This window comes from Ciceribacter sp. T2.26MG-112.2, assembly GCF_900492205.1.
Taxonomy (GTDB): Bacteria; Pseudomonadota; Alphaproteobacteria; order Rhizobiales; family Rhizobiaceae; genus Allorhizobium; species Allorhizobium naphthalenivorans_A.
The window spans coordinates 278241-449668 of record NZ_UEYQ01000003.1 but is presented as its reverse complement, the minus strand read 5'-3'; the positions used below and the strand labels follow the sequence as shown (position 1 = coordinate 449668).

At 62.4% G+C, this 171428-nt stretch carries 174 protein-coding genes, 7 tRNA genes and 3 pseudogenes (1 of these 184 only partly in view); 64 read left to right on the top strand and 120 right to left on the bottom strand.

From position 1 onward, the window contains the following. The first annotated feature begins 190 nt into the window (after positions 1 to 190). The 4 genes from DYZ14_RS07965 to DYZ14_RS07950 all read left to right on the top strand — a co-directional run bounded on the left by DYZ14_RS07965 (position 191) and on the right by DYZ14_RS07950 (position 2316). A complete protein-coding gene (locus tag DYZ14_RS07965; protein WP_195949863.1) occupies positions 191 to 691 on the top strand; it encodes a DUF5343 domain-containing protein in 501 nt (166 codons plus the stop codon). After that, positions 681 to 1139 (top strand): hypothetical protein, encoded by a 459-nt coding sequence (locus DYZ14_RS07960; RefSeq protein WP_210209278.1) that lies wholly within the window; start codon positions 681 to 683, stop codon positions 1137 to 1139. Before DYZ14_RS07965 ends, DYZ14_RS07960 begins: the two co-directional genes overlap by 11 nt. A gap of 576 nt (positions 1140 to 1715) precedes the next feature. Then, complete coding sequence (locus DYZ14_RS07955) at positions 1716 to 1994, top strand: BrnT family toxin (protein ID WP_154720156.1); 279 nt, start codon at positions 1716 to 1718, stop codon at positions 1992 to 1994. Then, entirely contained in the window at positions 1975 to 2316 is a 342-nt protein-coding gene (locus DYZ14_RS07950; RefSeq protein WP_232365460.1) for a helix-turn-helix domain-containing protein, read from the top strand. The genes DYZ14_RS07955 and DYZ14_RS07950 overlap by 20 nt, the downstream gene beginning before the upstream one ends. A gap of 73 nt (positions 2317 to 2389) precedes the next feature. On the opposite strand, the gene DYZ14_RS07945 is transcribed toward DYZ14_RS07950, so the two are convergent. Continuing rightward, complete coding sequence (locus DYZ14_RS07945) at positions 2390 to 3022, bottom strand: outer membrane protein (RefSeq protein WP_154720155.1); 633 nt, start codon at positions 3020 to 3022, stop codon at positions 2390 to 2392. 1090 nt (positions 3023 to 4112) lie between these two features. Here DYZ14_RS07945 and DYZ14_RS07940 point away from each other — a divergent pair. Next, positions 4113 to 4541 (top strand): GNAT family N-acetyltransferase, encoded by a 429-nt coding sequence (locus tag DYZ14_RS07940; RefSeq protein ID WP_154720154.1) that lies wholly within the window; start codon positions 4113 to 4115, stop codon positions 4539 to 4541. 149 nt (positions 4542 to 4690) lie between these two features. Here DYZ14_RS07940 and DYZ14_RS07935 read toward each other — a convergent pair whose 3' ends face one another. Next, positions 4691 to 4915 carry a hypothetical protein gene (locus tag DYZ14_RS07935; protein WP_154720153.1) on the bottom strand — a complete coding sequence of 75 codons (225 nt, stop codon included), beginning with the start codon at positions 4913 to 4915 and terminating at the stop codon, positions 4691 to 4693. 168 nt (positions 4916 to 5083) lie between these two features. Here DYZ14_RS07935 and DYZ14_RS07930 point away from each other — a divergent pair, with 168 nt between their 5' ends. Continuing rightward, a complete protein-coding gene (locus DYZ14_RS07930; RefSeq protein WP_115672091.1) occupies positions 5084 to 5395 on the top strand; it encodes a DUF1883 domain-containing protein in 312 nt (103 codons plus the stop codon). Between the two features lie 6 nt (positions 5396 to 5401). Here the strand turns inward: DYZ14_RS07930 and DYZ14_RS07925 are convergent, their stop codons facing one another. Both DYZ14_RS07925 and DYZ14_RS07920 read right to left on the bottom strand, forming a co-directional pair. Beyond that, positions 5402 to 6712, bottom strand: coding sequence for a replication-associated recombination protein A (locus DYZ14_RS07925; protein WP_154720152.1), 1311 nt, complete (start codon positions 6710 to 6712; stop codon positions 5402 to 5404). After that, the gene (locus DYZ14_RS07920) at positions 6709 to 8112 is read right to left on the bottom strand and encodes a DegQ family serine endoprotease (protein WP_154720151.1); all 1404 of its coding nucleotides are present in this window, start codon (positions 8110 to 8112) and stop codon (positions 6709 to 6711) included. The genes DYZ14_RS07925 and DYZ14_RS07920 overlap by 4 nt, the downstream gene beginning before the upstream one ends. Positions 8113 to 8326: 214 nt before the next feature. On the opposite strand from DYZ14_RS07920, the gene DYZ14_RS07915 reads away from it, so the two are divergent. Beyond that, positions 8327 to 8647 (top strand): lysozyme inhibitor LprI family protein, encoded by a 321-nt coding sequence (locus DYZ14_RS07915; RefSeq protein WP_154720181.1) that lies wholly within the window; start codon positions 8327 to 8329, stop codon positions 8645 to 8647. Between the two features lie 106 nt (positions 8648 to 8753). Here DYZ14_RS07915 and DYZ14_RS07910 read toward each other — a convergent pair whose 3' ends face one another. From DYZ14_RS07910 to ilvD, 3 genes are all read right to left on the bottom strand, one after another. Beyond that, a complete protein-coding gene (locus DYZ14_RS07910; RefSeq protein ID WP_154720150.1) occupies positions 8754 to 9089 on the bottom strand; it encodes a type II toxin-antitoxin system PemK/MazF family toxin in 336 nt (111 codons plus the stop codon). Then, positions 9076 to 9297, bottom strand: coding sequence for a type II toxin-antitoxin system PrlF family antitoxin (locus tag DYZ14_RS07905; RefSeq protein WP_154720149.1), 222 nt, complete (start codon positions 9295 to 9297; stop codon positions 9076 to 9078). The genes DYZ14_RS07910 and DYZ14_RS07905 overlap by 14 nt, the downstream gene beginning before the upstream one ends. Positions 9298 to 9481: 184 nt before the next feature. Beyond that, positions 9482 to 11317 carry a dihydroxy-acid dehydratase gene (gene ilvD / locus DYZ14_RS07900; protein ID WP_154720148.1) on the bottom strand — a complete coding sequence of 612 codons (1836 nt, stop codon included), beginning with the start codon at positions 11315 to 11317 and terminating at the stop codon, positions 9482 to 9484. 329 nt (positions 11318 to 11646) lie between these two features. Between ilvD and msrP the strand changes: the two genes are divergently transcribed. The 3 genes from msrP to DYZ14_RS07885 all read left to right on the top strand — a co-directional run bounded on the left by msrP (position 11647) and on the right by DYZ14_RS07885 (position 14179). Then, positions 11647 to 12594 (top strand): protein-methionine-sulfoxide reductase catalytic subunit MsrP, encoded by a 948-nt coding sequence (msrP, locus tag DYZ14_RS07895; RefSeq protein ID WP_154720147.1) that lies wholly within the window; start codon positions 11647 to 11649, stop codon positions 12592 to 12594. Between the two features lie 140 nt (positions 12595 to 12734). Beyond that, positions 12735 to 13397, top strand: coding sequence for a protein-methionine-sulfoxide reductase heme-binding subunit MsrQ (gene msrQ, locus DYZ14_RS07890; RefSeq protein ID WP_154720146.1), 663 nt, complete (start codon positions 12735 to 12737; stop codon positions 13395 to 13397). A gap of 140 nt (positions 13398 to 13537) precedes the next feature. Continuing rightward, positions 13538 to 14179 (top strand): hypothetical protein, encoded by a 642-nt coding sequence (locus DYZ14_RS07885; RefSeq protein ID WP_154720145.1) that lies wholly within the window; start codon positions 13538 to 13540, stop codon positions 14177 to 14179. A gap of 328 nt (positions 14180 to 14507) precedes the next feature. Here the strand turns inward: DYZ14_RS07885 and lhpI are convergent, their stop codons facing one another. Then, on the bottom strand, positions 14508 to 16247 hold the full coding sequence (gene lhpI, locus DYZ14_RS07880; protein ID WP_154720144.1) for a cis-3-hydroxy-L-proline dehydratase: 1740 nt from the start codon (positions 16245 to 16247) through the stop codon (positions 14508 to 14510). Between the two features lie 214 nt (positions 16248 to 16461). Here lhpI and DYZ14_RS07875 point away from each other — a divergent pair, with 214 nt between their 5' ends. The 3 genes from DYZ14_RS07875 to DYZ14_RS07865 all read left to right on the top strand — a co-directional run bounded on the left by DYZ14_RS07875 (position 16462) and on the right by DYZ14_RS07865 (position 18707). Next, positions 16462 to 16899, top strand: coding sequence for a YciI family protein (locus tag DYZ14_RS07875; protein ID WP_154720143.1), 438 nt, complete (start codon positions 16462 to 16464; stop codon positions 16897 to 16899). A 29-nt stretch (positions 16900 to 16928) separates the two neighbouring features. Continuing rightward, positions 16929 to 17351, top strand: a complete 423-nt coding sequence (locus tag DYZ14_RS07870; protein WP_154720142.1) for a VOC family protein — start codon at positions 16929 to 16931, stop codon at positions 17349 to 17351. 90 nt (positions 17352 to 17441) lie between these two features. Further along, positions 17442 to 18707: an RNA polymerase sigma factor gene (locus DYZ14_RS07865; RefSeq protein WP_154720141.1), complete on the top strand. Its 1266-nt coding sequence runs from the start codon at positions 17442 to 17444 to the stop codon at positions 18705 to 18707. A gap of 31 nt (positions 18708 to 18738) precedes the next feature. On the opposite strand, the gene DYZ14_RS07860 is transcribed toward DYZ14_RS07865, so the two are convergent. Continuing rightward, a complete protein-coding gene (locus DYZ14_RS07860; RefSeq protein ID WP_154720140.1) occupies positions 18739 to 19617 on the bottom strand; it encodes a DUF817 domain-containing protein in 879 nt (292 codons plus the stop codon). Between the two features lie 56 nt (positions 19618 to 19673). Here DYZ14_RS07860 and DYZ14_RS07855 point away from each other — a divergent pair, with 56 nt between their 5' ends. Beyond that, entirely contained in the window at positions 19674 to 20087 is a 414-nt protein-coding gene (locus DYZ14_RS07855; protein ID WP_154720139.1) for a ribosomal maturation YjgA family protein, read from the top strand. Between the two features lie 61 nt (positions 20088 to 20148). Here the strand turns inward: DYZ14_RS07855 and rplQ are convergent, their stop codons facing one another. From rplQ to rpsL, 31 genes are all read right to left on the bottom strand, one after another. Then, positions 20149 to 20571: a 50S ribosomal protein L17 gene (gene rplQ, locus DYZ14_RS07850; protein WP_028735882.1), complete on the bottom strand. Its 423-nt coding sequence runs from the start codon at positions 20569 to 20571 to the stop codon at positions 20149 to 20151. 121 nt (positions 20572 to 20692) lie between these two features. Further along, complete coding sequence (locus DYZ14_RS07845; RefSeq protein WP_154720138.1) at positions 20693 to 21703, bottom strand: DNA-directed RNA polymerase subunit alpha; 1011 nt, start codon at positions 21701 to 21703, stop codon at positions 20693 to 20695. Positions 21704 to 21798: 95 nt separating this feature from the next. Then, complete coding sequence (gene rpsK / locus DYZ14_RS07840; RefSeq protein WP_028735884.1) at positions 21799 to 22188, bottom strand: 30S ribosomal protein S11; 390 nt, start codon at positions 22186 to 22188, stop codon at positions 21799 to 21801. Between the two features lie 133 nt (positions 22189 to 22321). Beyond that, the gene (rpsM, locus tag DYZ14_RS07835; protein WP_115672076.1) at positions 22322 to 22690 is read right to left on the bottom strand and encodes a 30S ribosomal protein S13; all 369 of its coding nucleotides are present in this window, start codon (positions 22688 to 22690) and stop codon (positions 22322 to 22324) included. 229 nt (positions 22691 to 22919) lie between these two features. Continuing rightward, positions 22920 to 23570, bottom strand: coding sequence for an adenylate kinase (locus DYZ14_RS07830; RefSeq protein ID WP_154720137.1), 651 nt, complete (start codon positions 23568 to 23570; stop codon positions 22920 to 22922). Further along, positions 23567 to 24907, bottom strand: a complete 1341-nt coding sequence (secY, locus tag DYZ14_RS07825) for a preprotein translocase subunit SecY (protein ID WP_154720136.1) — start codon at positions 24905 to 24907, stop codon at positions 23567 to 23569. The genes DYZ14_RS07830 and secY overlap by 4 nt, the downstream gene beginning before the upstream one ends. A gap of 232 nt (positions 24908 to 25139) precedes the next feature. Beyond that, a complete protein-coding gene (gene rplO / locus DYZ14_RS07820) occupies positions 25140 to 25619 on the bottom strand; it encodes a 50S ribosomal protein L15 (protein ID WP_154720135.1) in 480 nt (159 codons plus the stop codon). Positions 25620 to 25635: 16 nt separating this feature from the next. Continuing rightward, positions 25636 to 25845: a 50S ribosomal protein L30 gene (gene rpmD / locus DYZ14_RS07815; RefSeq protein ID WP_054158113.1), complete on the bottom strand. Its 210-nt coding sequence runs from the start codon at positions 25843 to 25845 to the stop codon at positions 25636 to 25638. 14 nt (positions 25846 to 25859) lie between these two features. Continuing rightward, positions 25860 to 26429, bottom strand: a complete 570-nt coding sequence (gene rpsE / locus DYZ14_RS07810) for a 30S ribosomal protein S5 (protein WP_154720134.1) — start codon at positions 26427 to 26429, stop codon at positions 25860 to 25862. 140 nt (positions 26430 to 26569) lie between these two features. After that, positions 26570 to 26932: a 50S ribosomal protein L18 gene (gene rplR / locus DYZ14_RS07805; RefSeq protein WP_154720133.1), complete on the bottom strand. Its 363-nt coding sequence runs from the start codon at positions 26930 to 26932 to the stop codon at positions 26570 to 26572. A gap of 12 nt (positions 26933 to 26944) precedes the next feature. Beyond that, on the bottom strand, positions 26945 to 27478 hold the full coding sequence (gene rplF, locus DYZ14_RS07800) for a 50S ribosomal protein L6 (RefSeq protein ID WP_154720132.1): 534 nt from the start codon (positions 27476 to 27478) through the stop codon (positions 26945 to 26947). Positions 27479 to 27520: 42 nt separating this feature from the next. Beyond that, the gene (gene rpsH / locus DYZ14_RS07795) at positions 27521 to 27919 is read right to left on the bottom strand and encodes a 30S ribosomal protein S8 (protein ID WP_115672069.1); all 399 of its coding nucleotides are present in this window, start codon (positions 27917 to 27919) and stop codon (positions 27521 to 27523) included. A 12-nt stretch (positions 27920 to 27931) separates the two neighbouring features. Next, the gene (gene rpsN / locus DYZ14_RS07790; RefSeq protein ID WP_115672068.1) at positions 27932 to 28237 is read right to left on the bottom strand and encodes a 30S ribosomal protein S14; all 306 of its coding nucleotides are present in this window, start codon (positions 28235 to 28237) and stop codon (positions 27932 to 27934) included. Positions 28238 to 28270: 33 nt separating this feature from the next. Next, entirely contained in the window at positions 28271 to 28828 is a 558-nt protein-coding gene (rplE, locus tag DYZ14_RS07785; protein ID WP_115672067.1) for a 50S ribosomal protein L5, read from the bottom strand. Further along, the gene (rplX, locus tag DYZ14_RS07780; RefSeq protein ID WP_115672100.1) at positions 28821 to 29129 is read right to left on the bottom strand and encodes a 50S ribosomal protein L24; all 309 of its coding nucleotides are present in this window, start codon (positions 29127 to 29129) and stop codon (positions 28821 to 28823) included. Before rplX ends, rplE begins: the two co-directional genes overlap by 8 nt. Positions 29130 to 29141: 12 nt before the next feature. Next, entirely contained in the window at positions 29142 to 29510 is a 369-nt protein-coding gene (rplN, locus tag DYZ14_RS07775; RefSeq protein WP_003495199.1) for a 50S ribosomal protein L14, read from the bottom strand. 234 nt (positions 29511 to 29744) lie between these two features. Next, entirely contained in the window at positions 29745 to 29981 is a 237-nt protein-coding gene (gene rpsQ, locus DYZ14_RS07770) for a 30S ribosomal protein S17 (RefSeq protein ID WP_045017083.1), read from the bottom strand. A 14-nt stretch (positions 29982 to 29995) separates the two neighbouring features. After that, positions 29996 to 30196 (bottom strand): 50S ribosomal protein L29, encoded by a 201-nt coding sequence (gene rpmC, locus DYZ14_RS07765; protein ID WP_028735898.1) that lies wholly within the window; start codon positions 30194 to 30196, stop codon positions 29996 to 29998. A gap of 11 nt (positions 30197 to 30207) precedes the next feature. Further along, a complete protein-coding gene (gene rplP, locus DYZ14_RS07760; RefSeq protein WP_009109534.1) occupies positions 30208 to 30621 on the bottom strand; it encodes a 50S ribosomal protein L16 in 414 nt (137 codons plus the stop codon). 37 nt (positions 30622 to 30658) lie between these two features. Continuing rightward, positions 30659 to 31393: a 30S ribosomal protein S3 gene (gene rpsC / locus DYZ14_RS07755; protein ID WP_115672066.1), complete on the bottom strand. Its 735-nt coding sequence runs from the start codon at positions 31391 to 31393 to the stop codon at positions 30659 to 30661. After that, positions 31393 to 31782 carry a 50S ribosomal protein L22 gene (rplV, locus tag DYZ14_RS07750; protein ID WP_037172647.1) on the bottom strand — a complete coding sequence of 130 codons (390 nt, stop codon included), beginning with the start codon at positions 31780 to 31782 and terminating at the stop codon, positions 31393 to 31395. The genes rpsC and rplV overlap by 1 nt, the downstream gene beginning before the upstream one ends. A gap of 2 nt (positions 31783 to 31784) precedes the next feature. Continuing rightward, positions 31785 to 32063 carry a 30S ribosomal protein S19 gene (gene rpsS, locus DYZ14_RS07745; RefSeq protein ID WP_028735901.1) on the bottom strand — a complete coding sequence of 93 codons (279 nt, stop codon included), beginning with the start codon at positions 32061 to 32063 and terminating at the stop codon, positions 31785 to 31787. Positions 32064 to 32079: 16 nt separating this feature from the next. Next, positions 32080 to 32916: a 50S ribosomal protein L2 gene (rplB, locus tag DYZ14_RS07740; protein ID WP_154720131.1), complete on the bottom strand. Its 837-nt coding sequence runs from the start codon at positions 32914 to 32916 to the stop codon at positions 32080 to 32082. A 17-nt stretch (positions 32917 to 32933) separates the two neighbouring features. After that, positions 32934 to 33227 carry a 50S ribosomal protein L23 gene (locus DYZ14_RS07735; RefSeq protein WP_115672064.1) on the bottom strand — a complete coding sequence of 98 codons (294 nt, stop codon included), beginning with the start codon at positions 33225 to 33227 and terminating at the stop codon, positions 32934 to 32936. Next, positions 33224 to 33844, bottom strand: a complete 621-nt coding sequence (gene rplD, locus DYZ14_RS07730) for a 50S ribosomal protein L4 (protein WP_115672063.1) — start codon at positions 33842 to 33844, stop codon at positions 33224 to 33226. Before rplD ends, DYZ14_RS07735 begins: the two co-directional genes overlap by 4 nt. Positions 33845 to 33856: 12 nt before the next feature. Beyond that, on the bottom strand, positions 33857 to 34498 hold the full coding sequence (gene rplC, locus DYZ14_RS07725) for a 50S ribosomal protein L3 (protein WP_154720130.1): 642 nt from the start codon (positions 34496 to 34498) through the stop codon (positions 33857 to 33859). 174 nt (positions 34499 to 34672) lie between these two features. Then, complete coding sequence (gene rpsJ / locus DYZ14_RS07720; protein WP_006728688.1) at positions 34673 to 34981, bottom strand: 30S ribosomal protein S10; 309 nt, start codon at positions 34979 to 34981, stop codon at positions 34673 to 34675. Between the two features lie 258 nt (positions 34982 to 35239). Next, positions 35240 to 36415, bottom strand: a complete 1176-nt coding sequence (gene tuf / locus DYZ14_RS07715) for an elongation factor Tu (protein WP_154720129.1) — start codon at positions 36413 to 36415, stop codon at positions 35240 to 35242. 72 nt (positions 36416 to 36487) lie between these two features. Beyond that, positions 36488 to 38587: an elongation factor G gene (gene fusA / locus DYZ14_RS07710; protein ID WP_154720128.1), complete on the bottom strand. Its 2100-nt coding sequence runs from the start codon at positions 38585 to 38587 to the stop codon at positions 36488 to 36490. 34 nt (positions 38588 to 38621) lie between these two features. Further along, a complete protein-coding gene (gene rpsG / locus DYZ14_RS07705; protein ID WP_115672060.1) occupies positions 38622 to 39092 on the bottom strand; it encodes a 30S ribosomal protein S7 in 471 nt (156 codons plus the stop codon). A gap of 75 nt (positions 39093 to 39167) precedes the next feature. After that, the gene (gene rpsL, locus DYZ14_RS07700) at positions 39168 to 39539 is read right to left on the bottom strand and encodes a 30S ribosomal protein S12 (RefSeq protein WP_003507760.1); all 372 of its coding nucleotides are present in this window, start codon (positions 39537 to 39539) and stop codon (positions 39168 to 39170) included. 505 nt (positions 39540 to 40044) lie between these two features. On the opposite strand from rpsL, the gene DYZ14_RS07695 reads away from it, so the two are divergent. Continuing rightward, on the top strand, positions 40045 to 40338 hold the full coding sequence (locus DYZ14_RS07695) for a transcriptional regulator (RefSeq protein ID WP_154720127.1): 294 nt from the start codon (positions 40045 to 40047) through the stop codon (positions 40336 to 40338). Positions 40339 to 40418: 80 nt separating this feature from the next. Here DYZ14_RS07695 and DYZ14_RS07690 read toward each other — a convergent pair whose 3' ends face one another. From DYZ14_RS07690 to DYZ14_RS07625, 14 genes are all read right to left on the bottom strand, one after another. Next, positions 40419 to 41474, bottom strand: a complete 1056-nt coding sequence (locus DYZ14_RS07690; RefSeq protein ID WP_154720126.1) for a cytochrome-c peroxidase — start codon at positions 41472 to 41474, stop codon at positions 40419 to 40421. Between the two features lie 184 nt (positions 41475 to 41658). Then, positions 41659 to 45873 (bottom strand): DNA-directed RNA polymerase subunit beta', encoded by a 4215-nt coding sequence (gene rpoC, locus DYZ14_RS07685; protein ID WP_115672057.1) that lies wholly within the window; start codon positions 45871 to 45873, stop codon positions 41659 to 41661. Between the two features lie 186 nt (positions 45874 to 46059). Then, on the bottom strand, positions 46060 to 50196 hold the full coding sequence (rpoB, locus tag DYZ14_RS07680; RefSeq protein WP_154720125.1) for a DNA-directed RNA polymerase subunit beta: 4137 nt from the start codon (positions 50194 to 50196) through the stop codon (positions 46060 to 46062). A 256-nt stretch (positions 50197 to 50452) separates the two neighbouring features. Beyond that, positions 50453 to 50830: a 50S ribosomal protein L7/L12 gene (gene rplL, locus DYZ14_RS07675; RefSeq protein ID WP_115672055.1), complete on the bottom strand. Its 378-nt coding sequence runs from the start codon at positions 50828 to 50830 to the stop codon at positions 50453 to 50455. Between the two features lie 66 nt (positions 50831 to 50896). Beyond that, complete coding sequence (gene rplJ, locus DYZ14_RS07670; protein ID WP_115672054.1) at positions 50897 to 51415, bottom strand: 50S ribosomal protein L10; 519 nt, start codon at positions 51413 to 51415, stop codon at positions 50897 to 50899. A gap of 341 nt (positions 51416 to 51756) precedes the next feature. After that, a complete protein-coding gene (rplA, locus tag DYZ14_RS07665) occupies positions 51757 to 52452 on the bottom strand; it encodes a 50S ribosomal protein L1 (protein WP_115672053.1) in 696 nt (231 codons plus the stop codon). Between the two features lie 2 nt (positions 52453 to 52454). After that, positions 52455 to 52886: a 50S ribosomal protein L11 gene (gene rplK, locus DYZ14_RS07660; RefSeq protein ID WP_115672052.1), complete on the bottom strand. Its 432-nt coding sequence runs from the start codon at positions 52884 to 52886 to the stop codon at positions 52455 to 52457. Positions 52887 to 53032: 146 nt separating this feature from the next. Next, entirely contained in the window at positions 53033 to 53563 is a 531-nt protein-coding gene (nusG, locus tag DYZ14_RS07655; RefSeq protein WP_115672051.1) for a transcription termination/antitermination protein NusG, read from the bottom strand. A 15-nt stretch (positions 53564 to 53578) separates the two neighbouring features. Next, on the bottom strand, positions 53579 to 53779 hold the full coding sequence (gene secE, locus DYZ14_RS07650; protein ID WP_154720124.1) for a preprotein translocase subunit SecE: 201 nt from the start codon (positions 53777 to 53779) through the stop codon (positions 53579 to 53581). Positions 53780 to 53972: 193 nt separating this feature from the next. Beyond that, positions 53973 to 54048 (bottom strand) — tRNA-Trp (locus DYZ14_RS07645). 458 nt (positions 54049 to 54506) lie between these two features. Further along, complete coding sequence (gene tuf / locus DYZ14_RS07640) at positions 54507 to 55682, bottom strand: elongation factor Tu (RefSeq protein ID WP_154720123.1); 1176 nt, start codon at positions 55680 to 55682, stop codon at positions 54507 to 54509. 208 nt (positions 55683 to 55890) lie between these two features. After that, the gene (locus tag DYZ14_RS07635; protein ID WP_154720122.1) at positions 55891 to 56967 is read right to left on the bottom strand and encodes an NAD(P)-dependent alcohol dehydrogenase; all 1077 of its coding nucleotides are present in this window, start codon (positions 56965 to 56967) and stop codon (positions 55891 to 55893) included. A 139-nt stretch (positions 56968 to 57106) separates the two neighbouring features. Beyond that, positions 57107 to 57180, bottom strand: a tRNA-Gly gene (locus DYZ14_RS07630). Between the two features lie 22 nt (positions 57181 to 57202). Beyond that, a tRNA-Tyr gene (locus tag DYZ14_RS07625) sits at positions 57203 to 57287 on the bottom strand. Positions 57288 to 57494: 207 nt separating this feature from the next. On the opposite strand from DYZ14_RS07625, the gene rlmB reads away from it, so the two are divergent. Both rlmB and DYZ14_RS07615 read left to right on the top strand, forming a co-directional pair. Next, on the top strand, positions 57495 to 58379 hold the full coding sequence (gene rlmB / locus DYZ14_RS07620) for a 23S rRNA (guanosine(2251)-2'-O)-methyltransferase RlmB (RefSeq protein WP_154720121.1): 885 nt from the start codon (positions 57495 to 57497) through the stop codon (positions 58377 to 58379). A 292-nt stretch (positions 58380 to 58671) separates the two neighbouring features. Then, the gene (locus tag DYZ14_RS07615; protein WP_154720120.1) at positions 58672 to 58965 is read left to right on the top strand and encodes a hypothetical protein; all 294 of its coding nucleotides are present in this window, start codon (positions 58672 to 58674) and stop codon (positions 58963 to 58965) included. Positions 58966 to 59269: 304 nt separating this feature from the next. On the opposite strand, the gene DYZ14_RS07610 is transcribed toward DYZ14_RS07615, so the two are convergent. Beyond that, positions 59270 to 59345, bottom strand: a tRNA-Thr gene (locus DYZ14_RS07610). Between the two features lie 171 nt (positions 59346 to 59516). On the opposite strand from DYZ14_RS07610, the gene DYZ14_RS07605 reads away from it, so the two are divergent. Beyond that, complete coding sequence (locus DYZ14_RS07605; protein ID WP_115672045.1) at positions 59517 to 60290, top strand: NAD kinase; 774 nt, start codon at positions 59517 to 59519, stop codon at positions 60288 to 60290. Positions 60291 to 60303: 13 nt separating this feature from the next. Continuing rightward, a complete protein-coding gene (locus DYZ14_RS07600) occupies positions 60304 to 60849 on the top strand; it encodes a hypothetical protein (RefSeq protein ID WP_232365459.1) in 546 nt (181 codons plus the stop codon). 88 nt (positions 60850 to 60937) lie between these two features. On the opposite strand, the gene prfB is transcribed toward DYZ14_RS07600, so the two are convergent. From prfB to DYZ14_RS07585, 3 genes are all read right to left on the bottom strand, one after another. Then, positions 60938 to 62066, bottom strand: a protein-coding gene (prfB, locus tag DYZ14_RS07595; protein ID WP_154720119.1) for a peptide chain release factor 2 whose coding sequence is annotated in 2 segments (ribosomal slippage) — positions 60938 to 61996 and positions 61998 to 62066 — 1128 coding nt in all. Because the reading frame shifts where the segments join, the coding sequence is not laid out codon by codon here. A 101-nt stretch (positions 62067 to 62167) separates the two neighbouring features. Continuing rightward, the gene (locus DYZ14_RS07590) at positions 62168 to 64621 is read right to left on the bottom strand and encodes a penicillin-binding protein 1A (protein ID WP_154720118.1); all 2454 of its coding nucleotides are present in this window, start codon (positions 64619 to 64621) and stop codon (positions 62168 to 62170) included. Between the two features lie 189 nt (positions 64622 to 64810). Continuing rightward, positions 64811 to 66022 carry an N-acetylmuramoyl-L-alanine amidase gene (locus DYZ14_RS07585; protein ID WP_154720117.1) on the bottom strand — a complete coding sequence of 404 codons (1212 nt, stop codon included), beginning with the start codon at positions 66020 to 66022 and terminating at the stop codon, positions 64811 to 64813. 750 nt (positions 66023 to 66772) lie between these two features. On the opposite strand from DYZ14_RS07585, the gene DYZ14_RS07580 reads away from it, so the two are divergent. Continuing rightward, positions 66773 to 69640, top strand: a complete 2868-nt coding sequence (locus DYZ14_RS07580; RefSeq protein WP_154720116.1) for an Rne/Rng family ribonuclease — start codon at positions 66773 to 66775, stop codon at positions 69638 to 69640. A 128-nt stretch (positions 69641 to 69768) separates the two neighbouring features. Here the strand turns inward: DYZ14_RS07580 and DYZ14_RS07575 are convergent, their stop codons facing one another. Further along, positions 69769 to 70893, bottom strand: a complete 1125-nt coding sequence (locus tag DYZ14_RS07575) for a pyridoxal phosphate-dependent aminotransferase (RefSeq protein ID WP_445292332.1) — start codon at positions 70891 to 70893, stop codon at positions 69769 to 69771. A 249-nt stretch (positions 70894 to 71142) separates the two neighbouring features. Here DYZ14_RS07575 and DYZ14_RS07570 point away from each other — a divergent pair, with 249 nt between their 5' ends. From DYZ14_RS07570 to aat, 5 genes are all read left to right on the top strand, one after another. Further along, complete coding sequence (locus DYZ14_RS07570) at positions 71143 to 71904, top strand: DsbA family protein (protein ID WP_154720114.1); 762 nt, start codon at positions 71143 to 71145, stop codon at positions 71902 to 71904. Positions 71905 to 72033: 129 nt separating this feature from the next. Further along, complete coding sequence (gene aroQ / locus DYZ14_RS07565) at positions 72034 to 72471, top strand: type II 3-dehydroquinate dehydratase (protein WP_154720113.1); 438 nt, start codon at positions 72034 to 72036, stop codon at positions 72469 to 72471. Between the two features lie 22 nt (positions 72472 to 72493). After that, complete coding sequence (accB, locus tag DYZ14_RS07560) at positions 72494 to 72964, top strand: acetyl-CoA carboxylase biotin carboxyl carrier protein (protein ID WP_115672038.1); 471 nt, start codon at positions 72494 to 72496, stop codon at positions 72962 to 72964. Positions 72965 to 72968: 4 nt separating this feature from the next. After that, entirely contained in the window at positions 72969 to 74315 is a 1347-nt protein-coding gene (gene accC / locus DYZ14_RS07555; RefSeq protein WP_154720112.1) for an acetyl-CoA carboxylase biotin carboxylase subunit, read from the top strand. 12 nt (positions 74316 to 74327) lie between these two features. Then, on the top strand, positions 74328 to 74942 hold the full coding sequence (gene aat, locus DYZ14_RS07550; protein ID WP_154720111.1) for a leucyl/phenylalanyl-tRNA--protein transferase: 615 nt from the start codon (positions 74328 to 74330) through the stop codon (positions 74940 to 74942). 46 nt (positions 74943 to 74988) lie between these two features. Here the strand turns inward: aat and DYZ14_RS07545 are convergent, their stop codons facing one another. The 4 genes and pseudogenes from DYZ14_RS07545 to DYZ14_RS07530 all read right to left on the bottom strand — a co-directional run bounded on the left by DYZ14_RS07545 (position 74989) and on the right by DYZ14_RS07530 (position 77224). Continuing rightward, positions 74989 to 75228 carry a hypothetical protein gene (locus tag DYZ14_RS07545; protein ID WP_115672035.1) on the bottom strand — a complete coding sequence of 80 codons (240 nt, stop codon included), beginning with the start codon at positions 75226 to 75228 and terminating at the stop codon, positions 74989 to 74991. A gap of 509 nt (positions 75229 to 75737) precedes the next feature. Continuing rightward, positions 75738 to 76124 (bottom strand): annotated as a pseudogene (locus tag DYZ14_RS24335) (DUF2155 domain-containing protein); the annotation flags it as partial. Positions 76125 to 76253: 129 nt separating this feature from the next. Continuing rightward, positions 76254 to 76652, bottom strand: coding sequence for an NADH:ubiquinone oxidoreductase subunit NDUFA12 (locus tag DYZ14_RS07535; protein WP_115672034.1), 399 nt, complete (start codon positions 76650 to 76652; stop codon positions 76254 to 76256). Between the two features lie 104 nt (positions 76653 to 76756). Beyond that, positions 76757 to 77224 (bottom strand): GNAT family N-acetyltransferase, encoded by a 468-nt coding sequence (locus tag DYZ14_RS07530; RefSeq protein WP_154720109.1) that lies wholly within the window; start codon positions 77222 to 77224, stop codon positions 76757 to 76759. 57 nt (positions 77225 to 77281) lie between these two features. Between DYZ14_RS07530 and DYZ14_RS07525 the strand changes: the two genes are divergently transcribed. Beyond that, positions 77282 to 77719 carry a hypothetical protein gene (locus tag DYZ14_RS07525; protein WP_154720108.1) on the top strand — a complete coding sequence of 146 codons (438 nt, stop codon included), beginning with the start codon at positions 77282 to 77284 and terminating at the stop codon, positions 77717 to 77719. A gap of 27 nt (positions 77720 to 77746) precedes the next feature. Here the strand turns inward: DYZ14_RS07525 and DYZ14_RS07520 are convergent, their stop codons facing one another. Continuing rightward, positions 77747 to 78244, bottom strand: coding sequence for a GNAT family N-acetyltransferase (locus tag DYZ14_RS07520; protein ID WP_154720107.1), 498 nt, complete (start codon positions 78242 to 78244; stop codon positions 77747 to 77749). Positions 78245 to 78248: 4 nt separating this feature from the next. Continuing rightward, entirely contained in the window at positions 78249 to 79754 is a 1506-nt protein-coding gene (gatB, locus tag DYZ14_RS07515) for an Asp-tRNA(Asn)/Glu-tRNA(Gln) amidotransferase subunit GatB (protein ID WP_154720106.1), read from the bottom strand. 138 nt (positions 79755 to 79892) lie between these two features. On the opposite strand from gatB, the gene DYZ14_RS07510 reads away from it, so the two are divergent. Beyond that, positions 79893 to 80225 carry a DUF1294 domain-containing protein gene (locus DYZ14_RS07510; protein ID WP_154720105.1) on the top strand — a complete coding sequence of 111 codons (333 nt, stop codon included), beginning with the start codon at positions 79893 to 79895 and terminating at the stop codon, positions 80223 to 80225. On the opposite strand, the gene DYZ14_RS07505 is transcribed toward DYZ14_RS07510, so the two are convergent. Further along, positions 80222 to 80731 (bottom strand): GNAT family N-acetyltransferase, encoded by a 510-nt coding sequence (locus tag DYZ14_RS07505; RefSeq protein ID WP_154720104.1) that lies wholly within the window; start codon positions 80729 to 80731, stop codon positions 80222 to 80224. The genes DYZ14_RS07510 and DYZ14_RS07505 overlap by 4 nt on opposite strands. 428 nt (positions 80732 to 81159) lie before the next feature. On the opposite strand from DYZ14_RS07505, the gene DYZ14_RS07500 reads away from it, so the two are divergent. The 3 genes and pseudogenes from DYZ14_RS07500 to DYZ14_RS07490 all read left to right on the top strand — a co-directional run bounded on the left by DYZ14_RS07500 (position 81160) and on the right by DYZ14_RS07490 (position 81996). Beyond that, a complete protein-coding gene (locus DYZ14_RS07500) occupies positions 81160 to 81417 on the top strand; it encodes a YjhX family toxin (protein WP_154720103.1) in 258 nt (85 codons plus the stop codon). Between the two features lie 67 nt (positions 81418 to 81484). After that, positions 81485 to 81791, top strand: a pseudogene (locus tag DYZ14_RS24650) (BrnT family toxin). Continuing rightward, positions 81745 to 81996, top strand: a complete 252-nt coding sequence (locus DYZ14_RS07490) for a BrnA antitoxin family protein (RefSeq protein ID WP_154720102.1) — start codon at positions 81745 to 81747, stop codon at positions 81994 to 81996. Before DYZ14_RS24650 ends, DYZ14_RS07490 begins: the two are co-directional and overlap by 47 nt. 81 nt (positions 81997 to 82077) lie before the next feature. Here the strand turns inward: DYZ14_RS07490 and gatA are convergent, their stop codons facing one another. The 4 genes from gatA to DYZ14_RS07470 form a co-directional block, all read right to left on the bottom strand. Beyond that, a complete protein-coding gene (gene gatA, locus DYZ14_RS07485) occupies positions 82078 to 83556 on the bottom strand; it encodes an Asp-tRNA(Asn)/Glu-tRNA(Gln) amidotransferase subunit GatA (protein ID WP_154720101.1) in 1479 nt (492 codons plus the stop codon). A 90-nt stretch (positions 83557 to 83646) separates the two neighbouring features. After that, positions 83647 to 83934, bottom strand: coding sequence for an Asp-tRNA(Asn)/Glu-tRNA(Gln) amidotransferase subunit GatC (gene gatC / locus DYZ14_RS07480; protein WP_154720100.1), 288 nt, complete (start codon positions 83932 to 83934; stop codon positions 83647 to 83649). 2 nt (positions 83935 to 83936) lie between these two features. Beyond that, positions 83937 to 84524, bottom strand: a complete 588-nt coding sequence (locus DYZ14_RS07475) for a hypothetical protein (protein ID WP_154720099.1) — start codon at positions 84522 to 84524, stop codon at positions 83937 to 83939. Beyond that, positions 84521 to 85225 carry a metal-dependent hydrolase gene (locus DYZ14_RS07470; RefSeq protein WP_154720098.1) on the bottom strand — a complete coding sequence of 235 codons (705 nt, stop codon included), beginning with the start codon at positions 85223 to 85225 and terminating at the stop codon, positions 84521 to 84523. Before DYZ14_RS07470 ends, DYZ14_RS07475 begins: the two co-directional genes overlap by 4 nt. Before the next feature lie 202 nt (positions 85226 to 85427). Between DYZ14_RS07470 and DYZ14_RS07465 the strand changes: the two genes are divergently transcribed. Both DYZ14_RS07465 and ruvX read left to right on the top strand, forming a co-directional pair. Then, positions 85428 to 85730: an alkylphosphonate utilization protein gene (locus DYZ14_RS07465; RefSeq protein WP_154720097.1), complete on the top strand. Its 303-nt coding sequence runs from the start codon at positions 85428 to 85430 to the stop codon at positions 85728 to 85730. Positions 85731 to 85847: 117 nt separating this feature from the next. Next, complete coding sequence (gene ruvX, locus DYZ14_RS07460; RefSeq protein ID WP_154720096.1) at positions 85848 to 86345, top strand: Holliday junction resolvase RuvX; 498 nt, start codon at positions 85848 to 85850, stop codon at positions 86343 to 86345. On the opposite strand, the gene DYZ14_RS07455 is transcribed toward ruvX, so the two are convergent. After that, on the bottom strand, positions 86279 to 86614 hold the full coding sequence (locus DYZ14_RS07455) for a DUF6105 family protein (protein ID WP_154720095.1): 336 nt from the start codon (positions 86612 to 86614) through the stop codon (positions 86279 to 86281). The two genes, ruvX and DYZ14_RS07455, sit on opposite strands and share 67 nt — an antisense overlap. Then, a complete protein-coding gene (locus DYZ14_RS07450) occupies positions 86611 to 86793 on the bottom strand; it encodes a hypothetical protein (protein WP_115670897.1) in 183 nt (60 codons plus the stop codon). The genes DYZ14_RS07455 and DYZ14_RS07450 overlap by 4 nt, the downstream gene beginning before the upstream one ends. A 249-nt stretch (positions 86794 to 87042) precedes the next feature. Between DYZ14_RS07450 and DYZ14_RS07445 the strand changes: the two genes are divergently transcribed. Further along, positions 87043 to 87978 carry an AEC family transporter gene (locus tag DYZ14_RS07445; protein ID WP_154720094.1) on the top strand — a complete coding sequence of 312 codons (936 nt, stop codon included), beginning with the start codon at positions 87043 to 87045 and terminating at the stop codon, positions 87976 to 87978. Here the strand turns inward: DYZ14_RS07445 and DYZ14_RS07440 are convergent. Beyond that, the gene (locus DYZ14_RS07440) at positions 87960 to 89612 is read right to left on the bottom strand and encodes an acyl-CoA dehydrogenase family protein (RefSeq protein ID WP_154720093.1); all 1653 of its coding nucleotides are present in this window, start codon (positions 89610 to 89612) and stop codon (positions 87960 to 87962) included. The two genes, DYZ14_RS07445 and DYZ14_RS07440, sit on opposite strands and share 19 nt — an antisense overlap. A gap of 122 nt (positions 89613 to 89734) precedes the next feature. Between DYZ14_RS07440 and DYZ14_RS07435 the strand changes: the two genes are divergently transcribed. The 4 genes from DYZ14_RS07435 to dprA are packed head-to-tail and all read left to right on the top strand — an operon-like array spanning position 89735 to position 93770. After that, positions 89735 to 90691 carry an aspartate carbamoyltransferase catalytic subunit gene (locus DYZ14_RS07435; RefSeq protein ID WP_154720092.1) on the top strand — a complete coding sequence of 319 codons (957 nt, stop codon included), beginning with the start codon at positions 89735 to 89737 and terminating at the stop codon, positions 90689 to 90691. Next, positions 90688 to 91977, top strand: a complete 1290-nt coding sequence (locus DYZ14_RS07430) for a dihydroorotase (protein ID WP_154720091.1) — start codon at positions 90688 to 90690, stop codon at positions 91975 to 91977. The genes DYZ14_RS07435 and DYZ14_RS07430 overlap by 4 nt, the downstream gene beginning before the upstream one ends. Positions 91978 to 91996: 19 nt before the next feature. Beyond that, positions 91997 to 92614, top strand: coding sequence for a glycerol-3-phosphate 1-O-acyltransferase PlsY (gene plsY / locus DYZ14_RS07425; protein WP_269749442.1), 618 nt, complete (start codon positions 91997 to 91999; stop codon positions 92612 to 92614). Between the two features lie 4 nt (positions 92615 to 92618). Continuing rightward, positions 92619 to 93770 (top strand): DNA-processing protein DprA, encoded by a 1152-nt coding sequence (gene dprA / locus DYZ14_RS07420; protein WP_154720089.1) that lies wholly within the window; start codon positions 92619 to 92621, stop codon positions 93768 to 93770. On the opposite strand, the gene DYZ14_RS07415 is transcribed toward dprA, so the two are convergent. Beyond that, on the bottom strand, positions 93723 to 93950 hold the full coding sequence (locus DYZ14_RS07415; protein WP_232365456.1) for a hypothetical protein: 228 nt from the start codon (positions 93948 to 93950) through the stop codon (positions 93723 to 93725). The genes dprA and DYZ14_RS07415 overlap by 48 nt on opposite strands. Positions 93951 to 94192: 242 nt before the next feature. Between DYZ14_RS07415 and topA the strand changes: the two genes are divergently transcribed. From topA to rpmG, 6 genes are all read left to right on the top strand, one after another. After that, a complete protein-coding gene (gene topA / locus DYZ14_RS07410; RefSeq protein ID WP_154720088.1) occupies positions 94193 to 96883 on the top strand; it encodes a type I DNA topoisomerase in 2691 nt (896 codons plus the stop codon). A gap of 98 nt (positions 96884 to 96981) precedes the next feature. Beyond that, positions 96982 to 99243, top strand: a complete 2262-nt coding sequence (gene rnr, locus DYZ14_RS07405; protein WP_232365466.1) for a ribonuclease R — start codon at positions 96982 to 96984, stop codon at positions 99241 to 99243. 23 nt (positions 99244 to 99266) lie between these two features. Beyond that, a complete protein-coding gene (locus DYZ14_RS07400; protein ID WP_115670893.1) occupies positions 99267 to 99719 on the top strand; it encodes a DUF983 domain-containing protein in 453 nt (150 codons plus the stop codon). Beyond that, on the top strand, positions 99716 to 100420 hold the full coding sequence (locus DYZ14_RS07395) for an NUDIX hydrolase (RefSeq protein WP_154720086.1): 705 nt from the start codon (positions 99716 to 99718) through the stop codon (positions 100418 to 100420). The genes DYZ14_RS07400 and DYZ14_RS07395 overlap by 4 nt, the downstream gene beginning before the upstream one ends. Positions 100421 to 100430: 10 nt before the next feature. After that, complete coding sequence (locus DYZ14_RS07390; protein ID WP_154720085.1) at positions 100431 to 101615, top strand: MFS transporter; 1185 nt, start codon at positions 100431 to 100433, stop codon at positions 101613 to 101615. A gap of 90 nt (positions 101616 to 101705) precedes the next feature. Then, the gene (gene rpmG, locus DYZ14_RS07385; RefSeq protein WP_015915679.1) at positions 101706 to 101873 is read left to right on the top strand and encodes a 50S ribosomal protein L33; all 168 of its coding nucleotides are present in this window, start codon (positions 101706 to 101708) and stop codon (positions 101871 to 101873) included. 869 nt (positions 101874 to 102742) lie between these two features. Here rpmG and DYZ14_RS07380 read toward each other — a convergent pair. After that, complete coding sequence (locus DYZ14_RS07380) at positions 102743 to 104116, bottom strand: PleD family two-component system response regulator (protein ID WP_154720084.1); 1374 nt, start codon at positions 104114 to 104116, stop codon at positions 102743 to 102745. A gap of 13 nt (positions 104117 to 104129) precedes the next feature. Continuing rightward, positions 104130 to 104501 (bottom strand): response regulator, encoded by a 372-nt coding sequence (locus tag DYZ14_RS07375; RefSeq protein ID WP_115670824.1) that lies wholly within the window; start codon positions 104499 to 104501, stop codon positions 104130 to 104132. 134 nt (positions 104502 to 104635) lie between these two features. Here DYZ14_RS07375 and DYZ14_RS07370 point away from each other — a divergent pair, with 134 nt between their 5' ends. The 4 genes and pseudogenes from DYZ14_RS07370 (at position 104636) to DYZ14_RS07355 (ending at position 108391) form a co-directional block, all read left to right on the top strand. Further along, a complete protein-coding gene (locus DYZ14_RS07370) occupies positions 104636 to 104929 on the top strand; it encodes a DUF3572 domain-containing protein (protein WP_154720083.1) in 294 nt (97 codons plus the stop codon). Beyond that, positions 104930 to 105566, top strand: a pseudogene (locus tag DYZ14_RS07365) (hypothetical protein). A 111-nt stretch (positions 105567 to 105677) separates the two neighbouring features. Beyond that, a complete protein-coding gene (locus DYZ14_RS07360) occupies positions 105678 to 106976 on the top strand; it encodes a DNA polymerase IV (protein ID WP_154720082.1) in 1299 nt (432 codons plus the stop codon). Between the two features lie 167 nt (positions 106977 to 107143). Beyond that, the gene (locus DYZ14_RS07355; RefSeq protein WP_154720081.1) at positions 107144 to 108391 is read left to right on the top strand and encodes a L,D-transpeptidase family protein; all 1248 of its coding nucleotides are present in this window, start codon (positions 107144 to 107146) and stop codon (positions 108389 to 108391) included. Between the two features lie 11 nt (positions 108392 to 108402). Here DYZ14_RS07355 and dnaE read toward each other — a convergent pair whose 3' ends face one another. After that, complete coding sequence (dnaE, locus tag DYZ14_RS07350) at positions 108403 to 111894, bottom strand: DNA polymerase III subunit alpha (RefSeq protein WP_154720179.1); 3492 nt, start codon at positions 111892 to 111894, stop codon at positions 108403 to 108405. Between the two features lie 367 nt (positions 111895 to 112261). Here dnaE and DYZ14_RS07345 point away from each other — a divergent pair, with 367 nt between their 5' ends. After that, positions 112262 to 112846, top strand: a complete 585-nt coding sequence (locus DYZ14_RS07345; protein ID WP_232365455.1) for a hypothetical protein — start codon at positions 112262 to 112264, stop codon at positions 112844 to 112846. A gap of 22 nt (positions 112847 to 112868) precedes the next feature. On the opposite strand, the gene DYZ14_RS07340 is transcribed toward DYZ14_RS07345, so the two are convergent. The 25 genes from DYZ14_RS07340 to DYZ14_RS07220 all read right to left on the bottom strand — a co-directional run bounded on the left by DYZ14_RS07340 (position 112869) and on the right by DYZ14_RS07220 (position 136789). Then, positions 112869 to 113558, bottom strand: coding sequence for an ABC transporter ATP-binding protein (locus DYZ14_RS07340; RefSeq protein ID WP_154720080.1), 690 nt, complete (start codon positions 113556 to 113558; stop codon positions 112869 to 112871). 12 nt (positions 113559 to 113570) lie between these two features. Continuing rightward, positions 113571 to 114878 carry a lipoprotein-releasing ABC transporter permease subunit gene (locus DYZ14_RS07335; RefSeq protein ID WP_154720079.1) on the bottom strand — a complete coding sequence of 436 codons (1308 nt, stop codon included), beginning with the start codon at positions 114876 to 114878 and terminating at the stop codon, positions 113571 to 113573. Positions 114879 to 114897: 19 nt separating this feature from the next. After that, complete coding sequence (gene proS, locus DYZ14_RS07330; RefSeq protein ID WP_154720078.1) at positions 114898 to 116220, bottom strand: proline--tRNA ligase; 1323 nt, start codon at positions 116218 to 116220, stop codon at positions 114898 to 114900. Between the two features lie 597 nt (positions 116221 to 116817). Then, entirely contained in the window at positions 116818 to 117087 is a 270-nt protein-coding gene (locus DYZ14_RS07325) for a DUF1467 family protein (protein WP_154720077.1), read from the bottom strand. A gap of 98 nt (positions 117088 to 117185) precedes the next feature. Then, positions 117186 to 117590 carry a methylmalonyl-CoA epimerase gene (gene mce / locus DYZ14_RS07320; protein WP_154720076.1) on the bottom strand — a complete coding sequence of 135 codons (405 nt, stop codon included), beginning with the start codon at positions 117588 to 117590 and terminating at the stop codon, positions 117186 to 117188. A 60-nt stretch (positions 117591 to 117650) separates the two neighbouring features. Then, positions 117651 to 119318, bottom strand: coding sequence for a ribonuclease J (locus tag DYZ14_RS07315; protein ID WP_115670812.1), 1668 nt, complete (start codon positions 119316 to 119318; stop codon positions 117651 to 117653). Positions 119319 to 119335: 17 nt separating this feature from the next. Further along, entirely contained in the window at positions 119336 to 120103 is a 768-nt protein-coding gene (locus DYZ14_RS07310) for a biotin--[acetyl-CoA-carboxylase] ligase (RefSeq protein ID WP_154720075.1), read from the bottom strand. Continuing rightward, positions 120100 to 121545 (bottom strand): NADH-quinone oxidoreductase subunit NuoN, encoded by a 1446-nt coding sequence (nuoN, locus tag DYZ14_RS07305; protein WP_154720074.1) that lies wholly within the window; start codon positions 121543 to 121545, stop codon positions 120100 to 120102. The genes DYZ14_RS07310 and nuoN overlap by 4 nt, the downstream gene beginning before the upstream one ends. 18 nt (positions 121546 to 121563) lie before the next feature. Continuing rightward, the gene (locus tag DYZ14_RS07300) at positions 121564 to 123075 is read right to left on the bottom strand and encodes an NADH-quinone oxidoreductase subunit M (RefSeq protein ID WP_154720073.1); all 1512 of its coding nucleotides are present in this window, start codon (positions 123073 to 123075) and stop codon (positions 121564 to 121566) included. Next, positions 123075 to 125075, bottom strand: coding sequence for an NADH-quinone oxidoreductase subunit L (gene nuoL / locus DYZ14_RS07295; RefSeq protein ID WP_115670808.1), 2001 nt, complete (start codon positions 125073 to 125075; stop codon positions 123075 to 123077). Before nuoL ends, DYZ14_RS07300 begins: the two co-directional genes overlap by 1 nt. Before the next feature lie 7 nt (positions 125076 to 125082). Further along, positions 125083 to 125391: an NADH-quinone oxidoreductase subunit NuoK gene (nuoK, locus tag DYZ14_RS07290; protein WP_115670807.1), complete on the bottom strand. Its 309-nt coding sequence runs from the start codon at positions 125389 to 125391 to the stop codon at positions 125083 to 125085. Between the two features lie 29 nt (positions 125392 to 125420). Continuing rightward, entirely contained in the window at positions 125421 to 126035 is a 615-nt protein-coding gene (locus tag DYZ14_RS07285; RefSeq protein ID WP_115670806.1) for an NADH-quinone oxidoreductase subunit J, read from the bottom strand. A gap of 151 nt (positions 126036 to 126186) precedes the next feature. Further along, on the bottom strand, positions 126187 to 126678 hold the full coding sequence (gene nuoI, locus DYZ14_RS07280) for an NADH-quinone oxidoreductase subunit NuoI (protein ID WP_154720072.1): 492 nt from the start codon (positions 126676 to 126678) through the stop codon (positions 126187 to 126189). 40 nt (positions 126679 to 126718) lie between these two features. Continuing rightward, on the bottom strand, positions 126719 to 127762 hold the full coding sequence (gene nuoH, locus DYZ14_RS07275; RefSeq protein ID WP_154720071.1) for an NADH-quinone oxidoreductase subunit NuoH: 1044 nt from the start codon (positions 127760 to 127762) through the stop codon (positions 126719 to 126721). A 12-nt stretch (positions 127763 to 127774) separates the two neighbouring features. Then, positions 127775 to 129856: an NADH-quinone oxidoreductase subunit NuoG gene (nuoG, locus tag DYZ14_RS07270; protein WP_154720070.1), complete on the bottom strand. Its 2082-nt coding sequence runs from the start codon at positions 129854 to 129856 to the stop codon at positions 127775 to 127777. 187 nt (positions 129857 to 130043) lie between these two features. After that, a complete protein-coding gene (locus DYZ14_RS07265) occupies positions 130044 to 130778 on the bottom strand; it encodes a 5' DNA nuclease (protein WP_154720069.1) in 735 nt (244 codons plus the stop codon). Between the two features lie 13 nt (positions 130779 to 130791). Then, positions 130792 to 132096: an NADH-quinone oxidoreductase subunit NuoF gene (gene nuoF / locus DYZ14_RS07260; protein WP_154720068.1), complete on the bottom strand. Its 1305-nt coding sequence runs from the start codon at positions 132094 to 132096 to the stop codon at positions 130792 to 130794. A gap of 11 nt (positions 132097 to 132107) precedes the next feature. Continuing rightward, on the bottom strand, positions 132108 to 133289 hold the full coding sequence (locus DYZ14_RS07255) for an NADH-quinone oxidoreductase subunit E (protein ID WP_154720067.1): 1182 nt from the start codon (positions 133287 to 133289) through the stop codon (positions 132108 to 132110). Positions 133290 to 133308: 19 nt separating this feature from the next. Then, positions 133309 to 133551, bottom strand: a complete 243-nt coding sequence (locus DYZ14_RS07250; RefSeq protein ID WP_154720066.1) for a hypothetical protein — start codon at positions 133549 to 133551, stop codon at positions 133309 to 133311. After that, positions 133551 to 134741: an NADH-quinone oxidoreductase subunit D gene (locus DYZ14_RS07245; RefSeq protein WP_154720065.1), complete on the bottom strand. Its 1191-nt coding sequence runs from the start codon at positions 134739 to 134741 to the stop codon at positions 133551 to 133553. Before DYZ14_RS07245 ends, DYZ14_RS07250 begins: the two co-directional genes overlap by 1 nt. Positions 134742 to 134759: 18 nt before the next feature. Then, a complete protein-coding gene (locus tag DYZ14_RS07240; protein ID WP_154720064.1) occupies positions 134760 to 135362 on the bottom strand; it encodes an NADH-quinone oxidoreductase subunit C in 603 nt (200 codons plus the stop codon). An 18-nt stretch (positions 135363 to 135380) separates the two neighbouring features. Then, a complete protein-coding gene (locus tag DYZ14_RS07235) occupies positions 135381 to 135962 on the bottom strand; it encodes a NuoB/complex I 20 kDa subunit family protein (RefSeq protein WP_028735981.1) in 582 nt (193 codons plus the stop codon). Further along, the gene (locus DYZ14_RS07230; protein WP_115670887.1) at positions 135953 to 136318 is read right to left on the bottom strand and encodes an NADH-quinone oxidoreductase subunit A; all 366 of its coding nucleotides are present in this window, start codon (positions 136316 to 136318) and stop codon (positions 135953 to 135955) included. Before DYZ14_RS07230 ends, DYZ14_RS07235 begins: the two co-directional genes overlap by 10 nt. A 237-nt stretch (positions 136319 to 136555) precedes the next feature. Then, positions 136556 to 136632, bottom strand: a tRNA-Asp gene (locus DYZ14_RS07225). Between the two features lie 80 nt (positions 136633 to 136712). Next, positions 136713 to 136789: transfer RNA gene (locus tag DYZ14_RS07220), tRNA-Asp, on the bottom strand. A 338-nt stretch (positions 136790 to 137127) separates the two neighbouring features. On the opposite strand from DYZ14_RS07220, the gene DYZ14_RS07215 reads away from it, so the two are divergent. Further along, positions 137128 to 137203, top strand: a tRNA-Val gene (locus DYZ14_RS07215). Between the two features lie 44 nt (positions 137204 to 137247). On the opposite strand, the gene DYZ14_RS07210 is transcribed toward DYZ14_RS07215, so the two are convergent. Further along, on the bottom strand, positions 137248 to 138576 hold the full coding sequence (locus DYZ14_RS07210) for an MFS transporter (RefSeq protein WP_154720063.1): 1329 nt from the start codon (positions 138574 to 138576) through the stop codon (positions 137248 to 137250). 118 nt (positions 138577 to 138694) lie between these two features. Continuing rightward, positions 138695 to 139795 (bottom strand): hypothetical protein, encoded by a 1101-nt coding sequence (locus tag DYZ14_RS07205; RefSeq protein ID WP_154720062.1) that lies wholly within the window; start codon positions 139793 to 139795, stop codon positions 138695 to 138697. A gap of 186 nt (positions 139796 to 139981) precedes the next feature. Between DYZ14_RS07205 and DYZ14_RS07200 the strand changes: the two genes are divergently transcribed. Continuing rightward, positions 139982 to 140968 carry an aldo/keto reductase gene (locus DYZ14_RS07200; protein ID WP_154720061.1) on the top strand — a complete coding sequence of 329 codons (987 nt, stop codon included), beginning with the start codon at positions 139982 to 139984 and terminating at the stop codon, positions 140966 to 140968. Positions 140969 to 141058: 90 nt separating this feature from the next. On the opposite strand, the gene DYZ14_RS07195 is transcribed toward DYZ14_RS07200, so the two are convergent. The 6 genes from DYZ14_RS07195 to clpP all read right to left on the bottom strand — a co-directional run bounded on the left by DYZ14_RS07195 (position 141059) and on the right by clpP (position 149173). Next, a complete protein-coding gene (locus tag DYZ14_RS07195) occupies positions 141059 to 143257 on the bottom strand; it encodes an esterase-like activity of phytase family protein (RefSeq protein ID WP_154720060.1) in 2199 nt (732 codons plus the stop codon). A gap of 112 nt (positions 143258 to 143369) precedes the next feature. Beyond that, positions 143370 to 143519, bottom strand: coding sequence for a hypothetical protein (locus DYZ14_RS07190; RefSeq protein WP_154720059.1), 150 nt, complete (start codon positions 143517 to 143519; stop codon positions 143370 to 143372). Positions 143520 to 143614: 95 nt separating this feature from the next. Then, positions 143615 to 143890, bottom strand: a complete 276-nt coding sequence (hupB, locus tag DYZ14_RS07185; RefSeq protein ID WP_115670790.1) for a DNA-binding protein HupB — start codon at positions 143888 to 143890, stop codon at positions 143615 to 143617. A gap of 206 nt (positions 143891 to 144096) precedes the next feature. Continuing rightward, positions 144097 to 146514 (bottom strand): endopeptidase La, encoded by a 2418-nt coding sequence (gene lon, locus DYZ14_RS07180; RefSeq protein WP_154720058.1) that lies wholly within the window; start codon positions 146512 to 146514, stop codon positions 144097 to 144099. Positions 146515 to 146966: 452 nt separating this feature from the next. Then, the gene (gene clpX, locus DYZ14_RS07175) at positions 146967 to 148244 is read right to left on the bottom strand and encodes an ATP-dependent Clp protease ATP-binding subunit ClpX (RefSeq protein ID WP_154720057.1); all 1278 of its coding nucleotides are present in this window, start codon (positions 148242 to 148244) and stop codon (positions 146967 to 146969) included. 296 nt (positions 148245 to 148540) lie between these two features. Continuing rightward, positions 148541 to 149173, bottom strand: a complete 633-nt coding sequence (gene clpP, locus DYZ14_RS07170) for an ATP-dependent Clp endopeptidase proteolytic subunit ClpP (RefSeq protein ID WP_154720056.1) — start codon at positions 149171 to 149173, stop codon at positions 148541 to 148543. Positions 149174 to 149518: 345 nt separating this feature from the next. On the opposite strand from clpP, the gene DYZ14_RS07165 reads away from it, so the two are divergent. Next, the gene (locus DYZ14_RS07165; RefSeq protein ID WP_154720055.1) at positions 149519 to 150781 is read left to right on the top strand and encodes a GGDEF domain-containing protein; all 1263 of its coding nucleotides are present in this window, start codon (positions 149519 to 149521) and stop codon (positions 150779 to 150781) included. A 40-nt stretch (positions 150782 to 150821) separates the two neighbouring features. Further along, on the top strand, positions 150822 to 152066 hold the full coding sequence (locus DYZ14_RS07160; protein WP_154720054.1) for a cytochrome P450: 1245 nt from the start codon (positions 150822 to 150824) through the stop codon (positions 152064 to 152066). A 9-nt stretch (positions 152067 to 152075) separates the two neighbouring features. Here the strand turns inward: DYZ14_RS07160 and DYZ14_RS07155 are convergent, their stop codons facing one another. Together DYZ14_RS07155 and DYZ14_RS07150 are read right to left on the bottom strand one after the other, a co-directional pair. Then, positions 152076 to 152420, bottom strand: coding sequence for a cupin domain-containing protein (locus DYZ14_RS07155; RefSeq protein ID WP_154720053.1), 345 nt, complete (start codon positions 152418 to 152420; stop codon positions 152076 to 152078). Positions 152421 to 152475: 55 nt separating this feature from the next. After that, entirely contained in the window at positions 152476 to 153759 is a 1284-nt protein-coding gene (locus DYZ14_RS07150) for an O-acetylhomoserine aminocarboxypropyltransferase (RefSeq protein ID WP_154720052.1), read from the bottom strand. 41 nt (positions 153760 to 153800) lie between these two features. Between DYZ14_RS07150 and DYZ14_RS07145 the strand changes: the two genes are divergently transcribed. Further along, positions 153801 to 154355, top strand: coding sequence for a DUF6455 family protein (locus DYZ14_RS07145; protein ID WP_232365454.1), 555 nt, complete (start codon positions 153801 to 153803; stop codon positions 154353 to 154355). 16 nt (positions 154356 to 154371) lie between these two features. Here the strand turns inward: DYZ14_RS07145 and DYZ14_RS07140 are convergent, their stop codons facing one another. Then, a complete protein-coding gene (locus DYZ14_RS07140; RefSeq protein WP_154720176.1) occupies positions 154372 to 154800 on the bottom strand; it encodes a CoA-binding protein in 429 nt (142 codons plus the stop codon). A 139-nt stretch (positions 154801 to 154939) separates the two neighbouring features. Between DYZ14_RS07140 and DYZ14_RS07135 the strand changes: the two genes are divergently transcribed. Beyond that, positions 154940 to 155281: a hypothetical protein gene (locus tag DYZ14_RS07135; RefSeq protein ID WP_154720051.1), complete on the top strand. Its 342-nt coding sequence runs from the start codon at positions 154940 to 154942 to the stop codon at positions 155279 to 155281. A 30-nt stretch (positions 155282 to 155311) separates the two neighbouring features. Here DYZ14_RS07135 and DYZ14_RS07130 read toward each other — a convergent pair whose 3' ends face one another. The 3 genes from DYZ14_RS07130 to DYZ14_RS07120 all read right to left on the bottom strand — a co-directional run bounded on the left by DYZ14_RS07130 (position 155312) and on the right by DYZ14_RS07120 (position 157365). Beyond that, the gene (locus DYZ14_RS07130) at positions 155312 to 155785 is read right to left on the bottom strand and encodes a CoA-binding protein (protein ID WP_154720050.1); all 474 of its coding nucleotides are present in this window, start codon (positions 155783 to 155785) and stop codon (positions 155312 to 155314) included. 138 nt (positions 155786 to 155923) lie between these two features. Continuing rightward, the gene (locus tag DYZ14_RS07125) at positions 155924 to 156355 is read right to left on the bottom strand and encodes a VOC family protein (RefSeq protein ID WP_115670782.1); all 432 of its coding nucleotides are present in this window, start codon (positions 156353 to 156355) and stop codon (positions 155924 to 155926) included. 179 nt (positions 156356 to 156534) lie between these two features. Continuing rightward, positions 156535 to 157365 carry an enoyl-CoA hydratase gene (locus tag DYZ14_RS07120; protein WP_154720049.1) on the bottom strand — a complete coding sequence of 277 codons (831 nt, stop codon included), beginning with the start codon at positions 157363 to 157365 and terminating at the stop codon, positions 156535 to 156537. A 90-nt stretch (positions 157366 to 157455) separates the two neighbouring features. On the opposite strand from DYZ14_RS07120, the gene DYZ14_RS07115 reads away from it, so the two are divergent. The 3 genes from DYZ14_RS07115 (at position 157456) to rpsI (ending at position 159109) form a co-directional block, all read left to right on the top strand. Then, positions 157456 to 157881, top strand: a complete 426-nt coding sequence (locus tag DYZ14_RS07115; protein ID WP_154720048.1) for a PaaI family thioesterase — start codon at positions 157456 to 157458, stop codon at positions 157879 to 157881. A gap of 290 nt (positions 157882 to 158171) precedes the next feature. Further along, a complete protein-coding gene (gene rplM, locus DYZ14_RS07110) occupies positions 158172 to 158636 on the top strand; it encodes a 50S ribosomal protein L13 (RefSeq protein ID WP_115670779.1) in 465 nt (154 codons plus the stop codon). Between the two features lie 2 nt (positions 158637 to 158638). Next, the gene (gene rpsI, locus DYZ14_RS07105; RefSeq protein WP_154720047.1) at positions 158639 to 159109 is read left to right on the top strand and encodes a 30S ribosomal protein S9; all 471 of its coding nucleotides are present in this window, start codon (positions 158639 to 158641) and stop codon (positions 159107 to 159109) included. 65 nt (positions 159110 to 159174) lie between these two features. On the opposite strand, the gene DYZ14_RS07100 is transcribed toward rpsI, so the two are convergent. Further along, positions 159175 to 159375: a hypothetical protein gene (locus DYZ14_RS07100; protein ID WP_154720046.1), complete on the bottom strand. Its 201-nt coding sequence runs from the start codon at positions 159373 to 159375 to the stop codon at positions 159175 to 159177. Positions 159376 to 159568: 193 nt separating this feature from the next. Here DYZ14_RS07100 and speB point away from each other — a divergent pair, with 193 nt between their 5' ends. Then, positions 159569 to 160522, top strand: coding sequence for an agmatinase (gene speB, locus DYZ14_RS07095; protein WP_154720045.1), 954 nt, complete (start codon positions 159569 to 159571; stop codon positions 160520 to 160522). Positions 160523 to 160591: 69 nt separating this feature from the next. Then, a complete protein-coding gene (gene argC / locus DYZ14_RS07090; RefSeq protein WP_154720044.1) occupies positions 160592 to 161527 on the top strand; it encodes an N-acetyl-gamma-glutamyl-phosphate reductase in 936 nt (311 codons plus the stop codon). Between the two features lie 94 nt (positions 161528 to 161621). Here argC and DYZ14_RS07085 read toward each other — a convergent pair whose 3' ends face one another. After that, the gene (locus tag DYZ14_RS07085; RefSeq protein ID WP_154720043.1) at positions 161622 to 162725 is read right to left on the bottom strand and encodes a COX15/CtaA family protein; all 1104 of its coding nucleotides are present in this window, start codon (positions 162723 to 162725) and stop codon (positions 161622 to 161624) included. A 127-nt stretch (positions 162726 to 162852) separates the two neighbouring features. On the opposite strand from DYZ14_RS07085, the gene DYZ14_RS07080 reads away from it, so the two are divergent. Further along, complete coding sequence (locus DYZ14_RS07080; RefSeq protein WP_154720042.1) at positions 162853 to 163062, top strand: DUF2842 domain-containing protein; 210 nt, start codon at positions 162853 to 162855, stop codon at positions 163060 to 163062. Between the two features lie 143 nt (positions 163063 to 163205). Beyond that, positions 163206 to 164477 carry a GNAT family N-acetyltransferase gene (locus DYZ14_RS07075; protein ID WP_445292319.1) on the top strand — a complete coding sequence of 424 codons (1272 nt, stop codon included), beginning with the start codon at positions 163206 to 163208 and terminating at the stop codon, positions 164475 to 164477. Here the strand turns inward: DYZ14_RS07075 and DYZ14_RS07070 are convergent, their stop codons facing one another. Continuing rightward, positions 164478 to 166691, bottom strand: a complete 2214-nt coding sequence (locus DYZ14_RS07070) for a GumC family protein (protein WP_154720041.1) — start codon at positions 166689 to 166691, stop codon at positions 164478 to 164480. 227 nt (positions 166692 to 166918) lie between these two features. On the opposite strand from DYZ14_RS07070, the gene DYZ14_RS07065 reads away from it, so the two are divergent. Next, positions 166919 to 167470 carry a polysaccharide biosynthesis/export family protein gene (locus DYZ14_RS07065; protein WP_445292318.1) on the top strand — a complete coding sequence of 184 codons (552 nt, stop codon included), beginning with the start codon at positions 166919 to 166921 and terminating at the stop codon, positions 167468 to 167470. 3 nt (positions 167471 to 167473) lie between these two features. After that, entirely contained in the window at positions 167474 to 168616 is a 1143-nt protein-coding gene (locus DYZ14_RS07060; RefSeq protein WP_154720039.1) for a glycosyltransferase family 4 protein, read from the top strand. 28 nt (positions 168617 to 168644) lie between these two features. On the opposite strand, the gene ftsH is transcribed toward DYZ14_RS07060, so the two are convergent. Beyond that, a complete protein-coding gene (ftsH, locus tag DYZ14_RS07055; RefSeq protein WP_115670768.1) occupies positions 168645 to 170471 on the bottom strand; it encodes an ATP-dependent zinc metalloprotease FtsH in 1827 nt (608 codons plus the stop codon). Positions 170472 to 170695: 224 nt separating this feature from the next. On the opposite strand from ftsH, the gene DYZ14_RS07050 reads away from it, so the two are divergent. Beyond that, positions 170696 to 171428: the start of an undecaprenyl-phosphate glucose phosphotransferase gene (locus DYZ14_RS07050; protein WP_154720038.1), read on the top strand. It continues 824 nt past the right edge of the window; only the first 733 of its 1557 coding nucleotides appear in the window; the start codon lies at positions 170696 to 170698; the stop codon falls past the right edge of the window.

Here is a 171428-nt window from a genome sequence, read left to right as displayed (position 1 = left end):
ATGTACAACATCGCAAAGTCGTGGACTGGTATGGCGGTCGCTTCGAGCCGAATGATATTGGCGTCGATACGATCAATGAGCGGATAGCGAAACTGGCGCGTCGCCGAACGCTCGGGAAAGCTGGCTTCGCAAAAAGCCGAACCAAACCCCACTGACCGGATGCTGAAGACCCATCCGCGGCCTACGCCGGATGCTTACAAACGATCGCGCCTATATACCGTTGCTGAAAGCGTTGGGTTTCTTATCTCCCGACGGGAAACCGACGTCGAGGTATCACGCTTACCGAGACCATTCTCGGTCAAGCAAAGTGATGGCAGAAGCCCTTCGAGATGCCTATGCAGACATATTTCTTATTAAGGAAACCCCCTCAAATTCCGACAGAGCTGCGATTGTTGGGAAATTCAAGAGCTACCATAATACGACGGATAACGTAGCAGGCTTGATGGCGAAGACATTTCTGGCGCTGTGCGACATGGCTGATTTTAAGGATGGGGGCGTTGCCAAGAAGGACAGCGGTCCCGCGCAAATCGCGAACATTCCTGAGGGCATGCCGTCTGGCAGTCATCGCGCGGAGCACAAATCCACCCCCGGCCTTCACTACAACATCCAGATCCATCTACCTGCGACCAAAGATGTGGAAGTCTACAATGCAATATTCAAGTCCCTGAGAGAGCATCTTTATGACAACTAAGGAACTTAGAGACTTCCTTTTTCGCGGATTGATGTTTGAGGCGGAAGCGTCACATTTTCAATCTGCTGGAATCCAAGTTGGGGCAGATCAAACGGACGCGGAAGAAAAACTTCTGGCACAAGCTCTCTCGCCATTTAATGTTTCCCTTCGCAACCAGGCACTGGAAATGGCTCGACTGTATGCAGTCTTATTTTGTTTTGAGAACTCGGTAAGAGACTTCATTCGAGACACGCTCTCGGAAAAAGACGGCGCCGATTGGATCGAGAAGCTACCACCAAAAATAAAAACTCATGCCGAGAGTCGGCGTGACACTGCTATTCACGACTCTTGGCTAGAGGGAGAGAAAACCGACCTGCTTGGCTTTGTTGAGTTCGGTCATCTAGCTCAAGTCATTATTACCAAATGGGATTACTTTCTAATTTTGCCTTCTCAGCACTGGCTTAAGTAGCGAATGGATGAAATGGAGAAGGTACGCAACTTCATAGCCCACAATCGAATGCTACTACCAAGCGAATTTCAAAGGCTCTACATGTACATCAGTGATTGGAATAGGGTGGTCGGCTTGTGATAATCATTCGTAAACGAGGGGCCGGTCGTTCAGTCGTGACTCCGCAATCGTAGGCGCTCGCTACGTGGATCCTCGGGTCAAGCCCGAGGATGACGACCTTCCGGTGAGGACGATAGTGCCCCAAGCCAATGCCTCACGAGCCCCAACGCCGGCGTTGCTCCCAGCGCGCCCCACCCCCACACTCCGTCATCCTCGGGCTTGACCCGAGGATCCACAGCCAAGCAGTTCAACATCAATGGCAAGGATACGGGAACGCAAGTCTCGGCGCCCCCGCCTCTCCCCCTGTGGGAGAGGTTACAAAATCGCGGTCTTAGCGCCAGCTAAGTCGCAGATTTTGTTGGTGAGGGGGTAGGACCGCGGGCAATCCTGCTCCCCTCAATTGCCGGGGCTTCCTCTCTCGACCCAACCGCATCATCATACCTTCGGAGTGACACTACTGGAAACCCGCACCTATCCATGTTAGATTTCGAGTGGGACGACGACAAGGCGGTGGCCAATCTTGCAAAGCACGGTGTCAGCTTCGCGGATGCCTCGGCCGTGTTCGATGACCCGTTCGCCCTCGACATCGAGGATCGATCGATGGACTACGGGGAAGTCAGGCGCCGTGTTGTCGGAATCGGACACGGACGGCATCTGACCGTCGCCTACACCGAGCGCGGCGAGACGATCCGGCTGATCTCAGCCAGACGGGCGACCCGTGCGGAACGCTGGGAGTATGACAATGCCAGATGGTAAAACCACGCTGTCGGACTGGTCCCGCCTCGACGCCATGACCGACGCGGAAGCGGAAGCCAACGCGCTCGCCGATCCCGACAACCCGCCCCTGACGACGGATCAGCTCCGCGCCGCATCCCGCATGCCCCAGATCAAGATCATCCGCCGGGCCTTGCGTCTTACCCAGGAAGCGTTTTCCGCGCGCTACCAGATCCCGCTTGGCACGCTGCGCGACTGGGAACAGGGTCGTTCGGAACCCGATGCCCCTGCCCGCGCCTATCTGAAGGTGATCGCCGTTGATCCCGAAGGGGCCGCAAAGGCGCTGGCCAAAGGCGCCGCCTGAACGCCCCCATCCCACCAAACACAAAAGGCGCCGGTCACCCAGCGCCCTTCGCATATCCAAGCCTCCGAAAAGACTAGAACTTGTAGTTCACGCCGCCCTTGATCACGTGGTCGCTGACGTCCGTCTCCGAGGTGGTGACGCCGTCGAAGCTGCGCACGTCATTGGTGCGGACATAGTTGTATTCGACCTTGGCGGAGAGATTGGCGTTGAGGTTCTGCTCGACGCCGGCGCCGAGCAGGTAGCCCGGCTTCCAGCCGTCCGGACCTTCGACATTGTTGCCGTCGCGCAGACTGGTCATGGCCATGCCGGCGGTGCCGTAGAGCAGCGTTTCGCCCATGGCTGCACCCGCCTTGGCCTTGGCGGCCACGCGATGACGCTCGATCAGCGCGCCGCGCGGCACGTCGACCTCGGTGTCACCCAGGTGCGAATATTCCAGCTCGCCGCCGACGATCACGCCGTTGACTTCGGTATTGTAGCCGCCCTGGATGCCGCCCATGAATTCCTTGTCGCCGGCAAACGGATTGATCCGCTCGGACGACATGCCGGCATGGATACCGGCATAGGCGCCGGTGAAGCCGGAGGATGTGGCAGCCGGCTCCTCATAGGAAGGCGCAGGCTCGGAATAGGTCAGGTCGGCGGCGTGGACAGGGACGGTTGCAAAGGCCGCCATCAGCGTCAGCGCCAGAGGCTTCAGGGTCTTGGTCATGGGTCTACTCCATACAGAGCCCGTGCCATTCAAGGGACGGGCGAACACATTCCTACACTGCCTGCCACGGCGCGATCCCTCTTGCCGGACCATTGCCCCCCGGCACTCCCGCCGCCGCAGCAGGTCCCTTCTAACTTTCACGAATCAATAAACACTTCCTTAACCGCGGCTTGCGGTCCGCGGATTGAGGCAGAGACGTTTCGTCGCAATCGACCGCGCGGGGCCCCAAGCCCTCCCGATCCGCCCTCGCCCTTCGAGGGTCGCTTTCGCTCCCACCTCAGGGTGAGCGCTTCCGTTGTGCGCCTTGGTCAGGGATACCCATGGGCACCGCGGCATGAGAGGCGCCGCTCTGCACTCCTCATGCTGAGGTGCCCAAGCAAAGCGGGGCCTCGAAGCATCCGGCCCCGAACGCCACCAGACGGGGAAGGCCAGCCCCAATCTCCCAACAAAATCAGACCCGACGCGACACATTCTTCCCCACCTCCGCACACCGGCCCTAAACTCATCCCGTTCCGCCCTCGGATACACCACAAGGCGTTGTGGCGAGGCGGGGCCGGCGCGGGGTTTGGGGGAGAGACGCAAAATCCCAGGTTCCGGGTCCGCGGAAAATGGTCTCCCCTGGCGACGTGGGGGCAAGGTTTCTTGGGCTTTGGACGGCCAAACCCTTGCCTGCCCTGACAGCGCGCCGGGTGCGCCTGTGTGGCGTGGCATGGTGGTAAGATCGGGTTGTCGAAGGTGTGCGGGCGTCCGCCGGTTCAGAAGAACCGGGCCCGCCTGAAAAATCCCCGACAAGGGCCGGCGCCGCAGAGAGATCGAAGTCGCGGGGCAAAAACCGCCGAACGGGGCGCCTTTGGGTGTCATTTGTTTTTTATCTTACGCGGCAGCCAGAGGCGCCCCGTCCGTCTGCCACCGGGCAGGCAGAAGAGAAAACTTCAAACCACGGGGCGTCCGCGCTCGCGTGAAGGCGGAACCGCGTCCTGCGGGTGGACAGCTCGCTGGGCGGTACGGGTCACTGGACAGGCGCGCCCGGCCCGGCCATCAAGACCGTCAGCACCGCAGCGCGAGTCGGTCCGCAGAAAGGAAAAGACCCATGCAAAGTCCCATTATCGAAACCGTGCCGGACCGTCCCGCCGAGGAAGACCGCTACGCCGTCTATACCGCGCTCAAGGCCTACAACACCGCGCAGACGGGCAGGAGCGACCGGCCGGATTTCGCCGTGCTGGTGCGCCATCCCGAAACCCGCGCCGTCGAGGGCGGGCTCTATGGCGAGGAGAGTTTCGGCTGGGCCTTCATCCGCTATCTCGTCGTACCCGAGGCCTATCGCGGCCAGGGCATCGGCAGCCGGCTGATGGCGGAGGCGGAAAAGATCGCCCGCGACCGGGGCTATGTCGGCATCTGGCTCGACACCTACGAGTTCCAGGCCCGGCCGTTCTACGAGAAGCTCGGCTATTACGTGTTCGGCGAGTTGGAAGGCGGAGACGGCGCGCACGGCCAGTTCTTCCTGAAGAAGCGCTTCTGAGACGGGCGTCGGCGACAGGCTAGCGTGGCCGCAATTTCCGGCAAAAAGAGACCCCGGCGGAGGTGCTCGGGGTCAGTGGAGTGGAGGGAATGGCAATGGCGTTTACCGCCTTGGTTCTTATCGGGATTGGTTCGATCGCGTAACGATCGTCAAGCCTCGCCGCGACGGCGCCAGTAGCGAAGGCGCATGCGCGGCGCGATCAGACGGGCGATGAAGGGGGCGGCCACGAAGGAGATGACGACGACCAGCGGCAGCAGATATTTCGCCTGTTCGTTGAGGGCCGGAACGGACAGAACGGTGATCGCGCCCGCGCCGAAGATGACGGCATTCACCATCATCGAAACGAATATGTTGAGATAGGTGTTGGTCTTCATCGGATTACTCCCGGCGGTGGATCGCTGTCAGTCAAACGCCGCCATGCCCAGAATGTTCCCGAAAAAGCGAGAGGTCGTTCTCGCCGGTGAAAATGGCGAAAAACGCTTCCTTAACCGCGGCCCGCTAGACTGGCCGCCCTCATTTCCCTTCGACAGACGAGCAACAGAATGGCCAAGCCGACCTTTCGTTTTACCCATTACGACCTGAAGGAGCAGCGGGCCGGGGCGATCATCGAAGTGACGCTGTCGGCGGTCAACAATGTGCGGCTGATGACGCCGGGCAATTTCCAGCGCTTCAAGGAAGCCCTCGATTTCAAATATGTCGGCGGCGTCGCCAAGAAGTCGCCGATCCGGCTTGCCATTCCCGAAAGCGGTCATTGGCATCTGATCGTCGACATGGAAGGCCATCATGGCCTTGCCGATTCGGCCGTCAAGATGATCGCAGCACCGGCAACAGCAAGGGCGCCGAAGGCCTCTTGACCCTCGTCAGCCGCCCCGCTCGCGCCTGAGCTTCGCCCACCAGTCGAGCCGCTTGCGGATCTCCCGCTCGAAGCCGCGCTCCGGGGGATCGTAGAAGGTCTTGCGGCCCATCTTCTCGGGGAAATAGTCCTGGCCGGAAAAGGCATCCGGCTCGTCGTGGTCGTAACGATAGCCCTCGTTGTAGCCCTCCGCCTTCATCAGCTTGGTCGGCGCATTGAGGATGTGCTTCGGCGGCAGCAGCGAGCCGTTCTCCTTGGCCGCGCGCATTGCCGCCTTGTAGGCCATGTAGACGCCGTTCGACTTCGGCGCGGTGGCGAGATAGACGCAGGCCTGCGCCAGCGCCAGTTCGCCTTCCGGCGAGCCGAGATAGTCATAGGCGTCCTTCGCCGCATTGCAGATGACCAGCGCCTGCGGGTCGGCGAGACCGATGTCCTCGACCGCCATACGCACCAGCCGACGCCCGAGATAGAGCGGGTCCTCGCCGGCATCGAACATGCGGCAGAGATAGTAGAGCGCGGCATCGGGATCCGAGCCGCGCACCGACTTGTGCAAGGCCGAGATCAGGTTGTAATGGCCGTCCTGGCCCTTGTCATAGACGGGCGCCCGGCGCTGGACGATCCGGGTCAGGCCCTCGGTGTTGAACACCTCGCCTTCCCTCGCCGCCCGCCAGACTTCCTCCGCCAGCGTCAGCACGGCACGGCCGTCGCCGTCGGCCATGCGGATGAGGCTTGCCCGCGCGTCGGCGTCGAGCGGCAGCGGCTTGCCCTCCACCTCCTCGGCGCGCTTCAAAAGCGTCGCCAGGCTCTCCTCGTCATGGGCCTTGAAGGTCAGGACCCGGGCACGCGACAGAAGTGCGGCGTTGAGTTCGAAGGACGGGTTCTCCGTCGTCGCGCCGACCAGGATCACCGTCCCGTCTTCCATGACGGGCAGGAAGCTGTCCTGCTGGGCGCGGTTGAAGCGATGGATCTCGTCGACGAAGAGCAGCGTCTGGCGCCCATCCATGCGGCGCATGCGGGCGGCCTCGAAGACCTTCTTGAGGTCGGCGACGCCGGAGAAGATCGCCGAGATCTGCTCGAAGGCGAGACCCGCCTCGCCGGAGAGGAGCCGTGCCACCGTCGTCTTGCCGGTGCCGGGCGGCCCCCAGAAGATCATCGAGCCGAGCGAGCCGGAGGCGATCATCCGCGCCAGCACGCCGTCCTCGCCGGTCAGGTGCTCCTGGCCGGTGACCTCGGCCAGCGTCTTCGGGCGCAGCCGGTCGGCGAGCGGCCTGCGGGCCTCCACGTCCTTGGGAACATGCGGCGCGAAGAGATCGCTCATCGGAAAATCTGCTGGATGCGCTGGCCGTCGCGCTCGACCTCGACGCGCCAGAAACCGGGGGTCTCGGCCAGCACCGCCTCCATGACAGAGGTCGAGGCAATGTTGACGCCGTTGACCGAGACGATGATGTCATGCGGCGCAAAGCCGAGGCGGGCCGCCGGCGAGCCACGGACGATCTCGGTGATGACGACACCGGTGACTTCGGAGGGCATGCGCAGCTCAAAGGCGAGCTTCGGCGACAGATTGGCGATACGGGCGCCGGCAAAGGGGCTCCCCCCTTCGATCAGCCGCTCGTCGCGGGGCATGGTCTCCGGCGCACCGGTCAGCGCCATGGCGATCTCGGCCTCGCGACCATTGTCGCGAATGGAGAGCTTCACCGTCTTGCCGAGCCCGGCCGTCGTCAGCCGGTAGCCGAGCGCATCGGGATGCTCGACCGGAATGCCATCGACCGCCTCGACGACCTGGCCTGCCTTCAGCCCGGCCTTGGCGGCCGGTCCACCCTCGACGACTCGCACGACAAGCGCGCCGCGCACCCTTTCAAGGCCGAGCGCCTCGGCGACATCCGAGGTCACCGGCTCGAAGGTGGCGCCGACATAGGGACGCTCGAAGCTGGCATCGCCGCGCTCGGCGGCGGCGAGAAACACCTTGACCAGATTGGCGGGGATGGCAAAGCCGATGCCGTTCGAACCGCCGCCCTTGGAAAAGATCGCCGTGTTGATGCCGAGCAATTCGCCCTTCATGTTCATCAGCGCGCCGCCGGAATTGCCCGGATTGATCGAGGCGTCGGTCTGAATGAAGAAGCCGAAATCACCCTCCGTCACCCGGTTGCGGGCGAGCGCCGAGACGATACCGCTGGTCACCGTCTGGCCGACGCCGAAGGGATTGCCGATCGCCAGCACCAGGTCGCCGACCTCGACCTTGTCGCTGTCGCCGATCACCAGGGCCGGAAGCTCTTCCTTGGCGTCGATCTTCAGCACGGCGAGATCGAGACGCTCGTCTTTCAGCACGACCTTGACCGGGAATTCGCGGCCGTCGGAGAGCGCCACCTTGATGTCGTCGGCACCGTCGATCACGTGGTTGTTGGTGACCACCATGCCGTCCGCACCGACAATGACACCGGAGCCGAGCGAGGACTGCTTCTCAGTCCGGTTCGGCATGCGCTGGCCGAAGAACTGCTCGAAGAAGGGATCACCGGCGAAGGGCGAGACGCGGCGCTGCACCATGCGCTCGGCATAGACGTTGACCACCGCGCCATGGGTCTGCTTGACCAGCGGCGCAAACGACATCTGCATCTCGGAAGCCGACTGGGGAACACGAAGCTCCTGCGCGAAGGTCGACACCGGCAGCGCGGCGAGAAGCGCAAGCGTCGAGACAGCCAAACCACGAACGATGCCCTGCATGGGTTACTCCTCATTGTTTCCAAGGATCAATAGGCGCCGGACGGGCAAAAGAAAAGCGTCGGCGCCGCACCGGTCGGCGCATTGCCAAAGGTAGTCGTGAATTGAACTTTTCCAAGGCGGAGACGTTGGGCCTGACGAGATGCTCAAGGAGAGTTCCACCATGCCGATCAGCCCGTTCGCTCGTCTGTTTCAGCCCATCGCCGCATTTGCGATCATGGCCGGTCTCGGTGCGGGATTTCCCCAGCCCGCGCAAGCCGCAAGCTTCGACTGCGACAAGCCGGAGCTTGCCGCCGACGAGACCGCGATCTGCGCCAATCGCGACCTCAACGATATGGATGTGAAGATGGTGACGACGTTCGAACTGATCACCGGCCTCATGCCGATGGGCAGCCGCGGCGTGGTGCAGGACGAGCAGGTCGAATGGCTTTCCAAGCGCCAGGCCTGCAAGGCGGATCTCACCTGCCTAAGGGCGGCGTATACTGAGCGGCTGACGCAGATGAAGAGCGTCTACGACCTGATCGAGCGGCCGAAGTGACCCGTAGCGGCCCATACGAAGAGGTGATTAGGTGATTTTGCGATTAGGCAATTAGCTATCTAAATTGACGCAGCGACGTGTTCGCGGCTGTCCGTGAACAGAAAGGCTAGCCGAGCAAACGCCGCACCCTGTCCAAGGCCCTCTGGCGCTCCTCGACAGAAACTGCTCCCAGGCGCTCGATATGTCGCTTCTCGACGGTCGCAATCTTCACGGGGCGGACGACGGAGTGGACGGGAAGACCGGCCGCGGAAAGATCGGCGATGGGGATATCGTCTGCCCATGGCCGATTCTCGGCGGAGGTAATCATGACCACCCAGAGCAAGGCGCCGTCTTCGCCGATTCCGCCTTTCGACACCACCAGTGCCCGACGATGCTGGCGGGTGTTGCGATCGGTATAGGCAAATGGCACGCGAACCACATCGCCAGGTTCAAAGGTCGGCATAGGCTTTCCTGTCGGCTTCGCCATCCCACTCGCTGAAGGTGGCAAAGGGGTCATCGGCTCCATCGGTGACTGGCTCACGGCTGATCGTCACGCGACCGTTGGTTTCGATCGTATAGCGAATCGCATCGCCCTCTTTCAGTTGAAGGGCGGAACGCACGGCCTGTGGAATGGTCGTCTGCGCCTTGCTGGTCAACTTGCTGGTTATCATCACAATACCTCCAAGAGACAAAGTAAGGAACCTCCTTACCGATCGCAATGGGCTTGCCGCATGCGGCTGCAGCAGCGGATTCTCAAACAGCGGCTCAGTGGTTCGATGGCAACGAAAAACGCCGGCGAGTGATCCGCCGGCGCTTTTCTAAATAAGGCATGGAGCTCTGTGAACCCACCCGCTGTTATTCCGGCAGGATCCGGACCGCACCCTTGTCGGCGCTGCTGGCGAAGGCGGCATAGGCCTTGAGCGCGGTGGTGACGTTGCGCTTGCGGGGGCTCGACGGCTTCCAGCCGAAGGCGTCCTGTTCGGTGCGGCGGCGGGCCAGTTCGTCCTCGGAAACGGCCAGGTTGATCGTGCGGTTCGGGATGTCGATCTCGATCGTGTCGCCTTCGCGCACCAGGCCGATCGTGCCGCCGTTCGCCGCTTCCGGCGAGGCGTGGCCGATGGAGAGGCCCGAGGTGCCGCCGGAGAAGCGGCCGTCGGTGATCAACGCGCAGGCCTTGCCGAGGCCCTTCGACTTCAGGTAGCTGGTCGGATAGAGCATTTCCTGCATGCCCGGGCCGCCCTTCGGGCCTTCGTAGCGGATGACGACGACATCGCCGGCAACAACTTCGTTCGAGAGGATCGCCTTCACGGCCGCGTCCTGGCTTTCATAGACCTTGGCCGGGCCGGTGAACTTCAGGATCGACTCGTCGACACCCGCCGTCTTCACGATGCAGCCGTCGAGCGCCAGATTGCCCTTGAGCACGGCCAGGCCGCCATCCTTGGAGAAGGGGTGCTGGGCATCGCGGATGACGCCGTTTTCGCGGTCGAGGTCGAGATCCTCCCAGCGGGCTTCCTGGCTGAAGGCGACCTGGGTGGGGATGCCGCCCGGTGCGGCGCTGAACAGCTTGAGGGCCGCCGGATCGTCGGAGACGGAAATGTCCCACTTGGCCAAGCCATCGCCGAGGGTCTTGGCGTGAACGGTCGGCAGGTCGGCATTGAGCAGACCGGCGCGGTTCAACTCGCCAAGGATGGACATGATGCCCCCTGCCCGGTGGACGTCTTCCATGTGCACGTCGGCCTTGGCCGGCGCGACCTTGGACAGGCACGGAACCTTGCGCGACAGGCGATCGATGTCGTCCATGGTGAAGTCGACCTCGGCCTCGTGGGCGGCGGCGAGGATGTGCAGGACGGTGTTGGTCGAGCCGCCCATGGCGATGTCGAGCGCCATGGCGTTCTCGAAGGCACCCTTGGAGGCGATGACGCGCGGCAGGGCGGTCGCGTCGTCCTGCTCATAGTAGCGCTTGGCGAGCCCGACAATGCTGCGTCCGGCCTCGAGGAAGAGTTCCTTACGGTCGGCATGGGTGGCGAGCGTCGAGCCGTTGCCCGGCAGCGACAGGCCGAGCGCCTCGGTCAGGCAGTTCATCGAATTGGCGGTGAACATGCCCGAGCACGAGCCGCAGGTCGGACAGGCCGAGCGCTCGATGGTGGCGACGTCCTCGTCGGAGATCTTGTCGTCGGCGGCGGCGACCATGGCGTCGACCAGGTCGAGAGCGACCTTCTTGCCGTGCATGACGACCTTGCCGGCCTCCATCGGGCCGCCCGAGACGAAGATCGTCGGGATGTTGAGGCGAAGCGAGGCCATCAGCATGCCGGGGGTGATCTTGTCGCAGTTGGAGATGCAGACCATGGCGTCGGCGCAGTGGGCGTTGACCATGTATTCGACGCTGTCGGCGATCAGTTCGCGCGACGGCAGCGAATAGAGCATGCCGTCATGGCCCATGGCGATGCCGTCGTCGACGGCGATCGTGTTGAACTCCTTGGCGACGCCGCCGGACGCCTCGATCTCGCGGGCGACCAGCTGGCCGAGGTCCTTCAAGTGCACGTGACCGGGGACGAACTGGGTGAACGAGTTGACCACCGCGATGATCGGCTTGCCGAAATCGCTGTCCTTCATGCCGGTGGCGCGCCAAAGGCCGCGCGCACCCGCCATGTTGCGGCCGTGGGTCGTGGTTCTCGAACGATAGGCTGGCATCGGTGTCACCTCGGATCTTGTCTTGCTTCTTGCCGGGCTTGGGGTCGGCCGAAAAGGATCGGCAGCGAGCGTTTCTGCTCCGGAATTTGACCTTGTGATAGGGCAAGGCCCTCATTGTGTCACTATCAGCATAGCGCAAAACGGTACGCTTGGCATCCGGTCGCTTCGTTCGGCACGGCTTGCCGGTATGCGGTGGAGCGGGGTACCAAGATCAGGCGATCAAGCCGCCTACACGAAAATGTGGTCGCAAGTTTCTTTTCGTGGCGATGAAACTTCGATGAGATTTGCTACGTAGAGAGCCATAGAACCCACAGCGAAAGAGCAGACCCATGTCCCGCTACCGCCCGCCGAAGATCGCCTCGAGCGAGATCACGCCGCAAGCGCTCTACATCAATCGCCGCAGCCTGATCGGCGCCGCTGCCGCCGGGATGGCCCTGACGGTCGCACCCAAGGCCTTTGCCGCGGCCATCGCCGCCAAGCCGAGCCGATACGTCCTGACGGAAAAGCCGACAGACAAGCAGGACGTCACCACCTACAATAACTTCTACGAGTTCGGCACCGACAAGATCGATCCGATCAACAATTCCGGCGCCTTCCAGACCCGGCCGTGGACGGTCGAGGTCGGCGGGCTGGTGGCCAAGCCCCAGGTGATCGACATCGAAACGATCCTCAAGGATTTCCCGATGGAGGAGCGCGTCTACCGCATGCGCTGCGTCGAGGCCTGGTCGATGGTCATCCCCTGGGTCGGCTTTCCGCTCGCCTCGCTGCTCGACCGGGTGGAACCGCTCGGCTCGGCCAAATATGTCGCCTTTGAAACCGTGGTGCGACCCGACGAGATGCCGGGCCAGCGCGGCCTGTTCCAGCCGATGAAATGGCCCTATGTCGAGGGACTTCGCCTCGACGAGGCACGCCATCCGCTGACCATACTGGCGACCGGCCTCTATGGGGAGACCCTGCCGAACCAGAACGGCGCGCCGCTCAGGCTCGTCGTGCCGTGGAAATACGGATTCAAGGGGATCAAGTCGATCGTGCGCATCACGCTCACCGAAAACGAGCCGCCGGCGAGCTGGAACGTCATGCAGCCGAGCGAATACGGCTTCTATGCCAACGTCAATCCGGCGGTCGACCACCCGCGCTGGAGCCAGGCGACCGAACGGCGGATCGGCGAGTCGAGCGGGCTGTTCGGCGGGGCGCGAATGAAGACGCTTCCCTTCAACGGCTATGCCGATGAGGTCGCCAGCCTCTATGCCGGCATGGACCTGACGAAGTTCTACTGACGAGAACGTGGGCCCTGCTTCGCCCCCCTCATCCGGCGCTGCGCGCCACCTTCTCCCCGCCGGGGAGAAGAGGTGACGCCGCCCTGCCCTTCAGCTCAAGGGACATCGAGGGTGCATCACATTGACACCGGAGACTGACGATGGTCATGCCTTCCCTGCCCGCCCGCTATAAACCGGCCTCCGTCTGGGCGCTCTATGCGATCGGGCTTTTGCCGGGTCTCTATGCCTTCTATCTCGGCATCTTCGGCGGGCTGGGCGCCGATCCCGTGCGGGCCTTCGAGCACCTGCTCGGGCTCTGGGCGCTCAGGTTCATATGCCTCGGCCTTGCCGTTACGCCGCTTCGAGACCTATTAGGTGTCAACCTAATTAGCTACCGGCGTGCGCTCGGTCTCCTCGCCTTCTACTATGTGCTCGCCCATTTCGCCGTCTACCTGACGCTAGACCGCGGACTGATCCTCTCGTCGATCGCCGGCGATATTCTGAAGCGCCCCTATATCATGCTCGGCATGGCGGGACTTTTGATGCTGATCCCGCTGGCAGCAACCTCAAACCGCTGGTCGATCCGCAAGCTCGGGCAGAAATGGAACCGGCTGCACAAGCTGGTCTATGCAATCGCCGCAGTTGCCGTGTTGCACTATGCCCTGTCGCTCAAGACGGTGACCGCCGAACCGGCCTTCTACATCGCCGTGGTGATCGTGCTTCTGGCCTACCGGCTGGTGCGGCCGAAGATCATGGCCTGGAAGCGGGCCAACAAGCCGGGCAACAGAGCCGTCCGCGCGCCGGTGGCAAGCACCGGCGACTGACAGGCGCGTGGGCGGGCGTCTCTCCGTACCAATCAAAGTCTGCACAATCGCGGCCGCGCCACGACAGAGGCGGCCCATCCATGCGATAGACTCCACACAGTCCCCCGGAATGCCGGGGGCAACCACGTGCGGAGACGTCCATGAAGGCGAAGGTCGCGGTTCTGTTTCTGGCGATGACTGCTCTGCCGGCCGCGTTGCCAGCCCGGTCGCAAGACAGCATGACGATGACGACGCCGGTGTTCGGCCAGATCGTCTCCTACCAGCTGCCGGCGGGCTTTCAGCCGAGCTATGAAGAGGCCGGCGCCGAGGGCTATATCCAGGAAACCGTACCGGCCGGAGAGACCGTCAATGACTGGTCGCAGATGATCACCATGACGGGCATCAAGGACGCCGAGGGGCATTCCGACATGCTGGAGGGCGCCGCCCAGGTGCTCGCCGGTCATTTCCAGCAGGCCTGTGCGGAGACCTTCACCGGAACCTCGTTCGGGGCGACCGAGATCAATGGTCTTGCCGGACTGGTGGTGTTTCTCGGCTGCGGCACGGTTGCGCCGTCCGAGGAGGGTCAGGAGGCGCGGAGTGAGACGGCCGTCATCGTCTACGTCAAATCGGCCTTCGGCTATGTCACGGTGCAATGGGCCGAGCGCGGCCCGCCCGTGGCCACCCGGCCGGAATACGAAATCGACACCTGGAAACCGCGCCTCGCCCAGCTCCTGCCGATCCGGCTCTGCGACGCCGTCGCCGGCGAAGAACCGCCCTATCTAAGCTGCAACGCAAAGCCATGAGAGACGGGCATTGCCGGCTATTGCCCTAGCCGAAGCGAAAGACCCTGCATGGCGAGCGGTGGCCGTCCCTCTTCTCCCCAGCGGGGAGAAGGTGGCGCGGAGCGCCGGATGAGGGGGAGCGAAGCTCATGTTCGCCAAAAGGGATGGTGGCTTCGCCCCCCTCATCGCCTCGTCCTGAGCCTGTCGAAGGGGCGCTCGGCACTTCTCCCCGATGGGGAGAAGAAGGAGATCCAATGCCGGCGCCGTGAGTGCGGCCGGCTCGTTCGCAAGGCACACCGATCATCGCTTGCCGGCAGACCGACCGTCCGGCCGTCGTCCCTGCGTCCGCTCAGCCGAGCCAGGCCGGCGGGGCGGCAGGTGCGCGGCCGGTCACGGCCGCCGCGACGCAATCGGCAAGGGCGGCGAAGCGCACCTGCTTGCCGCTGAGGCCCGGGCCGTAATGGGCGTATTTGCCGGAATTGGTGAGGATGGTGCGGGATGCCGGCGGCACGATCGGCTGCATCACCGTGCACCAGCAGGCATCGCGCACGAAGGCTATGCCGAAGTCCTCTAGGGCGGTGGCGATGCCGGCTTCGACGATGCGGGCATGGGTCGCGCGGCTCAGGGTGACGGTGAGCGCCACGTCAGCGTGTTTCGTCCGGCCGGCACAGAGTCTTGCCAGCGCCTGGCACTCGTTGAAGGAAAAATGCGGATTGCCGAGCGCCACGAGATCGACCGTGTCGCCGGTGGTCGGGTTGAAGTGGCGCCAGTCGTCGACAAGGTCGCTGCGGCTTACCTTAACCGTCGGAACCGAGTGGCCGCCGGTCGTGGCGGAGAGCGTGGGCGCCTCCGGCGTGACGCCGATGATGTGGAACATCGGTGCGGCCGAGGTCGTGGCGAAGGCGGCGCCGAAGGCCTTGAGGTCGTCGGCGCTCGGGCGGGCGTCCTCCAGGCCTGTGACAGCGGGAATGGCGTTCGGCGCAAGCGTGCCGACCCGGTAGCCGAGCAGCGGCCAGAAGCTGTCGTCGCGGCCGTCCATCGCCTCGACCTCGACGACCAGCCGCGCCTTGCGGTTGTCGTCCAGATGACATCCGGCCTCGGGCGCGCGGCCGGTGAGCGCGATGCAGATGTCGAGGAAATCCGGATATTTCATCGTGCGGGCGCCGAGCACGCTGTTGGCGTAGACGACGGCATTCGATTCGGCCCATGCGATGTTCTCGCCCTCTCCCGGCGCACTCTCCAACTGATAGGGCGCACAGGTGAAGGTCGGGCGGGCACCCATGCGGACATAGGCATCGGCCAGCGCGCTCGCTGCCATCGAGAGAACCGGGTCGGTGCCCTGTTCGCGCCAGCGTGCCTGATCGGCGGATATGGCATTGAGCGATGTCGGCACGACGACCCTGCCGCCCCAATCCGCGAGCTTTTCGGCGAAGTCGAGGCTCGCCGGACCGGTATAGATGCAGCCGTCGACATGGACCTGCGCGACGTCGATCAGGCGTTTCGCGCCGAGCAGTCCGGCCATGCGCACCACGATCCGCATGGCGGTGCGCGTCGCCTGCGGCACGGCGTCCGACAGCAGTTCCCGGTCCCTGTCGCTGAGCACAGGGCTGGGCAAGGCTGCGGGCGGGGCAGCCTCGTCCGGCCTGCGGCTGGCGCCCGGCTCGGATACCATGCCGGCCTCGATGCGGATCCTGTCCAGCCCTTCGAGGCGGGCGAAGGCTTGCCGCTCGATCACCGCGATCGGCAGGGAGCAGCCGTACATTTCCTCGGCGACCATGACGCCGAGCGTCAGGATCTCCTCGGCCTGAGAAAAGACCATGCCGGCCGGCGCCTTGCCGTTGAGGATGAGCTGCATCAGCACGGCGCTGCCGGTGCAGGAGCCTCGGCCGCCGGGGATCGCCAGGATCGTGCCCTCGAGACAGCGGCCATGCAGCGGGTGCGCCTGGTCGATCACCAGGCCGGTCTCCGGATCGACGCCGCCCCAGAAGCTCAGCGCCGTATCGGAAAAGAGCAACGACCCTTCGGCGGCACCTTCGATCAGCATCCGGGCGGGCGCGGCGAACGGGGTTCGATCGGTTTCGACAGACATGCACTTCCCTTCCCCACGTGACATCACCTTCGACTACCACGCCCGAGGGTCAAATCAAGCCGCGAGCCTTGCGCCCTGCAAAGTCATGGGGTGTCATGGCGGCCAGCTGCGCTATTTGAAGAAAAAGTTCGGTGCGATGTCGAATTCGACGGAAGCCGTTCGTCATGGGGAGTAGGTGCCGCTCCGGTGCGCCGTTTCTAAGAGGAGAACGACAATGCGTGTGATGGTTATGGTGAAGGCGACGCAGGACAGCGAAGAAGGCATCATGCCCTCGACCGAACTGTTCGAGCAGATGGGCAAGTTCAACGAGGAACTGGTGAATGCCGGCATCATGCTCTCGGGCGACGGATTGAAGCCGTCCAAGCTCGGCAAGCGGGTGGCCTTCGACGGCTCCAGCCGCCGGGTGATCGACGGTCCCTTCGCGGAGACCCGCGAGCTGGTGGCGGGCTACTGGATCTGGGAGGTCAAGGACATGGACGAGGCAGTGGAATGGGTGAAGCGCTGCCCCAATCCCATGCCCGGCCCGAGCGAGATCGAGATCCGTCCGTTCTACGAGATGGCGGATTTCGCCGAGATCGCCTCGGCCGAGGGACAGGCAAGCCACGACCGCGCCGGCGAAAAGCTTGCCGCACGCGACGGCAAGACCGTTTGAGCACCGGCACTCAGGAGAAAGGAACCGACATGACAAGGATGATCTTCGTCAACCTGCCGGTGCGCGACCTAGCCGCGTCGCAGGCCTTCTATGAGGCGCTCGGCGGAACGGTGAACCCGATGTTCTCCGACGAACAGGCCAAGTGCCTGCTGTTCTCCGAGGCGATCGGCGTGATGCTGCTGACGCACGAGCGCTACCGGCAGTTCACCAGCCGGCCGATCGGTGACGCGAGAATCCATAGCCAGGCACTGCTGGCGCTGAGCGTCGAGACACGTGACGGCGTCGACGCGGTCCTTGAAACGGCCTCGTCCGCCGGAGGCACGGCCGATCCCAACCCGCGCCAGGATCTCGGCTTCATGTACAGCCGCTCGGTCGAGGACCCGGACGGCAATGTCTGGGAGATCATGTGGATGGACCCGGCGGCGGCCGCCGGAGGACCGCCCGACGCCTAGGCGGAGCCATGCGGCAGGCGGGATTGCGGCCTTGGTCACGGTCACCGCCTGCCGTTGACTGACACAGCCGAGCCCGCATACTGCCGCCGCATGGAGACATCCGAAGCGCACAGGACGGCGGAGACCGTCTTTCGCATGGAGCGGGCCCGGCTGATCGCCGGGCTCGCCCGGATCGTGCGCGATGTCGGCCGGGCCGAGGAACTGGCGCAGGATGCGCTGGTGGTGGCGCTGGACCGCTGGCCGACGAGCGGCATTCCCGACAATCCTGCCGCCTGGCTGATGGCGACCGCCAAGCGGCGCGCCATCGATGCGCTGCGCCGCGCCCGCATGATGGAACGCAAGCACGGCGAGATCGGCCGCGATCTGGAGCTCGAACAGGACAACACGATCGAAGCGATCGAGGCGAGCATGGACGACGACATCGGCGACGAACGCCTGAGCCTGATCTTCACCGCCTGCCATCCGGTGCTTTCCACCGATGCGCGGCTGGCGCTGACGCTCCGGCTGATCGGCGGGCTGACGACGGACGAGATCGCCCGCGCCTTCCTGTCGAGCGAGACGACGATCGCGCAAAGGATCGTCCGGGCGAAGAAGAGCCTCGGCGGGGCCGGCATCGCCTATGAGGTGCCGCGCGGAGCCGAGCGCGACGCGCGCCTCGCCTCGGTGCTGGAAGTCGTCTACCTGATCTTCAACGAAGGCTATGCGGCCAGCGCCGGCGAAGACGCGATCCGGCCGCAACTCTGCGCCGAGGCTTTGCGCCTTGGCCGCATTCTCGCCGGTCTGGCCCCCGACGAACCGGAGGTGCATGGACTGCTGGCGCTCATGGAAATCCAGGCGTCGCGGCTTGTCGCCCGCAACGGGCCGGACGGCGTGCCGCTGACGCTCGAAACGCAGAACCGGGCGCGGTGGGACCAGTTGCTCATTCACCGGGGGTTCGCGGCGCTGGAGCGCGTGCGTGCGCTCGGCGGAGAAGACGGCGCTTACGCCCTGCAGGCGGCGCTGGCGGCCTGCCACGCCCGAGCGCGGAGCTTCGAGGACACGGACTGGCGGATGATCGCCGGGCTCTACGACCGGCTGCTTGCCGTCCTGCCCTCCCCCGTGGTGGCACTCAACCGGGCCGTCGCCCATGCGATGGCGTTCGGGCCGGAAACGGGGCTGGCGCTGCTGGATGCGCTGGAGGACGAGCCGGCGCTCAAGGGCTATGCACCGATGGCCGCCGCGCGGGGTGATTTCCTGCTGCGGGCCGGACGGCCGGCGGAGGCACGGACCTGCTTCGAGCGGGCGGCGGAACTCAGCGGCAATTCCGGCGAAAGGGCATTTCTGATGCGACGCGCGGATAACTGCGCGGCGTACTGATCGCCGCGCGAGACCGAAGAGGCAGCGCCCGTCACTGTGGAATGTGGATCTTCTCGCGAATGTGCTTCAGCGAGGCGACGATGGTGAAGGTCATGATCACCAGGAGCGTCCAGGAGCTCCATTTTCCGAGGTGGACGGTTGACCACGCGCCGAGCTGGTTCGGATAGTTCCAGACCGCAAAGAAGGTCGAGATATTCTCCGCCAGCCAGATGAAGAAACCGATCAGGATGAACGACAGGATCATCGGCATCTTCCTGTCCCTGTCCAAGGGTCGGAAGATCACCGTTGCACGCGCGTAGAGGCCGATCGCCAGGGCTGCGATGTACCACCGGTAGTCGCCGATGAAATGATGGGTGAAGAAGTTCACATAGATCGCGAGCGCGACCGCGGCCGCCATCCAGTAAGGCGGGTGATGGCGGATGCGGACATGCAGCAGCCGCCAGGCCTGGATGATGTAGCTGCCGACCGCCGCGTACATGAAACCGGAGAAAAGCGGCACACCCAGCACCTTGGTATAGGCGAAATCCGGATAGGACCAGGACTGGATCGCACCGGAGGTTTTGAACACTTCGAGCGCGAAGCCGACGACATGGAAGAGACAGATCGCCTTCAGTTCATCCAGCGTTTCAAGCTTCGCCCAGACCATCCAGAGCTGTATGACAATCGCGATGATCAGGAGGAGATCATAGCGCGGGATGCCGAACAGCCCCCCACGCGGGGTGACGAAGATCGATACGAAGAAAAGACCGGCAAAAAGACAGGCCCGCGCCTCCTTGATGCCGAACATCAGGAACTCGACGACGAAACGGCGGAAACCGGAAAGAGCCGGCGCCGGCGGCGAATCAATCAGCGCGCGGTCGAGCCTCTCCAGGCCCCATGGCCGCCGGATCGGCAAGGTCGAAATGCTCATTGTCGCTCCACTCGCTCCGCACTTGCCTGTCCCTATACTCCAGTTAGAAGGAGCGGATGGACAAAATGAAGGCAATATCCCCAGATCGACTAAAACGATTTGCCGCCGCGATTGCGGTGATCGTGATCGGCGTCACCCTGCGTCTCACCGGCTATGAAGTCGGCCTGCCTTATGGCTTTGTGAAATACGGCGGCTCGCTGCTCTGGGGAGTGATGGTCTATCTGCTCGTGACGGTGATCCTGCCCGACCGCCCGAGGCTGCAGCTCTTCATCTCGGTGATGATCGCGGTCGCGGCCGAACTTCTGAGGCTCTACCACACGCCATGGCTCGACGAATTCCGCCTGACGCTCGCCGGGGCGCTGCTGCTCGGGCGAATCTTCTCCGTCTGGAACATCGTTGCCTATCTGTCCGGGATCGCCGCCGCCGCGACGGTCGACCACGTTCTGACGACCCGCCAGCAACGCCCCTGACGAAAAAAGCCGGGTGATCGCTCACCCGGCTTCTTAATCGCATTCCCTTGCGGGAAGAACCTTACGCTGCTTCAGCTTCGGCTTCGGCGGCGACGCGGGCCTTGTCGGCTGCGCCCTTGGCATCGACGTCGCGCTCGACGAATTCGATGACGGCCATGGCGGCATTGTCGCCCTGGCGGAAGCCGGCCTTCATGATGCGCAGGTAGCCGCCGTTGCGGGTGGCGTAGCGCGAAGCGATGGCGTCGAACAGCTTCTTGACGGCGTCAAGGTCGCGGATCTGCGAGATGGCCTGACGACGAGCGTGCAGGTCGCCGCGCTTGCCCAGCGTGACGAGCTTTTCGACGATCGGGCGAATTTCCTTCGCCTTCGGCAGGGTGGTGACGATCTGCTCATGGGTGATGAGCGAAGCAGCCATGTTGGCGAACATCGCCTTACGATGGCTGGCGGTACGGTTCAGCTTGCGACCGGCTTTCTGGTGGCGCATTGCTATTCTCCTTCTACGCAGGCTCGCGCTTTATGCGGCGCCCTGCCGTTTCCTGACACATACAGGCATCCGCCTGCAGTTTGACTGGAAAAGGCAGAGGTAAACCTGCCTTTCTTGTTTCTTAGTATTGGTCTTCGTAGCGCTTGGCGAGATCTTCGATGTTCTCGGGCGGCCATGCGGGCACTTCCATGCCGAGGTGCAGGCCCATGGAAGCGAGAACTTCCTTGATTTCGTTCAGCGACTTGCGGCCAAAGTTCGGAGTGCGGAGCATTTCTGCTTCGGTCTTCTGAATGAGGTCGCCGATATAGACGATGTTGTCGTTCTTCAGGCAGTTGGCCGAACGGACCGAAAGCTCGAGCTCGTCGACCTTCTTGAGGAGGGCCGGGTTGAACGCGAGTTCGGTGACGGCTTCCTCTTCGACTTCCTTCTGCGGCTCGTCGAAATTGACGAAGACGCCGAGCTGGTCCTGGAGAATGCGGGCCGCGAAGGCGACAGCATCTTCACCGGTGATCGAACCGTCGGTCTCGATGGTCATCGTCAGCTTGTCGTAGTCGAGAACCTGGCCTTCGCGGGTGTTTTCCACCTTGTAGGACACTTTCTTGACCGGCGAATACAGGCTGTCGACCGGGATGAGGCCGATGGGAGCATCTTCCGCACGATTGCGCTCGGCCGGAACATAGCCCTTGCCGTTGGCGACGGTGAATTCCATGCGGATTTCAGCGCCCTCGTCGAGGGTGCAGATAACATGGTTCGGGTTGAGGATTTCGATATCGCCAACCGTCTGGATGTCACCGGCGGTCACGACGCCCGGACCCTGCTTGCGCACGACCATGCGCTTCGGATCATCGCCGTCCATCTTGATGGCGATTTCCTTGATGTTGAGCACGATGTCGGTCACGTCTTCCCGGACGCCCGGGATCGACGAGAACTCGTGCAGCACGCCGTCGATCTGCACGGCGGTGACGGCACCACCACGCAGCGACGACAACAGCACGCGACGCAGCGCGTTGCCGAGCGTCAGGCCGAAACCGCGTTCCAGCGGCTCGGCGACGAGGGTCGCCTTGGTGCGGCCGGACGAGGTGAACTCGACCTTGTTCGGCTTGATCAGTTCCTGCCAATTCTTCTGAATCATTATTTTACCTTCCGTTCGTCGCCACCATCCAATCGTGGCTACCGAGCTAACACCGAGAGGAGCGCCTCAGCGCTCATCGGCGGGATGAAAGATGATCAGACGCGACGCTTCTTGCGCGGGCGGCAACCATTGTGCGGGATCGGGGTCACGTCGCGGATCGAGGTGATCATGAAACCCGCAGCCTGCAGAGCGCGCAGAGCGGATTCACGACCCGAACCCGGACCGCAAACTTCCACTTCGAGCGACTTCATGCCGTGTTCCTGCGCCTTCTTGGCAGCATCTTCAGCGGCGATCTGTGCGGCGAACGGGGTCGACTTGCGCGAACCCTTGAAGCCCTTGGCGCCGGCCGACGACCAGGCAATGGCATTGCCCTGCGCGTCGGTGATGGTGATCATGGTGTTGTTGAACGTCGAGTTGACGTGGGCAACGCCCGACGAGATATTTTTGCGTTCGCGACGGCGAATGCGGGTGGCTTCCTTGGCCATGATGTCCCTTTCGTTGATCTAAACACCGCCGTAGTTCCAGCGGCTACACCGGAAAGGGCCAAGACAGCCCCTTACCAAACTCAAAGAAGGCCGGCACTGACGCGCCAGCCTTCCATCCCGGAAGATCCGGAAATTACTTCTTCTTACCAGCGATCGCCTTTGCCGGGCCCTTGCGGGTGCGGGCATTGGTGTGGGTGCGCTGACCACGAACCGGAAGGCCGCGACGATGGCGCAGGCCACGGTAGCAACCGAGGTCCATGAGGCGCTTGATATTCATCGCGGTATCGCGACGAAGATCGCCCTCGACCTGGTAATCGCGGTCGATGGTTTCGCGGATTGCCAGAACTTCGGCATCCGTGAGCTGATGAACGCGACGCTCAGCCGGAATACCGACCTTCTCGACGATTTCAGCAGCGAATTTCGGACCAATCCCGTGAATGTAGGTCAGCGCAATAACTACGCGCTTCGCGGTCGGGATGTTGACGCCAGCGATACGTGCCACGCCTATTCTCCTTGCTTCCAGTTGCCATCCGGCAAGTGGTGTCTCGTTACACGGCCTTTCGGGCCGCAATTACAAATAAGGTTCTCAACAAGTCAAAACGATCGAACCCGGTCTTCCCGAAGGAAGAACGCGCCGATCGCATAATTGCCGCGAGTTGGCGCGCTATTTAGCGGAATCAGTTGCTGAAAGCAACCGGTCCCGCGAAGATTCTTGAAATGTCCCGCCAGGCTCAGAGCTTGGCGAGTACAGCTTCTATGTCCGCCGTGACGGCGTCGATCTCGGCCATGCCGTCCACGGACTTCAGGATGCCCTTGGCATAGTAGTAGCCGATCAGCGGCGAGGTCTTCTTGTAGTAGTCCTGAAGCCGCGTGGTCATCGTCTCGGCATTGTCATCCGGACGACGCTTGAATTCCGTCGAACCACACTTGTCGCAAACACCCTCGGCCTTCGGCTTCTGCAGCCGGTCGTGGTAGCCGGTGCCGCACTTGGCGCAGGTGTAGCGGCCCGAGACGCGGTCGACGAGGACCGAATCATTGACCTGAAGCTCGATCACGACGTCGAGCTTGATCCCCTTGGCCGAAAGCATCGCCTCGACCGAATCGGCCTGAACGAGCGTGCGCGGGTAACCATCGAGAATAAACCCCTTGGCGCAATCCGGCTGATCGATCCGCTCCGACACGATGGCATTGACGATATCGTCGGATACGAGATTACCCGCATCCATCACCGCCTTGGCGCGCTTCCCGACATCCGTGCCGGCGCTGACCGCAGCGCGGAGCATGTCACCGGTGGAGAGCTGCGGAATACCGTACTTCTCGACAATACGCTGGGCCTGGGTGCCCTTCCCCGCGCCCGGCGGCCCCAAAAGGATAAGTCTCATCGTCCCCTCTTTCCTCCACGCAACTTCGACTTCTTGATCAGGCCCTCATATTGCTGGGCAATCAGGTGACCCTGGATCTGTGCTACAGTATCAAGGGTAACGCTGACAACAATCAAAAGCGAAGTACCACCAAGGGCTAATGGAATGCCCGTCTGGGCAACCAGCATCTCGGGAAGGATACAGACGAAGACGAGGTAGAGCGCGCCGACCACGGTGATGCGGGTCAGGACGTAGTCGATGTATTCCGCGGTCCGCTCGCCCGGACGGATGCCCGGGATGAAGCCGCCGTGCTTCTTCAGATTGTCGGCCGTGTCCTTCGGATTGAAGACGATAGCCGTGTAGAAGAAGGCGAAGAAGGCGATCAGCGCACCATAGAGCGCCATGTAGAGCGGCTGACCATGGCCGAGCGCCGAGACGATCGTCGTCGCCCAGGCCGGCAGCGTCGAAGTGCCGGCAAAGCCCGCGGCCGTGGCCGGCAGAAGCAGCAGCGACGAAGCGAAGATGGCGGGAATGACGCCCGAGGTGTTTAGCTTCAGCGGCAGGTGCGAGGTGTCGCCCTGGAACATGCGGTTGCCAACCTGGCGCTTCGGATACTGGATCAGCAGGCGGCGCTGGGCGCGCTCAACGAAGACGATCAGGGCAATGACGCCGATCGCCACGAGAATCACCGTGAGGATGATCACGGTCGAGAGCGCACCGGTACGGCCAAGATCGAGCGTGTGGGCAAGCGCGGTCGGCAGACCGGCGGCAATGCCGGCGAAGATGATCAGCGAAATGCCGTTGCCGATGCCGCGCGAGGTGATCTGCTCGCCGAGCCACATCAGGAACATGGTGCCGCCCAGCAGCGTGACGACGGTCGAAATGCGGAAGAACCAGCCCGGATCGGCCACCATGCCCTGCCCGCTTTCCAGACCGACGGCAATGCCATAGGCCTGGAGCGTGCCAAGCAGTACGGTGCCGTAGCGGGTGTACTGGTTGATGATCTTGCGACCCTGCTCGCCCTCTTTCTTGAGGTTCTCGAGCGTCGGGACGACCGAGGTCATCAGCTGAACGATGATCGAGGCAGAGATATAGGGCATGATGCCCAGGGCAAAAATCGCCATGCGCTCGACGGCGCCGCCGGAGAACATGTTGAAGAGGCCGAGAATGCCGCCCGACTGGCCCTGGAAGGCCGCCGCATAGGCTTCGGGGTTGAGGCCGGGCAGCGGAATGTGGGTGCCCAGGCGATAGACAAGCAAGGCGGCCAGCGTGAACCACAGACGCTTCTTCAGATCCTCCGCCTTGGCGAAGGTCGAGAAATTGAGATTCGAGGCCAATTGTTCCGCTGCCGAAGCCATGAAATTCTCCGCAAAACCAAAACCGCGGCAAATATGCCGGACCGGTGGCTATCGTCCAATGTTTTTAAGAAAACGGGGCGTCGGAGAGATTGCGCGGCAATCGCATGCCTCACCCTTGTTTTCCAGAATATCCCGGAAGACGAAACGACGTCATTCCGTCCTGGGATCGTGAGGCTCACATATGGGAGCAAAATCGCCCGGTGTGAAGCACCCCGGGCGATCTATTCAAGACTTATTCAGAGGCCTCGACAGCAGCGGCGAGCTGCTTGATCGAGCCGCCGGCCTTTTCGATCTTCTCGACGGCGGTCTTCGACGCGCCGGCAACCTCGAGGGTCACCTTGGTGGTCAGTTCGCCACCCGAGAGAACACGAACGCCGTCCTTGGCACGACGGATGACGCCGGCTGCCTTGAGCGCAGCAGCATCGATCGTTGCCTTCGGGTCGAGCTTCTTGGCATCGATCGCGGTCTGGATACGGCCGAGCGAAACGGTGGCGTATTCCGACTTGAAGATGTTGTTGAAGCCGCGCTTCGGCAGACGACGATAGATCGGCATCTGGCCGCCCTCGAAGCCGTTGATCGCAACGCCCGAACGAGCCTTCTGACCCTTGACGCCGCGGCCACCGGTCTTGCCCTTGCCGGAACCGATACCGCGACCAACGCGGATACGGTCCTTGGAGGCGCCTTCGTTGTCCTTGATTTCATTCAGTTTCATGATGGTTCCCTCCGTCTCACTTCTCGTCGACGACGCGAACGAGATGCTGGACAGCACGGATCATGCCACGAACGGAAGGCGTATCTTCCAGGGTGCGGACCCGGTGCATCTTGTTGAGGCCCAGACCAACCAGCGTTGCGCGCTGGACAGCCGGACGGCGAATGGGGCTGCCGATCTGTTCGATCGTAACCGTCTTTGCTTCAGTCTTCTTCGTAGCCTTGGCCATGGATCAGACTCCTCTTATTCTTCAGAGGCATTGCCGGAAGCGGCACGGCGAGCCTGGAGCGTGGCGAATTTCAGGCCGCGCTGAGCTGCAATGTCCTTCGGATGCACCTGGTGCTTCAGGGCGTCGAATGTGGCGCGAACCATGTTGTACGGGTTCGAAGAGCCGGTCGACTTGGCGACGACGTCATGCATGCCGAGCGTTTCGAACACGGCGCGCATCGGACCACCGGCGATGATGCCGGTACCGGCCTTGGCCGAGCGCAGCAGAACCTTGCCGGCGCCATGGCGACCGTTGACGTCATGGTGGAGCGTACGGCCGTCGCGCAGCGGTACGAAGATCAGCTCGCGCTTGGCAGCTTCGGTCGCCTTGCGGATGGCTTCCGGCACTTCGCGTGCCTTGCCGTGTCCGAAACCAACGCGGCCCTTCTGGTCGCCGACGACGACGAGGGCTGCAAAGCCGAAACGACGGCCGCCCTTGACTACCTTGGCGACGCGGTTGATCGCGACCAGCTTGTCGACGAATTCGCTATCGCGTTCTTCACGGTTCTGACGGTCATCCCGCGAACCACGCTTTTCTTGTGCCATTGTCCTTTTCCTTTTTCTTTTCCGGGTGCAATCGGCAGATTACGTATAATTCCGCCCTGCCCTTCGGGCATGGACGCGAATCCGGGAGTGTCCGGCAATAAGCCGGAAATCCGCCCGGACGCAAGCCCGGGCGGCATTTCTTAGAAGTTCAGACCGCCTTCGCGGGCAGCTTCCGCCAGGGCCTTGATGCGGCCGTGGTAGATGAATGCGCCACGGTCGAAAACAACTTCCTTGACGCCGGCCTTGACGGCACGCTCGGCAACCAGCTTGCCGACCGCTGCAGCTGCAGCGGTGTCGGCGCCGGTCTTCAGGCCCGAGCGCAGATCGGTATCGAGGGTCGATGCTGCGGCCAAAGTGCGGCCTGCGACATCGTCGATGATCTGAGCGTAGATGTTCTTCGACGAGCGATGTACCGACAGACGCGGACGGCCATTGGCCACCGCCTTGATCTGACGCCGCACGCGATTGGCACGACGTACAAGTGCTTCTTTCCTGCTTGCCATTTCGCGCGTTCCTTACTTCTTCTTGCCTTCTTTGCGGACGATCCGCTCTTCGGCATACTTCACACCCTTGCCCTTGTAGGGCTCGGGGCCGCGATATTCGCGGATCTCAGCAGCGACCTGACCGACCTGCTGCTTGTTGATGCCGGAGACGATGATTTCAGTCGGCTTCGGAACCGCGATCGAGATACCGACCGGCGGCTCATAGACCACATCGTGGCTGAAGCCGAGGGCCAGCTGCAGGTTCTTGCCCTGCAGAGAAGCGCGGTAACCGACGCCGTTGATCTCGAGCTTGCGCTCGAAACCGTCCTTGACGCCCTTGAAGATGTTCTCGACCATCGTGCGGGACATGCCCCACTTGGACCGAGCATCCTTGGACTCGTTACGCGGCATGACGACAACGGCGTTGTCTTCGAGCGCGACCGAGATTTCGTCATTCGCGACGAAGAAGAGTTCGCCCTTCGGGCCCTTTGCAGTCACCTTCTGGCCGTCGACGACGGCCGTGATCCCTGCAGGAACCGGAACGGGCTTTTTACCGATACGAGACATGTCTTGATCCTGTCTGTTCGCTAGGGAGATCCTTGCTCAGTCTTAGAAGACCGAGCAAAGAACCTCGCCACCAACATTCTGTTCGCGAGCCTGGTGATCGGCCATTACACCCTTCGGAGTCGAAAGGATCGTAATGCCGAGGCCGTTCGCGACCTGCGGGATGGACTTGACCGAGACATAAACTCGGCGGCCCGGCTTGGAGACGCGGCCGATTTCGCGGATGACCGAAGCACCTTCGTAGTACTTCAGTTCGATCTGCAGTTCGGCCTTGCCATTGTCGTACTTAACTTCGGAATAACCGCGGATGTAGCCTTCAGCCTGAAGGACATCGAGAACGCGTGCACGAAGGTTGGAGGCCGGGGTCGAAACCGAGCTCTTGCGGCGTGCGGCGCCATTGCGGATACGGGTGAGCATATCGCCCAACGGATCAGTCATCGTCATTTGTCCGTCTCCTTACCAGCTCGACTTGACAATGCCCGGCACCTTGCCGGTATTGCCCAGCTCGCGAAGCGCGATACGCGACATCTTGAGCTTGCGGTAGAACGCACGCGGGCGACCGGTGACTTCGCAACGGTTGCGAATACGGGTCTTGGAGCCATCGCGCGGCAGTTCTGCCAGCTTAAGGGTTGCCTTGAACCGGTCTTCGATCGAAAGCGACTGGTTCATGATGATCGCCTTGAGGCCAGCCCGCTTGGCAGCCTGGCTGGCAACGATCTTGCGGCGGCGCTTGTTCTTTTCAACTGCGCTGGTCTTCGCCATATGGAAGTTCCTCTTCTACGCTCGTCGTTACGGTTACTGACGGAAGGGGAAGTTGAACTCTTTCAGGAGAGCCCGAGCTTCGTCGTCCGAGTTTGCCGTCGTGCAAACGATGATGTCCATGCCCCACATCTGATCAACCTTGTCGTAGTTGATCTCAGGGAACACAATGTGTTCCTTGATGCCCATGGCGAAGTTGCCACGGCCATCGAAGGACTTCGGGTTCAGGCCCCTAAAGTCGCGAACGCGCGGAAGCGCGATGTTGATCAGACGGTCCAGGAACTCATACATGCGAGCGCCGCGCAGGGTGACCTTTGCGCCGATCGGCATGTTCTCCCGCAACTTGAAGCCGGCGATCGAGTTACGGGCGCGGGTGATGACCGGCTTCTGACCGGCAATCGCGGCCAGGTCGGCAGCAGCCACGGTGGGCTTCTTCGAATCAGCGGTCGCTTCACCGACGCCCATGTTGATCACGATCTTGTCGAGCTTCGGGATCTGCATCTCGTTCGAGAAGTTGAACTGCTCCTGCAGCGCCTTGCGGATGCGGGAGACATATTCCTGCTTGAGCCGCGGCTCATACTTTGCATCAGCCATCGATCACATCTCCCGAACGCTTGGCCACACGCACCTTCTTGCCCTCGACGACCTTGAAACCGACGCGGGTCGGCTTGCCGTCCGTGTCAGCGACAGCGAGGTTGGACAGGTGGATGGAGGCTTCCTTGTTGATGATGCCGGCTTCGGCGGTCTGGGTCTGGCGCTGGTGACGCTTCACCATGTTCACGCCACGCACAACCGCGCGATCTTCCTTCGGCATCACTTGAATGACTTCACCGGTGCGGCCCTTGTCCTTACCGGTCAATACGACGACCTTGTCGCCCTTGCGGATCTTTTGCATCGCCATGGCTCCTTACAGTACTTCCGGAGCCAGCGAGATGATCTTCATGTGGTTCTTGGCGCGAAGTTCGCGCGGAACCGGTCCGAAGATACGGGTGCCGATCGGCTCTTTCTTGTTGTCGATAAGAACAGCTGCGTTGTTATCGAAGCGGATGACGCTGCCGTCGGCGCGACGGATGTCCTTGGCGGTGCGCACGACAACCGCCTTCATCACGTCACCCTTCTTCACGCGGCCGCGCGGAATAGCTTCCTTGATCGAGACGACGATGATGTCGCCGACAGAAGCATATTTGCGCTTGGAGCCGCCCAGCACCTTGATGCACATGACACGACGTGCGCCGGAATTATCCGCCACGTCGAGGTTAGTCTGCATCTGAATCATGTCAGGTCGCCTTCTTGTTGTACCGAAACGGTTGGGCTGGAAGCCCCCTATCCCGGCTTATGAGTAATTTCGAATGTCGCGCGGAAAGAACTTGCCAGGGTGGTTTCCCGTAGAGGGACCTTCCGTGCGCTCAAAGCAAAAGAACGCCCGTTGCCGGAGCGTTCCTGCGCCAATGGCCTGCTTCATACAGATTTCTGCGTCTGGCGCAAGGGCCAGGCGCAAAACTCTATAAAATTAAGCGTGGGCGGATACCACCGTCCAGCGCTTGTCCTTGGAGATCGGTGCGCATTCCTCGATGGAAACCACGTCACCAACCTTGTACTGGTTGTTCTCGTCGTGAGCCTTGTACTTCTTCGACCGGCGAACGGTCTTCTGAAGCAGCGGATGAGCGAATCGACGCTCGACGCGGACAACAACGGTCTTTTCGTTCTTGTCGGAGACAACGACGCCCTGCAGAATGCGTTTAGGCATAATTTTCTGGTCCTTTAGGCCTTGGCTTCTGCCGCCTTCTGGCGGGCAATGGTTTTCACGCGTGCGATGTCACGACGGACTTCCTGGATACGCGAAGACTTTTCGAGCTGGCCGGTCGCCTTCTGGAAGCGCAGGTTGAACTGCTCCTTCTTCAGCTTGGCAAGCTCGTCATTCAATTGATCGGCGCTCATGGCGCGAACGTCTGCGGCTTTCATGGGCTTGATCCTCACTCTGCAATGCGCTGAACGAAGCGCGTCTTGACCGAGAGCTTGGCCGAGCCGAGACGAAGCGCCTCCCGGGCGATCTCCTCGGACACGCCGTCGATCTCGAACATCATACGGCCGGGCTTGACCTTGCAGGCCCAGTACTCGACCGAACCCTTACCCTTACCCATACGCACTTCGGTCGGCTTGGCGGTAACCGGAACGTCGGGGAATACCCGGATCCAGACACGGCCAGCACGCTTCATGTAGCGGGTGATCGCACGACGAGCAGCTTCAATTTCGCGGGCGTTGACGCGGTTCGGCTCAAGAGACTTGAGACCGAACTCGCCGAATGCCAGGTCGAAACCGCCCTTGGCAACACCCTTGATGCGGCCCTTGAACTGCTTGCGGTACTTTGTACGCTTTGGCTGCAACATTTTCTTATTCTCCGAACTTATCTTTCGCCAGCGTCAATCAAGCGTTTTCGCGGCGACGATCGCCACGATCGCCACGATCGCCACGGCTTGCGGGACCCTGGGCATCGCTATCGAGAGCGCGACGCTCGGAGGCCATCGGATCGTGCTCAAGGATTTCGCCCTTGAAGATCCAGACCTTGACGCCGCAGATGCCATAAGCGGTTTCGGCTTCAGCCGTGCCGTAGTCGATGTCGGCGCGGAGCGTATGAAGCGGAACGCGACCTTCGCGATACCATTCGGTACGCGCGATTTCGGCACCGCCGAGACGGCCGGCGCAGGTGATCTTGATGCCTTCGGCACCCAGACGCATGGCCGACTGCACGGCGCGCTTCATGGCGCGACGGAACGCGATACGACGCTCCAGCTGCTGGGTGATCGACTGGGCAACGAGCGTTGCGTCGACTTCCGGCTTGCGCACTTCAACAATGTTGAGGTGCGTTTCGGAGTTGGTCATCTCCGAGAGCTTCTTGCGAAGCTTCTCGATGTCTGCGCCCTTCTTGCCGATGATCAGACCCGGACGAGCCGAGTGGATCGTGACGCGGCACTTCTTGTGCGGACGCTCGATGACCACCTTGGCGATACCAGCCTGCTTCAGCTCTTCCATCAGGTAAGCGCGGATCTTCAGATCCTCGTGGAGCAGCTTGCCGTATTCGGCATTGTCGGCGAACCAACGGCTGTCCCAGGTGCGGTTGATGCCGAGACGGAAACCGATCGGATTGATTTTCTGACCCATTATGCGGCCTCCCCATTGGCTTCGACTTCGCGCACAACGATGGTGAGGTGCGAGAACGGCTTTTCGATGCGCGATGCGCGGCCACGGCCACGAGCGTGGAAACGCTTCATGGTGATCGACTTGCCGACATAGGCTTCCGCCACGATCAGCTGGTCGACGTCGAGATCATGGTTGTTCTCGGCGTTTGCGATCGCCGATTCCAGGGTCTTGCGAACCGTGCCGGCGATGCGCTTGCGGGAGAATTCCAAGTCGGCGAGCGCGCGCTCGACCTTCTTGCCGCGGATCAGCGCGGCAACCAGGTTGAGCTTCTGCGGGCTGACGCGGATCGTGCGCGCAACAGCTTGCGCCTCGTTGTCCTTCAGCCGACGTTCGGCTTTTGCCTTGCCCATTGTTACTTCCTCTTCGCCTTCTTGTCCGCACCGTGACCGTAATAGGTCCGGGTCGGAGAGAATTCACCGAACTTATGTCCGACCATGTCTTCGTTGACGCTGACCGGAACATGCTTGCTGCCGTTGTAGACGCCGAAGGTGAGACCGACGAACTGCGGCAGGATCGTGGAGCGACGGCTCCAGATCTTGATCACTTCGCTACGACCGCCCTCACGAACCTTCTCAGCCTTCTTGAGAAGATAGCCGTCAACAAACGGGCCTTTCCATACTGAACGAGCCATTTCTGACTAACCTCTCTTACTTCTTCTTCAGGTGGCGGGAGCGCATGATGAACTTGTCGGTCGACTTGTTCGAGCGAGTCCGCTTGCCCTTGGTCGGCTTGCCCCACGGCGAAACCGGGTGGCGGCCACCGGAGGTGCGGCCTTCACCACCACCGTGCGGGTGGTCGACCGGGTTCATGACGACACCGCGGTTGTGCGGGGTCTTGCCACGCCAGCGGGTACGACCGGCCTTACCGTCGTTGATGTTGCCGTGGTCCGGGTTGGAAACGGCGCCGATGGTGGCCAGGCAGGAGCCGGGGACCAGACGCTGTTCGCCGGAGTTCAGGCGAAGGATTGCCATGCCTGCATCGCGGCCGACCAGCTGGACATAGGTGCCTGCAGAGCGAGCGATCTGACCGCCCTTGCCCGGCTTCATTTCGACGTTGTGCACGATCGAGCCGACCGGGATGTACTGCAGCGGCATGGCGTTGCCGGGCTTGACGTCGACAGCCTTCTCAGACGCGATGACCTTGTCACCGGCGGCGAGACGCTGCGGCGCCAGGATATAGGCCTGCTCGCCGTCGGCATAGCTCACCAGAGCGATGAACGCGGTGCGGTTCGGGTCGTATTCCAGACGCTCGACGGTGCCTTCGACTTCGAACTTGCGACGCTTGAAGTCGACCAGACGGTAGGTGCGCTTGTGACCACCGCCGATGAAGCGGGCGGTGATGCGGCCGAGGTTGTTACGGCCACCGCTCTTGGACAGACCTTCCGTCAGCGCCTTGACCGGCTTGCCCTTGTAGAGGCTGGAGCGGTCGACGATGACGAGCTGGCGCTGGCTCGGCGTGATCGGATTGAAATGTTTCAATGCCATTGTTCTTGTTCCCTACCTCAGACGCCCGTCGACACGTCGATGGACTGACCTTCGGCGAGCGTGATGATCGCCTTCTTGACGTCCTTCTGCTTGCCGGCGAAGCCGCGGAAACGCTTTACCTTGCCCTTGCGGACCAGCGTGTTCACAGCGGTGACCTTGACACCGAAGAGCGCTTCGACAGCAGCCTTGATTTCCGGCTTGCTGGCACCCTTGGCGACGTTGAAGACAACCTGGTTCTGTTCGGATACCATGGTCGACTTTTCCGTGATCGACGGAGAGACGATCACATCGTAGTGGCGAAGATCAGTCATTTGAACCGCTCCTCCAGAGCTTCAACCGCAGCCTTGGAAAGCACGAGCTTGCCGCGACGCAGGATGTCGTAAACGTTGATGCCCTGAACCGGCAGAACATCGATGTTCGGGATGTTTGCCGCTGCGAGCTTGAAGTTGCTGTCGATCTCGGCGCCGCCGATGACCAGAGCATTGGTGAGGCCGAGGGTGGCGAAGTTGCCGACCAGAGCCTTGGTCTTGGCTTCGGCAGCCGTCAGCTGATCGACGATGATCAGGTCTTCCGACTTGAGCTTGGCCGAGAGCGCATGACGCAGGGCCAGGGCGCGAACCTTCTTCGGCAGATCATGGGCGTGGCTGCGAACAACCGGGCCATGAGCCTTGCCGCCGCCGCGGAACTGCGGAGCGCGTGCCGAATGGTGACGCGCGCGGCCGGTGCCCTTCTGCTTGTACATCTTGGCGCCGGTGCGGGAAACTTCCGCACGGGTCTTGGTCTTGTGCGTACCCTGGCGCTTGTTGGCGAGCTGGTAGCGGATCATGCGGGCGAGAATGTCCTCGCGCGGATCGAGACCGAAGATCGCATCCGACAGGGAAACCTTGCCGGCGTCTTTGCCCTCGAGGGTCGTGACGTTCAATTCCATGGTGTGGCTCCCTTACTTCGCTGCCGACTTGACGGCGTCGCGCACGATGATCCAGGAACCCTTGGAGCCGGGAACGGCACCCTTCACAAGGATCAGACCGCGATCTTCATCGGTCGAAACGACTTCCAGATTCTGGGTGGTGACGCGGGTCTGGCCCATGTGACCGGCCATGCGCTTGCCCTTCCACACGCGACCCGGATCCTGGTTGGAACCGGTCGAACCGTGCGAACGGTGCGATACCGACACGCCGTGCGTTGCACGCAGGCCGCCGAAGTTATGGCGCTTGATGGCGCCGGCAAAACCCTTACCGATGGTCGTGCCGGTCACGTCGACCAGCTGGCCAGCGGCAAAATGGCCGGCGGTGAGCTGGGTGCCGACGTCGATGAGGTTTTCTTCCGAGACGCGGAACTCGACGAGCTTCGCCTTCGGCTCGACGCTGGCCGCGGCAAAATTGCCGCGCATGGCCTTCGACGTATTCTTGACCTTTGCCTGGCCGGCGCCGAGCTGCACGGCGACATAGCCGTTCCTCTCGGTCGTACGCTGGGCAACGACCTGTACGTTATCCAGACGCAGAACTGTTACGGGGATATGCTCGCCGGCGTCGTTGTAGACGCGGGTCATTCCCACTTTCTGTGCAATCACACCTGAACGCATTGGTTCATTCCTCTTGAGAGTCGCGCCAGGTTCCGAAGAACCCGAAGCTTGCCTCTTTGTTTAAGGATTCCATTCAAGCCCTTCCGGACTATCAGGTTTCCCGTTTCGAGAAGTCGTTGGCAGGTCTTGCCACGTACCTTCCTTGTTATTTCGGCTCTCGCCGGAATCTTTTTCTTAGAGCTTGATCTCGACGTCTACGCCGGCAGCCAGGTCGAGCTTCATCAGAGCGTCAACGGTCTGCGGGGTCGGATCAACGATGTCGAGCAGGCGCTTATGGGTGCGCATCTCGAACTGTTCACGGCTCTTCTTGTCGACGTGGGGCGACCGGTTGACGGTGAACTTTTCAATGCGGGTCGGGAGCGGTACCGGGCCGCGAACGCTTGCACCGGTGCGCTTTGCGGTCGAGACGATCTCCCGCGTAGAGGCATCGAGAACCCGGTGATCAAACGCCTTGAGGCGGATGCGGATATTCTGGCCGTTCATTCGACTTATCCTTGTTTCTTTTCTTGCGTCCCGCATGCGCAGAGACAGTGAATTACGAATTGCTGGCCGGCCCCTGATTTTCAAAAATCACAGGGACACCGCGGGGCGTCCCTGTCACTTATAAAGCATGAGGTGCCCTGCCCGCCCCGATCGCAAGAGCTGATCGGAAAATGCAGCGCAACAATCGGATGATGCAAATCACCATCCGACTCTGTTCTGGCCGGCGACATACACTGCCGCCGGCAATTCGTCAATCGATTACTCGATGATCGAGGCGACGATGCCGGCGCCGACGGTGCGGCCGCCTTCGCGGATGGCGAAGCGCAGCTTTTCTTCCATGGCGATCGGCACGATCAGTTCGACTTCAACCGTGACGTTGTCGCCCGGCATGACCATTTCCGTGCCTTCCGGAAGCGAGACGATGCCCGTCACGTCGGTGGTGCGGAAGTAGAACTGCGGACGGTAGTTGGTGAAGAACGGCGTATGACGGCCGCCTTCTTCCTTCGTCAGGATGTAGGCTTCGGCCTTGAACTTCTTGTGCGGCTTGACCGAACCCGGCTTGCACAGGATCTGACCACGCTCGACGCCGTCACGGGCAACGCCGCGGATCAGAGCGCCGATGTTGTCGCCGGCCTGGCCCTGGTCGAGCAGCTTGCGGAACATTTCAACGCCGGTCACCGTCGTCTTGGTGGTCGGACGAATGCCGACGATCTCGACTTCTTCGCCGACCTTGACGATGCCACGCTCGACGCGGCCGGTCACGACCGTGCCACGGCCCGAGATCGAGAACACGTCTTCGATCGGCATCAGGAAGGGCTGGTCGATCGGACGCTCAGGCGTCGGGATGTAGGCGTCAACGGCGGCCATCAGCTCGCGAACGGCATCTTCGCCGATCGTCTTGTTGCTGTCTTCGAGAGCAGCCAGAGCCGAACCCTTGATGATCGGGATTTCGTCGCCCGGGAAATCGTAGGACGACAGGAGTTCGCGCATTTCCAGCTCGACGAGTTCGAGAAGCTCGGCGTCGTCAACCTGGTCGACCTTGTTGAGGAACACGACGATTGCCGGAACGCCGACCTGACGGGCGAGCAGGATGTGCTCGCGGGTCTGCGGCATCGGGCCGTCGGCAGCCGAGCAAACCAGGATCGCGCCGTCCATCTGGGCAGCACCGGTGATCATGTTCTTGACGTAGTCGGCGTGGCCGGGGCAGTCGACGTGGGCGTAGTGGCGGTTCGCCGTCTCATATTCGACGTGCGCCGTCGAAATGGTGATGCCGCGGGCCTTTTCTTCCGGTGCCGCGTCGATCTGGTCATAGGCCTTGAATTCACCGAAGTACTTGGTGATCGCTGCCGTCAGGGACGTCTTGCCATGGTCGACGTGGCCGATCGTACCGATGTTGACGTGCGGCTTATTGCGCTCAAACTTACTCTTTGCCATTTTCGGCTCTCCATTCTTGGTCCCGCTTGCGGGAAATTCCGTTTAGTCTTTAAGGCTTGGATTGTATTCCGATCACTTCTGACCGGAATACTTTGCCTGGATTTCAGCTGCGACGTTGCTCGGTACCGGCGAGTAGTGATCGAACACCATCGAGTACTGGGCGCGGCCCTGGCTCATCGAGCGCAGGTTGTCGACATACTTGAACATGTTGGCCAGCGGTACGTGAGCGTTGATCACGATCGCAATGCCGCGCTGTTCCTGGCCCTGGATCTGGCCACGGCGGGAGTTCAGGTCGCCGATGACGTCGCCGACGTAATCTTCCGGGGTCACCACTTCGACCTTCATCATCGGCTCGAGGAGCTGAGCGCCGGCCTTCTTGGCTGCTTCACGGAAGCAAGCACGCGAGGCGATTTCGAAGGCGAGGACCGAGGAGTCGACGTCGTGGTAAGCGCCGTCGATCAGGGTTGCCTTGACGCCGAGCATCGGGAAGCCCGCGAGCGGACCCGAAGACAGAACGCTTTCGATACCCTTCTGAACACCTGGGATGTATTCCTTCGGAACAGCACCACCGACGATCTTCGATTCGAACTTGAACTCGTCGCCGTCCGGGTTCGGTTCGAACACGAGCTTGACGCGCGCGAACTGACCGGTACCACCCGACTGCTTCTTGTGGGTGTAGTCTTCTTCGTGCTGACGCGTGATGGTTTCGCGGTAGGCAACCTGCGGAGCACCGACGTTGGCTTCAACCTTGAACTCGCGACGCATGCGGTCGACGAGAATGTCGAGGTGAAGTTCGCCCATGCCGGCAATGATCGTCTGGCCGGATTCCTGGTCGGTCTTGACGCGGAACGACGGGTCTTCGGCTGCCAGACGGTTGAGCGCGAGGCCCATCTTTTCCTGGTCGCCCTTGGACTTCGGCTCGATCGCGATCTGGATGACCGGTTCCGGGAATTCCATGCGCTCGAGGATAACCGGCTTCAGCGGATCGCAGAGCGTGTCGCCGGTGGTGGTTTCCTTGAGGCCGGCCAGAGCCACGATGTCGCCCGAGAAGGCTTCTTCGATGTCTTCACGGCTGTTGGAATGCATCTGCAGCATGCGGCCGACGCGCTCGCGCTTGTCCTTGACCGTATTCAGAACCGAAACGCCCTTTTCGAGCTTGCCGGAATAGATACGAGCAAAGGTCAGTGAACCGACGAAGGGGTCGTTCATGATCTTGAAGGCGAGCATGGCGAGCGGCTCGCTGTCATCGGCATGACGCTCGATTTCGGCTTCGGTCTTGAAGTCGACACCCTTGATGGCCGGAATGTCCAGCGGCGAAGGCAGGTATTCGACAACGGCGTCGAGCAGAGGCTGCACGCCCTTGTTCTTGAAGGCGGTACCGCAGAACATCGGGTGGAACTTCACGTCGATGGTGCCACGGCGAACGAGCGAACGGATCTTCTCATTGTCCGGCATAATGCCGTTGAGGTAGTCTTCCATCGCCTGTTCGTCGACTTCGACAACCGTCTCGATCAGCTTTTCGCGATATTCCTCGGCCTTTTCCTTCAGGTCGTCCGGGATCTCGACGACATCCCAGGCGGCGCCGAGCGATTCGTCGCGCCAGACCAGAGCGTTCATCTCGATCAGGTCGACGACGCCCTTGAAATCGGATTCAGCACCGATCGGCAGCTGCATGACGACGGCGGTTGCGCCAAGACGGGTCTTGATCATTTCCACCGAGCGGTAGAAGTCCGCACCGGTCTTGTCCATCTTGTTGCAGAAGATCATGCGCGGAACATGATACTTCTCGGCCTGGCGCCAGACGGTTTCCGTCTGCGGCTCAACGCCGGCATTGGCGTCGAGCAGAGCGATCGCACCGTCGAGAACGCGCAGCGAACGCTCGACTTCGATGGTGAAGTCGACGTGGCCGGGGGTGTCGATGATGTTGAAGCGGCGCATCTTGCCGTCGCGACCCTTCCAGAAGGTCGTGGTGGCAGCGGAGGTGATGGTGATGCCGCGTTCCTGCTCCTGCTCCATCCAGTCCATGGTGGCAGCGCCGTCGTGCACTTCGCCGATCTTGTGAGACTTACCGGTGTAATAGAGAATACGCTCGGTGGTCGTCGTCTTGCCGGCGTCGATATGCGCCATGATGCCGAAGTTGCGGTAGTCTTCGATTTTATATTCGCGAGCCATTGTGGACTGCCTTTCAATATTCGATCGGTTCAGATTACCAGCGGTAATGCGAGAACGCGCGGTTGGCGTCGGCCATCTTGTGCGTGTCTTCGCGCTTCTTGACAGCAGAACCGCGATTGTTCGCGGCATCCATGAGTTCGCCCGACAGGCGATCAACCATGGTGGTCTCGTTGCGCTTGCGAGCAGCGGTGATCAGCCAGCGGATGGCGAGAGCCTGGCGGCGCTCCGGACGAACATCGACCGGGACCTGGTAGGTCGCACCACCAACGCGGCGCGAACGGACTTCGACATGCGGCGCGATGTTTTCGAGCGCCTGATGGAAGATCGTGATCGGCTCCTGCTTGGTCTTCGCCTGAACGCTGTCAAACGCACCGTAGACGATGCTTTCAGCGACCGACTTCTTGCCGTGAAGCATGATGGCGTTCATGAATTTAGTGACAACCAGATCGCCGAACTTCGGGTCCGGGTTGATCTCGCGCTTTTCTGCACTGTGGCGACGGGACATGCTTTGTCTCTCAACTTGTTGGGACGCTTTATCACGCGGAGAACCTCGCGCAGCGCCGGAAAAATGATAACCGAATTACTTCGGACGCTTCGCACCGTACTTGGAGCGGCGCTGCTTGCGGTTCTTGACACCCTGGGTGTCGAGTACGCCGCGGATGATGTGGTAACGAACGCCCGGCAAGTCCTTGACGCGGCCGCCACGGATCATGACGACGGAGTGTTCCTGCAGGTTGTGACCCTCGCCCGGGATGTAGCCGATGACTTCGAAGCCATTGGTCAGGCGGATCTTGGCGACCTTACGCAGAGCCGAGTTCGGCTTCTTCGGGGTCGTGGTGTAAACGCGGGTGCAAACACCACGCTTCTGCGGGTTTTCCTGCAGGGCAGGAACCTTGTTGCGCTTTACCTGTGCCTGACGCGGCTTGCGGATAAGCTGGTTTACGGTAGGCATATAACCATCCCTTGCAAATTCATATCTCTAAGACTCTCTCGAGCCTCGGTTAACCGTTACCGGCAGTGATCACACGATTTACTCATGCGCAAAATGTGGCCCAATCCGAATTCAACGGATGGACCACAAAAGGCAGAGGACGCACGTCGAGTGCGTCTTGCGTGCAGCATTTGTGTCGTCAACGTGCGAAAAGAACCCTGTTTGAGGCGAACTCCGGAACGCGACGTTCCGAAAAGCCTAGCCTCACATAGGCTCCGATGGGGGGCGTACTACTGTTTTCACCCGTAGACGTCAAGTCTCTATCGCAAAATAGTGGCCCGAAGGCCCGCAACGGCAGGGCTTGGCGGGTGTCCGGGGTGAATCCCCCACCATGCGAACAAATTGGTTTGGGATTTGTTGGCGGAAGTCTTAAATAGACGCCGGGGCAGCCGTCAACTCCCCTCCCCGCCACATATGATTCGAAAGGCCGGGGAATCACGCAACGCCATCAAAAGAAGACCAGGCCATGATCTCCAGCCCCGACAACGACAATTCCCCAGACGAACCGATGGTCTTCATCATTATTGCCAAGGCCTACGAGGTCGAGGGTGGCGAAGGCATCGACCTGCATGTCATGCTGGCTGCACCGGACGACGACACCGCCGTGCGGCTCGCACTCAATGCCCTGTCGGAAGAGGGCTTCCTCGAAGCCGATCTCGACCAGATCGGGATGATCACCGGCGCCCCGGACGAGGAGCCGCATGCCTCCGCCTATCAGGGCGCATTGGAAGGCGAAGTGGCCATCATCCGCTTCAACTGATCTGTCGGCCGGTTCGGCCGGAAATGTTCAGGGCCGCCCGATTGTCGGGCGGCCCTTTTGCATGCGCGCTTGAAGCCACGTTACTTGGCGATCACCTCGCCGCTCGGACGCGGCGTCGTGCCGGTTTCCGCGGGCAGGATCGGATAGGTGACTTCCGGAACCTTGCCGGTCAGCGTGCCCAGGAAGGCCACGATGAGATCGGCTTCGGCATCGTTGATGTCCTCGCCCAGCTGCGACACGCCCATGATGCCGACAGCCTGCTTCAGATCCCATACCTTGCCTGAGTGGAAGTAAGGTGCGGTCATCGCCACGTTGCGCAGCGGAGCCGCGCGGAACACGTAGGAGTCGTCCGCCGTTGCGGTGACGGCGAAGCGTCCCTTGTCGTTTTCCGGCAGCACGTCGGCGCCGGGCTTCTCGATCAGGCCGAAGGGGAAATAGCCCTCACCGCCCAGATTGATACCGGCATGGCAGGACGAGCATCCCTTGTCGATGAAGAGTGCCAGGCCCTTCTGCTGATCCGCCGTCATGGCGTTATCGTCGCCGTTCAGGAAGGCGTCGAAGGGTGCCGGCGTGATCAGGGTCGCTTCGAAGGCCTCGATCGCCTTGGCGAAGTTGTCGAAGGTCACCGGATCTTCCTCGCCGGGGAAGGACGCCCTGAACCAGCTGACATAGTCCGGCATGGATTTCAGCGTGGCAACGACCTGATCGGGCGTGTTCGCCATTTCGACACCGGCCTGGACCGGGCCCTTGGCCTGTGCCGCCAGGTCGTCAGCCCGGCCGTCCCAGAACTGGGCGCTGTTGAAGACGGCGTTGAACACCGTCGGCGAGTTGCGTGGACCCTTTTGCCAGCCGTGGCCGATCGAGGTCTCGAGATTGTCGTCGCCACCGGTGCCGAGATTGTGGCACGAATTGCACGAGAAAACGCCCGAAGCCGAAATCCGCGGATCGAAGAACAGCGCCTTTCCGAGCGCGATCTTGTCAGGGGTGATCGGGTTGTTGGTCACTGCCGGCGTGGTTGACGGCAGGGGCTTGAAAATTTCCAGGGCTGACGCCCGCAAATCTGCCGGGGCAGGATCGGCAGCAAATGCCGTCGTTGCCAGGACCAGGACTGCGGCCGAAGTAAATAAGCTTTTCATTATAGCCTCCGTTCGGTTGTGAACGAAGATCATTTTAGAATGATTATAATGTGCAGCCTTGTTCTAGATCAATGAATAGAGCCAGGGCTTGGAGGGTGCAAACGAAAAAGGCGCCCGGAAGCCCCGGGCGCCTGTCATTCGTCAAAGTTGCGGTGCGACATAATCGCCCGCAGGTCGGCGGCCCTTATTCGGCGGCCGGAGCCTCTTCGGCCGAGGCCAAATCCTGGAGCATCGGGGTGGCCAGATCGGCGCCCGTGCCCTTGCGGCGTTCCTCGAGGATGAGTTCGTCGCGCGAGGAAGCGATGCGGCGGATCTGCGTCATGGTGCCGCCGGTACCAGCCGGGATCAGGCGGCCGACGATGACGTTCTCCTTGAGGCCCTGCAGGGTGTCGGTCTTGCCGGCGATCGCAGCTTCCGTGAGAACCTTGGTGGTCTCCTGGAAGGATGCGGCCGAGATGAACGACGGGGTCTGCAGCGAAGCCTTGGTGATGCCGAGAAGAACCGGTTCGCCGTAAGCCGGCTTCTTGCCTTCCTCGATCAGACGCTCGTTGTTGTCGTCCAGTTCGATCCGGTCGACATTGTCGCCAACGATGTACTGGCTGTCGCCCGCATCGGTGATCTCGACCTTCTGCAGCATCTGGCGAACAATCACTTCGATGTGCTTGTCGTTGATCACGACGCCCTGCAGGCGGTAGACTTCCTGGATCTCATTGACAAGGTACGAGGCGAGTGCCTCGACGCCCTTGATCGCCAGGATGTCGTGCGGTGCCGGGTTACCGTCGAGGATGTAGTCACCCTTTTCGATATAGTCGCCGTCCTGAAGATGGAAGGGCTTGCCCTTCGGGATCAGGTATTCGACCGGCTCGACGCCGTCTTCCGCCGGCTCGATGATGACGCGACGCTTGTTCTTGTAGTCGCGGCCCAGCCGGATCGTACCATCGATCTCAGCGATGATGGCGTGGTCCTTCGGACGACGGGCCTCGAACAGTTCGGCAACACGCGGCAGACCGCCGGTGATGTCCTTGGTCTTGGCGCTTTCCAGCGGCGAACGCGCGAGAACGTCACCCTGGGAGACCTTCTGGCCCGGTTCGACCGAGAGAATCGCATCGACCGAGAGCTGGAAGCGGGCTTCGCCACCACGCGACAGCTTCAGCACGTTACCGGATGCGTCCTTGATGACGATCGCCGGCTTGAGGTCCGAACCGCGCGGGGTCGAACGCCAGTCGATGACCTGACGCTTGGTGATGCCGGTCGACTCGTCGGTCGCTTCGAGCACCGAGAGACCGTCGATGACGTCCTCGAAATGCACGATGCCTTCGACTTCCGTCATCATCGGGCGGGTATAGGGGTCCCACTCGGCCAGACGCTGGCCGCGCTTCACCTTGTCACCATCATCGACGAAGACCTTCGAACCGTAAGCCACGCGCTGCGAGGAGCGCTCGACGCCACGCTCGTCGAGGAGAGTGACGGCCATGCTGCGGCCCATGGCAATGAGATTGCCTTCGGAATTGCGCAGCATGTTGCGGTTCTTGATCTGCACCGTACCTTCGTACGAGGCTTCCAGGAACGACTGGTCGACCACGGTCGCGGTACCGCCCAGGTGGAAGGTACGCATGGTGAGCTGGGTGCCCGGCTCGCCGATCGACTGTGCCGCGATGACGCCGACGGCTTCGCCCATGTTGACCGGCGTGCCGCGGGCCAGATCTCGGCCGTAGCAGATCGAGCAGACGCCCGTCTGGACCTCGCAGGTCAGAGCGGAGCGGATACGGATCGACTGGATACCGGCCTTTTCGATCTCGACGACATCGGCCTCGAGGATCATGCGACCGGCATCGACGATACGCTCGCCGGTGACCGGATGGTCGATGTTGTCGAGCGCCGTACGGCCGAGAACGCGCGCACCGATCGATGCCACGACCTGACCGGCATCGACGATCGCCGTCATGGTCAGGCCCTTGTCGGTGCCGCAATCCACGAGGTTGACGATGCAATCCTGTGCCACGTCGACGAGACGACGGGTCAGGTAGCCGGAGTTCGCGGTCTTCAAGGCGGTGTCGGCGAGACCCTTACGGGCACCGTGGGTCGAGTTGAAGTACTCGTTAACGGTCAGGCCTTCCTTGAAGTTCGAGATGATCGGCGTCTCGATGATTTCGCCCGACGGCTTGGCCATCAGGCCGCGCATGCCGCCCAGCTGGCGCATCTGGTTCGGAGAACCGCGGGCACCGGAGTGCGACATCATGTAGATGGCGTTCATCGGCTTCTGGCGACCCGTTTCCGGATCGAACTCGACGGCCTTAATGCGGGCCATCATGTCCTCGGCGACCTTTTCGGTTGCCTTGCCCCAGGCGTCGACGACCTTGTTGTACTTCTCACCCTGGGTGATCAGACCGTCATTGTACTGCTGTTCGTATTCCTTGACCAAGGACTCGGTGTCGCCAACGATCTTCGCCTTGGTTTCCGGAATGACCATGTCGTCCTTGCCGAACGAAATGCCGGCGCGGCAGGCGTGGCTGAAGCCAAGCTGCATGATGCGGTCGCAGAAAATGACCGTGTCCTTCTGGCCGCAGTGGCGATAGACCGTGTCGATCATCTTGGAGATGTTCTTCTTGGTCATTTCCTGGTTGCAGATGTCGAACGGCACGTTGACGTTCTTCGGCAGAAGTTCGCCGATGATCATGCGACCCGGGGTCGTTTCATAGATCTTCGACACCGGCTTGCCTTCGGCGTCAACCGTCTTGAAGCGGCCCTTCACCTTGGAGTGCAGGGTAACGACCTTGTTTTCCAGGGCGTGCTGCAGCTCGCCCATGTCGGAGAAGGCCATGCCCTCGCCCGGCTCGTTCTGGTTCTGGATCGACAGGTAGTAGAGGCCGAGAACCATGTCCTGCGACGGAACGATGATCGGTGCGCCGTTGGCCGGGTGCAGGATGTTGTTGGTCGACATCATCAGCACGCGGGCTTCAAGCTGGGCTTCGAGCGACAGCGGCACGTGAACGGCCATCTGGTCGCCGTCGAAGTCGGCGTTGAAGGCCGTGCAGACGAGCGGGTGCAACTGGATGGCCTTGCCTTCGACCAGGATCGGTTCGAAGGCCTGGATGCCAAGGCGGTGCAGCGTCGGTGCGCGGTTGAGGAGAACCGGATGCTCGCGGATGACCTCGTCGAGGATATCCCAGACTTCCGGCTTTTCCTTTTCGACCAGCTTCTTGGCCTGCTTGACGGTCGAGGAATAACCCTTGGCGTCGAGGCGGGCATAGATGAACGGCTTGAACAGTTCGAGCGCCATCTTCTTCGGCAGGCCGCACTGGTGCAGCTTCAGTTCCGGTCCAGTCACGATGACCGAACGGCCGGAATAGTCGACGCGCTTGCCGAGCAGGTTCTGGCGGAAGCGGCCCTGCTTGCCCTTGAGCATGTCGGACAGCGACTTCAGCGGACGCTTGTTGGCGCCCGTGATGACGCGGCCGCGACGGCCGTTGTCGAACAGCGCGTCCACAGATTCCTGCAGCATGCGCTTTTCGTTGCGGATGATGATGCCCGGAGCGCGCAGTTCGATCAGGCGCTTCAGACGATTGTTACGGTTGATGACGCGACGATAGAGATCGTTCAGGTCGGACGTCGCGAAGCGGCCGCCATCGAGCGGAACCAGCGGGCGCAGGTCCGGCGGGATGACCGGAACGACCTTCATGATCATCCATTCCGGGCGGTTGCCGGATTCCATGAAGTTCTCGACGATCTTCAGGCGCTTCATCAGCTTCTTCTGCTTGAGATCCGAGGTGGTCTCAGCCAGTTCGGCACGCAGGTCGCCGGCGATCTTCTCGAGGTTCATCGAGGCCAGCATTTCATAGATGGCTTCGGCGCCGATCATCGCGGTGAACTGGTCTTCACCATATTCATCCACGGCCAGCATGTATTCTTCTTCCGAGAGGAGCTGGTGCTCCTTGAGGGCGGTCAGACCCGGCTCGGTGACGATGTAGTTCTCGAAGTAGAGAACGCGCTCGACATCCTTCAGCGTCATATCGAGCAGCGTCGAGATGCGCGAGGGAAGCGACTTCAGAAACCAGATATGGGCAACGGGCGCGGCGAGCTCGATATGGCCCATGCGCTCGCGGCGAACGCGCGACAGCGTGACTTCGACGCCGCACTTTTCGCAGATGATGCCCTTGTACTTCATGCGCTTGTACTTGCCGCACAGGCACTCGTAGTCCTTGATCGGCCCGAAGATGCGCGCGCAGAACAGACCGTCGCGTTCCGGCTTGAAGGTACGATAGTTGATCGTTTCCGGCTTCTTGATCTCGCCATACGACCACGAAAGAATCTTTTCCGGGCTGGCAATCGAAATCCGGATGGAATCGAAGTGCTGCGCCGGTACCGACGGGTTGAAAAGGTTCATGACCTCTTGGTTCATGCCTGTCTCCTTGATGGGGCAGAAGAGCCCTCAATGGGATCGCGGTGCCGGCAAATTCCCGGGATGCCGAACCGGACCCTTAAATGACAATAACCGCCAAATGCGGCGAAACTTCCCTGCCCCGGTCCGACCGGATCAAGGCGGGAATGGCGTGCGAGGAAGACCCCGCACGCCCTTGTCAACTTGTTATTCCGCCGCGTCGGGCAGCTGGCCGGCTGCCGCCTCGTCGACCTTCGAGTTCTCGAGCTCGACGCTGAGACCCAGCGAGCGCATTTCCTTGACGAGAACGTTGAAGCTCTCCGGAATGCCCGCCTCGAAGGTGTCGTCGCCGCGGACGATCGCCTCGTAGACCTTGGTACGGCCGGCCACGTCGTCCGACTTCACCGTCAGCATTTCCTGCAGGGTGTAGGCGGCGCCGTAGGCTTCGAGCGCCCAGACTTCCATTTCCCCGAAGCGCTGACCGCCGAACTGCGCCTTGCCGCCCAGCGGCTGCTGCGTGACGAGCGAGTACGGACCGATCGAACGGGCGTGGATCTTGTCATCGACCAAGTGGTTGAGCTTGATCATGTACATGTAGCCCACGGTCACCTTGCGGTCGAACTGTTCGCCGGTACGGCCATCATAGAGAACCGACTGGCCCGACGGATCGAGACCGGCGCGGGTCAGCATGGCAGCAACGTCGGGCTCGTGCGCACCGTCGAAGACCGGCGTGGCGATCGATACGCCGCGCTTGGCTTCCTCGGCCAAACGAACCAGCGACTCGTCGTCGAAGCGCTTCACCTCGTCGTGCGATTCACTCGCATAGATGTCGGTGAGCTCGGTACGCAGCTCGGTGATGTCGAGCGACTTGTGGTAAGCCTCGAGCATATCGCCAATCTTCTTGCCCATGCCGGCGCAAGCCCAGGCCAGATGGGTTTCGAGGATCTGGCCGACGTTCATGCGCGAAGGAACGCCGAGCGGGTTCAAGCAGATGTCGACGTGCGTTCCGTCTTCGAGGAACGGCATGTCTTCGACCGGAACGATGCGCGAGACAACGCCCTTGTTGCCGTGACGGCCAGCCATCTTGTCGCCCGGCTGGATCTTGCGCTTCACAGCGACGAAGACCTTGACCATCTTCATGACGCCCGGAGGCATTTCGTCGCCGCGCTGGACCTTTTCGACCTTGTCCATGAAGCGATGCTCAAGCAGCGACTTCGACTCGTCGTACTGGCCACGCAGGGCTTCGATTTCGCCCTGGACCTTTTCGTCCTCGACGGCGAACATCCACCACTGCGAACGCGGATACTCCGAGATGACGCCGTTGGACAGTTCGACGCCCTTCTTGAAGCCCTTCGGGCCGGCGACCGCCATCTGGCCACGCAGCATGTCGAGCAGGCGGCCGTAGACGTTACGGTCGAGAATGGCCTGCTCGTCGTCGCGGTCCTTGGCGAGACGTTCGATTTCCTCGCGCTCGATCGCCATCGCACGTTCGTCCTTTTCAACGCCGTGGCGGTTGAAAACGCGAACTTCGACGATGGTGCCGAAAGTGCCCGGCGGCATGCGCATCGAGGTGTCGCGAACGTCCGAGGCCTTCTCGCCGAAGATGGCGCGCAGGAGCTTTTCTTCCGGCGTCATCGGGCTTTCGCCCTTCGGCGTGATCTTGCCGACCAGAATGTCACCCGGCTGAACTTCGGCCCCGATGTAGACGATACCGGCTTCGTCGAGGTTCTTCAGCGCTTCTTCCGAGACGTTCGGAATGTCGCGGGTGATTTCTTCCGGACCAAGCTTGGTGTCGCGGGCCATCACTTCGAATTCTTCGATGTGGATGGAGGTGAACACGTCGTCAGCGACGATGCGTTCCGACATCAGGATCGAGTCTTCGTAGTTGTAGCCGTTCCACGGCATGAACGCGACGAGCGCGTTGCGGCCGAGGGCCAGATCGCCGAGGTCGGTCGACGGACCGTCCGCGATGATGTCGCCCTTGTTCAGAACGTCGCCGACGGTGACCAGCGGACGCTGGTTGACGCAGGTGTTCTGGTTGGAACGCTGGAACTTCTGCAGACGATAGATGTCGACGCCGGACTTGCCTGCTTCGAGATCTTCCGTGGCACGGATAACGATACGGGTCGCGTCGACCTGGTCGACCACACCGCTACGACGAGCGGCAATGGCGGCGCCGCTATCACGCGCGACGATCGGCTCCATGCCGGTGCCGACGAACGGCGCTTCGGCACGCACCAGCGGCACGGCCTGACGCTGCATGTTCGAGCCCATGAGAGCGCGGTTGGCGTCGTCGTTTTCCAGGAACGGGATGAGCGCTGCCGCGACCGATACGAGCTGCTTCGGCGAAACGTCCATCAGGTTGATGGTGTCGCGCGGCGACAGCATGACTTCGCCGGCATGACGGCAAACGACGAACTCCTCGACGAACTGGCCGTCGGGGGTGAGCTCGGAATTGGCCTGCGCAACGTAGTACTTCGCTTCTTCCATGGCCGACAGGTAGACGACATCCTTCGTCACCTTGCCGTCGATGATCTTGCGGTACGGGCTTTCGATGAAGCCGTACTTGTTGACGCGGGCGAAGGTGGCGAGCGAGTTGATCAGACCGATGTTCGGGCCTTCCGGCGTTTCGATCGGGCAGATACGGCCGTAATGGGTCGGGTGAACGTCGCGGACTTCGAAGCCGGCGCGCTCGCGGGTCAGACCACCCGGTCCAAGGGCCGAAAGACGGCGCTTGTGGGTGATTTCCGAGAGCGGGTTCACCTGGTCCATGAACTGCGACAGCTGCGAGGAGCCGAAGAATTCGCGAACGGCGGCGGCTGCCGGCTTGGCGTTGATCAGGTCCTGCGGCATGACGGTGTCGATCTCGATCGACGACATGCGTTCCTTGATGGCGCGCTCCATGCGCAGCAGACCGAGACGGTACTGGTTTTCCATCAGTTCGCCGACCGAACGGACACGGCGGTTGCCGAGGTTGTCGATGTCGTCGATCTCGCCCTTGCCGTCACGCAGTTCGACCAGCATCTTGACCACGGCCAGGATGTCATCCTTGCGCAGGACGCGCACGGTGTCCGGGCAGTCGAGGTCGAGACGCATGTTCATCTTGACGCGACCGACGGCCGACAGGTCGTAGCGCTCGGCGTCGAAGAACAGCGAGTTGAACATGGCTTCGGCCGATTCCATGGTCGGCGGTTCGCCCGGGCGCATGACGCGGTAGATATCGAACAGAGCGTCCTGACGGTTCTCGTTCTTGTCGGCAGCCAGCGTGTTGCGGATGTAGGCGCCGACATTGATGTGGTCGATGCCGAGAACCGGGATTTCGCCGAAGCCGGATTCGAGGATCTGCGGCAGGGACTTCTCGTCGATCTCGTCGCCGGCTTCGAGATAAATCTCGCCGGTCGCCATGTTGACCATGTCTTCGGCGAGATAATTGCCGTAGAGGTCCTCGTCGCTCGCCCTCAGGGCCTTCAGGCCCTTGTCCTGCAGCTGACGCAGCAGGCGCGGGGTGAGCTTCTTGCCGCCTTCGACCACGACTTCGCCGGTGTCGGCGTCGATCATGTCGGAAATGGTCTTGGCACCCTTCAGCGTTTCCGGAACGAAAGGAATGCGCCAGCCCTTGCCGTCACGGACATAGGTCGACTTGGTGTAGAAGGTCGAGAGGATTTCTTCGCCGTCCATGCCGAGCGCCATCAGCAGCGAAGTCACGGGGATCTTGCGGCGACGGTCGATACGGGCGTGGACGATGTCCTTGGCGTCGAATTCGATGTCGAGCCAGGAGCCGCGATAAGGGATGACGCGGGCTGCAAACAGAAGCTTGCCCGACGAGTGGCTCTTGCCCTTGTCGTGGTCGAAGAACACGCCCGGCGAACGGTGCATCTGCGAAACGATGACGCGCTCGGTGCCGTTGACGATGAAGGTACCGTTGTTGGTCATGAGCGGCATATCGCCCATGTAGACCGACTGTTCCTTGATGTCCTTGATCGAACGGGCGCCCGTATCCTCGTCGATATCGAACACGATGAGGCGCAGCGTCACCTTGAGCGGGGCTGCATAGGTCAGGTCGCGCTGGCGGCATTCGTCGACGTCGAACTTCGGCTGCTCGAATTCGTAGGAGACGAATTCCAGCATCGAAGCACCGGAGAAGTCGGTGATCGGGAAGACGGACTTGAAAACGGCATTGAGCCCCTCGTCGGGACGGCCGCCAACCGGCTCGTCGACCATGAGGAACTGATCATAGGAAGCCTTCTGAACCTCGATGAGGTTCGGCATTTCCGCCACTTCTGGAATTTTTCCAAAAAACTTGCGTACGCGCCTGCGACCATTAAAGGAAAGGGTCTGAGCCATCGTCGCTCCTTGTCAATTTGCATCCGGGCCTGCAACAGACGGAAACCGCTGGCCAGTCGGTTCCGTCAATCAATGGATCGTTCAATCTCGTCCTGGTTCCGAAGCCGCCGGCCGGATTGCCGGGTGCCTCGATCAAGGACCATCCTCTTGAGAACCCATTACCCAAAAGCCGTTTGACGGGCTTTTGGGTAATTAGTTCCAGAAGAAAAGACGAATGGGAGACGGCGGATGCCGTCTCCCAAACGCCAATTCAGACTTACTTGACGTCGACCTTGGCGCCAGCGTCTTCAAGCTTCTTCTTGAGGTCAGCGGCTTCAGCCTTCGAAACAGCTTCCTTGACAGCCTTCGGAGCGCCTTCGACGAGGTCCTTGGCTTCCTTGAGGCCCAGGCCGGTGATGGCGCGGACTTCCTTGATGACGTTGATCTTGTTGGCGCCAGCGTCAACGAGGATAACGTCGAACTCGGTCTTTTCTTCTTCAGCCGGAGCTGCAGCAGCACCGCCGCCAGCAGCAGCGACGGCTACCGGAGCAGCGGCGGAAACGCCCCACTTTTCTTCGAGCATCTTGGAAAGCTCGGCAGCTTCCAGAACGGTCAGCGAGGAGAGGTCTTCAACGATCTTAGCGAGATCAGCCATTTTACTAGTTCCTTAGTAGGTTCGGTTCGAAACGAACGATTAGGGTATGAACAGCGAAAAACCGCCTTACGCGGCTTCGTCCTTCTTGGCATAGGCTGCGAACACGCGGGCAAGCTGGCTTGCCGGTGCTGCAACAACCGTCGCGACGCGGGTTGCCGGGGCATTGAGAAGGCCCAGCAGCTTCGCGCGCAGCTCGTCGAGCGAAGGCAGGGTCGCAAGCGACTTGACTGCTTCGGCGTTGAGCTTGGTTGCCCCCATGGCACCACCGAGAACAACGAGCTTGTCGTTGGTCTTGGCGAAATCCATGACGACCTTCGGAGCCACAATCGGGTCTTCGCTGAATGCGATCAGCGTCTGACCCTTGAAGAGATCCGACATCTCTTCCGACTCCGTGCCCTGAAGAGCGATCTTGGCCAGGCGGTTCTTCGCGACTTTGACGGTACCGCCAGCTGCGCGCATCTTCGAACGGAAGTCGTTCATTTGCGCAACCGTGACACCAGCATAGTGGGCCACGACAACCGAACCGGAAGTCTTGAAGACTTCGTTCAGCTCCGTGACGAATTCGCGTTTTTCCGCTCTTTCCACTGTCTGTCTCCAGTTGATGGGACCGCAATCCTGCAGGCCCCACCGGGTTTGCCTTTTGCCTCAAGGGATCCAGGTTACCGAGATCCCAAGCGACGCTTGAGGATCCTGTCCCCTCGCGCCGAAGCTATGCTTCCGCGCCAAGGCGAATAAGGCTCGAACCGAACTTCAAGACGTCATCAGACGTTTAAATATCGGGTCTTACCCCGTCTCATGCAGGTGAATATTAAGGCCCTGGGGCCACCCGCAATCTCGGACAGGAATTCCGGGTTTCCCCGGAAATTCCCGGCCCCGAGGGGCCGGAAATTCGTTGTTCCCGAAGCCGAAGCTCCGGAGAAATTCTATCAGGCCGAAACGGTCGCCGGATCGATCTTGACGCCCGGGCCCATGGTCGAGGAGATGGCTACGCGCTTGACGTAGTTGCCCTTCGCACCAGCCGGCTTCGCCTTGACGACGGCATCGGCGAAAGCCTTGATGTTTTCTTCGAGTGCCTTGGCGTCGAAGGAGGCCTTGCCGATACCGGCATGGATGATACCAGCCTTCTCGACGCGGAATTCGACCGCACCACCCTTGGAAGCCTTGACGGCGCCAGCGACGTCCATGGTGACGGTGCCGACCTTCGGGTTCGGCATCATGCCACGCGGGCCGAGCACCTTGCCGAGACGACCGACGAGCGGCATCATGTCCGGAGTGGCAATGCAACGATCGAAGTCGATCTTGCCGCCCTGGACGATTTCGACGAGGTCTTCGGCGCCGACGATGTCTGCACCAGCGGCCTTGGCTTCATCAGCCTTGGCGCCACGGGCGAAGACGGCGACGCGAACGTCGCGGCCGGTGCCGTTCGGCAGGTTGACAACGCCGCGAACCATCTGGTCGGCGTGACGCGGGTCAACGCCGAGGTTCATCGCGATTTCAACGGTTTCGTCGAACTTGGCGACGGCCCGTTCCTTGACCATGGCGATGGCGTCCGACAGAGCAACGAGCTTCGTCGGGTCAACACCTTCGCGGATCTTCTGCATGCGCTTTGCGAGCTTAGCCATGATCAACCTACCACTTCCAGGCCCATGGAGCGGGCAGAGCCCTCGACCATTGCCATTGCGCCATCGACGTCGGCTGCGTTCAGGTCCTTCATCTTGCCTTCGGCGATCGCACGGACCTGAGCCTTGGTGATGGTTCCGACCTTCGCACCCTTGCCCGGCGTCTTCGAGCCGGAGGTGATCTTAGCTTCCTTCTTCAGCCAGTAGGTAACCGGCGGCTGCTTCATAGCGAAGGTGAAGGACTTGTCCTGGTAATAGGTGATGACGACCGGGATCGGCATACCCTTTTCCATTTCCTGCGTGGCGGCATTGAACGCCTTGCAGAATTCCATGATGTTAATGCCACGCTGACCAAGGGCCGGGCCGATCGGCGGGGACGGGTTCGCCGATCCTGCCTTGACCTGGAGCTTGAGCTGGCCTGCAACTTTCTTAGCCATATCTCTCTGCCTTTCGATGAGGACCGGTTGCCCGGCCCAGATGTGCCGGTTCAAACCGGCGGCTGCGGTTGCGTGGTACGTTTGAAAGGTCCGGCTTCAGACCCTCACCCTCCCACGCGCTTGCGGGATCAAGAGACCCCTGCCGATCAGACCTTTTCGACCTGACCGTATTCCAGTTCGACCGGGGTCGCGCGACCGAAGATCGAAACCTCGACCTTGAGACGCGAACGCTCCTCGTCGACATCCTGAACGACACCGTTGAACGAAGCGAACGGACCGTCGGAAACGCGAACCTGTTCGCCGATTTCGAAGGAGACAGAGGACTTCGGACGCTCGACGCCTTCCTGGACCTGGCCCAGGATGCGCTCGGCTTCGAAATCCGGGATCGGCACAGGCTTATTGTCGGAACCGAGGAAACCCGTGACCTTCGGCGTGTTCTTGATCAGGTGATAGGCCTCGTCGGTCAGGTTCGCCCGCACCAGCACATAGCCGGGGAAGAACTTGCGCTCGCTGTCGACCTTGCGGCCGCGACGGATCTCGACGACCTTCTCGGTCGGGACAAGGATCTTCTCGAAGAGGTGATCAAGCCCCTTCTGTCGAGCCTTGTGCTCGATGTCTTCCGCGACCTTCTTTTCAAAATTGGAATAAGCGTGGACGATATACCAACGTGCAGCCATGTTCGTCTCCGCCGATTAAATGCTGATGTTCAGCACGAGGCTGATCAGCCAGCCGATCAACTGATCGGCCGCAAAGAAAAACAGCGCGGCAAAGACCACCATGAACAGCACCATCGCCGTCGAGATCATTGTCTCGCGGCGCGACGGCCATGTGACCTTGGACGTCTCGGAGCGGACCTGCTGCAGAAACGCGAATGGATTAGTCTTGGATGCCATTTAATGCCCACGCATTTACGGCGCGTAAAGCCGACGATGTCAGCCCCACGCACCGCGTGTCTGTTTGAACCCTACATAAAGATCGATTCCCCTTTATACAAGAGAGAATCCATCCGTCCGCAACTTTTGCCTTCATCAAGCCGACACACTCTCAAAGCGATCGTCGCAAATTTCTGCGCCGAATTGTCGGGCTTGGCAGGGGCAGCAGGGCTCGAACCTACGACCTGCGGTTTTGGAGACCGCCGCTCTACCAACTGAGCTATACCCCTAAGCCGTCTCTCGACAAGCCTTGGTCAATGACCGTCACTTGCGAGCTTGGCGCTGTTTAAGGTGGTCCGAGGAAAATGGCAAGCGTCTTTTTCAAGCTTTTTCAAAGAGCCCACAGAGGGCGGTAGCAAGGCCCCGAATGCCAGGGCAGCCAGCGATTCCACGCCGGTCAACGGCTCATGGAGGCTCGGAGAAGAGCTCGACGCCGTCCGCCACAGGCCCGCCGCAACAGACACCCCTTCCCCGCAGCACCGGACCTCCGTGTAGAGCCGCGAAGGCGAAAAGGGCCCCACCATCGCTGGCGGGGCCCCTTCATTCCCTTGCGGGAAACCACTTACTCGTTCGACCGATCGATTACTCGATGATCGAGGCTACGATGCCGGCGCCGTGTGCAAATCGCGCTTGCGCGCCATTTGCGCCACTTTGTTTCGTCGGCAGCTTTCGGCCTCGCGCTCGATTATTATTCAATAATCGAGGCGACGATGCCGGCGCCGACGGTGCGGCCGCCTTCGCGGATGGCGAAGCGCAGCTTTTCTTCCATGGCGATCGGCACGATCAGTTCGACTTCAACCGTGACATTGTCGCCCGGCATGACCATTTCCGTGCCTTCCGGAAGCGAGACGATGCCCGTCACGTCGGTGGTGCGGAAGTAGAACTGCGGACGGTAGTTGGTGAAGAACGGCGTATGACGGCCGCCTTCTTCCTTCGTCAGGATGTAGGCTTCTGCCATGAACTTCTTGTGCGGCTTGACCGAACCCGGCTTGCACAGGATCTGACCACGCTCGACGCCGTCACGGGCAACGCCGCGGATCAGAGCGCCGATGTTGTCGCCGGCCTGGCCCTGGTCGAGCAGCTTGCGGAACATTTCAACGCCGGTCACCGTCGTCTTGGTGGTCGGACGAATGCCGACGATCTCGACTTCTTCGCCGACCTTGACGATGCCACGCTCGACGCGGCCGGTGACAACCGTACCACGGCCCGAGATCGAGAACACGTCTTCGATCGGCATCAGGAAGGGCTGGTCGATCGGACGCTCAGGCGTCGGGATGTAGGCGTCAACAGCGGCCATCAGCTCGCGAACGGCATCTTCGCCGATCGTCTTGTTGCTGTCTTCGAGAGCAGCCAGAGCCGAGCCCTTGATGATCGGGATTTCGTCGCCCGGGAAGTCGTAGGACGACAGGAGTTCGCGCATTTCCAGCTCGACGAGTTCGAGAAGCTCGGCGTCGTCAACCTGGTCGACCTTGTTGAGGAAGACGACGATCGCCGGAACGCCGACCTGACGGGCGAGCAGGATGTGCTCGCGGGTCTGCGGCATCGGGCCGTCGGCAGCCGAGCAAACCAGGATCGCGCCGTCCATCTGGGCAGCACCGGTGATCATGTTCTTGACGTAGTCGGCGTGGCCGGGGCAGTCGACGTGGGCGTAGTGGCGGTTGGCCGTCTCATATTCGACGTGCGCCGTCGAAATGGTGATGCCGCGGGCCTTTTCTTCCGGTGCCGCGTCGATCTGGTCATAGGCCTTGAATTCACCGAAGTACTTGGTGATCGCTGCCGTCAGGGACGTCTTGCCATGGTCGACGTGGCCGATCGTACCGATGTTGACGTGCGGCTTATTGCGCTCAAACTTACTCTTTGCCATTTGAATGCTTCCTATGATCGAGAAAGATGTGGAGCCGGCGAACCGGTTTGGTCCCGCCGTTTAAGGCTTTCCCGAGGATTGCGCAAGACTTAAATGATTTGGCGCCGGATCGTCGGGACGAGGCCTACCCCTGCCCCGCCGACCGGCACCAGATCGGATCCGCGGCCGGCCGATCCGGCATCGGCGGCCGGGTTGTTGCGAAGCGGACTTACGGCTCGATGGCGACCTTCAGAACGCCGTCGCGCTGGTTTGCGAAGAGGTCGTAGGCCGCCTCGATGTCGTCGAGCTTGTAGCGATGGGTGACCAGCGGCTTGAGGTCCACGCGGCCCGACGCGCAGACTTCCATCAGCCGGCGCATGCGCTCCTTGCCGCCAGGGCAAAGGGTCGTCACGATCTTGTTGTCGCCAAGACCGGCCGAGAAGGCACCGAGCGGTATAGTCAGATCGCTGGAATAGACGCCGAGGCTCGACAGCGTGCCGCCGGGCCGCAAGGATTCGAGCGCCGAGCGGAAGGTGACCTGTGTGCCGAGCGCTTCGATCGCGACATCGACGCCGCGGCCGTCGGTCAGCGCCATGATCTGCTCGACGGGATCGCCGGCCTTGAAGTCGATCACATGGTCGGCGCCGAGCTTTTTCGCCACTTCCATGCGCGAGGCCAGCGTGTCGACGCCGATGATCGTCGTCGCACCCATCAGTTTCGCGCCTGCGACCGCGCAAAGGCCGATCGGCCCGAGGGCGAAGACAACGACCGTATCGCCGATCCGAACGCCACCACTCTCGGCACCGGAAAAGCCGGTGGACATGATGTCGGGGCACATCAGCACCTGCTCGTCGCTCAGATGGTCGGGGATGGGGCTCAGATTGGCCATCGCGTCCTTGACCAGCACGTATTCGGCCTGGCAACCGTCGATCGTGTTGCCGAACTTCCAGCCGCCCATCGCCTTGAAGCCATGCCTGGTGCCGGCGCCGTCCTGCGAGCCGCAGCCGCACAGGCAGGCATAGCTGTGACCGGACGGCGTGATCGCGCCGGCGATGACGCGCTGGCCTTCGGTGTAGCCCTCGACGGCGGAGCCCAGTTTTTCGATGACGCCCACCGGCTCGTGGCCGATCGTCAGCCCTTTTGCGACCGGATACTCGCCTTTCAGGATATGGACGTCGGTGCCGCAGATCGTCGTCGTCGTTATGCGGATCAGTGCATCGAGCGGGCCGACATCAGGAACAGGCTTCTCATCGAGAACGATGCGGCCTTTCTCGACAAAGATCGCGGCTTTCATTTTCTGCGCCATGATAGCTCCTCCCGGGATGATGATCCGTCGCAGGCTAGAGCATTTATGTGAAGGCGTGAATACGGATCCACGGGAAGGTCGTCACGCTTCCAGCGTCAAGAACCTGCGCAATTCAATGGTAGCTTCGGAGAAGATGGCCTGGAGCGGGTAGCGGGAATCGAACCCGCGTATTCAGCTTGGAAGGCTGCTGCTCTACCATTGAGCTATACCCGCGATGGTTCGATCCGAGGACGAATGGTGGAGAGAGTTGGATTTGAACCAACGTAGGCGAAGCCAACGGATTTACAGTCCGTCCCCTTTAACCACTCGGGCATCTCTCCAGTCTATTCGTCCGGATCAAGCGACCAAGCTTTCAGTCGAGATCGCGTTGGCGTTAGCCCCGTGATCTGCGGCGGGTATATGACGGCCCTTCCCCTTCATGTCAACACGATGAATGTGGAAAAATCTGGAAAAAATTTCGCGTCGCGGAAAACAGGCCGCAGCCCGGCGGGTCTATCCCCGACGATCCCGGGCAGCTATAAGAGCGCATGGTAAAAGATACGAAGATCGACAAGACCGCCCGCGATACCCACTATGCGACGCTGCGCCGCCAGGTGCGCGACGCCAAACGCGAACGGGGCGAAATCCCCACCCCCGATCCGCGCAAGGAGCGCCGCAAGGAGACCGCCTGGACGCCGCCGCAATTGGCGCCCGACCAGGTGCGCCTCTACGGCCTGCACACCGTGCGCGCGGCGATCGACAATCCCGAACGCAAGCTGATCAAGCTTTCCGTCACGCAGAATGCGCTCGTGAGGCTGGAAATCGGCCCGGTCGATTCGCTCGACTTTCCTGTGGAGATCGTCACCCCACAGGATCTCGACAAGCAGCTTGGGCCGGATGCGATCCACCAGGGCGTGATGCTGGAGACGCGTCCCCTTCCGGTGCGCCGGCTGGAGGCGCTGAAGGACAGCCCGCTGCTTCTGGTCCTCGACCAGGTCACCGATCCGCACAATGTCGGCGCCATCATGCGCACCGCCGTCGCCTTCGGGGCCGGCGCGGTGATCACCACCATGCGCCATAGCCCGACCGAATCCGGCGTGCTGGCCAAATCCGCCTCGGGCGCGCTGGAAATGATTCCCTATATCCAGATCACCAACCTGTCCGACGCGCTCGGCGAGTTGCACAAGCTCGGTTTCTTCACCGTCGGACTTGATTCGGAAGGCCCGGCCCCGCTGGAAGGCGCGCTCACCGGCGACAAGGTGGCGCTGGTTCTCGGCTCGGAGGGCAAGGGGCTGAGGCAAAAGACGCGAGAGACGGTCAACGCGCTGGCGCGGCTCGACATGCCGGGTGAGATCAAGTCGCTCAACGTCTCCAACGCGGCGGCGATCGCGCTCTACGCCACCCGTCAGCATTTGCTGAAAAAGACGGCATGATCGTCGTCTTTACCGACCTCGACGGCAGGGCGCGAAAACGCCGCGCGCATCTGCCGGCAGTTCGAGCTGTGAAAAACCCCGATAGACGTCTTGGTGATTGCGGAGCTTAGCCTCCAGTGTCAGGCGTTCCGTGTCCTCGCACGTGTCTGTGCCCTTAGCGTCCGGCACAGCATCGCTGCCCGCCAAGACGTCCGGCGAAAACCGCCGCCAAATTAACATATTCCATTTTATATATATCAATATTCTTATGTTTTGATCGATTGCATCACGAGGATGCAAGAAAGGCAATTCCATGTTGAAGACCATCATCTGCGGAGTGAGTGCAGGCCTGTTGGCGATGACGCCGGCCATGGCATCGCACAACAACCCCTGGGCGACAGCCGAGGACACCGTCCTGGAGAAATACCACGACGAAAACCAGGCCAAGAGCGAGGACACTCCAGGCGAGGACGAAATGTATGGCGGCAAGACCGGCGTCGCCTTCGGCAAAACCGGTGTCAGCGCTACCAAGGGAAAAGGAACAGCCACGACAGGTGGTGCAAGCAGTTCCAAGGACACTGGCCCCGGTCGCGGCAGCAAGAAATAAACTGCCGCCCCGCAGATGGGGCGCACTTCCGTGAGGCACCGAGGTGCCATGCTATCGAAATGATGTAAAGTCCGTCGAACTCGGCGCCCTTCCCCAAGGGCGCCGAGTTCGCGCAATCTGTGGGCGCACCATCCGCGCCATTCGACTGATCGGCGCCATCGCCCGGCGCAGAGAGATCATTTCAACCGACCAAACCGAGCGGTTACAGGCCGATCCATCGACAGCCCTTTCGGCACGGGGGTTGTCACCCATGTCTTAGGTACGCGATGTTACCTATGTGTCAGGAATGGACAAAGTGGAAGAATGGTGCCCCCGGCAGGATTCGAACCCGCGACCCCCTGATTACAAATCAGGTGCTCTACCAACTGAGCTACAAGGGCAGTGGTGCCGTCCTTAAGGGCAAATCGAATTGCGGTAAAGCAAAATTTCGCGCGACAGACGGGAACCGCGCTTTGCAGTACGGGCGGCGGGAGAACGGTTTGCGGCGGTGAATGGCTTGTGGTTACAGGGCTTTGTCATGTACCACTGGCGCCGATAACAAAGGGCTGCCCATGTCGCGTTCGTTCCGGTCGCTTTCCTTCATCGCCTCCAATTCCGACGAGGCCCAGGCCTCGCGGGCGGAGCTTGCCGCACGCTACGGGAGTGTCGAGCCGGCAGAGGCGGACGTCATCGTCGCGCTCGGCGGTGACGGCTTCATGCTGCAGACGCTGCACGACACGATGAATTCCGGCAAGCTGGTCTACGGCATGAACCGTGGATCGGTCGGTTTCCTGATGAACGACTATTCCACCGAGAGCCTGCGCGAACGGATTGCCGCGGCGGTGGAGAACGATTTTCACCCGCTGAAGATGACCACCACCAATGCCGACGGCACGCAGTCGGTGGCGCTCGCCATCAACGAGGTTTCGCTGCTCAGGCAATCCTACCAGGCCGCGAAGCTGCGCGTCGTCATCGACGGCAAGGTGAGGCTGGACGAATTGATCTGCGACGGCCTGATGGTCGCCACCCCGGTCGGCTCGACGGCCTACAATCTCTCCGCCCACGGGCCGATCCTGCCACTGGAGGCGCCGCTTCTGGCCCTGACACCGGTCAGTCCATTTCGTCCGCGGCGGTGGCGCGGCGCCCTGCTGCCGAACAAGGTGAGCGTCGAGATCATCGTGCTCGAACCGGAAAAACGTCCGGTCAACGCGGTCGCCGATCATACCGAGGTCAAGTCCGTGATCAGGGTGCAGATCGCCCAGTCCGAGGACACGACCGCGCGCATCCTCTCCGATCCCGATCGCTCCTGGTCGGATCGCATCCTTGCCGAACAGTTTTCCGACTGAGGGAGATCGACGCATGGCCCCTACCCTACTTCTCCGCGCCGGCTTTCTAGGCCTGATGCTGGCTGGCGGCCCGGCCCTTGCCGAGGACATCGACCAATTGCCGGTGACGGCGACCTTCGTCATCAGTGGCGGTTCCTGGGAGGGCGATGCCGAGACCTCTGCGTCCGCCCCGCCGGTTTCACCGACGCCGGCTCCGGCGCCCGCCGGCGCAACCGCCCCGGCTCCGGCGGAGGGCACTGCTACGCCGACGCCGCGCCGCGGCTATTACAAGCTGATCGCAATCCGCCAGCCGGATCGTACCGCCAAGGTCTATCTGCAGCAGATCCTTGCGAGCGATGCCGGCCCTGAAGTTCTGGAAAGCGTCGAGCTCGAGGAGTTTTCCGCGATCCGTCCCTATGTCACCGACATCCGGCCGGAGGATTCGACCGGTATCAGCCGGCAGCCGGGGTTCTTCGCCACCGTCTATCTGAAGACCGATCCGGACGCGGTGGAGCCGGAGGGCTGGACTGTGCTGATCGACGAGTTCGGCGAGATCCGCGTCGAGCGGGCGACGAACTGAAGCCTAACGCCATCCGGCGAACCCTGCCGAACGCGAAACGGCGGAACTTCCGTCCCGCCGTCAATGTCCGCGATGGCCTCACAGCCGATCAATCGATGTCGGCAACCGAATCGGCGCTGCCGCTGATGCGATGCGCGAGGGCCGCCTCCATGAACTCGTTCAGGCCGCCGTTCAGGACCGTATCCGGATCGGTGCTTTCGACACCGGTGCGAAGGTCCTTGACCAACTGGTAGGGCTGCAGCACGTAGGAGCGGATCTGGTGTCCCCAGCCGATGTCGGTCTTGGACGCGGCTTCGGCATTGGCAGCCGCCTCGCGTTTCATCAGTTCCGCCTCGTACATGCGGGCCCGCAGCATTTCCCAGGCCTTGGCCTTGTTCTTGTGCTGCGACCGCTCCTGCTGGCAGGCGACCACGATGCCGGTCGGAATATGCGTGATGCGCACGGCCGAGTCGGTGGTGTTGACGTGCTGGCCACCGGCGCCCGACGAACGATAGGTGTCGATGCGGCAGTCGCTCTCGTTGATCTCGATGTTGATCGAGTCGTCGACGACGGGATAGACCCAGACCGACGAGAACGAGGTATGGCGGCGCGCATTGCTGTCATAGGGCGAAATGCGCACGAGGCGATGCACGCCCGATTCGGTCTTCAGCCAGCCATAGGCATTGTGGCCCTTGACGTGGATGGTTGCGGACTTGATGCCGGCTTCTTCGCCGTCGTGGACTTCCATGACCTCGACCTTGAAGCCCTGCTTCTCGGCCCAGCGGATATACATGCGCAGCAGCATATTGGCCCAGTCCTGGGACTCGGTACCGCCGGCGCCGGAATGGACTTCGAGATAGGTGTCGTTGCCGTCGGCCTCGCCGGACAGCATGGCCTCGACCTGAAGCTTGCCGGATTCGGCCTTCAGCGCCTTCAGCGCGTCCTCGGCTTCCTTGACGACCTGCTCGTCGCCTTCTTCCTCGCCCATCTCGATCAGCTCGATGTTGTCGGTCATCTGCTGTCCGAGACGCTTGACGCCATTGATGCTGTCATCCAGCTGCTGGCGCTCCCGCATCAGCTTCTGGGCCTCGGCGGCATCGTTCCAGAGGTTCGGATCCTCTGCCTTGTTGTTCAACCAGTCCAGTCGCCTTACCGCCTGATCCCAGTCAAAGATGCCTCCTCAGCAGGCTTACGGCCTGCTTGATTTCGTCGACTACATTCTCGATTTCATTGCGCATCGCGGTTGATCTTCACCTCGGTGTAAAAACTGGATCGTCAATTAGTTGCGGCCGCCCCCGATGTAAAGGGGCGGCCGCACGCAGGATGATTACGCTGGATTTCAGAACAGGCCGCCGGCGCCCGATGTGACGGCCTGGTTGGCCTGTGGCGATTCCCTGAGGATTTCCTCGGGCGCCACATATTCTTCCATGCCGATGACCGAGAAGGTATCGGCCGGGCCGGTGCCGGGCTTGAAGGCTTCGATAATGGTGTCGGGCTCGCCGTCATAGGCCTGCATGCCCGTCTTGCGATTGACCGGTATGAGCTGCATGCCTTCCGGCAGGCGGAACTTGCCCGGCGGGGTCCCGGCCACCGCGGCCTGCATGAACTCGTTGAAGATCGGTGCCGACATGGAGCCGCCGGTCGAGCCTCGGCCAAGCGGCGCGGGATTGTCGAAACCGATGTAGAGGCCGGCGACGAGGTCGGGCGTGTAGCCGACGAACCAGGCATCCTTTTCGTCATTGGTCGTGCCGGTCTTGCCGGCGACCGGGCGATCGAGCTTGATCTTGCCGGCCGCGGTGCCGCGCGAGACGACGCCTTCCATCATCGAGGTGATCTGGTAGGCGGTCATCGGGTCGAGCACCTGCTCGCGATTGTCGACCACGATCGGCTCTTCCTGGCCTTCCCAGCCATTGGCGTTGCAGCCTTCGCAGACGCGTTCCTCATGGCGGAAGATGGTCTTGCCGTAGCGGTCCTGGATGCGGTCGATGAGGGTCGGCTTGATCTGCTTGCCGCCGTTGGCCAGTACCGCATAGGCGGAGACCATCCGCAGCACCGTGGTCTCGCCCGAGCCGAGCGACATCGACAGCAAGGGCATCATCTTGTCATAGATGCCGAAGCGCTCGGCATATTCGGCCACCAGGTTCATGCCCATGTCGTTGGCGAGGCGAACCGTCATCAGGTTGCGCGACTTCTCGATGCCGAGACGCAAGGTCGACGGGCCGGCCGAACCGCCGCCGTAGTTCTGCGGACGCCAGACCTGGCCACCCGAGACGAATTCGATCGGCGCGTCCATGATGACCGAGGCGGGGGTGTAGCCATTGTCGAGCGCCGCCGCATAGACGAACGGCTTGAAGGACGAACCGGGCTGGCGCATGGCCTGGGTGGCACGGTTGAATTCCGACTGGGCATAGGAAAAGCCGCCGACCATGGCGAGCACGCGACCGGTATGCGGGTCCATGGCGACCAGTCCACCCTGCACCTTCGGCGGCTGACGCAACCTGTAACCGCCCTCGGCATCCGAAAGCGGCTCGACGAAGACCACATCGCCCGGCGCCAGCACGCCCTCCGGCGACTTCGCCGTCTTGCGGTCACCAGTGGCGGAGCGATAGGCCCATTCCATGTCGTCGGCCATGATCCGGCCGGTCTGGCGATCCGACACGACCTTGCCACCGGCTTCCTTGGCGGGCTGAAGGCCAATGTCGACGCGTGACGCGGAGACGGCGAGCACGACGGCGAGCTTCCATTCCGGGACGTCGCTCAGCGCATTGACCTTGGCGAGCTCGGCACCCCAGTCCCCCGAGGCGGAGATTTTTGCCACCGGACCGCGGAAACCGCGGCGCTGGTCGTAGGTCAGCAGTCCGTCCTGGAGGGCCTTGCGGGCGACGATCTGCATCTGCGGATCGAGGGACGTCCGCACGGAAAGGCCACCTTCGTAGAGCGACTTGTCACCGTATTTCTCGATGATCTGGCGGCGAACTTCTTCGGCGAAATAGTCCGAGGCGAAGAGATAGGAACCCGTGCGGCGACCGGTCACCCCAAGCGGCTGCTTCTTGGCCTCATCGCCGTCGGCCTTGACGACGAAACCATTCTCCACCATCCGGTCGATGACCCAGTTGCGACGTTCGATCGCCGCCTCGGTGTGACGGAACGGATGGTAGTTCGACGGGCCCTTCGGCAGGGCGGCAAGATAGGCGGTCTCGGCGATGGTGAGTTCGGTCACCGACTTGTCGAAATAGGTGAGTGCCGCCCCGGCGATGCCGTAGGCATTCATTCCGAAGAAGATTTCGTTGAGGTAGAGTTCGAGGATCTTGTCCTTCGAATAGGTCTGCTCGATGCGGAAGGACAGGATCGCTTCCTTGACCTTGCGGTCGATCGTCTGGTCGGAGGACAGAAGGAAGTTCTTCGCCACCTGCTGGGTGATGGTCGAGGCGCCGACGGGACGGCGGCCGGAGCCGAGGTTCTGGACGTTGACCAGGATGGCGCGACCAAGACCATAGATGTCGACGCCGGGGTGGTTGTAGAAATTCTTGTCTTCCGCCGACAGGAATGCCGCCTTCACCCGGTCGGGGATGGCCTGGATCGGCAGGAAAAGACGACGTTCGCGGGCATATTCCGCCATCAGCGCGCCATTGCCGGCGTGAATGCGCGTCGTGACCGGCGGCGCATAGCTCGACAGAACCGCATAGTCCGGCAAGTCCTTCGAGACCCCGTTCAGGTAAACGGCAACGACGCCGGCGACGCCGAGGGCGAGGACGGACGCGAGTCCGAAGAGATAACCAATCAGTCTGATCATATTCGAGCTACCGGCAATGCTTTCGGTTCAGCGCGCAATGGGCGAACATCGCACATAGCGTGGCGTTTTGCACGTCATGCCCTGCTTGGCAAGACGCAAGCGACCCAGTTCGGAGTAACGGCCCGATTGTGAGGAAAATAGGGCCATCCCTCGCTTATGCACCGCCCACCGGCCCCGCTGCCGTCGGCATCAACCACCATTGGCGACGACCGGAAGACGGTAGCGCCTGATGGCCGCCGCCAGCAGATCGGCGATCTTCACCCGCCAGGCGGGATCGAGCAGGAGCTTCTCGTCCTCCTTGTTGGACAGGAAGCCCAGCTCCAGCAGGATCGACGGGACATCATGGGCTTGCAGTACCCGGAAGCCGGCATAGCGATGCGGATTGTTGATCAGCGCCACCTGCCCTTCGAACGACCTGACGACGGATTCCGCCATGGATATCGAAAAGGCCTGGGTCTCGCGCCGCGTCAGATCGAGAAGGATGTCGGACACTTCGGCCGGCTCGCCGGTATCGCTGACGCCGCCCACCGCGTCGGAGAGGTTCTCGCGCTCGGCGAGATCGGCGGCCATGCGGTCGGATGCCTTGTCCGATATGGTATAGACGGTGGCGCCGCGGATATTGCTCTGGCGAAGCGTATCGGCATGGAAGGAAATGAGGAGATTTGCCCCGCGCTGCCGCGCGATTGTCACGCGCTCCGACAGCGACAGGAACTCGTCTCCCTCGCGCACCAGAAAGGCCTCGATGCCCGGCTCGCCCTTCAGCCGATCGGAAAGGGCCTTGGCGAAGGCCAGCGTGATTTCCTTCTCCTGCGTCTTGGTCGCCGCCCCCGTCGCGCCGGCGTCAATGCCGCCATGCCCGGCATCGATGGCGATGACAAAGGCACCCGGCGCGGCGGGCTCGCTCTGCCCGACCCGATCGCCGCGCTGCGCTGTGGCGGTCGCGTCTACGCTCGCCGTCATCCAGCTCTGGTCGTTGACCAGTTTTTCGAAATCCTGTTGCGACACCATTTCGGCGTCGAGCACGAGGCGATAGCCCGTGCCGCTTTCATTGGCCATCACCTCGCTCGCGACGAGCCGGGCGGGCCGATCGGCGGTCAGCACCAGACGGGCGGAATCCGCGTCCATCGATCCGTAGCGGATATCGCGGAACAGGCCCCGCGCCTCGAGGTCTGCCTCGGGGAAAGTGAAGACCGTCGCCGGCAGGTCGATGACGATCCGGTCGGGCCTGGCAATGTAGCGCACGGCAATTTCCGGTTTCCGGTCGAATTCGAGCACGATTCGGGTACGGGCCCGGTCGCCGACGATGCGCGCCGCATAAACCGCCAACGGATCAGCGGGCTCCGCCTGCGCGGCAAAGGTCACGCTCCCGGCTGCCCCGGCGCCCGCAACCACCAGCAGCATGAGGACAGCGATTCGCGAAAACAGCCGCCCAAGGTGCGCGCACTGCCCAGGACGAGACCGGCTCCGCAGCAAACCGCCTCCCCGCCCCGGATCGTTGACGATCGCCCCATTGCCGCCGCCAGCGTGCCGATCATGCATGAAATCAATCCAATCTTTCTGGAAATGGCCGGATTTCCCGCAGCTGCCCTGCGCCTCAGCGACACAACCGCGCCCTTCGCCCGAGAATCGGCACTCCACCTCAAACCACGCTAATCAATCGATATTATGGCATAATTTCGTTTCCCCTTGCTATTGTCACGGAGAAAACATACAAGGCAGATGAGGGTTAAAAGTGCCAACGGGATAGAATGACCGCCACGGCTGCCAACCTCTTCAAGGACTTGGCGCCTAAGCTTGTCGGATCTTCATCCGCCGTCTCCGCTTTTTTTCCTGAAACTGGTTTAACACGCCGGCCCGGCCGGCACATGCAACTGGTGGTTTTCCACCGCATGCTCTGAAGAACACTCATCGGGCCCCATGGGGCCTATGTCATTGTCGTTTTCGTTCGGTCTTTGATGTCATTGCAGTTGATCTTGAACACTTTTGGCGGATCGGGCTTTTCAAGCACCCCGGCAGCTGTTCAATTGCTGCTAGCGCACCCCGTCGGGCGGGAACATTTATATCCGGCGCCAAGCCCCCAAGGCATCACCCGCACCAGAGTACAGCGAGCGAGTGAACCCCTTCCCGGCGGCGCCGAGGAGCACAGCTTAAATGGCAGACAGAATGTTGATCGACGCGTCTCACGAAGAAGAGACGCGGGTTGTCGTCGTACGCGGTAACCGCATCGAAGAATTCGATTTCGAGTCCCAGCACAAGAAGCAGATACGGGGCAATATCTATTTGGCGAAGGTGACGCGCGTCGAACCTTCGCTACAGGCGGCCTTCGTCGACTATGGCGGGAATCGCCACGGCTTCCTGGCCTTCGCCGAAATCCACCCCGATTACTACCAGATCCCCTACGCCGACCGGCAGGCGCTGTTGAACGCCGAAGCCGAAGAACACCGGCGCGAAGACGAATCGGATGGCGACGAGTCGCCCGCCTCGGATATGTCCTCACAGGAACAGCCCGACGTCGGCATCGTGCCGGTTGAAGCCGCTGAACCGGAAGCGGAAGCTGAAGTTTCGGCCGAAGCGCCGGCCGAAGTTGTGGCCGACGAGGCAGCCCCCGACGAGGAGGCGCCCAAGGCCAAGCCGAAGCGCACCCGCAAGCCGCGCGCCAAGAAGACCACCGAGACCGAGGAACAGGTATCCGAGGCCGTCGAGGCCATTGAGGACGACGGCAAGGGCGACATGGCCGCCCTGTTCGAGACCGACGACGAAATCTCCGAAGATGCCGGCGGACGCCGCGGCCGCGACGACGATTTCGACGACGACGACGACCACATCGAGGAGAAGGAAGAAATCGAATCCGTGGGCGCCGAAGACGCCATGGAAGAGGTTCCGGACCGCATCGTGCGCAAGCCGCGCAAGCAGTACCGCATCCAGGAAGTGATCAAGCGGCGCCAGATCCTGCTGGTGCAGGTCGCCAAGGAAGAACGCGGCAACAAGGGCGCAGCTCTCACCACCTACCTGTCGCTCGCCGGCCGCTATTCGGTGCTGATGCCGAACACGGCGCGTGGCGGCGGCATTTCCCGCAAGATCACCCAGCCGACCGACCGCAAGCGGCTGAAGGAAATCGCCCGCGGTCTCGAAGTGCCGCAGGGCATGGGCGTGATCCTGCGCACCGCAGGTGCCAACCGCACCAAGGTCGAGATCAAGCGCGATTTCGAATACCTCATGCGCCTGTGGGAAAACGTGCGGACGCTGACGCTCAGCTCGACCGCGCCCTGCCTGGTCTATGAGGAAGGCTCGCTGATCAAGCGCTCGATCCGCGACCTCTACAACAAGGACATCTCCGAGATCGTCGTCGCCGGCGAGGAAGGCTATCGCGAAGCGAAAGACTTCATGAAGATGCTGATGCCGAGCCACGCCAAGGTGGTTCAGCCCTATCGCGACCTGCACCCGATCTTCTCGCGCTCCGGCATCGAAGGCCAGCTCGACAAGATGCTGCAGCCGCAGGTGACGCTGAAGTCCGGCGGCTACATCATCATCAACCAGACCGAAGCGCTGGTGGCGATTGACGTCAACTCGGGTCGCTCGACCCGCGAATACTCGATCGAGGACACCGCGCTGCAGACCAACCTGGAGGCCGCCGAAGAGGTTGCCCGCCAGTTGCGGCTGCGCGACCTCGCCGGCCTGATCGTCATCGACTTCATCGACATGGAAGAAAAGCGCAACAACCGCGCGGTCGAGAAGAAGCTGAAGGACTGCCTGAAGAACGACCGCGCCCGCATCCAGGTCGGCCGGATCTCGCATTTCGGCCTGCTGGAAATGTCGCGCCAGCGCATTCGCGCCTCGGTCCTGGAATCGACGACCCAGCTCTGCCCGCATTGCGGCGGAACGGGCCTCATCCGCTCGCAGTCGTCGGTTGCCCTGCATGTCCTGCGCGGCATCGAAGAATATCTGCTGAAGAACACGACGCACGACATCACGGTTCGCACCACGCCGGAGACGGCGCTCTATATCCTCAACCAGAAGCGCGGCACGATCGTCGATTACGAGCACCGCTTCGGCGTCGCGATCACCATCGACAGCGACGACTCCGTCGGCGCCCAGCACTTCGGTATCGATCGCGGCGAGGCTGTTGCCAATCCGGTGAAGATCGAGAGCCTCATGCAGCTTCTGCCGGCGATCGAGGAGGACGACTACGTCCCCGAGCCGGAGGACGAGGACGAAGAGGAAGAGATCATCGCAGCCGCACCGGCCGCGCAGCCCGCGGCTTCGGCCAATAGCGACGAGCAGAACCGCAAGCGCAAGCGCCGCCGCCGCCGCCGGGGCAAGAACGGCCAGCCCGGCAACGGCGCTCAGGCCGGCGCCGAGGGCGATATGGAGGGCGACGAAGACGACGGTGAAGAGGGCGACGAAGACGGCGCCGTCGAGACCGCCGGCGAAGCCCGCGAGCAGGACGGTGATACCGTTGGCGAAGATGGCCAGAAGCGCAAGCGCCGCCGCCGCGGCAAGCGCGGCGGTCGCCGTAGCCGTCCGGGCGAAGAGGGTCTGGAAAACGGCGTCGAAGGATCGGCCGAAGGTGACGATGGCGAAAGCAACGATAGCGATACCGAAGCCGCGCTGATCGAGGAGATCGCCGAACAGGCCGTCGCCGAAGAGCCGGCAGCCATGGCGGCGATCGAATCAGCCGAGGAGGTGGTCCAGCCGAAGCCGCGCCGCAGCCGCAAGGCCAAGGTCGTCGCGTCTCCCGTCGAGGAGCCTGTGATCGCAGCCGAGCCGGTCGCCGTGGCAGAAGCCGAGGTCGAGGCGCCCGCTGCCGTGGAGCCCGCTGCGGAAGACGCGGTGGCGCCTGCCGAGGCCGAAGCGGTGGTGGAAGCCCCCGAAGAAGCCAAGCCGGCTCGCGCCAATCGTCAATCCAACGTCACCTCCTCCGAACCAGTGGTGACCTCGGTCAAGGCCACGACGGACGGCGACGATGAACCGACCAAGCCGAAAAAGGGCGGCTGGTGGCAGAAGCGCGGCTTCTTCTGAGAAGCGCACAGCCATCGCTGAAATCAAAAGGGCCGCGTTCGACGCGGCCCTCTTCGTTTGCGGTCATCGTTCAGAAACAGATTCAGGCGCTTCGCGACCCGATTCCGCCGGAGCGCATAACCATCTGATCAGATTCTAATTTCGGGAAGCCAGGCAGCCATCCTGTCGGTCGCTTCGACCATCTCGGCATAGGTCCCTGCATAGGAAATGCGCAGCGCGCCATGGCCGTCGAGCGGATCGAAATCCATTCCGGGCGTCGCCGCCACGTCGATCTCGGCAAGCATGCGCCGGGCAAACGCCATGCTGTCATTGGTATAGCGGGTGACATCCACATAAGCGTAGAACGCGCCGTCCATTGGCGAGAGCAGCGGCAGGCCCAGTTTCGGCAGACGCGCCATCAGGAAGTCGCGGTTCCTCCGGCAGCTCGCCTTGTAGCGCTCCAGTTCCTCTTCGGCACCGAGTGCGGCGATCGCTGCGATCTGCGACAGTTCGGGTGCGGAAATGTAGAGGCTCTGCGCCAGACATTCGAGCGGCCTGACGATATGGTCGGGCACCACCATCCAGCCGATGCGCCAACCGGTCATGCAATAGTATTTCGAGAAGGAATTGATGACGATCGCCTCGTCGCCGATCTCCAGCGCGGTCGCCTCCTCGCCGGCATAGGTCAGGCCATGATAGATCTCGTCGGAGATCAGCGTGATCCCCTGGCCCTGGCAATAGTCATAGACCGCCTTCAACTGGGCGCGGCCCGTCACCGTGCCGGTCGGATTGGCGGGGCTGGCAAGCAGAACGCCCTTCAAGCGCACGCCCTCCCTCGCCTGGGCGGCTTCGAGGCTTTCCGGCGTGAGCGTGAATTGTGTCTCGGCATTGACGGGCACCTCGATCACCTTGAGACCCAGCGCCGAGAGGATGGCGCGATAAGCCGGATAGCCGGGCCTGGCGATCGCCACGGCGTCGCCGGCATCGAACAGGGCCAGGAAGGCCAGGTTGAAGCCGGCCGAGGAACCGGTGGTGACGACGACGCGGGCCGGATCCACGGCAACTCCGTGACGCCGGCGATAATAGTCGGCGAGCTTGGCCCGAAGCTCGGCGAGGCCGAGCGCGTCGGTATACCCGATCCGGCCGTGGCCGAGCGCCTCACGCGCCGCGGCAAGGGCCGCCTGTGGCGCCGGGTGGCCAGGCTGGCCGACCGCCATCGAGATCACCGGTCTCCCGGCATTGCGCCGTCTGGTCGCCTCCGCCAACAGGTCCATGGCATGAAAGGGTTCGACTGCGCTGCGTCTTGAAAGCGTAACCACGAACAACTAACTCCGGTCGATGAAGGCGCCCGACAATTGCCGCATTATTCAAGTCTTCACAATGGCGAGAGCGTTCCGCTGCGGCCATTTTTCCAATTCCACTTGCCGTTCGCTGCCGATACGCTACAGCAAATCAACGGTTTCGGATGGACCCCGTCATCCGCACGACATCCGCCATGGCGGACAATATGCAAGAGGAAAGACATGGCCTTGAATTTCAGGAAGCTTGCCGCGACCGCCCTCGTGCTCCTGCCGGTGGCCCTGCCCACCGCGGCCGGCGCGCTGGACGATGCGCAGAAGAAGGAGTTCGGCGCGTTCATCAAGGAATACCTGATCGCCAATCCGGAGATCATGCTCGATGTCCAGGATGCGCTCGAGAAGAAGCAGCAGGATGCGCGCCTGCAGCAGGCTTCGGCGGCGGTGAAGGACAATCAGGAGGCACTCTTTGCCTCGAAGCATGACATCGCGCTCGGCAACCCCAATGGCGACGTAACCATCGTCGAGTTCTTCGATTACAATTGCGGCTATTGCAAGCGCGCCCTGTCGGACATGGACGAGATCATCGCCAAGGACAAGAATGTTCGCTTCGTGCTCAAGGAGTTCCCGATCCTCGGCCCCGAGTCGGAGGCCGCCCACAAGGTGTCGGACGCCTTCCGCAAGATCGCCCCTGAGAAATACGGCGACTTCCACCGCGCCCTGATGACCGCCGAAGGTCGCCACGGCGAAGAAAGCGCGATCGAGATCGCGACTTCGCTCGGCGTCAGCGAGGAGCAGATCCGCAAGATGATGACCGAAAACCCCAATGACGCTTCGGTCAAGGAAGCCTATCAGCTGGCCACCAGCCTCGGCATCACCGGGACGCCGTCCTATATCGTCGGCAATGAGGCGATGTTCGGAGCGATCGGCTCCGAGGCGATCGAGCAGAAACTGGCAAACGTCCGCAAGTGCGGCGAGGCGACCTGCTGAGCGCCCGGCACACCGCGCTTAACCTTCCCGCCATTTTCCGGGGAACGATCAATGCCCGAGGCCGCAAGGGGCTTTCCCTTGCGGCCTCGCCGGTCTATAGGAGGCGGTTGAAAGTCGACGGAACCGCAGATGAGCAACACAATTTTCGTCCTGAACGGCCCTAATCTCAACATGCTGGGAAAGCGTGAACCGGGGATATACGGCGGCAAGACACTTGCGGACATCGAAACCGAGTGCAAGGCCGCCGGGGCGGATCTGGGGCTCTCGGTGGATTTCCGCCAATCCAATCACGAAGGCGTACTGGTCGACTGGCTGCATGAAGCGAGCGACAAGGCGGCCGGCGTGGCAATCAATGCCGGCGCCTACACGCACACCTCCGTCGCGCTGCACGATGCGATCCGCGCCATCGGCATCCCGGTTGTCGAGGTGCATATTTCCAACATTCATGCGCGGGAGCAATTCCGCCATAAATCGATGATAGCGCCCGCGACCAAAGGCATGATCTGCGGCTTCGGCCCGCAAAGCTACATCCTGGCGCTGCATGCGCTGAAGACCCTCACGCAATAACAAGAATACAGGACCCCTTTCCATGGCTGACAAGAAATCGGGAATCGATCAGGCGCTGATCCGTGATCTGGCGAACATCCTCAACGACACGGACCTCAGCGAGATCGAGGTCGAGCAGGACGACATCCGCATCCGCGTCTCGCGCGCCGCGCCGCAGATGATGGCGATGCCGCAGATGGCCTATCAGCAGTTCGCCGCCCCGGCACCGGTCGCAGCGCCGGCGGCTCCGGTCGTGTCCGCGGAACCTGTCCGCAATCTCGCCAATGCCCTGACCGCGCCGATGGTCGGCACCGTCTACCTCGCCCCTGCCCCGGGTGCCCGTCCCTTCGTCGAGGTCGGCTCGATCGTCAAGGAAGGCCAGACGCTTCTGATCATCGAAGCAATGAAGACCATGAACCAGATCCCGGCGCCGCGCTCCGGCAAGGTCGTCGAAATCATCGTCGAAGACGGTCGCCCGGTCGAGTACGGCGAGCCCCTGATCGTCATCGAGTAAGCCGATGACCATTTCAAAGATCCTCATCGCAAATCGCGGCGAAATCGCGCTCCGGGTGCTTCGCGCCTGCAAGGAGCTCGGCATCGCCACCGTTGCCGTGCACTCGACGGCTGACGCCGACGCGATGCATGTGCGCCTTGCCGACGAAAGTGTGTGCATCGGCCCGCCGCCGTCGCGCGATAGCTATCTCAATATCCACCAGATCGTCGCGGCCTGCGAAATCACCGGGGCGGATGCCGTCCATCCCGGTTACGGCTTCCTGTCGGAAAACGCCAAGTTCGCCGACATTCTCGACGCCCACGGCATCACCTTCATCGGGCCGACCGCCGAGCATATCCGCCTGATGGGCGACAAGATCACCGCCAAGAAGACCGCCGTCGAACTCGGCATTCCGGTCGTTCCGGGCTCCGCCGGCGAAGTTCTGCCTGAGAATGCGCTGGAGATCGCCCGACAAATCGGTTTTCCTGTCCTGATCAAGGCGACAGCCGGTGGCGGTGGCCGCGGCATGAAGGTCGCAAAGACCGAAGCCGAGCTCGAGGAAGCCGTCTCCACGGCCCGCTCCGAGGCGCTGGCGGCATTCGGCAACGACGCCGTCTACATGGAAAAATATCTCGGCAAGCCGCGCCATATCGAAGTGCAGGTGGTCGGCGACGGCGCCGGGAATGCGATCCACCTCGGTGAACGCGACTGCTCGTTGCAGCGTCGCCACCAGAAGGTCTGGGAAGAGGCCAACTCCCCTGCCCTCAACGTCGAGCAGCGCATGAAGATCGGCCAGATCTGCGCCGACGCGATGAAGAAGATGAAGTACCGGGGCGCCGGCACGATCGAATTCCTCTACGAGAACGGCGAGTTCTATTTCATCGAAATGAACACCCGCCTGCAGGTCGAGCATCCGATCACCGAAGCCATCACCGGCATCGACCTGGTGCACGAGCAGATCCGCGTCGCCTCCGGCGCCGGCCTGTCGGTCACGCAGGACGAGATCACGTTTTCCGGCCACGCCATCGAATGCCGCATCAATGCCGAGGATCCGCGCACCTTCGTTCCCTCCCCGGGCACGATCACGCATTTCCACGCGCCGGGCGGTCTTGGCGTTCGCGTCGACAGTGGCGCCTATGCCGGCTACAAGATCCCGCCCTACTATGACAGCCTGATCGGCAAGCTGATCGTGCACGGCCGCACGCGCGTCGAATGCATGATGCGCCTTCGCCGCGTGCTCGACGAATTCGTCGTCGACGGCATCAAGACGACGCTGCCCTTGTTCCAGGACCTGGTGGCCAACCAGGACATCGCAAACGGCGACTACGACATCCACTGGCTGGAAGACTACCTGGCCAGGACCGCACCGTGAGGTGACAATCGAATGGCAGGGCGCCGCAGCAGGGACCAGAGGATAACCCCGGAACTCCTGCTGCGCGCCTATTCCATCGGGCTCTTCCCGATGTCGGATGCCGCAGACGACCCGGAGATCTTCTGGGTCGAGCCGGAAATGCGAGGCATCCTGCCGCTCGACGCTTTCCACATATCCAAGAGCCTCGCCAAGGCGGTGCGCAAGAAGCCCTTCGACATCCGCTTCGACACCGCCTTCGACGCCGTGGTGGAGAAGTGTGCGGAGGAGGCCGGAGACCGGCCGAGCACCTGGATCAACGACACCATCAAGGAACTCTACGGGGCACTGCACAAGCTAGGCCACGCCCATTCGGTCGAGGCGTGGGAGGGCGATGCGCTGGTCGGCGGGCTCTACGGCGTGTCGCTCGGCTCGGCCTTCTTCGGCGAAAGCATGTTTTCGCGGCGCACCAATGCCTCGAAAATCTGCCTGGTGCATCTGGTCGAGAGACTGAAGATACGCGGCTTCACTCTGCTCGACACGCAGTTCACCACCGAGCACCTCAAGACCTTCGGCGCGATCGACGTTCCAAAGCAGGACTATCTGAAACTGCTCGACAAGGCGGTCGACAGCGCAACGCTGCCGTTCTGAACCCCACCCTCGGGCGACGGGCGAGATCCAATGGCCGGGAGATGGGTCAGGCGGCGTTGAGATCGGCTGTCTCGCCGAACTGGATCAGCAGGCGCGGGCTCGTCATGTCGCCGCTCTCCTCGTCCACCTGCACCGAATAGGCCGCGACGCCGATATGGCGCGCCGACATGGCGGTGGCGATCTTCTCGGCGGCGGCGGCGTTGGAGGCCTGGCGCATTTCGCCCGGAACCAGGTTGCCGCGGTTCTTCTTGAACGGCAAGACGATAAACTTTTCAGAAAGGGCCATGATCGCAACTCCTGTTCGTTCCCTGATTGTTCCCATTGAGAGACAATGTCAAGCGCCGGATTTCATTGCGTCGTCAGGATGAACCGAATTGCGGAGAAATGTATTGGATTGGTTTTGCGCGCTTGCCTGAGAAGGCAGCGGCGGTACCGCATTTGCCTTCGTCCACCCGAGCCGTTTGCCTCAGGACGTCAGAACAGTCCGACACTTCCCGGTGGTGTCACCGCGGCCGGCGGTACAGGCTGCCCCTGCGGCACTTCCTCTCCGCCCGGGGGCAAATCGAGCGGCGGCACGCCGTCGCCGGGCACATCATCCGGTATCTCTTGCGGCGCATCGAGCGGGGGGACGGCGACCGGGGCGGTCTCGGCAGGCAACGTGCCACCCTGCTCACCCGCCGGCTGCGGCTGCGTGTCTGCGGCAGGCTGCTGCCCTTGGACTGGCTGCTGCGTCTCCGCGGCCTTCTGGGCCTCGCTGGCGGGGACCGGAGCCGGGTGAGCAGCCTTGACGCCCTTTGGAGCCGGCACATCGGAGGTCTGCTTGCAGCCGGTCAGCCAGACGTCATAGATCGCATGCTCGACGGCATTGAGTGCGGGGCTGTCGGCGAACATCCAGCCGGAAAAGATCCGACGGATCTTGCGGTCGAGGGTGATCTCGTCGACCTCGATGAAAGCGTCGATCTTCTGCGCCTCGCTCTCGTCGCGGGAATAGCAGACCTTCGGCGTGACCTGCAGGGCGCCGAACTGCACCGTCTCGTCGATGTAGACATCAAAGGAGGTGATGCGGCCGGTGATCTTGTCAATGCCGGCGAATTCGGCGACCGGGTTGGAGATCCGCTCGGCCAAGACCGGGCCAACGCCCCCCAGGGTGCCGATGGATGCGGCCAAGGCCGCCATGCCCATCACAGCCAGGGTTGAGCCACGCCCGATACGCTTCATGTCTGCCATTCTCCAGCCTTCGAATATGCGGTGCCGCGATCAGAGCGGCCTCCACACAGAGGCCCTAGAACCGAATTGTGGCCAAATCCGGTGTCAGTTGCCGGGGGTCCAGGCGTCATAGTCGCCGGTGACGCGCGGACGCTCGCCCGCAACGGCGATCGAACCCTGGGGACGATAGGCATTCGCCGTGCCGGTGGCATTGGCGCGGTGCGGTTTTTGCCATTCCGCGGCCTTGTAGTCTTCCTTGGACGGCGGAACGTCAGTGCGGTAATGCATCCAGCCATGCCAGCCGGCCGGAATGGTCGAGGCGTCGGCATAGCCCTTATAGATGACCCAGCGGCGCGGCAGTCCGAAGGTGGTGGTGCCGCCCTCGTAATAGATGTTGCCGAACTGGTCTTCGCCGACCTTCGTGCCCTTGCGCCAGGTGAAGAAACGCGTGCCCATGGTCTGACCGTTCCACCAGGTGAAAAGTTCCAACAGAAGCTGCTTCATGTCTCGTCCTTGGCTCCGGGCCTTGTCGACCACCGGATTGTCATCGTTCTCCGCTTATGCCGCCTCGATGGGCGATTGTCCAGTGATTCGCCGTGTCGCAGCACTCATTTCAGCTTGTACTTGAAGCCGAAATGGCTCTTGGCGAATCCGAGCCGTTCGTAGAAGCGATGCGCATCTGTGCGGGCGGCATTCGAGGTCAATTGCACCTGGCGCAGACCGAGCCGCCTTGCCTCCTCGAGGCAGAAGCCGATCATCTGGCCACCGATGCCGCGGCCGCGCATGTCGGGCCGTGTCTGCACCGCCTCGACGATCATCGAGGTCGCGCCGCGTCCGGTCAGCGTGGTGGTCAGGAGGGTCTGGAACGTGCCGACGATCTCCCCGTCGCACTCGGCGACATAGAGGGTTTCGCGCGGCGTCTGCTCCAGGGTGCGGAAGGCATGCAGATAGTCCGCACGCGCGGCTTTGTCGGTCGTGTCGCCATGGCCGCCGATATCGTCCGAGGCGAGGATCGCAACGATTGCCGCGACGTCCTGCTCGCGAGCCTTCCTGATGGTGATCGCCGACCCTTGCATATTCTTTCCTTCCGCGCGTTACTGATGTCGAGGTTACGGAGGATGCAGGAGGGCCGCATGACAGTGAGAGGGTTTTGCACGCTTATTTTCGTGTTCGCGCTCACGGCGACGGGTGCGATCGCAGAGGAAGGCGGGCGCCAAGGCATCGCCTTCGTCCAGGCACCGGAGATGTCCAGCGGGGTGTGCACCGGCAAGGATGCCGCCACCGCCTTCGACTGCGCGAAGAAGCAATGCGTCGATGGCGGCGGAACGGACGAGGACTGCTTGGAGCAGGCCTATTGTTTCCCGGCGCGCTTCAGCGTCGACGTCTTCATGCGCTCGTCCGAGGGCCCGCACTGGCACGAATACTATTGCGGCTCGGACACCAAGGAACTCGCCATGGCTGCGGCCAAGGTCGCCTGCGACAACATCAAGCGGCCCTATCTGATCGAGTGCACGCCGGTGCTGATCTATGACGAGAACGGCAGGTCGGAAGAAGTCGAGATGGACAACTGAGGCCGGGCCGGCTCAAAAGGGCATTGCTCAACCGAGCCGCTTTTCCATGACGATGGCCGGCAGACCGCTGTCCGGCCCGCCGCAACTCGTCGTGCGATCGACCTCGACGAAGCCGTGTTCCTGATAGAAGACGACCGCCGCGGTGTTGCGCGGCTCGACCTCGAGCCGCATGATCTCGGCATCGGGAAAGCAAGTCTCCAGCTCGGCAAAGAGATCGCGGCCGATGCCCATGCGCTGGCACGAAGGCCGGACGTAGAGCTGATGCAGGAAGGCGGTCTTGGCCATCTTCGCCGACATGGCCGCATAGGCCATGCCGCCGAGCTGCCTGCCATCGTCCGCCACGAGGAACTCGCCGCCCTTCTTCTCGATCCGGGTCTTGAGGACCGGGATCGAGTGCCAGGCATCCACCAGTTCGCGCACCTTCGCCTCACCGTAGAGCGGGTCATAGGTGGCGTGAAAAGTCTCCGACAGCAGGGCGCGGAGAGCATCCGCGTCGTTGAGGCTGGCGGTGCGGACGAAGAACAAGGCCTTATTCCTCGACGATGCCGAGCTTGGCCTTGACCAGCGCCTGCACGGCCTGGGGATTGGCCTTGCCGCCGGTCGCCTTCATCACCTGGCCGACGAACCAGCCGGCCAGCGTCGGCTTGGCCAGCACCTTGGCGACCTGGTCGGGGTTGGCGGCGATGATTTCATCGACGGCCTCTTCGATGGCGCCGGTATCGGTCACCTGCTTCATGCCGCGGCTCTCGACGATTTCGGCCGGGTCGCCGCCTTCGTTGAAGACGATCTCGAACAGGTCCTTGGCGATCTTGCCGGAAATGGTCTCGGCCTTGATGAGGTCGATGATGCCGCCAAGCTGGGCGGGCGAAACCGGAGTCTCTTCAATGGCTTTGCCGGCTTTGTTCAAGGCACCCAGCAGGTCGTTGATGACCCAGTTGGCGGCCGTCTTGCCGTCGCGGCCCTCGGCCACGGCCTCGAAATAATCGGCGATCGCCTTTTCCGAGACGAGCACTGAAGCGTCGTAGACCGAGAGGCCGAGTTCGCGGACGAAACGGGCCTTCTTGTCGTCGGGGAGCTCCGGCAGGTCCTTTTTCAGCCTCTCGACGAAGGCATCGTCGAATTCCAGCGGCAGCAGGTCCGGATCGGGAAAGTATCGATAGTCATGCGCGTCTTCCTTCGAGCGCATCGAACGGGTCTCGCCCTTGCCCGGATCAAACAGGCGGGTCTCCTGGTCGATCGAGCCGCCGTCCTCGAGGATGGCGATCTGGCGACGGGCCTCATATTCGATGGCCTGGCCGATGAAGCGGATCGAGTTGACGTTCTTGATCTCGCAGCGCGTGCCAAACTCGCCTCCGGGCTTGCGCACGGAGACGTTGACGTCGGCACGCATCGAGCCCTCGTCCATGTTGCCGTCGCAGGTGCCGAGATAGCGCACGATCGAGCGCAGCTTGGTCATGTAGGCCTTGGCTTCGTCCGAGGAGCGCATGTCGGGCTTGGAGACGATTTCCATCAGCGCCACGCCCGAACGGTTGAGGTCGACATAGGACATGGTCGGATGCTGGTCATGCATCGACTTGCCGGCATCCTGTTCCAGATGCAGGCGCTCGATGCCGATTTCGATGTCCTCGAAATTGCCCTGGCGGTCGGGACCGAGCGAGATGATGATCTTGCCCTCTCCGACGATCGGGTCCTTGAACTGCGAGATCTGGTAGCCCTGCGGCAGGTCGGGATAGAAATAGTTCTTGCGGTCGAAGATCGAGCGCTTGTTGATCTGGGCCTTCAGACCAAGACCGGTTCGCACGGCCTGGGCGACGCATTCCTCGTTGATCACGGGCAGCATGCCGGGCATGGCCGCATCGACCAGCGACACGTTGGAGTTCGGCGCATTGCCGAAGGTCGTCGACGCGCCCGAGAACAGCTTCGAATTGCTCGTCACCTGGGCGTGGACTTCCATGCCGATGACGATCTCCCAGTCACCGGTGGCGCCGGGGATGAAGCGTTTCGGATCGGGCGTGCGGGTGTCAACAAGGGTCATCGGCTGCTCGTGTCATGCGTGGATTTCTCAAGCCCGTGAGGTAGAACAAATGCGGCGGTGGCGCAAGGCTTGTGCGGTCCGCGCGGCGGGCTTCGGCGGCGTACAAAGCGTTAAACGGCAGTCGCTAGACTGGTGCGCATGGCCTCTGCAAACATGCTCATCCTCGTCGCCATCGCCGCGCTCTACAACCTCGCCGTCTTCGGCATCTACGCCTTCGACAAGGTTGCCGCGCGGAACGGCGACTGGCGGGTGCGGGAATCCACCCTGCTCTGGCTCGCCGTGCTTGGCGGCGGGATCGGCGCTTTTCTCGCTCAGCGGCTCTTGCGCCACAAGACGCGCAAGCCTCCCTTCTTTGTGGTGCTGCCTGTCCTGTTCGTGCTGCAGGTCCTCCTCGCCGTTACCCTTCTGCTGGCGCCGGCGGCGGCAATCGCTGCGATCCAGGCTGGCGTCCAGGCTATTGGGGGACGCTAGAATTCCTGGCCGTAGGCGGGAGAAACCGGCGCGGCCAGCTGCTTCGACAGGCCGACCGACTGGACGTCGCGATCGAGCTTGGGATTGTAGGCGATCGTCAGCCAGTGCACCGCATAGCCATGCTTCTCGAAGAAATGCACCGCCTCTTCGTTCTTGGCGTGGGTCTGCAGGCTTGCCTTGGAAAACCCCTGATGCAGGACTTCCTTCTCGATCTCCTCGAGCAGCGCCGTCCCCAATCCCATGCCCTGGAAATCCGGATCGATCCAGAAGTCGGTGATGTTCTCGTCGAGCTCCTCGCGCGCCGCCCAGCCGGCGGGCTGACCGTTCAGCTCGATGACCGAGATCGTCAGCCATCCCGAGCGGGTGAAATTAAGGAAGGCGGAGCGGGCGCCCTCGACCATCGTCTTCGTCTCGCCGACCGGGATCATCGCCTTTTCCCAGGCACGAAAGCCGATGGCGGCCAGCAGGTCCGCTTCGTCGCGGCGGGCATTGCGTATGGTGATCATCGGCACCCCATCTTTCACCGATAGTAGACCATCGCGCCGCGGGATTTTCCAGCCTGCCGTCCGGCGCCCCCTACGGCTCTAATTTTTCCCAACGTTTTCCGTCGGCTAGCTGCGCTCGTGAGCGTTGGGAAACTCCAGGAGAATGCCGCCCCTCGTTGAAACAACGCTGTGACCGATTCGACACGGCGCCCGCGGATGACGTCATGTCGCGGCATCGGGCGCTTGACCGGGAGGCCGGCCATGCCCATTTTCAAGCCGTAACCAATGGAGTTTGGATGTTCCGTCAGTCGGAGTCCCGGTAAGGGCCCCTGCCCGCGATCCTCATGATCCGCGCGCCTGGGCCCGAAAAAAGCGAAGCCCCGACGCCTCAGCGGCGCCGGTATCGTTTTTGCGCGCTCGTCTCTCGAGCGCTTATCCGGATCGACACCATGGACATCTCCCGCGCCGAACAGCGCATCCTCCACCTGCTCGCCCAGGGCGGGCGCATCGAACTCACCCGTGACGAAAACCGCAGAATAGAAAAGATCCAGCTCTTCACCCGCGAAGGCTGGGTGTTCAGCGGCCTCGACGTCATCGCCTTCCGCAAGCTGAAGCAGAAGAGGGCGATCAAGTCTTCCGGCGGCCACCCCTACCGCATTACCGAACGCGGCCTGGTTCTGGTCAGGTCACAGCCGGACAACAGGTGAGGAGAACACTGGCAACGGCGGGATTTCCTGCCGTTGCCAGGCACTACATTTGTAGTTACATTACGTCATGAGTTTCGAATGGGACGAGACGAAGAACAGGATCAATCGTCAGAAGCACGGCATCTCTTTTGAGGAAGCCTGCCTGATCTTCGACGGGTCGGTCTTCAGCGCGAAGGACGAGCGTCTCGACTATGGCGAGGAGCCGGATCATCAGCATAGGCGCTATCGCGTCGCTGGTCATCGTCGTCGTCGTTCACACGGATAGAAGCGGCTCGATCCGTATCATTTCGGCTCGGCTTGCGAACAGAAAGGAAAGGATGCGCTATCATGCCCATCTCGCAGACAAGACTGAAGGAACTGGCGTCTCGATCTGACAAGCAGATCGACTACAGCGATATTCCGGAACTGGACGAAGCCTTCTTCGAAAAGGCGCAACTCGTGAGGCCGGCGGCGGACAAGCGGCAGATCACCATCCGGATCGATGCCGACGTGCTGGACTGGTTTCGCGGCCAAGGCAAGGGCTACCAGACGCATATGAACGCGGTGCTGAAAGCCTACATGCATTCGCAAAAGCCCTAGATTCCGCCGCCCTCCCGCGATGTACCCGAACGAAAAACGGCGCCTCTCGGCGCCGCAGTTGTTTGAAGCAGAGGTGAAGCCCTACCACCACTTCGAAGGCGTGAACTTGCCGGCGGCCTGTTCGATGACGTGGGCGGTCTTGAACAGGGTGCTTTCCTCGAACGGACGGCCGATCAGTTGCAGGCCGAGCGGCAGGCCTTTGGCGTCGAGGCCGGCGGGGACGGACAGGCCCGGCAGGCCGGCCATGTTGACCGTGACGGTGAAGATGTCCTGCATGTACATCGCGACCGGATCGGCGGCGAGTGCCTCGTCGCCGATGGCGAAGGCCGAGGACGGGGTGGCCGGCGTCAGGATGGCGTCGACGTCGTTGAAGGCCAGCTCGAAATCGCGCTTGATCAGCGTGCGGACCTTCTGCGCCTTCAGGTAATAGGCATCGTAGTAGCCGGCCGAGAGCACGTAGGTGCCGATCATGATGCGGCGCTTGACCTCGGTGCCGAATCCGGCCGCGCGGGTCTTTTCGTACATGTCGGCAATGTCCTTGCCGTCGACGCGCAGGCCGTAGCGCACGCCGTCGTAGCGGGCAAGGTTCGACGAGGCTTCGGCGGGCGCGACGATGTAATAGGCCGGCAGCGCATACTTGGTGTGCGGCAGCGAAATGTCGACGATCTCGGCGCCGGCGTCCTTCAGCCAGGCGACGCCTTGGCTCCAAAGCTTTTCGACTTCGTCCGGCATGCCGTCGACGCGGTATTCTTTCGGAATGCCGATGCGCATGCCCTTCAACGACTGGCCCAGCGCGGCTTCGTAGTTCGGCACCGGTATGTCGACCGAGGTCGTGTCCTTGGCGTCGGTGCTGGCCATCGACCGCAGCAAGATCGCGGCGTCGCGCACGTCGCGGGCGATCGGGCCGGCCTGGTCGAGCGAGGAGGCGAAGGCGACGACGCCCCAGCGCGAGCAGCGGCCATAGGTCGGCTTGATGCCGACGGTGCCGGTGAAGGCCGCCGGCTGGCGGATCGAGCCGCCGGTGTCGGTGGCCGTGGCCCCGGCGCACAGATGCGCGGCAACGGCCGCGGCGGAACCACCGGACGAGCCGCCCGGCACGAGCTGCTGGTTGGAGCCGCTCGCCTTCCACGGGTTGACGACCGGTCCGTAGTGCGAGGTCTCGTTGGACGAGCCCATGGCGAATTCATCCATGTTGAGCTTGCCCAGCATGACCGCACCGTCGTCCCACAGGTTCTGGGTGACGGTCGATTCGTATTTCGGCTTGAAGCGGTTGAGAATGCCGGAGCAAGCCTGGGTGTGAACGTCGCGGGTGGCGAACAGGTCCTTGATGCCGAGCGGGATGCCCTCGAGCGCGCCTGCCTTGCCTTCGGCGATGCGCGCGTCCGAAGCCTTTGCCATCTCGCGGGCCTTGTCGCCGGTCACCGTCACATAGGCGTTGATCACGTCATTGGCGGCCTCGATCGCCTGGACATAGGCATCCGTCAGTTCGACGGCCTTGATTTCCTTGGCCACCAGTTTGGCGCGGGCTTCGGCAATGGTGAGGCTGGTCAGTTCGCTCATGATGTCGGTTCACTTCAGAAAATCGGCGCTTTGGCCAAGCGCGCGGAAAAAGGGATCGGCGGAAGGCAGAGAGACGCTTGGTCCCCCGGCTTATTCGACCACCTTCGGCACCAGGAAGAAATTGCGGTCGGTTTCCGGCGCATTGGCAACGATGTCGTCGGCCTTGCCGCCGTCAGTGACAATATCCTGGCGCTTCTTCATCGCCATCGGCGTGACCGAGGTCATCGGCTCGACGCCGGATACATCGACCTCGGACAACTGTTCGACGAAGCCGAGAATGCCGTTGAGCTCACCCATCATCCGTTCGGCTTCGTCTTCGCTGAGCGCGATGCGGGCCAGGTGCGCGACGCGCTTGACGGTCTTGAGATCAACGGACATTGCTACTCTCCGATTAGATTTTCTCCCTCGCTATAATGGCCATGTCCACGCTTCGCAACGGTCAGAATCTCCGATCCAAGCAGGTGAAGCAGCAAATCGTCCAGATTCTCGATCGGCGTAAAGGCGCTGGCCTTCACGCTGCGATGGCCCGGGCGCACCGCCTTGGTGCCCTGGGCGTTTCCCTTGGTATGTTTGACGGCGCCCATATTGGCGATCTGCAACAGCGGCTGACCTGGGTTGCCGCCAAACCAGCGATATCTCTTCAGATTTAATTCGTCATCGACAGAGATCCAGATAACGCAGCCGCTGGGCTTTTCGGCGAGCCGGAGATTAACATTGACCTCCGACCGTGCCCCGCCGACCCTCGTCACCTTGAGTTGAATGTGGCGTGTGATTTGCCGGCAGGTCAACACAAGATCATAGCCCGCGTTATCAAACTCGCTCTTGAGAATCTCAGTGTCGAGAATACCGAACTGCCATAGGCGACGCAGCAGTTCACCGGCAAAAATGTGCTCGACTATGGTCTCGCGCAGGACGGAGTTCTCCGCATGAAGCCGTCTCAAGTCTTCAACGGATGCCGCATGTCTCACAGCGAGAGGCTCTCGCCGGCGGCGGGCGTGACCACACGGGTCCGCGTGCCCTCCATGCCGAGCACGAACTTCTCCGGGGTCGGATCGATGATGCCGAAGGAGCCGTAGTGGCAGGGCATGGCGATCTTGAAGTCGAAGAAGCGCTGGCAGGCGAGTGCCGCCACCGCGCCGCCCATGGTGAAGCGGTCGCCGATCGGCACAAGGCCGATGTCGGGTTGGTGCAGTTCGTGGATCAGCTTCATGTCGGAGAAGATGTCGGTGTCACCCATGTGCAGCAGCGAGGCGTCCCCTTCAATGTGCAGCATCAGGCCGTTGGCATTGCCGAGCGCATGGGACACGCCGTCCTCGGTGATCTGGGCCGAGGAGTGAAGCGCGTTGGTGAAGGTGACGCTGAAACCGTCGAAGGCGATCGTGCCCCCGGTATTGCCGGCCTCGAGCTTGGTCACCCCTTTCGAGCCGAGCCAGGCGGCAAGATCGGCATTGGCCAACACGGTCGCCCCGGTCTCGCCGGCAAGCTTGACCGTGTCGCCGACATGGTCGCCATGGCCATGGGTCAGAAGGATGTGCGTCACACCGGTCGCCCAATCCTTGGCGTCCAGGCCGGCAAAGCCTGGATTTCCGGTGAAGAACGGGTCGATCAGGATGCTCGCCTTGGCGGTGTCGAGCCGGAATGCGGAATGGCCGAGCCAGGTGATCTTCATGAAATTCTCCTTCGGTGCGATGCCCGGAATATAGGCCATGCCGGGCCGGCGGCAACCGCGTTTTCCGCAGACGTCAGGCCTACCGAGTTGCGCCTTCGAGGAGCGTGCGATAAGCCGCAATTGCCAGGCTTGGTCTGGCAGGGCCGCCCTCACCGCTCCGGTCGTCCGGCCGACAATCAACACCAACGACTGGGAGACCAAAATGGCCGCCGACGACGACGATTATGTATATGATGATGTGACAGGCGAATGGCGCCCGGCCTCCGAGATGGCGGCCGCTGCCAATGCCAAGCCGGTTGCCAAGGATGCGGCCGGCAATGTGCTGGCTGACGGCGATTCGGTGACGCTGATCAAGGACCTCAAGGTCAAGGGTACCAATACGACCCTCAAGCAGGGAACGGTCATCAAGTCGATCCGCCTGACGGATGACCCGGAAGAAATCGACTGCCGGAACGACACGATCAAGGGACTGGTCCTCAGGACCGAGTTCGTGCGCAAGCGCTAGAGTCTGTCAGGTTCATTCTGAACCAGCCAGACTCCAGCTCTTCTGTTTTCGTTTGTCTTTTCGGGAAAACCGGTTTCCACTTTTCCCTGACGGACTCTAACTGGCCGGGGCCGCAGCATGACCACCCTCACGATCGAAGAACTCGCGGAAGTGCTGCAGCCCCGACAGGCGATTGCCGGTCTCGACCTCGGCACCAAGACCATCGGGCTTTCGATGTCGGATCTCGGTCTGCGGTTCGCCACGCCGCGAACCGTCCTCAAACGGGTGAAATTCACCCAGGATGCCGAGACGCTGCTGGCATTCGCGGCAAAAGAGAACGTGGCCGCCTTCATCATCGGCCTGCCGATGAACATGGACGGCTCGGCAGGACCCCGGGTGCAGGCGACCCGCGCCTTCGTGCGCGCGATGTCGGAAAAGACCGACATTCCCTTCGTCTACTGGGACGAGCGGCTGTCAACGGTGGCGGCTGAACGGGCCCTTCTGGAGATGGACGTGTCGCGGGCCAAGCGTAGCGAGCGGATCGATTCGGCGGCTGCGAGCTTCATCCTTCAAGGCGCGCTGGACAGATTGTCGGCGCTGCGCACGACGATCGGCCGCAGTTCGGACGAGGCCTGACGCGCCGCCCACCATGCGGCGATCTTGCGGCGGCGGCGGAACGCGATGATGGCGAAGACGATGGCGCTGTCGACGGCGATGGCGCGGGCGACGAGGGGCGGAATGGTCTCGGGCGCCAGGCCCAAGGCGTTGCCATAGACTGCAAAGACGAGATCGTGCGCCTGACGGGTCAGCATGAAGAAGCCGAAACTCAGGTCATAGTAAGAGAGCCCATACCAGCCGCCGAGCAGCAGGATCGGCAGTGCCCACAAGACCAGAAATACCTTCATGCGGGTCTCCCCTTCCAACGCTGCGGCGGCCAATGACGGCTCGACCGCGATTCGGGCCAGGCCTGGACCATCCAGTTCGACGCCGCCATCAGGCTCAGCGCCATGGCCGGAACCGCTATGTCGAGCGCCAAGCCGGCGAAAAACGTCGCCATGACGCCTGTCAACGTCACCCTTGCCATTCCGGTTCCCATTGCGACGCCCTCGAGCCCTCTGCCTATCGGCGGAGAAACTGGCCCGTTAACCGTTCCGTCGCAACGTAAACCCTTTGTTAAGGTTAACGCGCGTTGGGGATAACGCAAGATGCCGTAGCTTGCCAACCGATGATGCAATGACGGGTGATGGCGGCGGCGCAATTGCCTTGCGCGCCCATCAGCTGTTATGCGAAGCCCGCCCCTCCCCCACGGCGCCCGGCCCCGAAAGCAAACCTGATGCTCCTGATCTTCGAAAGCGTTCTGCCGATCTTCCTGCTCGTGCTTCTCGGTGTGCTGCTGAAACGCTGGCCACGGATCGACGACAGCCTGTGGGGCGGGCTCGAGCAGTTCGGCTACTACGTGCTCTTCCCGGCGCTGCTGTTTCTCACCCTGTCAAAGGCCGATTTTTCGACCATGGATACGGGCGCCGTCAGCGCGACCGCCCTGGTTTCGGTCGGGATCATGTCGGCCCTGGTGTTGGCGCTGTGGCAACCGCTCCACCGGCTGGGGCTCAAGGGACCGGCCTTCACCTCGATCTTCCAGACAGCAACCCGCTGGAACGGTTTCATGGCGCTTGCCATCGCGGAAAAGCTGTCCGGTCCGGTCGGGCTGACCGTGGTCGCCGTGGTGATGGCGGCGATCATCATTCCGCTCAACGTCATCAATGTCGGCGTGTTGATCTGGTTCTCCGGCAACGGCCGAAACCTCAAGGACTTTGCCGTGAAGATCGTCTCCAACCCGATCATCCTCGGCGCGGCGAGCGGCGTGCTGGTCAATCTGGCAGGCATAACCGTCTACGACCCGCTGATGATGGCGGTCGATCTCGTCGCGCGCTCCTCGCTCGGTCTGGGCCTGATCATGGTCGGTGCGGGCCTGAGGATCATGGACGCATTGAAGCCTCAGCCCAACGTCATCCTCGGTTCGGTGCTCAAGCTGCTGGTGTTTCCTGCGGTCATGGCGGGCGTCGCCCTGCTGTTCGGCGTCGAGGGCGAGACGCTGGCCATGCTGGTCTTAAGCGCTGCGGTTCCGACCGCGATGAACGGCTATCTGCTGGCCAAGCAGATGGGTGGCGACGCGCCGCTATATGCGGCAACCGCGACCGTGCAGACGGTCGCGGCGGTGTTCACCATTCCGCTCGTGCTCTACCTTGTCGGTCAGGTCGCGGCCGGATAGAGCAGGTCGAGCACGTAGCGGGCGTCGAAGCGGGCATCGAGCACGCCATAGGTATGGCGCCAGCCGCCGGCGAGGCGCGATTCGAGGAAGGCATCGGCGATCTTGCCGGCTCCGAGCTTATAGAGCTCGGCCGCGGCAGCCGCCAGCGCCAGTTGCTCGATCAGCAGGCGGGCCGCCCCCTCGTCGCGCTCGGCAAGAGCGGTTGCGGCGCGCAGCACTTCCACCGTCTTCTTGCCCGACGCGCCGAGATCGCGCTCCAGCCCGGCGAAGATCGTCTCGAACAGGTCCTTGCCGCGGCTGAGCACCCTTAACAGATCAAGCGCCATGACATTGCCGGAGCCCTCCCAGATCGCGTTGACGGGAGCCTCGCGGTAGTGACGGGCGATCGGCCGTTCCTCGATGTAGCCGCTGCCGCCGATGCATTCCATGGCCTCGTAGATCAGCGCCGGCGCCATCTTGCAGATCCAGTATTTGACCACCGGCGTCATGACGCGGGCATAGGCGGCGTCCACGGCATTTTCGCGGGCGCGGTCGAAACTGTCGGCGAGCCTGAAGGCCAGAGCGGTCGCGGCGGCGACGTCGAGCGCCATGTCGGCGAGCACGCGGGTCATGATCGGCTGGTCGATCAGCTTCTTGCCGAACACCGAGCGCCCGCGCACATGATGCACGGCTTCCGCCATCGAGGCGCGCATGATGCCGGCCGAGGCCAGAGCACAATCGAGCCTGGTCAGCGTCACCATGTCGAGAATGGTGCGGATGCCGTCACCGGGCGTGCCGAGCAGGAAGCCGAAGGTTTCGGAAAACTCCACCTCGGACGAGGCGTTGGAACGGTTGCCGATCTTGTCCTTGAGGCGCTGGAACTCCAGGCCGTTGGCCGAGCCGTCCTCGAGCAGGCGCGGCACGAGGAAGCAGCCCATGCCGTCCTTGGTCTGGGCCAGCATGACGAAGGCGTCGCTCATCGGCGCCGACATGAACCATTTGTGGCCGGACAGGCGGTAGATCCCCTCGCCCACCCGCTCGCCGGACGTGGTGTTGGCGCGCACATCCGTGCCGCCCTGCTTCTCCGTCATGCCCATGCCGATGGTGACGGCGGATTTCTGCATGGCCGGCTTGTTGGACGAATCATACTTTCGCGACAGGATCTTCGGCGCCCATTCCTTCTGCACGTGCGGCGAGGAGACGAGGGCCGCGACCGAGGCGCTGGTCATGGTCAGCGGGCAGAGATGGCCGCATTCGAGCTGGGCGGTCAGGAAGAAGCGTACGGCGCGGGCCAGATGTTCATGGCCGCGGGCCTCCGGCTGGTTCTCCCAGACGGAGGAATGCAGGCCGACCGACATCGACCGGCGCATCAGCGCATGCCAGGCCGGATGGAACTCGACAACGTCGAGCCGCTCTCCGCGAACGCCATGGGTGCGCAATTGCGGCGGGCTCTGGTTGGCCATGCGCGCCAGTTCCTGCGCCTCGTGCGAGGTCACATACTTGCCGATGACGTCATATTCCTCGCGCAGGCCACGCGAGAGACCCGCACTCAGGTCGACCAGCAGCGGATCGGAGCGATAGGCATTGATACCGGACCAGGGTTTTGGCTGGTTCAGTTCGGCGAGTTTTTCTTCAGTCCGGTTCATTGGGGTCATGCCGATCCTCTAGCGGAAATCGATTCGTTTTACATGGGGACCGTGCTTCTATCCACACTGCATGTGCTTGCCCCTTGGCCCCGGCTTCTCTATAGACCGCGTGACATCTCAGGAGGACGTCCATGGTCTTCTTTCCCCATCGCCATCTCATCGGCATCAAGGGCCTCACCGAGCAGGACATTACCTATCTGCTCGACAAGGCCGACGAAGCCGTCAAAATCAGCCGCCAGCGGGAGAAAAAGACCTCCACGCTGCGCGGACTCACGCAGATCAACCTGTTCTTCGAAGCCTCGACCCGGACCCAGTCCTCGTTCGAGCTCGCCGGAAAGCGCCTCGGCGCCGACGTGATGAACATGTCGGTCAGCAATTCGTCGGTGAAGAAGGGCGAGACCCTGATCGACACCGCCATGACGCTCAACGCCATGCGGCCCGACGTGCTGGTCGTGCGCCACTCCTCGGCAGGTGCGGCAGCGCTTTTGGCGCAAAAGGTCGCCTGCTCGGTGGTCAATGCCGGCGACGGACAGCACGAGCACCCGACCCAGGCGCTGCTCGATGCGCTGACGATCCGGCGCGCCAAGGGCAAGCTGTCGCGCATCATCGTGGCGATCTGCGGCGACGTGCTGCATTCGCGCGTCGCCCGCTCCAATATCTTGCTGCTCAACGCCATGGGAGCGCGCGTCAGGGTCGTGGCCCCCGCGACGCTTCTGCCAACCGGGATTGCCGACATGGGCGTGGAGGTCTTCCACGACATGAAGGAAGGCCTGAAGGACGCGGACGTGGTGATGATGCTGCGCCTGCAGCGCGAGCGCATGTCTGGCGCCTTCGTGCCTTCGGTGCGCGAATATTTCCACTATTGGGGCCTTGACGCCGAAAAGCTGAAGGCGGCGAAGGAGGATGCGCTCGTGATGCATCCGGGCCCGATGAACCGCGGCGTCGAGATCGCCTCGGAAGTGGCCGACGGCCCCCAGAGCGTGATCGAGAGCCAGGTGGAAATGGGCGTGGCCGTGCGCATGGCGGTGATGGAAGCGCTGCTCGTTTCGCAGAACCAGGGGCCCCGCAGCGAAGGAATGGGCGCATGAACCGGCCGCTCGTCTTGAAGAATACCCGCATCGTCGACCCCTCGCGCCAGCTCGATACCGTCGGCACGATCATCGTCGGCGAAGACGGTCGCATATTGGCAGCCGGTGCCGAGGCGCAGAACCAGGGTGCGCCGGACGGCGCCGAGATCCGCGACTGCACCGGCCTCACCGCCGCTCCGGGCCTGGTGGATGCCCGCGTCTTCGTCGGCGAACCGGGCGCCGAGCATCGGGAAACCATCGCTTCGGCCAGCCGCGCGGCGGCAGCCGGCGGGGTCACCTCCTTCATCATGATGCCGGACACGGATCCGGTGATCGACGACATCGCGCTCGTGGAGTTCGTCAAGAAGACGGCGCGTGACACGGCCGTCGTCAATGTCTATCCGGCAGCGGCGTTGACCAAGCATCTGGCCGGCGGAGAAATGACCGAAATCGGCCTTCTGCAGCAGGCCGGCGCGGTGTCCTTCACCAACGGCCGTCACGGATTGGCCGACAGTCAGGTCCTGCGCCGGGCGATGACCTATGCGCGCGAATTCGGCGCCGTGATCGATCTCGAGCCGCGGGAAGACTATCTCGGCAACGGCGTGATGAATGCCGGCCTGTTCGCCAGCTGGCTCGGCCTGCCCGGCGTGCCGAAGGAGGCCGAGATCATCCCGCTCGAGCGCGATCTGCGCATTGCCGGGCTGACCGGCGCCAAGTTCCACTCCTCAGAGATTTCCGTGCCGGAATCGGCGGAAGCCATCCGCGTCGCACGTAGTCGTGGCGCGAAAGTGACCTGCGGCATCTCGATCAACCACCTGGCACTGAACGAGAACGACATCGGCGAGTACCGGAGCTTCTTCAAGATGACCCCGCCGCTTCGCGCCGAAGACGACCGCATGGCCATGGTCCAGGCGATCGCCGACGGCACGGTCGACATCATCGTCTCCGCCCACGACCCGCAGGACGTCGATACCAAGCGGCTGCCCTTTGCCGATGCGGCGGACGGTGCCGTCGGCCTCGAGACCCTGCTTTCGGCGGCGCTGCGCCTGCATCACAGCGGTCACGTGTCGCTGATGCGGCTGATCGACGCCATGTCGATGCGTCCTGCCGAAATCTTCGGCCTTGACGCCGGTTCGCTCAAGCCGGGTGCCAAGGCGGACATCACGCTGATCGACCTCGATGAGCCGTGGCTGGTCGCCAAGGAACTGCTTTTATCGCGCTCGAAGAACACACCGTTCGAGGACGCCCGCTTCTCGGGTCGCGCGGTCGCGACCTATGTCGCCGGCAAGTGCGTGCATTCGCTTTAAGGAAGACCAGGGGGATCAAGTGGCCAGCATCAATTTTCTCGCGATCGGTTGGCCGGCGGTGATTGCCGTGCTGAGCCTCGGTTATCTGATGGGCTCGATCCCGTTCGGCCTGCTGCTCACCCGCATGGCCGGCCACGGCGACCTGCGCTCGATCGGTTCCGGGAATATCGGCGCGACCAATGTGCTGCGCACCGGCAACAAGAAGCTCGCCGCCGCGACGCTTCTCCTCGACGCACTGAAGGCGACGATCGCCGCCGTCATCGCGCAAGCCGTGTTCGGCCAGAATGCCGGCCTGATTGCCGGCTTTGCCGCCTTCATCGGCCATCTCTTTCCGATCTGGCTCGGCTTCAAGGGTGGCAAGGGTGTGGCGACCTATATCGGCACCCTGCTCGGCGTCGCGCCGCTGATGGTGCTGGTGTTTGCCGCCGTCTGGCTGGCCGTGGCCTTTGTCAGCCGCTATTCCTCACTTTCCGCGCTGGTTGCAACTCTTGTCATTCCGGTTGTGTTGTGGATACTGGGCATGCCTGAAACAGCACTGGTCACGGCCGTGATGACGGCCATCAGCTACTGGCGCCACAAGGCCAATATTGAAAGACTGATGGCGGGCACCGAGAGCAAGATCGGGCAAAAGGGATGAAGGCATGCCGGAGCCGGGCGCAAGACGAACAGGGATTGCGCTGAACGACCGGCAAAGGATCAGTTGGCTGAGACTGATCCGAAGCGACAATGTGGGCCCCGCGACCTTTCGCGATCTCATCAATCATTTCGGCACGGCGGAAACCGCCCTTGCCATGCTGCCGGAGCTCTCCCGGCGCGGCGGATCGACGCGCGCCATCCGCATCGCCACCGAAGCGGAAGCCGAGCACGAACTGGAAACCGCGGCGCGTTTCGGCGCGCGCTTCCTCGGCATAGGCGAACCCGATTATCCGCCGGCACTGCGTCAGATCGACGGCGCGCCGCCGCTGCTTGCGGTCAAAGGCGACCTTTCGGCGGCAAGCCTGCCGGCCGTCGGCGTGGTCGGTTCGCGCAATGCCTCGATCAGCGGGGCGAAATTTGCGGCGCTTATGGCGCGCGACATCGGCCGGGCCGGCTATGCCATCATTTCCGGCCTGGCGCGCGGCATCGACACCGCCGCGCACCGCGCCAGCCTGGACACCGGCACGATCGCCGCCATGGCGGGCGGCCTGGACAAGCCCTACCCCCCGGAAAACATCGAACTCCTGCGCGAGATCTGGGACGGTCGGGGACTGGCGATTTCGGAAATGCCGTTCGGCTGGGAGGCGCGCGCCCGCGACTTTCCGCGCCGCAACCGGCTGATCGCCGGCGTCTCGCTCGGCGTGGTGGTGGTCGAGGCTGCGGCGCGGTCGGGCTCGTTGATCACCGCACGTCTCGCCGGCGATTTCGGCCGTCTCGTCTTTGCCGTGCCGGGGTCGCCACTCGATCCGCGTTGCGAAGGCACAAACGGGCTGTTGAAGGATGGCGCAACCGTGACCACACGGCCGGACGACGTGCTGCAAGCGCTGGCGCCGCTGTCGCAGATCGATCTCCTTTCCGGGCACGAGGCAGAGGAGCCGGCCGGAGATGCGCAACACCAGCCCACGCCGCCGCCAAGCGACAGCGAACGGGTCCGCATCACCGACGCTCTCGGGCCGACGCCCGTCGAGATCGACGATATCGTGCGCCATACCGGACTTGCGCCGGCGGCTGTCTATCTCGTGTTGCTTGAACTCGACATTGCCGGGCGGTTACACCGGCATCCGGGTGGGCTTGTTTCCATTGCGATGATGGATTGACAGGGCGCGGCGGCCCATCTGCAGGTCGCCCGCCTCGACATAGGCCATTTCGATCAGGTAGCAGAGCATTTCCGCTCCCTCGTTTTCCGCAACCATGCGCAACTCGCCGAGCATCTGCCGGACATAGGCAATGTTTTCCGCCGCGCGTGACTCGCCGCCGTTCATCGCTTTCGAGACCATGCTTCCCATCCACATTTGCCGCCTGGAGCGACCGAACCCCTGTGGTGAAAAACGATAGTTCCATTTATCGGAAATTGCAATCTGAGACAAATCTACACAAGGTTGCATCGCGTTGCAGGCAGGAGAAAAACCAACTGCCCTCTTGACCGCAGCCGAATCCCCCTCCATGTCGGGAAACCGGTTATCGGGACCAGGCCCTTTCGCCCCGGAGGCAAGCCTTTTCCGCAGTACAGAGAAACGCAATGGATGTCGTAGTCGTAGAATCTCCGGCCAAGGCCAAGACGATCAACAAGTATCTGGGTCCCGGCTATAAGGTGTTGGCATCCTTTGGCCACGTGCGCGATCTGCCGGCCAAGGACGGCTCGGTGCGCCCCGATGACGACTTTGCCATGGACTGGGAGGTGGACGCAGCCTCGGCCAAGCGGATGAAAGACATTTCCGACGCCATGAAGGGCGCCGACGGCCTCATTCTCGCAACCGACCCGGACCGCGAGGGGGAAGCGATTTCCTGGCACGTGCTGGACCTCCTGAAGAAGAAGAAGGTGATCGGCGACAAGCCGGTCAAGCGCGTCGTCTTCAATGCCATCACCAAGAAGGCCGTGCTCGACGCCATGGCCCATCCGCGCGACATCGACACGCCGCTGGTCGACGCCTATCTGGCGCGCCGCGCGCTCGACTATCTCGTCGGCTTCAACCTATCGCCGGTGCTGTGGCGCAAGCTGCCCGGCGCCCGTTCGGCCGGCCGCGTCCAGTCGGTGGCCTTGCGCCTCGTCTGCGACCGCGAGGACGAAATCGATCGCTTCGTCGCGGAGGAATACTGGAACATTTCCGCGCTCTTGAAGACACCGCGCGGCGACGAATTCGAGGCAAGGCTGGTCTCGCATCTCGGCAAGCGCATCCAGCGCAATTCGGTGACGAACGGCGAGCAGGCAGGCGGAATCAAGACCTTGCTCGAAGGCGCGCAATACGTCGTCGACAGCGTCGAGGCCAAGCCCGTCAAGCGCAATCCCGGCCCGCCTTTCACCACGTCGACCCTGCAGCAGGCCGCCTCCTCCAAGCTCGGTTTCTCGGCTTCGCGCACCATGCAGGTCGCGCAGAAGCTCTATGAAGGCATCGACATCGGCGGCGAGACGGTCGGTCTCATCACCTATATGCGTACCGACGGCGTGCAGATGGCGCCGGAAGCGATCGACGCGGCGCGCGGCGCCGTTGCCGACCAGTTCGGTCCGCGCTACGTGCCGGAGAAGCCGCGTTTCTATTCGACCAAGGCGAAAAACGCCCAGGAAGCCCACGAAGCGATCCGCCCGACCGATTTCAACCGCTCGCCCGACAAGGTGCGCCGCTTCCTCGACGCCGACCAGATGCGTCTCTACGACCTGATCTGGAAGCGCGGCATCGCCAGCCAGATGGCGTCGGCCGAGATCGAGCGGACCACGGTCGAGATCCTTGCCGACAACAATGGCGAAAAGGCAGGCCTGCGCGCCGTCGGTTCGGTCATCCGCTTCGATGGCTTCATCGCCGCCTATACCGACCAGAAGGAAGAGGGCGAACCGAGCGAGGACGGCGACGACGAAGGCCGCCTGCCGGAGATCAATGCCCGCGAGGCGCTCGCCAAGAAACAGATCAACGCAACCCAGCACTTCACCGAGCCGCCGCCGCGCTATTCGGAAGCGACGCTGATCAAGAAGATGGAAGAACTCGGCATCGGCCGTCCTTCCACCTATGCCGCCACCCTGAAGACGCTCAGCGACCGCGAATATGTGACGATCGACAAGCGCAAGCTGATCCCGCATTCCAAGGGACGGCTGGTCACCGCCTTTCTCGAGAATTTCTTCACCCGTTATGTCGAATACGACTTCACCGCGGATCTCGAGGAGAAGCTCGACAAGATCTCCGCCGGCGAACTGAACTGGAAGGACGTTCTGCGGGAATTCTGGACGAACTTCTTCGCCCAGATCGAGGATACCAAGGAACTGCGCGTCACCAACGTGCTCGACGCCCTGAACGAGGCATTGGCACCGCTGGTCTTCCCCAAGCGCGAAGACGGCTCGGACCCGCGCATCTGTCAGGTCTGCGGAACGGGCAACCTGTCGCTGAAGCTCGGCAAATACGGCGCCTTTGTCGGCTGCTCCAACTATCCGGAATGCAGCTTCACCCGCCAGCTCTCCTCGGACGGTGGCGCGGACGCCGAAGCCTCCGGCAACAACGAACCGAAGGCCCTCGGCAAGGACCCGGTGACGGACGAGGAGATCACCCTGCGCAGCGGCCGTTTCGGACCTTACGTGCAGCGCGGCGACGGCAAGGAGGCCAAGCGCTCCTCGCTGCCCAAGGGCTGGACCCCGGACACCGTGGATTTCGAGAAGGCGCTCTCGCTGCTGTCGCTACCGCGCGAGGTCGGATCGCATCCGGAAACCGGCAAGATGATCAGCGCCGGCCTTGGCCGCTACGGGCCGTTCATCCTGCATGACGGCACCTATGCCAACCTCGACAGCATCGAGGACGTTCTGTCGGTCGGTCTCAACCGCGCCGTCACAGTTCTGGCGGAAAAGCAGAGCAAGGGTCCCGGCGGACGAGGGCGCACCGCTGCTGCCGCGCTCAAGGAAATCGGGGAACATCCGGACGGCGGCGCGATTACTGTTCGCGATGGCAAATACGGTCCCTATATTAACTGGGCCAAGATCAACGCGACGCTCCCCAAGGGCAAGGACCCGCAGTCGGTGACGATGGAGGAAGCCTTGCTCCTGATCGCCGAGAAGGCGGGCAAGAGCGGCACCAAGAAGGCTCCGGCGAAGAAGGCCCCGGCCAAGGCCGCAGCGAAACCGAAGGCCGCGAAGGCCAAGGCTTCGGACGCGGATGCCACTGTCGCCAAGGCAAAGAAGACAACCGCCGCCAAGCCGAAGGCCAAGGCGGCACCAAAGACGAAGAAGAGCTAGATTTGAGCAAGACCCCGCGCGACCGTTCTCCCACTCCCGCCTCCGGCAACCGCAGGAGCCGGCGCGCGGAGGCCGCGGGCGCGAAAAGCGACAAGCCGGTGATCATCCATGGCGAAATTCCGTCACGCGAGGTGTTGCTGGAGTTCATCGCCGACAATCCGGACCGCGCCTCCAAGCGGGAGATCGCCAAGGCGTTCGGCCTGAAGGGCGATGCACGGGTCGAGCTCAAGGAAGTGCTGCGCGCGCTGGAGAGCGACGGCCTGGTGCAGAAGGACCGCAAGTCGCTGAAGCGGCCCGGCGCCCTTCCCCCGGTCACCGTGCTCGACATCACCACCCGCGACAAGGACGGCGAACTGATCGGCCGCCCGGCGGAATGGAACGAGGAACTGGGCGTCGCGCCCGCCGTCGCCATCCGCCAGTCGAGCGCCGACCGCGCCAAGGGCAAGGCGCCTGTCGGTGGACTGGGTGACCGGGTGCTGGCCAAGATCTTCGCCTCCAAGGACAGGGCCGGCCCGGCCTACACCGCCCGTATCATCAAGATCATCGACCGCCACCGCGACGCGCTGCTGGGCGTCGTGCGCGAAATGCCCGGCGGGGCCGCCCGGCTGATGCCGATCGAGCGGCGCGGCGAGGAGATGCAGATTGCGTCGAACGACCTTGGAGAGGCCAAGGATGGCGACCTGGTCGAAGTCGAGATCGCCCGCACCGGCCGCCTCGGACTGACCCAGGCACGCGTGCTGAACGTCATCGGTTCGGTCGCCTCGGAAAAGGCGATCTCGATGATCGCCATCCATGCCCATGGCATTCCGCACATATTCCCGCAATCGGTGATCGCTGAGGCGGACGAAGCGAAACACGCGACGATGTCCCACCGCGAGGACTGGCGCCATGTGCCGCTCGTCACCATCGACCCGCACGACGCCAAGGACCATGACGACGCCGTCTATGCCGAGCGCGACCCCTCGCCCGACAATCCCGACGGCGTGATCGTCACGGTGGCGATCGCCGACGTCTCCTGGTATGTGCGGCCGAAATCGGCGCTCGACCGCGAGGCGCTGAAGCGCGGCAATTCGGTCTATTTTCCCGACCGGGTCGTGCCGATGCTGCCCGAGCGTATCTCCAACGACCTCTGCTCGTTGCGCGAGGGCGTCGACCGTCCGGCACTCGCCGTGCGCATGACGTTCTCGAAGGAAGGCCGCAAGGCGGGCCATACCTTCCATCGCGTGATGATGAAGAGCGCGGCCAAGCTCTCCTACCAGCAGGCGCAAGCGGCAATCGACGGCAAGCCCGACGACAAGGCCGGTCCGCTGCTGGAGCCGATCCTCAAGCCGCTGTGGCACGCCTACGAGGTGTTGAAGCGCGGCCGCGACCGGCGCCAGCCCCTCGAACTCGACATGCCCGAGCGCAAGATCATCCTCAAGCCCGACGGCACGGTCGACCGGGTGCACGTGCCGGAACGGCTCGATGCGCACAAGCTGATCGAGGAAATGATGATCCAGGCGAACGTCGCCGCCGCCGAGACGCTGGAGAAGAAGCGCCAGCCGCTGGTCTACCGCGTGCACGACGCCCCAAAACTGTCGAAGCAGGAGGCGCTGCGCGAGTTCCTGGCGACGATCGGGCTGACGCTCGCCAAGGGCGCCGGACTGCGGTCCAACTCGTTCAACGGCATTCTCGCCAAGGCCCTCGACACGCCGCACCAGACCATGGTCAACGAGATGGTGCTGCGCAGCCAGAGCCAGGCGATCTACAGCCCGGAGAACATCGGCCATTTCGGCCTGAACCTCTTGAAATACGCCCATTTCACCTCGCCGATCCGGCGCTATGCCGACCTGATCGTCCACCGGGCGCTGGTCGGCTCGCTCGGGCTCGGCGAGGGCGGCATCACGCCGGAGGAAGAGGCTGCGCTCGACGATATCGCGGCCGAGATCTCGACCTTCGAGCGGCGCGCCATGGCCGCCGAACGCGACACCATCAACCGGCTGATCGCCCATCATCTGGCGGGCCGGATCGGTGACGAGTTCGACGGGCAGATCTCGGGCGTCACCAAGTCCGGGCTGTTCGTCACCCTGCCGCAGTTCGGCGCCGACGGCTTCATCCCGGTCTCCACGCTCGGGCGCGACTACTATATCTATGACGAGGCGCATCAGGCGCTGTCCGGAGAGAAGACCGGCCTGGGCTATCGCCTCGGTGATTCCATCCAGGTCAGACTGGTGGAAGCCGTGCCGCTCGCCGGTGCGCTCCGATTCGAGATGCTGAGCGAGGGGCGCGCCATGCCGGTCGCCACGCGCTCGTTCCACAAGGCCGGCCGGCGCGGTGCGTCCAAGAAGCCGGGTACCCGGCCCAACCGGCCGAGACGGTGAGGAAGATCATGGAAGGAAAAGACATGCCAGCCAGCCAGCAACAGGAAGCGATACGCTTCGGCGGCGCAGCCCCAGAGGAACGCCCGCTCGGGCGCTCGATCATGCGCGGTCTCCTCAACCAGTGTCCGGCCTGCGGCAGCGGCAAGCTTTTCCGGGCCTATCTGAAGCCGGTCGATACCTGCGCGGCCTGCGGCGAGGAGATCTTCCATCACCGCTCCGACGACCTGCCGCCCTACCTGGTCATCATGGTCCTCGGTCACGTTCTGCTCGGTGGCTTCATGATGACCGATCTGATCTTTCCGGCGTCGGACTGGATCCATCTCGCCATCTGGGCACCGCTCGGCATCGTCACCGCGCTTGTCACGATCCAGCCGATCAAAGGCGGCGTGATCGGCCTGCAATGGGCGCTGCGCATGCACGGCTTCGGCGGCGAGACCGACGAGCCCGAGAGCTTCGGCCCGAAGACCAACCCATGACACCGCATCCCTTCGAGGTGCAGGACAAGGCATCCCAGGCTGCCGTGAGACTGCGGCCGCGCGACGCGGCATCACTTCTCCTCATCGATCGCTCGGGCTCCAGCCCGCGCGTGCTGGTCGGCAAGCGCGGCAGCGGCCACGCCTTCATGCCGAACCTTTATGTCTTCCCCGGCGGACGGCGTGATCGCAGCGACAGCCGGCAGGCCATCCTGCGCGATCTGCACCCCCACGTGCTGGCAAAGCTCAGCGGTGACCTGGAGAGCGGGACCGCGCTAAGCCGCGGCCGGGGCCTGGCATTCGCCGCCGTGCGCGAGCTTGAAGAGGAGACCGGACTGGTCATCGGTCGCCGCGAGATCGGCCGCAATCGCACTCCCCGCCTGTGCGCCGATCTCGGCAGCCTGCGCTATGTGGCGCGCGCCATCACGCCACCCGGAAATGTCCGGCGTTTCGATACCCGTTTCTTTCTCACCTTCACCGACGAGGCCGACGTCGATCCGGGGGCTATCTCCGATTCGTCCGAGCTGCACGACCTTCGATGGCTTGACATGCACGACCTTTCCGGTCTGAACATGCCGGACATCACGAAGACCATTCTCCAGGACGTGAAGGCGCAGATGACCGTGGACCCCTCCCTGCCCTTTGGAGGCAGCCTGCCCTTCTATTTTTCCCGCCGCGGCCAGTTCTTCCGCGAAGTTATCTGAGGATTATCCGATGACGAATTCGGGAAACGGCGCGAACGGTCACCGCGAGGATATTCACTGGCCTTCGCTGGTTGCGGCCATCTCGGCGATCTCCGCGGTCGGCATCGCAATCGGGCTCGGCCTGCCACTGCTCAGCATCATCCTGGAGAAGCGCGGCATATCGTCCACGCTGATCGGACTGAACTCCGCCATGGCGGGGATCGCGGCCATGGTCGCCGCCCCCATCACGACAAAACTGGCGCACAGCGTCGGTGTTGCCCGTACCATGCTTTGGGCGGTCGCCCTGTCGGCCATCAGCGGGCTGGGCTTCTACTATGCCGACCAGTTCTGGATGTGGTTTCCGCTGCGGCTGGTCTTCCATGGGGCGACGACGACGCTTTTCATCCTGTCCGAGTTCTGGATCAATGCCGCAGCACCACCCTCCCGCCGGGGCCTCGTGCTCGGGATCTATGCAACGGTGCTGTCGCTCGGCTTCGCCAGCGGCCCGCTGATCTTCTCGCTGATCGGCAGCGAGGGCATCCTGCCGTTTGCCGTCGGTGGCATCGCCATTCTGCTTGCGGCGGTGCCGATCTACATCGCCCGCGGCGAGAGCCCGCAACTGGACGAAAAACCGAGCAGCCATTTCCTGCGCTACATCTTCCTGGTTCCGACCGCGACCGCCGCCGTCTTCGTCTTCGGCGCCGTGGAGGCCGGCGGGCTTTCGCTGTTCCCGATCTACGCGACGCGGATAGGATTCGGCGAATCGCAGGCCGCCTTGCTGCTGACCGTGATGGGAATCGGCAATATGATCTTCCAGATCCCGCTCGGATTGCTGTCGGATCATCTCAAGGACCGCAGGCTTCTGCTGTCGGCCATGGCCGTGATCGGACTCGGCGGGTCCCTTGCCCTTCCCCTATTGTCGGAAAGCTGGCTGCTGATGGCCGTCGTACTGCTTTTCTGGGGCGGCAGCGTCTCCGGCCTCTATACGGTCGGCCTCAGCCATCTCGGCTCGCGCCTGACCGGTTCCGACCTTGCGGCCGCCAATGCTGCCTTCGTCTTCTGCTATGCAGTCGGCACCGTCGCCGGCCCGCAGGCGATCGGGGCGGCGATCGACATCTCCGGGAACCACGGCTTTGCCTGGGCGATTGCCGGCTTTTTCGGCCTCTACGTCGTACTTTCCGTGGCCAGGCTGTTTTTCAAAGGTAAACGGACTTGACTTTTCCGGCGCGATTTGTAGTTTCGCGCCAGATTTGCCGTGGGCTTCGTTCGGTCGTCCACGGCTTCGTTTATTAAAGGCAGGACGACCATGGCCAAGGCTACAACAATCAAGATCAAGCTGCTGTCGACAGCCGACACGGGTTTCTTCTACGTCACGACCAAGAACAGCCGTACGATGACGGACAAGATGACGAAGACGAAGTACGACCCGATCGCGCGCAAGCACGTCGAATTCAAGGAAACCAAGATCAAGTAATTCTTGATCGCTTTCCAGCGTTTCAGGCGCGTTGCCCCGGGCAGCGCGCCTTTTCGTTTTGGGATGGTAGAGTAATCGCCGCAACTGTTCGTCTGCCCGCGGCCCCCGCTCGATGGAGAGCGCCATAAAAGCAAAAGGCACCGCGCCTAAACGGCTGCGGTGCCTTTGCTACGTGAACGGGGGTCGGTCGGTACACAAATACGGCACGAGGAACCGTTTATCACTTGCGTACCAACCGACCGACCCCACGACCCAGGAGATGCGGCGGACCTGAGCATCATGGGGCATCGATTGGCCTCTTTCACGAGGCGTTCTTTCTGTTGACCTCAACTTCGCTCAACTTGAGAAGAAAATCAATAGTTTCTTAACTCTTCCACATTTTGCTTCTGGCTATGGTTAAAATGACAGAGGCCGGCACAGTTTAGGCCACCGGAATACAAACGGTCCGCATCAAATCTACTTCACCAATATATTGCGTTACTGAAGTAAAACCGGCCGCCGGACACACGAGAGTCTACGCCCACACAGTCTGGGCTCGCCAATATATCATTATTCTCTAATATAAATGGGTAAAGAAACGAGACCGGACGCATCGAGTGCGCCGGATATTTCAACTATAGTTGCAGCTTACTCAAATGTACCCAGGCAAAGCGGTTTCAACATTATTGAAACCAAACAAAAGCTTCAAACAGCTGATGCGTACAACAAAGAAACTTAAGCGACGATGGGCGAACCAGCGCTGAATTTTGACCATTGTCATTCACAGACAACTCGAGCGCAATCCCCCAATCCGGCAACTTGACAAAATCGATATTCACCGAATGTCCAAGATCGGATGGGTAGCCCGGATCATTTTGCTACACCACGTTTCAAGCCGCAGCGGCAACCACGCGGTTGCGGCCGTCGCGTTTCGCCTGGTAGAGCGCCAGATCGGCCTGCTTCAACAACTGCTCCGGCGTATCGACTCCTCGGCTGGCAGTCGCAATGCCCATGGACGCCGTGATCTCCAGCGCCATGTCCGTTCCTTTCAACTGGAACGGTTTCGACTCGATGATGGCCCGCAGCCGCTCGGCGACATGGGCCGCGACGTCCGGTGAGGTATCCGGCATCACCACGACGAACTCTTCCCCCCCGTAGCGGCAGGCCAGGTCAGCACCACGCACGGTCGAGCGGATTCGCATGGCGAACTCCTTCAACACCTCGTCGCCGGCATCGTGACCATAGGTATCGTTGACCTGCTTGAAGCGGTCGATATCGGTGATGCAGACCGAGAGCGGCTTGCCACGCGCCTGAGCGCGGGTGAACAGCATTTTCAGATGGCTGTCGAGATACCGGCGATTGTGGAGCCCGGTCAGGCCGTCCGTCACCGCGAGTTCTATCGTCTGCGTGACGCTGTGGCGCAGGCGGTCATTGAAGCGCTTACGGCGGATCTGCGTAAGCGTGCGGGCCACAAGCTCGTTGGGATCGAGCGGGCGCACGATGTAGTCGTTTACCCCGAGATCGAGCGCGCGCACGATCATCTGTTCGTCGCCAAGCTCGGTGATCAGCAGGATCGGAATGATCCGGGTGCGTTCGAGAGAGCGCAGTTGTGAGCAAAGTCGAAGCGGATCGTAGTCATCCAGATTGCCGTTGACGATCACCAGATCATAGGCGTTTTCGGCAGCGTCGAACACCGCTGCCTGCGGATCGGACATGGCCGTTACCAGCGCGATCGGCTTCAGCGTCTTGATGATGCGTTCCTGCGAACTGCCGCGGCTGTCGACCAGCAACACCTGGGCGGCCTCTTCGAGCCTGCCGTCGTTGAGGCGGAGCGGATCGTCGATGCCGATGGATTGGGCCGTATCGGCACGGATGCGCAGCTCGTCGCTCAACGTCTTCAGGCGCACGAGGCTCTTGACCCGGGAGATCAATTGCAGGTCGTTGACCGGCTTGGTGAGGAAGTCGTCGGCGCCGGCCTTCAACCCACGCACCCGGTCGGACGGTTGGTCGAGCGCCGTCACCATCACCACCGGAATGTGCGCCGTGCGCGGATTGGCCTTCAGCCGCTCACACACCTCGAAACCGTCCATGTCCGGCATCATGATGTCGAGCAGGATGACGTCGACCTGCGTGCGGTCGCAGATGTCCAGTGCGTCTCGACCGTTGTCGGCGGTCAGCACATCGAAATATTCGGCGATCAGCCGGGCCTCGAGCAATTTGACGTTGGCCGGTATATCGTCGACGACAAGAATTCTCGCGGTCATCGGCCCCGTTCCCTCACGCGTCGCCCAGATAGGTCTTGATCGTCTCGATGAACTTCGGCACCGAAATCGGTTTCGACACATAGGCCTCGCAACCGCCCTGGCGGATGCGCTCCTCGTCGCCCTTCATCGCAAAGGCCGTAACTGCGATCACGGGGATCACGTGCAATTCCGGATCTTCCTTCAGCCATCGCGTCACATCGAGGCCCGAGACCTCCGGCAACTGAATATCCATCAGAATCAGGTCGGGACGGTGCTGGCGGGCCAGATCGAGCGCCTCCAGGCCATTGCGGGTCTGGATCGTCTCATAGCCCGAAGCTTCGATAAGATCGCGGAAGAGCTTCATGTTGAGCTCATTGTCTTCGACAATCATTACCTTCTTCGGCATAAACCCCGTCCCTTGATCCCGCCTGGCGTCCGCTCAATCTTTACGGCGCGGCAGTCTGCACTTCTGGTGCGATCCCATGCTAAGGTCATTTGGTTGAGAAATAGGTAACTCTGTCAGAGAAGACAAAAAGGCCCATGAAGAACAGCAGCATATCCGCAGACGCCGAGGAAACCGCCATTGCCGTGCTCGGCTGGCTGGCCGGGGAACCGGACATGCTCGGGCGTTTTCTGGCGCTGTCGGGCACGCGCCCCGACCAGTTGCGCCAGTCGGTGGGCGACCCTGCCTTCATGGCCGGCATGCTGGATTTCCTGATGGCACATGAGCCGACTCTCATGGCGTTCTGCGCGGCAACCGGCATCACGCCCGAGGCCGTCGTCAGCGCCTCGCATCACTATACGGGACCGACGCTCGATTCGGGAGAATGCTGAATGGTGATCGGGCTCGATGCGGTCCGGTTGACCGAGAGGCCTCTGGTCGTCTGTGATGTCGATGACGTCGTTCTCGAATTCGTCACGCCGTTCCGGGCATTTCTCGAAAGCCGAGGCCATCGGCTCCTGCCGCGTTCGTTCCGGCTGCACGGCAATATCGTTTGCGCCAAGGATGAAACAGCACTCAAGGACGCCGCCGTCAGCGAACTGATCGATGCGTTCTTCGCCGCCCAGGAGGCCTGGCAGACGCCGTTCCTCGGCGTGGTGGACACGGCTGGCCCGCCTGGCCGCACGCGCCGACCTGGTCTTCCTCACGGCGATGCCGGCACGCCATGCGCCGGCCCGCCGACGCCTGCTCGATCTTTTCGCCCTCGACTATCCATTGATCGCGGCGGACGAAGCCAAGGGTCCGGTGGTTCAACTCCTGCACGCGGGACGCCCTCTCCCGGTCGCCTTCGTCGACGACATGGTGCACAATCTTCATTCGGTCGGCGAACATGTTCCCGACTGCCTGCTCGTCCATCTGCCTCCGCCGGTCGACATCCACAGCCTCGCGCCGCCGGCCGGTGCCGCCGTGCGCCGGGCGCTCGATTGGACGCAAGCCGAGCAGTTCATCTCCGCTCACCTGGCAACCTGACGAAGCCTCGCCGCTCCAATGGTCCCGGCCATTGACAACCATCCCTCTGCCTGGTCTTGCCCACCGGGATGCCAGGCCCTATTCTGCCGTTGTTCAACCTTTGTTCCCGCCATGACCGATGACGCGATCCAGTATCCGGGCTTCTGCCGCGACTGCCTGACCGGCCAGGCGGAAGGCGAAAGGCGTTGCCGCGCCTGTGGCAGCCCTCGCCTCGTCTATCATCCCGAACTCTACCGGCTGACGCTTGCCCATATCGATTGCGACGCCTTCTATGCCTCGGTGGAGAAGCGCGACAATCCCGACCTCGTCGACAAGCCGGTGATCATCGGCGGAGGAAAGCGTGGCGTCGTGTCGACCGCCTGCTATATCGCCCGCATTCACGGGGTGCGCTCGGCCATGCCGATGTTCAAGGCGCTGGAGGCCTGTCCGCAAGCCGTGGTGATCAAACCGGACATGGAAAAATACGCCCGGGTCGGCCGCCAGGTCCGGACCATGATGGAGGAACTGACACCGCTGGTTCAGCCGCTGTCGATCGACGAAGCGTTTCTCGAGCTCAAGGGGACCGAGCGGCTGCATCACGACCCACCGGCGCGGGTGCTGGCGCGCTTTGCCCGGCGGGTGGAGACGGAGATCGGCATCACGGTCTCGGTCGGTCTTTCCTATTGCAAGTTCCTGGCCAAGGTGGCGTCTGACCTGCAGAAGCCGCGCGGCTTCTCGGTGATCGGCGAGGCCGAGGCGCTGTCCTTCCTCGCCCCCCGTCCGGTCACGACAATCTGGGGTGTCGGCAAGGCCTTTGCCGCGACGCTGGAGCGCGACGGGATCCGCACGGTCGGCCAATTGCAGACGATGGAGGAAGGCGACCTGATGCGCCGTTACGGCACGATGGGTCAGCGGCTGTTCCGTCTGTCGCGCGGTATCGACGACCGCGACGTCCATCTCAATGACCCCGCCAAGAGTGTTTCGGCCGAGACCACCTTCTTCGATGACATCTGGCATTTCGAGGATCTGGTGACGCACTTGCGGGCGCTGTCGGAGAAGGTCGCTTGGCGATTGAAGAAGAGCGGCATTGCCGGTCAGACCGTCGTCCTGAAACTCAAGACCGCGGACTTCAAGGGACGGACGCGCAATCGCCGTCTCGACGATCCGACGCAGCTGGCTGACCGGATATTCCGCACCGGACTGGCACTGCTGGAAAAGGAAGCCGACGGCACGCGCTTTCGCCTGATCGGCATCGGCGTGACGGACCTGCAGGGGCAAGCGCTCGCCGACCCGCCGGATCTCGTCGACGAACAGGGGCGGCGGCGCGCGGCCGCCGAGGCGGCCATGGATAAACTGCGCGAAAAATTCGGCAAGGCAAGCGTACAGACCGGCTATACCTTTCCGGTGAAGGACAGGACGGGAGAGCGATAAATTATACTTGAGTTTTCAAGCCGATTTAACAAATTGTGAAGGAGGCGAGCAAAATCTCAAGTTCACCTGACCTACACGAGTTCGTGAACATCGATTTCTCTTCAAACTTTCCTTAATTTTGGAATTATAGTCTGTGGAAATTCGTATTGCGTAGGAGGTCTCGTATCATGCTCAAGTCACTGGCTGCTTCACTCGGCCTCCTGTCCGCGACCATTCTCGCCCAACCGGCTCTCGCGGGCGGTGGCGAGGCGCTGCAGATCTTCGTGTCGAAGGCCGAGCAATCGCTGACCGTGTATGACGGCGATCGGGTGGTCGCAACCTCGAGGGTATCGACCGGCAAGCCCGGCCATACCACGCCGTCCGGCATTTTCTCGATCCTGGAAAAGCGCAAGTATCACGAATCCAATCTCTATTCGAACGCCCCCATGCCGTGGATGCAGCGCATCACGTGGTCGGGCGTGGCCCTGCACGAATCAAGCAGCGTGCCCAGCTATCCAGCCTCGCACGGCTGCATCCGCTTGCCGCGTGCCTTCGCCAAGGACCTGTTTGCGATGACCGAGCGCGGCGCGCATGTCATCATCACCGACCAGCCGGTCACGCCCGTCTGGCTCGAGCATGCGGCACTGTTCTCACCGCGCATTCCCGCACAGGAAGGCCAGTTGCTCTCCGACGCAGAATTGCGGCCCACGACGATCGACGCCTCGCTGAAGCCGGTCGAGGTGGCGATGGCCGATGTGCTGCCGAAGGCCGGGGCGACGGCCAAGGTCGTGCTCAAGGACGGGCCGCCGCTTCGCATTCTCATCACCCGGCGCGGCCAGCGCGAAACACTGCTCGACGCGCAGGCGCTGCTGGGCGAACTCGGCTTCGACGCCGGCGTTCCCGACGGACATATCGGCAAGCTGACCATCTCGGCCGTCAACGGCTTCAAGCGCTGGAAAGGTCTCGACACCCGCGGCGAACTGGTCACGGCCGAATTCCTCGACGCGCTTTACCAGAGCGCCGGCAAGGGCCAGCCGCCGCTCGGACAGATCATGGTGCGGCAGAAGTTCAAGCCGATGTTCGAGGCGCCGGTCACGATCGCCGATCCGCATGTCGCACTCGGCACGCATCTCATCGAGGCCGTCGACGTCGACCGCTATGGCGGCAAGGCCGCCTGGCGCGCGGTGACGCTCGACAATCACATCTCGAAGGCGACGGCCAAGCGGCTCGGCATCACTAAGCCGTCCGGCGACTCCACTATCGACAATGCCGCGGCCGCGCTGGACCGGATCACCATCCCCGACGACATCCGCCACCGGATCGAGACACTGATGAGCGAAGGGACCTCGCTGACCATCTCCGATACCGGCATCGGACCTGAAACCGGTCCCGGCACGGACTTCATCACCATCACCCACCGCGCGCCCAAGGCCTGAGCGCCGGCGGCTCAGACCAGTTCGACGTCGATCACGCCCGGTGCGGAGCGCATGGCTGCGGCGATCTCGGGTGAGATCCGGTATTTCTCGGTGAGCTCCACCTCAATCTCCCGCTGGCCGTCATCCTTGATGACGATGAAGGACACAAGTCCGTCGCCGCGGGTGTTGAGATGGGCGGCGACCGTCTTCAGCGGGCCGGAATCGCGCACATAGACCCGTAGCGCCTTCTGCATCTGGACCGATTTCTCTTCCAGCGACTGGGCCGTCTGGATGCGCAGCCCGATGCCTTCCGGCCGTTCCTCGGCGGCCACCGTGATGACCAGCGACTTGCCCGATTCGAGCAGGTCGCGGTATTGGTTCAACCCTTCCGAAAACAGCACCGCTTCATATTGTCCCGACGCATCGGAGAAGGTGACGATGCCCATCTTGTTGCCGGTGCGGGTCTTGCGTTCCTGTCTTGCGATCACGGTGCCGGCCAGCCTGCCGGCGGTCGCGCCCTGGCGAACGGACTGGGAAAAATCGGCGAAATTCTGGACACGCAGCTTGTCGAGCAGCGACCGATAGGAATCGAGCGGGTGCGCCGTCAGGTAGAAGCCGAGCACCTGGAATTCGCGCATCAGCTTTTCCGACGGCAGCCAGGCGGTATAACCGGGGAAGGAGATGCGCTCCGGTCCGCTCGCGGCACCGGAGCCGAACATGTCCGACTGGCCGCTTACTGCATTTTCCTGGGCACGCTGCGCATAGCCGAGGATACGGTCGAGGCCGCCCACCAGCTCGGCGCGGTCGCGGCCGAAGCAATCGAAGGCTCCGGCGCAGATCAGGCTTTCGAAGACCCGGCGATTGACCTGCTTCGGATCGATCCGCAGGCAGAAATCCTCGATCGATTCGAAAGGCTTGTCGCCGCGTACGGCAACGATGTGCTCGACCGCCGAATCGCCGACGCCCTTCAATGCGGCGAGCGCATAGAAGATCCGGTTCGGGCCCGCCTGGAACTGACGGAACGAGGTCTGCACCGAAGGGGGTACGATCTCGATGCCGAGACGGCCGGCATCCTGGCGGAAGTCATTGAGCTTTTCGGTGTTCGCCATGTCGAGCGTCATCGAGGCGGCGAGGAACTCGGTCGGATAATGCGCCTTCATGTAGGCGGTCTGGTAGGAGACGATGGCGTAGGCTGCGGCGTGCGACTTGTTGAAGCCGTAGTTGGCGAACTTGGCCAGCAGTTCGAAGATGTTTTCCGCCTGCGGCTTGGACACGCCGTTCTTCATCGCGCCATCGACGAAGCGGGCGCTCTGCTGATCCATCTCCGCCTTGATCTTCTTACCCATGGCACGACGCAGAAGGTCGGCCTCGCCGAGCGAATAGCCCGACAGAACCTGGGCGATCTGCATGACCTGTTCCTGGTAGACGATAACCCCTTGCGTCTCCTTCAGCAGGTAGTCGATCTGCGGGTGGATGGAGGCAATCTCCTCCTCGCCGTGCTTTCGCGCATTGTAGACCGGGATGTTCTCCATCGGACCCGGTCGATAGAGCGCGACGAGCGCGATGATGTCCTCGATGCAGTCGGGCCGCATGCCGATCAGCGCCTTGCGCATGCCGGCACTTTCCACCTGGAACACGCCCACCGTTTCGCCGCGCGACAGCATTTCATAAGTCAGCTTGTCGTCGAGCGGGATCGCCGCCAGATCGACCTTGATGCCGCGTTGCTCGACGACGAAATCGACTGCCGTCTTCAAGACGGTCAGGGTCTTCAGGCCGAGGAAGTCGAACTTGACGAGGCCGGCCTGCTCGACCCACTTCATGTTGAACTGGGTGACCGGCATGTCGGAGCGCGGGTCGCGATACATCGGCACGAGCTTCGACAGCGGTCGGTCGCCGATGACGATGCCGGCGGCGTGGGTCGAGGCGTGGCGGTAAAGACCCTCGATCTTCTGGGCGATGTCGAGCAGCCGCGCCACCACGGGCTCTTCCTCGGCCGCCTCGCGCAGCTTGGGCTCCTCCTCGATGGCCTTCGACAGCGGGGTCGGGTTGGCGGGATTGTTCGGCACCAGCTTGCAGATCTTGTCGACCTGGCCATAGGACATTTCCAGCACGCGGCCGACGTCGCGCAAGGCCGCGCGGGCCTGGAGCGAACCGAAGGTGATGATCTGCGCCACCTGCTCGCGGCCATACTTCTGCTGCACGTAGCGGATCACCTCTTCGCGGCGATCCTGGCAGAAGTCGATGTCGAAGTCGGGCATCGACACGCGTTCAGGATTGAGGAAGCGCTCGAACAGCAGCGAGAACCGCAAAGGGTCGACGTCGGTGATGGTCAGCGCATAGGCGACCAGCGAGCCCGCGCCGGAACCGCGGCCCGGACCGACGGGAATGTCGTGCTGCTTCGCCCATTTGATGAAGTCGGCAACGATCAGGAAGTAGCCCGGGAACTTCATGCGCTCGATGACGCCGAGTTCGAACTCCAGCCGTTCGCGGTAGTCCTTCTCCTCATAGCCCGGCGCCATGCCAAGGGCCGCCAGTCGTCCGTCCAGCCCCTCCTCCGCCTGACGGCGCAATTCCAGCGCCTCGGCGCGTTCGGCCTCCTGCGGATCGTCGGTGCCGCCGGTAAAGCGCGGCAGGATCGGCTTGCGGGTATCGAGCACGAAGGCACAGCGGCGGGCAATCTCGACCGTATTGGCCAGCGCCTCGGGCAGATCGGCAAACAGCGCCTGCATTTCCTTGCGGCTCTTCAGATAGTGATCCGGCGTCAGGCGGAAACGGCTGTCGTCCGAGACGATCGCATTGTGAGCGACCGCCATCAGGGCATCGTGGGCCTCGTAGTCGTCGCGCGACGGGAAGAAGGCTTCGTTGGTGGCCACCAGCGGCAGGTCGTGCTCATAGGCCAATTGCACCATGCGTCGCTCATGGCCGCGATCATAGTCGCCATGACGCTGCACCTCGACATAGAGACGGTCGCCGAACAGACGTTTCAGCTCGCCCAACCGCGCCTCGGCCTGGGCTCGGTGGCCCTCCTTAAGGGCCAAATCGACCGGCCCCTTCGACGCCCCGGTCAGCGCCACCAATCCGTCGGTTCCCAGCTCCTCCAGCCAGGACATGGCAATGTGGACCGCCTGGGCCGAATCCCCGCCGAGATAGGCGCGGCTGACCAGATCCACCAAGCGCTCATAGCCGGCGGCATCAGCCGCCAGAAGCACGATCGCCGGATAGGCGCTCACACCGGACTGGCCGGCGCGTTTTTCGCTGCCGCCATCCTCCATGTCGATCGACAACTGGCAACCGATGATCGGCTGGAGACCGTCGCCGAGCGCCTTTTGCGAGAATTCGAGCGCGACGAACAGGTTGTTGGTGTCGGAAATGGCGATTGCCGGCTGATCGTCGGCAACCGCCTTGCCGAGGATCTTCTTGAGCGGCAGCGCCCCTTCGAGCAGCGAATATGCCGAATGCACACGCAGATGGACAAAGCCGGGCCCTGCGCCAAGCGGCTCTGTTCCATTCCCGCCCGCAACCATCTCAGCCATCGAACTCAATCCTCGTCACGCATTTGAATCAGGCGTGATTTTCCGCCGTGCGGGAGGCGAAGTCCAGAACAGTTTGGACCGAGATCGGGATCTCTACAGATATGCGAGGACCAAAGGGTACCAGCGGGGGAAAATCAAAGCGCCAGCATGATCACCGAGAGGCTGGCGACGAACATGGAAATCGAGGCGAATGCGGCAACGTCACGAAGAATTTCGGTCATGGCTCTCTCCTTACTCGTTATGTATCTTTTATGTTCGCTTTATGTTCTGGTGTCAATACCAAATTAGGTCGGCCTCTCGCGTGACTTCGCGCCGGAGATCCGACAGACTGCGCATATAGGCTTTTGGGGGATGGGCAGTGATCAGGCAGTTCTTTTTGTGGCTTTCGGTGGGGCTGCTGCCGGCCATGGGTGTTCTTGCCCAGTCGTTTCCGGCCGAGCGGATTATCTCCGGAGCGTCCGGCGACTGGAACAAGGACGGAGCGGCGGATCTGGCGCTGCTCGTTGCCCCCGGCAGCGATGACGAGGTTATCGGAATTTATCTCTATGTCACGGAGAGCGATCGCGGCCTGCTGAAGCTGGTGACATCCGCACCGGACAAAGTCTGGGGCAATTCCAGACTGGACGGCTTCTATGGCCAGGATCCGGCGATCACAGCACTCGCAAACGGCTCCATCGCGGTGATGTCGCAAAACTCGGCAATCGGCCGCAACCGCTGGGAAAGGACCCTGACACTTGCCTATCGCGAGAACCGGTTCATCGTCGCCGGCTACACCTACACCTACCATGACACGCTTGATCTCGATGACAGCGGCTCCTGCGACTACAATGTCGTGACCGGCAAGCTCAAGCGGGACGAAACCGCGCAAAGCGTGGCCCCCAGGACCGTGTCGGTCGAGGATTGGACGGACGAGATCGGCAGCAAGGCTTGCGGGCTCCTCTAGACGGTCCCGCTCCCCCCGCCGACTATGCGACGAAATCGACGACCTTTCCGTCGATCAGCGTCACGCAGCGATCCATCCGGCGCGCCAGTTCGTGATTGTGGGTGGCGATCAGGGCAGCGAGGCCGGACTGGCGCACCAAGGCTTCCAGCGCGGAAAACACATAGGAAGCCGTCTCCGGATCGAGGTTTCCAGTCGGCTCGTCGGCGAGCAGGACGAGCGGCGCATTGGCAACGGCGCGGGCGATGGCAACGCGCTGTTGCTCGCCGCCCGACAATTCCGCGGGGCGGTGTTCGCCGCGATGGCCGATCCGCATGTAGTCGAGCAATTGCGAGGCGCGTTCGCGGGCCTCCTCGCGCGAAAGACCGGCGATCAGCTGCGGCATCATGATGTTCTCCAATGCGGAGAACTCCGGCAGCAGGTGATGGAACTGGTAGACAAAACCGACCGAGTGGCGCCGCATCGCGGTGCGACGCTCATCCGAGAGATCGTGGCAGGCCACGCCGCCGAGAGTCACTTCGCCCGCATCGGGATGCTCGAGCAATCCGGCCACGTGCAGGAGCGTGGACTTGCCCGTACCCGAGGGAGCGACCAGGGCGACGGTCTCCCCGCTCCTCAGGCTGAAGTCGGCGCCCTTGAGGATACTGAGTGTGGTTTCGCCCTGCCCGTAATGGCGGTCGATGCCCGAGAGCGAAAGAACGGTATCGGAAGGCATGAAGCGGTATCCTTATTCGTAGCGCAGGGCCTGGACCGGATCGAGGCGCGAGGCGCGCCAGGCCGGGAAGATCGTCGCCAGGAAGGACAGGCTGAGTGCCATGACGACGACGGACACCGTCTCACCGACATTCATGTCGGCGGGAAGCTTGCTGAGGAAATAGAGCTCAGGGTCGAACAGAACGGTGCCCGAGACCCAGGAGAAGAAACCGCGGATCGATTCGATGTTGAGACAGACGACCACGCCGAGCACGACGCCGGCAAAGGTGCCGGTCGCGCCGATCGCCGCCCCGGTCATGAAGAAGATCCGCATGATGGCATTGGCGCTCGCTCCCATGGTGCGCAGGATGGCGATGTCGCTCGACTTGTCCTTCACCAGCATGATCAGGCCCGAGATGATGTTGAGGGCCGCGACCAGCACGATCAGGGTGAGGATCATGAACATCACGTTGCGCTCCACCTGCAGGGCGGAGAAGAAGGTCTGGTTGCGCTGGCGCCAGTCGGTGATGAAGATCTGCCGGCCGGCGGCCTCCTCGATCTTCGGTCGCAATTCGTCGACCGCGTCGGGATCGGAGACGAAAAGTTCGATCGACTGGACCAGGCCTTCGGCGTTGAAATAGAGTTGCGACTCCTCCAGCGGCATGTAGATGATCGAGGCGTCGTATTCCGACATGCCGATCTCGAACACGCCCGAGACCGGATAGGCCTTGACCCGAGGATTGACCCCGAGCGGCGTGACGTCGCCCTCCGGTGAAACGAGCGTGATCGTGTCGCCGGCCGTGATGCCGAGGTCCGCCGCCATGCGCGAGCCGACCAGCACGCCCTGCCCCGCGGCAAAGCCGACCAGGTCACCGGCGCGGATATTGGAGGAAACCGTGGTGAGCTTGGTCATGTCCTCGGAGCGGATGCCACGCACCAGAGCGCCGGTTCCCGCCCCGGCGCGGCCGGAGGCGAGCGTCTGGCCCTCGACCAGCGGCAGCGCCATGGTAACACCCGGAACGGCGGAAAACTTCGTCGCCAGCTCCGCGTAGTTCTCCAGCGGACCGTCGACCGGCTGGACGATCATGTGACCGTTGATTCCAAGGATGCGGGAAATCAGTTCGGTGCGAAACCCGTTCATCACCGCCATGACGATGATCAGCGTCGCCACGCCCAGCATGATGCCGACGAAGGAGAAGCCGGCGATCACCGAGATGAAGGCCTCTTTGCGCCGTGCGCGCAGATAGCGCCAGGCCACCATGCGCTCGAAACCGGAGAAAGGCCGCGCGGCCTTATCCCCATCCGGAGCGGCCGTCTCGTTGGCGGAGGCTGCACTCGTCATTTCGTCTCCTCGCTCGGTCTTACCCGACCAGCTTGTTGATGGCCGCTTCGATCGTCATCGTCTCGCGGGCGCCGGTCTTGCGGTCCTTAATCTCGATCTCGCCATTGGCGACCGAGCGGGGCCCGGCAATCAGCTGCACCGGAACGCCGATCAGGTCGGCGGTCGCGAACTTGGTGCCGGCGCGATCGTCGGTATCGTCGTAAAGCACGTCCTTGCCGGCCTTGGAAAGCGCCGCGTAGAGCCGCTCGCAGGCGGCATCGCAGGCCTCGTCACCGACCTTCATGTTGATCACGACGCAATCGAACGGCGCGACCGAATCCGGCCAGATGATGCCGTTCTCGTCATGCGAGGCTTCGATGATGGCGGGAACAAGGCGGGTCGGGCCAATGCCGTAGGATCCCATGTGGACAAGGTGCTCCTTGCCGTCCGGCCCTTGCACCTTGGCGCCCATCGGCTCGGAATATTTGGTGCCGAAATAGAAGATATGGCCGACCTCGATGCCGCGAGCCGAGAGGCGATCGGCTTCGGGGATAGCATTGAAGGCTGCCTCGTCGTGCATTTCCGAGGTAGCCGCATAGACCGAGGTCCACTTGTCGAAGATCGCCTGCAGACCGGCGACATCGTCGAAATCCGTATCTTCCGCCGGAATGTCGAAATTAACGAAGCTCTTGTGGCTGAAGACTTCCGACTCACCCGTCTCGGCGAGAATAATGAATTCATGGCTGTGATTGCCGCCGATCGGGCCGGTGTCGGCGCGCATCGGGATGGCACGCAGGCCGAGGCGGGAGAACGTCCGCAGATAGGCGGCGAACATCTTGTTGTAGGAGTGGATCGCGTCGTCCTGGGTCAGGTCGAAGGAATAGGCATCCTTCATCAGGAACTCACGCGAACGCATCGTGCCGAAGCGCGGCCGGATCTCGTCGCGGAACTTCAGCTGGATGTGGTAGAGGTTCAGCGGCAGGCTCTTGTACGACTTGACATAGGACCGAAAGATATCGGTGACCATTTCCTCGTTGGTCGGACCGTAAAGCATAGGACGATCCTGGCGGTCCTTGATGCGCAGCATCTCCTTGCCGTAGTCCTCGTAGCGACCGCTTTCCTGCCAGAGTTCGGCCGACTGCAAGGTCGGCATCAGAAGTTCGATGGCGCCGGCACGGTTCTGCTCTTCGCGAATGATGCCGTTGACCTTGTCGAGCACGCGCTTGCCAAGCGGCAGCCAGGAATAGATCCCCTGGCTCTGCTGGCGGATCATGCCGGCGCGCAGCATCAGGCGGTGGGAGACGATCTCCGCTTCCTTGGGGTTTTCCTTGAGGATCGGCAGGAAATAGCGCGAAAGACGCATAACAGGTTCCAACAGTTTAGGATTCCACGAGAAGCGGAATCAGCCATGACGACGGTGTTTCTCGAAGCGTTCATAGCGGTTTCCCTCGCACAAGAAAACCCGGATGAACGTGGCCGCATGGTCACCCCACAGGCCTGTTGCGTGTCATGTCGGACAGCATGCTGGCAGGGATGGGACCGTCACGAAATGCGGAGTTTCAAGACCTCACCTGCGACATTTCCGACGTGAACGATTTTTTCTCGGGACTGTAGCAATTTTGCAAAAAATGGGGTGACAAAGCGCACAAGTTGGGCTAGCGTTAGCCCACAAAACAGGCAGGAAGTTCAAATTCTTGCCAAATTCGCGGTCAAGTCTTGGGAGGATCAGATCTTAGGCGCGCTCGTTCGCAGCCCCTTAATTGGTGAAGGATCACGCGATACTTGAACAAGGTCTTCGGACCTTGTTTTTTTTTGCCCTTCAGAGATCTTGAGACATCGCACAGCGGTCGCTGACGCGTTTTCTGTTGCGATGACATTGACTTAAGCGCCGATTCTGAGGGTTTGAATCAGGCGTCGCAGGCTTGTGCGACCCAGATTACGCTCCGGACCGACGCGGCCTTCAATCGAACTTGGGAAGGAAATTCGGCAGGCTGTCGAGGCCCAAGCCGAAATAGGCGGTCGCGAGATACCAGCCGCCGTAGATGATGGCCGAGACGACAGTGGTGATCGCCACGACCTTGCCGCCGCGAAAACGTGCCGGCGCGCTCTCGACGCTTCCCGGAACGACATCATCGGCCTCGGCCTGCGTCTTCATGCCGATCGGCAGGACGGCAAACAGCGTAATCCACCAGATGACGAAGTAGATCGCGAAAAACGACAGAATGGACAAGGTCTGGATCCTTCGGCTGGCCGGCGCCCACAGGGTGCCGGGTTCGACCGTCTTATAGGGTCACTGCGGGTTTCGCGCAAATGGCCGGTGGCGCCGGCTTAGACCTGCTCGAGTTCGATCAGCGTACCGTAGAAGTCCTTCGGATGCAGAAACAGCACCGGCTTGCCGTGGGCGCCGATCTTCGGCTCGCCACCGCCAAGCACGCGTGCACCGCCGCTTGCCAGTTGATCGCGCGCGGCCAGGATATCCTCGACCTCGTAGCAGATGTGATGCATGCCGCCGCCCGGGTTCTTGGCGAGGAAGGCGGCGATCGGCGAGTCGGCGCCGAGTGGCTCGAGCAGTTCGATCTTGGTGTTGGGCAGTTCGACGAAGACCACGGTTACGCCGTGTTCCGGCAGAGCCTGCGCCTGCGAAACATGGGCGCCCAGCGTATCGCGATAGGATGCGGTGGCGGCAACGAGATCCGGAACGGCGATGGCGACGTGGTTGACGCGTCCAAGCATGACAGGCTCCCTAAGAGACGAAACACGGCGAAGCTATAGCAGCTTCGCCGCGAAGATCAGTCAGACTTTGGTCACGAACACGGTGACGATCGGCTTCTTGCCCCAGGCGTCGTTGGCCGTGCCGCGCACCGCCCGCCGAATGCTCTCGCGCACCATTTCCAGGTCCTTGCGCCGCGCACGCGGAATGCTCTCAACCGCGCCGAGCACGGCGTCATAAAGGGTGTCCTCCATGGACTCACCCTCCTGGTCGTATTGCGGCAGCCCGAAGGTGACGAGTTCCGGATCGCCGAGGAATTCAAGGCGAGCATCCAGCACGACGTTGACGGCGACGTGACCGACATAGGACAGCTTGCGCCGGTTGCCGATGCCCATCTCGTCGAGATTGCCGATGAGCTTGCCATCCTTGTAGATGCGGCCGTGCGGAACCTGGTCGATGACCTCGGCTTCGCCCGGAGCCAGCCGGAGCATATCACCATTGCGCACGCGCGGTACGCTCTTGATGCCGGCCTGCTCGGCCAGTTCGGCCTGGGAAATCAGGTGGGCGGCTTCACCATGTACCGGCACGAGGATCTGCGGCCGGGTCCATTCGTACATCTGCAGCAGTTCGTTGCGCCGCGGGTGGCCCGAAACATGGACCAGCGCTTCGCTGTCGGTGACGATATGGATGCCCTGCTCCATCAGACCGTTCTTGATCTCGATGATCGCCTTCTCATTGCCCGGAATGGTGCGCGACGAGAAGACCACGGTGTCGCCGGCGGTCAGCGCCACATTGCGCATCTCGTCGCGGGCGATCTTGGCGAGCGCCGCGCGGGGTTCGCCCTGGCTGCCGGTGAGGATGATGACGACCTTGTCGCGCGGGATGAAGCCGAACTCGTCTTCGGCGATGAAGGGCTTCAAGCCTTCCATGATGCCGAGATCGTCGGCGACCGCGCAGACGCGCTTCAGCGACGAGCCGAGCAGCAGCACTTCGCGGCCGGCGGCTTCGGCAGCTTGCGCGATCGAACGGATACGCCCGACATTCGACGAGAAGGTGGTGATCGCGACGCGGCCCTCGGCCGCCTCGATGATCTGGCGAAGCCCTTCTGAGACCTGTTCCTCCGAGGGCGATACGCCGTCGCGCATGGAATTGGTGCTATCGCACATGACGGCCAGCACGCCCTCGTCGCCGAGTGCGCGGAAGCGCGCTTCATCGGTCAACGGGCCGAGCGACGGGTGATGGTCGATCTTCCAGTCGCCAGTGTGGATGACATTGCCGAGCGGCGTGCGGATGACCAGCGACATCGGCTCGGGGATCGAGTGGTTGACGCCGACGGCCTCGATCGAGAACGGGCCGACATTGATCACGTCGCCGGCCTTGAACGGCGTCACCGGAATCTTTGCCCGGCTGCCTTCGTAGTCCCGCTTGGCTTCCAGCATGCCGGCGGTGAAGCCCGAGCCGTAGACGGGGACGTTAAGGCCCGGCCAGATGTCGTTGAGGCCGCCATAGTGGTCCTCATGCGCATGGGTGATGATGATCGCCTTGAGCTTGTTCTTGCGGGCGGCGATGAAGCTGACATCGGCAAGGACGAGATCGACGCCCGGCAGGTCCGGACCCGGGAAGGTCACGCCGCAATCGACCATGATCCATTCGCGGTTCGACGGTGCGCCATAACCGTAGAGTGCGAGGTTCATGCCGATTTCGCCGACGCCGCCCAGCGGCACGAACACCAGTTCTTCGTTCTTAGCCATTCTTTCCTTGATCCAGTTCACCCGAAAAAGACGTCGCCAGCGGCGATCGCCATGCGGCCTTCGTCGCCGCGGTCGAGTATCAGCATGCCTTTATCATCGATTCCGCAAAAGTAACCGGAAATCGACCGGTCCGGCAGGTTCACCGTGATTTTTTCGCCGATGCCGCAAGCGACCGCCCGCCATCGTTCGACGATGCCGGCGATCCCCCTGCCCTCGTCCCAGATCGCCAGCATGTCGGCCATACTGGCAAACAGGTGGGCAAACAATTCCGGAGGCGAGACAAAGACCCCGTGATCGTTGAGCGAGGTGACGGGATAGGCCGTGTCGTCCGGCTTGGCGCGTATGTTGATGCCGATGCCGATCACCAGTGCGTAACGCCCGTCGGCAAGTCGCTCGCCCTCCAGCAGGATGCCGCAGGTCTTGCTTCGGCCGATCAGGATGTCGTTGGGCCACTTGACTTCGAGCGGCGGCGCATCGGGGGGGAGCACCTGGCGGATTGCGCCATGAACGGCCAGCGCCACGGCGAGCGGCAGTGACGCCATTCGCTCCAGCGGCGCCGGGTCGATCAGCAGCAACGACGCATAGAGATTGCCGGGTTCCGACAGCCAGGTTCGGCCGCGACGTCCGCGCCCTCCCGTCTGGCTGTCGGCCGTGATCCAGAGGAAACCGAAATCGCCCGCGCGAGCGCGGGCGAGGCATTCCGTGTTGGTCGAGGCAACGGCGCCCAGGGCCTCATGCCGGAAGTCGTCCAGCGACAACCGGTGCTGTCCGCCGTTCCTGCTCAATTAAAGAGCGTCTTGGCGGCCGCTTCGGCGGCCGTGCCGAGCGGTCCACCGACCAGCACATAGCCGACGACGAACAGACCCGAAAGACCGAAGACGAGGCGGAGTTCGCCGGCGATGCGCGAGAACTCGCCCCTGGCTTCGTCGAACCACATGACCTTGACGATGCGCAGATAGTAGAAGGCTCCGACGACGGAGGCCAGAACGCCGATGATGGCCAGCGCATAGAGCTTGGCTTCGATGGCGGCGACGAAGACGAAGTACTTCCCGAAGAAGCCCGCCAGCGGCGGAATGCCGGCCAGCGAGAACATCAGCGCGGTCAGCACGACGGCCATGAACGGCTTGGTGGTCGACAGGCCGGCGAGATCGTCGATGTTTTCGACATTGCCGCCTTCCTTCTGCTTCATCGCCATGATGCAGGCAAAGGTGCCGAGCGTCATGATCAGGTAAATCAGCATATAGGTGATGACGCCGCTGACGCCCGTCTCCGTGCCGGCAGCCAGTCCCACCAGTGCGTAGCCCATGTGGCCAATCGAGGAATAGGCCATCAGTCGCTTGATGTTGCGCTGGCCGATCGCGGCAAACGAGCCGAGCAGCATCGAGGCGATCGCGATGAACACGATGATCTGCTGCCATTCGGCAAAGACCGGCAGGAAGGCGTCGATGACGATGCGCACGACGATCGCCATGGCACCGATTTTCGGGGCAGCGGCGAGGAAGGCCGTGACCGGGGTCGGGGCGCCCTCGTAGACGTCCGGCGTCCACATGTGGAACGGCACGGCCGAGATCTTGAAGGCAAGGCCGGCGAGGATGAAGACGAGGCCAAAAATCAGGCCGAGGCCCGGTTCGCCGGCGGCCATCACCGCGGCAATCTCGTCAAAGCCGATATTGCCGGTGAAACCATAGACCAGCGACATGCCGTAGAGCAGCATGCCCGACGACAGCGAACCGAGAACGAAATACTTCAGGCCGGCTTCGGTGGAGCGCAGGCTGTCGCGGTTGATGGCGGCGACGACATAGAGCGCCAGCGACTGCAACTCCAGCGACAGGTAGAGCGCGATGAGGTCATTGGCCGAGATCATCAGCATGATGCCGAGGGTGGCCAGAACCAGCAGGACCGGGAATTCGAACTTGTCCAGATGATCGCGACGGGCGTGACCGACGGCCATGATCATCGCGGTGATCGAACCGATCAGGGCGAGCGCCTTCATGAAGCGGGCAAAGCCGTCCGCCTTGTAGGCGCCGCCGAAGGCCTCGCCCTGGGCAGGAACCAGCATCATCCACAGGCCCGAAGCGATCAGCAGTGCAACGGCGAGCCCCATGACGGTCGTTGCCGACTTCTGACCGGAAAAGACGCCGACCATCAGCAGCACCAAGGCACCGACCGCAAGGATCAGTTCCGGCATGATCAGGTGCAGACTAGCGAGGAGTGTTTCAGGGGTCATGTCCAAAGGATCCTGTCGTCAGTTCGCGATGAGCGCAACGGATTGCGCTGCCTGCAGTGCGGCTTCGTAATTGTTCACGAGAAGGTCGACCGATGCGGCCGTGGCGTCGAAGATCGGAGCCGGATAGACGCCGAAGAAGATGGTCAGCGCGATCAACGGATAGAGGATGGCCTTCTCGCGCAGCGAAAGATCGAGCAGACCCTTGAGGCTTTCCTTCTCCAGCGCACCGAAGACGACACGGCGATAGAGCCACAAGGCATAGGCCGCCGAGAGGATGACGCCGGTGGCGGCAAACAGGGCAACCCAGGTATTGGCGCGGAAGACGCCGATCAGGGTCAGGAACTCGCCGACGAAACCGGATGTGCCAGGAAGACCGACATTGGCCATGGTGAAGACCATGAAGGCGACCGCATATTTCGGCATGTTGTTGGCGAGGCCACCATAGGCGGCGATCTCGCGGGTGTGCATGCGATCATAGATGACGCCGACGCAGAAGAAGAGCGCGGCCGAGACGAAGCCGTGGCTGATCATCTGGAAGATCGCGCCCTGCACGCCCTGGGTATTGGCGGCGAAGGTGCCCATGGTCACGTAGCCCATGTGCGCGACCGACGAATAGGCGATCACCTTCTTCATGTCGTCCTGCATCAGCGCCACCAGCGAGGTGTAGATGATGGCGATAACCGACAGCGTGAAGACCAGCGGGGCGAAATAGTCCGACGCCAGCGGGAACATCGGCACCGAGAAACGCAGCAGGCCGTAGCCGCCGAGCTTCAAGAGGATGCCGGCGAGGATCATCGATCCGGCGGTCGGCGCCTGAACGTGCGCATCCGGCAGCCAGGTGTGGACCGGCCACATCGGCATCTTGACCGCAAACGAGGCGAAGAAGGCGAGCCATAGCCAGGTCTGCATCTCGGCCGGGAACTTGTGGTTCAGCAATTGGGTGATGTCGGTCGTGCCGGCATTCCAGTACATGGCCATGATGGCCAGCATCATCAGCACGGAGCCAAGCAGCGTGTAGAGGAAGAACTTGTAGGAAGCGTAGACGCGATCCTTGCCGCCCCAGACGCCGATGATGATGAACATCGGGATCAGGCCAGCCTCGAAGAACACGTAGAACAGCACGATGTCGAGCGAGACGAACACGCCGATCATCAGAGTCTCGAGGATCAGGAACGCGATCATGTATTCCTTGATGCGCTTCTCGACCGAAACCCAGCTGGCGAGAATGCAGAACGGCATGAGCAGCGTCGTCAGGATGACGAACAGCATGGAAATGCCGTCGACGCCCAGATGATAGGCGATGCCAGTGCCGAGCCATTCGGTCTTCTCGACCATCTGGAAGCCGGGGTTCGAGTTGTCGAAGCCGATCCAGATGAAGAGCGAGACGACGAAGGTGAAGACCGTCGTCAGAAGCGAGACATTGAGGATGTTGCGGCGGCCAAGGCTGGTGTCCTGGCGCGTGAGGAGAAGCAGCGCCACGCCAACCAGCGGCAGAAAGGTGACCGTCGAGAGAATAGGCCAATCGGTCATCAGAAGGAACTCCCGAGCATCATCCAGGTAACAAGGGCCGCAATGCCGATCAGCATCGCGAAGGCATAGTGGTAGAGGTAACCCGACTGCAGGCGGACAACGCGCTGGGTAAGGTCAGCGACGCCGGCGGCGACACCGTTCGGGCCATAGGCGTCGATGACGCCGATGTCACCCTTCTTCCAGAAGAAGCGTCCAAGGGCCTTGGCGGAACGGACGAACAGGAAGTCGTAGAGTTCGTCGAAATACCACTTGTTGAGCAGGAACTGGTAGAGAACGCGGTGCTGCTCGGCGAGGACCTTCGGCGTCGAGGGCGACTTGATATACATGTACCAGGCGGTGACGAAGCCGGTGAGCATGGCGACGAACGGGCTCCACTTGACCCACAGCGGTACGTGGTGGAACTCTTCGAGGATTTCGTTTTCCGGACCGGTAAAGAGGGCACCCTTCCAGAATTCGTTGTATTCGTGGCCGAAGAAGTAGCCTTCGAAGACAACGCCGGCAAACACGGCGCCGAGCACCAGGACGACGAGCGGAAAGAGCATGACCATCGGCGATTCATGCACATGGTGCATGACATCGGCCGAAGCGCGCGGCTTGCCGAAGAAGGTCATGAAAGCCAGGCGCCAGGAATAGAAGCTGGTGAAAAGCGCGGCGATGACGAGCAGCGTGAAGGCGAAGCCGGCGACGCTCGAATGCGAGGCATAGGCGCTCTCGATGATCACGTCCTTGGAGAAGAAGCCGGCAAAGCCGATCATCGTTCCGGGGATGCCGACGCCGGTCAGCGCCAGCGTGCCGATGGTCATCGCCCAGAAGGTATAGGGGATGTGCTTGCGAAGACCGCCCATGTAGCGCATGTCCTGCTCGCCGTCGACGGCATGGATGACCGAGCCGGCGCCAAGGAACAGCAGCGCCTTGAAGAAGGCGTGGGTGAACAGGTGGAACACGGCAGCGCCGTAGGCACCAAGGCCGAGCGCGACGAACATGTAGCCGAGCTGCGAGCACGTCGAATAGGCGATGACGCGCTTGATGTCGTTCTGCACGAGGCCGACGGTCGCGGCGAAGAAAGCGGTGATCGCACCGATCAGGGTGACGAAGGTCAGCGCATCCGGCGACAGTTCGAACAGCGGCGACATGCGCGCGACGAGGAACACGCCGGCGGTGACCATGGTCGCGGCATGGATGAGGGCCGAAACGGGGGTCGGGCCTTCCATGGCGTCCGGCAGCCAGGTGTGCAGCAGGAACTGCGCCGACTTGCCCATGGCGCCCATGAACAGCAGCAGGCAGACGGCGGTGATCGCGTGGCCCTTGTCGAGCGCCATGCCGAACAGGTTGATCACGACTTCCGTGCTTTCAGCACCTTCGGCCGGCAGATAGGTCTGGGTGGCGGCAAAAATCGTCTCGAAGTTGATCGAGCCGAACAGCACGAAGATGCCGGAAATGCCGAGGATGAAGCCGAAGTCACCGACGCGGTTGACGATGAAGGCCTTCATGGCGGCCGCGGCGGCCGACGGCTTCTTGAACCAGAAACCGATCAGCAGATAGGACGCCAGGCCCACGCCTTCCCAGCCGAAGAACATCTGCAGCAGGTTGTCGGAGGTCACCAGCATCAGCATGGCGAAGGTGAACAGCGAAAGGTAGGAGAAGAAGCGCGGCCGATGCGGATCGTGGTGCATGTAGCCGATCGAATAGAGGTGCACGAGGGTCGACACGGTATTGACGACCACCAGCATGACCGCGGTCAGCGTGTCGATCCTGAGCGACCATTCGACGTCGATGCCGCCGGACTGGATCCAGCGCAGGACGGAAACCTTGATGACCTCGTGGCCCTCGCCGTGACCGAGGCCGACATTGATGAAGACGATCCACGACAGGATGGCGACGATCACCATCAGGCCGGTGGTGATGTATTCCGAAGCCTTGGCGCCGATCTGGCGACCGAACAGGCCGGCGATGAGCGCGCCGATCAGCGGAAGAAAGACGATAGCCTTATAGATGAGCATAGCCGTATCAGCCCTTCATCACATTGACGTCTTCGACGGCGATCGAGCCGCGATTACGATAGAAGACCACGAGGATGGCGAGGCCGATCGCCGCTTCCGCCGCCGCCACCGTGAGGATGAACAGGGCGAAGACCTGGCCGACCAAGTCGTTGAGGAAGACCGAGAAGGCCACCATGTTGATGTTGACCGAAAGCAGGATGAGCTCGATCGACATCAGGATGACGATGACGTTCTTGCGGTTGAGGAAGATACCGAAGACGCCGAGCGTGAAAAGCAGCGCGCTGACTGTCAGGTAGTGGGAAAGACCGATTTCCATAATTCTTGCTCCTTGACCTCTCAGCTGCCTCAGATGCCCTGGCCCGGCTTGACCTTGACCACCTTGACGGCGGTCTCGGGCGTGCGGGCAACCTGGCGGGAGACGTCCTGCCGCTTGATGTTTTCACGATGGCGCAGCGTCAGCACGATCGCGCCGATCATCGCCACCAGAAGCACCAGGCCGGCGATCTGGAAGAAATAGACATAATTCGTATAGAGCACGTCGCCGAGGGCGGCGGTGTTGGTGCGTGCGTCAAGCGCCGGGATGGGCATGGTGATCGCTTCTGCGGCTTGCGGCGAAAGCGCGCTGCCGCCGATGACGATCAGAAGCTCCGCCGCGACGATCACACCGACCAGCGCGCCGACCGGGGCATATTTCAACACACCGGAGCGCAGCTCGGCGAAATCGATGTCGAGCATCATCACCACGAAGAGGAAGAGGACCGCCACCGCGCCGACATAGACGACCAGCAGGATCATTCCCAGGAACTCCGCACCGATCAGGATGAACAGGGCCGAAGCGTTCACGAAGGTGAGGATCAGGAACAGGACCGAATGGACCGGGTTCCGCGCGGAAATGACCATGAACGCCGACGCCACAGCGACAAAGGCGAAGAGATAGAAAAAGAGAGCCTGAAGACCCATGTTGGTGCCTTTTCATCTTCCCCCGGGCGTGGGCTCCTGCCCTGCCGCCCGATGACGCTCAACCGGCATCCCCACCGATCAAGCGCCCCGTTTCAAATTCTGCCGCAGCGGAGGACACTCGTCCCTCGCCATGGCGCCGTCATGCCGCGGATCAGCGGTATGGCGAATCCAGCGCGATGTTGCGCGCGATTTCGCGTTCCCAGCGGTCGCCATTATCGAGCAGCCGGGCCTTGTCGAAGTAGAGTTCCTCGCGGGTCTCGGTGGCGAACTCGAAGTTCGGACCTTCGACGATCGCATCGACCGGGCACGCTTCCTGGCAGAAACCGCAATAGATGCACTTCACCATGTCGATGTCGTAACGCACCGTGCGGCGCGTGCCGTCATTGCGGCGCGGGCCGGCCTCGATGGTGATTGCCTGGGCCGGACAGATCGCTTCGCACAGCTTGCAGGCAATGCAGCGCTCCTCGCCGTTCGGATAGCGGCGCAGCGCATGCTCGCCACGGAAGCGCGGAGAGACCGGTCCCTTCTCGAAGGGGTAGTTGATCGTCGACTTGGGCGCGAAGAAATAGCGCATCGACAGGAAGAAGGCGCCGACGAACTCTTTCAGGAACAAGGAACTGACAGCCTGGGAAAGACTTGCCATCTTCAACCTCCAAATCTGCCGAATGAACGGATGGCCATGATTATGCCCACCCCATGATCTTCAGCACGAATGCAACGATAATGACCATGGCGAGCGAGAGCGGAAGGAAGACCTTCCAGCCGAGGCGCATCAGCTGGTCATAGCGGTAACGCGGGACGAAGGCCTTCACCATGGCGAACATGAAGAACACCATGGATGCCTTCAGGACGAACCAGATGATGCCCGGAACCCAGTTCAGGAACCAAACGTCGACCGGGGGCAGCCAGCCACCGAGGAACAGGATGGTGGTCATGGCGCACATCAGCACGATGGCGGCATATTCGCCGAGCATGAACATCATGTAGGGGGTGGAGCCGTATTCGACCATGAAGCCCGCGACCAGTTCCGATTCCGCTTCCGGAAGATCGAAGGGCGGGCGGTTGGTCTCTGCCAGTGCCGAGATGAAGAAGATCACGAACATGGGGAAGAGTGCCAGCCAGTGCCAGTCGAGGAACGAGTTCGGCAGGCCCGCCATGGTGCCGAGACCGTCGCGTTGGGCGTAGACGATGTCGGTGAGGTTCAGCGAGCCGACGCACAGCAGGACCGTGACGATGACCAGGCCGATCGAGACTTCGTAGGACACCATCTGCGCCGCCGAGCGCAGCGCGCCGAGGAACGGGTACTTCGAGTTCGAAGCCCAGCCGCCCATGATGATGCCGTAAACCTCAAGCGAGGATATGGCGAAGATGTAGAGAATGCCGACATTGATGTTGGCAACCACCCAGTTGTCGGCGACCGGCACGACGGCCCAGGTTGCAAGCGCCAACGTCACCGAGACGAGCGGAGCCAGCAGGAAGACGCCCTTGTTGGCGCCGGCCGGAATGACCGGCTCCTTGAAGACGAACTTCAAAAGGTCGGCAAACGACTGGAACAGACCCCAGGGACCGACGACGTTAGGGCCGCGGCGCATCTGCACGGCTGCCCAGATCTTGCGGTCGGCCAGAAGGATGTAGGCAATGAAGACCAGGAGGGCGACCAGCAGCAGGAGCGACTGGCCGATCATGATGGCCGCCGGCCAGACATAAGTGGAAACGAAACTATCCATGATCCCCTGCCCTTACTCTGCCGCAGCCTGGAAATTGTTGCGGGCCAACGCCGAGCACTCGGCCATGACGGCCGAAGCGCGTGCGATCGGGTTCGTCAAATAGAAGTCTTTCACCGGCGACGCAAACGCGGATTTGCTCATGCTCCCGGCTTTTTTCGCAAGTGCGGCAATTTCGGCACCGGCACCCGGTGCGATCTCGTCGAGCGCGGCGAAATGCGGGTAGTCCGCGTAGAGCCTGGCGCGAAGAGCGCCCAGCGAATCAAACGGCAGCTTCTTGCCGAGCACATCGGAAAGGGCGCGAATGATCGCCCAGTCTTCGCGGGCGTCGCCCGGCGCAAAGCCGGCGCGGTTGCCCATCTGGACGCGGCCTTCGGTGTTGACCCAGGTGCCCGACTTCTCGGTATAGGTCGCGCCCGGCAGGATGACGTCGGCATGGTGCGCGCCGTTGTCACCATGGCTACCGATATAGACGGTGAACTTCGCAGCCTTCCTGGTGAAGTCGAGTTCGTCGGCGCCCAGCAGGAACAGCACGTCCATCGAGGACAGCATGTCGCCGGCATTGGCGCCGCCTTCGCCCGGCACGAAGCCGAGATCGAGGCCACCGACGCGCGAAGCGGCGGTGTGCAGAACGGCAAAGCCGTTCCAGTCTTCGCTAACGGCACCGACCGCATTGGCGAGAGCGGCGGCATTGGCCAGAACGGCAGCGCCACCGGCGCCGGCAATCGCGCCCTGGCCGACGATGATGAGAGGAGCCTTGGCGGCCTTCAGCTTCTCGACGAAGCCGTTCTTGCCTGACACCAGTTCGCCCAGCGTATCCGTACCGGCACCGAGATGCTCATAGGGATAGCGCATCTCGCCGCCCTCACCGATCACGCCGATCGGCAGGCCGCTGCGACGCCAGGCCTTGCGGATGCGGGCGTTGAGCACGGCCGCCTCATAGCGCGGATTGGCGCCGATGATCAGGATGGCGTCGGCCGATTCGATGCCTTCGATGGTGGAATTGAACAGGTAGCTTGCGCGACCGAGCGACGGATCAAGTGCCGCCCCATCCTGGCGACAGTCGGTATTGGTCGAGCCGAGTGAATTGACGAGCGCCTTCAGCGCGTACATTTCCTCGACCGAGGCCAGATCGCCGGCGATCGCACCGATCTTGGCACCCGTGGTGGCGGCAACGGCCGACTTGATCGCGGCGAAGGCCTCTGCCCAGGTCGCTACCTGCAGGCGACCGTCGCGGCGCACATAAGGCCGGTCGAGGCGCTGGGTCTTCAGGCCGTCCCAGATGAAGCGGCTCTTGTCGGAGATCCACTCCTCGTTCACCTCATCGTTGACGCGCGGCATGATGCGCATCACTTCGCGGCCACGGGTATCGACGCGGATCGCGCTGCCGAGCGCGTCCATGACGTCGATCGATTCGGTCTTGTTGAGTTCCCAGGGGCGGGCGGTGAAGGCAAACGGCTTGGAGGTGAGCGCGCCGACCGGGCAAAGGTCGACGACATTGCCCTGCAACTCGGAGGTCATCGCCTGCTCAAGATAGGTGGTGATCTCGGCGTCTTCGCCACGGCCGATCAGGCCAAGTTCGGCAATGCCGGCGACTTCGGTGGTGAAGCGGACGCAGCGCGTGCAGTGGATGCAGCGGTTCATCACGGTCTTGACCAGCGGGCCGATATACTTGTCCTCGACGGCGCGCTTGTTCTCGGTATAGCGCGAGCTATCCATGCCAAAGGCGATGGCCTGATCCTGCAGGTCGCATTCGCCGCCCTGGTCGCAGATCGGGCAATCCAGCGGATGGTTGATCAGCAGGAATTCCATCACGCCTTCGCGGGCCTTCTTGACCATAGGCGTGTTGGTGAAGACTTCCGGCAGTTCGCCGTTCGGGCCGCCACGGATGTCGCGGACGCCCATGGCGCAAGACGCCGCCGGCTTCGGCGGGCCGCCCTTCACCTCGACGAGGCACATACGGCAATTGCCGGCGACCGACAGCCGTTCATGGAAACAAAAGCGCGGGACTTCGGCGCCGGCTTCCTCGCACGCCTGCAACAGCGTGAAATGATCCGGGACTTCGATCTCTTTACCGTCGACTTTCAGCTTAGCCATATTCGCCTTCCTGCCTCACGCATAGTGCGCATTGCACCGCAGCTTTCGCTGCGGCAGGCGGAGCCGTTCAACCTGGATTGACCCGTCCCCGCCGTCTATTTCCCGATCCGCACCCCGCGCCGCGAGGCTGGACATCCGTTGTTCTTCGCCGACAGCAACCGCTCCCTGCGGAGCGCTTTGACCGGCGTTATTTCCTGCCGCGCGCCAGCTTGCGCGCCTGCCCCGCCCAATCGTCCCGAATGGCCCGGCCGTCAAGCCCGATTGCCGCGTCGAGCGCCTCGAGTTCCGCGGCGGCGAGCGCCGCCAGATCCGCAAAGCGCCGGATGCCGCGAGCATTCAGCACCTGTTCCAGCTTCGGGCCGATCCCTTCGATCTTCTTCAGGTCGTCGGCCCTGCCGTTTGCCTTTGCGGTCTTTGCCACGGTGACCGCCGCTGCCTTCTTCGGCGCCTCGGTCGTGATCGCAGCGCTACTCCGCCGTGCCGTCACCGGCTTTGCCGCTGCCGCGTTCGCCGTGGCCGGCTTCGGCGTGGCCGGCTTCAACGCCATCGGCTTTGCCGTCCTTGCCTTCGCCGGTCTGGACCGTGACGCCTTTGAAGGCTTCACGTCAGCGACAACGACGGATTCGGCCGCCAAGCCTGCATCCTCGCCCTTGGCCTCGGCGTTCGCCTGCTCTTCCTCGAGCCTTCGGGCCAGCTTGCCGCTCGCCTCGAGCGCACCGTGCAGCGAGCCGAGGAAGACGCTCGTCATGTGCGTCGCAAGACCAAAACCGATCGCCGTGGCCGCGGCAAACGCCGCCGTCGGATGCGCCATCAGCGGGTGCAAGGGCGCGGCCGGCATGTCCTTCAGCGCATCGGCAAAACGATCGGAATCAGCCGGCTGTGCCGACCGCCCTTCCCCCGTCTTGTCCGGTGCCTTGGCCATCGCCGCTCGTTCCTTACTCGGCTGCTTCCATGACCACGCCATGCGCCATGGCGTGGCGTGTGTACTGATCGATCCGCGCCTCGATCTCCGGCCGGAAATTGCGGATAAGGCCCTGGATCGGCCAGGCGGCGGCATCACCGAGCGCACAGATGGTGTGGCCCTCGATCTGCTTGGTCACCTGGAACAGCATGTCGATTTCGCGCTTCTGGGCATTGCCCTTCACCATGCGCTCCATGACGCGCATCATCCAGCCGGTGCCTTCGCGACACGGCGTGCACTGGCCGCAGCTCTCGTGCTTGAAGAAGGCCGCGATACGCCAGATTGCCTTGATGATGTCGGTCGACTTGTCCATGACGATCATGCCGCCGGTACCGAACGAAGACTTGACCTCGCGCAGACCGTCGAAGTCGAGCACCACGTCCATCATGTCCTCGGCCTTGACGACCGGGCAGGATGCGCCGCCCGGAATGACGGCGAGCAGGTTGTCCCAACCGCCACGGATGCCGCCGGCATGCTTTTCGATCATCTCGCGGAAGGTCACGCCCATGCTCTCCTCGACCGTGCACGGCCGATTGACGTGGCCGGAGATCATGAACAGCTTGGTGCCGACATTGTTCGGGCGGCCGAACGAAGAGAACCAGCCGGCGCCACGGCGCAGGATGGTGGGGGTGACGGCGATCGATTCGACGTTGTTGACCGTCGTCGGGCAGCCGTAGAGACCCATATTGGCCGGGAACGGAGGCTTGAGGCGCGGCTGGCCCTTCTTGCCTTCGAGGCTTTCGAGCAATGCCGTCTCTTCGCCGCAGATATAGGCGCCGGCGCCGTGATGGACATAGATGTCGATATCGTAGCCGAGCTTGTTGTTCTTGCCGAGCAGGCCGTAGTCATAGCACTCGTCGATCGCCGCCTGCAGGGCCTCACGCTCACGCATGAACTCGCCGCGGACATAGATGTAGGCCGCATGGGCGCCCATGGCGAAGGAGGCGATGACGCAGCCCTCGATCAGCGTATGCGGATCGTGGCGCAGGATGTCGCGGTCCTTGCAGGTGCCGGGTTCGGATTCATCGGCATTGACCACCAGATAGTGCGGACGGCCGTCGCTTTCCTTCGGCATGAACGACCATTTGAGGCCGGTCGGGAAGCCGGCGCCGCCACGGCCGCGCAGGCCCGAGGCCTTGACCTCGTTGACGATCCAGTCACGGCCCTTTTCAAGCAGTTGCTTGGTGCCGTCCCAATGGCCACGCGCCATGGCGCCCTTCAGGGACTTGTCCTTGAGGCCGTAGATATTGGTAAAGATGCGATCCTGATCTCTCAACATATCCTAACCCCTTACCGCGGCTTCTTGCCGAAGACCTTGATGTATTCGGCCTCGCCGCCCCGAGCGAGCGCCTCGGCCTGCTTGACCCAGTCGTCGCGCTCGATCCGGCCTGCAAATTTCAGATAGCCGTCAACCCATTCGCGCTCGGCCTTCTGCCAGCCGGCGATCTGGGCAAAGGTGTAGATGCCGAGACCGTTTAGGATGCCTTCGATTTTCGGGCCAACGCCCGAGATCATCTTGAGGTCATCCGGCGTGGCCGGCTTGTCGATGCCCGCCGGACGGTTCTTGTCGTCCAGCGACGGCTGGGCGGCAACCGGTGCCTTCTGCGCTTTCGCGCCCTTGCCGGCGGCATCGGCGGCAGCGGTTTCGGAAATGGGTTCCTTGATCTCGTCGCTGGCCGGCTTTGCGCTCTTGCGCGCCGGCTTCACGTCGGGACCACCCGGCGTCGCGGACTTGCCATCGGCGGGGGACTTCAGCACGGGGTTGGTTTCATCCGTGGAGGTAACCACCCTTGCAGCATTGGCCGGCGGCACGGCCGCCTCGGCCACAGGTGCCGGCTCGATCTTCGCCTTCTGCACGACGATTTCTTCCGTCAGCGTCGTCGGTCCACCGGCCGGGGCCGAATAGATGCGATCGACCTGCGGACCGGGCGTAATGTCGGCCCCCTTGCCTGCCTGAAAACGATCGATGATGTGCTCGAGCTGGGTCGGCGTCAGGTCTTCATAAGAGTCCTTGAAGATCATCACCATCGGCGCATTGACGCAGGCGCCCTGACATTCGACTTCTTCCCAGGACAGGGTACCATCCTCGTTGAGCTCGAACGGATCGTGATGGATCTTCGACTTGCAGACCTTGATCAGGTCCTCGGCGCCGCGCAGCATGCACGGCGTGGTGCCACAGACCTGGACGTGGGCGCGCGTGCCCACCGGTTTCAGCTGGAACTGGGTGTAGAAGGTCGCGACTTCCAGCACGCGGATATAGGGCATGGAAAGCTTGTCGGCGACGACTTCGATCGCCGCTCGGGTAACCCAGCCGTCCTGTTCCTGGGCGCGCATCAGAAGCGGAATGACCGCCGATTGCTGCCGGCCTTCGGGATATTTGGCAATCGTTGCCTCGGCCCAGACGGCATTCTCCTCGTTGAACGAGAAACCTACCGGCTGGAATTGATCTTCGGCTAGTCGACGAACGGACATTACTTCCTCACGCCTTGTCTCAGTTTATGGAACCACACCGCGAATTCGTCAGGGACGTGAATTCGCAGGCATAGGCCGAGTTTTCTTTCTGCAGGAATACGATCAGCTTGGAACCGTTGGAGACGGTGGACTTGATCTCGTAGCCCTGCTTGATGAGGTCACCCATCGATGTCGAGGAGCCGCTGGACGATACGCCTGAATCCTGCGCCTGCGCAAAGGCGGCGAACAAAAAGGCGGCGATCGTCAGCAGCACGCGCAGCATCAGCGGTCGACCTCACCGAACACGATGTCGAGCGAACCGAGGATCGCAGAAATATCGGCAAGCTGGTGGCCGCGGCAGATGTAGTCCATCGCCTGAAGATGCGCATAGCCCGGCGCGCGGATCTTGCAGCGATACGGCTTGTTGGTGCCGTCCGATACGAGATAGACGCCGAACTCGCCCTTGGGCGCCTCCACCGCGGCGTAAACTTCACCCGCCGGCACATGGTAGCCTTCGGTATAGAGCTTGAAATGGTGGATCAGCGCTTCCATCGACCGCTTCATTTCGCCGCGCTTCGGCGGAACGACCTTGCCGTCGATCGAGGAGATCGGACCGGTCTTGGCATCGCCCAGCAGGCGATTGACGCACTGCTTCATGATCTTCACCGACTCGCGCATTTCAAACATGCGGATCAGGTAGCGGTCGTAGCAGTCGCCATTCTTGCCGACCATGATGTCGAAGTCCATGTCGGCATAGCACTCATAGGGCTGCGACTTGCGCAGATCCCAGGCCGCACCCGAACCGCGGACCATGACGCCGGAGAAGCCCCAGGCCCAGCAATCCTCAAGGCTGACCACGCCGATATCGACGTTGCGCTGCTTGAAGATGCGGTTGCCGGTCAGAAGATCGTCGATGTCGTCGAGCTTGGCCGGGAACTGGTCGCACCACTTGCCGATGTCCTCGACCAGTTCATGCGGCAGGTCCTGGTGGACGCCACCCGGACGGATATAGGCCGAGTGCATGCGCGCGCCGCAGGCGCGCTCATAGAACACCATCAGCTTTTCGCGTTCCTCGAAGCCCCAGAGCGGCGGCGTCAGCGCGCCGACGTCCATGGCCTGGGTCGTGACGTTCAGGAGATGTGACAGGATACGGCCGATTTCCGAGTAGAGGACGCGGATCAACTGGCCGCGGATCGGGATCTCGACGCCGAGCAGCTTTTCGACCGCCAGCGAATAGGCATGTTCCTGATTCATCGGCGCGACATAGTCGAGCCGGTCGAAATAGGGCAGCGCCTGCAGATAGGTCTTGGTCTCGATCAGCTTCTCGGTGCCGCGGTGCAGCAGGCCGATATGCGGGTCGACACGTTCGACGATTTCGCCGTCGAGTTCCAGGACCAGACGCAGAACGCCGTGCGCCGCGGGATGCTGCGGGCCGAAGTTGATGTTGAAGTTGCGGACGTTGTGTTCCGACATGACGATAACCTTCCGTCCCTACTGCTTCGCCTTCTCATCGCCCGGCAGCACGTAGTCCGTGCCTTCCCAGGGCGAGAGGAAGTCGAAATTGCGGAATTCCTGCTTGAGCTCGACCGGTTCGTAGACGACGCGCTTGGCGTTGTCGTCGTAGCGGACCTCAACGAAGCCGGTGGTCGGAAAATCCTTGCGCAGCGGATGCCCCTCGAAACCGTAATCGGTGAGAATGCGGCGCAGGTCCGGATGGTCGGTGAACATGATGCCGTACATGTCCCAGGCTTCCCGCTCGAACCAGTCGGCGCCGGGGAAGACGGAACAGGCGGACGGAACCGGCTTGTCCTCGTTGGTCTGGACCTTGACGCGGATGCGGAGATTCTGGCGCGGCGAGAGCAGATGGTAGACCACATCGAAGCGATCTGCGCGCTTCGGGTAGTCGACGCCGCAGATGTCGATCAGGTTGACGAACCCGCACTGCACGTCGTCGCGCAGGAAGGTGAGGAGCGCGATGACGGTCTCGGGCTTCGCCGTCAGGGTCAGCTCGTCGTAACGCATATCCGAAGAGGCGATGAGCGCACCGCGCACCTCGGAGAGGTAGGATGCAAGCTCGTTCAGGGCTTCACTCATTTGTCTCGTCCCTTCGCCTTACCGTTCGATGGTGCCGGTGCGGCGGATCTTCTTCTGCAGCAGAAGCACACCGTAGAGCAGCGCCTCTGCCGTGGGCGGACAGCCCGGCACGTAGATGTCGACCGGCACGACGCGGTCGCAGCCGCGCACGACCGAATAGGAATAGTGATAATAGCCGCCGCCATTGGCGCAGGAGCCCATCGAGATGACGTAGCGCGGTTCCGGCATCTGGTCGTAGACCTTGCGCAGCGCCGGCGCCATCTTGTTGGTCAGCGTGCCGGCGACGATCATCACGTCGGACTGGCGTGGGCTGGCGCGCGGCGCAAAACCGAAGCGCTCGACGTCGTAGCGCGGCATGGAGAGCTGCATCATCTCGACCGCACAGCAGGCGAGACCGAAGGTCATCCACATCAGCGAGCCGGTGCGGGCCCAGTTGATCAGCTCGTCGGTCGAGGTGACGAGAAAGCCCTTGTCGGCGAGCTCATTGTTGATCTCGCCGAAGAAGGCATCGTCAGAGCCGATCGGCTTGCCGGTATTGGGATCGATGATCCCCTTGGCCTGCGGCGCAACCAGCGTCGTGTTGGACTGGCTCACTCCCATTCGAGTGCCCCCTTCTTCCATTCATAAATAAAGCCGATGGTCAGCACACCGAGGAACACCATCATGGACCAGAAGCCGAACCAACCGATATCACCGAACGAGACCGCCCAGGGGAAGAGGAACGCGACTTCGAGGTCGAAGATGATGAAGAGGATCGACACCAGATAGAAGCGGATGTCGAATTTCATGCGCGCATCGTCGAAAGCGTTGAAGCCGCATTCATAGGCCGAGAGCTTTTCCGAGTCGGGCGCCTTGAAGGCAACGGCGAACGGCGCGATCAGCAGCGCCAGGCCGATTACGAGGGCAATACCGATGAAAATGGCAATCGGAACGTAGGAACTGAGCAGTTCAGTCATCATGTCCATCCCTGCTTGTATCGAATGCCGGGCGGCAGTTCGGGCACAAGGCCAACAAGCCGAAAAGAGTGTTGCAACGAGCCGTGGTTAGCGCAGCCGGCCCGGTTGCGCAAGACCGGCATCGGGCTTTTCACCCGATAGCGGGACCACATTACCAGCCGGTAAAAACCCTGTCGCGCGCAATCGGTATATTATGACCGTGCGGCGCAACAAAACACTGAATGAAGGAAATGGGAATGGCGCGAGTGACGGGGCTCGAACCCGCGACCTCCGGCGTGACAGGCCGGCACTCTAACCGACTGAGCTACACCCGCGCATTGTTGGATCACCTAGAGGCGACCCGACCCCTGGCGCCGCCTCTACAGCATGACGACAAGGGCAGAGATTTTGAGAATGGCGCGAGTGACGGGGCTCGAACCCGCGACCTCCGGCGTGACAGGCCGGCACTCTAACCAACTGAGCTACACCCGCGCATTTCTCAAGGAAGCGTTGCCGCTTCGTTACGATCGGCTGGGCCGTTCGATGAGCGGCTAACTAAGGGGTTCGCTTATTGGTGTCAAGCGCGATCGAAGACAAATCCATGACGGAACGAAATTTGTTCGTCCGCCCTGGCGCCATCTCCAGACACCGGTGGAAAACCACCCTCGCCTGCCCCTCACGAAAAGCCTGCAAACCCGGCACTTACCGTCTGAACCCGCCGCCGGGGCGGGAAAAAAATCAAAAAATCTTCACAAACACCCTTGCGGATTTTTCCCGATCCGCATAGATCACGGCCACCGACGCAGCGGGCCTTGCCCGACAATGCGGAAGGGCGATTAGCTCAGTTGGTAGAGCGCCTCGTTTACACCGAGGATGTCGGGAGTTCGAGTCTCTCATCGCCCACCATTCCCTTACAACGTAAATTTCGACCTTCATTCGCCGTTTCCGCGTCATGCCAGCAGCGTGCGCAAGCGCTTCTGCTCGGCCTCGTCCAGGGAGAAGCGCCACATCAGCGCGATGGCGGCCAGTTTCGGCAGAATCGGCAGCCAGGCATAGAGCGCGCCGAGAGCCTGCAACGCTGTCGCGCTCTGCGACGCAGCCGGGGCGGTCGAAAAGCCGGCAAGGCCCAGCAGCGGAAAGACGATGCCGGCCGAGAGCGCCAGGGACAGCTTGGTGATGAAACTCCAGGCGGCGAAATAGAGGCCGGAACGTTGCTCTCCCGATCGCACGGTGTCGTTGTCGATGACGTCGGCCTGGATGGCCGGCGGCAGCGCCAGGTCGTACCCCAGCAGCAGGCCGGTCGCCACGCAGATCACGGCGAAGATGGCGGCATCCCCCTCCCCGAGCAGGCCCGCGCCCGAGAAGACCAGGCAGGCAAGCGCCATGGAGATCGACCAGGCGCGGTGCTTGCCCATTCTTGCCGACGTCCAGACCGCGAGCGGAACGCCCGCGACCGCGGCGAGGAAATAGGAAAACAGCAAAGGCCCTTCCCATCCCGGCGCGTCCAGGCGGGCGGTGACGAAATAGATGAACAGCGAGGCGGGTATGGCATTGGCGAAGCTGTTGAGCAGGAAGGCTGCGGCCAGCCTGAGAAACGGCCGGTTGCCCGCCAGATGCGCCAGGCTCTCGCGAAGGGCGAGGCGACGCACCGATCGATCGGCCGGCTCCGGCACGCGCCAGACCGCCAGGCCTCCGGCAAGCGGCAACATGACGACGATAAAGACCGCGATCCAGGCGAGGCCATGGAAGGCGTCGGCCCGCTCGAGCCCGCCGACGAACGGCAGCGAAATGGCCAGCAGCGATCCGACAAGCGTCGCGCCCTCGCGCCAGGCCGAGACCCGGACGCGGTCGTGATAGCCGTCCGAGAGTTCCGCACCCCAGGCGGTATAGGGCAGAAGAGTCCAGGTGGCGCCGATCGAAAGCGCCGTTCCCCAAAGCGCCAGATAGACGAGGCCGGCATCGGCAGGCGGCCAGAAGAGCATGAAGGCGGCAAGGGCCGTCAAGGGCACGGAGGAGAGAAAGAACCCGCGGCGGCGACCGAATCGGCACGTCACGCGGTCGGCAAGCCAGCCGAAGAGCGGGTCGGTCACGGCATCGATCAGACGAATCGCCAAGAGAACCCCGCCGATGGCCGCAAGGGGAATGGCAAAGGCGGCCGCATAGAAGCTCGGCACGATGATGTAGAGCGGCAACGCGATCGCCGCCATCGGCAGGGCCGGCAGGGCGTAATAGAAGCATGTCACGGCGGACTGCCGGGGCTGCGACGCCGGATTGGTCATGTCGAGTGTCTCCGGGCCGCCAGGGATCGACTGCGGCCTATCCCGTTACGGCAGAAGCGGCAGACTGGTTTTCGCGCCCACACGACGGCGGTGGCGGAGAATGGTCGAAAGACCTGGCTCAGATGATTCGGAAAAGCTTCAGAACGGGCGCGGATGCCGGCGCCCCGGCCAGAGCGAACCGGGCAAGCATTCTCGCGGAGAGAAGCAGCGCGGCGAGCAGGAATGCCAGCAACAGGCTGGCGACGGCTGCGGCGACCGCATAGAGCGCCGCCCCGATTTCAAGAATGGACCGGCCGAGGAATTTCATCACCGCATGCGATTCGTCGCCGAAGCGGGTGGCGACCCTTTGCAGCTTGCGCAGATCCTTCGGGCCGTCGGCAATGGCCAGGGCGGCCAGCGAGCTGCGCACCCCGCCCTTCGTCCCGATCGTTCCGAGCACCGTCGCATCATCGACAAAGGTCTGCGCGACCTTGCCGTCCACCGAACGCGCCGCGACCCTTTGCAGCCGGGCGAGACCGAGCGCGCCTTCGTCGCTCGTGGCAATCAGTTCGGCCTTCAATAGGCGGGTGTCGACCAGCCTTGCGGCATTCTTAGTCAGATAGGCGGTGAGCGGCGCGGAGAGCTTGCGCGCGCGGTAGGCACTCTTCAGCACGGACAGGCCGGCGTCGGGAACGGCTGCGGCACCCGCGGTTCCGAGGGTGGAAACGGTCAGGCCGAGCCCGACCGCGGACAAGCCCAACAGGATCGAATCGTAGTCTTCACCCGCCACATAACGGTAACCCTGGACCGAGAAGTCGCGCAGATCGCCGACGCCGATCAGGTCGCTGGTCACCGAGCCGGCGATCTCCGCGCCGCTGTCGAGCGAACCGACGACAAAGCCCTTCGCCGCACGACTGCCGGTCAGATAGGCGCGGCCGAGCCATGTGCCTTCGGCCCGTTCCCGAAGGGCGGGAGAGAGGGCGTGACCGTGGCGGACCGCCAGATCGTAGAGCGCCACGGCATAGTCGTGATCGCCGGCGGCGATGGCCTGCTCGATCTCCGCGACATAGGTGGCGGCCGGTGCGGCATAGAGCCGGTATTCGGCGAGTGCGAAGGAGTCGAACAGCCCGAACATCATGCCGGAACGGTAGACTGTGGCTGCGGCGTTCCACACCGCAAGCCCGAGGGCCAGCAGCGAAGCCAGGCGCAGAACCTTCAAGAACGCCGACAGCAATCTCACGCCTTCTTCCCCAATGGAGGTGCAGCAACCGAGGAGCCCTCTCCTATCCCTCCTTCACGGTGAATTTGCGGCGTGCACGCCCGGCATAACCAGTCGTCGCGCACGGTCGCCCACCCTTCCCTTGCCCGCCTGTCCGACCCTTGCTAACTGCATCGATGCAAAATTCATGAACGAGGAGGATCGAGCATGCGACAGCATTCATTCGGCAACACGGACTTCACCGTCAGCGACATCGGTTTCGGCGCGTGGCAAATCGGCGGCTCCTGGGGCGAGGTTTCCGAAGCAGACGGCCGGGCGGCCCTCAATGCCGCGCTCGATGCCGGCATGACCTTCATCGACACGGCCGACGTCTATGGCGACGGGCGCTCGGAGCGCATCATCGCCGAGGTCCTTAAGGCCCGCGGCGGCGCGCGACCGATGGTCGCCACCAAGGCCGGCCGGCGGCTCAATCCGCATGTGGCGGGCGGCTACACCAAGGCCAATCTGGAAGGCTTCATCGACCGCTCCCTGCAGAACCTCGCTGTCGAGCGGCTCGACCTCGTGCAACTGCATTGCCCGCCGGCCGAGGTCTACTATCACCCGGAGGTGTTCGAGGGACTGGAAGAGCTCAAGCGCGCCGGAAAGATCGCCCATTACGGCGTCAGCGTCGAGAACGTGGAACAGGCGCTGAAGGCAATCGAATATCCGGGCGTCGTCAGCGTGCAGATCATCTTCAACCTGTTCCGCCAGCGCCCGGCCGGGCTTTTCTTCCAGGAGGCCAGGCGCCGCAATGTCGCGGTCATCGCCCGCGTGCCGCTGGCAAGCGGTCTCCTGTCCGGCAAGATCACGGCAGCCACGCAGTTCGCGGCCGAGGACCACCGCAACTTCAACCGCCATGGCGAGGCCTTCGACGTCGGCGAGACCTTTGCCGGCGTGCCGCTGGAGACCGGCCTCCAGGCCGTCGAGGAGGTTCGCAAGCTGGTGCCCGCCGGCACGGCGATGGCCGCTTTCGCGCTGCGCTGGATCCTGATGCACGAGGCGGTCACGGTGGCCATTCCCGGCGCACGCAACGCCGCCCAGGCGCAGGCGAATGCGGCAGCATCCGACCTACCCGCCCTCTCAGAGGACGTCATGGCTGCGGCGAAGGACATCTACGACCGGCTGATCGCTCCGCACGTCCATCAGCGCTGGTAGGCGCCGCCCGGAGGTAAGCCGGTGGGGAAATGCATGGAGGCCGGCTGATTGCTCAGCCGGCCTCCAATCGTCTTGGGAGGACGATGTCGGTCAGTTGGTGCCCTTGAGGTCGACCGGGAAGAACAGGGTCTCGCCCGAGGAGTCGTCGACACCGTCATTGTCGGTCACCGCAAAAGCCTTGCCTGCGGCGTCGAAGGTAAAGCCTTCCAGCTTGTCGACGACATAGCCGTTGGTCGCAGCCTTGAGGTCCGGCAGGAAGTCGTGGACTTCTTCCTTCTTCACCAGCGGCAATGCTTCGCCGATCTTGGCGGGCTTCAGGTCGGCGATCGCGACGCGATAGAGCTTCTTGAGCTTGGCGGCATCGCCGATCAGGTTGTCGCGTTCGACGATGTAGACGTGGTCGCCATGGGCGGTGATTTCGGACAGGCCGACCCAGCCGCTTTCGCCCTTGTCGAGCGGATAGCGCACGGCGCCCCATTCCTTCGACTTCGGGTTATAGGACACGAGCTTGACCGTGCCCTTCTCGTCATCCTTCCATTCGCGCTGGACGGCCATCCACAGGGTGGCCTCATCTCCGGAGCCGACCATTGTGACGCCTTCGAAGCCGAACCGGATTTCGCCCTTGAGCAGTTCTGCAGGAAGGGCAATCTCTTCCTTGATTTCGCCCTTGTCGTTCACGTGATAGAGCGCGTGTGGCAGCAACTTGTCGCTATTGCCCTCAGACGCCAGCCAGAATCCGCCCTTGCCGTCGAGCGTGATGCCCTCGATGTCGAGCTTCTGGGCCGGCTGGCCGCCACGCGTCACCGGCAGGGCGGTCGTGATGGCGGCTGGCGTCTGCGTCGCGTCGATGGTGAAGATCGTCGGCTGCATGGCGTAGAAGCTGTCGTTGACGGCATAGAGCTGGCCTGCCTTCTCGGAATCGCCAACGAGGCCCGAGAGTGCGCCCCAACCGATCGGTGCGCCATCGACGATTTCCGAGCGGATCGTCGGATAGGCGGCTTTGCCTTCGCCCAGTTCATAGAGCATGACATGCGAGCGGGCACCGCCGTCCTCGACCAGGTCGGTCTCATTGGCCGTTACGAGCAGGTTGCGGCTCGGGATGGCCACCGCGCCTTCAGGACCCACGCCGGACGGCAGCAATTGGACCAGTTCCGGCTCGGCGCCGGTGTCCTTGTAGACGCCCACGACGGACGCGCGCTCCGAAAGGACGAAGAAGTATTTGCTGTCGCCGAAGGTTGCCGCCTCCAGACCCTCGAGCTCGACGCCCTTGGACTTGGCGCGCTTGTCGGGGAAGTGGCCGATCCGGGCGATCTCGAGTTCGAGCGAAGCGCCCGATTCATAGGCGACCTTGCCGGACTTGTCGAAGATAGTAAAGCTGCGCGAGCCGCCTTCGTAGTCACCTTCGTTGGCAACGACGAAACGATCGTCGTCGAGCCACTTCAGCGCGTCGGGCTCGCGAAGGACGCCTTCCTTCTTGCCCGAGAACCTCAGCGCACCGTCGGACTTGGTGTCGATGCCGGCAAGGTCGATGGCGCCTGCCGAAAAGTGGGTCTTCACGGTGCCGGTCTTGCCGTCGATGATGGCGATGTGGTTGTTTTCCTGCAGCGTCACGGCGATTTCACCGAGGCTGTTGATCGAGACGAATTCCGGTTCCGGATCGTCCGCGCCGACTTCGGCAAGGCCGGTCATGGCGACGTGCTTGATCGAAGCGCAATCGGCCACACCATCCTTCAGGGAGACGATCGCCAGATCGCCGGCCGGCAACTGCGGAAGCTGTCCATCATTCAGGTCTTCGTCGCGCTCGTTCTCGATGGCGATCACGGCAAAGCTCTTGTCGGCGGACACGGCGACGGAATCCGGCTGGCCGCCGAGATCGCAGGTTGCATCGACGGCCTTGGAGGCGAGATCAACGATGGCGAGCTTGCCGGAGGGCTTCACGTAGCTTTCGGACGTGTTGACGGCGACGAGGACCTTACCGCCGACTACTGCCACCGAGGTCGGCTCGCCGTCCATGGCGAGCACGCCGCCGGCCTTCGGGGCCTTGGCGTCGGAAATGTCGATGAAGCCGATCACGCCGAGCGGACTGTCGGAATAGACGAGGGTCATGCCGTCTTCCGACGCGGTGATGATCTCGGCAGACGTCACGGCCTTCTGGTCCTTGTCAGCCGGAATATTGGCGGCGACCGGGAAGGATGCAATACGATTGAAAACCTGCTCGGCGCCGGCCGGAACGGCTACGGATGCCAAAAGGGCTGCGGTCAGCGCCGCGCGGGAAAAGCCATACGTCATGGGAAACCTCCTGTTTCCGTGGGAAAGGAACAGAAGGCTTTTGCGTCATGCGGATGACAGGCGGATGACAGGCGGATGACAATCCCGACGGATTGCATGACGCCCCTTCCCGTCAGGCGGAAGACCGTTCCTTGCCTATCTCCGCCGTCATCAGGAAGTAGGCACATGTCAGCCGATACTGGCCGATGATCGCCAGAAGGACGGCCTCGAGCAGCGGCGGCAAGGCGAGACCGGTCGGGACGATGAAGCCTGCGGCAAGCACCAGCCCGGCATTTCGTCGAACGAGAAAAGCCCGGCGCGATGGCCGGGCTTTCCCTTGGCATGACCTGCCTGGTTCAGCAGGCAGGCGATCAGCAATTAGCTGTTGCAGGCGTCCTTGAGACCCTTGCCGGCCGTGAACTTCGGCACGTTGCGGGCCGGGATGTCGACTTCAGCGCCCGTCGACGGGTTGCGGCCCTTGGAGGCTTCGCGACGACCGACGGTGAAGGCACCGAAGCCAGCGAGGCGAACGTCGCCGCCGTTCTTCAGCTCGGCCTGGACCGTTTCGAAAACGGCGTCAACGGCGGAAGCTGCATCGGCCTTGGTGAGGCCGGCCTTTTCGGCGACCGCGGATACGAGTTCGTTCTTGTTCATGTTTCCACCCTTTCTGATTGGTATGAAACGACTCAATGGATAAGTCGGGCGGAGAATACGGATGCATCTGCCCTAGGCAACTCAAAAGCACCGCAATGGCCCGGAAAACAAGCGCTTTCAGGCAGTTTGCACAAAAAAGGCTGGCATTTCTGCCAGCCTTTTTCCGTTCAATGTGCCAATTTGGCAAGAGTGAGGCAAAATAGGCCTCAATGCGCCACGGCAGCCCCGGTTTCGTCGACCCCTTCGACGGTGCCGATGGCGGGTGTTTCGACCGTTCCGTCCCATTCAATCGGTTCAGGTACACGGATCAGGGCATGTCGAATGACTTCGCCCATGCGCGAGACGGGAACGATTTCAAGGTTGTTCTTCACGTTGTCGGGGATATCCGCCAGGTCCTTGGCGTTCTCTTCCGGGATCAGAACCTTCTTGATACCGCCGCGCAGTGCCGCGAGCAGCTTTTCCTTCAAACCACCGATCGGAAGCACGCGACCACGCAGCGTGATCTCGCCCGTCATCGCCACGTCCTTGTTGACCGGAATGCCGGTCATGATCGAGACGATGGCGGTCGCCATGGCGACGCCGGCCGACGGACCATCCTTCGGGGTTGCCCCTTCGGGAACGTGGACGTGAATGTCCGACTTGTCGAAGCGCGGCGGCTCGATGCCGAAGTCGACGGCGCGCGAACGGACATAGGATGCCGCCGCCGAAATCGATTCCTTCATCACATCCTTGAGGTTGCCGGTAACCGTCATGCGGCCCTTGCCCGGCATCATCACGCCTTCGATCGTCAGCAGTTCACCACCGACTTCGGTCCAAGCCAGACCGGTGACGATACCGACCTGATCCTCGCCCTCGGCCTCGCCGTGACGATAGCGCGGCACGCCGAGATAGTCGTGGATATTGGCGGCCGTCACGGCAACCGACTTCACCTTGCCCTTGAGGATTTCGGTGACCGCCTTACGGGCGAGCTTCATCAACTCGCGCTCAAAGCTGCGCACCCCGGCCTCGCGGGTATACTGCTGGATGATCGCCTTGATCGCGTCGTCGGCGACCGAGAATTCTTCCGGGCGCAAGGCATGGTCCTTGATCGCCTTCGGCAGCAGATGCCGCTTGGCGATCTGCAGCTTCTCGTCCTCGGTGTAGCCGGCGATCCGGATGATCTCCATGCGGTCCATCAGCGGGCCCGGAATGTTGAGCGTGTTCGCCGTGGTGATGAACATCACGTTCGACAGGTCGTATTCGACTTCCAGGTAGTGATCCATGAAGGTCGAGTTCTGTTCCGGATCGAGCACCTCGAGCAGGGCCGACGACGGATCGCCGCGATAGTCCTGGCCGAGCTTGTCGATCTCGTCGAGCAGGAAGAGCGGATTGCCCTTCTTCGCCTTCTTCATCGACTGGATGACCTTGCCCGGCATCGAGCCGATATAGGTGCGGCGGTGACCGCGGATCTCGGCTTCGTCACGAACGCCGCCGAGCGCCATACGGATATATTCGCGGCCGGTCGCCTTGGCGATCGACTTGGCGAGCGAGGTCTTGCCGACGCCCGGAGGGCCGACGAGGCACAGGATGGGGCCCTTGAGCTTGGTCGCACGCGCCTGGACGGCGAGATATTCGACGATGCGCTCCTTGACCTTGTCGAGACCGAAATGGTCCTCGTCGAGGATCTTTTCGGCCGCGTTGAGGTCGACCTTGACCTTGGACTTCTTGCCCCAGGGCAGGCCGAGCAGCCAGTCGAGATAATTGCGCACGACGGTCGCTTCCGCCGACATCGGGCTCATGTGGCGAAGCTTCTTCAGCTCGGCCTCGGCCTTCTCCCTGGCTTCCTTGGAGAACTTGGTCTTGGCGATCTTCTCTTCCAGCTCGGCCATTTCGTCGCGGCCGTCTTCGCCGTCGCCGAGTTCCTTCTGGATCGCCTTCATCTGTTCGTTCAGGTAGTATTCGCGCTGGGTCTTCTCCATCTGGCGCTTGACGCGCGAGCGGATGCGCTTCTCGACCTGGAGAACGGAAATCTCCCCTTCCATGAAGCCGAGCGCCTTTTCAAGACGCGTCTTCACGCTCACCGTTTCCAGCATTTCCTGCTTCTCGGTGATCTTGATGGAAAGATGCGAGGCAACCGTGTCGGCGAGCTTCGAGTAGTCCTCGATCTGGCTCGCGGCGCCAACCACTTCCGGCGAAATCTTCTTGTTCAGCTTGACGTAGTTCTCGAACTCCGAGACCACCGAGCGGCTGAGGGCCTCGATCTCGACGGGATCCTCGTCGGGCTCGGCGAGAACATTCGCCGTCGCCTCGTAGAACTCCTCGCGGCCGGTATAGGACTCGATCTTGGCGCGCGCACGGCCCTCGATCAGCACCTTGACCGTACCGTCGGGAAGCTTCAGCAGTTGGAGGACATTGGCAATGGTGCCGATCTCATAAATCGCGTCAGAGGCAGGGTCATCGTCCCCGGCATTGATCTGGGTCGCCAGCATGATCTGCTTGTCGGAGCCCATGACCTCTTCCAGCGCACGGATGGACTTTTCGCGCCCGACGAACAGGGGCACGATCATGTGGGGGAAAACCACGATGTCGCGCAGGGGCAATACGGGATAGATATTGCCTTCGTTTGCTGCAGACGTTTTCGACATTTTCATTCCTTTCCGACGTCCCGGCGTGAACCGGAACCTGGCACCAGTCCCCGAAGGCAACTGGCACATCTCTTGCTCCCCCAACAAGTGGAGTTCCGCGATGATGAATTCAAGCCTGACCGAACGCCTGCCGCCCTCGAATGTGACAGCGGTGTTACGGACGGCGACACAACGCTACACAACAAAGCTTGCGCGACAGGTGCGGAACCGAGCGCCTTGCGCCCTGCTCCGACCGGCGACCGTAAACGTCGCGGCGAAGCACTTCACCTTGTAGACCATGGCCGCGCCCGGGAAAACCACGGATCGGCGAAATCACTGACTTCTTAGCCGTTTATCGCCGCACCCCGCCATTTGTCTCCTCTGGCTTCGGTCTTCGCTCTGCTTTCCGGGAAAACCAAATGAAAAAAGCCCGCCACAGCGCGGCGGGCTTTCATACAAAGAGGAGACCGGTGTCAGGCGGAAGCGTTGGCCTTCTCTTCCTGACGGTCGGCATAGATGTAGAGCGGACGCGACGATTCGCGCACCACGTCGTCGGAGATGACGACCTCGCGAACACCCTCGAGTTCCGGCAGTTCGAACATCGTGTCGAGCAGGATCTTCTCCATGATCGAACGAAGGCCGCGGGCGCCGGTCTTGCGGGTGATTGCCTTGCGGGCGATTTCGCGCAGCGCGTCCTCGTGGAAGGTCAATTCGATGTCTTCCATCTCGAACAGGCGCTGATACTGCTTGACGAGCGCGTTCTTCGGCTCCGACAGGATCTGGATCAGCGCATCCTCATCAAGATCCTCGAGCGTTGCCAGAACCGGCAGACGGCCGATGAACTCCGGGATGAGGCCGAACTTGACCAGGTCTTCCGGCTCCAGTTCGCGCAGCACTTCGCCGACGCGGCGATCGTCTTCGGCCCGAACCGTCGCACCGAAGCCAATGGATGTCTTTTCGCCACGCGCCGAGATGATCTTGTCGAGACCGGCAAAGGCACCGCCGCAGATGAACAGGATGTTCGTCGTGTCGACCTGCAGGAATTCCTGCTGCGGATGCTTGCGGCCGCCCTGCGGCGGAACCGAAGCGACCGTGCCTTCCATGATCTTCAACAGCGCCTGCTGCACGCCCTCGCCCGAAACGTCGCGGGTGATCGACGGGTTGTCGGACTTGCGCGAAATCTTGTCGACTTCGTCGATGTAGACGATGCCGCGTTGGGCGCGCTCGACGTTGTAGTCGGCAGCCTGCAGCAGCTTCAGGATGATGTTCTCGACGTCCTCGCCGACATAGCCGGCTTCGGTCAGCGTCGTCGCGTCGGCCATGGTGAACGGCACGTCGATGATGCGGGCGAGCGTCTGGGCAAGATAGGTCTTGCCGCAGCCGGTCGGGCCGACGAGCATGATGTTCGACTTGGCCAGCTCCACGTCACCGCCCTTGGAGGCGTGCGACAGGCGCTTGTAGTGGTTGTGCACCGCGACCGAGAGGATCTTCTTGGCCTGCCTCTGGCCGATCACGTATTCGTCGAGAATCTTGATGATGTCCTGCGGCGTGGGAACGCCGTCGCGGGACTTGACCATCGACGACTTGTTCTCTTCGCGGATGATGTCCATGCACAATTCGACGCATTCATCGCAGATGAACACCGTCGGTCCGGCAATCAGCTTGCGGACCTCGTGCTGGCTCTTGCCGCAGAAGGAACAATAGAGGGTATTCTTGGAGTCACCGCCGTTGCTTCCGCTGACCTTGCTCATGTCTTTATCCTTCCAGCACGCCGCGCCTCCGACCAGCGGAGGGCGGTCACTCACACCGCCCGGCCCGGCCGTCACCTGACGGCCGAAACCTTACCCGATTTGGAGGTACTTACCGATCCATTCAATCCAGTTTCAGGATCGGCGGCAACGAAAACCCCTTCAAATCGTCAGGCTACGTCATCAAACTACAACATAGCCTTAATAGGTACTAATAGCGCTTTCCGCGTCGGTTTACACCCCCGGGGCCAATCACAACCGGTTCATGCGACGCGAACCGGGATCGCCCAGGGCCGAACTCACGCGGCCGGAGCGCCTTCGAGTTCCTGACGAGAGGTCAGGATCTTGTCGATCAAACCCCAGTCCTTCGCCTCGCTCGATTCCATGAAATGGTCGCGGTCGAGTGTCTGTTCGACTTCCTCGAGGCTGCGGCCCGTATGCTTGACGTAAATCTCGTTCAACCGGCGCTTCATCTTGATGATGTCGCGCGCATGGCGTTCGATGTCCGAAGCCTGGCCCTGGAAACCGCCAGAGGGCTGGTGCACCATGATGCGGGCATTCGGGGTGGCAAAGCGCATGCCCTTCTCACCGGCGGCCAGAAGCAGCGAACCCATCGACGCTGCCTGACCGACGCAAAGCGTCGAGACGGCGGGGCGGATGAACTGCATCGTATCGTAGATCGCCATGCCGGCGGTAACAACGCCACCCGGAGAATTGATGTAGAGGGCGATTTCCTTCTTCGGATTCTCGGCTTCGAGGAACAGAAGCTGTGCGCAGACCAGCGACGCCATCGTGTCTTCGACCGGACCCGTCAAGAAAATGATGCGCTCCTTGAGGAGGCGGGAAAAGATGTCATAGGAGCGCTCGCCGCGGTTCGTCTGCTCCACAACCATCGGCACCAGGGCCATGGCGGTATCAACTGGATTTCTCATGTCCGTCCTTTATCAGCCTCATCCCCGAACACTCGGTGCGCGGCGGGAATCACATAAAACCTGTCAATCCCTACATAGAGTGTCAGCACCCTCGACTTCAAGGCTCGCGGCTCGGTTATCCTTAATGGCGCGGGGCGCAGAACCCGAGCCATTAAACACTTCGCGCCTTCACGCCTATGCCATGGCCCGCCCCGACCACAGCTATTCCGAGGCCGATGGTAAACCAGATGCTAATAAACACTGACAAGCTTGCGCGAACCTGCGGAACCCCCGATTTCTTAAGGAGGCGTTAAACACTGTGCCCCATCTTGCGACGAATTCTCCGAGCGTAGCCAAGGCCCATCCGTGATCGACATCAAGACCGCATTGCTGCTGTGGGCGATGGAAGCCGCGACGCTCGCCGTTTTGCTCGCGGCCGTCTGGTTCCACGATCGTGGCCAGCGGCATTTCGTCCTTTGGGCACTCGGCTTTTTCGCCCAGGGCTCGGGCGTCGCGCTCATTGCCCTGCGCGGCCATATCCCGGACTTCGCCTCGATCGAACTGGCCAATGCGGTGGCGCTGGCCAGCTTCTTCTTCTGGACCGCCGGATTGCTGCATCTCGCCAGGCGTCCGGCCAGCGTCTGGGCCCTCGTCCCCATGCTCTTGTGGATCGGCGGCATGCTTGTTCCGATCGTGCGGGATACCATCGCCTACCGCATCGCGCTCTACAATTTCGGCACGGCCTGCGGCCATATCCTGCTTGCCGCCGTCGTCGTTCGTTACGAGGTCGCCAAACCCCGTTACAGGAAGCTGTTCTTTGGCATTTGTGCGATCGAGGCGGTCGCGGGCCTGCTGGTCATGATGATGAGCATCCTTACCCTGCCGTCCAGCATCCAGACTGCTCCCCATGCAGCGATCACCGCCGCCATCAACCTGTTCGGCTTCCTCTCGGCCATCCTGATCGGAGCGAAGATCGTCATGGATCGGTCCGAGGAGCGTCTGCAACAACTGATCCGGACCGATCCGCTGACGGGCGCGCTCAACCGACGGGGTGTGTCGGAAGGCTTCGCCAGCCTCATCGCTCCGTCGAACCACGCAGCGCCGTCCCTCGCACTCCTGCTGTTCGACCTCGATCATTTCAAGCGCATCAACGATACCCACGGCCACCAGGCCGGCGACGCGGTCCTCGTTGCCTTTGCCGGGATCTGTCGGGACCTCACGCCCGAATGCGGCCTGTTCGGCCGCACCGGCGGCGAGGAGTTCATGGCCATGGTGCCGGTCAAGGATGTGAAGGATGCGGCGCTTCTCGCCGAAGCGATCCGCCAGTCCCTTGCCACGGCGAAGATCGACACCGGCGGCCAGCTCATCTCGGTCACGGTCAGCATCGGCATTGCGACATCGCCAAAGACCGAGGCCAACCTCGACCAGATGATGAGCAATGCCGACAGGGCCCTTTACAAGGCCAAGGCGCGAGGTCGGAACCGCACGACCATATTGAGTGGCGACCGGGTACTCACGGTGCCGTCCGCCGGGCCGGAAGCGCTGGACGAGCAGGCCGACCGACAGGTCGCCGCCCTCAAGCGCCTGATGGCACGGGCCGTGCCGAAGACCGGCCTCACCAAGCCATAACAGCATGTCGGACCTCGTCCGGCCCTCGAAGAGCATGATCATGAACCACCTCCCCTTCCTCAGCATCGACCCGGCCACCCGTAGCGTCAGTCTGGACGGACGCGACCCCGCCTTCTACAGCGACCCCAATCGCGCCTATGCCGCCCTGCACACAGCCTCTCCGACATTCTACTGGCAGGAACAGAAGCTTTGGTTTTTCACCGGCTACGACCGGGTCAACAGCTTGCTGCGCGACCGCCGTTTCGGGCGACAGATATTGCATATCGCCACGCGAGAAGAACTCGGCATGCCGGAGCCCGCCGCACACACGCGGCACTTCGACGCGGCGGAAGCCCATTCGCTGCTCGAGCTGGAGCCGCCCGAGCACACGCGGCTGCGAACCCTGGTCAACCGCGCCTTCGTCTCGCGCCATGTGGAAAGGATGAAGCCGGAAATCGAGGATCTCGCCAACCGGCTGATCGACGGATTTGAGAAGGAAGGCAAGGTCGAGCTTCTGTCCGCCTTCGCCGACATCATCCCGGTGACGATGATTGCCCGGATGATCGGCATTCCGGAGGAAATGGGGGCGCAATTGCTGAAATGGTCGCATGACTATGTCGGCATGTACATGTTCAAGCGCAGCCGCGCCGACGAGGACGCCGCGGACCGTTCGGCCAAGGAATTTGCCGACTATGTCCGTGGCATGATCGCTGACCGTCGCGCGAACCCGCGCGAGGACCTGCTCAGCCACATGATCCATACCGAACACAAGGGACAATTGCTGACCGAGGACGAACTGATCTCGACGACGATCGTGCTGCTCAATGCGGGCCACGAGGCGACCGTGCACCAGATCGGCAATTCGGTCCGGGTCATTCTTGAGAGCGGGCTTGATCCGGCCGCCATGTTCCAGGATGAAACGGCAACCGAACGCACCGTCGAGGAAACCTTGCGGATCTGCGCACCGGTGCACATTTTCGACCGCTACTGCCTGGAGCCGGCGGAAATCGACGGGATCGCCTTCAAGCGGGGCGACAAGGTCGGCATGATCCTTGCCGCCGCCAACCTCGATCCGCTGAAGTTTGCCGATCCATTGACGTTCAAGCCTGAACGCGACGAAGCGCCCAATCTTTCCTTCGGCGCGGGCATCCATTTCTGCATCGGCGCTCCGCTCGCGCGGCTGGAGCTCAACATCGTCCTGCCGCTCTTGTTCAAGCGCCTGCCGGGCCTCAAACTCGCGCGCCAGCCCAAGGTCAAGGACGTCTACCATTTCCACGGTCTGGAGCGGCTCGACCTTAGCTGGTGATGGTCCGGCTCAAAGCCGGATCACGTAATCCTTGCGAGTCGTTTCAACGACTTCCCAGGTGCCCTGGAAGCCGGGCCTGAGGATCATCCGGTCGCCCGCCCTGAGGTGCATCGGCTCTCCGCCGTCCTCCGTGACGACGGAATAGCCTTCCAGCATGTGGAAATATTCCCACTCATCGTAGGATATCCGCCACTTGCCGGGCGTCGACTGCCAGATGCCGGCATAGGTGCCGCCCGGCGCCTCCTCGATGTTCCAGGTGGTAAAACGCGGATCGCCGGAAAGCAGGCGGCCAGCGGCAGGCGCGCCCTCCTCCGGCTCGACCGTCGCGGGATCGAAATTCAGGTAGTGCGACATGCTCGCTCCTCGGCGCCGCGGCCACGCGGGCTGCGGCGCTCGTTCGGTTAACGGATCAGACCTTGGCAAGCGACTGCTCGAGATCGCCGATGATGTCTTCGGCATCCTCAATGCCGATCGACAGGCGAACGACGTCGGGGCCGGCGCCGGCGGCGATCTGCTGGGCTTCCGTCAGCTGGGCATGGGTGGTGGAGGCCGGATGGATGACCAGCGATCGGGTGTCGCCGATATTGGCGAGATGCGAGAAGAGCTGCAGCCCTTCGACCAGCGCCTTGCCGGCGGCATAACCGCCCTTCACGCCGAAGGTGAAGACGGCGCCCGCGCCCTTCGGCGAATAGCGCTTCTGCAGCGCGTGGTTCGGATCGCTGTCAAGGCCGGCATAGTTCACCCAGGCGACCTTCGGATGCTGCTTCAGCCAGGTGGCGACCTTCAGCGCATTGTCGCAATGACGCTGCATCCTCAGCGGCAGGGTCTCGATGCCGGTCAGCAACAGGAAAGCGTTCATCGGCGCAATCGCCGGGCCGAGGTCACGCAAGCCCAGCACGCGGCAGGCGATGGCGAAGGCGAAATTGCCGAAGGCCTGGTGTAGCACCACACTGGAATATTCCGGCCGGGGCTCCGACAGCATGGGGAACTTGCCCGACGCCGACCAGTCGAAGGTCCCGCCATCGACGATGATGCCGCCCATGGAATTTCCGTGGCCGCCGAGGAATTTCGTGGCGGAATGCACGACGATGTCGGCGCCGTGCTCCAGCGGGCGGATCAGGTAGGGGCTGGCCATCGTGTTGTCGACGATCAGTGGCAGACCATGTTGCTTGGCAACCTCGGCGATGGCGGCGATGTCGACAAAGGTGCCGCCCGGATTGGCGAGGCTCTCGATGAAGATCGCACGCGTCCGGTCGTCGATCTGCGCGGTAAAGCTGTCGGGGTCGGCGGGATCGGCCCAGCGTACCTGCCAGCCAAAATTCTTGAAGGCGTGGCCGAACTGGTTGATCGATCCGCCATAGAGCTTCTTGGCCGCGACGAAATTGTCGCCCGGCTGCATCAACGTATGAAAGACCAGCATCTGCGCCGCATGTCCCGAGGCGACTGCCAGGGCTGCCGTGCCACCTTCGAGCGCCGCGACCCGCTCTTCCAGCACCGCCTGGGTCGGGTTCATGATGCGGGTGTAGATATTGCCGAACTGCTTCAAGCCGAACAGGGCCGCCGCATGGTCGGCATCGTTGAAGACATAGGCCGTGGTCTGGTAGATCGGTGTGACACGCGCGCCGGTCGCGGGGTCAGGCTGGGCGCCGGCATGCACCGACAGCGTGGCAAAACCCGGATTGTTCTTGGACATTCTTCACCTCCACTGGAATTTGTCGCGGCGATCATAGCGGCTTGGATCGTGATGTCAGCCTAGTTTTTTCCCTTATCGTTCGGGGGACGGCGCGTGCGGTATTGATCGAAATCAATGCGCACCGTGCGGCGGGCGGACATCATCCAGAACTGATCTGGAGGCTGCTCATGGATATGCTCGTCAACGATTCCGCACGCACCGTTTTTGCGCGACTGGTGGATTGGTTCGCCAAGGGTTGGGAAAGCAGTGCCGAGGCAGACATGATCGCCTCGCTGGACGATTTCACCATTCAGAGCATTGCCCATGACTGCGGGATCTCGCCCGATCAGTTGATCGAGCTGGCCAAGGCCGGGCCTCATGCCGCCGACGAGATGATCGGGATGATGAAGGCGCTCAACATCGACCCCGCCGAAATCGAGCTACGGTTGCGCGCCCAGTTCCGCGACATGCAGATCACCTGCGCGCATTGCGCCCACAAGGGGGAATGCCGCAAGGATCTGGCGAGCGGGGCGGCCGCCGAGAATTTTGCCCACTATTGCGGCAATGCCAACGAACTCAACGTGCTGCGCGCCAACCCGGACTTCCTGCTCGGCTGACGGGAACGCTCACGCGCTAAAGGCCCAGTCGCGGCATCTCGATGGCGGGGCAGCGGTCCATGACGACCTTGATCCCGGCCGCCTCGGCCGTCTTCGCGGCGAGGTCGTCTCGGACCGAGAGCTGCGACCAGATGGCCTTGGGCCGAGGTTCGAGAGCGATTGCCTCATCGACGACGGCATGAAGGTATTCCGAGGCACGAAACACATCGACCATGTCGACAGGTTCCGGAATGTCGCCGAGCGTTGCGTAGACCGTTTGCCCGAGGATTTCCTTGCCCGCCTGCCCGGGGTTGACCGGAATGACGCGATAGCCCTTGGACAAAAGAAAGCGCATGACACCAAAGCTGGGGCGGGCCGGATTGGGCGAGGCGCCGACCAGGGCGATGGTCCTGGTTTCCTGCAGGATGCCGGAGAGATAGGCGGGATCATAGCGGTCATGATTGATCGTCATCGGCGGCCTCTTGAATTTGAGCATTTTCGAAAAAAGAGTATGCTGGCGTGGCTTGTTTATGTGGGACGCGTCGGTCCGATGACAAGCAGACAAGAGCAGAGAGCCACGTTCTTTTCCAAGAAGGAATGCAATCATGAAAGCCTTGTTCTTTGCACTGCCGATGGTGATCATCGCAACATCGGTCCACGCAGTCCCGAAATACACCTCGACCCGCATGAATTGCGAAGCTGTGCAGGCGACGGTTCGGGAGCACGGACGCGTCATTCTCACCTACCCATCTCAACGCCTGAAGGGACAGAGGCTCTACGACACATACGTGGCCAATGGTCATTTCTGTCGACCTGGCGAGATCATCAGGATGGCGACGGTACCCAGCGCCGATCGTCCCAATTGCCCTGTTCGCCAGTGCGAGCCGAACGACACGGAACATGAACCCTACGGACGAGACCAGAGCCCCAACGATCCGGCTTACTAGCGGCCGGCAAGTCCGACGCCCTGAGGCAACTTAACCGGCTCGGGCGGATGCTGTCGGTTGCGCGTCCGAATGCGACAATTCGTAAACCAGCGGATATTCCGTCACCAGAGCCCGGTCCATCACCACCTTGATGCCGGCCGCCTCGGCGCGGGCGGCGGCGGCATCATCGCGGACCGAAAGCTGGCCCCATATCGCCTTGGGCAAGGTCGGCAGCCGGAGGACCTCGTCCACGACTTTGGCAAATTCATCCGGACGGCGGAAGACGTCGACAATGTCGATGGGCTCGGGAATATCCGCCAGGCTGGCATAGACCGGCTGGCCGAGGATGCGTTCGCCGGCATGCTCCGGATTGACCGGAAAGACATGATAGCCCTTGCCAAGCAGGAAGCCGGTCACCCAATGGCTCGGCCGGTTGTCGCGGACAGAGGCTCCGACGACGGCGATCGTTCGCGCCGTTCCGAGGATCTCGGCGAGATAGGCCTGGGAATAGGTGTCGTGCAACATGGCGTCCTCCCTGCGGCCAAACCGCAATTGACGAACCCCATCCTTTGTCCCCATATGCCTTATATGAGAATCTTCTTAATTGAAGATGAGCGTAAAACAGCAAATGCGAACAATTGCCGTTTCCGCTTCAATCCTCTCTCACTCGGGCAAGACGATGTGCCCATGCTCGTCCATCGGAAAGAACGGATTGTGGGCCACTTCCCACAAATGCCCGTCCGGATCGGCGAAATAGCCGGAATAGCCTCCCCAGGAGACCTTTTCCGGCGCCTTGACCAGCCTGGCGCCGCAGGAAACGGCAAACTTCACCACCGCGTCGACCCCGGTTGGGCTCGAGACGTTGTGCGCCAGGGTGACACCGGAAAAGCCGGGCGCGGTGTTCTCCACCTCCGCATCGCGGGCCAATGCCTCGCGGCCGAACAGCGCAAGCACCGTCCCCCGCATCTGGATGAAGGTTACGCTTTCCTGCGAGGCCGAGGATTTCTTCCATCCGAGTCGCTGGTAAAAGGCCGTGCTGGCCGCCACGTCGGCGACGCCGAGCGTGATGATCGAAATGCGGCGCTCCAGCGACATGCCCTACTCCCTAATTTTGAGTCGAAGATCCAGTTTGTTCTTCTTATGTTTACTTTTCATTCACGTCAATATTAGTACAGGCTCATGGTTGTGTTTGTTCAGCTTACAATCATTTCAACATACAACTAACAATTCCTGCGAGATGTCGTGAGCCCCGAACGGGCGCCGATAGAATGCTCTTACTCACCCGTCCAGGTCGGATGTCGCTTGTCGAGGAAGGCGCCGATCCCTTCAGCCGCGTCGCGGGCCAACATGTTTTCGACCATCACGCGGGCGGCGTAGTCATAGGCCTCCTCGAGCGGCATGTCGATCTGGCGGTAGAAGGCCTCCTTGCCGATCTTCAGCGTCAACGGCGACTTGGACGCGATGATGGCCGCGTATTTGTCGACCACCTGGGAAAGATACTGCTTCGGCACGATGCGGTTGACGAGGCCGAAATCCTTGGCCGTCGAGGCATCGATCGTCTCGCCCGTCAGCAGCATTTCCATGGCCTGCTTGCGGTGGGCGGCGCGGCTGACGGCGACCATGGGCGTCGAGCAGAACAGGCCGATGTTGACGCCGGGCGTGCAGAAGGCCGAGGTGTCGGTGCAGATCGCCAGATCGCAGGATGCGACCAGCTGGCAGCCCGCGGCGGTCGCCAGTCCGTCGACCTCGGCGATCACCGGCTTCGGCAGATGGGTGATCGCCAGCATCAGGTCGGCGCATAGGCGCATGGTCCTTTCGAAAAAGGCGCGCCCGCGGTCAGGATCCGCCCGATGCGCCGTCATCTCCTTCAGGTCGTGGCCGGCGGAAAACAGCTTTCCGGCTGCCGCCAGCACGACAACGCGCACGTCAGGATCAGCGCCGGCCGCGGCGAGTTCGGCCATCAGCGCTTCCATCAACCCGATCGAGAGCGCATTGGCCGGCGGATTGCTCAAGGTCAGGCGCAACACGCCCTTGTCGAGCGAAGACAGCACCGGCCCGGCCCCTGCATCCCCACCGTCCTTCTTGAAAGACACGACTTCCGCCATCCTCGACCTCCCTTGGCGTTTGCACTTGGCGCAAAGCCTGCCATAAAACGCCCTGGATTTAAAAGCCCATTCCAATAGAGACCCGACCTTATGCAGCCGATCATGACCGCCGACGAGATCAATGCCTTCCTCGAAACGGATTTCCCGCAGATCCACACCGACGGACGGGTCTTCCACGTGACCGATGTGGCGCCGGGCCGGGTGACGATGACCTTCGACCCGGCCGAGCGCCACCTGCGACCCGGCGGCACGGTCTCCGGCCCGGCCATGTTCACGCTCGCCGACGTTGCTGCCTATACGGCCGTGCTGGCCCATATCGGCCCGGTGGCGCTGGCCGTCACCACAAGCCTCAACATCAACTTCCTGCGCCTGCCCCAGCCACAACTGATCCGCTGCGAATGCCGGGTCCTCAAGCTCGGCAAGCGGCTCGCCGTCATCGATGCCTTGCTGCTGCAGAACGGCAGCGGCGAACCGATCGCCCAGGCCACGGCCACCTATTCGATACCTCCCCGCTGATCCCAGCCGGCCCTTTTCGGGGCGAAACGGGCGCCGACTGCGGCACCGGAGACCGCGCACAGTTGGGGTAAAATAATACCGCATTGTTAAGTAGCTGTTTTAACTGACCAATTCCAAATCGCAATCAATACCGGCACTCTTGACCGCAAAAAGCCCTCGGCCTATACAACGCCCAGTCTGCGGGCCTTCGGGGCCGCTTTCTGTTTCCTGCGTTCAAACGCGTGAAATCAAGCAACAAGAAACGCCCGGCGCGCCTCGGCTCGCAGGGTCCAAAACGGAAAGTATCATCCATGTCTACCTTCGTTCAGAAGCCTGCAGAGGTGGAGAAGAAGTGGATCATCATCGACGCCGAAGGCCTCGTTGTTGGTCGCCTCGCCTCCCTCATCGCCATGCGCCTGCGTGGCAAGCACAAGGCCACCTACACCCCCCACGTTGACGACGGCGACAACGTCATCGTCATCAATGCCGAGAAGGTCGCGCTGACCGGCAAGAAGTACTCCGACAAGAAGTACTACTGGCACACCGGTTATCCGGGCGGCATCAAGGAGCGCACCGCGCGCCAGATCATCGAAGGCCGCTTCCCGGAGCGCGTTCTCGAGAAGGCCGTCGAGCGCATGATCCCGCGTGGCCCGCTCGGCCGTCGCCAGATGAAGAACCTGCGCGTCTATGCCGGTTCGAACCATCCCCATGAAGCCCAGCAGCCGGTCGCGATCGACGTGGCATCGCTGAACAGCAAGAACGTAAGGAGCGCCTGATCATGGCTGACCTCTCTTCCCTGAAGGATCTCGGCACGGCTGCTCCGGAAGCCTCCGCTCCGGTTCACGTCCGCAAGGTCGACGCTCAAGGCCGCTCTTACGCGACCGGCAAGCGCAAGAACGCCGTTGCCCGCGTCTGGGTCAAGCCGGGCTCCGGCAAGATCATCATCAACGGCCGTGACTTCACCACCTATTTCGCCCGTCCGGTCCTGCAGATGATCCTGCAGCAGCCGATCGTCGCCGCTGCCCGTACCGGCCAGTTCGACATCGTCGCGACCGTTGCCGGCGGTGGTCTCTCCGGCCAGGCCGGCGCCGTGCGCCATGGTCTGTCCAAGGCGCTCACCTACTTCGAGCCGGGCCTCCGCGCCGTGCTCAAGAAGGGTGGCTTCCTGACCCGCGACAGCCGCGTCGTCGAACGCAAGAAGTACGGCAAGGCCAAGGCCCGTCGTTCGTTCCAGTTCTCCAAGCGTTAATCGCTGGACACCGGAAACGGAAATCAAGGCGGGGCTTCGGCTCCGCCTTTTTCGTTTCGGGGTGCTCACCTTTTCGCGTTTAAATCGTCCATCGAGAAGGCGACGCCCTGCGTTGCGAGCCAACGCGCGAAGCGCTCGACCTTGGTCTCCAGCGAACAGGTCGGCGGCTCCTTATCGAGTTCGGCCTGATAGGCAGCCTGAAGCGCGTCTCGCTCGTCATCTGCCAGGCTGCTCCAGGGCTTCAGACCATGCCATGCCTCAATCATTGCGACATCACCCCATCGTTTATCGGTTCGCCTTTCAGCGCATCTAGAATTGCCGAGCGCAATGGGCAACGTCAAATTGCGATCTGTCGCAGCCGATTGGACCTCTTGCCGGAAAAAACCTCTGGCAATCGGTTGTCCCGACCTTAATATTGCGCCGCAACACGGCAGTCCTTGCCGCAAGGGAGACCATTCCATGGCCGAGAAGACCATCGATCACGCCATCACCGCAACCGACCTCAAATCGGCCGCGACCGATCCGACCCATGCCGGCGTGCTCTCCTTCATGCGTCGGCGCTACACGAAGTCTCTCGAGGGCGTCGATGCCGTAGTCTGGGGCATCCCCTTCGACGCCGCGACCTCCAACCGTCCCGGCGCGCGCTTCGGACCACAGGCGATCCGGCGCGCCTCGGCGATCTTCGACAACGACCCGCAATATCCTTTCGAGCGCGACCTGTTCGCCGAGATGGCGGTGATCGACTACGGTGACTGCCTGCTCGACTATGGCAATCACTGGCAGACGCCGGAGACGATCGAGACGGAGGCCGCAAAGATCCTTGCCGCCAGTGATTTCCTGCTGACGCTCGGCGGGGACCATTTCATCACCTGGCCGCTGCTCAAGGCCCATGTGGCCAAGCACGGGCCGCTGGCGCTCGTCCAGTTCGACGCGCATCAGGACACCTGGTTCGACGACGGCAAGCGCATCGACCACGGCTCCTTCGTCGGCCGCGCCGTGCGTGAAGGGCTGATCGATCCGGACCGCTCGATCCAGATCGGCATCCGCACCCATGCGCCGGAGGACTGCGGCATCCGCATCGTTTATGGCCACGAAGTCGAGGACATGCGGGCCGGCGACATCTCCTCGCTGATCGTCAGCCATACCGGCGGCCTGCCGACCTACCTCACCTTCGACATCGACTGCCTCGACCCCGCCTTTGCACCCGGCACCGGCACGCCGGTCGCCGGCGGCCCGTCGAGCGCCAAGATTCTCTCGGTGCTGCGCGGGCTCTACCAGCTCGACATCCGCGGCGCCGACGTCGTCGAGGTGGCACCGGCCTATGACCATGCGGACATCACCGCCATTGCCGGGGCAACCGTCGCGATGTATATGCTGGGCCTCCATGCCGAGCGACTGGCGCGCCAGCGTTGAGACATTGATTCATCCCTTTGACAATCCGATTCCGAGAATCGACGCAAGCTCCTGACAGGAGAGGATAAAATGGCAGCAAAGATCTTCATCGACGGCGAACACGGTACCACGGGCCTGCAGATCCGCACCCGCATGGCCGGCCGCCGCGACGTCGAGCTGCTGTCGATCCCGGAAGCGGAGCGGCGTAATGCGGCGCTGCGCGAGGACATGCTGAACAGCGCCGACATCGCCATTCTGTGCCTTCCCGACGATGCGTCGAAGGAAGCGGTAAAGATGGTCGCCGGCAACAACAAGGTGCGGATCATCGACACCTCGACCGCCTTCCGGGTCGCGCCGGACTGGGCCTATGGCTTTGCCGAAATGGACAAGGCGCAGAGCGAGAAGATCCGCTCGGCCCGCTACGTGGCCAATCCCGGCTGCTACCCGACCGGCGCAATCGGCCTCATCCGGCCGCTCAGGGCCGCCGGCATTCTGCCCGACGGCTATCCGGTCACCGTCAATGCCGTGTCCGGCTATACCGGCGGCGGCAAGCAGCTGATCGCCCAGATGGAAGACAAGGCCCATCCGGAGCACCTCGCCGCTAATAATTTCCTTTACGGCCTGACGCTGAAGCACAAGCACGTGCCGGAGATGACGATCCACGGCCTGCTCGACCGTGCCCCGCTGTTTGCCCCGTCCGTCGGCCGCTTCGCCCAGGGCATGATCGTCCAGCTGCCGCTCTTCCTGGAAGATCTCGCGGGCGGGCATCAGAGCCTTGAAAGCGTTCATGCGGCGCTGGCCACCCATTATGCCGGCCAGTCGATCGTCAGCGTCGTGCCGCTCGAAGAAAGTGCCGGGCTTGCCCGCATCGACGCCGAGGAACTGGTCGGGCAGGACACGATGAAGCTCTACGTCTTCGGCACGCCGGGCGGCGCGCATGTCAATCTGGTTGCGGTGCTCGACAATCTCGGCAAGGGCGCCTCGGGTGCCGCCGTACAGAACATGGACCTGATGCTTTCGGCATAAGTGCAAGCATCCCTAAAAAGAGAAAACCGCGGAAGGCTCGGCCTTTCGCGGTTTCTTCCTTTGCGCAGGGCTGTTCTGACGCCCGGCGGTGCCGTCAATCCCGCTCGACGACCAGCACTTCCGGCGGATAGGCGCCGAGGAAGCCGCGCCAATGGGCCATGGCAAAGCCGAGCACCACGAGCGCGCCCCCCTGATGCGCAAGAGCCGCATGGAGCTGCACCTGCGTGACCAGGGCGGTAATCCCGAGTGCGGCCTGGAGCGTGATGAGCGCGAAAAGCACCACGCTGCGGCGGGCATGGGTCGTCCCCGGGCCCTGCCGCAGGCACTGCACCATGTGCCAGAACGCCGCAATGAAGAGAACATAGGCACCGAGGCGATGGACGAACTGCACCGTCTTCGGGTTCTCGAACAGGTTGATCCAGGCCGGGTTCTGGACGAACAAGCCGCCGGGAACCCAAGCGCCGTCCATCAGCGGCCAGGTATTGTAGGACAAGCCGGCATCAAGGCCGGCGACGAGGGCACCCAGATAGATCTGGAAAATCGAGAACAGGGCAAGGGCCGCGGCCCAGCCGCGCGATGCCTCAGACGGCACCGGATCGTCGCTATGGGGCGCCAGCCCCCGCATGATCCACACGCAGCCGGCAAAGATCAGACAGGCGATGACCAGATGGGTCGCCAGCCGGTATTGGCTGACATCGACGCGCTCGGCGAGGCCCGAGGAAACCATCCACCAGCCGATGAAGCCCTGAAAGCCGCCGAGTGCCAGCAGGCCGAGCAGCGGAAGCTTGAGGCGGCGCTCGATACGGCCGGAGACCCAGAAGTAAAGAAGCGGAAGAGCAAAGACCAGGCCGATGCCGCGCGCCAGCAGCCGGTGCCCCCACTCCCACCAGAAGATCGTCTTGAACTCGTCGACGGTCATTCCCTTGTTGATCTGCTGGTATTCCGGAATGCGCTGGTAAAGGGCGAACTCCTCTTCCCATTCCTGCGCGGACAGCGGCGGAATGACACCGTGGATCGGCTTCCATTCGGTGATCGACAGGCCCGAATCGGTCAGACGCGTTGCACCGCCGACCAGAACGAGACAGAACAGCGTGAGGACCACCACGCCCAGCCAGAGGCGGATCGCCCGCCGGTTGCTCTCCAGACGGCCGATCTTTCGGCGCACTGCAATTTCATCGACGGTCGTCGCACTTGTCATTCGTCAATCCTCATTTGAGCTGTTGATTTGCATGACACGGCTGTGCAAAACAAGCCCGACTGTTTGCGGCAAGCGGTCGCGTCCCCGTTGGGAAGTTCCCGCTGATCGCGGAGAAGGAAGATAGTCGATGCCTCTCAGGTTGCGCAAATTCATTGGCACCATTCTGATCATCTGCCTCGTCATCCTATACGCGATTCTCGCGACCACCATCGCCTCCGCCTATCTCGGAACCTCCCCCTGGTGGGTGCACCTCCTCTATTTCCTGCTGTCCGGCATTTTGTGGATCCTGCCGGCCATGCTGATCATCAAATGGATGGCCGGGCCGGTCCGTAAATAAAGGCGGCCGACCTCAAATGTCGGCCGGTTAACCGGTCGATAACCGCGACTCGCGGAAATCCTGTACCGGCCTGCCTCGCTAACCGATTCTTCCCTCTCCCTTCGCTAGGGTTCGCGCAGAGCGTCATCCGTCGGAGAAGGACCGTGCAGACATCGTCGCTGGAATTTCGCAGCACTGAAGAAGTGACGGCAGGCGTGGCCGCTCCCAGCGCGCAGGCAAGCCCGAGGGAGGGCGGCATGGCCCTGATCCAGGATCTGGAAATCCGCCTTTTCGAACGCATGGAACCGCTTGAAGCCGAATGGCGCAAGCTCGAAGCCGATCCCGCCAATTCGCTCCACCAGGCCTATGACTGGTGCACGTCCTGGGTGAAGGCGCACCGCAATCCGCTGGCCGTCATTCTCGGCCGGAGGAACGGCGAAACCGTCTTCATTCTGCCTCTCGAAATTGTCCGGCACGGCATGGTGAGGAGCGCGCAGTTCATCGCCGCGCGGTTCAACAACATCAACAGCGGCCTCTTCTCCGCGGCATTCCGTGCCAGTACGGGCCCCGCCGAGGCAGCGGTAATCCGCCAGGCTTTCACCGACCTGCTCGCCGGCCGGGCCGACCTCGTCAGCCTGACCAACATTCCGCTCGAATGGCGCGGCGAACGCCACCCGCTTGCGAGCCTGCCTGCCATCGAAAACCAGAACCATGCCTTCCAGCTGCCGCTGATGGCCGACTTCGAACAGACGATCGGCCAACTGAACGCCAAGCGCCGCCGCAAGAAGTTCCGCCACCAGTGCCGCAAGCTCGAGGCGGCCGGTGGTTTCGACCATGTCATCGCGCAGACGACCAAGGAAAAGAACGCGATGCTCGACGCATTCTTCGAGCAGAAGGCCATTCGCTTCAAGGCGATCGGCATTCCCAACGTCTTCCAGGCGCCGGAGACGCAGGCGTTCTTCCGCCTCCTGCTGGATGTCGACACAGGTCGCCATGACACGCCGCTTGAACTGCACGCCATCCGGTTGAAGGGGGAACTCGAAGGCAGGATCGCCGCCATTGCCGGGTTGTCGCGCAAAGGCGACCATGTGATCTGCCAATTCGGATCGATCGACGAGGACCTTGTTGCGGACGCGAGCCCGGGCGAACTGCTGTTCTGGTTGATGATCGAGCGCGCCTGCGAGGAAGGGGCGAGCCTTTTCGATTTCGGCCTCGGCGACCAGGGCTACAAGCGAAGCTGGTGCACGGTTGAAACCGTACAGCACGATATCCTCGTGCCGATCAGCACGATCGGGCAGTTGGCCGGTCTCGCACAGCGGGGCATGACCCGGGCCAAGGCGGTGATCAAGGGCAATCCGCAGCTCTATTCCGTTATCCAGCGGCTGCGGGCGCATGCCGACGAGGTGCCGATCCGCTCGACCGGCACCGACAGCTGATCAGGCTGCGCTGCGCTTGGCAGCACTGCTGCGCGTGGACGTCCCGCTCATCAGCACGAGGTCCGAATAACCGACCTTCTCGAAGGCGGTCATGATCTCCACGAGCTCCTGTTCGTCGGGCTTTGGCGCGGAAAGGATGATCTCGTGGTCGCCGTTGCGGCTGAGGCGGGCGACGCTCTCGGCATTGGCCGGGCCACATTCCACCAGCACCAGGTCGTAGGCGTCGGCGAGCGCGTCGGCGATCATCGACAGGCGATCGGCCCCACGCATGGCCTGCCGCACGTCGGAATTGCCCTGCGGGATGACGTCGGCGCCGGAGAGCCGGTCCGGATGGATCGTCTCGGAGAAAGGTGCGGCACCACACAGCAAGTCGGTGATGCCGGGGAGATCCCTGCGCGCCGCCATCAGCCAGGTCGGGCAGGCCGATCCGGTCATGTCGATCAGCACGACCTTGCGTCCGCGCTCGTCCAGTTCGCGCGCCAGCATGACGGTCGCGGTCGAACCGTCGTCGCCTGACGGCGAGATGGCAAAGGCGATCCGCGCCCGGGAATCGATCAGGTAGGCGGCAACCGTCTCGATGGAGAACTCGTTGCCGTCCAATGGCGTCATTCCGGCATCGTCCTCCGGCTTCACGTCTTCTTCGATTTCGTCGGCCGAAGTCTCTTCAGCCTGCACGGAAAGAAGGCTGGCCGGAAGGCCCCGGCCTGTGGAAACGGCCTGGGTTGTCGCGGCTAAGGGAGCAGCGTGCTCCTGCGGCAATGCGACGTCGGCCTCCTCGGCCGTGCCCGGCTCTTCCCTTCGCACCGCAGGGCTTACCGGACGCAAGGCCCGGCCGCTGAACAATTCGGCCAGCATCACCACCACCGCACTCATGATCAGTGTCGCAAGGGCGGCAACGATGGTGATCGGGATGACCTTGGGGAAGCTTGCTTCCTGCGGTTCGGTCGCGTTGGAAATGACGCGCGCGTCGGCTGGGCTGGCGTTCTTGTCGAGGCGGGTCGTCGCCTCGCGGTAGCGAGCCAGATAGGTTTCGAGCAATTGGCGCTGCGCCACGGCCTCCCGCTCGAGCGTCTTCAACCCGACCTCGTCCGTGCCGGCGCGGGCGCTATCGGCCTTGACCGTGTTCAACTGCTGAATGAGCTGGGTCTCGCGCGCCCGGGCCACATTGGCATCGTTTTCCAGGCCCGAGGCGATCTTCGCCGACTCGGCCGTGATCTGCTCGCGAATGCCGGAAAGTTGCGAGCGCAGGGCCTTCATCTGCGGATGACCATCGAGCAGGGTCGTCGACAGATCGGCGATCTTGCTGCGGATTTCCGACTCGCTGGCCTTCAATCGCTGGATCGCCTCATTGCCGGTGATAGCCACCAGCGCATCCGTCGATTTTCCGCTCTTCAACGCATTGCGAACATTGTCGGCCTTCGCCTCGGCATCGGCCCGCTCGCCACGCACCCGCGCCAGCTCGGCGGAAATGTCGCTCAACTGCTGCGAGGAGAAGTTGGTCGATTCACCAAGCGGCATGAGACCCGTCGAGGCCCGGTATTCGGCAACCTTCTGCTCGGCCTCCCTCACCTTCTCGCGCAAGTTGGCGATCTCCGGCTCGAGCCAGCGGGCGGCGTCGGAATTGCTGTCCAGCTTGGCGCCGCTTTGAAGCTGGCGATAGACGTCGGCGATAGCGTTCGGGATCGCGGCGGCGAGCTTCGGGTCCTTCGAGGTGAACTGGATGCCGATGACGCGGGACTTCTCGACCTGATAGACTTGCAGCTTCTCCTGGAAGGCCTTCAGCACCCGTTCTTCCGGGGCGAGGTCGAGTGGATTCTTCTTCAAACCGAGCATTACCAGCAGGTCGGACACGCCGGAGGGACTGGTGTCGGGATCGAATTCCTCCAGCTCGTAGAGCTTCAGGTCGCGCGCCACCTGCTTGATCAGGTCCACCGACTGCAGCAGCTGCACCTGGCTGACGATGTTGAGTTCGTCCGGCAAAGGCTCGGCCGTCGTCTGGAGGTTGGCCTGCACCGAGAAATTCGGCTCGCGCGGCTCGATCAGGATGCGCGCCTCGCTGCTGTACTTGGGCGAAAGCATGCTCGCGCCGACGAAAGCAAGGCAACCGACAAGGGCCGTCGCCGCCAGAATGCGCGCCTTGCGGTGCCACACTGCGCGAAACAGCTGCGCGAGATCGATATCTACGTCCTGGTGACCGTTGCCTACGCTCGACATGCCCAACTCCCGGTACAATCTCGCGAGAGTGTAAAGGATCATGGTAACCCAAGCGTTAACCGGCGAAGACCGGGAGCCAGCGAGGCCTGCCAGGGACAATTTGGCAGGAAAGGCCAAAGCACGCCCCTCGTCTTTACCGGCCGTTAACCCTAACCGAAAGATAACGGTGCTATCGAATTCTTGCATCGGGAGCGCGACGGCGCATGTCATTGGCTGGCACTAGGGGAATGATGTTGCTCATTGTCGCGCTGATAGCCGCGGCCCTGAGCAGCTGTGCGACCTACCGGCCCGCGCCGAAGGTCTTCCACGAGGCAACAATCCAGCCCTATCGCCTGGACAGCGGCGACCGGCTTCGCATCACCGTGTTCGAACAACAGAGCCTGACCAATACCTACACGGTCGATCAGGCCGGCTACATCGCCTTCCCGCTCGTCGGACAGGTCGCCGCTCGCGGCGCGACCGTCACCCAACTCGAAGGCGTGATTGCCCAGAAGCTGAAGCAAGGCTTCCTGCGCGACCCCGACGTCACCATCGAGCTTGACCGCTACCGCTCGATCTTCGTCATGGGCGAGGTCGGCCAGCCGGGCCAGTATTCCTATGTTCCGGGCATGACGGTGCTAAACGCCATCGCCGTCTCCGGCGGCTTCTCGCCCCGCGCCAACCAGCGCGACGTCGACGTGACGCGCAAGATCAACGGCAACATCCTGACCGGCCGCGTTCCGATTACCGATCCGATCCTCGCCGGAGATACGATCTACGTGCGCGAACGGCTGTTCTGATCCATGCAGGATGGCCCGCCGCTACGCATTGTCCATTGCTTCAGGTCGCCTGTCGGCGGAATTTTCCGCCATGTGCGCGATCTTGCCGAACAGCATAGCCGGGCCGGCCATGAGGTCGGCATTCTGTGCGACAGCACGACGGGCAGCGAGCACGAGGACCGGCTGTTCGAGCAGATCATGCCCTATCTCGCGCTCGGACTGCACCGGATGCCGATTGCCCGGTCGGTCGGCTTCGGCGACGTCTCGGCACTTCACAAGAGCTACAAGGAAATCAAAGAATTGCGGCCGGATGTCGTGCACGGTCACGGCGCCAAGGGTGGCGTCGTGGCACGCATCATCGGCTCAGCCTTGCGGGCGAAAAGGTATCGCGTTGCCCGCTTCTATTCACCCCACGGGGGCAGCCTGCATTTCGACCAGGCTTCCTTGTCGGGCCGTACCGTCTTTGCCGTCGAGCGGATGCTCGAGCGCCTGACGGATGCCATTATCTTCGTCTGTGACTATGAACGCCGGACCTACGAAACCAAGGTCGGCGTGCCGCGCTGCGCCCACCGGATGATCTATAACGGCCTGAGTGACCGGGACTTCGCCGTCATCCCCTCGCGGTCCGACAGCGTCCATTTCATCTATGTCGGCATGTTGCGCGACCTGAAAGGACCCGATGTCTTCATCGAAGCCTTTGCGCAGACCGAGCGTCTGGTCGGACACCCCTTGAGCGCGCTGATCGTCGGCGACGGGCCGGATCGGGACAAGTATCGCGACATGATCGAGCAGCGCGGCTATGGCCGGCGCATCGGCCTGCTTCCCGCCATGCCGGTGAAGGAAGCCTTCGCCATGTCCAATATCGTGGTGGTCCCGTCCCGCGCCGAGGCGATGCCCTATATCGTGCTTGAAGCGCTTGCCGCGGGAAAGTCGCTGATCGCGACGCGCGTCGGCGGCATACCGGAGGTGCTGGGCGAAGACAGCGATGCCCTGGTCGAGCCAGGCAATGTGCAGGATCTGGCCCGTGTGATGGCGCGCGCCGTCACCACGCCCGACTGGCACGGCGCGACCATGCCGGAGCCCGAAGCCTTCAGAGCCAGGTTTTCCGCCTCGACCATGGCCGAGCAGATGGCCGATCTCTATCGCGAACGGCTCGACCGCCACTGAGTGGCGCCTTGTCGGCAAGGCGGCAACCCTATTCGGCAGCGCTCTTCGAAGGCGGCTCCGCCCGTCTCAGCGGTTCATAGTCGTCGGGCGTCAGCGTCTCGCGCTCCAGGAGCAACTTCGCGCCCGCCTTCAGTTCGACGATCCGCCCCTCGAGCGCCTGCTTCGCCTTCTGGTAGGCCTCGTCGATCAACTTGCGCACCGCCAGATCGACCTCGCGCGCCGTCGCCTCGGAATAATCCTTCGGCCGCGTGCGGAACTGGCCGTCATCCAGCCATTGCTGCCGCTGCGGTTCGAGCACCGCCTGGCCGACGGACAAATCCATGCCGAAGCGGGTGACATACTCGCGGGCAATGTCGGTCACCTTGGCCAGATCGTCTGCGGCACCGGTGGAAATCTCGCCGAACACCAGATCCTCGGCGGCGCGGCCGGCGAGCAACACCACCATGCGATCCTTGAGTTCGCCCGCCGTGATCAGAAAGCGATCCTCGGTCGGGCGTTGCAGCGTGTAGCCGAGCGCACCGATGGAACGGGGAATGATCGATACCTTCTGCACCGGGTCGGCCGAGGGCAAACCGGCAGCCACGAGCGCATGGCCCATCTCGTGATAGGCGACACGCCGGCGCTCATCGGCGTTGAGGATGCGGCTGCGGCGCTCGGCGCCGGCGATGATGCGTTCCACGGCGGCGACGAAGTCTTCCATGGCGACGGTGGTCCCGCCGCGGCGCGTGGCAAGGATGGCCGCCTCGTTGATCAGATTGGCCAGATCGGCGCCGGTGAAGCCGGGGGTCAGGCCGGCAATCTCGTCGACGCTGACGCTCGGTTCGATGGTGACGTTCTTCATGTGGACCTTGAGGATCGCCGCCCTGCCCTTTCGGTCGGGACGGTCGATCACCACCTGGCGGTCGAAGCGGCCGGCGCGCATGAGCGCCGGATCGAGGATCTCCGGGCGGTTGGTGGCGGCAAGCAGCACGATGCCGACCCGCGGGTCGAAGCCGTCGAGCTCGGCGAGCAGCTGGTTGAGCGTCTGTTCCTTCTCGTCATTGCCGCCAAAACCACCGAACGAATTGCGAGCCCGGCCAAGGGCATCGAGTTCGTCGATGAAGATGATGCAGGGTGCCGCCTGCCTTGCCTGCTCGAACAGGTCGCGCACGCGGGCTGCACCGACGCCGACGAACATCTCGACGAATTCGGAACCGGAGATCGAGAAGAACGGAACGCCCGCCTCGCCGGCGACCGCCCGCGCCATCAGCGTCTTGCCGGTGCCGGGCGGACCGACCAGCAGGATGCCCTTGGGGATGCGGGCGCCGAGCCGGCCGTAGAGGTCCTTGTCCTTGAGGAAGGAGACGATTTCCTGCAGTTCGGCTTCCGCTTCGTCGATGCCGGCGACATCGTCGAAGGTCACGCCGGTCTTGCGTTCGAGATAGATCTTGGCGCGGGATTTGCCGATATTGATCAGGCCGCCCATGCCCTGCTTTTCGGCAATGCCGCGAAAGAAGAAGGACCACAGCGCGAAGAAGACGATGACCGGCAGGACCCAGGAGAGAATCGAGGTCAGCCAATTGCTGTCGCTGGCGCCGGTGATTTTCACGCCCGCCTTTTCGAACAGGGCGGCGAATTCGGGATCGACTCGGTTGGCGATGAAATACTTGCGGCCGTCGACCGGCTCCTTGAACTCGCCCTCCACCCTGCTCTCGGTCAGGGTCACCGAGGCGATGCGTCCCTCGCCGACCATGCGCATCATGTCGCTGTAGGTGAGTTGGGCATAGTCGCGATAGCCGATCCAGGCCTGGAAAGCCATCAGCAGGGCGAAGGCGAAAAGGAAATAGCTGAAGTTGAAGACGTGTTTCTTTTCCATCGACAAGCATCCCGTTGTGCATCGGCGGTCGGCCAAGCCATCCCATACGACGATCCGTGTCACGCTTTGCTGATCCGTGTCAAACCGCAGCCCGCGGCAAACGCTGGCTGTTCTGTGCCAAATCGAACCAATCTTGGTCCCTAGATGCCCACTCTGCCTCCGGTTCTCAAAAGTTTCTTAGCAAGTCTCGGCTATTCTCTCGCGGCAACGAGCGGGATATTGCGATGAACCAGATGGAAAAGCCGGAACAGTTCGATATCGACGCCCTGCGCCGGAAGGTCTCGGCAAGCGGTGAGCCCGGCAAGGCGACGGCCGCCGGCGAGGAGGCGGAGATCAATCCGCTGGCAAAGCAGATCGCCACGCAGTTCAGCGAGGAGAACTATTCGCCCTCGATCGTCACCGGCCAGTTGCGCCTGCTGGAATTCGTCAGCCTGTTCGCGATCGGGCTTGGGGTCCACTATTTCCTGTTCAACGATCCGTCGTCGCGCTTCCTCACCGATCTCCTGATCGGCCTGGCGGGCTCGGCCTTAGCCGTGCTGTTCATGCAGATCGCCGACAGCTATCAGGTTTCGGCGCTGCGCACGCCGCTCCGGGCGCTGCCGCGCATCGCCGGCAGCTGGACGCTGGCGGCGGCCCTGATCGCGCTCGCCCTCTTCCTGTTCCGCCCGGGTGGCTTGGATTTCCGCGACTGGCTCGTCTCCTGGTACGGCTTCGGCCTCGCCTTCCTCTTCGTCGAGCGCAACCTTGTCGGCTTCGGTATCCGCCGTTGGGCCCGCAATGGCATCATGGAGCGACGTGCCGTGGTTGTCGGCGGCGGCAAACCGGCCAAGGATCTCATCCGCGCGCTCGAGCAGCAGCCGGAAAACGACATCCGCATCTGCGGCATCTTTGACGACCGCGGTTCTGCCCGCTCGCCGGACGTCGTCGCGGGCTATCCCAAGCTCGGAACGATCGCCG

Excerpts from the sequence above, each read along its gene's own strand:
- topA (WP_154720088.1), top strand. The coding sequence starts at position 94,193 with ATGGATGTCGTAGTCGTAGAATCTCCGGCCAAGGCCAAGACGATCAAC.
- DYZ14_RS07920 (WP_154720151.1), bottom strand. The coding sequence starts at position 8,112 with ATGCAGGGCATCGTTCGTGGTTTGGCTGTCTCGACGCTTGCGCTTCTC.
- mce (WP_154720076.1), bottom strand. The coding sequence starts at position 117,590 with ATGCTTGGACGCGTCAACCACGTCGCCATCGCCGTTCCGGATCTCGTT.
- DYZ14_RS07600 (WP_232365459.1), top strand. The coding sequence starts at position 60,304 with ATGGCCCCTACCCTACTTCTCCGCGCCGGCTTTCTAGGCCTGATGCTG.
- DYZ14_RS07875 (WP_154720143.1), top strand. The coding sequence starts at position 16,462 with ATGCGTGTGATGGTTATGGTGAAGGCGACGCAGGACAGCGAAGAAGGC.
- DYZ14_RS07125 (WP_115670782.1), bottom strand. The coding sequence starts at position 156,355 with ATGTCGCTGGAGCGCCGCATTTCGATCATCACGCTCGGCGTCGCCGAC.
- msrQ (WP_154720146.1), top strand. The coding sequence starts at position 12,735 with ATGGTCATGCCTTCCCTGCCCGCCCGCTATAAACCGGCCTCCGTCTGG.
- DYZ14_RS07430 (WP_154720091.1), top strand. The coding sequence starts at position 90,688 with ATGAACCGGCCGCTCGTCTTGAAGAATACCCGCATCGTCGACCCCTCG.
- rlmB (WP_154720121.1), top strand. The coding sequence starts at position 57,495 with ATGGTAAAAGATACGAAGATCGACAAGACCGCCCGCGATACCCACTAT.
- DYZ14_RS07845 (WP_154720138.1), bottom strand. The coding sequence starts at position 21,703 with ATGATTCAGAAGAATTGGCAGGAACTGATCAAGCCGAACAAGGTCGAG.
- DYZ14_RS07955 (WP_154720156.1), top strand. The coding sequence starts at position 1,716 with ATGTTAGATTTCGAGTGGGACGACGACAAGGCGGTGGCCAATCTTGCA.
- rpoC (WP_115672057.1), bottom strand. The coding sequence starts at position 45,873 with ATGAACCAAGAGGTCATGAACCTTTTCAACCCGTCGGTACCGGCGCAG.
- clpX (WP_154720057.1), bottom strand. The coding sequence starts at position 148,244 with ATGAGCAAGGTCAGCGGAAGCAACGGCGGTGACTCCAAGAATACCCTC.
- DYZ14_RS07195 (WP_154720060.1), bottom strand. The coding sequence starts at position 143,257 with ATGACGTATGGCTTTTCCCGCGCGGCGCTGACCGCAGCCCTTTTGGCA.
- DYZ14_RS07470 (WP_154720098.1), bottom strand. The coding sequence starts at position 85,225 with ATGAAGATCACCTGGCTCGGCCATTCCGCATTCCGGCTCGACACCGCC.
- secY (WP_154720136.1), bottom strand. The coding sequence starts at position 24,907 with ATGGCTTCGGCAGCGGAACAATTGGCCTCGAATCTCAATTTCTCGACC.
- DYZ14_RS07500 (WP_154720103.1), top strand. The coding sequence starts at position 81,160 with ATGGACATCTCCCGCGCCGAACAGCGCATCCTCCACCTGCTCGCCCAG.
- rpsJ (WP_006728688.1), bottom strand. The coding sequence starts at position 34,981 with ATGAACGGCCAGAATATCCGCATCCGCCTCAAGGCGTTTGATCACCGG.
- DYZ14_RS07440 (WP_154720093.1), bottom strand. The coding sequence starts at position 89,612 with ATGACCCCAATGAACCGGACTGAAGAAAAACTCGCCGAACTGAACCAG.
- DYZ14_RS07300 (WP_154720073.1), bottom strand. The coding sequence starts at position 123,075 with ATGACCGATTGGCCTATTCTCTCGACGGTCACCTTTCTGCCGCTGGTT.
- DYZ14_RS07615 (WP_154720120.1), top strand. The coding sequence starts at position 58,672 with ATGTTGAAGACCATCATCTGCGGAGTGAGTGCAGGCCTGTTGGCGATG.
- nuoL (WP_115670808.1), bottom strand. The coding sequence starts at position 125,075 with ATGCTCATCTATAAGGCTATCGTCTTTCTTCCGCTGATCGGCGCGCTC.
- DYZ14_RS07435 (WP_154720092.1), top strand. The coding sequence starts at position 89,735 with ATGGTCTTCTTTCCCCATCGCCATCTCATCGGCATCAAGGGCCTCACC.
- nuoG (WP_154720070.1), bottom strand. The coding sequence starts at position 129,856 with ATGGCTAAGCTGAAAGTCGACGGTAAAGAGATCGAAGTCCCGGATCAT.
- rplO (WP_154720135.1), bottom strand. The coding sequence starts at position 25,619 with ATGAAACTGAATGAAATCAAGGACAACGAAGGCGCCTCCAAGGACCGT.
- rplP (WP_009109534.1), bottom strand. The coding sequence starts at position 30,621 with ATGTTGCAGCCAAAGCGTACAAAGTACCGCAAGCAGTTCAAGGGCCGC.
- DYZ14_RS07245 (WP_154720065.1), bottom strand. The coding sequence starts at position 134,741 with ATGTCGGAACACAACGTCCGCAACTTCAACATCAACTTCGGCCCGCAG.
- DYZ14_RS07115 (WP_154720048.1), top strand. The coding sequence starts at position 157,456 with ATGCAGCCGATCATGACCGCCGACGAGATCAATGCCTTCCTCGAAACG.
- nuoH (WP_154720071.1), bottom strand. The coding sequence starts at position 127,762 with ATGGATAGTTTCGTTTCCACTTATGTCTGGCCGGCGGCCATCATGATC.
- DYZ14_RS07935 (WP_154720153.1), bottom strand. The coding sequence starts at position 4,915 with ATGAAGACCAACACCTATCTCAACATATTCGTTTCGATGATGGTGAAT.
- gatC (WP_154720100.1), bottom strand. The coding sequence starts at position 83,934 with ATGTCCGTTGATCTCAAGACCGTCAAGCGCGTCGCGCACCTGGCCCGC.
- rpsG (WP_115672060.1), bottom strand. The coding sequence starts at position 39,092 with ATGTCCCGTCGCCACAGTGCAGAAAAGCGCGAGATCAACCCGGACCCG.
- ruvX (WP_154720096.1), top strand. The coding sequence starts at position 85,848 with ATGACCACCCTCACGATCGAAGAACTCGCGGAAGTGCTGCAGCCCCGA.
- DYZ14_RS07060 (WP_154720039.1), top strand. The coding sequence starts at position 167,474 with ATGCAGGATGGCCCGCCGCTACGCATTGTCCATTGCTTCAGGTCGCCT.
- rplQ (WP_028735882.1), bottom strand. The coding sequence starts at position 20,571 with ATGCGCCACCAGAAAGCCGGTCGCAAGCTGAACCGTACCGCCAGCCAT.
- rpsK (WP_028735884.1), bottom strand. The coding sequence starts at position 22,188 with ATGGCCAAGGAAGCCACCCGCATTCGCCGTCGCGAACGCAAAAATATC.
- DYZ14_RS07355 (WP_154720081.1), top strand. The coding sequence starts at position 107,144 with ATGCTCAAGTCACTGGCTGCTTCACTCGGCCTCCTGTCCGCGACCATT.
- DYZ14_RS07135 (WP_154720051.1), top strand. The coding sequence starts at position 154,940 with ATGAAAGCCTTGTTCTTTGCACTGCCGATGGTGATCATCGCAACATCG.
- rpsC (WP_115672066.1), bottom strand. The coding sequence starts at position 31,393 with ATGGGTCAGAAAATCAATCCGATCGGTTTCCGTCTCGGCATCAACCGC.
- rpoB (WP_154720125.1), bottom strand. The coding sequence starts at position 50,196 with ATGGCTCAGACCCTTTCCTTTAATGGTCGCAGGCGCGTACGCAAGTTT.
- rplM (WP_115670779.1), top strand. The coding sequence starts at position 158,172 with ATGTCTACCTTCGTTCAGAAGCCTGCAGAGGTGGAGAAGAAGTGGATC.
- rpsH (WP_115672069.1), bottom strand. The coding sequence starts at position 27,919 with ATGACGATGACTGATCCGTTGGGCGATATGCTCACCCGTATCCGCAAT.
- DYZ14_RS07240 (WP_154720064.1), bottom strand. The coding sequence starts at position 135,362 with ATGAGTGAAGCCCTGAACGAGCTTGCATCCTACCTCTCCGAGGTGCGC.
- DYZ14_RS07415 (WP_232365456.1), bottom strand. The coding sequence starts at position 93,950 with ATGGTCTCGAAAGCGATGAACGGCGGCGAGTCACGCGCGGCGGAAAAC.
- rplA (WP_115672053.1), bottom strand. The coding sequence starts at position 52,452 with ATGGCTAAGCTCGCAAAGCGCATGCAGAAGATCCGCGAAGGTGTTGAC.
- DYZ14_RS07950 (WP_232365460.1), top strand. The coding sequence starts at position 1,975 with ATGACAATGCCAGATGGTAAAACCACGCTGTCGGACTGGTCCCGCCTC.
- DYZ14_RS07915 (WP_154720181.1), top strand. The coding sequence starts at position 8,327 with ATGGCCGGTCTCGGTGCGGGATTTCCCCAGCCCGCGCAAGCCGCAAGC.
- DYZ14_RS07490 (WP_154720102.1), top strand. The coding sequence starts at position 81,745 with ATGCCCATCTCGCAGACAAGACTGAAGGAACTGGCGTCTCGATCTGAC.
- DYZ14_RS07200 (WP_154720061.1), top strand. The coding sequence starts at position 139,982 with ATGCGACAGCATTCATTCGGCAACACGGACTTCACCGTCAGCGACATC.
- proS (WP_154720078.1), bottom strand. The coding sequence starts at position 116,220 with ATGCGTCTTTCGCGCTATTTCCTGCCGATCCTCAAGGAAAACCCCAAG.
- argC (WP_154720044.1), top strand. The coding sequence starts at position 160,592 with ATGGCAGCAAAGATCTTCATCGACGGCGAACACGGTACCACGGGCCTG.
- DYZ14_RS07905 (WP_154720149.1), bottom strand. The coding sequence starts at position 9,297 with ATGATAACCAGCAAGTTGACCAGCAAGGCGCAGACGACCATTCCACAG.
- rpsI (WP_154720047.1), top strand. The coding sequence starts at position 158,639 with ATGGCTGACCTCTCTTCCCTGAAGGATCTCGGCACGGCTGCTCCGGAA.
- nuoI (WP_154720072.1), bottom strand. The coding sequence starts at position 126,678 with ATGGCAAGTCTTTCCCAGGCTGTCAGTTCCTTGTTCCTGAAAGAGTTC.
- ftsH (WP_115670768.1), bottom strand. The coding sequence starts at position 170,471 with ATGGAAAAGAAACACGTCTTCAACTTCAGCTATTTCCTTTTCGCCTTC.
- rplC (WP_154720130.1), bottom strand. The coding sequence starts at position 34,498 with ATGCGTTCAGGTGTGATTGCACAGAAAGTGGGAATGACCCGCGTCTAC.
- rplF (WP_154720132.1), bottom strand. The coding sequence starts at position 27,478 with ATGTCTCGTATCGGTAAAAAGCCCGTTCCGGTTCCTGCAGGGATCACG.
- rplR (WP_154720133.1), bottom strand. The coding sequence starts at position 26,932 with ATGGCAAGCAGGAAAGAAGCACTTGTACGTCGTGCCAATCGCGTGCGG.
- DYZ14_RS07455 (WP_154720095.1), bottom strand. The coding sequence starts at position 86,614 with ATGAAGGTATTTCTGGTCTTGTGGGCACTGCCGATCCTGCTGCTCGGC.
- DYZ14_RS07130 (WP_154720050.1), bottom strand. The coding sequence starts at position 155,785 with ATGTTGCACGACACCTATTCCCAGGCCTATCTCGCCGAGATCCTCGGA.
- DYZ14_RS07335 (WP_154720079.1), bottom strand. The coding sequence starts at position 114,878 with ATGACGAGTGCAGCCTCCGCCAACGAGACGGCCGCTCCGGATGGGGAT.
- rpsS (WP_028735901.1), bottom strand. The coding sequence starts at position 32,063 with ATGGCTCGTTCAGTATGGAAAGGCCCGTTTGTTGACGGCTATCTTCTC.
- dprA (WP_154720089.1), top strand. The coding sequence starts at position 92,619 with ATGCCGGAGCCGGGCGCAAGACGAACAGGGATTGCGCTGAACGACCGG.
- DYZ14_RS07210 (WP_154720063.1), bottom strand. The coding sequence starts at position 138,576 with ATGACCAATCCGGCGTCGCAGCCCCGGCAGTCCGCCGTGACATGCTTC.
- gatA (WP_154720101.1), bottom strand. The coding sequence starts at position 83,556 with ATGAGCGAACTGACCAGCCTCACCATTGCCGAAGCCCGCGCCAAACTG.
- dnaE (WP_154720179.1), bottom strand. The coding sequence starts at position 111,894 with ATGGTTGCGGGCGGGAATGGAACAGAGCCGCTTGGCGCAGGGCCCGGC.
- nuoK (WP_115670807.1), bottom strand. The coding sequence starts at position 125,391 with ATGGAAATCGGTCTTTCCCACTACCTGACAGTCAGCGCGCTGCTTTTC.
- rpmG (WP_015915679.1), top strand. The coding sequence starts at position 101,706 with ATGGCCAAGGCTACAACAATCAAGATCAAGCTGCTGTCGACAGCCGAC.
- DYZ14_RS07930 (WP_115672091.1), top strand. The coding sequence starts at position 5,084 with ATGGCCAAGCCGACCTTTCGTTTTACCCATTACGACCTGAAGGAGCAG.
- DYZ14_RS07510 (WP_154720105.1), top strand. The coding sequence starts at position 79,893 with ATGGCCTCTGCAAACATGCTCATCCTCGTCGCCATCGCCGCGCTCTAC.
- nusG (WP_115672051.1), bottom strand. The coding sequence starts at position 53,563 with ATGGCTGCACGTTGGTATATCGTCCACGCTTATTCCAATTTTGAAAAG.
- DYZ14_RS07160 (WP_154720054.1), top strand. The coding sequence starts at position 150,822 with ATGAACCACCTCCCCTTCCTCAGCATCGACCCGGCCACCCGTAGCGTC.
- DYZ14_RS07400 (WP_115670893.1), top strand. The coding sequence starts at position 99,267 with ATGCCAGCCAGCCAGCAACAGGAAGCGATACGCTTCGGCGGCGCAGCC.
- DYZ14_RS07605 (WP_115672045.1), top strand. The coding sequence starts at position 59,517 with ATGTCGCGTTCGTTCCGGTCGCTTTCCTTCATCGCCTCCAATTCCGAC.
- DYZ14_RS07525 (WP_154720108.1), top strand. The coding sequence starts at position 77,282 with ATGACAGTGAGAGGGTTTTGCACGCTTATTTTCGTGTTCGCGCTCACG.
- DYZ14_RS07965 (WP_195949863.1), top strand. The coding sequence starts at position 191 with ATGCTTACAAACGATCGCGCCTATATACCGTTGCTGAAAGCGTTGGGT.
- speB (WP_154720045.1), top strand. The coding sequence starts at position 159,569 with ATGGCCGAGAAGACCATCGATCACGCCATCACCGCAACCGACCTCAAA.
- rplD (WP_115672063.1), bottom strand. The coding sequence starts at position 33,844 with ATGGAATTGAACGTCACGACCCTCGAGGGCAAAGACGCCGGCAAGGTT.
- DYZ14_RS07960 (WP_210209278.1), top strand. The coding sequence starts at position 681 with ATGACAACTAAGGAACTTAGAGACTTCCTTTTTCGCGGATTGATGTTT.
- DYZ14_RS07910 (WP_154720150.1), bottom strand. The coding sequence starts at position 9,089 with ATGCCGACCTTTGAACCTGGCGATGTGGTTCGCGTGCCATTTGCCTAT.
- accC (WP_154720112.1), top strand. The coding sequence starts at position 72,969 with ATGACCATTTCAAAGATCCTCATCGCAAATCGCGGCGAAATCGCGCTC.
- clpP (WP_154720056.1), bottom strand. The coding sequence starts at position 149,173 with ATGAGAAATCCAGTTGATACCGCCATGGCCCTGGTGCCGATGGTTGTG.
- rplB (WP_154720131.1), bottom strand. The coding sequence starts at position 32,916 with ATGGCATTGAAACATTTCAATCCGATCACGCCGAGCCAGCGCCAGCTC.
- accB (WP_115672038.1), top strand. The coding sequence starts at position 72,494 with ATGGCTGACAAGAAATCGGGAATCGATCAGGCGCTGATCCGTGATCTG.
- DYZ14_RS07945 (WP_154720155.1), bottom strand. The coding sequence starts at position 3,022 with ATGACCAAGACCCTGAAGCCTCTGGCGCTGACGCTGATGGCGGCCTTT.
- DYZ14_RS07885 (WP_154720145.1), top strand. The coding sequence starts at position 13,538 with ATGAAGGCGAAGGTCGCGGTTCTGTTTCTGGCGATGACTGCTCTGCCG.
- DYZ14_RS07235 (WP_028735981.1), bottom strand. The coding sequence starts at position 135,962 with ATGGGAGTGAGCCAGTCCAACACGACGCTGGTTGCGCCGCAGGCCAAG.
- DYZ14_RS07860 (WP_154720140.1), bottom strand. The coding sequence starts at position 19,617 with ATGAGCATTTCGACCTTGCCGATCCGGCGGCCATGGGGCCTGGAGAGG.
- secE (WP_154720124.1), bottom strand. The coding sequence starts at position 53,779 with ATGGCATCCAAGACTAATCCATTCGCGTTTCTGCAGCAGGTCCGCTCC.
- DYZ14_RS07285 (WP_115670806.1), bottom strand. The coding sequence starts at position 126,035 with ATGGGTCTTCAGGCTCTCTTTTTCTATCTCTTCGCCTTTGTCGCTGTG.
- DYZ14_RS07080 (WP_154720042.1), top strand. The coding sequence starts at position 162,853 with ATGCCTCTCAGGTTGCGCAAATTCATTGGCACCATTCTGATCATCTGC.
- DYZ14_RS07575 (WP_445292332.1), bottom strand. The coding sequence starts at position 70,893 with ATGGACCTGTTGGCGGAGGCGACCAGACGGCGCAATGCCGGGAGACCG.
- DYZ14_RS07070 (WP_154720041.1), bottom strand. The coding sequence starts at position 166,691 with ATGTCGAGCGTAGGCAACGGTCACCAGGACGTAGATATCGATCTCGCG.
- gatB (WP_154720106.1), bottom strand. The coding sequence starts at position 79,754 with ATGACCCTTGTTGACACCCGCACGCCCGATCCGAAACGCTTCATCCCC.
- lhpI (WP_154720144.1), bottom strand. The coding sequence starts at position 16,247 with ATGTCTGTCGAAACCGATCGAACCCCGTTCGCCGCGCCCGCCCGGATG.
- nuoF (WP_154720068.1), bottom strand. The coding sequence starts at position 132,096 with ATGTTGAGAGATCAGGATCGCATCTTTACCAATATCTACGGCCTCAAG.
- DYZ14_RS07360 (WP_154720082.1), top strand. The coding sequence starts at position 105,678 with ATGACCGATGACGCGATCCAGTATCCGGGCTTCTGCCGCGACTGCCTG.
- DYZ14_RS07865 (WP_154720141.1), top strand. The coding sequence starts at position 17,442 with ATGGAGACATCCGAAGCGCACAGGACGGCGGAGACCGTCTTTCGCATG.
- DYZ14_RS07085 (WP_154720043.1), bottom strand. The coding sequence starts at position 162,725 with ATGACAAGTGCGACGACCGTCGATGAAATTGCAGTGCGCCGAAAGATC.
- DYZ14_RS07690 (WP_154720126.1), bottom strand. The coding sequence starts at position 41,474 with ATGAAAAGCTTATTTACTTCGGCCGCAGTCCTGGTCCTGGCAACGACG.
- DYZ14_RS07370 (WP_154720083.1), top strand. The coding sequence starts at position 104,636 with ATGAAGAACAGCAGCATATCCGCAGACGCCGAGGAAACCGCCATTGCC.
- rpsL (WP_003507760.1), bottom strand. The coding sequence starts at position 39,539 with ATGCCTACCGTAAACCAGCTTATCCGCAAGCCGCGTCAGGCACAGGTA.
- DYZ14_RS07375 (WP_115670824.1), bottom strand. The coding sequence starts at position 104,501 with ATGCCGAAGAAGGTAATGATTGTCGAAGACAATGAGCTCAACATGAAG.
- aat (WP_154720111.1), top strand. The coding sequence starts at position 74,328 with ATGGCAGGGCGCCGCAGCAGGGACCAGAGGATAACCCCGGAACTCCTG.
- DYZ14_RS07445 (WP_154720094.1), top strand. The coding sequence starts at position 87,043 with ATGCTCCTGATCTTCGAAAGCGTTCTGCCGATCTTCCTGCTCGTGCTT.
- DYZ14_RS07570 (WP_154720114.1), top strand. The coding sequence starts at position 71,143 with ATGGCCTTGAATTTCAGGAAGCTTGCCGCGACCGCCCTCGTGCTCCTG.
- DYZ14_RS07250 (WP_154720066.1), bottom strand. The coding sequence starts at position 133,551 with ATGCTGCGCGTGCTGCTGACGATCGCCGCCTTTTTGTTCGCCGCCTTT.
- nuoN (WP_154720074.1), bottom strand. The coding sequence starts at position 121,545 with ATGACCCCTGAAACACTCCTCGCTAGTCTGCACCTGATCATGCCGGAA.
- DYZ14_RS07535 (WP_115672034.1), bottom strand. The coding sequence starts at position 76,652 with ATGAAGCAGCTTCTGTTGGAACTTTTCACCTGGTGGAACGGTCAGACC.
- DYZ14_RS07585 (WP_154720117.1), bottom strand. The coding sequence starts at position 66,022 with ATGCTGCTGGTGGTTGCGGGCGCCGGGGCAGCCGGGAGCGTGACCTTT.
- DYZ14_RS07450 (WP_115670897.1), bottom strand. The coding sequence starts at position 86,793 with ATGGCAAGGGTGACGTTGACAGGCGTCATGGCGACGTTTTTCGCCGGC.
- rpsN (WP_115672068.1), bottom strand. The coding sequence starts at position 28,237 with ATGGCGAAGACCAGCGCAGTTGAAAAGAACAAGCGCCGCCGCAAGATC.
- DYZ14_RS07830 (WP_154720137.1), bottom strand. The coding sequence starts at position 23,570 with ATGAGACTTATCCTTTTGGGGCCGCCGGGCGCGGGGAAGGGCACCCAG.
- DYZ14_RS07265 (WP_154720069.1), bottom strand. The coding sequence starts at position 130,778 with ATGGCCAAGGCACCGGACAAGACGGGGGAAGGGCGGTCGGCACAGCCG.
- rplN (WP_003495199.1), bottom strand. The coding sequence starts at position 29,510 with ATGATTCAGATGCAGACTAACCTCGACGTGGCGGATAATTCCGGCGCA.
- msrP (WP_154720147.1), top strand. The coding sequence starts at position 11,647 with ATGTCCCGCTACCGCCCGCCGAAGATCGCCTCGAGCGAGATCACGCCG.
- DYZ14_RS07695 (WP_154720127.1), top strand. The coding sequence starts at position 40,045 with ATGATCTCCAGCCCCGACAACGACAATTCCCCAGACGAACCGATGGTC.
- DYZ14_RS07855 (WP_154720139.1), top strand. The coding sequence starts at position 19,674 with ATGGACAAAATGAAGGCAATATCCCCAGATCGACTAAAACGATTTGCC.
- rplE (WP_115672067.1), bottom strand. The coding sequence starts at position 28,828 with ATGGCTGATGCAAAGTATGAGCCGCGGCTCAAGCAGGAATATGTCTCC.
- DYZ14_RS07940 (WP_154720154.1), top strand. The coding sequence starts at position 4,113 with ATGCAAAGTCCCATTATCGAAACCGTGCCGGACCGTCCCGCCGAGGAA.
- DYZ14_RS07925 (WP_154720152.1), bottom strand. The coding sequence starts at position 6,712 with ATGAGCGATCTCTTCGCGCCGCATGTTCCCAAGGACGTGGAGGCCCGC.
- DYZ14_RS07395 (WP_154720086.1), top strand. The coding sequence starts at position 99,716 with ATGACACCGCATCCCTTCGAGGTGCAGGACAAGGCATCCCAGGCTGCC.
- rpmC (WP_028735898.1), bottom strand. The coding sequence starts at position 30,196 with ATGAAAGCCGCAGACGTTCGCGCCATGAGCGCCGATCAATTGAATGAC.
- DYZ14_RS07230 (WP_115670887.1), bottom strand. The coding sequence starts at position 136,318 with ATGACTGAACTGCTCAGTTCCTACGTTCCGATTGCCATTTTCATCGGT.
- DYZ14_RS07580 (WP_154720116.1), top strand. The coding sequence starts at position 66,773 with ATGGCAGACAGAATGTTGATCGACGCGTCTCACGAAGAAGAGACGCGG.
- DYZ14_RS07100 (WP_154720046.1), bottom strand. The coding sequence starts at position 159,375 with ATGATTGAGGCATGGCATGGTCTGAAGCCCTGGAGCAGCCTGGCAGAT.
- rplK (WP_115672052.1), bottom strand. The coding sequence starts at position 52,886 with ATGGCTAAGAAAGTTGCAGGCCAGCTCAAGCTCCAGGTCAAGGCAGGA.
- rplX (WP_115672100.1), bottom strand. The coding sequence starts at position 29,129 with ATGCAAAAGATCCGCAAGGGCGACAAGGTCGTCGTATTGACCGGTAAG.
- DYZ14_RS07390 (WP_154720085.1), top strand. The coding sequence starts at position 100,431 with ATGACGAATTCGGGAAACGGCGCGAACGGTCACCGCGAGGATATTCAC.
- aroQ (WP_154720113.1), top strand. The coding sequence starts at position 72,034 with ATGAGCAACACAATTTTCGTCCTGAACGGCCCTAATCTCAACATGCTG.
- DYZ14_RS07150 (WP_154720052.1), bottom strand. The coding sequence starts at position 153,759 with ATGTCCAAGAACAATCCGGGTTTTGCCACGCTGTCGGTGCATGCCGGC.
- rplL (WP_115672055.1), bottom strand. The coding sequence starts at position 50,830 with ATGGCTGATCTCGCTAAGATCGTTGAAGACCTCTCCTCGCTGACCGTT.
- DYZ14_RS07255 (WP_154720067.1), bottom strand. The coding sequence starts at position 133,289 with ATGTCCGTTCGTCGACTAGCCGAAGATCAATTCCAGCCGGTAGGTTTC.
- tuf (WP_154720129.1), bottom strand. The coding sequence starts at position 36,415 with ATGGCAAAGAGTAAGTTTGAGCGCAATAAGCCGCACGTCAACATCGGT.
- DYZ14_RS07340 (WP_154720080.1), bottom strand. The coding sequence starts at position 113,558 with ATGCCTTCCGATACCGTTCTTTCGCTCTCGGGCATCGACCGCCATTAC.
- DYZ14_RS07380 (WP_154720084.1), bottom strand. The coding sequence starts at position 104,116 with ATGACCGCGAGAATTCTTGTCGTCGACGATATACCGGCCAACGTCAAA.
- hupB (WP_115670790.1), bottom strand. The coding sequence starts at position 143,890 with ATGAACAAGAACGAACTCGTATCCGCGGTCGCCGAAAAGGCCGGCCTC.
- DYZ14_RS07505 (WP_154720104.1), bottom strand. The coding sequence starts at position 80,731 with ATGATCACCATACGCAATGCCCGCCGCGACGAAGCGGACCTGCTGGCC.
- rpsE (WP_154720134.1), bottom strand. The coding sequence starts at position 26,429 with ATGGCACAAGAAAAGCGTGGTTCGCGGGATGACCGTCAGAACCGTGAA.
- rpsQ (WP_045017083.1), bottom strand. The coding sequence starts at position 29,981 with ATGCCTAAACGCATTCTGCAGGGCGTCGTTGTCTCCGACAAGAACGAA.
- DYZ14_RS07120 (WP_154720049.1), bottom strand. The coding sequence starts at position 157,365 with ATGGCGGAAGTCGTGTCTTTCAAGAAGGACGGTGGGGATGCAGGGGCC.
- DYZ14_RS07065 (WP_445292318.1), top strand. The coding sequence starts at position 166,919 with ATGATGTTGCTCATTGTCGCGCTGATAGCCGCGGCCCTGAGCAGCTGT.
- lon (WP_154720058.1), bottom strand. The coding sequence starts at position 146,514 with ATGTCGAAAACGTCTGCAGCAAACGAAGGCAATATCTATCCCGTATTG.
- rpmD (WP_054158113.1), bottom strand. The coding sequence starts at position 25,845 with ATGGCCAAGGCTACGAAGAAGACTGAAGCAAAGACGGTTACGATCGAA.
- DYZ14_RS07465 (WP_154720097.1), top strand. The coding sequence starts at position 85,428 with ATGGCCGCCGACGACGACGATTATGTATATGATGATGTGACAGGCGAA.
- DYZ14_RS07635 (WP_154720122.1), bottom strand. The coding sequence starts at position 56,967 with ATGGCGCAGAAAATGAAAGCCGCGATCTTTGTCGAGAAAGGCCGCATC.
- DYZ14_RS07735 (WP_115672064.1), bottom strand. The coding sequence starts at position 33,227 with ATGACTGATCTTCGCCACTACGATGTGATCGTCTCTCCGTCGATCACG.
- tuf (WP_154720123.1), bottom strand. The coding sequence starts at position 55,682 with ATGGCAAAGAGTAAGTTTGAGCGCAATAAGCCGCACGTCAACATCGGT.
- DYZ14_RS07590 (WP_154720118.1), bottom strand. The coding sequence starts at position 64,621 with ATGATCAGACTGATTGGTTATCTCTTCGGACTCGCGTCCGTCCTCGCC.
- fusA (WP_154720128.1), bottom strand. The coding sequence starts at position 38,587 with ATGGCTCGCGAATATAAAATCGAAGACTACCGCAACTTCGGCATCATG.
- ilvD (WP_154720148.1), bottom strand. The coding sequence starts at position 11,317 with ATGCCAGCCTATCGTTCGAGAACCACGACCCACGGCCGCAACATGGCG.
- DYZ14_RS07530 (WP_154720109.1), bottom strand. The coding sequence starts at position 77,224 with ATGCAAGGGTCGGCGATCACCATCAGGAAGGCTCGCGAGCAGGACGTC.
- rplV (WP_037172647.1), bottom strand. The coding sequence starts at position 31,782 with ATGGGCAAGGCAAAAGCCGAACGTCGGCTGAAGGACAACGAGGCGCAA.
- DYZ14_RS07155 (WP_154720053.1), bottom strand. The coding sequence starts at position 152,420 with ATGTCGCACTACCTGAATTTCGATCCCGCGACGGTCGAGCCGGAGGAG.
- DYZ14_RS07870 (WP_154720142.1), top strand. The coding sequence starts at position 16,929 with ATGACAAGGATGATCTTCGTCAACCTGCCGGTGCGCGACCTAGCCGCG.
- DYZ14_RS07315 (WP_115670812.1), bottom strand. The coding sequence starts at position 119,318 with ATGGCTAAGAACGAAGAACTGGTGTTCGTGCCGCTGGGCGGCGTCGGC.
- DYZ14_RS07545 (WP_115672035.1), bottom strand. The coding sequence starts at position 75,228 with ATGGCCCTTTCTGAAAAGTTTATCGTCTTGCCGTTCAAGAAGAACCGC.